The following is a 230,686-nucleotide window of genomic DNA, read 5'->3' as shown; positions in this document are numbered from 1 at the left end:
TGCGCGCGTTAAGCAAATTCTTGAGCACCACAACCAAGATGAGATCCGTGGTCCGGTAACATTTAACTTCACTTATGACAGCAAAATCAAAGAAATTGAAGTTAACGCGCAAACGCAAAAGGCGCTTGCCAATGGTCGTCTTGCAATTTGTGTACTGGAAGGTAAGTTTTATGTATTGCAAGATGAGCCAGCACGCAAAATTGCAGAAGTAGATGAAAAATATATCGTTTTCCATGTGGAAAATGATGATCAAGAAAAAGACGAGGACGATCCTTACGCAGACTACGAAGTACCTGACGATCTGATGTGGTAAGCCTGATTGGCGCAGTAATGTTAGGTTAATTGTAAGTTGCTAGTGTTAGGGACAAGGGTCTACACTCATTCCTAGTGGGAAGAATCCCTCTAATTTTTACCGTCAAAATAAGAGTAAATACTATGAAAAAAATGACAAAAGTACTTATGGGAGCCGGTGCTATCGCAATGTCAGCGATGGCGATGAATGCACAAGCAGCAGATGGTAAGGCTCTATACACTGAGAAAAACTGTCACACCTGCCACGGTGCGGATGGCAAAACGCCCATCATGCCTCTTTACCCTAAGCTTGCAGGCCAAAATAAAGACTACATGGTTGCACAAATGAAAGACATCAAGTCGGGTGCGCGTAGCAACGGTATGTCTATGGCGATGAAAGCCATGGTAGCAAATGTATCAGACGAAGAGTTTGAAGCTATCGCAGCTTACCTTGCTGGTGTTCAGTAAGTAATACGCTATCTATTCGTAAGAAAACCACCGCTTGGGCATGCTCGAACGGTGGTTTTTTGTTGCTTAGCATTTGATAAGTATTTAGACTTCTATACATCTATAAAGTGATTGGAAAAAACTATGAGTGTGATCCCCCATTTACCGCTATTGAGTCTTGAGGGCAAGGTAAGCGAACAAGAGTGGCGCCTTCGCGTTGATTTAGCTGCATGCTATCGACTTGTTGAACACTTTCGTTGGGGAGACTTAATTTACACTCATATGTCGGCACGTATCCCAGGTACTGATGAGTACTTAGTTAATGCATTTGGCTTGAGCTTTGATGAAGTTACCGCTTCGAACTTGGTGAAAGTAAACTTGCAAGGCGATATTGTTGATGAGACACCGCATCAAATTAACCCTGCAGGCTTCACCATTCACAGTGCTATTCACGAAGTGCGCGAAGATGCGCACTGCGTGATTCACCTTCACACCAAAGAAACCATTGCGGTAGCCAGTGTTGAGGGCGGGTTGCAGCCTTACTCACAGCATTCGATGTTTTCACTGCCGTCGCTGTCTTACCATGAGTATGAAGGCCTTGCAGTAAACGACGAGGAAAAGGCTCGTCTACAAAACGATTTAGGTACGACCAATCATATGTTATTGGTCAATCATGGTGGTTTAACCGTGGGCCCAACTGTGGGGGATGCCTTTATGCGTTTCTACGATTTGCAGCGAGCATGTGAAATTCAAGTGGCAATTCAAAGTATGAATCAATCGCCTATCCGAGTGCCTCAGCCAATCATAGATAACATTTATAATCAGGCCAATGTGGTGCACAGCGGCAGTACTGGCGGGCAATTAGCTTGGCCAGCAATGTTACGCAAAGCATATCGTTTAGACCCGAGCTTTGCCGAGTAAGAAGGAAAGAATATGAAAGTTAATCGCGTTGAAGTTTTCGACATTCACTGCCCAGACCGCCCGGCGTGGACACCCGTTTTTGTGCGTATTCACACAGATGAAGGGATCAGTGGTGTTGGTGAAGCTGGTTTAGCTTACGATTTAGGTCACAGTGCCGCGGCCGCCATGATCAAAGAAATGGCAGAAGCCTTTTTGATTGGCCATGACCCGTTCCAAACAGAAATGCTGTGGTCACGTATGCTGCGTGAGAGCTTTTGGGGCTTAGGTGGTGGTCCTGTAGTCTATGCTGCCATGAGTGCGATTGACACTGCGCTGTGGGATATTAAGGGTAAAGCCCTAGGCTTGCCTGTATATCAGCTGCTTGGCGGTAAAGTAAACGATGAACTGCGTACCTATGCGTCGCAATTGCAATTTGACTGGGACACTGAGTTCAAAGCGCTTGTTGAGCCTCAGGAATACGCTGAAGCGGCACTAAAAGCGATGGCTGAGGGCTATGATGCAGTTAAAGTTGATCCTATCCAGTACGACAAGCACGGCAACACTTATTACGACCGCACCAAGATCATCTCACGCGCAGAAATGAAGCTATACCGCGCTCGTATGCAAGCTATTCGTGAAGCGGTAGGCGACGAAGTAGACATCATCTTCGAATGCCACAGTCTGCCGGGGGCAACCTCAGCGATTCAAATCGGTGAAATTGCCGAAGAATTTGATTGTATGTACTACGAAGAGCCTGTGAACTATCTAAATCACTCGTTGCACGCTAAGGTTGCCGACAAGGTAGCAGTGCCAATTGCGGGTGGTGAGCGTTTGTATAACCGTTGGGGCGTGCGTCCTTATCTTGAGGATCAAAGCATTGATGTATTACAGCCAGATATTGGTTTATGTGGTGGTTTTACTGAAACTAAAAAAGTGTGTGATTACGCCGATATCTTTGATGTGCGTATTCAAGCGCACGTGTGCGGTGGTCCAGTGGCTACGGCTGCATCTTTGCATTTGGAAACCGCTATTCCTAACTTCTTAATTCACGAGCATCACACCTACGCCATCAAGAAGTGGAACCGTGAGCTATGTATTCAAGACCCACAACCGGTTAACGGTAAGTTCAAAGTTAGTGAAGCGCCTGGTATCGGTATTGAACTGAACGATGAAGTGGTGATGCGCTCTACACGTGTAGAAATCAAGTAATCACTGTCGCACGAAAAAACAAAAGAGCCAGCATCATGCTGGCTCTTTTGTTTTGTACTCGTCGTTATTATTTACACGACAATTGAGGCGTTGGTATCACCTGCTCAGAGTTCAGATGGCGAATAAAGCACTGTTTGCCATCGGTGAGCAGCATAAAACGATGTGGCATTTCCAATTGTTTTCCCATAATCGGATTGCCATTAGCATCGGCTATTTTCGGCGGTTCAATTACCAAGGAGCTTTTTTCCATAAAGACATTGGTATTGAGATTCACCGACTGACTTCCCACCACTTGTGCAACCACCGCAGCCACCTGCTGGTGGCTGGGTTCGCTTAACGTCGCTGGGCGCAACGCTTCTTCGTCAGCAGTGCTATTACAACCGCTCAGCGCGCTTGTTGATGCCAAGGCGAGTAGGCCAAGTAACTTTGCGCGATGCATTATTGAGACTCCTTATTGAGTGGTGTCATGATGCGGTTGTTGCGCAATTTTGTTTGCCAACGCTCATCACTAATCGACTCACCAATCTGCGCATTGGCATCACTAACAGCATAGCCTTTTAAGCCAGCGGTGCTGGTAGGGGCAGGGCATGAACCTGAACTGCGATAGTTCAATGCGGCATTAAACATGGCTTCACTTGTATCCCCTAAAAGATGGGTAAAGTCATCTGCTACCGCGCAACCCGTTACACGCACAGGGCTAAATGTGCCATCTGTGTAGTTTTGTGGTGCAAAGCCTTCTGCATATTCACCAAAACCTGCATTGTTTACACCGGTGAACTGAATAGTGAAGAATGTCGTGTCGCAGTTATCTGTTGGGTAAAAACCATAAGGCTTACCGCACGTTTTACCGCCAATAAGAACCACTTCAAAGCCTCGGCTTTGTGGAATTCCGCGCAAGCCATTAATGAGTGCTTCACTGGCTGAACAGGTGTTACCCGTAGTTAAGATAAACACTCGCTCTAAATTTAAGCTAGGTAAAGGGGAGCCTTCACTCACCCCTGAATCTGGATCAAAACCGATGTATTCATCAAAAAATGGAAAAGATTGCGCATTCTCAGAAAGCGGGTTGCTTGGGTTGTTGTTAAAGATGGTCCGCTCGAATACCAGATTACTGGTATTTGCTGAGCCGGCAATCATGTAGCCGAGTTGCGCAGCCATAGCAAGGTAGCCACCACCGTTATAACGCATATCAATAACCAAATCGCTTACGTTTTGTGCCGCTAGGTAATTAAATGCATCATAGAGTTCACGTTCAGCAGGAGCATTGTGGTCGTTAAATTGTACGTAGCCAACATTACCCGTTGTAGTACTCACTGTTTTTACATTCATTACCGAATCTTGGGTAATTTGTGCGGAAGTTAGCGTGATAGTGCGCTCTTCGTTACTACCGACCAATTTAAATGTAAAGTCTGTCTGAACACCTGTTTGTGAAGGGAATAGAGCCGCATTAATGGCATCTACCGCAGCCTGAGTATTGGCATTAACGACATCGACACCATTTACATCGACAATTTGCCAACCACGTTGCACGCCAGCAGTGACAGCAGCGGTTCCTGGCTCGGTGTAGCTCACGTACACTTCGCGCGGTGGTGATGCTTTAACTATCTTGTAGTTGAAGCCATACCCCATCACTGAGCCACTTTGCTGACTTTGCTGCCACTCAGAGGTGGGCATACTGAAGTGGAAGTTATCTTTATCTGCACCGGATGCGGTTTTTTCTTCGGTCTTGAGTAGATCAAAGTAGTCAATAACCCCAGCAATAGATGCGGGGTCTCTATCGGTGATTTCGTCATACCAAAGATAGGTTTCATTACTCCACGAGCGTAACCAATTTTTCTGATTAAGGTTTGCACACTGACCTTTGAACTGTTCAGAGGGGGCAAACTCACCGGCGACCCAGCCAGTCGGTGTGGTAGGTGGTGTCGTTGTGTCATTGCTGCCACCGCCACCACACGCAAATAGGAGTGAAGTCAACGCGCTGACAAGTAAAGGTTTTACAAAGCGATTATCCATAACATGCCTCATTTATGAGAAGTCTGTAATTAACTCTATACTAAAGCGTGTATCGGTGTAAAAAGGAAGTTAAATGTTATGTCTTATAGCACTTTATTACACTGTCGGCAGTGCAAAGCGGGCGTCATTGATTTAGCATATCGCCTTTATGCCTCCCGTGGCTTGTTTCATCGCAATAGGTATTGAGCTTGTGCAAAAAAGAGTGGCGTTTTGTACTTTAGTAAGTGTGTTGTTATTTGGCTGTGCGTCAACAGATCAAGGCTTAGCAGAAGACGTGCAATTTAAAAATTGGCAATTAATTAAAGTGGATACAAATTCGATTGCCAGTAGCGCCCATGTTCGTTTTATCGATGCAATGGAGATAGAAGGCCATACAGGGTGTAACGACTTTTTTGCCAGCAGCGCCATCTTTGATGAGCAACTGCGTATAGACAATCTTGGGATGACATACAAAGTGTGTGAGCAGGTCGAGAGCGATGTTGAGCAAGCACTGTTACAGACACTGAAATCGAACCCTGCGGTTGTGGTGGGTGCAGACACTATGGTGCTGACTGGTGCCCACACCCTTACTTTTCAGGCTCTACCTATTCAGGCGCTACCTATTCAGGCGCTACCTAATCAGTAAAAAGATTCTCAAGCTCTTGGGGCACAAAAGGGCGTCCTTGTGCATTCACGGAAGTGCCAATGACCTTTGCTTTCAATGCCAATTTGTCGTCATGAGCGCGGTAAATGTGCTGAATAAACGCGAATTTTAAACGGCTCTCGCGAACCACTTCGACGGTCACATAAAACGCATCACCCGGCATCAACGAGCTCTTGTAATCCATCTCACTGCGAACAACCACTAAGTTGATTTTATCGCGCGCAAGCGCCGCAAAGTCGATGTTTTTTTCGAGCAAGTATTCGTGGCGAGCGTGTTCTAAGTAGTTGAAGTACACACTATTATTAACTATCCCTTGCAAGTCGCATTCATAATCGCGTACTTTCATATCAAGACGAAACGTCATTATTTTTAATCCTATATTTTTATTTATCGCTGATGCTAGTATTAGCCGATAAGTACATCAAGGCGTAAATGAGTATGAGTGAAGTTGCTATTGTAACTGGCGGCAGCAAAGGAATTGGTCTGGCCATTGTAGAAAAGCTTGAAGAGCAAGGATTTCGCGTTTACAACTTGGACATTGTTACCTCTGATAAAGGGGAGTATCGCCACTGCGATATGCGTGATGTCGCGAATGTGCAACGTGTTATCGCTGACATTTACGAGCGTGAAGAGCGTATTGATGTATTGGTGTGTAACGCGGGTATTCACCGTAGTGCCAATATTGAACAAACTTCAGAAGCCTTGTTAGACGAAGTTATTGCCCTGAACATCAAAGGGGCATTTGCTGCGACTCAAGCGGTGTTGCCAGTCATGCGCGAAGCGCGCCAAGGTGCAATTGTTTATATTTCTTCTGATCAGGCATTAGTGGGTAAGCGTAATTCGTTTGCCTATAACTTATCAAAATCAGCCCTGGCGTCTATGGCCAAAACAACAGCACTGGATTATGCCCAATTTGGCATTCGCGCTAATGCGGTGTGTCCTGGCACGATTGAAACGCCTTTGTTTCACAGCGCAATCGACAGCTATTGTGAGCGCGCTGGTGCAAATAAAGACGACGTCGTTGCTGAAGAGGCCGCTTTGCAACCATTAGGTCGCTTAGGTCAGCCTGAAGAAGTCGCAAACCTCGTTGCTTTTCTTGTCAGTGACCAAGCCAGCTTTATCACTGGTTCACTGCAAGTCATCGACGGTGGCTACACTGCACAGTAAATGACGCAACGTATCTTCGACCCCCATGTGCATTTTTTTGCTTATGCCCATGGGGATTATCACTGGCTCAAGCGCGAAGGCGCGCCATTTTGGCCGCAAAAAAAACGCATCCAACGCGATTTTAGCGTTGCTGATTTACAACTAGGTGCTGACTTCACTTTGCTAGGCGTCACACATGTCGAAGCTGGCTTTGACAACCTACATCCTATTCAAGAACTCCATTGGCTGCAGAGCCAACATTTCAGCGGCAGCGCAATTAGTTTTGCTCAGCTTGACTTACCCAGTGAAGAATTTGCCGCAGCGCTTACTGAGCTCACGCATCCATTGTTGCGTGGTATTCGTGATATTACCGAAGGGGCAGACGGGAAACGGCTGTTAGCGGCAAGCGTTAGAGATAACCTTGCGCTGTTGCAGCGCCACGGACTTCTTTGGGAGGCGCAGTTTGATGTGAGTGATACTAGGCTGACTCAGGCGCTGGTGGAGTACGCTCAGAACTTTTCTGAACTCAGCATTGTTATTAATCATGCAGGGTTGGTTACTAGGGATAATTTTGCTCAGTGGCAGAACAATTTATTGTTATTAGCCCCGTACCCTAATGTGCATTTGAAATGTTCCGGTTGGGAAATCATTCAACCTGACTTCGATATAGCATGGCAAAAGCAGGTCATAGAGTCTGCGATAACAAGCTTTTCGAGCGCTCGGGTCATGTTAGCCAGTAATTTTCCTTTGTGTTTATTTGCTTGTTCCTACGAAGAGGTGTGGCAAGGGTATACACAGTTGCAACTGCCTGATTTTGATGCCCTTGTTTTTGCCAATGCCCAGCGCTTGTATAAACTCACTTCTTAAAATGAAAAAGGCCCACTAAAGTGAGCCTTGGATGGGTAAATACCGGGGTTTAAAATTCAAACTCGGCACCAACGTAAACAAAGCGACCTACACCACCGCCGTATTCACTGTCAAAGTTACCTCGTCCAGAAGCCACGTTATCACCCGTGTTTGGTACGAAAGGTCCTTTGTCATCGAACAAGTTGTTTACACCACCAAATAGGCGCAAGTCGTTGCCACCGCTCAAGTTGAGGTTATAAGACAACGAAAGGTTGTGTGTGATGTAAGATGGGTAGTACAAGTAAAGCGGTTTTTCAGGATTCTCAACGCAGCTGTCTTCACCCGCAGCGCAGGCCGCCGCGTTCTCGGCGAACAGCTCGTTCATATCCTCTACGCGATCATGGCTATCAACAATGTCGCTCATGTATTTTGTGGTCCAGCGAACGCGTAAGTCTTCGAATTTCCATGTCAGAGACGCACGGGCTTTGTCAGTGAAAATACCCGAGACCAGTTCACCATCATAATTGTTGACCACAGTGCCGTCGTTACCTTCATAGGTCACGCTGTACTCGGTTACATGGTTCCAATCTAACTTAAGGTCTAAGCTACCCCAGTCGCTCATATTGTACTTGTAGCTCACGGCGACATCGTAACCACGAGTGCGAGTTTCACTTAAGTTGAACACGCGTTGTAGGATTTCTGTCAGCTGACCTTCGTCATCACGAGTGATGTCATTACAGAAGCTGTTTTGTGGGCCGAAGGCGACACTTGATGAGTTATAACACTCGTTGAGGATGTCTTCGTTACCGATTTGTTCAATCGAGTCACTGATTTGAATGTCATAGAAATCAAACGAGATACCAAAGTTCGGTGCGAACTGAGGTTGCATGGTAATGCCCAGGGTGTAAGTGTCTGCGGTTTCTTCTTTAAGTAACTCATTACCTGTATTAGGTGAGTAACCATTATTTTCATCTACAAATACACCATTATCAGCGATTGCTTTAGCAATGCCAGGCTCTTGGCGACATGCAGCGTGGCCTGGCTCAGTTGAAGTTGCAGTCACACCATCACAAATGTCGGAGAAGCCATCGAAATCACCACGTGGAGGTGACATAAGCTCGGTGATATTTGGCGCTCGTTGTGAGCGAGAGTAGTTAGCACGCAGCATGTAGCCCGTCATCGGTACCCAGCTAAAGCCAGTGCGGTAACTTGCCATGGTATCCATGCCTTCAGGGCTGTATTCCGCTAAGCGAAGAGACGTTTCGAAATCAAGTGCTTCTGCAGCAATCACATTTCTCAGTAGTGGGAATGACGCTTCTGCAAATGCTTCATAGACATCCATGTCACCGGAGAAGGTTGGTACCACGTTGAAGGTTACACCGCCGTAGCGTTGATCTTTAGAAGTAACAACATCTTGCGTATCACGGCGGTATTCAAAACCAAATGCAGTGGCTACTGGGCCTGCGGGCATTTCGAACAATTCACCTGTGATGTAACCTTGAATATTAACTTGATCGATATTGGTGGTAATTGTCGGGTTTGAACGGATCCAGTCCGCCATTTCAGGAGTGATTGAGCCAATACCAAAAATGTTTAACGGCACACAGCCTTCGGCGCGCGCATCCGCATCTTTACACTGAATGGTGCCGTCATCTAAGCGCTCAGAGTTTAACGCTTGCGACATACGGACTACGTTTAGCTCATTTAAGCGCTTTTGTTTTTGCTCGAATGTACCGTAACCAACCGATAGATCCCAATCCCACTCGTCGTTAAATGCAGTGCCTTTAATGCCAGCCCAGCTACGGATTGTTTCACGGGTATTGTCGGTAATAACAGGGCCGACTTCTGCAAAGCGGCGGTCCCAGTTAATACGACCACTGGCGTTTTCACGAATAACATCCGGCAAGAATGGGTTATCGAGACCGATAAAACCAGGGCGAACCTCACCGGCAGCGCCTGTTTCTGGGTCGATAATGAGTACGTCTGCCGCCTCGTAGTCATCTTCTGGTGATTTAACGTTTACCGAGGTGTTCTTACTGTATTGTACTTGTGCGTATGCACGTGTGCTGTCAGTGATGTCGTAATCAAGTTTGAATGCCGCAGCAACGCGGTCATTAGGAATTTTTAGCTTTTCAAATTGCTCAAGGTTGATGCCGTCGCGCTCTTCATTCCAACCTGTTTGTAAGCCGTCTTCGTTGTACCAGTAGCCACCATCTGCTGCTTTTAGTCCTTCTTCAAAAACACCGCCGAAGGTACCGTCGCTACGCTCACGCCAATCAGCTTGGGTGATATCGCGCATACATTGGTCACCATCGATGGTGTTCATTTCATTACACATTTTGGTGGTGTTGTAATCGTAACTTGCTTCAATGGCTGCACGTTCGCGATCAGCGTAATCAATACCAAATTGGCGATCCCATGTGGCACTAAAGAAACCATAGCCTTTATCACCAGAGAAGGTGAAACCATGCTCGGCATCAATCGTGAACTCTTTACCACCGCCCTCAGGGGTTTTACCACCGCGGAATTTTACTTCACTGCCGACTTTATCGCTTTGCGTGATAATGTTGACTACGCCAGCAATTGCATCTGAGCCATAAACTGCCGATGCACCGCCGGTAATAACTTCTACGCGTTGTACCATGCCTGATGGAATCGTACCTAGACTGACATAGTTACCGCTGTAACTGTTAGAAACAACACGGCGTCCGTCAATGAGCGTCAAAGTACGGTCTGTGCCAAGGTCGCGCAGGTCGATGGTTGATAAACCGGTATTTTGCACACTTGATTGTGAGTTAGTGTTACTTGATGCTTCGCTGATCCCAGGGATTTGATCTACAAGGATTTCTGAAAGTGAACCAAGCCCTGTGTCTTCAATCTCATCACGGCTAATGCTCACCACTGGCGATGGTGTGTCAAAGTTAGTTCGGCGTAAACGCGAACCCGTGACGATGATTTTTTCCGGCTGCTCTTTGGCTTCTTGTTGTTGATTACTTGGCGCTGATGTTGTGCGTTCGATTTGTTGTTCGTCAGCATCGGCGGCGTGTGCACCAAAACACGCGCTTATCGCCACCGCAAGCAAGCATTTTTGTAGGCTTGGTTTCGAAGTAGACATTGTTATTCCCTTTATTATTGAATTTTTAGGTGCTGCAAACACACCGCTATCAGAAACTGGGGGTAGCCGATTGAGTGTGTTGCAGCGAGGGTAGGTACTGCCAAACTAGGACGTGTTGATCTTTGTAGTATGAATTTTGTTCAAATCAAAGGCGTTCGATGCTAGGAGTGGGTTATGTTGCATAGTGAGTTATGCTAACAGCCCATAACACCGCAGTGCGCGCCTTTAGTTGAACCCTTTGGTCAGTGCCATTAGGAGATTTATTCTGCGTTATCACCTGACTTACATAGAATCACTATGCGACGCAGGCTCTGCCTTGCCAAAATCCCCCAATGACTACTGCAAAAAAACACAGCAAAGATCAACACGCCCTAATATATGGTTAACTACTTGTAACTCTTGTAACTAGGTTAGGAGTGCGATGCAATTTAGCTATGTCGTTTATCAGCCGTTTTTACATCTATTTAATATCTATTCTATACTTTTCAATATCTTATGTGGCTATGCAAAGTCTTCATCGCAAACTGTTTTGTTAAGCATTTTGCTTCGTGTAGACTGATTGCAGTGAATAGCAACGCAGTGCAGGAAAGCTTACAACAGTGCAATTGGGCAATGAGTTTAAATTAAAAAACTGCCAAGTCGACGTGGCGATGTGTACCGTATCTTGCGGTGACGAGGTGACGACGTTGCAGCCCAAGTTTATGGAAGTACTATGTTATTTAGCACTTCGCTACAACCAGCCAGTAAGCCGAGATGAACTGATTGATAATGTTTGGGACGGCAATGCCTATGTCGGCCAAAAAGCACTAACAAACGCTATTTGGCACCTGCGCAAGACGTTCAAGCAGTGTGATGATAACCAAGAATACATAGAAACGTTGCGCAAAACCGGTTATCGCTTAGTGGTATTACCAGAACCAATTGTTCCCCTGCAGCCAATTACACCAGCGCTAACGCCCCCCGCTTTCATCAAGCCGCTTTTCGCTGTCGCTGCGGTGGTGTTTGTGGCTTTGTTTGCGTGGTTTCTCGTTGATGTAGCCAACCATCGTGAAGAACCTGCGAGTGAGAAAAGCGTTTATAAAATAACCAGTCAATTAGGCCGTGAGTTGTATCCAAGTGTCTCTCCTGACGGGCATTGGTTGTTGTATGCGTGGTATCAACTCGATGAACCAACCAATCTTTATAAGCAAAATCTATTATCACCCAGCGAGCCTGCACAGCCGCTGACGCAAACGCCATATCATGAGGGGCGTAGCGTTTTTAGTGCCGACATGAACTCGGTATTTTATTACCGCAAAGGCAGAAAAATTGGCTGTGAAGTGGTGCAACACTCATTGTTAAACGATGAAGTCCAAGTGATAGATAAGTGTTTGTATCGCCGCACAAGTGATGTTTCGTTATCCGCTAATGGCGAGCTACTTGCTTATGTGGGCTTGGATGCAACGGGAACAACGAATGTCGCCCATGTGCGAGATTTGCTTTCTGGACACAGTGAGCAAATCGATTGCCTACAGGGGTGTGACTATCGTGATGAAGCCCTAGCTATCTCCCCTGATGGCACGCAACTTGTGGTCAGCCGAAATTTACCCACGGGGCATGAAGAGTTGTTTCTCCTTAATGTGAAAACAAAGGAGCAAAAGCAAGTCACCTCCGGGTTTCTAGATGTGCGAGGGCTGGCATGGCATCCCACACAAAACAAAGTAACCTTTTCAGTTATTGAACAAGGGCGCCGTCAAGGTTACCACCTAAATATTGATAGCAATGAACTGACAGCTATCGATTTGCCCGGGTTCAGTTATCCACACTATGCGCAAAATGGCGATCTTTACTATCATCGTTGGCGTATTCCAAAATCAATCATGCATCTAAGTTTAGATGCCGAGGTGGCGTCTACGCCGTTCCCGCTTTTGCTTAGCGACCATAGTTTGCGTTTTCCTGCTTACAGTGAAGTAAATGATAAAGTCGCTTATGTATCGAATGAGACAGGGCAGGATGAGCTGTGGTTGTCGAATTTAAATGGTCAAGAGCGTAAACAGTTGACGAAGCTGGGCATGAGTATAGAGCATCCGAGCTGGTCACATAGCGGCAGATATATTGCATTTGGTGCATTTAGTACGCGCAGTAGCCACTTGTTTATTTACGATATGCAAACGGGCAGAGCACGCCAAGTTGGCAGTGATCTACGTTATTTTGGGCGCCCAAACTGGTCATTAGATGACACCAAGTTGTTTGTTTCAGATGACAAGCAGTTATATCAAATCGATTTGCAAACCAATGCGTTAGAGCAACTAACACAAGATGGTGGCACATTTGCTATGGCGGTCGATGAAAACACCTTGTTGTACTCAAAACTTACAAGTAAACGACTGTGGAAGTTAGATCTCGCGACCAAGGAAAGCACGAAACTAAGTCAGCAAGTACGGTTATCATCAGATTACGGCTGGTATTATTCAAACGACGTGGTTTATTTCTTTAATCTGCGCCACGGAGATTACCGTATTAGCCGTTTTGATATGAATACAGAGCAAGCCGATGACCTTATCCGTGTACAACAACGCGGGTTTTCACGTAACACTGGGTTATCTTACGTGCCAGAGAAAAACTGGTTGCTATACAGTGCTTACAAAGACCCACAAATTGATGTGATGGTGTATAAATAAGGGGCTGCGATGCCCCTTCATTGTTATTGAGCGCTGCTTAACACTTAATGTAAATGTCAGGGTTTAAATCGCGCACATCAACACTTAGGCAATACGAGCGACGGCAATAAGTGCGCAGGCATTCAAGTAGTTGTTTGCTGAGCAACTGCTTTTGCTCTGTGGTGCGCCCCGCCATGATGTATGCACAAATATGAATAAAACCTTCCTTACCATCACCTAATTTATAGTGCTGATATGCAATGGTTCGGGTTTTGATAGAGTCGAGGTCAAACAAACCGCTTTCAAAGGTTGCTTGGTGCACCTTTTCTACGAGTACTTGAGGTAAAACCGGAAGGTCTTCAGAGTGTTCAACAATAATATGGGGCATAACGAAACTCTTGTAATGTATGCTCTGTGCTATGGTTTAGCACATTTAATGGAAAATGCCAGAGGCGGTAAATATTGTTGCGCCAAATAAAGGTACAGTCAATTGCTTTGGGAATTTTATCAAACTAGCTTGGGTGACTGTCATTTTTTATATGAATTGATATGCTAGCAGCAGACTTTCCAAGTAATAAAAATAATATGTTTAGCTGGTTAAAACCTTCCCCTTTACTCGACGCCAATGAGCAGCAGTGGTTACTCGATACGTTTTTGTGGGCGTATGAACACTTTGACGGTGATTATTTTCTCAATCACAGCCCACTTGTGCTGCCAACCAATGAATTTTTTGCTGGGCGCAGCACCAGTGTGGCGCAAATGGCGACTCAGGTCTTTGCACAAGTGAAAGAGCATGCGGGCTTACAAGCATGGCCTATTGAGTTGGTGGAACCGAATCAAGCGGCGCCACAAAATTTTCCGCTTATGCAGTTCGCTGGCCGACTGCGCGGTGACGCTGCCGTGTTGCAGCACTCCACCGGGTCGGTAATGGTGTCTTACAATCCTCAACAGATTAATCAACCACAGGATCTTATCGCCAGCTTTGCACAAACCTTTGCCCGCGTAATGATATATCAGACTCGACAACTTCCCCCTGGCGGTGAAGAGTTCGTCAACGCCGCAACGGAAGTCATCGCCAGTTTCTTCGGCTTTGGTGTGATGCTAAGTAACACTGTGTATCAGTTCCGCGGCGGATGTGGCAAATGCTACAACCCTTATGCTAATCGCAGCAGTGATCTCTCTGAGCAGCAACATGTATTTTTGTTGGCCTTGTTTTGCGTAATCAAGGGCGAACAACACGCTGCTAAGCATCTCAAGGGGCATTTGCGCGGTTACTTTAAAAAGGCAACCAAGGACCTCAAACTGCTCGCAAATCAAAGTGCAGACCCGTTGTTGCTGTCACTAATCAGTGAGGAAAGAGCATGAGCTACTGGCCAGAGTTTGCGGCCATTGCGATCGCTCATTTCTTCGCGGTCGCCAGTCCTGGTCCGGATTTCGCTGTGGTGTTAAAACACAGCGTGAGCTATGGCCGTGCCAATGGTTTGGCAACAAGCGCTGGGGTTGGAGCTGGTATCTTTGTGCATGTAATTTATTGCTTGCTCGGTGTCGCTTTATTGATTTCTCAAGCGCCTACGGTGTTTATGGTACTCAAATACATTGCCGCATTGTATTTAGGGTATTTGGGTGTGCAGGCGTTGCGCTCAAAACCCAGTGAAGGCGCGACGCCGGAGTTTCAAGAGCATCAGCATCAAGGTTTAGCACTCGCATTTCGTCGTGGCTTTCTAACCAATGCGCTCAACCCCAAAGCGACCTTATTTTTCTTGTCGTTATTCACCTTGGTGGTGTCTGTACAAACACCTAAAGCGGTGCAATTGGGCTATGGTGTGTACATGGCGATCGCAACCTGGTTGTGGTTCTCATTTTTAACGATAATTTTATCAAAACATGCGGTGAGAAGTTTCTTTAACGCTAAGGGATTTTGGTTTGATAGAGCCATTGGCGTGGTGTTAATTGCCTTAGCTATTCAGGTGGTGTTGCTATGACTCAGTACTATTTTTCATTCGGCTCGAACATGTCAGCGCATAGATTAAAGGCGCGTTTACCCGATGCTAAGCGCATAGGTGTGGCGCGATTACACGGTTATGAACTGGCGTTTGATATGCTAAGCCTCGATGGCTCAGGAAAATGCACGATACACCCACATGATGAGCGGTTGGTTTATGGTGTGGTATGGCAACTAAATGTTGAAGAACAAGAGCAATTACATCGCATTGAAGGCCCGCGCTACGATGTGGCGCATGTTGATGTGGTTTTATCTGAAAATGAACAATTGTTATCGGCGTTCTGCTATGTTGCTAACACGGTCGATAAAGTCGCCTTGCCATTCGATTGGTATGTGCAGCATGTACACTTAGGTGCGCAAGAGGCCAATTTGCCAAAAACCTATATAGAATCAATCAAAAACCAAGCTAGTGTTGAGGACTTAAATCGAGAGCGCCGCCAACACGAAATGCAGATTCATCTTAAGGAATAATAATGAAATTGAAATCTATCCTGCTTGTGAGTGCCGCTTTAGCAGGAATGCACTTTAACGCTGACGCTAAATTAAACGAACAAAAAATAACGGCAGCAATTGAACAATCAATGGCGCGCTTTGATGTCCCGGGTATGGCGGTTGCGGTTGTTGAAGATGGCAAAGTAGCTTACGCCAAAGGCTTTGGTGTGCGTCATCTTGATACTAAAGAGCCTGTAAATGCAGACACTTTATTTGGTATCGCTTCTAACACCAAAGCATTTACTAGTGCGGCGTTGGCGATGCTGGTGGATGAGGGCAAGTTGAGCTGGGATGACAAGGTTATTGACCATATCCCTGAGTTTCGTTTGTATGACCCTTATGCGACACGTGAAATGACCATTCGCGACCTGTTAAGTCATCGCAGCGGCTTAGGGTTGGGGCAGGGAGATCTGATGATTTGGCCAGATACGGACAAATCAATCACGGATATTCTCGCGGGTCTGCAGCACCTCAAACCGCAATCAAGCTTTCGCAGTACCTACGCCTATAACAACCTTATGTTTGTCACCGCAGGCGAAGTGGTTGCGCGTGTCAGTGGTATGAGCTGGCAAGACTTTGTTGAACAAAACATGCTGCAACCACTAGGGATGGAAAAATCACGCGCTGGGTTCTCGCGTATCGATAAAGACAATAAAAACTTTGCTACGGGCAATATCCCACTGAACGGTAAGTTGCATCCTTTCTTTGTGAACTACCTTGAAGACTTCCGTGGCGCTGGGGCAATTGCCTCGAACGTGAACGAGATGAGCTTATGGTTGAACACGCAACTTAACGGCGGTGTGATGGCCAATGGCGAAACACTTTTCTCTGAAAAACAGCAGCAACAAATGTGGCTACCACATATCAACCGAGCTGTTTCGAAAAGCGCCTTCGAGGCATCGCGTCAGCAGTTCAGTGGTTATGGCTTAGGATGGTCAATCAATGACTATCACGGCTACAAGCGTGTTGGCCACGGTGGTGGGATTCTTGGAATGGTGTCGCAGGTCTCCTTGATCCCAGAGAAAAAGTTAGGTGTGGTGGTGTTATCAAACCAACAAGCGTTCGCTGCACTATCAGCGATTACCGAGGAAATATTTGAACAAGCGTTGGAATTGGAAGACAAAGACTACGTCGAAATGTTTGCCGAACGTCACTTCAAAGGCAAAGAAAAAGCCTATGCCAATGCTAAACCAGCACTTGTTGAGGATTATCAAAGCGCTTTACCAAACATTTACTACACTGGCACTTTACATGACAACTGGTACGGTGATGTCGTGATTGAGGAGCTTGATGGCGCGTTACGTATCGATTTTACCCATACCAAACGCCTCAAAGGCCAACTTGTACACCACAGTGGCAATACCTTTGTGGTGAAATGGGATGAGCCTTTGCTGGAGGCGGATGCCTTTATCGAGTTTACCTTAAACAGTGAAAACAAAGTCGAAAAAGCGAAGATGCATGCCGTCTCTACTGCCGTCACTGACTTTAGTTTTGATTTCCGTAATCTGGATCTGCGCCCGAAAAAATAACGGCGTAAGATTTTCGCGCTTAGCAGGCCATGTGTGCCTCTAACACCAAAGTCGCAGGGCTGTGTGCCCGCGACTTTGTTATGATCTTGGGTAAAACGTCAAAGGTTTTCACGCATGTCTCGAATCGCCGTCATTAGTCATCCTGCTTGTCGTCGTCATCATATGGGCGATGATCACCCTGAATCGGCGGCCCGCCTTGATGTGATTCAAGACCGCATTCTTGCCAGCGGATTAGATCTTTCTCTCAAGCACATCAGTGCCCGTAAAGCACAGCGAGACGATTATCTTCGTGCCCACAGTGAGCAATTAGTTAGCCAGGTGGAGCAACGTATCCCTGAGCAAGGTTATGCAGACTTAGATGGCGATACTCACCTTTGCCCGCAAACCATGACATCTGTTGAACGCGCTGTTGGCGCAGGTCTGACTGCGGTCGATGAAATTCTAGCGGGACAGATTGATGCCGGTTTTTGTGCGGTGCGCCCACCTGGGCACCATGCGAGCAGGGATAATAGCGCGGGCTTTTGTATCTTCAATAACTTGGCCATTGCCGTGCGTTATGCCCAAGCTCAAGGTGTGGAACGCATTGCGATATTGGATATCGATGTTCATCATGGTGATGGGACCCAGAGTATCTTCGCAGATGATGACAAGGTGTTGTTATGTTCGCTATATCAAAACCCGTTGTATCCTAACCCTGAGCGTGTACAGCGCGCTAACCTAATCCAATCGCCGCTGCCTCCTGCAAGTGATGGCAATGCATTACGCGAGGTCGTTGAAGGGCAATGGCTTCCAGCCATGGTGCATTTTGCACCGCAGCTAATCTTTGTTTCGGCTGGTTTTGATGCCCACTTAGAAGATGATATGGCGGCGTTAAAGTTTGTGGAGCAAGATTATGGGTGGTTTAGTCAGCGCATCAGTGAATTCGCGCAACACAACGATATTCTTGGAGTGATCTCTTTCTTGGAAGGGGGTTATCATTTATCTGCATTGGCTCGTGGTGTCGAGCACTACTTGCGCGGCCAGTTAGCAGCCTATGAGCCCTAGCGATTAGCCAATCATCTCTTTCATTGCAGCGAAAACCTGCGCCTCATTAGTAAGCTGCATTTTTGCACTACAACAATGGCCTTCGTGACTCAAAGTGTGCTTGAGGGCACTCACTAATTGTGCAAAGCGAGCCTCAATTTGTTTGCCATCAGCATCATAGTAATTGAACTGGCTATCAACGATGAATTCAACCTTATCATTGAGCGCATTACCTAGCTCTTTGTGTTCCTCTAGAAGGTCCGTAAACTCTGGCTCTACGAGGAGAATTGGGTAACAAAATTCGTGCATTTTTTGTCCTAGGTCAATCACAAAAACAATACCTTTGACTAGTATCAGCATACTACTATCAGCAGGACAAACCATGCAACTGAGTACGCGAGATTATACAGTCAAGGATGCGCGCACTTCGCCGCTTTATTTTTGTGGACCATCAGACAGTGTTTTAAGCGTTGTAGCGCAAATGCGTGAATTTAACGTCAGCGCTATTGCGATACATGACGGTGAATCAGTGGTTGGGGTGTGGACTGAATCTGATTGTATCCGTTTTCAATCACAAAATAGTGGCAGTGAGGGGCGTTGTATTAGCGAGTTTATGTCATCCCCTGTACACACCATAGGAGAGCATGAAAAGCTTAGCGATGCTGCACTGAAGTGCGCTAATTTGGGGATCCGCCATCTTGTCGTTGTAAATAACAAGCATAAGCCTGTAGCAATGTTGTCGTTGGCAAATATCGTCGATAGCCAAGGACTGGAGCACTACCTACATTTAAAACTTATTGGCGAGCATTATGATAAAGAGGTGCCGCAGGTTTCTGGTTGTAGCAGTATTACCCAAGTTACCAAGCTGATGGCAACATCGAACACTCACGCTGTATTGGTGGAGCATGAGCAGCAGTTAGGCATTATCACCGCTGCAGACGTGCTCGATATGCTGTTGCATAGCGACAGCGAATTGCCTTGCTGGCATTTTGCGAGCACCGATCTTATCACTGTTACCACTCGTGACACCTTGCTACGTGCTTATCATAAGCTACATCAACACAATATTCGCCACCTTGTGGTGGTTGACTCGCAAAGCACTGGCGACAAAGTACTAGGGGTCTTGACCTTAAAGCACATTAATACCGAGATAGAGTCTGCTTATTTAACCGAGTTACGGGCTGTATTAGCGGAGCGCGATTCAGCGTTGCAAGCCTCGCAAAAGAATTTGTATTTGGCGAACAAAATTATTGCAGCGTCGTTAGATGGCATCATGATCACCGACAAGCAGGGCACGATTTTACAAGTTAACCCCGCATTTAGTCGTCTTACCGGTTATGCCAGTCATGAGGTTATTGGTAAAACCCCCAAACTATTGAGCTCAGGACAACACGACATCGAGTTTTACAAAAGCATGTGGCGCACCATTGCAGCCAAGGGTGTATGGCAAGGAGAAATCTGTAATCGACGCAAAGATGGCGATACTTATGTTGAGTGGCTCACCATCATCGAAATAAAAGAAAAGGGTGATGATAACGTGGTCTATGCGGGGATATTCACCGATATCACCGAACGTAAGGCGGCTGAGCGAAAAATCGCAAAACTGGCCTATTTCGATGACTTAACCGGGCTTCCTAATCGACGACTATTCAAAGACCGTTTGAGCGTGGCCTTGGCGCACAGTGAACGCCAAAATCAGCGTCTTGCGGTGATGTTCATCGATTTAGATCACTTTAAAGGTGTTAACGACAGTCTTGGTCACAGCATTGGCGATGAACTGTTAAAGCAAGTATCAAAACGCTTGCAGCACTGTGTGCGCAGTGGTGATACCTTGGCAAGGCTAGGCGGCGATGAGTTCACCTTGCTGCTCAATGAAGTTGATAGCGTTGATGAGGTCATCGCCTGTGCTGAGGCGGTATTGGCACAATTCAATGCCAGCTTCTCACTGGCGCAGAACAACATCACCGTCACCACGTCTATCGGTGTAGCTATCTACCCCGATGATGGCACCACACTCGATAGCTTGTTAAAGCACGCGGATGTGGCCATGTACCGCTCTAAAGATTTAGGCCGTAACTCCTATCAGTTGTATAAGTCGACGATGAATGCGCGCTCCTTGGAGCGTTTGACGATGACGAGTCGAATCAAGCAAGCACTCGAGGAAAATGAGTTCGAGCTCTATTTGCAGCCGGTTTTGAGTGGCGGCAAGGGCGATCTTGTTGGTGCCGAAGCGTTGATCCGCTGGCAAGACCCGCATCTGGGCATGGTACCACCGAGCCAGTTTATTCCATTGGCTGAAGAGTTAGGGCTAATTACCGCAATCGATGCGTGGGTAATAGAGCATAGTTGTGCATTATTGGGGTATTGGCAGAATAAAGGGCTGTGGCAGGGGCGATTAGCGATTAACATTTCCGCAGCGCACTTTTGTAATGATGGGCTGGTTAATTTACTCAAAAAAGCGATTGATAAATATCAAGTTAATGCCTGCGGTCTTGAATTAGAAATCACAGAAAGCAGCTTTATTGAGTCGTTTTCTCAAGCCAAGAAGGTGTTGGCTGGGCTGAAACAACTGGGCGTCAAAATAGCCCTCGATGATTTTGGGACGGGTTACTCTGCGTTGAGCTATCTCACGAAATTGCCCATCGATAAGCTGAAAATTGACTCAAGTTTTGTGGCCAAGGTGCCGGATGAGTACGGTAACAGTGAAATTGTTAGCGCCATTGTCGCTATGGCAAAAAATTTGAATTTAGAAGTGGTGGCAGAAGGGGTTGAAAAACCCTGTCAGCGCGCATTTTTAGATACGCTTAAGTGTGATTATTTACAAGGCTTCCTACTAGGGAAGCCTTGCAGCAGCGTTGAATTTGCTATGCGCTATAGTCTACCTCGACCTCATACGCACCAAATTTACGAATGTTGATTACGCCGGTATCAAAAATAAGATACTGACCTTTTATGCCCTGTAAAACGCCACTCACGCCAAGCTCTTTATCAAAATTGAACGAGCTTATTTTAGTAGGGTAGTTATCCACCGGGTAGGTGATATTCACCACTTCTTCGTCCAATACCTCGATGGCGGTTGCACCAAACAACTCGGCTAGTTCATCCAGCTTACCTTTAATTTGTGGTAACAACTCTTCACGCGCAGCAACAAGATCAATGTCTACTTGGGTGCCTTTGAGCATATTGCGCCAATTGGTTTTGTCGGCGATGAACTCGGCCAACGCCACTTCCACTAAACCAGACTGAAGGCGTGTTTGCACCTTGATGATTGGTAGTGCTGCGGTTGCACCTTGGTCAATCCAACGAGTTGGAATTTGCGTGTGACGAGTAATACCCACTTTTAAGCCTGACGTATTGGCAAGATACACGTAGTGAGGGATCATACAGTTTTCTTCACCCCACTGTGGCTCGCGACAGGTGCCTTGATCATAGTGGCAGGTTTCAGGTTTCATGATGCACATGTCGCAACTGGCAAGTTTGCGCATACATACAAAACAGTGGCCTTGTGAGTAACTTTTCTTCGTTTTCTTGCCACAACTACTACAGAAAATATTGCCTGTGTGCGTTAAGGTAACAGGACGACCAATGAGTTCATTGAGAGACAGGAGCTCATCGCCAACCGGTAATTGATATTGCACTGCTTCAGCTGGGCTACTGCCGAGCTGGGTTTTCATTTTTTTTAGTGTACCTTGCATGTAACGCCCCGATGCGATTGTTATCGGGCTATGTTAGCAAACTCAGGGAGTTAATGCATGCAGCCTAATGCTGTGAGCGGTGATGTGCCAGCCAATGCTGGTAGTCGTTTAAGGGCATAGGCTTGGCAAATAAATAGCCTTGGCCTTTATCAGCGCGATATTCCCTTAATAGTGCAGCGACCTCTTGTGTTTCCACTCCTTCGGCAGTGACCAATAGCCCAAGGTTATGCGCCATGTTGATAGTGGTTCTCACGATTGCCTGATGGTGTGTTGATTGCGCCATAGATAGCACAAAATGCTTATCGATTTTTAGTTCGCAAAAGGCATATTCCAACACGTACTCGAGTGATGAGTAGCCTGTACCGTAATCGTCTAGAACGACACGCACGCCAAGCTCAGCCAGTCGCACAATCAGTGCTTTGAGTGCTTGGATATCGTCCACCAGTGCTGATTCAGTGAGCTCTAGTTTTATTTGCGAGGGAGCTATGTCGTGATAATTGAGCATGTCGGCAAGTTTTTGCGCAAAGTCATCGATATGTATATCCTTAGCGCTGATGTTAACTGAGACACTGTGGCTGCGCCATGCATCTCCTTGCGCTGCGATATCTTGGCAGACTGTATTAATAACCCATAAAGTAAGATCGTTAATTAAACCTACTTGTTCGGCCAGTTGAATAATGTGTTCAACTGTAAAGTGGCGATGTTGCTGCTCGGGCCACCGCAGTAAAGCTTCAGCACCGCTTACTTGTAAGGTATCTAGGTCCACCTGCGGTTGATAAAATATGCGTAACTCCCCTTTATTCATCGCTTGCTGAAGTTTGGCGGCTAGCGCCAGTTGATTTGGTTTCGGCTCCTCATTGTGATCAATATACTGTACTGATGAATGCAACATAGTGCTTTTTTGTAGGTTATGGCAGGCTTGTTCAACCAGTTGCTTCACGCTGTGATCAGGAGAAAGGCTCTCAATCACAGCCATTTGATACTCCGCGTGTAAAGTGAGTGTGTCGATCTCAAACTGCGTATCTAGCCGTGCTAGCAAGTGCAGCAATTTTTGATTGATTACACTGCGAGCATGATACGGGAAAATAAAGGCTAAGCAGCCGCCACTGAGTTCGACAATTTTTTCGTCGCTGTGATGTACAACATTAAAGCAATTCAGTTCATCGACATTGTCAGCCAAATTGTTAGCCACATTACGCAATAGATTATTGCTTTGCTCCACATTTAGTACGCTTTGTAAGCCGCCAAAGGAGCGCATATAAATGATACCTATGGAAAAGGGGCGGTTGCGTTTTTGTAGCGACTCTACACGCTGGCTCAAGGTGGTGTAATTGAGTAGGCCACTGTCGTTGTTGTGAGTGGCATGGTAAAGAGCTTGCTTACGCTGATACCTTACTCGGTCAGCCAAGGCCAACGCCATCAGAGCTATTTCAAGTAAACTGCCGAATAAAAAGGCATGGCGGGTTAGGTAGCTGTATTGCAGCACGCCAGTGAGTTCCAGAGGCTGCACCGCCGCCGAACATACTAAAGGCAACCAAGATAAGATATAGAACTTGGCCCAGCGAAACCCCGATTTCAACTTTTTATAAATCAGCCAAAAACAGATGATATACAGCCCCGGCATCGTCGTAAAAAACAGTGGTGCTGCATAATTCTCTGGTATAAAAATACTGATAAAGCAGAGGATGATGAGTAATTGTAAGTAGCGGACGGCGATGCGATACGCCGAATCTTTATCCTTGTGATAGCGCAAGAACATGATACAGAAGCCGAGCGTAGTAATAGCGATGGCATAGTTACTGATGATGACCTGATGGTGGAAATACAACTGCCAATGGACGGGCCACAGATAAAAACCATAACCCAGTACTATGCCAAGTAAAATCATGACGGAAAGAATGTAGCCTACGTACACTAGGTAAACGCGATCCCGTATGCTGAAATACAAAATGAGGTTATACACAGCCGTCATCAACAGCACCCCGACAAACACCCCCCACAAAGAGAACGCATTACGATTGAGTTGTTCAAACGCGCCTAACTCGTGGATAGTTAACGGAGTTTTGCTGATTCCTGATGTATGTATGGCCACTAAAATTTGCTGACTTTCACTGCCTGATAACAGCAAGTTGTAGTGCGGCATCGCGTATTCAAGTCGGCTTAAGTCGGTTTGTAGGTCGCCTAAGTGTTTTATTTCTTCGAGAGTATTGGTGTGGTTAAAACGATAAATAGTGAGTTTATCGAGCATAGGGTTATCGAAGCGCAGCACTAACGCGCGGGCATTGTTGCTTTGGTTTTTGATATTGAGCTTTAACCAATATTCTTGATTACCGAAACGCCATGGTACTTGCTCCCAAGAACCAGTTTGAAATATCTCTTGTGATTGCGCGACTACCTTGTCTAATCGCGTTGGTTCAGGAAGGACCGCAAAGCTCTGGGTGATATCTATATCACTGCTATCAAGCATGTATTGTTGCGCAGGCGACGCTAAATTTACCATCAGCACAGAAACGATGAGGCACAAAATAGCGAAAAGAAAAAAGGCAAAAATATGATAAAAATTGATGCGTGGTAGCAAGATAGCTCAGCTATGAATGTTATTGTTTGCCAAAGTGTAGCAAATTGTCACAGCGCTGCAGTAGTAAGAGTGTAAGAAATTGCTAAGCATAAAAAAAGCGAAGCCTGAGCTTCGCCTTTTTCCAAGCACTGCTATGAGTGTTTAGCTTTCACGCGCGATTGCACGGTAAGCGATATCTGTGCGGTACTCTACACCGTCCCAGTTAATCGCTTTGACTAGCTCATAAGCGCGTTGTTGCGCTGCAGTAACTGTTTCACCTAGCGCGGTTGCACACAGTACACGACCACCGGCAGTCACTACGTTTTCACCATCTTGCTTAGTACCCGCATGGAATACTTTCTCGCCTTCTGGGTACTCAACAAGTAGACCAGAGATAGCGTCGCCTTTAGGGTAAGAGCCAGGATAACCTTTGGCTGCAAGCACGACACCTACCGCTGCGCGAGGGTCAAACTGGATATCCGTTTTATCTAGCTCTTCGCGGTTGGCCGCTTCGATAAGTTCAACGAGATCTGATTGCAAACGCAACATGATAGGTTGTGTTTCAGGATCACCAAAGCGACAGTTGTACTCAATCACTTTCGGTGTGCCGTCAGCTGCAATCATTAAGCCAGCGTATAGGAAACCAGTGTAAGGGTGGCCTTCAGCAGCCATACCAGCAACAGTCGGGTTGATCACCTCATTCATAATACGCTCGTGAATGTCAGGTGTTACCACTGGTGCAGGTGAGTAAGCACCCATACCGCCAGTGTTTGGACCTTGGTCACCATTGTATGCACGCTTGTGGTCTTGGCTAGTTGCGAACGGTAATACGTTTTTGCCATCAACCATCACGATAAATGATGCTTCTTCACCCTCAAGGAATTCCTCGATAACAACACGGCTACCTGCATCACCGAATGCATTGCCCGCGAGCATGTCGCGTACAGCTTCTTCAGCTTCTGCTTCGGTCATTGCTACGATAACACCTTTACCTGCTGCTAAGCCGTCAGCTTTAACAACGATAGGTGCGCCTTGCTCTTTGATGTACTCAAGTGCAGGCTCGATTTGCTCAAACGTTTTGTAAAACGCAGTTGGAATATCGTGACGCGCTAAGAAGTCTTTCGTGAACGACTTAGAGCCTTCAAGTTGTGCTGCGCCTTGAGTTGGGCCAAAAATTGCTAAACCTTGGGCACGGAATGCATCAACGATACCGATTACCAATGGCGCTTCAGGGCCGACAATCGTTAGTTCTACATTGTTTTCTTTAACGAAAGCGATCAGTGCTTCGATGTCTTCAACACCAATGGCAACGTTTTCTAACTTAGGCTCAAGCGCAGTACCTGCGTTACCAGGTGCTACGAATACTTTCTCAACTTTTTGTGATTGAGCGGCTTTAAACGCTAATGCGTGTTCGCGGCCGCCACTGCCAATGACTAGTACATTCATGGCTTAAAAATCCTATTGCGGTTTGATGAATTTCAGCGTCATCCGGTCACTTTCGCCAATCGCTTCATATTTTGCGCGATCTTCATCACCCAAAGCTAGGCTTGGTGGTAGGGTCCACACGCCTTTTGGGTGATCGGCGAAGTCTTTCGGGTTCGCATTGATTTCACTTTTCGCAGCAAGTTCAAATCCTGCTTCTTTTGCTAAGGCAATCACCCAGCTTTCTTTTACATAACCTGAGCGCTTAGCTTTAGCTGCGTCACGGGTTTCTGGTAAGCGGTGGTCAACCACGCCCAGTACGCCGCCCGGCTTTAAAGCTGTGTAGAATGCACGCATTGCATCTTTTACTGCTTGCTCATCGCCGTTCATATACCAGTTATGAAGGTTACGGAAAGTTAGCACCATATCTGCACTGCCTGCAGGGGCAATGTTATGGTGAGTGCCAGCAGAAAATTCTGTTAGTCGGATATCAGCATAGGCACCTGTGTTGGCCATCTTTTCTTTAAAGCCAGCCAATGAACGTTGGTAATATTTTACATCTGAGTCAGCAGGGAAGTGGGCAGCATAGAGTGTGCCTTTACCTTTTAACAAAGGTGCAAGAATATCTGTGTACCAACCACCGCCAGGTGAGATTTCCACTACTGTCATCTCTGGGGTAATACCAAAAAATGCCAACGTTTCAACAGGGTGACGATATTGATCTCTAGCTTGCGCTTGTTCACTGCGAAAGTTACTTGTGGTGACTTCTTCGAGGGACTCTGTGACAGAGGTAGACGCACAGGCACTTAGAGACAGTGCTATTGTCGCGGCAAGTGCTGTTTTTAAGCTAAATTTCATAATCGAATCCTTGTGTGGTTATTATGTTTTAACACAACATAACAGATTGATTTGAATAGTCTACGAAAACGCGCCAGAGCCTAAGCTCTGGCGATTTAGTTCTTAGTGGCGGAAGTGACGCATGCCAGTGAAGACCATTGCCATACCCGCTTCATCAGCGGCTGCAATAACTTCTTCATCGCGCATTGAGCCACCCGGCTGAATAACAGCCGTGATGCCAGCTTGTGCAGCAGCATCGATACCATCGCGGAACGGGAAGAAGGCATCTGATGCCATTACTGAACCTTTAACTTCAAGGTTTTCGTCAGCTGCTTTGATACCTGCGATTTTTGCAGAGTATACGCGGCTCATTTGGCCTGCACCCACACCGATAGTCATACCGTCTTTTGCGTACACGATAGCATTAGATTTAACGAACTTCGCTACTTTCCAGCAGAACATAAGATCTTTAAGTTCTTGTTCTGTAGGCTGGCGTTTAGACACAACTTTCAGCTCTTCAACAGCAACCATACCTTGGTCACGGTCTTGCACTAGGATACCGCCGTTTACACGTTTGATATCAACGCCGGTTGTTTTGTCTTGCCACTGACCGCACTCTAGAAGGCGCACGTTTTCTTTCGCAGAAACGATTTGTGCAGCTTCTTCACTGATGCTTGGTGCAATGATCACTTCAACGAATTGACGTGCGATGATTGCTTCAGCTGTGTCTGCATCTAGTTCGCGGTTGAACGCGATGATGCCACCAAACGCAGATGTTGGGTCAGTTTTGAATGCACGGTCGTATGCTTCTAGGATGTTTTCGCCTACTGATACACCACATGGGTTGGCGTGTTTAACGATAACACATGCTGGCGCATCGAATTCTTTCACACACTCAAGAGCAGCGTCTGTGTCTGCGATGTTGTTGTACGAAAGCGCTTTACCTTGAAGCTGCTTAGCTGTTGCTACTGATGCTTCAGTTAGGTCGTTCTCGATGTAGAAAGCAGCATCTTGATGCGAGTTTTCACCGTAACGCATGTCTTGCTTCTTAGTGAACTGCATGTTGATAGTGCGTGGGAACTTAGTGTCTGTTGCCGCTTCTTCAGTGTAATCAGGTACCATTTTACCGAAGTAGTTCGCAATCATGCCGTCGTACTGAGCTGTGTGCTCAAACGCTGCGATTGCTAAATCGAAACGTGTTGCATGCGTAGTTGAACCTTGGTTCTCTTTCATTTCTGCAACAACGCGACCGTAGTCATTTGCATTTACAACGATGGTTACGTCTTTGTGGTTCTTCGCCGCTGCGCGAACCATAGTAGGACCACCGATGTCGATATTTTCAATAGCGTCTTCTAGCGTACAGCCTTCGTTCGCAACTGTTTGTGCGAATGGGTATAGGTTTACAACTACCATGTCGATTGCGTCGATGTTGTTTTCACTCATCACGCCTTCATCTTGACCGCGACGAGCTAGAATACCGCCGTGGATTTTAGGGTGAAGTGTTTTTACGCGACCATCCATGATTTCTGGATGACCTGTATGGTCAGATACTTCAGTTACTTTAATACCGTTGTCAGCAAGTAGCTTACATGTGCCGCCGGTAGAAAGAATTTCAACGCCTTGAGCTGTTAGCTCACGAGCGAAGTCAACGATACCCGTTTTGTCAGATACGCTCAGTAGCGCGCGACGAATTGGACGATGTGTATCCATGGTAGTTTTTGTTACCTCAGTTGAGTAGATAATCTTGTCTTAGGCGACACCTAGTTAAAGGTGAATAGAGCCTAGGGGTTAGACAAGGGATTTGCTTAGAAACCCTATTTTAAACAATGATGGTGTTTTTGTATAACACCACGACCAAGTTGTTGCGCTGGTCGTTTTTCGCGTATGGGCGAAAATAAAAAAGCACCCGAGGGTGCTTTTAGGTGCAGCGCGAGGCTGCAAGTAAATTAGTTCATGCCGTACTTTTTAAGTTTCTTACGTAAAGTACCACGGTTGATACCTAGTAAGATTGCAGCACGTGTTTGGTTACCGCGAGTATACGTCATTACTTCTTCTAGAAGTGGCGCTTCAAGCTCAGAAAGAACAAGTTCATAAACGTCTTGTACGTCCTGGCCGTTAAGCTGCTTCAAGTAGTGGTGAACAGCTTTTTTAACAGCGTCGCGAAGAGGCTGTGGTTTCTCTTGTGACTGAACGTGAGCGTTAGTAATAAAAGGAGAAGTCACATTTTGTTCAAACATCTTTGTATGTCTCTTTCTTTCTGGATTAGCAATAAGTTTCAAAGTATTCGTTTAGTGCATCGACCTGACTATCAGGTGTTTCTAATGCATTAAATACTCGCCTAAACTGACCTTCTTGGTCATGAGCTTGCAAATACCATCCAACATGCTTACGAGCAATCCGCGGCCCCATGGGCTCACCGTAGAATTGATGAAGATTAACTAAATGCTCCATCAGGATACTGCGCACTTCCTCGATAGGAGGAGGGGGAAGCAATTCTCCGGTTTTTAAGTAATGGTCAATTTCCCTGAAAATCCAGGGACGACCTTGAGCGGCTCGTCCAATCATGATGGCATCTGCGCCCGTATACTCTAGTACCTGCTTAGCCTTTTCTGGTGACGTAATGTCGCCGTTGGCTACTACAGGAATTGACACTGAGCGTTTCACGGCTCTGATCGTGTCGTATTCAGCAAAGCCTTTGTACATGCATGCACGTGTGCGCCCATGTACGGCTAGTGACTGAATACCATTGTGCTCAGCGATAGCTGCAATCTCGACACCGTTACGGTTGTCCGTGTCCCAGCCAGTGCGGATTTTTAATGTGACGGGCACATCAACCGCATCCACCACTGCTTTAACAATGGCTTCGACTAAGTCCGGATACTGCAATAAAGCAGAGCCTGCGAGCTTTTTATTCACTTTTTTGGCAGGACATCCCATATTTATATCTATGATCTGCGCGCCGTTGGAAACGTTAAATTGTGCTGCTTGTGCCATGAGTTCAGGGTCAGCGCCCGCGATTTGCACGGAGCGAATACCGGACTCACCACTGTGATCCATCCGTCCCATAGATTTGGCTGTTTGCCACACCTTGGGATTTGAAGACAACATTTCTGAGACTGCCAGTCCAGCGCCTAAGCGACGGCATAACTGCCGAAAGGGGCGATCGGTGATCCCCGCCATCGGTGCAACCATCAAATTGTTTTCTAACTGGTAAGGACCAATTTGCACAGCGTTACAATTTACCTCGTTTCAAGGGGCGCTAAGTTTACGGTTTTTTGAGACAAAATCAAAGGCTATAAATTGAACAAAAGTGCTTTTTTTTTAAACTTTTTGTATTGACATTTTATAACGAGCTGAGGATATGATTTTTTTGTGTGTTTTATATACACCTGCTCGACAGGGCTGATATAGCGTGGTGTTGATGGAGCGTAAACAAAGTAAAAATACTGCGTAAGCCGCTGCGCAGGGACTTTTGTCCGCTGCGCGCGGTGGGATCAAAAGTGGTTATTTCTTAATCCCACTGATCCTCACCCACTCACCTTCTTGGGCGATTGGATCGAGGGTCACTTTGTGCTCGTAGAAGCTAGCGACTGATTCTGCTTGTTCTTCAAGCACACCTGAGAGTGCAATTTCACCACCGGACTTCAATAGCCCAAGAATGACTTCATTAAGCTCACGCAGTGGCTGGGCCAAAATGTTCGCTACCACCACATCCGCTTCGAAGCTTGGTTGATCTTGTGGCAGGTACACTTCAAGCTGGTCGGCGACACCGTTGCGCTGCGCATTATCTCGGCTTGCATCAAGTGCTTGCTGGTCGATATCTATACCAATCACACGCTCAGCACCGAGCTTAATAGCAGCAATACCTAAAATGCCCGAGCCACAACCGAAATCGACTACGGTTTTACCCGTTAAATCTAAACTGTCTAACCAGCGTAAGCACAGAGCTGTGGTCGCATGGGTACCTGTGCCAAACGCAAGACCAGGGTCGAGCATCACGTTTACTGCACTTGGGTCTGGCACTTCTTGCCAGCTTGGGCACACCCATAGGCGCTCACCAAATTGAATCGGCTTGAAGTTTTTCATCCACTCACGCTCCCAGTCTTTGTCTTCTAACTGTTCAATTTTGTAGTGGAATTGTTCTTGTAGCTCAGGTTGTACTTTTAAGTAATCAACCACAGCTTGCATGTCGTGTGTCGCTTCGAACAAACCAATCACCGTGGTTTCTGCCCAATAAATGACTTCACCTGGTTGTGGTTCGAAGATAGGGGTGTCTTTGGTGTCCATAAAGGTCACCGACGGACAGCCTACATCCATCAGGTGCTCACTGATCGCATCAGCGGTCGATTCGGTAGCACGAATACGAATTTGAATCCAAGCCATGTTAATCCCCATGTTGGATGAATAATGATAAGTGATACCAACCCACATAAATATCTACATCCTTAAGCGGATTGGTATGATACGCAAAGGCCGCTAAAATAGCGGCCTTTGTAATTCTTAAAGTAGACGCTAATTATTTGTTAGCATCTAAGAAGCTTTTCAGTAGATCTGAGCGAGAAGGGTGGCGTAGTTTACGCAATGCTTTCGCTTCAATCTGACGGATACGCTCACGGGTTACGTCGAACTGCTTACCTACTTCTTCAAGTGTGTGGTCAGTGTTCATATCGATACCGAAACGCATACGCAATACTTTAGCTTCACGTGCAGTTAGGCCAGCAAGTACTTCATGCGTTGCACCTTTGAGGCTTTCCATTGTCGCCGAATCAATCGGTGATTCAATAGTTGTATCCTCGATGAAATCACCAAGATGCGAATCTTCGTCGTCACCGATTGGTGTCTCCATTGAGATTGGCTCTTTAGCAATTTTCAGTACTTTACGGATCTTGTCTTCTGGCATCATCATGCGCTCAGCAAGTTCTTCAGGGTTCGGTTCACGACCCATCTCTTGCAGCATCTGACGCGAGATACGGTTCAACTTGTTGATTGTCTCAATCATGTGTACCGGAATACGAATCGTACGAGCTTGGTCTGCAATTGAACGAGTAATAGCCTGACGGATCCACCATGTCGCATAAGTCGAGAACTTATAACCACGGCGGTATTCAAACTTATCAACCGCTTTCATCAGACCGATATTACCTTCTTGGATTAGATCCAAGAACTGTAAACCACGGTTGGTGTATTTTTTCGCGATTGAAATTACAAGACGTAAGTTCGCTTCAACCATCTCTTTTTTCGCACGGCGAGCTTTCGCTTCACCAATACTCATACGACGGTTAATGTCTTTAATACGCTCGATAGATAAGCCAGTGCTTTGCTCTACATGCTTTAATTTGTTGATGCAACGCTCAATCTCAGGTTTAAGCTCAGCAAGTTGTTCTGAGTAGCTTTCGCCTGCTGCGATTTCTGCGTCTAACCAAGCAGCATCGGTTTCGTTGTTAGCGAAGTGCTTAACGAAAGTTTTCTTCGGCATTTTAGCAACTTGAACAGCTTGCTTCATGATGATGCGCTCTTGTACACGCACTTTATCCATCATTTCACGCATGTTGTTAACCATGCGATCAAACTGTTTAGGCACTAGCTTAAAGGTACGGAATAGCTCACCGATTTCGATGATAGCTGCTTTCGCATCTGGGTGCGAACGACCTTTTTCTTCGAAGATTACACGCGCATTGTTGTAAAGAGAACGAAGATTTTCGAAGTGGATACGCGCTTCTTCAGGATCAGGACCGTTATCAGTCTCTTCCTCTGACGAGTCATCATCATCGTCATCTACGTCATCATCTTCGTCGTCTAAGTCATCACCGCTCAATTCAGAACCGATATGGGTGGCTGAAATTTGTGTTTCTTCTTCGTTTGGATCAAAGAAACCAGTAATGATGTCGCTTAAGCGAATTTCTTCCGCTTCGAACATATCCCACTGTTCAAGCAAGTGTGAAATTGCTTCTGGGTATTCTGCAACAGAAATCTGTACTTGGTTGATACCTTCTTCGATACGTTTGGCGATATCGATCTCGCCTTCACGAGTCAATAGCTCAACTGTACCCATCTCACGCATGTACATACGCACAGGGTCAGTAGTACGACCGATTTCTTTTTCTACGGTTGCCAGCGCTGCGGCTGCAGCTTCTGCCGCATCCTCATCGGTGGTCGTTTCAGCCATCATCAACTCATCAGCATCAGGTGCGCTTTCGCAAACCTTGATACCCATATCATTGATCATGCTGATGATATCTTCGACCTGATCCGAGTCTATGATGTCCTGTGGAAGGTGATCATTCACTTCAGCGAATGTCAGATAACCTTGCTCTTTACCTTTCTGAATCAGAAGTTTTAGTTGTGACTGAGGAGTTGGATCCATAGAGATTTGCTCTTCCACCCTGATAAATTAATACAACAGGCGTCAGCTTAAGAACCTAAGCTGGGTGCCCCAAGCCGGTTTGACGCAGTGAATAGCGTAGTATAACAGACCGAGAATTTTCTGGCTAGCTTTCGAGCACTTCACTGCCTTTAAGTGCTTGTGTGAGTAGGGCGTATTCACGCCGTTCATCAACGCTTAAACCTTGTGTCTTGTCCTTTATTAATAGGGACTCAAGGCGATGATTTAAACACTGATCTTCAATGAATTTGACCGTTTGTTGGAAATGAGGTTCCAAAACGTCATCATTTATTTGGTGTGGCCAAGCTGCAAGCTTAGTGAGTGCGCCGTATTCCGGGCGTTCACGATAATTTTCAAGCAACTGAGCCGTGCGTGCACTGGGGTTGTCGATGCAATACTTTTGAATACTCAAAAATAGTTCCAACCCAGGTAAGCCTAAACCCGCTAATTCAGGCATATAATCAACGGTACCTGCGAGTTGAGGATGTTGAATCATCAGGGCGATAGCGGTACGCATCGGTGTCATTTTAAATTGACTCTCAACACGGTGTTGCTGCCTTGGGGTCTTCAATTTGGCATTAAGTTGCTCGCGAGTACGACCAATAAAACGCGCCAATCGCTCCAACAAGTTTTCTTGATAAAACTCACTGGGGATTTTTTCAATAAGTGGCAATGCTAGGCTCAATAATTTGGCTTTGCCCGCATCTTGCGTTAAATCGATATCATCACTTAAGCGTGCAAAGAACACCTCGATAAAGTCTTTTGCTTCATTCAAGCGTTGTTCAAAGGCAGCTTTACCTTCTTGTTGCACCAGAGAGTCAGGGTCTTCGCCGTCAGGTAAGAACACAAACTTCAGTGCTTTGCCGTCTTTTAAATGCGGTAAGGCATTTTCCAATGCGCGCCAAGCTGCATCACGACCAGCGCGGTCACCGTCGTAGCAGCAAATCACCTTATCGGTAGCGCGCAGCAGCATTTGCATATGCTCTGTGGTTGTCGCGGTGCCAAGTGCGGCGACTGCATAGCGAATATCGTGTTCAGCCAGAGCGACAACATCCATATAGCCTTCAACAATGAGTAACTGGTCTAGCTTTTTATGGGCTTGTTTAGCCTCGTAGAAACCATACAACTCAAAGCCTTTGTGGAAAATGCGCGTTTCCGGCGAGTTTAAATATTTCGGCCCGTTGTCATCTTGGCCCATAATTCGCCCACCAAAGGCGATAACGCGTCCACGACGATCACGAATAGGGAACATCAAACGATCGCGGAAGAAGTCAAAGGTGCGGCCATTGTCTTTTTGCGTTGCGAGTTTTAATTCAATGAGTTGTTGTTTTTGTTTTGGATTTTTTCCCAGTGTTTGACACAGTGCTTCCCACTCACTGGGCGCGTAACCAATGCCAAAATCTTTGACTGTTTGTCCGCTTAAGCCTCGACCTTTAAGGTAATCAATCACTAATTGCGCATTGGCATGATGACGTAATTGCTGCTGATAATAGCGCGTGGTTTGTTCCATCAAGTCGTAGTCTGAGCGCTTTTGTTCTTGGCTGACAGGAGGACGATCGCTATTACTGTGATTACCACTCTCTTTTGGTACTTCAAGGTGTAATAAGCTCGCGAGCTCTTCAATCGCATCAACAAAATCTAATTTGTCGTAATCCATCACAAAGCTAATAGCGTTGCCGTTGGCACCACAACCGAAGCAGTGATAGAACTGTTTGTCTTGCGACACAGTGAAAGACGGTGTTTTTTCATTGTGAAAAGGGCAGCAAGCTTGATAATCCTTACCTGCTTTTTTCAGGTTGACGCGAGAATCGATCAATTCGACGATGTCGGTGCGCGCTAAAAGATCATCGATAAATTGTCGGGGGATCTTACCTGCCATTTTCAACACCTAATAAGAAGAGAGAACCAGAGTATTATATCAATCCCCATGAGAAAAGGGATTTTTGCACCCACCCAAAATTAGATTATTTGTATAAATCACAAAGAATCTATGTGTGAACGCTTGTGTCGTTATTCGCTGAGTATCGTTAAAAATAACGGCGCCAGCCTTAAACGAAGAAACCGAGCACTAGGCTCGGTTTACTTGAAATTGCTTTCGCGATTTTTTAGGCGTTAAGACGCTGTTTAATAAGGCCGGATAATTTGCCCATATCGGCACGACCTTCAGCTTGACTCTTAATTACGCCCATCACTTTACCCATATCTTGCATGCCTTGAGCACCAGTATCGGCAATCGCTTTATCAATCATCTGATTGATTTCATCTTCGCTCAGCTGTTTTGGTAGAAACTCTTCCAAAACACTCATTTCAGCAGCTTCAACATCAGCAAGATCATCACGGCCTGCGTCTTTATACTGAGTATAAGAATCGCGGCGTTGCTTCACTAGCTTGACAACAACTGACGTAATCGCAGCGTCGTCTAATGTGATTCGCTCATCGATCTCGCGCTGTTTAACAGCTGCAAGGACCGAACGAATAGCACCAAGGCGAAGTTTGTCCTTGGCGCGCATTGCGTCTTTCTGTGCGTCTTTCAACGAATCTAATAGACTCATGACTACAAGACCGGACAGTGATTAGTATAATTTAACGCGACGTGCGTTATCGCGAGAAAGCTTTTTCATGTGACGCTTAACAGCAGCTGCTTTTTTACGCTTACGCGCAGCAGTTGGCTTTTCATAGTGCTCGCGACGACGAACTTCTGAAAGGATACCTGCTTTTTCACATGAACGCTTGAAGCGGCGTAGAGCTACGTCAAACGGCTCGTTTTCTCTTACTTTAATTACTGGCATTAAAAATTCACCTACCTAACTTAATGAGCTTCACTCATCTGATCAAATAATGATCATGTGGTTCAAAAATGGTGCGGCATTGTAATCCGACTTACCTACGTGTGTAAAGAATAAATATCACAATACTGGTAAAATTGCAGCAAGCGGGTAAAATATGCGGCCGTACCAAGCCACCCAGCTCTCAAAGGAGACACACATTGCGCATTTTGGGGATTGAATCATCCTGTGACGAAACCGGGATCGCCATTTATGATGACGAACAAGGTTTGTTGGCCCATCAGCTTTACAGCCAAGTAAAAATGCATGCTGACTACGGCGGCGTAGTGCCAGAGTTGGCGTCTCGTGACCATGTTCGCAAAACCCTACCGCTAATTGAAGCGGCATTTGCTGAAGCGAATTGTGGCCCAGAGGATCTTGACGGTGTTGCCTATACCGCTGGTCCAGGTCTGGTTGGTGCCTTGCTGGTAGGATCGTCGATCGCACGATCGCTGGCGTATGGTTGGAAGCTACCGACGGTGGCTGTGCATCATATGGAAGGGCATTTGCTTGCGCCTATGCTCGAAGACAGAGTGCCTGAATTTCCTTTTGTAGCGCTGCTTGTTTCCGGTGGCCATACCTTACTTGTGAAAGTAAGCGCAATTGGTGAGTACGAAGTGTTAGGTGAGTCTGTGGATGATGCCGCAGGAGAAGCGTTTGATAAAACAGCGAAGTTACTTGGGTTGGATTATCCAGGTGGTCCATTGCTGGCTAAGCTTGCACAAAAGGGCACGCCTCTGCGCTTTAAGTTCCCGCGCCCAATGACCGATCGCCCGGGTTTAGATTTTAGTTTTAGCGGGTTAAAAACATTTGCCGCTAATACCATCCGCAGTGAAGGCGATGATGAGCAGACAAGAGCTGACATCGCCCATGCGTTTCAAACCGCGGTTATCGATACCCTTGCTATCAAATGTAAACGCGCGCTAAAAGAGACGGGTATCAAGCGCCTTGTTATCGCGGGAGGTGTGAGTGCTAATACGTATCTGCGTGAACAGCTAGAAAAGGTAATGCAGGGGATGCAAGGTGAAGTGTTTTATCCTCGTCCTGCCTTTTGCACAGACAATGGTGCGATGATCGCCTACGCAGGTATGCAACGTCTTAAAGCGGGGCAAACGGCAACGATGGATACCAAAGTTCAGCCACGCTGGCCGATAGATACACTGCCTAGCATCCGCTAGAGCACAGTGAGCGTCAGGAGTTATTCTTCTGGCGCCTTTTTGACTTTCTTCTTCCCCACTTTTGGCTCGGTTCCCTTGAGCAAGCGCACGATGTTGGCGTGATGTCTGATTATGATCAATACAGTCAAAAATGTTACTGGAAACGTATATAAGGGCTTGATAAGCCACGTATACAACGGGGCGAGCGATACAGTGACCAAGGCTGCCAGTGAAGAGTAGCGGGTAATCGCTACCACCACAGCCCAAGTAACAATCAGCAGTCCGCCCAATGACAAACCAATCGGTAGCAAGGCACCAAAAGCTGTAGCCACCGCTTTACCGCCTTTAAATCCAAAGAATAATGGGAAAATGTGGCCAAGACAGGCTGATACGGCAACGAGCCCTAGGTGAATTGGATCAATTCCCATGAAGTAGGCGCCCCATACAGGGATCGTACCTTTAAGAATATCGAACGCCAGTACCATCGCTGCGGGTAGCTTACCGCCTATACGCAGTACATTGGTTGCTCCAGGGTTTTTTGAGCCGGCTTGACGAGGATCTGGCAGCGCAAATAGGTGGCTGATCAGCACTGCTGAAGAGACCGAACCTAAAAGGTACGCAAAAATGCACATAAACGCCGCTAACACTGTCATCCTTATTTTTTAATTATACTTTTTAAGCTATCATCGCCGCTCATTAATTAGTTTACGCATTTGCATTACAGCCTTAGAAAAAGCGCTGTGGACATTCGCGACGCGTAAGGGTACTGAGTTTAATCCCTTTTGGGTATCCGACCAGCTACTATGGAGCCAAGAGATGGACACTGTCTACATATCACAACTTAGAGTCGACACCATAATAGGAGTGTACGACTTTGAGAAGGAAAGTAAACAAAGCCTTTATTTTGACATCGAGATGGACTGTGATTTGTCTCAAGCCGCACTCAGCGACGATTTAGCACACACTATAGATTACGCGCAGGTTAGCCAACGCGTCACTGAGCACTGTATCGCTAAACCCGTTGAATTGCTGGAAACCTTAGTCGAGCAATTGGCAGCGTTAATCCTTGACGAATTCAACACTCCGCGCGTTAGCATTAAGGTCAGCAAACCAGCTGCTGTGCCAGCGGCACAAACTGTGGGCGTAAAAATAGTACGTAGCAAAAACTAACGATGGCACGCATTTACATTAGCCTTGGCTCAAACATTAACAAGCGCACCAATTTACTTAATGGTTTGCACGCTCTTCAAGCGCACTTTGGTGAGTTGAATCATTCAAGTGTCTATGAAAGTGAGGCGGTTGGGTTCAATGGCAGTAATTTTTACAACTCGGTGGCCGGTGCAGATACCGACTTAAGCCTCGAGCAAGTCTGTAAAATCCTAAAACAAATCGAGCGCGACAACGGCCGCACCCCACAAGACAAAAAGTTTAGCCCACGTACTCTGGATTTAGACTTACTTTTCTATGACGATGTTATTTGCCAGACACCTGCGCAAATTCCCCGTGATGAAATTACCAAAAATGCATTTGTGCTATGGCCCTTGTATGAGATTGCCCCTGACTTTTTTCATCCTGTAGCCAACGCAACGATTGAGCAGTTGTGGCAGGACTATGATAAATCAAAACAAAACCTATGGAAGGTCACTATTGAATGAGTATTTTAGCGATTGTTGTATTGGCGTTAATTCAAGGATTGACTGAGTTTTTACCTATTTCTAGTTCTGCTCACCTAATTCTCCCGTCTCAGCTTCTTGGCTGGCAAGATCAAGGCTTGGCATTTGATGTTGCCGTTCATGTTGGCTCTTTGCTCGCTGTAATGATTTATTTCCGCAAAGAAATCGGCGATATCCTCGTTGCTTGGTTCAAATCATTTGGTGCACAGGGTGCAACCGATGACAGCAAGCTTGGCTGGTACATTATTTTGGCGACCATTCCAGCAGGTCTTGCGGGTAAGTTGTTTGAAGATCTTATTGAGCAACACCTGCGTGCGGCTATCGTCATTGCTATCACCACTATTTTCTTTGGTTTAGTGCTGTGGTGGGCTGATGTAAAGGCGAAGCAAGTACGCAATATTTACCAATTAAATTGGAAAACAGCCTTGATCATAGGTTGTGCGCAGGCGATTGCGCTGATACCGGGCACATCACGCTCAGGTATAACTATGACTGCGGGCCTATTTTTAGGATTGACCAAAGAAAGTGCTGCACGCTTTTCGTTTTTACTTTCTGTACCAGTGATCGGTGGTATGGGTTTAATCAAAACGATTCAACTGGCCACCGGTGACGAAGCGGTTGATTGGCAAGCGCTTATTCTTGGTGCTGGGCTGTCATTTATGGCGGCGTATGCCTGTATTTTCTTATTCCTCAAATTTATTGAACGCATGGGCATGATGCCTTTTGTTATCTACCGCTTAATTTTGGGCTTCGGGTTATTGGCGTTTTTGCTTTACCAATAGTCTGAAATACTTACCTGTCATGACACTGCCATGTATCTACCATGGTAGTGTCACACTCGCTTTGCAAGCTAGAGCTGTGTGAAACAGCAAAGAGCATGGATTATGCGAGTAACAATTTTCGGTTCTGGTTATGTTGGGTTAGTGCAAGCTGCAGTGTTTGCAGAGGCAGGGCATCAGGTCTGCTGCGTTGATATCGACCAACATCGCGTCGATAAGTTAAACCAAGGCAACATCCCCATTTTTGAACCTGGTCTTGAAGACTTGGTCGTACGTAACATTGACCAACAACGTCTGATGTTTACCACGGACTCCACTCAAGGCGTTGAGTTTGCAGACATTCTCTTTATCGCCGTAGGTACACCCAGTAATTTAGATGGCAGTGCAGATTTAAGTGCAGTGCGAGCAGTTGCCACCACCATAGGCCAACAGATGGCATCGGATAAAATTGTCGTAAATAAGTCGACGGTCCCTGTCGGAACTGCGGATGAAGTAGCAGCTATTATTGCCGGCGAGTTGGAGCGCAGGGCTGATGAACACCTTCAAATTGATGTGGCGTCAAATCCAGAGTTTTTGAAAGAAGGTGCCGCGGTGAGTGATTGTCGCAGCCCTGACAGAATCATCATTGGTGCAACAGTGGCATCGACGCTAGCAACGCTGCGAGAGTTATATGCCCCGTTTTGCCGTCAGCGTGACAAAATCATCACTATGGACCGACGCAGCGCGGAACTGACTAAGTACGCAGCTAATTGTATGTTAGCTACTAAAATCTCCTTCATTAATGAAATGGCCAAGATGGCAGAGAGAATGGGCGCTGATATTGAGCAAGTGCGCCGTGGTATTGGCTCTGATCCGCGCATAGGCTATCACTTCATTTATCCGGGACTCGGCTTTGGTGGCAGTTGTTTTCCAAAAGACATCGATGCGATGTTGAGCATGGCAAATACTTTTCAAGTCGACAACTACCTATTAGAGGCAGTAAGAACAACCAATGCGCAACAGAAAAAGAGTTTAGTGAACAAAGTCGTAGCGCGTTATGGCAATGATCTTCGCGGTAAAACCTTCGCTATTTGGGGGTTGGCATTTAAGCCAAACACTGACGATATTCGCGAAGCGCCTAGCCGAGTAACCATCAATGCATTGGTGAGCATGGGCGCCAGAGTACAAGGCTTCGACCCCAAAGCAGGCAAAGCCACAGCTCAGGTTTACCAAGATGTTGAGCAAGTTCTAATCTGCAACAGCAAAGAAGAAGCAATAGAAGGGTGTGATGCTTTACTGATTTGTACTGAATGGGAGGCATTTCGCGCTCCCGATTTTTCACACCTAAAACAATCACTGGGTGAGCCCGTTATTTTTGATGGGCGTAATTTATACGAGCGTGAGCAATTGCAGCGATACGGCTTTGAGTATTACTGCATTGGTCGTTCAGCGATAGCCTAAGACAATGCTGAATTGATTGCTGTTAGGCGTCCTTGTGCCAGCGCTTCTTTAATAGCAGCCCCAGTCACGCCTTGGTTGATATAGGTTTGCGCATTCACCTGCTGCGCTGCTGTCGCGGCGTTCATTAGCAAGGCTTTGTTAGCAAAGTCTCCACATGCGTAGCATTCATAGGCGCTGACGAGGTCGTCCAGACGGTGCGGGCGGCGCCAAATATCAAGTTGATTGAACATCTTTATGAGCGCAGCTGCAAGCCACTGTTGTTGAGATAACACGTGCTTGTGCACAGCGAGTGATTCAGCCAGTTCTGCAAACTGGTTCGGGACACGATAATGTTCATAAAAGGCTTTGCGTGCGTGTTCATCGAGCCCATTGATCACCTGCGCGAATTGGCAAGGTGCGTCCAAACCATGAGCTCTAGCGAAGCTTATTGCAGTACTCAACTCTGGTTTGAATTCTCTCCACATCTTTGCCAACTCAGGGCACAGTACCGCTAGTGCATTGCATTGAAATAGAATGTCGATAAAAACGTCGATGTACCCGTCGTTGAGTGCTTTGTGCCACTCCATCCAGACGCGTTCTGGCGTCAGTGCCGCGAGCTCACCACTGTGGGCAATGTCGGTCATCAATGCGAGGGTTTCATCGGCAATGGTAAAACCAAGCTCATGGTAGCGAGCACGAAAACGGGCAACTCGCAGCACCCGTAGCGGATCTTCACTAAATGCAGGACTAACATGACGTAGGACGCGATTTTCGATATCAGCGCGGCCGTTATAGGGGTCGATTAACTCCCCTTGGTCATTTTGCGCGATGGCGTTGACGGTTAAATCACGGCGCTCAAGGTCTTGCTCTAGGGTAATACTGGGATTGAAGTCACAAATAAAGCCGGTGTAGCCTTGCCCTTGTTTACGCTCGGTGCGCGCAAGTGCGTGTTCATCTTTACTTCGCGGATGCAAAAAGACGGGGAAATCTTTACCAACTTGGGTGTAGCCCAAGCTTTTCATTTGCGCGATAGTCGCACCAACGACGACATAGTCTCGCTCTTTGACTTCACGGCCCAATAGTTGGTCGCGCACGGCGCCACCGACTAAATAAATTTGCATCTGTTTCTCCTCGCTTACACGCCAGCAATGACTGCGATTGTAACAGAGTTTTCTAGCCGCCGTTTTTTTGTCATTATAGTAGAGCGAATAATTAAATATCGATGTCGCTGATGTAAGCGCCTATAGTAAGGGGCAAGAATTAGCACATACTAAGGAACTGTTTGTGTATCTAGATTACTTTGGCTTAACTGAAAAACCATTTTCGATTGCGCCAAACCCAGAATACTTATACCTCAGTGAACGTCACAAAGAAGCACTTGCACATTTAACCCATGGTTTAGGTGAGTCGGGTGGCTTTGTGTTGTTGACCGGGGAAGTTGGCACTGGGAAAACAACTGTTACCCGTTGTATGCTGGAGCAGGTACCGGATTCCACTCAGGTTGCCTTTATTCTTAATCCAACCTTGTCTGAACTTGAGCTTTTAGCGAGTATCTGTGACGAGCTTGAGATTGACTATGACCACAACAATGCGACACTAAAAACACTGACGGATCGCATTAAAGAGCGTTTGTTAAGCAACCATGAAAATGGCCGCCACACCATGCTCATTATTGACGAAGCGCAGCACCTTGCTCCGCAAGTGCTAGAGCAACTTAGGTTATTGACCAACTTAGAGACAAACCACAAGAAGTTGCTGCAAATTATTCTGGTTGGTCAGCCTGAATTGCAAACCTTGTTGCGACGCAATGAATTGCGTCAACTCGCGCAGCGTATTACCGCGCGTTATCATTTATTACCGCTGACGATCGCTCAAGTAGATGCCTATATTAAGCATCGTCTTAAAATTGCCGGTGGACGACAAACTTTGTTTGATTTCGCTGCCGTGAAGCAGATCCATCAATTAACCGGTGGCATTCCGCGATTGATTAACCTGTTGTGTGAACGCGCGTTACTCGGCGCCTATTCAGCGCAAGTCAATCAGGTTAGTAAAAAACTCATAACCCAAGCAGCACAAGAAGCGCTCCCAGAAACCATGGCAAATGCTAGCCATGCAAGGACGAGTGGTAAGGGGGTTGGGCGAACGCTGGCGACCCTTTGCGGTGTTGTTGTACTGTTTGCCGTAGGCATCGGTTTATCTTATTTCATTTAAGGCTGTATGTATGTCCTTGTTACTCGATGCTATGAAGCAATCTCAAAATACCTCTGAAACATCAGAGCCTGAATCGTTTGAGCAGCAGCAGGCGTTGTACTTTTACCGTCGTTTGAGCCTTGCTTTAGTGGCTATCCTCGGCGTTATTGCAGTTTTGTGTGTTGGCTACTTCGCAGGTAAATGGTGGCAAAATCAAGCTCCCAAGTCCGTGTCGCAACCCGTTGTTGCAGATGTTGCCAATGCGCAACCGAGTGCCGTTGACCCCATTAACTCTCCTAGTCAAGAGGCTCCCGTTGCGAGTGTTCAGAGCAACCCTCCTGTGACCCAAACTGCGCAAGGACAAATTAACCCTAACGCAGTGCAAATGCCTGCTCAGTACGCGCAACCTTATCAGCAGATGGTGCCTGTGTATGTGATGCCACAAATGCCGCAAGCGTATGGTCCGGGAACCTACATGCAATGGGTGCCTGCTTATGGTAATCCAATGATGGCGAACCAAATGCCTGCCAATGCGATGCAATATCAAGCCAACCAATATGCACAACAACCGGTTGATATGAGTCAGTATAAGGTTGTGGGTAAGCCGATGAATGAGCGCGATTATCAAAGCGATTATCAAGCTCAAAGTGAATCACCCATTTATGATGATCCTGCCCTCAATGGGGTGTCTAATGATCTAAAGCGTGCATTTGCAGATGCCGTTGCAGCAACGGAAAACATGGATAACATGGATACCGTCAGCACCACTACCCAAGCAGGGGCGATGATTGAGCCAATAGAGCTCTTACCTGACTCTATTCAAGGACGGATTCCTGCATTGGTGTATCAAGCGCATATATACGCAACAGACGAAGATAAGCGTTGGATCAAACTCAATGGTTATGAACTGTATGAAGGCGATACCGTTGGGCGCTTGAAAGTGATCGAAATCACTCCAGAGAAGACCATTTTACGAGTTGATAATGTCGAGTTTTCGCTGCAAGCCATGCAAGATTGGCCTTAACTCAAGCGGCGTCAGTGAGAGAAGGAAAAGACTGGCCCAGCTAGCCAGTCTTTTGCGTTATGAAAGCACTGAAGTTTTGAAGAAGCGCAGCAAGTCTAAATTAAACAGTTCGGGCTTAATGGCCGCTTCAAGGGTGGGCTCCCTTAGCGCGCATTGATGTGCTGTCAGTCTCGCGAGCAGCACTATGCTACATGGCCTTTATTATACATTTGATGCGGTGGGTAATCTCACTGAGCGAGCCCAAAACTTTTGTGATGGCGGCAGTAATGCAGACTTTTGGGAGTTATTCCCTATGGCAACTTATACCGTCTAGACAAAACAACTATGCATGCAGGCACTACTTTGATTCCACCCACTCACGGTGATACTCATAAGAATGTCTACGCAAAGGGTATTACCCATATAGGAATGCCCGACGCACAAAGTGAGATATGAAGCGATTAAGGGTAGTCAGATAGGTTGGTTTGGTTTTACAAGGTATTGCCAAGCTATCTCCTGTGGGAGATGAACAATAAAAATGTAGTCAAAAGCGGGAAAAGTGTGAAATATTAAGGTGGGTGCCTAGCTTAGTTTAGCTGCTCTTGGCGACATTAGCTCTATTGGTACTTCTACAAATCCAGGTTAGTCTAGTGAGGGTTTTGCAGGGAGTATAGTATTGTTTGTACCTGCGGTGGTTGAAATAGATGGATAGCATATGAGCCTTTCTTCAACAGTTAAGTTAACTATATCATTATCGATAGTTGCTATATTTTTAATGATATATAGCAACTATCAAAACTACTCTCGAATTATTAAATATCAAGAAGCAAAAGACATTTATTTTGCCAACAAGAATTATCTAGCCGATATAAATAAAACGACGTGTGACTTTATGGAGCGTAACAAGCTCTGGAAGTTAAAATTTGATAAGGATAGTGATTTTGATTTCAACGAAAAAAGCAAACGTATTCATATCACAGATGTAGTAGGAGATGATGACTATGTGAAAGTATACAATGACAAGTTTAATATAGAGTCATTAAAAGGCATGAGAGCCTTAACCGAGAAGGCAGAATTTCATTCCTTACTAGTGAGATGGGATAGTAGAAACAGCGTTTGTCATTTTGAAGTTTTCATTACACGGGATATATTAATTAATACAGGTACAACGGTTTCTTTAGCCAGCCATCCCTTCAGATTGAACCAACTAAATAATAGTGTTTCTGATCCATATAGACACCCTAAAAATGAACAGCGAGTGTTCACTCAACAGATCAAAGATAATTGGTTTTATAGCTTTCACTATACGCCTTAAAACAACCCATCTTTTTGTACTAGGGTTAGCCTTGGATACGATTAATGTGACGGTGACCGTATCAATGGGTTAAGCAGGTAAAGCTTTGGTGCTACTGAGGCAACTACGTCGCTGTCGGTGCATGTGGTTGGCGTAGGTGGTGATAGCAGTGACCTTCCCCAAAAAATGAAACAGCTTACTCGTAAAATTTCCTTTAAACTATTTGAAAGGTGTTTAGAGGTGATAGAAATCACTCCAGAGAAGACCATTTTACGAGTTGATAATGTCGAGTTCTCGCTGCAAGCCATGCAAGATTGGCCTTAACTCAAGCAGCGTAAGTGAGAGAAGGAAAAGACTGGCCCAGCTAGCCAGTCTTTTGCGTTATGAAAGCACTGAAGTTTTAAAGAAGCGCAGCAAGTCTAAATTAAACAGTTCGGGCTTAATGGCCGCTTCAAGGGTGATATCGGTTCTGCCTTTGGCTAGGTTGATGTCTTCCACTTCCACATAGCGACCATGTTTGGCGTTGTAAAAAACTTTTACCGTGGGTTTTAGTGGGTTGCTTGGGTTACTGCGCGACACGATGCCTACTTTGTGATTACTTAGTTTAACCAGCGTGCCCACTGGATGTACTCCGATACACTGGATAAACAACGTCAGTAAGGTTTCATCGAATTTGCTCCCAGCACCTTCATTGAGCAGTTTAAAAGCTTGAATAGGGGTCATGCCTACTTTATAAACACGTTCCGCCGTTAGCGCATCATAAACGTCAACGATGGACGCCATGCGCGCATAAATGCTCAGTTCTTCACCTTTAACGCCGAATGGGTAACCTGTGCCGTCTATTCGCTCATGATGATATCCTGCAATTTCAACGGCCACACCCGATAAGCCCGCTTGTTCGAGGATTTCTTTACTGAAGCGAGCATGCTGTTGCACTTCAAGAAATTCTTGTTCAGTTAATTTGCCAGGTTTTTGAAGAATGTCGTCCGAGATTTTTATTTTACCTATGTCGTGAAGCAGTGCACCTGTTGCCAGCTCGTGGGTAAGCTGGCTATCTAAACGCAGGTGCTTTGCAAAAATAGTGATCAAGATGGACACATTAATCGAGTGTTCCATCAGGTACGCATCTTTCTCACGCATTCTCGTCAAGCAAGTGAGTGCGTCTTGTTGGCGAAATACTGAATCCATAAAGCCTTGGGCAACATCTTTAAATGGAGCCACATCGATAACAAGTCCCGCTTTGATATCCGCAAATGCCTTCATTTGCAGGTTTTTGGCTTCATTGTACAAGGCACTGGCTTTACTCATCTCAGCTTCTACGCTGACGCTGGACGCCCATGGGTCGGCAGCGGCTGGTGTCGCTGGTGGTTGGGTTTCAGGTGGCTTTGATACTTGCTCGGGTGCTGCAGGTTTGTCTTTAGTGAGCGTTTTGGAGGGGTCGATAATCACCTCTAGAACGCCGACTTTTTTTAACTTTTCAATGGCGGCAGCGGTTTTTACCCACCCTTGATTTTTTATTTTCACCGAGCCAGTTTGTTTACTTACTTGGACAACGAACATGCCTGGCTTGAGTTGGTTAATGGAAATCGTCTCGTGCATAGTGACTTGGTATATCAGAAGTATGTATTAAACATAGCAAAGAATAGGGCACCTCGATAGCTCAACACTTGCGCTAGAACAATAAAAAAGGCGCCGATAGGCGCCTTTTAATTCAATAGCTTACAATTTATTCATCATCTTCAACTAAGGTCATCAATGAGGTGTTACCACCTGATGCCGTAGTATCAACGCTGATGGTTTTCTCTGTAAGTAGACGATTGATTAACGTATCGTAGTACTCAGAGGTGATTACCGGCAGGATAGCACCAGAGCGGTTAGCTAGCTGCTGTGCAAAGTAACCTAAGCGCGAAGAACGTGCTGCTACTACTGCACCTGCAAGGTGTGGGTGTGCCAAAATAGCTTGTAGCTGATTTGGCTTAGCCACTTGCAGAACGCCTTCTGCAACGCCCGTTGCAATGAACTTGTCACGGAAAGCTTGCGCTTCTTCATAGAACAACTCTGACGCTACGGTAATAACCGTATTACCTGCCGCAAGAGCGGTGATAATAGAAATTGCCCAGAAGTTGAATGACGTACTCTTGTCGGCATAACACACAACACAACCACGTGGCTCAAGGTACAGGATGTTTGATTCACCTGTTGGCCCCGGCAAAATAGTTGGACGCTTCATGCGTTTTTCGATGCGGTTAAGCTGTGCACGCGCATCGCTAAGCGTTTTAGCTAGGTCGTCAGCAAGCTCATCAATGATTTCAACCGTCGCAATTTTTGCTAATAATTGACGAAGTGCTGAGACTCGGTCATTCAACGCCGTTGCGCGCCAGATTTTCTCATCGCGCATTGACGCTACCATTAACTGCTCAACTTTTTCAGCTGCGCCGGTGTAATGGTGTTGGTCTGCTTCATCAGCAGGCAGGTGAGTCATCTGCACGTTTTCAGGTGACGCTTTCTCTTTCACAAGGCGCAACAAGTAGTTCGGGCCACCGGCTTTTGGACCAGTACCAGAAAGGCCACGACCACCGAATGGTTGCACACCAACAATCGCACCGATCATGTTACGGTTAACGTAGACGTTACCCGCGCGAGATTGGCGTGCCACGTACTCACAACGCTCTTCAATACGTGAGTGAACACCCATTGTTAAGCCGTAACCTGTGCCGTTGATTTGGTCGATGACATTATCTAGTTCGTCAGCTTTGAAGCGAACGATATGTACTACTGGACCAAATACTTCACGCTTAAGTACAGACAAATCTTTGATTTCGTACAAACGTGGCGCGAAGAAGTAAGCACCATTTTCGCTGTTATCAGGAATGTCGCACTGATAATGCAGCGTTGCGTTACCTTTTAGATACTCAACGTGTGCATTCAATGCATTAAGTGCTTTCTCGTCGATTACTGGACCAATATCTGTTGATAGATAAGCTGGGTCACCGATGTGGAGCTCTGCCATCGCACCTTTGAGCATTTCAATAATGCCATCGGCTACGTCGTCTTGTAGGAACAATACGCGCAGTGCAGAACAACGTTGACCCGCACTTTGGAAGCCAGACTTAACCACATCATCAACAACCTGTTCAGGAAGCGCTGTTGAGTCAACGATCATACAGTTTTGACCACCGGTTTCAGCAATCAAAGGCACCTGCATGTCATTACGTGCAGAAAGTGTTTGTGAAATCAGCGTGCCTGTTTCTGTTGAACCTGTGAACATAACCGCTTGAATGCGCTCATCAGGAACAATGTGCTTACCTACTTCGCTACCACGAGCGATAACAGGCTGCACTACGTTCTCAGGTAGGCCCACCGACTGCATTAACTCAATCGCACGTAAGGCGATAAGGCTGGTTTGTTCCGCCGGCTTAGCGATGACCGTATTACCCGTTACGATTGCCGCAACAACCTGACCTAGGAAGATAGCTAGCGGGAAGTTCCACGGGCTGATACATAGCACAACACCGCGTGCTTCAAAGCGCTCGTCTTGCGACAGCTCTTCCGCGCGAGCCGCGTAGTAACGACAGAAATCAACGGCCTCACGTACTTCGTCGATACCGTCTTGAGTGATTTTACCCGCTTCTTTGATACACAGCGCCACTAGTTCGTCATGGTGGCGTTCTAGGATATCTGCCACACGGCGTAATAGATCAGCACGCTCTTTAACTGGAGTCGCAGACCAAGAGATAAATTCTTTTTCTGCGTTGGCCAATAGAGTTTGCATCTCATCGCCAGTGTGCAAGCGATGCTGACCGATGATCTCTTTGTGGTTCGCAGGGTTGCGTACCGCAATATTACCTTCAGCAACTTGCTCTTCAGAAATTAGGTGCTCAGCGAACCAGGCATCCATATTTTCTTTTAATGGCGTAATCAAGTTGATGTCAGTTAAGTCCATACCCTTAGAGTTTGCACGCTCGTCACCGTATAGCTCAATTGGCAATTTGATTTGTTTATTGTACTTGTTACGTAACCCTTGCAGTGTTTCTACTGGATCAGGTAGCAGCTCTTCAACGGGCTTTGTCGTATCTACAATCGCGTTAACGAATGATGAGTTGGCACCGTTTTCAAGCAGACGACGCACTAGGTACGCAAGTAGGTCTTCGTGTTGACCAACAGGCGCATACACCCGACATTGAATCTTCTCTTGCGTTACCACTTGGTCGAATAGTGATTCACCCATACCGTGTAGACGCTGGAATTCAAAGCCTTCGTTATCACCTTTAGCTACTTCAAGAATCGTCGCTGCGGTGTAGGCATTGTGCGTTGCAAACTGAGGATAAATCGCATCACGCGCTTCCATCAATTTAATTGCACACGCTTTGTAAGATACGTCAGTTGTTGCTTTACGAGTAAAGACAGGGAAGTGGTTCAAACCATCTTGTTGCGTGGTTTTGATTTCGGTATCCCAATAAGCACCTTTAACCAGACGCACCATTAGTTTACGACCCACACGGCGAGCAAGGTTTGTTAACCACTCAACCACGAAAATTGCACGTTTTTGATATGCTTGTACCGCAAGACCAAAACCTTGCCAATCACCTAAGTCTTTGTCGCTAAATACTGCTTCGATGATGTCTAATGAAATATCAAGGCGGTCAGCTTCTTCAGCGTCCACAGTGAGGCCGATGTCGTACTGCTTGGCAAGAAGTGCTAGCTCTTTTAGCTTTGGCACAATTTCTGCCATGACGCGGTCACGGTGTGAGAATTCATAACGCGGGTGAATAGCTGAAAGCTTTACAGAAATACCTGGGCTTTTAACTGGACCACGGCCGTTTGCTGCTTTACCGATAGCGTGAATCGCCATCTCGTAGCTCTTGTAGTAACGCTCAGCATCACGCATTGTGCGTGCGCCTTCACCTAGCATGTCGTAAGAGTAAACGTAACCTTTGCTTTCTGTTTCAGCAGCACGCTCGATAGCTTCGTTAATCGTTTGACCCATAACGAACTGCTTACCCATGATCTTCATCGCGAAGTTCACAGATTTACGAATAACAGGCTCACCTAAACGACCCACGGTGCGTTTGAGAAGGCCGAATTGGTCTTCTTTGTTTTTGTCACTGTAGTTAACCATTTTACCGGTTACTAACAAGCCCCAAGAAGAAGCATTTACAAACAGTGAGTCGCTTGCACCTAAGTGTGAACTCCAGTCACCTTTGGCAAGTTTGTCGCGAATAAGTTTTTCTTGCGTTGCTTTGTCAGGCACGCGCAGTAGCGCCTCAGCCAGACACATTAACACCACGCCTTCTTCACTTGATAGTGAGAATTCGTTTAATAGCGCGTCAACACCGCTTTGACCATCTTGGTCTTTACGGATGTTTAATACCATTTGACGTGCGCGCTCCCATGCGCGGCTTCGTGCCGTAACGCCAACTTCTGCCAACGGAAGAATATGATCGATTACTTCGTTCTCATCGATACGGTAGAAATCGCGGATCTTCTGGCGGACAGGGCATTCAGTAATCAAATTGCCTTCAAATAACATAAGCAACCCTCAAAATAACGGAGTCTAAACATAGCAACTGTACCCAGCACCAATAGGTGAGATGGTGGGGCCTCGGTTACGACAATTACTACATTGTAGGTTCTAACTGCGAGAGTGTAGATTTTTCCCTACATGGATATATTTGTATGCGGTTAAGATTGCACTCTTAATGAATACACATTCGCGGGCATTCTAAAGAAAATACCGCAGAATATGCTGGTTTAATTTTGGCAATTACGATAATTTACAGGGTATATTCGCACCAAGCCCGTATAAAATTCTGTTATGTCGCTTACAGCCAAATCTCGCACTCTAGATAGAATCGATTTAGCCATCCTAGACGCTTTGCAAAAAAATGGTCGGATCTCTAATGTTAATTTGGCAAAACAAGTTAACTTAAGTCCGAGTCCTTGTTTGGACAGGGTAAAGCGTTTAGAAGCAGATGGGTTTATCGAAGGATACTATGCCAAGCTCTCTGAGCAGAAGCTCAATCAAAGCCTGCTAGCACACGTGCAAGTCTCGCTCGTTACTTCTAACACATCGGTGTTCAAAACGTTCAAAGAACATATCGTGAAAACCCCCCAAGTGGTCGAGTGCGACATGGTGGCCGGGGGGTATGATTACCTATTAAAAGTGCGCGTAAGTGATATGAATGAATATCGTCAGGTGCTTGGCGATCTTGTTGATATTCCAGGGGTGGGCACGCATCACACCTATATGGTGATTGAAAAGGTAAAAGAAGACACAGGCTTGCGTATCGATTTATAAATACAGCACGTATTACCTGCCTTATTAGCAGATCAAAAAAAAGAGCGCAGATGCGCTCTTTTTGCTCAATGCATTTTTTACATTGGTAAGCCTAGCTTACGCCCAACCGTCGTAGCGTTTTCTACGCGATAGGAAGATAGTCAGAATAATACCCAAAAACAGACCGATAAAAGCGATGGCGCCGCCATAGGTCAATAATTGACGTTTCTCTTTAGAACGTAGGCTTTGTTGTTTGGTTTGAATTGCATCACGCTCAGCAATAGCTGTCGCTAATTGTTCCTGCAATTGTTGATTCTGTGCTTGCAGGTCACTGTTCAAGCTCTGTAGTTCTGGAATTTCGCTCTGTGCATTGCGCAATGTTTGCTGCGTGCTCGCTAGCTCTTCACCTAACTGCTCAAACTTTACTTTTAAGCTCTTATCTTGGTTGATGTACTGCGCTTCTACCCAACCTTGACGCTCTTTGTCATCAATAATTTCATAAAAGCCATTGGTCTCTGTACCAGTTACTAAAGTGATCTCTGTGCCTGCATTGATAGAGCCTAAGATACGATAGTTTTTACCAGCACCAGAGTGCATGAAAATGTATAGTTCGTCACTGATATAAGCGGCACGTTGTTCGGCACTCACGGCCTGAGTGAAAAATGCACTTGATACGAATACGAGTGCAAGAAACAGGTGTTTTAGCATTTAACTAAACCTTGTCTACGTAAATAAGATGTTTATTGAGGCATAGTATTGGCTGGAGGCGACAATGGCAAGGGCGATTTTGTAACCCAACCCTGCCAATAGGGGGTTATTTGCGTAGGAAGAATACGCAAAAAGTTTGCATTCGTATGCGGCTTTGTTTATGTTGTCCTCTTGTCAATTCCATTGGTCTTTTCGAACGCATGGACACTGAGATAGAGCTCAAATTTTTAGTATCTGAGGCGGTCACTCCGTCAATTCCTGCACTGATCACACAGTTTGCCAAAACCGTTACCAACAAACCTTCTCGTAACCTTCAAAACGCGTATTTTGATACTCCAAGCCGTGAGCTAAGAGCGCTCGATATTGGTTTGCGTACGCGCTGCTGCGATGGTGTTTGTGAGCAAACCATTAAACTCGCTGGTGATAATGTGGGCGGCCTGCATCAACGTCCTGAATTCAATTTACCTATCTCAGGCAATCGTCCTGAACTGAGCGCATTTGACGCCAGTATTTGGCCTCATGGCGTGCAAGTTGACGCCATTGCTGAAAATCTTTATCCATTATTCAGCACCAACTTTATCCGCAGAACTTGGCTGGTGGAAACCCAGTCAGGTACCTTGATCGAAGTGGTACTAGATAAAGGTGAAGTCGCTGCTAACTCAAGTATTGAGCCTATTTGTGAGCTTGAAATAGAGTTAATTAAAGGTGAGCGCAGTGAACTATTTTTACTGGCCGAAAAATTAATCGAAAACTTACCTTTGCGCATGGGACTGTATTCCAAAGCAGCCCGTGGGTACCGTTTGGCTGATGACACGCCACTCAGTGCCAGCAAGGAAATCGACATGGTGGCACTGACTAACGAAGATAGCCAAGAACGAGCATTGGAGAAATGCCTTAATCACGGCATTACCTTTGTGCAAAAGCACGAGCAGTGTTACTACCAAAAACCTACATTAAAAACGCTAAAGCGTATTACCGATGGCGTTAGTCTGATTCGCCACAGCTTGTGGTTATTTAAAGACATTGTTGAAAAGCAAGCGACTGAGCGATTGCGTACAGAATTAAAATGGTTGTTGAATGAATTGAGTTGGGTAGAAACGGCAATTCAGTTAAAAACTTTCACTTCCAAAAAACACGCGTACTACAAGAAAATCAATGCTGCCCCCGATTTGGCGCACGTGATTGATGACTTAAAAGATGTGCAACCAACGATTGAAGACGTGCAGCAGATCTTTACCAGCAAGCGCTACAATTTATTACTACTTGATTTGACTATTTGGTTAACAGAGCGCGGTTGGCGTCAGTCTTGGGGTCAGTCTCAATTTCAAGCTGCAGAGCGCAACATTCATGACATTGCGGCGCAGTTGTTAGAAGCGGATTGGCATGAAATGCGCGCTTTAGTGGAAAATGAAGAACCGCTCTCAGCCAATGAATATTTAAACTTAAAACAACGACTTGAGCGTAACCTACTCAGTGGTTGCTGTTTGGGGGCATTGTTCAACGAGGAGGCGCGTTTAAACTTCCGCGCTCCTTGGTTAGATATCGTACACGGAACGTTCGAACTGTTCACCCTGCATTATCTTGAGCAACTATGCCAAGGCAAAGACAGCGAAGAGTTGGAAAAAATCCAAGCATGGTTGTCACAAAAAACGGAATATTTACTTAGTGCTATGGAACAAAGTCGTGATGCCACGCGCAATACCCAGCCTTATTGGCGCGATTAGTGTTGTTCTAGTCGTTCTACCTCAGTCGGTTGCCGCGCAGCCGACTTGGCGTATTTGGAAAGAGCAAGAACACTTAAACGTATCCTTTGCTAAAAATGAGCAAGGACAATACGCCATCAAAGCTAACGTATTGATACCTAATGCCAACGCAGCTCAATTTGTTAGCCTATTACACGATACTGAGCACGCGCCAGATTGGCTTGAAGGCGTTAAACAAGTGCGTTTATTGGCCAGTCCACAACCTCATCATTCCCATGTATTTACACTGCTCAATTCCCCTTGGCCTGTAGCTGATAGGGAGCTGTACAGCCTATCGTGTTATGAAAGGCTCAATGAGGCGCAAACGAAATTGATAATTAAAGCGGTTCAATCTGACTCAGAAGTTCCCAAAGGCCGTGTGCGAATTGAGGACTTGCAGGCATCTTGGCTTATCAGCGAGCAACCAACTGGATTGTTGCTCGAGTACGAGGTTGAAGCCGATCCCGCGGGGGCGATCCCCAACTGGATAAGCAATAAAGTGTCGCTTAAAAGCGTGTATCGTACCTTGAGTAACTTGCGCGCGCGGTTGGCCAATACTCAGGTTATGAGCCCCATGCCGTTAACAACGGGTCAGTGTCGGGACTTTATGCATTAACAGCATAAAATAAAGGCATAAAAAAAGCGCTCAATGAGCGCTTTTCTTGTATTTACTTGGCTATTACAGGCCAGCGTCCGCACGAAGTGCTTCAACTTTGTCTGTCGCTTCCCAAGGGAATTCTTCGCGACCAAAGTGACCGTATGCCGCAGACGGTTGGTAAATCGGACGCTCAAGGTCAAGCATCTGGATTAGACCGTAAGGACGTAGGTCAAAGTGCTTGCGGATTAGCTCGATTAAACGTGCTTCGTCTAGTTTACCTGTGCCGAATGTTTCAACGCTGATAGATGTAGGCTCTGCAACACCGATTGCGTAAGAAACTTGAATTTCACAACGATCAGCTAGGCCAGCTGCTACGATGTTTTTCGCAACGTAACGTGCTGCGTATGCCGCTGAACGGTCAACTTTTGATGGATCTTTACCGGAGAATGCACCACCACCGTGACGAGCCATACCGCCGTATGTATCAACGATGATCTTACGACCAGTTAGACCACAGTCACCCATTGGACCACCGATAACGAAACGGCCAGTTGGGTTAATGAAGAACTTAGTCGCAGAAGTGATTAGTTCAGCAGGAAGTGTTGGCTTGATGATAGTTTCCATCACCGCTTCAACAAGATCGTCCTGAGAAATAGTGTCACAGTGCTGAGTCGATAGTACTACCGCATCGATACCCACAGGTTGACCATTTTCGTATGCAAATGTTACCTGAGACTTAGCGTCTGGACGAAGCCAAGGTAACTCGCCGCTCTTACGTACTTGCGCTTGGCGCTGTACTAGGCGGTGTGAATACGTGATAGGCGCAGGCATTAATACGTCTGTTTCGTTACACGCGTAACCAAACATTAGACCTTGGTCACCAGCACCTTGGTCTTCAGGGCGCGCACGGTCAACACCTTGGTTGATGTCTGGAGACTGTTTGCCAATCGTATTAAGGATTGCACATGAATCAGCATCGAAACCCATGTCTGAGTGTGTGTAACCGATTTCACGAACTGTTTTACGAGTTAGTTCTTCGATATCAACCCAAGCGCTAGTAGTGATTTCACCACCAACCATTACCATGCCTGTTTTAACGTATGTTTCACAAGCTACACGGGCGTGCGGGTCTTGCTCCAAAATAGCATCTAGTACCGCATCTGAAATTTGGTCAGCGATTTTATCCGGGTGTCCCTCAGACACTGACTCAGAAGTAAATAAATGTTTTGCCATTGGTTTTTCTCACAAGTCTCGCGCTTCCCATACACGTCACCAATTAGGGTGCAGCGCTGCATAAAAATAAGGCGCGTATTCTAGCTAAATGATCGCACCTTGCCTAGCTATTTTACGCCTAGACGTCCAAATTACTAATTTTCAGTCTTATAGCCAATTAATATGAGTAATTTTAAAGTCACCTATATTGTCCACAAGTTTTAATTGCAGGGGGCCTGTGAATAAGTAAGAATGGGCCTTTATCTTATCCTTCGCACATTCGCTAGCATGAGCAAGTGCGGAGCTTCCAGCGCAAATACATTTAAAGGTAGGAGAATTCATGCCATCACGCAAAGAACTTGCAAACGCCATTCGCGTCTTGTCTATGGACGCGGTTCAACAAGCTAAATCAGGTCACCCAGGTGCTCCTATGGGAATGGCTGATATCGCCGAAGTCCTATGGCGTGACTATCTAAAGCACAACCCAACAAATCCTGATTGGGCTGACCGCGACCGATTTATCCTGTCAAATGGCCATGGTTCAATGCTGATTTATTCGCTTTTACATTTAAGCGGCTATGACCTACCGATGGAAGAAATTAAAAACTTCCGTCAACTGCATTCTAAAACTCCAGGTCACCCTGAATATGGCTACGCACCAGGCGTTGAAACCACTACGGGCCCGCTTGGTCAGGGGATCACTAACGCGGTAGGTATGGCTATCGCAGAAAAAGCGCTTGGCGCTCAATTTAACCGCGCTGGACATGACATTGTTGATCACTATACCTACACCTTCCTAGGTGACGGCTGTTTAATGGAAGGTATCTCTCACGAAGCCTGTTCATTAGCTGGTACCTTGGGTCTAGGTAAGCTCATCGCATTTTGGGATGACAACGGCATCTCAATCGATGGTGAAGTTGAAGGTTGGTTCAGCGACGATACGCCTGCGCGTTTCGAAGCATATGGCTGGCATGTAGTGCGTGGTGTTGATGGTCACGACAGTGATGCTATCCGTGCTGCAATCGAAGAAGGTCGCGCAAACTCTGATAAACCAACATTGATCTGTTGTAAAACAGTGATTGGTTACGGTTCACCAAACAAGTCGGGTAGCCATGATTGTCACGGTGCACCGCTAGGTGATGACGAAATCAAAGCCGCGCGTGAATTTTTGGGTTGGGAGCATGCACCTTTTGTTATTCCACAAGACGTATACAGCGAGTGGGACGCAAAAGAAGCAGGTCAAAAACACGAGCAAAACTGGCACGAAAAGTTCGCTGCATATAAAGCTGCGCACCCAGAACTTGCTGCTGAGTTTGAACGTCGCCAAAAAGGTGAATTACCTGCTGATTGGGCTGAAAAATCACAAGCCTACATTGAGCAATTACAGGCAAACCCTGATAATCCAGCAACACGTAAAGCATCACAAAATGCATTGAATGCATTTGGTCCTATGCTTCCTGAGTTTATGGGCGGCTCTGCTGACCTTGCGGGTTCGAACTTGACCTTGTGGAGTGGTTCAAAAGGCTTAACGAGTGATGATGCGTCGGGCAACTACGTATTCTACGGTGTACGTGAATTCGGTATGTCGGCGATTATGAATGGTATTGCGCTGCATAAAGGCTTTATCCCTTACGGTGCGACTTTCTTAATGTTCATGGAATACGCACGCAACGCAGTACGTATGGCCGCACTGATGAAAACACCAAGCATCTTTGTGTACACCCACGATTCAATCGGTTTGGGTGAAGATGGTCCTACGCACCAACCAGTGGAGCAAATGGCGAGCTTACGTTACACGCCGAACCTAGTGAACTGGCGTCCATGTGACCAAGTTGAGTCTGCCATTGCTTGGCAACAAGCAATTGAGCGTAAAGATGGCCCTACATCACTTGTATTTACTCGCCAAGGTCTTGCACAACAATCGCGTACACCGGAGCAATTAGCGAACGTTAAAAAGGGCGGTTATGTGTTGAGCTGTGATGGTGCGCCTGAAGTGATCCTTATTGCAACAGGTTCAGAAGTTCAACTAGCGGTTGATGCCGCTGAGCAACTGCGCAGCGAAGGTAAAAAAGTACGCGTGGTTTCAATGCCATCAACAGATTTGTTCGATGCTCAGGATGCGCAGTATAAAGAATCAGTTCTTCCAGCAGCTGTAACGCGTCGCGTAGCAGTAGAAGCTGGTATTGCTGACTTCTGGTACAAGTATGTAGGTTTGACCGGTAAAGTAATTGGCATGACCACTTTCGGTGAATCAGCGCCAGCAAACGAGCTATTTAAGATGTTCGGCTTTACTGTTGAAAATGTAGTTGAAGCGGCAAATAGCCAGTTCTAATCTGCATTATTCAGACAACAAAAAACCCGCTTTATAGCGGGTTTTTTGTTGTTATCTGGCTCATAAAGATGCGCTATTCACCGTTGAGTGTCGGCGAGTTTGCTTGTGCCAATCGCAAGGTGCGTGCCTGTACCAGCTCAGATAAGGGCACAAGTTGAATGCCTTCTTGCTCAAGCTCGGCCAAGGAATTCTGCAAAAACGCAAAGGTTTCAGGATAGGGGTGGGCTATCGCGACGGCATAGTCATAGCGCTGAGCAATCCGTTTTAATTGATCGAAACGAAATCGCATTTGTTTTTCGGTAGTGATGTTATCGAGAAATACATGACGAGCGACGTTATCGACACCGTATAAGCTGGCAATTGTTTGAGCTTTAGATTTAGGCGTCGTTTTACTGTCTAGGAAGTATAGGTCGTGTTCTTTGAGGACTTCCATAGTCCAATTCATGGGCGTATTTTGTTGGGTTAGTAATGAGCCCATGTGGTTATTTACCCCTTTTATATTGGGTAAACTATCCAAAGCATCACGGAGCATGGTTTGGAAATCATCCTTTTGCATATCCATGGTTAATGCGCCGGGCCCAAGGGTTTTCCCGTCTAATGCTTGCATTGGCGCATGCAGCATGATCTCTTTATTTTGGGCACTCGCTTGCGCTGCAAAACGCTTCGCATAAGGGGTAAAGGGGAGAATAGAAAACGTTAGTTGACCCGGGATATTCAAGGCCGACATATCGTTACGTTGATAACCTATATCGTCTATGACGATTGCTACCTGCTTTGCATGCGCTGATACACAAGATACCAAGGCACATACTGCAATCCATTTTTTTATGCGCACAGTTCTCTTTGTTCTTCTGTTGATGTTGTTATTGATCCAAGGGTGACCACGATTTTGGGACCCCTTGGATTCATATTGTTATTATTTTTAGTATTTTTCTAATAGTTGCTGAGCTTTGAGTAGCTGCTTATCGAGTGACGCCGTTAAGTTTTTATCAGCATTTTTTCCCTCAGCTAAATTTATTATAACCTCTTTATTTGATTGAGAAAGTGCTGGTTGTAATATAGGGACGTCAGGCGTGATGCCCGTTCCCTCGATGGATACGCCCGCAGGTGTAAAGTATTTGGCAGTGGTCAATTTTAATGCACTTCTGCCATCTCCAAGGGGGATAAGCGATTGCACCGAGCCTTTACCGTATGAGCGAGTGCCCACCACGGTAGCACGGCGATTGTCCTTTAAAGCACCTGCGACAATTTCCGCTGCAGAGGCGGAACCTTGATTGATCAACACGACTATTGGCGCGCCTTCTAATATATCGCCAGGCTGCGCTTCAAAGCGCTGATTTGCTTCAATAAAACGCCCCCGAGTTGATACAATCACACCGTCGGAAAGGAACAAATCTGCGATAGCAACTGCACTGTCGAATGTGCCACCGGGATTATCACGCAAATCCAGTAGTAGCCCTCTGAGTGCAAGGCCGCTCTGTTGTTGCAGTTGCGCGATGTGTCTGGCGACATCATGAAAGCTATGATTATTGAAGCTGTTGATACGCAGGTAGGCGATTTGGTTATCTTGCAGTTTACTCGCCACGCTCTCAATATGGATGGGTTGACGCGTTAAGTGATAGACCAAACGTTGAGAATGACCCGCGCGGGCAATAGCCAACGTAACTTCACCATCATCTCGACTGTTGATCAGCGCAGAGACTTCGTCGAGTGATTTATCCAATGCGGCAGTATCATTAATTGCGAGCACAATGTCTCCGCTTTGCAAACCAGCTGCTTGGGCAGGAGAGTTGGGCAGTGCAGAGACGATAACCACATGATCTTGACGTTTTTCTACTTCGATGCCCAAGCCCTTGTATTCACCATTGGTAACATCAAACAGGCGCTTTAACTCTTTTTCATCGAGAAATTCACTGTAGGGGTCAAGTTCTTCAAGAAGGCTAGACAAGACATGGTGATCGAGTTTGTTGCGGTCTACTTCTTCAACATAGAAATGGTTAATATGAAACAGTACTTCTTCGAGTTGGCTGTCCTTGGCCAAACTTGGAAGTGTTGCAGACGCACACATTAGGCACAGTGAAATTGCCAAACACTGTGAAATAAACTGCCTGAAAATGAAAGCTGAAGATGCGAACATTGGCTGCCCCTTAGGCGCAGCCACTATTCAATTATGAGGACTTGCACCATGTAGTTGGGTTAACGGCACGTCCTTTGTGACGTATTTCGAAGTATAGACCAGGATCAACTTGGCCGCCGCTCTGACCGACTAATGCAATAGTCTCACCTTGGTAGACTTGGTCGCCCACTTCTTTTAGCAAGGCTTGAGCATGGCCATACAGACTCATGTAGCCTTCACCGTGGTCAACAACCATGACCCAGCCAAAGCCTTTGAGCCAATCAGCAAACACCACCTGACCATCTTGGATGCTGTTAATGTTGCTGCCCTCACTGGCGCCAATCACCACACCTTTCCAGTTAAAACCGGGGCGTTTACGGGTGCCAAATTTATGTTTAAGTGGCCCGCGAGTTGGCCACGAGAGCTTTCCTTTGCTGGCACCTAGGCCGAGCATGGCTATTTGACGCCCTTTACTTTGTTCTAAATCCTCCAAGGTGGAAATGAGCGTTTGTTCATTATCTTTAAGGTAATTGATCGAGCTCTGAAGCTCATTAAGCTCACTTTGGAGTGCGTCAACTTGAGATTTACGTTGCTCTTTTGCGGCAATTAGCTCGGCATGTTGTTGTTCTTCTTGCGCGCGCAGTTGTTCTAATTGAGCGCGGTTTTGCGCCAGAGCTGCTTGGTTTTTCTCTATTTCAGCGAGCGTTTCTTTCAGTGCGTCTAACTGCTGTAAACGCGCCTTATTGAGGTAGTCGTAATAACTTATTGTGCGCTCTAACTTTGCTGTATTCTGTTGATTAAGGAGTAACTTTGAGTAGTCATGCCCGCCGACCATGTAGGCGCTTTTCAATTGCGCGGCTAGCGCAGCATCAAATGTTTTGCGTTGCTCTTCTAATACCTGAGCTTCGCGTTCGAGTTCTTTATGTTGCTCACGGTTGCTGGAAATCTTAGCATCGAGGCTACGCAGTTCTTTGGCGTTTTCAGCAATGGCTTTTTCTGACTGTCTTAATTCCTTTTGCAAGGAACTTAAGGACCCTTTATGGCTTTTGAGGTTTTGCTGATTTTTTTTCAGTTCTTTTTGAACTTCAGTTAAATCCTGTTTAGTACGATCTTCGTTGGCGAAAGTGCCAACTGGGGTGAACATCAGCAAAAGCGCCGCATAAAGCAGCGGCACTTTGCCTGATGTGATTAGGCGATTGAACCTAAGCATGGGCCTATAATCCGTTATTTAAGGCGCATGATTGGTGAACCAGTCATTTCTTCTGGTTGCTCCATACCCATCAGATGCAGCATTGTAGGCGCCACATCACTGAGTGTTTTGCCCGCCACAGGCTCGGCATCGCGGCCAACATAAATAAATGGCACTGGCTCACTAGTATGCGCTGTGTGCGCTTGACCTGAATTTGGATCTTGCATTTGTTCTGCATTACCGTGATCCGCCGTAATAAGCGCTTCACCACCGACTTGTTCAAGCGCCTCGACAACGCGACCAATACAGGCATCAACTGCTTCACATGCTTTCACCGCAGCTGCAAATACCCCTGAGTGACCAACCATGTCGCCGTTAGGGTAGTTACAAATGATCACGTCGTACTGACCGCTGTGAATTGCTTCAACGAGTTTATCTGTTAGCAACGCTGAGTTCATCTCTGGCTGCAGGTCATAGGTGGCCACATCAGGTGAAGGGATCAGCTCACGGCTTTCGCCGTCAAACTCTTGTTCACGACCGCCGCTGAAGAAGAACGTTACGTGTGCGTATTTTTCTGTTTCAGAAATACGAAGTTGGGTTTTGTCATGCTTCGCTAGCCATTCACCCAGTACATTGTTTAATGGCTCTGGTGGGAAGGCCACAGGCGCTTGGATGTCGGCTGCGTACTCAGTCAGCATTACAAAGGCCGCAAGATTAGGCGTTTTCTTCTTAGTGAAACCATTAAAATCGGCATCTACGAATGTGCGAGTCATTTGACGTGCACGGTCGGCACGGAAGTTCATGAATAACACGGCGTCACCATCATTAATGGTCGCAGGTGCATCACCAATCACTGTCGCTTTTACAAATTCATCATTTTCATCACGCTCGTAAGCAGCATGCAAGCCACTGACTGCATCAGGCGCTTTATATTGTGATTCACCCAACACCATTAGGTCATAGGCGCTTTCTACGCGGTCCCAACGATTATCTCGGTCCATAGCATAATAACGACCAACGATTGAAGCGATTCGCCCCTTGCCTAGACGAGCAAAGGTTGCGTCAATTTTTTGCAAAGACGCCTCAGCACTGCGTGGCGGCGTGTCGCGACCATCCAAAAATGCATGAACATAAATTTCTTCGGCGCCACGCTGGGCTGCTAATTCAATGGCTGCAACAATATGATCTTCGTGGCTATGAACACCACCTGGGCTCATAAGGCCCATTAAATGTACTGCTTTGCCTGCGTCAACCGCTTTGTCGATTGCCTCAACGAGAGCGTGGTTTTGGGCGAATGTACCCTCGTCAATGGCTTTAGTAATACGGGTAAAATCTTGATAAACAACACGGCCGGCACCCAAGTTTACGTGACCAACTTCTGAGTTACCCATTTGTCCGTCCGGAAGACCCACATCCATACCAGACCCAGAAATCAAAGTGTGAGGACGCTCTTGCCACAGCTTGTCTAAAACAGGTGTGTTGGCGGCTAAAATAGCATTACTTTCACTTTCTTCACGGTAACCCCACCCATCGAGAATCATAAGTACGAGTGGTTTTTTAGGCTGAGTCATTGTCGCTCCTGAGATATGTGCACGTCGATTGAAACCTAACCCTTGTGACATCACTAAAACGGTTATCTACAAGTGGTTTGGCTATTATCCTACCGTTTTTTGCTCAACATCGCAGTAGAAAATATTTCATCAATTGGTAACTTTAAGGCAAGTGTGTATACTTGTGCCGCCCTCTAGGTTTGAACAATAAAGTATCACGTATGGAACAATACATTGAATTTATCGGCAATCACCCGATCTTAAGCATTATCTGGCTGGTAATAGTGTTTATGCTTATTACGGGCTGGTTCAAAAGTAAGTTTTCTGCAATCAAGCAGATTAACCCGCAGCAACTCACATTAATGGTGAATCGCGAGAGTGCGGTTATTGCAGATATTCGTCCACTAAAAGACTTCAATACAGGTCGCATTGCTAACTCAGTACACCTGAGTGTCGAAAAAGCAAAACAAAGTGACTTTGCAGAGCTTGAAAAGCACAAAAACAATCCCATTATACTGGTATGTGCAACAGGTATGACGGCTTCAGGCATCGCAAATAACCTTGCTAAAGCTGGCTTTGAAAGCGTCTTTATCCTCTCTGGTGGCATGCAATCATGGCAAACTGCGGGATTGCCGCTTGTTTCTGGTCGCTAATCAGCGTTGAGAGAAATATATGACTGATGTAGTTTTATATACCAAAGATTACTGCCCATTTTGTCAACGTGCTAAGGCATTGTTAGATAAGAAAGGTGTTGCTTATACCGAGCATGATATTGGCCGTAAGCCTGAGCTTCGCGAAGAAATGATCGCAAAAGCAAATGGCGGTTATACGGTGCCGCAAATTTTTATCGGCGAACACCATGTGGGTGGTTGCGATGATATGATGGCATTAGAAGCCAAAGGCGAGTTAAATACGCTTTTAGGCGCTTAATAATAATTTCAGTACCGAGCCGCACTTTTTGCGGCTTATTACTTAAGACAGATTGATAGGAATTACAATGGAAGAGCAAAATCAAGGCGCAGCACAAGAACAACAAGCGCAATTTTCAATTCAACGTATCTATACAAAAGACGTGTCTTTTGAAACGCCAAATTCTCCAGCTATTTTCCAAAAAGAGTGGAAACCAGAAGTTAAGCTAGACATCGATACACGTTCAAACAAACTTGAAAACGGTATCTTCGAAGTTGTTTTAGCGTTAACTGTTACCGCAACTATCGGTGAAGAAACAGCATTCCTATGTGAAATCCAACAAGCTGGTATTTTCGCAATTGGTGAATTAGAAGAGCTGCAAACAGCACACATGCTAGGCGCTTTCTGCCCGAATGTGCTATTCCCTTACGCTCGCGAAGCAGTTTCTAACCTAGTAAACCGTGGTACTTTCCCACAGTTGAACCTTGCTCCAGTTAATTTTGACGCGCTATTTGCACAGTACATGCAACAACGTGTTGCTGAACAAGCGCAACAGGCTGACGCATAAGTTATGAGTGCTACAGCACAATCGGCTGTAACTGTTCTAGGGGCGGGGTCGTATGGCACCGCCCTTGCTATTTGCTTTGCACGCAATGGTCATCAAGTAACCCTGTGGGGACGCGATGCTGCGCACGTAGAAAAGCTGGCAAATGAGCGTAAAAACGAACAGTACCTCGGCGATATTCCATTTCCAGAAACCTTAGAACTTCAGAGCGATTTAGAACTGGCAGTAAAAAGCAGTGATATCGTGCTCGTGGTAGTGCCAAGTCACGCCTTTTCTGGTTTGCTGAAAACGATTCAACCTATGTTGCTTGATGGCGCTAAAGTCGCGTGGGCAACCAAAGGCTTAGAGCCAGATACGGGTCGTTTGTTGCAAGACGTGGCAAAGCAAGAGTTGGGTGATGAAGTCGAATTAGCAGTGTTGTCTGGCCCTACGTTTGCAAAAGAAATGGCGGCAGGTTTACCAACAGCGATTTCAGTATCGGCAACCAGTGATGAGCTGTGTGAGCGGTTATCGAGCTTGTTGCATTGCGGGCGCTCGTTCCGTGTGTATCGCAACAATGACTTTATCGGCATCCAGCTTGGCGGCGCAGTGAAAAATGTCATTGCTATCGGCGCGGGTATCGCAGATGGCTTTGGTTTTGGCGCGAATGCCAGAACAGCGCTTATCACTCGTGGGTTAGCAGAGTTATGTCGTCTTGGTTGTGCATTAGGGGCTAAATCAGAAACCTTTATGGGGATGGCTGGTTTGGGCGATCTGATTCTTACCTGTACCGACAATCAATCGCGCAATCGCCGTTTTGGTTTAGCGCTAGGGCAGGGTCTAGACGTAGACTCAGCACAGCAACAAATCGGTCAGGTGGTTGAAGGTTATCGCAACACCAAAGAAGTGTATATGTTAGCGAAGCGTACTGGTATTGAAATGCCTATCACTGAGCAGATATACCAAGTGCTGTACGAAAACAAAGACGTGAAGCAAGCTGCCATGGCCTTATTAGGGCGAGAGCAAAAAGCTGAATGATGTACCTTTAATGGTACAAGTTGTTGATAAGGCACTGCATTTTGAATGCGGTGCTTTTTTTTTACCCCGTATACGCTATATTTACTGGATATGTTTTGCAGGGTAAGCAACCATGGCACACGCGAGAAAGATAGATAACGAGCGCCGTAGCGGACAAAGGACATTCCGTGAGCATTACGCTAATTTAACAGGCGAGCAAATAGACAAAGTCTACACGCTCACCAAGATGGGGTTTGAATTAGATTTTGTGCGCTCAGACTCAGACGAAAATCACGTCGCAATTCTACGTCGCGACGAAGAGTTGGTGAGTGTAAATCGTTACGGTGAATGTAATTTTTCCCCCGAGGTTGCCTTGCGCACTGACTCCTAGCGCTTTACCATGGCAGGCAATATGTTGATGGTAAGATGCTATGGATATTTCACTAAACGGTCTTTGTACAGACGCTTCCCAGCTTCCATGTACTCACTTCGATGAACGCCCGCAACAAGAAGTTTCCTTGTTAGTTATCCATTGTATTTCTTTACCTGAAGGGCACTTTGGCACCCCCTACATCGATGACTTATTTTGCGGCCGTTTGAACTGTGATGCGCATCCCAGTTTTGCATCGCTTGAGGGGGTGAGAGTGTCTGCCCATTGCTTGATCGATAGACAAGGCAAAGTTAGGCAATACGTACCATTTGATAAGCGTGCGTGGCATGCTGGTGTGTCCTCATACTCAGGGCGTGAGCGTTGCAATGACTTTAGTATTGGCATTGAGCTTGAGGGCACCGACAAATTACCTTACACGGAGCAGCAATATCTCGCGCTCGCGAAACTAACTCAGGCACTGATGGAGATGTACCCCAAAATTACAAAAGAGCGCATTGTCGGCCATAGCGACATCGCCCCAGGGCGTAAAACAGATCCCGGTGAAGGCTTTGATTGGCAGCACTTTTTTGACCTTACTTTTGCCTAAAACTACGATAGACTAAAGGAAGTTTAGGCTGGACGTTTATCTACTATGACTCTGATTTCAATAATTTTTGCTCTCATCGCCGAGCGCCTCGGGGCACGATCTAAACCATGGCAGATTGCCACTTATGCACAGTGGTACATGACGAAAAGTCAAAATATCCTTACTCGCGCTAGTGCCAGCTCAAAGGTTGTGGGCATCATCCTTTGGTTACTTATTCCCACTCTTATCGTTGCCTTCATTGCACATCTCAGTGATTTCGTGTTGTGGCAACTACTTGTGAACACTACCTTAGTGTTGGTGTGCTTTGGGTGCGCGACAATGCGAGCACATTATAAAGGTTACTTAAACGCGTTAACACGCGATGACAATGAAGCGGCAACCTTGTACGCCCTCCAAATGGGACAAATCCGCACCGAAGATGAAGAGCAAGGTGAAACTTTTGCGCAAACGCTGGCGTGGGTGAACTTTCGTTTTTACTGTGCCGTTATCTTCTGGTTTGTTATTTTGGGTGCTCCAGGGGCTGTATTCTATTCACTGGCGCGCACCTATCTGGATATAAGCACAGATCAAGAACACCACTTAGCGGGTTGGCACAATGCCTTGCACAAGCTTGTTTTCTGGTTGGATTGGCCAGCAGCGCGTGTCGCAAGTTTTGGTTACCTAGTGATCGGTAACTTTTCCAAGGGGACGCAGACGTGGTTGCAGCATGTGCTTAACTTCACGGTGCCAAACCGTGAAGTGATCACGCAAACAGCATTAGCAGCAGAGCAAATTGAACTCGAACACTACGGTTGCACCATTGAAGCTCAATGTATGATGCGTTTAGTGAAGCGTAACATTTTGTTCTTCTTAGCACTTATTGCCATTTTGACGCTCTTTGGTGGTCTGTCTTGAAGTTAGTTTGTAGGGGCTTTTAGCGGTCAATACCTCCTCAATCACCTGAAAAGTGGTATTTGGGTATCGTAGAGTACACCCGATTAACGCTTTTTATTTGTACTTGCCCCTTACACTCAAGGCGCGAGTCGATTACAATAGCGGCCATTATTCTTAGACCTGCGTCTGTTCATCTTTCTTCATGGCGGTAGTCTGTACATATGGCAATTAAGCTAGCAATAAATGGCTTTGGGCGTATTGGGCGTAATATTTTACGCGCTCTATACGAAAGTGGTCGCCGTAGTGAATTCGAAATTGTCGCAATCAATGAACTAGCAAAGCCAGAAGGCATTGCGCATCTCTTAAAATATGACACGGCACATGGTCGTTTCGCTTTTCCCGTTGAGTTGGGCGAGAAGTCGCTAATCGTCGATGGCGATGAAATTGCGTTATACAGCGAACAAGAGGCCGGTGCACTGCCTTGGCAACAACACCATGTGGATGTCGTGCTTGAATGTACCGGCGTTTACCACTCGCGCGAACACGCGCAATTGCACTTAAATGCTGGTGCCAAGAAAGTATTGTTTTCCCAACCGGCGGATGCCGATGTTGACGCAACGATTGTTTTTGGTATTAACGACCATGAGCTCAAAGCTGAGCACACCATTGTTTCTAATGGTTCATGTACCACTAACTGTATTGTGCCTGTTATTCAAGTACTTGATGATGCCTTTGGCATTGAATCTGGTGCGATTACGACTATCCATGCGTCAATGCACGATCAACAAGTGATTGATGCTTACCATGACGATCTGCGTCGTACCCGTGCAGCAAGCCAGTCTATTATTCCGGTTGATACAAAGCTTGCGCGTGGTATTGAGCGCATACTGCCAAAATTTCATAGCCGCTTTGAAGCAATCGCAGTGCGAGTGCCGACAATCAATGTGACGGCCATGGACTTGAGTGTGACGGTTAACACCGATGTGTCTCTTGGTGATGTAAATAAGGCAATAGCCAAAGCCGTACATGGGCGTCTTGCGGGTATTTTGGATTACACAGAAGAACCACTCGTGTCAGTAGATTTTAACCATGATGCACATTCTTGTATCATTGATGGAACACAGACACGCGTTAGTCATAAACGTTTGATAAAACTTTTAGTATGGTGTGACAACGAGTGGGGGTTCGCGCATCGAATGCTTGATACCTCTGCAGCGTGGATGCAAGCAACTGCATCACATCTTGAATAAAACGTATAACTAAGGAGAAGAGAATGTCGGTCATTAAGATGGCGGATTTGGATTTAGCTGGTAAGCGCGTTTTGATCCGTGAAGACCTAAACGTACCAGTTAAAGATGGCAAAGTTAGCTCAGACGCGCGTTTACGTGCAGCACTCCCTACCATCGAACTTGCGCTAGAAAAAGGCGCTAAAGTGATGATCATGTCGCACTTAGGTCGTCCAACCGAAGGCCAATATGACGCAGAATTCTCTCTTGCTCCAGTTGTTGATTACCTTAACGAAAAACTGTCTCAGCAAGTTCGCCTAGCGACTGATTACCTAGACGGTGTTGAAGTTGCAGACAACGAAGTTGTGGTGTTTGAAAACGTACGCTTCAACAAAGGCGAAAAAGCCAATGACGAAGCCTTGTCAAAGCAACTAGCTGCATTGTGTGACGTGTATGTGATGGATGCTTTCGGTACTGCGCACCGTGCACAAGCATCTACACACGGTGTAGGTATGCATGCACCTGTTGCTTGTGCGGGCCCACTGCTTGCTGCAGAGCTTGATGCACTTGGTAAAGCGCTTGATAACCCTAAGCGTCCTTTGGTAGCTATCGTGGGTGGTTCAAAAGTATCGACGAAACTAACGGTATTGGATTCACTATCAAATGTGGTTGACCAACTGGTAACAGGTGGCGGTATTGCCAACACCTTTATCGCAGCAGCTGGCCACTCAGTAGGTAAGTCTCTTTATGAGAAAGACCTGATTGCTGAAGCGCAAAAATTAACAGATACAGCACGTGCAAATGGCGGCGACATTCCTGTGCCGGTTGACGTAGTTGTTGGTAACGAATTCTCTGAGTCAGCTGTTGCGCAGCTTAAAGATGTGCAAGATGTAACTGACGAAGACATGATCTTTGATATTGGTCCAAACACTGCAAAACAACTTGGCGACATTATCGCTCAGGCTGGCACGATTGTTTGGAATGGCCCAGTAGGTGTATTTGAATTTGACCAGTTCGGTAATGGTACGCAAAGTATCGCAAAAGCGATTGCCAATTCAGATGCCTTCTCAATTGCAGGTGGCGGCGATACGCTGGCGGCGATTGATAAATACAATGTGGCTGATAAGATCTCATATATTTCCACTGGTGGTGGTGCCTTCTTAGAATTCTTAGAAGGGAAAAAATTACCAGCGGTTGCTATGCTTGAAGAGCGAGCAAAATAAAGAAATAACGTTTAGGCCGGCCTCTCTCACTTTTGCCGGCCTTATGTTATGAGCCAAAGTGGCTCGTGTTTGAATAAATTCAAACATTAATCCCGTTCAAAAACCCGATAGTCTGGTGCTATCAAAAATTGGAGATAAGCGAAATGGCTTTGATCAGTATGCGTCAACTTCTCGACCATGCGGCGGAATTTGGTTACGGCGTACCTGCCTTCAATGTAAATAACCAAGAGCAAATGCGTGCCATCATGGAAGCGGCCGACAAGACAAACAGCCCGGTTATTGTACAAGGCTCAGCTGGTGCCCGTGCATACGCAGGTGCCCCTTTTATTCGCCATATGATTTTGGCAGCAATTGAAGAGTGGCCACACATTCCTGTAGTTATGCACCAAGACCACGGTACTTCACCGGCAGTGTGTCAGCGTTCAATTCAACTAGGTTTCTCATCAGTGATGATGGATGGTTCATTGTTGGATGATGGTAAAACTCCTTCTAGCTATGAATACAATGTGGACGTAACCCGTCGCACAGTAGAAATGGCGCATGCGTGCGGTGTTTCAGTTGAGGGTGAGCTAGGTGTACTTGGTTCACTTGAAACTGGTGAAGCTGGTGAAGAAGATGGTATCGGTGCGGTCGGCAAACTATCTCACGACCAACTACTGACAGATCCAGAAGAAGCGGCAGACTTCGTATCTAAGACTGGTGTAGACGCGCTAGCAATTGCCTGCGGTACGTCACACGGTGCATACAAGTTTACTCGTCCACCAACGGGCGACATTCTTGCTATCGACCGCATCAAAGAAATCCACAGCCGTATCCCTGACACACACCTTGTAATGCACGGTTCTTCATCTGTACCACAAGAGTGGTTAGCAGTAATTAACGAGTACGGTGGTGAGATCCCTGAAACTTACGGTGTGCCAGTTGAGCAGATCGTTGAAGGTATCAAGCACGGTGTGCGTAAAGTAAACATCGATACAGACTTACGTTTAGCATCAACAGGCGCTATTCGCCGTCATTTAGCACATAATCCTGCTAACTTTGACCCACGTAAGTTCTTAGCTGAAGCAACTAAAGCTATGACTGAAATCTGTGTAGCGCGTTATGAAGCGTTTGGTACAGCCGGTCAGGCAGCTAAAATCAAGCCAATCTCGCTAGATGACATGCATATGCGTTATCTAAGCGGTCAGCTGGATCCTAAGATCAAGTAATCAGCTGATTAAAGCCAAAAAGCCTCGCCTTATGCGGGGCTTTTTTAGATCACGATTTTACTAATTCACCCAGGTTACGATCTTGCTTTGAGGCACTTCCTACTCAGCTGAAAAGCACCTTTTTTAACTATCTTTATGAAAGTTAAATAGTTATTTTTGTCATCAAGTCGATCTGTTGGGATCAGTATTTTATCAACCATGACGATTTTGGATCATAATTTTACTAGCTTACAGAGCTAATTGCCTGGCTTTGTTTAATTAGTAATCAAAAATCATAGGGTTATTGGCGCTGTTTTGATCGAGCTTGGTATAAATCTGATCCAAGTAGTGATCAATTAGTAAAATACTGATCTCTACTGGCCTGAATTAGTACAAATCTGATCCGTAGCCTGCGCCTTAGTAAGAAGTTGATCTGTACTGATCTGCAAGGGATTTTTGCTTGATTCCGTTATAGCGTGTACGCTTTCATAAAATTGTCACAAAAAGTCATAATAATGACATCAGTTCAATAAAGCTAATTAGAGATAAACGGAATGTCACGTAAAGTTCTTGTTGTTGATGATGAAGCGCCAATACGCGAAATGCTGGTGTTTGTATTAGAACAAAATGGTTTTCAAGCGATTGAAGCTGAGGATTACGACTCTGCAATAGCTTCTATGGTCGAGCCCTACCCAGATATGGTGCTACTAGACTGGATGCTACCAGGTGGTAGCGGCATTCAGATCGCAAAGAAATTTAAGCAAAGCGAGCATACTCGCCAGATCCCAATCATCATGTTGACTGCACGTGGCGAAGAAGAAGATAAAGTTCGTGGCTTGGAAGTAGGTGCGGATGATTATGTGACGAAGCCGTTCTCTCCGAAAGAGTTGATGGCTCGTATTAAAGCGGTCATTCGCCGAGTAGCGCCAACTTCTTTAGAAGAAGCGATTGAGGTTCATGGTCTTCGTTTAGATCCTATCTCGCACCGCGTGACATCACAAGGCAGTGAATTGGACATGGGTCCGACAGAGTTTCGTTTATTGCATTTCTTCATGACACACCCAGAGCGCGTATACAGCCGTGAACAGTTGCTGGATCATGTTTGGGGAACTAATGTGTATGTGGAAGATAGAACGGTAGATGTGCACATTCGACGTTTACGTAAAGCGATTTCGCCTATGGGCCACGACCGTTTAGTACAAACAGTGCGCGGCGCTGGTTACCGTTTCTCAAGCAAAGTGTAAGCACTGTGAAATCGTGCATTGGATAGTTTTAGGTTTACCTATTTGGTAAACATCCCTATGCTAGCAAAGCACGTATGAAATAGAGATATTCTATGTATCGAGTAGTTAATAAACGAACCTTAACTAAGCGTTTGTTTATGTATTTCTTACCGCTAGTGTTAATAGGCGTGCTTGTGGGCGCGCCTTTTTTGCTTTTGTTTCTGGGTGCTTTCACCTTGCTTCTTTGGCACTATCGGCAGCTTTATCGCCTCAGCGATTGGCTTATTAATCAACGTAGCTTTAATCCCCCAGAAGGAGAGGGTGCGTGGGAACAAGTCTTTGAAGGCATTTATCATCTCCAACAGCGTAACAGAAAAAAGCGTAACGAGTTGGCGGACCTAATTCGTCGTTTTCGTGAAGGTGCGGAAGCCGTTCCCGATGCCGTTGTCGTGTTACAAAAAGATTTTAGTATTGTCTGGTGCAACCAACTAGCTCTGCGTTTACTCGGTTTGCAGTGGCCAACCGATCATGGACAACGCATTGATAACCTCATTCGCCATCCAAAATTCAGCCGCTATATGCTCAAAGGTGATTATGACGATGCGCTCGAATTAGATTTAGCGCACAACGGCGAACAAGTGCTTGAATTTCGAGTCATGCCTTACGCGCAATCACAAATTATGATGGTGGTACGTGATATCACGCGCTTGAAGCAACTTGAGCAAATGCGCAAAGACTTCGTTGCCAATGTATCGCACGAACTGCGTACTCCGTTAACTGTGGTAACTGGCTACCTAGAGATGATGGATGCGGATAACATGCCACCACCGGCAATGTGGAACAAAGCCCATGGCACCATGATTGATCAATGCCAGCGCATGGACAGTTTAGTCAATCAACTGTTGTCCTTGTCTCGTATTGAAGGGGCACGCAAACATGATAATGACAAACCCGTGCATGTGCCGAGTATGCTTGAACTTATTCATACAGAAGCCCAGTCCCTCAATGCGGATAAAGGTCACACCCTCAACTTTGAGATTGACCAAAGTCTAGATGTATTAGGTGCTGCGGAAGAGTTACGAAGTGCGTTTTCGAATTTGGTATTTAATGCCGTGCACTACACGCCAGAGCATGGCGAAATTACAGTCCGTTGGCAGCTAAAAGATGGATATGCGCATTTTAGCGTCACCGACAATGGCGATGGTATCGCACCCGAACATTTAAACCGTTTAACTGAGCGCTTTTATCGTGTTGATAAGGCGCGAAGCAGAAAAACGGGTGGTTCAGGACTGGGCTTAGCGATTACCAAACATGTACTCACACGCCATGACTCAACCTTACATATCGACAGCAAAGTTGGGGAGGGCAGCTGTTTTTGGTTTGCCTTTGGCCCAAGCTGGATCGTTGCCAATCATCAAGACACGCTTATTTCATCAAAGTCATAAAAGTGTCATTTTTAAGTAATCTAACTGTCATTTAATCGCTGCACAATGGCTGCAGTTGAAACACGGGAAGAACTAATTGGAGAACCCAATGAAATTTAAAAACTTAGTTGCTGCAATGGGCGTTGCTATCAGTGCTCTGACTGCAGGTCAAGCAATGGCTACTGACAAAGCAATCCCTGAGTACGAAAAAACAAGCGGCATCTCAGGCAACTTTTCATCTGTTGGTTCAGATACTTTAGCCAACATGATGACTTTCTGGGCAGAAGAGTACAAACGTATCTACCCTAACGTAAATATCCAGATTCAAGCAGCAGGTTCATCAACAGCTCCTCCAGCATTGACTGAAGGTACTGCAAACTTCGGCCCTATGAGCCGTAAGATGAAGTCTAAAGAAATCGAAGCATTCGAAAAGCGTTACGGCTACAAGCCAACTGAAATTCGTGTAGCAATCGATGCGCTAGCAGTATTTGTGCACAAAGATAACCCAATCGAAGGTCTTCGTATCGACCAAGTTGACGCTATATTCTCATCTACACGTAAGTGTGGTGCGTCAGAGCAAATCAACCGATGGGGTGACGTTGGCCTCGAAGGTGATTGGGCTGCGAAAGACATCCAACTTTACGGTCGTAACTCAGTGTCTGGCACTTATGGTTACTTCAAGAAAAAAGCGTTGTGTAAAGGTGACTTCCGCAACAACGTGAATGAGCAACCGGGCTCAGCATCTGTTGTACAATCAATCTCTTCTTCAGTGAATGCGATTGGCTACTCAGGTATCGGTTACAAAACATCAGGTGTTCGCACAGTTCCACTTGCGAAGAAAGGCGACAAGTTTGTTGATGCAACACTAGATAACGTTGCAACAGGTAAGTACCCACTATCACGTTTCCTATACGTGTATGTGAACAAGCACCCGAACAAACCACTGGCACCAATTGATGCAGAATTCATCAAAATGGTTCTATCACAGACTGGCCAGAAAATTGTTGAAAAAGATGGTTACGTGCCACTTTCTGCAAAAATGGTCGAAGCTGAGCTACAAAAGCTAGGTCTTAACTAATCTTTTTGAATCTTGTTGATTAGAAACGAAAGCCCCTCAAATGAGGGGCTTTTTTTATGCGTTCTAACGCTGTACTACCAGCAACTTTTATAAATCATTTCTTTGATTATGTGTTGAGAGGGGGCGATTTTCTCCATCGCCAAAAACTCATCAGGCTGGTGCGCTTGATTAATTGACCCTGGCCCCATGACAATTGTTTCACAGCCCAGTTGGGCAATAAAAGGGGCTTCTGTGCAATAGTTTACAGCGACAGCCGATTGCTCTGATACAGACTCTGCGAGCTTTACTAAAGCACTGTCTGTGGTGCCGGCAAATGCTGGAATGGGTTCATGCATATCCCATACTTCAACGCATCCAGGGTAGCGAGCATTAATTTCTTTGGTTGCATCTAATAGCATCGCCTGCAATTGCGCAATGCTGAGCCCCGGCAATGGACGCATATCAAGCTGCAGTTCACAACAGCCACAAATACGATTGGCACTGTCGCCGCCATGGATATGGCCAAGATTGAGGGTCGGGTATGGAATGGCAAAATGCTCAATTGAATATTTATTCTTAAGTTCCTCTTTTAACACGAGCAACTTTTGAATCACTAAATTCATTACCTCTATGGCGTTTACACCACGGTCTGGATCTGAGCTGTGACCGCTTTTTCCAATGATACGAATAGCCGACGTCATATGTCCTTTGTGCGTAAATACAGGCACCATGTCTGTAGGTTCGCCGATAATGCATCGAGCAGGCTTTAAGTCTGGATACTTCGCAACTTCTTGTGCACCTGCCATGGTGGTTTCTTCATCCGCGGTGGCCAAAATCAGCAAAGGTTGTTGTTGCTTGGTGCTATCAAGCTCTGAGATGGCATTAAGTACAAAAGCAAAAAAACCTTTCATATCAATGCTACCCAATCCAAAAAGTTTATTATCGCGTTCTGTTAATGTGAATGGGTCCATCTGCCAACGACCTTCATCAAATGGCACTGTATCAGTGTGACCGGCAAGCATAAGCCCGCCTGCACCTTCTCCGCGTTTAGCCAAGAGATTGAATTTACCCGGAGCGCTCTCTAACTCAATAACTTGGCAGGTAAATCCGAGCGATTCACACCAGCTTGCTAAGAGTTCGATTACCCCTTTATTGCTTTGGCTTTGGCGTGCATCGAGCGAGCTGATTGAAGGCGAAGCGATAAGCTGCTTATAAAGCTCGATAAAATCAGGGGTTTGCATATAAATTCCAAATAATTATTCACAACTGTTGCATAATAATATAAATGCCTTTATAGTGAATATCAATTCACTTTTTAAGCATAAATATTGGTTTTTTTGATGGCGTTTTACCTTCTTAGCATATCGCATCGACGATAGTTCGAGTACGTACCGGTCTTGCGGTTGCGTACTCTTTTTTTCGTCGGGCTTCCCGCCTGTTATTTATTTCTGAAATTGAGCGTGTTGTAAATGAATATTGTAATAATTGGTGCGAGTGGCTACAGCGGTGCTGAGCTGGCAAAGCTAGTTGCTTTACATCCCTGTTTTAATCTAGTCGGTTGTTATGTGTCAGAGGGCAGTGCTGATCTAAACAAACCCTTGAGTCAGCTCTATCCAGAGCACAAAGGCATCGTTGATTTACCCTTGACCGGTTTAGACAATTTAGCAATGGATTTCATCATCAAAGAAGCTGATGCTGTATGTCTGTGCACCGATCACAAAGTGAGTGTTGAACTCGCTCCGACCTTTTTAGAGCATGGTCTAAAAGTATTTGATTTATCAGGTGGATTTCGCCTGTCTCAGCCAGAACTCTACGACCAATATTATGGTTTTACGCACCAACACCCCGAGCTACTTGAGCAGGCTGTTTACGGTCTTGCCGAATGGTATGGCGACAAAATAAAGGACGCTCAGCTTGTTGCCGTTGCTGGTTGTTACCCAACAGCCAGTCTTAATGCATTGAAACCTCTGAAAGACGCGGGTTTGTTTGCCAATGATGGTCAAATTATTATCAATGCCGTTTCAGGGGTCACAGGGGCAGGTAGAAAAGCGAATATCGGTACGCATTTTTGCGAGGTATCGCTTGCGCCTTACGGACTATTCAACCATCGCCATACGCCAGAAATCTCACAGTATCTTAATGCACCTGTGTTGTTTACACCGCATTTAGGTAATTTCAAACGTGGCATTTTGGCGACCATTTATGCTCAGGTTAACAGTGATGTGACTATTGATGACATCAGCAAGGCATATCAAGTGTTGGCAGATGAGCCATTGATACGTTTACTTGGTGCGGGGCAAGTAGCGTCAATTAAAGGTATAGAAGGTCAACCATTTGTTGATATTGGTTGGAACTTGCAAGGGCAGCAACTCATCATCAGTGTTGCGATAGATAACTTATTGAAAGGCGCATCAGGGCAAGCATTGCAATGCATGAACCTCAATGCGGGCTTAGCTATTAACACAGGTTTAATTTGAGGCAGCAATGAATTCAACTAAGAAGACATGGGTTATTAAACTCGGTGGTGCGGTACTGAACAACCTCGGTGCACTCAATGCGCTTTTTGCTGCCTTAGCGACTAAACAAGATGCTCACTATGTCGTTGTTCACGGTGGTGGGGCATTGGTTGACAGATGGTTGCAAGATGCTGGCTTTGCAACCGCTAAACATCAAGGTTTACGCATCAGCCCCGCTGAACAAATGCCCTACATTGTTGGCGCTTTAGCTGGATGTGCGAACAAACAACTACTTGGTTGCGCAGTGAAAAACCAATTAAAACCAGTTGGTCTCAGCCTTTATGAGGCCGGTGTCTTAGCGAAGCAAAAGCTCAAGGCTTTGGGCTGTGTTGGCGAGTGCTTAGAGGCAACAGATTCAATTGTACCCGTGTTACTTGAGCAGGGGCGTTTACCTCTTGTGAGCTCGATAAGTTTCGATGAACAGGGGCAGTGGTACAACGTTAATGCTGATGAGGCTGCCGCAGCGATTGCGAAGGCTTTGGAAGCTGAGCTTATTTTTATGACGGATGTAGAAGCAGTATTGGATCAAAACGGCCAAGCTTTGCATCAGCTAAATGCGCAACACATAGCGCAATTGATTGAAGATGGAGTCATTTCGGGTGGGATGGAGGTCAAAGTTAAGACCAGCCTTCTTGCTGCCCAGCACTTACGAAGAGGCGTCTATATCTCCAGTTGGCAAAAGCCAGAAAACTTAATTGCGTTGCTCGATGGTGAGCACGTAGGTACTCAAATTTCGATGTAGACATGACTATGAAACAAGACTTTATTACTGGCCTTGAGCTAGACGAAAAACAGATACTTTCACTGCTTTCATTAGCACAAAAAATCAAAGCTCACCCGAGTGACTATTCACAGGCTTTGGCAGGCAAATCAATCGTAACTTTGTTTGAAAAACAAAGCCTACGCACGCGCCTAACATTTGATATAGGTATTCATAAATTAGGCGGTCATGCTGTTTATCTGGATCAGCAAAATGGTGCCATGGGGTCGCGTGAATCGGTTAAGGATTTCGCTTTGAACATCAGCACTTGCGCAGACGCAATTGTTGCTCGAGTCAATCACCATAAAACTTTGCAGGAGCTCAGTGAGTTTTCTGCTAAGCCGGTGGTGAACTCTTTGTGTGACTTGTACCACCCTTGCCAAGCGCTCGCTGATTTTTTGACGCTACAGGAAGTACATGGCGATGTTAGTCAGTTAAAACTTGCTTACCTAGGTGAGGGCAACAACGTTACCCATTCATTGATGCTATTAGCGGCAACACTCGGCACAGACTTTGTTGCGGTGTGCCCTAAAGGTAGCGGTCCAGATGCGCAAATTGTGAAGCAAGCTGAGCAAATTGCAGCAAGCAAAGGGGCGTCTGTTCTTGTTAGTGACCGTGTTGAAGCAGCTGCAGGTGCAAATGTACTTTATGCCGACACCTGGGTATCGATGGGCGATAACACGCCACTTGAGCAGGTAAAAGAAAAGTACATGCCATATCAGCTTAACAAACAGCTGGTAGATATGACTGGTGCCCAAACTATTTTACATTGCCAACCAGCGCATCGTGAGTTTGAAATTACCTCAGAAGTGATGGATGGCGAACAATCAAAGATCATTCAGCAAGCAGAAAACCGCATGCATGCGCAAAACGCTTTGCTAGTTACATTATTAAACCCAAATTTTTAAGGACTTGAGATGAGCACTATTAAAAAAGTTGTATTGGCCTACTCGGGTGGATTGGATACATCAGCAATTGTGCCATGGTTGAAAGAAAACTATGGCTGTGAAGTTATCGCATTTGTGGCTGATGTGGGCCAAGGCGCAGAGGAACTCGAAGGTGTAGAAGCAAAGGCGATTGCATCGGGTGCATCTGAGTGTTATGTAGTTGACCTAAAAGAAGAAATGGTTGCCAACTACATTTACCCAACCTTGAAAACAGGTTCAATCTATGAAGGTACTTACCTTCTTGGTACCTCAATGGCACGTCCAATCATCGCAAAAGCACAGGTTGAAATTGCCCGTAAAGTGGGTGCCGATGCGCTGTCTCATGGTTGTACTGGTAAGGGGAATGATCAGGTTCGTTTTGAATCATGCTTTGCTGCACTTGCACCTGATTTGAAAGTGATTGCACCTTGGCGTGAGTGGGACTTATCTAGTCGTGAATCTTTGCTCGATTACCTCGCGCAACGTGATATTCCGTGTGCTGCATCTGCAACTAAAATTTATAGCCGTGATGCCAATGCATGGCACATTTCCCATGAAGGTGGCGAACTTGAGGATCCATGGTGTCAGCCAAGTGATCAAGTGTGGACTTGGACTAACTCACCAGAGCAAGCGCCAGACCAACCAGAATTCGTCACAGTAAGTGTTGAAAAAGGTGAAATTGTTGCCGTAAATGGTGAGCAACTAAGTCCGTATCAGTGTTTAGTTAAATTGAATGAGCTAGCGGCGCCACATGGTGTTGGTCGTGTTGATATCGTTGAAAACCGTCTGGTTGGGATGAAATCGCGCGGCTGTTACGAAACACCGGGAGGCACTGTGATGATGGCTGCACTGCAAGCGATTGATGAGCTAGTGCTAGATAAAGCAAGCCGTAAATGGAAAGAGACCCTAGGTGGCGAGTTTGCACACCTTGTTTATGACGGTCGCTGGTTTACGCCACTCAAAGAAAGCATCTTGGCAGCAGCTGAAGCGTTTGCTCAATATGCCAGCGGTGAAGTTGTGTTGAAAATGTATAAAGGTCAAGTGGTTGCTGTACAGAAGCAATCTGTAAACAGCCTTTATAGTGAAGACTTCGCGACCTTTGGCGAAGATGATGTGTATGACCAGTCGCATGCAGAAGGATTCATTCGGTTATTCTCGCTTTCTAGCAGAATCGCGGCGCTCAAGAAGTAAGGCAGGAGAAGGGTATGGCACTATGGGGTGGACGGTTCTCAGCAGGACCGGATGAAGCTTTTAAACAGTTTAACGACTCGCTGCCGTTCGATTATGTAATGGCAGAACAAGATATTATTGGCTCTGTTGCATGGGCTGGTGCGCTGAATCGTGTGAGTGTTTTGAACGACAGTGAACATGCAGCACTGGTTAATGCGCTGTATGAATTGCTCGATGAAGTCAAAGAAGATCCCAACAGTGTGGCTGTGAGTGGTGATGAAGATATTCACTCGTACGTAGAGGCTGCACTTATTGCTAAAGTCGGCGACTTAGGCAAAAAGTTGCATACAGGTCGTAGCCGCAATGACCAAGTGGCGACAGATTTCCGCTTGTGGTGTAAGCAAACTGCTAGCACCATTGCTGAAGCAATTACGGCAACTAAAAAAGCACTTATTGCGTTAGCTGAGCGCGAGTTTGGCACTGTTTTACCTGGCTATACCCATCTGCAACGCGCACAACCAGTACTATTTAGTCACTGGTGCATGGCGTACGTAGAAATGTTGGAACGTGACGCAAGTCGTCTAGACGATGCTGTAAAGCGTATGGACCAATGCCCATTAGGTAGTGGAGCGTTGGCTGGCACCGCATACGCCATTGATCGTGAGCTATTGGCTCATGACTTGGGCTTTGCAAATGCGACTCGCAACAGTCTCGATGCTGTTTCTGATAGAGATTTTGTTGTTGAGTTACTCTGTACAGCTTCGATTTCAATGTTGCATTTATCACGTTTTGCAGAGGATCTGATCTTTTACAATTCAGGTGAAGCTGGTTTCGTTGAATTGGCTGACAACGTTACATCTGGTTCGTCACTAATGCCGCAAAAGAAAAACCCTGATGCGTTAGAGCTTATCCGTGGCAAAACAGGTCGTGTCTTTGGTTCAATGAGTGCGATGATGATGACTTTGAAGTCATTACCACTGGCTTACAACAAAGACATGCAAGAGGATAAAGAGGGGCTTTTTGACGCGTTACCTACATGGCTTGCCTGTTTGCACATGGCACAATCATGTATCAATGGCATTAAAGTAAATGGCGACAGAACCAAAGAAGCTGCAAAGGGTGGGCATGCCAATGCTACTGAGCTTGCGGATTACTTGGTTGCTAAAGGGATCCCTTTCCGTGAGGGGCATCATATTGTTGGCCAGTTAGTGCAAATCGCCATCAGTGAAGGCAAGAGCCTAGAGCAATTAACGTTGGCTCAGTTCCAAGCGGTAAGTAGTGTTATTGAAGATGATGTTTATCCTGTACTTGAATTGGACGCATGTTTGGCTGCACGCAAAGCATTAGGAGGCACGTCACCTGAACAGGTGCGTTTGGCGATAAAGCAGGCTAAACAAAACCATCACATTACCGTGCGTGACGCAAATTTGAATGATGTAGAAGCAATCAGTGAACTTATACAGTACTGGGCACGTGAGGGCGAAAACCTGCCACGCGCTAAAAGTGATATGGTGCACTCGATCAATGAGTTTGCAGTAACTGAAATAGACGGTAAAGTAACAGGCTGCGCTTCATTGTACATCTACGACACAGGTTTAGCTGAGATCAGATCTTTAGGTGTGGATCCTAACAGTGGAGTTAAAGGCCAAGGGCGCTTTTTAGTGGATCACTTACTTATAAAAGCCAAAAAATTGGCACTTAAAAGAGTGATCGTTTTAACTCGCGTCCCTGAATTCTTTGCTAAACTTGGATTTGCGGATAGCAGTAAAGCCAGTTTGCCGGAAAAGGTCATGAAAGATTGTGAGCTTTGCTTGCGCAAGGAGAACTGTGACGAGGTTGCGATGGATTATTACCTCCAGCAAGTTCAAATTGGTGAGATACCTTGTAGGCAAATTGCTTAGTGTTACACGTGTCAATAAATGTTGGCACGTGTTCTGCATATGTTGTTGTAGTCGCTAAGATTTTTTCTTTGAAGTGTGACACAAACACTTACTGTGTTAAATTTGACATAAGTGTTAATGAATAGTTAACTTAATTTTTAAAGGAGATTAACAATGCAAGTTAATACAAATACTCAAGTTCAAGCGCAAACATACACAACATTGCAACAACAAACTCAGCAGCCTACGGCGCAAAGTACTAGCACTCAGACGCTACAATCTGATACAGTGACTTTATCAAGTGACGCAGTAGCTGCTAGCGAAGCTGAATTACAGCGTGGCGGTGGCACAGTGATCAGCCCGGATAAAAAGAAAGAAAATTGATGAGAGCCCTGAGAGGATGAATGTACTTTAGCGAAAATTTTGGCCTATTTATGGGAGCCTTCGTTGTTTGGGGTTTCCTTATGGCAATGTTTTTTAATTTAATGCTATTAGGCTTTAAAGCTAAAGTTGACTACAAATTGGTTTGGACCAGTGTGGTCATGTTCACCTCTTACTTCATTAGTGACTCTTTTCACGACCTCTTCATAAGTTTCGAAGTTTACTTAAAATGGTTTATTTATGATCTTGCAACCTTGGCAATGATCATTCCCGTTATCTGGCAGCGAAGAACAAAAGTATCGCCGGGTGTTTGGTATGTCATTATTGGCCTTTCAATAAACTCTTTCCTATTGCTTATGATGCACGTGGACACCGTTGTATTGAACAATAGCGAACCTTGGTGGCTATGGAGCGTATACTCTATTGGTGTAAATACCTCTGACTTGACAATGATTGTTGTCTTAATTGTCGACAAAGACATATTAGGGTTAGTCAAATCTTACAACTCTCTGAATGTATGGGTAAGAAAAGCTTTTAGTCGCAATTGTTTATTGCATCAGGGTGCTTTAGAGGCCTAGTGCATGAGTATATCGACTCCTGTTGTGATGGTGAGCTCTTCGATTTGTTCTGAATTGGTCGTGAGTGTCGCTACTTAATCCCAGTGAGATGTTCTCGCTATTTTCCTCTATCAAACTCACTGAGCTAATTTCTACATTTATTAGTTGGGGGTTGATGATGACCCTCCTTTATAATCTAGTTCTTTATTCTGACCACTCTAGAAGAGAAAAATCTCCACTGTGGGTTTGCATCGTCTTAAACGTTTCTTATCTAGTTACTTCATTTTTAGCGCTTACAAGCTCGGTTTATTTATTATGGGTAATCGCAGATTTAGTTACTATCTGGGTGCTGTTCTTTAGCCGTCCGCGTCACTCTCCAATACCCGCTATGTATTATTGCGTCTTTGCTCTTGCTGTGAATGCTTTATTACATATAACTATATATATTGATTTAACCGTTTTAGATAATTTAGAACCTTGGTGGTTTTGGGTTGTATATCCGATAGGGGTTAATATCAGTGACTTTATCATCATTTTAGCCTTAGTGATTAACAGAGATTTTCTTGGTATATGTGCGCTTATGCGATTTAATAACTTGCAAACTATTAAGCAATAGTGATGAGTACAGTGTTTAATCCCATTGAAATGTTTCATCTTTATGAATCCGGAGTGCTAGCTAAAATACTAGCCAATTTTATCAATTGGGGTATTATGATGGCTCTCCTTGTCAACATAGTTAAGTATTCTGATCCTAAAAATAGATCAAACTCTGCATTGTGGCTTTCTCTTATAATTTGCCTTTCTTATGCATCAACATCTTTCATTGGGCGAGAGCTCAGCAAATATCTTATCTGGATGGCCGCAGATTTGATCACGGTATTAGTATTAGTGATTGTCCAGCTTAAACGTCCGAACATAGCTGCTTTTTACTATTGTGTTTTGGTGCTAGTAGCCAATGCGCTTCTCCATTTGGCGATATTTATAGATGCAGCTGTGCTTAAAAATTATGATCCTTGGTGGCTATGGAACGTTTACTCTGTTGGAGTTAACATCAATGACCTTGTTATGATAATCGCCCTCACGGTAAATAGAGATTTTCTAGGGCTATGTAGGGTGGGCAGATACATGCGCGATCAATTTGACGCAACCCTTAAGGCCGCGTAGGGCTTTTTTAATGTTTATTATTTACGGAGGCCTAGCGGAGCTGTTGACTGTTTTTGTTAACTGGGGATTTATGATGGCTTTGCTGTTTAATTTGGTAAGCTATTCAGACTCCGTAGCTCGCAAGCGCTCACCCATTTTCATATCATTAGTTATAAGTCTTTCCTATTTAAGTACTTCCTTTTTCAACATCGGTTATCATGTTTATGCCGTTTACCCACTAGCAGACGTGCTGACAATCTTCTTTATTTATTGGATACAGAAAAGACGTGAGATAACAGCTGCTCTGTATTATTGTATTTTTGGTCTGGCTTTCAACGCTATACTGCATTGTTCAATGTTTATAGATATCGTGATTCAGGGAAATAGAGAGCCTTGGTGGTTGTGGAGTGCTTACTCAATAGGCATTAACACAAGTGACGTTGTAATGATATTCGTATTGATAGTAAACCGAGACTTCTTGGGGTTGTGTTGGTTGGGCGCAAGTGTCAAAAACGCACTCGCTAATAAGAATTAAACGTCAGGAATGCAATTGATGCTTTTAGTATTTGAAGATATAGCTAAGCTCATTGGTGCCTTTGTCAACTGGGGTTTTATGATGGCGTTATTGTTGAATCTTGCAAATTATTCAGAGCCAACGAATAGGAAAAGCTCACCTATTTGGATAACGACGATTATCTGCATTTCCTATATGAGCACTTCCTCCATCTCACATTCCTATTATTTATATCCCACTTTTATCCTTGCTGATCTAACGACTATTGCGCTGATATGGCTTGTTCAAAGTAAACGCGAAAAGATTGTAGCGTTACACTATTGCACGGTCTTCTTGCTCTTAAACTCGCTATTGCATGCCGCTATTTTTATAGATTTTGATGTAGTAGGCAATACAGAAGCTTGGTGGTTGTGGAGTCTCTACTCAACAGGCATCAACTTTAATGATGCCATGATGATTATCGTGCTGATTATAAACCGAGACTTTCTCGGCTTGTGCCGCGCTGGCCGCTATTTAAAAGCGATATTCCAGCGCTAAGCTCAGTGCAGTGTGCGTGTCGGAGTCTGTGCTGTGTGATTCACGCCAAACATGACCGGTGATCTTGGCTAAGGCACCAAATACACCTTGTTGATAGCCTAATTCAAGGCGCGAGATATCCACATCATCGCGCTCTATTCGTCCAAGCTTCATATGACCCGCATAGCCGCCCATGGTGTGGTAGCTTGCGCCCCATGTTAATGCTTCAGCATTTGCGCCTATCGTTGGGCCCAAGTTTTGCTCGCGATGCTGGTAGCCTTGACCAACATTGATGTTGCCATAGTTACAGTTGTAGTCTGGTGCGGCACTAAAGCATTGGCTTTGCGTATCCGTATATTCTAGGTAGCTACTTAGCAATGAGGTGCTGGTGCCATAGTGTGTTTGCACACCAAAGGTAAAAGCTCCATCCTCTGCAACGAGTGCTGATTCAACGTGGCCGGCATATTCGCCATAGACAGAGAGTGGGAACTCGCCTAGTAAGGTAGAGTACTTAAAGTCAACAGAGCTAAGCCTTTGCTCGTCTGCAACTTCAGCAGTAAAGCCATCAACAGGGTAGTGCAACCAATCCGAGTTAGTTTGGCTTAAACCAATTTCCAGTCCGCTGATGGGCATTGTGCTGAATCGCCAACCCCAGAAATCACCGTCTTCAATTTCAACATCGTCAATTTTATTTGCTTGGCTTTGTTGTTTGGCGGCAATTGCTGTGAAATTCCAAGGACCGATAAATGACAACCAGCTTGGGCCACCATAATTTGTATTGTGTCGAGATAGACGTACTCCCTTCATGGCTTGTGCATTATTAGAAAGTACTAAGGGATTCTCTTGGCTTGGGCCCCACCAATGATTAATTTTCTCGCCACTGATAGACCAATTGCCTAATAACACCGCTAAATAGCTGCCATCGTAATTAACATATTTGCCATTGAGGCTTTCGTCACGGTAGTTGACGCTGAGCTTAGCGCTCACTACTTTGCCTGTGATTTGGCCACTTGTTTCGATGCCACTTTTTGCCTGATTACGAGGCGCAAACCCTTGCCAAGTTTGTGGCTCGGAATTGCTAAACACACGTACGCTAGAGCTTGATTCTTGTTGCGCGAATTTTAAAGCGTGCTGCAGATGGTGATAAGCAAACTGCGCTTGTGGGGCAAGCTGGTTTACCGACACGCCATGTAAATCTTGAGCTACGCCTTGCCACATCAACGGATAAGTGTTCACAGGTCTTTTAATTACCCCGTGATTAACAAGCGTTTCTACCGAGCTGCGTAGCAACGGACTATCTGTGCCTATCCAAGGAGATGCGTGTACTTGTGTTGAAAGAAATAAAGCGCTTAGAACCAACGAACTGCGTGTTGCGAATGCCATTATGATAATTTTTCCTTTAGTGCTTGTGCCACTTCTGGAGCGACAAACTCTGACACGTTACCACCGTGTAACGCGACTTCCTTTACGAGCGTCGAAGAGATAAATGAATTCTCTTCAGCAGGGGTGAGAAACACACTTTCTAAGTCTGGGTTGAGCCTGCGATTCATATTGGCAAGTTGAAACTCATATTCAAAATCAGACACCGCGCGAATACCACGTACAAGCACATTGGCTTGCTGTGTTTTGGCGAGGTCAGCGAGTAGTCCACTAAAGCCAATTACTGTAACGTTGTCTAAATGAGTCACAATCTTGTTCGCCAATTCCACTCGTTCATCCAGTGTGAAACACGGCTTTTTATTAGGATTATGAGCGATAGCAACAATGACTTTATCGAACATTTTTGCTGCGCGTTCAATTAAATCAAGGTGTCCATTGGTGAGGGGATCAAAGGTGCCTGGGTAAAGTGCGGTAACCTTCATGATGTTTCTCATTTTTATACGTTTATGAGCGCATTTTAACAATCTTTACAGCAGTTGCCAGCCCTAATGGCGATATCCCAAATCTACAGGGGTACACCATTGTGATGGCGTGCAAACATTGTTTATACTGGCAAACCAAACATAGGCAGTAGAAGTTAAGTATGAGTACCAAGGAACGCATTATTCAGGCAAGCATTGAGTTGTTCAATCTTCATGGGGAAAGAGCGATAACGACGAACCACATTGCTGCGCATCTCGGAATTAGTCCTGGGAACCTTTATTATCACTTTAAGAATAAAGAAGACATTCTTAGGCATATTTTTATGCTTTACCGCCAGCACTTAGATACGCAATTTAAGCCGCTTCAAGATGATGTTGATGTGCTCCCTCAGTTAACCCATTACTTTGATTCACTGTTTGAGTTGATGTGGAACTTTCATTTCTTCTACGACAACATGACCGACATTCTCGCCCGCGATGCGACTTTGAAAGCGGATTACATTACCTTTCAACAGCACCTATTCGAACAGGTTCGTGACATCGTGCTTGCTTTAGATAAAAAAGAAATCATCAAAATTGAAGAGCAAGAAGCCGCTGAACTCACACATATGTTGAAACTCACGGTCAGCTTCTGGACGCCTTATATCAAAGCTCGCCGCCAAAGTGGTGAGCTAAAAAGAGCGGATATCTTCCAAGGTCTATCAAAAATTATTACCTTATTTTCCGCATTTGCGACAGATAAAGGCCGGCTACAGCTGGTGCAGCTCAAAGAAAGTTACGCAAAACGTCAGGAAAACGTTTAAGCAAAGCGCTCGCGTATTCGCTATTATTTCCGTAGGCGCGTGATTTTGATATAATCGCGCGCTTCGAATCTATGGGTCGCTCATTTTATTGTTATCTGCGACCAAATTGAGCTGCTGCGAGTAAGTCATGATCAAGTTTATTGTTAAATTACACCCTGAAATTGCGATAAAGAGTAAATCTGTTCGCAAGCGTTTCACCAAAGTGTTGGAAAACAACATCAAGATCATGATGCGTCGCATTGATGAGCACGTCAAAGTACGCAACAACTGGGATAACTTGACCGTTGAATCTCACGCACAGGAACCTGATGTTCGGGGGCAATTGGCTGATGCACTTGGCCGTATTCCGGGAATTGTGTTGTTCAACGAAGTTACAGAAGTTGAATTCACAACACTTGATGATATTTACCAGCAAGCTCAACGCCTTCTAGCGCATGAAATCGCTGGAAAGAGCTTCTGTGTTCGCTGTAAACGCCAAGGTAATCATGATTTTACGTCAACAGATGTTGAACGTTACGTCGGTGGTGGTTTAAACCAGCACGTTGAAGGTGCGCGAGTACAACTTAGTCGCCCTGAAGTAACCGTTAAAATCGAAATTAAAGACCAGCGCGCTTACATTGTGACTCATGCTCACCGTGGTATGGGTGGTTTTCCTTTGCCAACACAAGAAGATGTATTGTCATTGATGTCAGGCGGTTTCGACTCAGGCGTAGCGAGCTATCAAATGATCCGCAAAGGCGCGCGTACTCACTTCTTGTTTTTTAACCTTGGCGGCGCTGCCCATGAAATTGGCGTGAAGCAGGCGAGTCATTACCTATGGTCTCAATACAGCTCAACCCACAAAGTAAAGTTCATCACCGTTGACTTTGAACCAGTAGTGGCTGAGATTTTAGAGAATATCGAAGACTCACAAATGGGCGTTGTGCTTAAGCGTATGATGATGCGCGCCGGCAGTAAGGTTGCCCAGAAGCTAAACATTCCAGCGCTGGTTACCGGTGAAAGTATCGGCCAAGTTTCTAGTCAAACGTTAGCAAACTTGAGTGTCATCGACCGAGTAACAGATACGCTAATTCTGCGCCCACTTATTCAGTACGATAAGCAGGATATTATAGATATCGCCCGCGCTATTGGTACCTCTGAAATGGCCGAAGCTATGCCTGAGTACTGCGGTGTTATCTCGCGTAAGCCCACAGTAAAAGCGAAGTTAGATGTAATTGAAAAGCAAGAGCAAAACTTCGACTTTGATATCCTCGACACGGTTGTTGAAAACGCGACAGTGATTGATGTGCGTGATATCGACACGGCAGCCAAAGAAGAAGTGAAAGAAGCTGAGTCTGTCTCTCAGTTACCGGTGGGCTCAGTGGTTGTCGATATTCGCTCGCCTGAAGAAGAAGACGCGAACCCACTCGAGCTAGATGGCGTTGAAGTGATTCATTTGCCGTTTTTCAGATTAGCGACCAAGTTCGGCGATTTACCACAAGATAAAGAATACTATCTGTATTGCGCCAAGGGCGTGATGAGCCAACTTCAGGCGCTCATTCTGCATGAAAACGGCTTTAAAACGGTTAAGGTTTATCGCCCTTAATTCGCTGATAATAAAGTTCATTCACTGGCGCTGCGAGCCCATGCTTGCGCGCCATGTTAACCACATATCCACACATAGCTTCAATTTCAGTTTCTCTGCCATTGAGTTTGTCTTGCAACATAGAGCAGCGATTTTTTGCTGTGTTCGCCATCACCTGATACGCCAATGCTAAGGCTTCGGCTAATACGACATTGACTCCCTCTTTTTGTGCCACATTGATAGCTTCGTTGAGCAGAGCCATTACATCACTGGCGTATTGTGGTGCTCTTAGTGCGCCGTTGAGTTGGTTGAAGTGAGTGGCGATCGGATTAATTGCTAAATTAATAAGTAGTTTTTGCCAACGAGCTGAGGTGATGTCTGTGCTTTTAGTAAGTAAGGGAATTGCACTTTGCCAATCAGTCATTAGGGTATCTAAACGTTTTTTCGCTACCTGATTGATTGTGCCAATAGTACTTGGCCCCAGACTTACGTGAATGACCTCTGCGCTTTGGGGTTTATATGCCGCTTGTTGGGTGAGCATAAAATACAGCCCTTGAGTGGGTTGTAACAAATCAATAAGCTCAGCCACATTAGTCATGCCATTGTGGCTGAGTATAATATTGGCTTTTGGGTGCAAGTGCCCAAGAACGCTTTGCAGCGCAGATTTACACTGATGCGCTTTGGTAAATAGCCATATCTCGGTGATCGACTCTTTTGGTGCACTGGTGGTGTTAACAGTCAACGCTGAGCTGTGTTGTGCAAAAGTGTAATAATAGAGTGAAGGGTGCGTAGCTTTGGTGATAAGAGTGACATTGCGCTGAGTGCTTAGCTGATGAGCGAACACTAATCCCAGCGCGCCAGGGCCAAGAACATGAGCTGTGGTTATGCGCGCTTTTGACATCGTTTTTGCCATAGGTAATGCAACACAAAGTAACTCGCTGCACCGCTTGCATCGGCAATAAAGTCGCCCACTGATGCTTGGCGGTAAGGCAGCATATCTTGCATCCATTCAATTGCCGCACCATAGGCGCATAACAGAACGATCTGCGCAACAAGTGGAATTTTAAACGCCTTGTCCATGATGAATGCGAGAATGAAGAAGATACCAAAGTGGGCTACTTTATCCACGTGCGGGAAAAGGTTTACGGCCGCTCCCTTAACTTCTTTTGCAAAGAGTACAGTGCATATAATAAGACTGACTAAAAACAAACCTTGGTAAACCCGACGCGTCACTATCTCTGCCTTAAAAAATGGTAAAAACGCTGGCAGTATAACAAACTAAAAACTGAATTCACTGTGTACTAATGCACAAAATTGCAATTCTCAGGGTATAATCTGAAAAAATTATGTTTAGGAGAGGCCCATGCCTTCATTTGATATCGTTTCTGAAATTGAGATGAGCGAAGCCAAAAACGCGGTAGAAAATGCCAAGCGTGAGTTAGAAACTCGTTACGATTTTCGTGGTGTAGACGCAAAAATTGAATTAAATAACGAACACATTGAGCTAACAGCAGAAGCTGAGCAGCAAGTGATGCAGTTGTTCGATATCTTCGCCAGTAAAGCTTCTAAGCGCGGTTTAGATGTAAACAGCTTTGAGATTCAAAAAGCAGATCTGCACGGGAAGTATGTAACCCGTAAAGTGACTATCAAGCAGGGCATTGATAAGGATGTTGCTAAGAAAGTTGTGAAAACAATTAAAGACAGCAAAATCAAAGTACAAGCGGCTATTCAAGGTGAAGAAGTGCGCGTAACGGGCAAAAAGCGTGATGACCTACAAGAGGTTATGCAGCTGATCCGTGGTGCTGAGTTAGGTCAGCCTTTCCAGTTTAAGAACTTCCGCGACTAATTCATCACAACTTAGTCATTAAAGTTCTAAGTACTTAGTCAATGGGTGTATAGACGTCCATTGACTTTCTCTTCCTTACTACGCACAATAACGCCGCCTTGTTATGGTGCCTTGTAGTATCAATATATTATACCAATTAACTTAAACAGCTAGTCATCCTAGCGGGCTAAATATCATGCTCACGGCGTTAAACTTTTTCTAAGTAGAGTAACTACATAAGAAAAAATTTGCCTTGTTATCATGTAATTTATCCAGCGCTATATCTGATCACATATTTAAGAGAACTGGTATTAAGTAGATGAATACTCAGGGATAATCGGGAAGTAGGTGAGAATCCTACGCTGCCCCCGCAACGGTGATTTTGGTGTAATGCCAATCAGTCCGGAGACCGGCCATAGCATTTTATTAACCATTCTTCCTGTGCGGTGGGCTCAGGCTAAGGAAAATACATGCTAACTAAAACTCCAGTGGCGCTATCTCTAGCGGCACTTTTCTCTGCATCTGTGGCGGCGCAGTCACAAGCAATTGAACACATCACAGTCACAGCTAACAAGTTTGAACAACCTATTGAAAACGTCCTTGCGAGTGTTGATGTTATTACCCGTGACGACATCGAACGCGCGGGCGTGCGTGACTTGCCATCACTACTGTCCAACTTCGCGGGTATTGATGTCGTGCGTTCAGGTGGGCAAGGACAAACAACCAGCTTATTTATTCGTGGCGCAGCAAGTCGACATTCACTGGTGGTGGTCGATGGCGTGCGCATTGGCTCTGCAAGTCTTGGCTACAAATCGCTTGAAGCCGTGCCGTTAAATAGCATTGAACGCGTTGAAATTATCCGTGGTGCACGCGCCGCTTGGTACGGTTCTGACGCCTTGGCTGGGGTGATTAACATCATTACTCGCACGGGTGATAGTCGTAGCGTGTCATTGTCCAGTGGCAGTGATAACTACGTGAATGCCCAAGGAGCTTACGCCTTTACCCAAGGTAACTTCAAAGCTGCGTTTAACCTCGGCTATGAAAAGACTGATGGCTACAATGTCACTACAAACCAAGACCCAGACCACGATGGTTATGAAAATACCAACATGGGTGCACGTCTAGGGTATGACTTTAATCGTTTCGGTGCGGTTGAATTTATCGGCCAATACAGTGATGCAGAAGTTGAGTATGACGGCAGCAGCAGCGATCTCAGTCATTTTGAAACGTATCACCTTTCTTTAGGTTGGCAAAAATCACACGGTGCCTTTGCCCATAGTTTGAAAACTGCCTTGGTGAAAGACGACAACCTTAATAGTCTGCAAAACCCGTATGAAGGCTACGTCGCCAATCATTACATCACCGAGCGTGACGAGGTAAGTTACCAACTAAATTATGCAGTTAACGATGCACTTACTGTTAGCTCAGGTCTGGATTACTACTATGAAGACGTAGGTGATTCAGTGAATGCCTATGCATCGGGTGATCAACCCAAGTCAGGGTTTACGCAACAAACACGCAGTAACAAAGGCGTGTATGTAGGGGCGTATTTTGACAATGAAACACTGCAAACAAACCTTGTGGTGCGCAATGACGACCATAGCGCGTTTGGCGGTGAAGCAACTTATAACCTTTCTGTGGGTGTGCCATTGGCTGATATCGCTACCTTGCGCGCGAGCTATGGTACGGGCTTTAAAGCACCGACATTTAATGACGCCAGCTCTATTTGGGGCACCAACCCCAACTTGGAACCGGAAGAGTCAACAAACGCTGAACTTGGTTTACGTATCGCAGTAGGCGGTGCTCAGTATGATCTCGCTTTGTATCAGAACAAGTTCGATAACCTCATTGCATGGGGCATGAATGGGCCTGAAAATGTTGACCAAGCCAGCTTCGAAGGGATTGAAGTCAGTGCTCAGCTAGAAGATGTGTTTGGTTTAGTACACAGCGCTAACTTCAGCTATGTCGATGCCCAAGATGATAACACAGGTCAAGACTTGGTATTACGAGCAAAGCGCAGTGTGAACTGGGGAGTGGGTAAGCAATTCGACAAATGGTACGTTGGTGCTCAACTGCAATATCGTTCCAGCCGCGAAAGCTATTACCGCACCCATTTACCAAGCTACACCTTGGTGAATCTAAACGCTCAATATCAGCTGGTGGATAATCTACGCTTTGATTTCTCGGTTGAGAATCTTACAGACAAAGAATATGTGACTAACGTAGCGGGCACGGATTGGTCAACCGGTGCGATTACTTCTGAGTATATTGGCTCAGAGCGTAAAGTGGTTGCAGGCCTAACCTTAACGCTTTAGGGGCGTTGATACCGGCTCATTCGAGTCGGTATGCCATTCGCAAGAGGCACTCTAATGTGGGGTAGCTTGTTACAAGCTGCCCCTTATACGTTTTAGGTGTAACACTGACCACAAAACTAATCTAAATAAGGGTCAAATTGTTTTTCAAACTCTGCGAGTTTCGGTGCAATAAGTACGCTGCAATACTGCTGATGCGGGTTTTTATTGTAGTAACCCTGGTGTACTTCCTCTGCGGGATAAAAGGTTTTTGCAGGCGATAGTTCTGTAACCACAATATCGTAATCAAACTTTTCTTGTTCGTGTTCAATGGCATGCTCGGCCAACAGTTTTTGTTGATCATCATGATAGAAGATGACACTTCGATACTGGGTGCCTACGTCGTTACCTTGGCGATTGAGAGTGGTTGCATCATGCAAGGCAAAAAACATTTTTAATAATTCAGAGTACTCAATTAAAAGCTCATCGTAGGTGATCTTCACCACTTCAGCATGGCCAGTATCCCCGCGACACACTTGCTCGTAAGTTGGGTTATCAACATGGCCACCACAGTATCCAGACTCAACACTTTTGACGCCACGCACACGTCTAAATGCGGCATCGATGCACCAAAAACATCCTGCACCTAAAATGGCCGTTCTTATATCACTCATTGTTCTAATTACCTGTTTTGAGAGGCTTATATAGAAAGTGTAGCTTGTTCTTTGGAATAATAAAAAAGGCGGGAATATCCCGCCTTAATTAATCATCAGATTTTACTTTAGTCTTTGTGCAAAGGGTGTTGTTGTGTTTGCTGCTCTAACTTGTGTTGCAAGAATTCCGGTGACTGTGTCTTTCTCGCTAACGCATAGTAAGCACTTGGTACAACAAACAAGGTGAGCAGCGTTGCAACAGTGACGCCTGTGAATATCACCACACCAATTACCATACGACTCTCTGCACCAGGGCCACTTGCTAGGACTAAAGGCACAGAACTCATCACCGTTGTGAGCGAGGTCATGATAATCGGGCGCAAACGTTGCTTTGCTGCTTGCAGTAATGCTTCGGTGAATTCCATGCCCTTATCACGCAATTGGTTGGCAAACTCAACAATAAGAATACCGTTTTTAGCACTCAGACCAATGAGCATAACAATACCGATTTGGCTGTAGATATTGAGTGTTAGCCCCGTTGCCCAAAGACCAAACAAGGAACCTGCGATACCCAGCGGTACGGTCAGCATGATCACAAATGGGTGCACAAAGCTCTCAAACTGCGCCGCCAGCACCAAGAAGGTCACCGTCAAAGCAAGAATGAACACATACACCATTGCAGACGCACCTTCATAGAACAACTGCGACTCACCTTTGTAATCAACGGCACCATCGATGTCGTTCTCTTCGGCGGCAACTTGATTTAAGAAGTTCAGCGCCTCTTCCAAGGTGTAACCGTCCGCAAGGTTAGCGCTCAGTGTAATTGCGCGCATACGATTGTAGCGATTCAGACGTGATGCGGTCGCTTCCTCGCTGACCGTGATCAAGCTATCAAGAGGAACTAGCTCGCCTGAGCGAGATTTGACGTAGATATTTGATACATCTCGCGGGCTGGCAAAGTCTTGCTTTTCACCCTTGAGGATAACGTCATACTCTTCACCGCGGTCGATGAAGGTGGTAACACGACGTTGACCTAGCATCGTTTCTAGAGTTCGACCGATATCAGAAACAGATACGCCTAAATCAGCTGCTTTGTTTTTATCTATACTGACTAAAAACTGAGGGAATGTTTCTTTGTAGTCATGGTCGATACGTACAAGCCCAGGGTTTTTCTCTGCACGTTCAATGATACGGTCACGCCAGTCGGCTAGCTCGTCATAATCGTTGCCTTGGAGTACAAATTCAATCGGGCGTGACGAACCGCCGCCACCGATGCCGCGACGCATAATAGCAAAGGCACGAACATCGGTGACTTCTTGCATTTTGCCACTGATTTCGCCCATCACAGACCAAGTATCTCGTTTACGTTCATCCCAATCGGCCATACCAATGATGGCGACACCACCTTGACCACCCCAGCCAGGTACGCGAACCAACACGCGACTTAGTTCGCCCGTTTCAACATACGGTAGGAGACGGTCTTCAATTTTGGCCATGTTCTCGGCGTTGTTCTCATAGCTTGCGCCCTCTGGGCCATTCATCATTACGAAGAAGGTACCACGGTCCTCTTTGGGCGTTAGCTCTGATGGAATTTGCTGGAATAGGGAATAACTCGTGAAACCTGCTAGCACGAGTAATATAGCGAGCATACCAGAGCGCTGAATATTACCGCGCAAAGTGCGCTCGTATGCGCCTTCAAGGCGCGTGAATTGACGGTCCATCCACAGGCTAAAGCGACCTTCGCTTTCGCTTTGTTTTAGTACCTTTGAGCACAGCGCAGGAGAGAGTGTTAATGCTGTAATACTTGAGAAGAATACTGCTGCACTCACAGCCATCGCAAACTCGGTAAATAGGGCGCCGATGCGGCCATCCATAAAGACTAAGGGTACGAATACGGCAATCAATACTAGCGTGGTAGCGACAATGGCAAACCCGACTTCTCGCGCACCGCGATAGGCTGCAAGTAATTGTGGCTCCCCTAATTCAATACGACGGTGAATGTTTTCCAACATCACGATGGCATCGTCGACCACCAAACCGATTGCCAGCACCAGTGCAAGAAGAGTGAGTAGGTTAATGGAGTAGCCCATCGCGAGCAGGAACATAAAACTGCCCACGAGCGCTACCGGCACGGTGATCGCTGGAATTAACGTAGCACGCACATTGCCCAAAAACAGGTAAATAACCAAGACAACTAAGGCCATCGAAATAGCCAGTGTACGATACACTTCATCAATTGATTCTTTGATGAAAATAGAAGAGTCGTAACTATCTTCGATGGTTGTACCCGGTGGCAGGTTACGCTTGATGTTTTCAAGCTCTTTGCGGGCGTTTTCTACTACGGTAAGGGTGTTGGCTTTGGCTTGTTTGACGATGCCCAGACCTATCATATTACGGCCATTACCACGGAATAGACTTTCCTCATCGGCCGCTTCAAGTTGCACATCCGCGACTTCGTTGAGGCGCACAAGGTAACCGCTGTCGCCACGGGCAATAACAAGATTACGAAAATCCGCAGGAGTTAGATAACTACGTGCGGTACGCACGGAAAAGTCGCGGTCTTTTGATTCAATTTCACCCGCCGGAAGCTCAACGTTCTCAGCGCGCAGCACTTGCTCTATATCACTGGCAGTGATACCTCGTGCTGCCATGGCTTGGCGATTCAACCAGATCTTCATTGCATATTGGCGCTGACCACCGACACGCACGTTCGAGACGCCATCGACAACCGCAATGCGATCAACAATATAACGCTGGGCATAATCTGATAGTTGCAGAGAATCCATGCTTGTACTGTTCAGTACAAACCAAGCGATAGGGCTTTCATCCGAGTCCGACTTTGACACCTCAGGTGGGCGTACTTGGTCGGGCAGGCTGTCTAGAGCGCGTGATACACGTTCACGTACATCATTAGCGGCGGCATCGATATCACGGTCAATATTAAACTCAATGGTGATATTAGAGCGGCCATTGCGGCTTGATGAGGTAATGCTCTTAATCCCTTCAATGCCAGATATACGGTTTTCGATAACCTGAGTAATTTTCGTTTCAATGATTTCCGCAGAAGCGCCCGTATAGTTCGTGCTGATGCTTACAATTGGGCTATCGATATCTGGATACTCGCGCAGTGGCAGCATTGAAAACGCTACTAAGCCGAATGTTAGCAGTAATAAGTTTATAACGATGGCGAATACGGGGCGTTTTACAGCAGTATCTGTTATTTTCACTGGGTATTCTCCACAGCGTTAACAGGTGAACCTGAACGAATTTTAATGATCCCCTCAGTAACCACTTGATCGCCCGCAGTTAGGCCTGATTTGATACCTACCCAGCCGTTGTAACGTTTGTCTACCTGCACTTCCACTTCTTGCGCTACACCGTCAACAATTTTGAAAACAAAGTGTTTGTTTTGGCGAGGAATAATCGCTTTCTCAGGCACCAATAAGGCTTGATAGGTTTTTAGCTCCAACGCCGTGTTAAGCAACATGCCTGGGCGCAACAAGCCTTCTTTATTCTCAAAGCTTGCGCTAATCGGCACACTGCGAGTTGCCATATCGATGCGTGAGCTAACGTGTGTTACTTGACCACTGAAGATTTGGCCAGGATATGCATCGCTGTGGGCCGTGACCTTCATACCTAGTTTGAGCTGCGCCAAGTACTTCTCAGGTACGTTAAAGTCCACTTTAATAATGCTTATGTCATCGAGCGATGTAATTTCTGTGCTTGTAGAAACGAATGCACCTTTAGAAACCATGCGTTTACCTAGAGTGCCCGAGAATGGCGCGGTTACTTTCATTTCTGCAAGTTTAGTTTTTGCTGCTTCTAACTGCGCTTGTGTTGCTTCGTATTTTGCGCGTTGTTCTTCAAGTAGAGACTTAGCAGTTGCTTGCGAGCGAGCAAGCTCGGTGAGACGATTGAGTTGTCGTTCAACCTCAGATAGGTTGGCTTCAAGCTCAGTGACTTCAAGGCGTTCTTCTTTGTCGCGTAATTGCACCAACAGTTGCCCGGCTTTCACCGAGTCACCGTCGTCGAAATAGATATTTTCGATGTAATCACTCTGTGCGCTTTTGATGAAAATAGCTTGATTTGCGCGGCTACTCCCTATGCCTTCAACGCTGACCGAGCGTTGTTCATTGCTCACAGTGTGAGCTTGTACGCGCGTTGATTGCATGGCGCCACCATTTTGCTGTGACTGTCCCTGGGGCAAGTATAAGTAAATACATAAGCCTAAAAAGATGATGATAAAGACAGGGAAGAGCGCTTTGCCTGAATGCCTGCTGTGATTCATGGGTGGTGCCTTTAGTTAATTAAAGCTCAAAAAGGTGTGAGCTTAGTTTACGACTTTGTTGAACAACACACAGACCGCCAGTCCTGTATTTTTGTGCATTAGCCGAAAAACTGGGTCTAGCAGCAAAAAATACAGGCGTTTGTTGTTAAATTTAATCCAAACGTTCTATTTGGCTCGTAATTTAATACACTCACTACATAGCAATGGATCAAATTAACCACCAATGACATCAGCTAACTCGTCACCACCTGAGCAGAACCATCACAGCGAACCATTTAGAGGTGCCAAAATTAGAGCGCATGGGGCGCGCTTCGGTACCCAAACCTTGCTCATCAGTGGTGTGTCTTTGGTGGTATTGGTCACCTTTATACAGCTGCGCCCTGGTGAGATCTGGTTAGCTGAGATTTTTTTGTTGAGTGCCGCGTTGGTGGGGATGCTCGTTGGCTACTTAAAATTACGCGAGCCTTTTTTTAGTCTATTTCTCGATAATCATAAACTTAGCTATAATCACAAGTACGGATGGTGGCAATTAAACGCTAAAAACCTTGAGCGGGTGGGGGTGCCAAATATTCATCAATTTGAGCAAACAATTGACCTCAATGTTGTGGGTCTCCGTTTGCGTGATGAAGATGAGTTTTTACAGCGTTTGTCACCGCGTCTAGCTGGCCGTTTGTTAGTTGAGCAACGCCACTATCTGATGCAAGCAATTAAAGCTTATTGCCACGATGGTAAGGAGTGTCCTCCTCACTGGTTGGTCGAGGATACAGAGTACACCAGTAAAAACGGGTACAAATATACTGGATTATTGGCTATGTTTGCTAATAGAATGAATAACTTAAATTTTTTGACCGGATATGACATCTTGATACCCGCTTCAGTGTTGGATCGAGATATCTGGGAATTTAGCTATTTACTGCACCGTTGGCAGCAAGATCCTGAACATACGGTACGCAAACTAAATGAAGAGCTCAGTTCCCAAGGTGGTAAGTGATATAGGAATCTCTCATGAGCGATGAAAGAGCATTTATAAAAAGTGGTCGTAATACCATTATTCATAAAGTTAAAAAATTAGACTTAGTCATCGTTAATGGGGAAAACGACCCCCGTATCAAGGTCACGCTAAACGGTCTTGAGCCTTTCAAAGAGCCATTGCCAAAAAATCGTCGCGAAGCACGCGAGCGATATTTGGAGATGGTCTACATTGCTAGCCCTGATGTATTCGCCGAGGAAAAACGCTTGTTGTTTATTCAAGCGCTCGATGGCAAGGAATATAAAGTGGACTATTCCAAAGTCGGCACCAAGATGTTTGTGCGTATTCATCAGGACAGTTATTTGTAGTGATCCTGCTTTGGCACTCAACTTGCTTTGAAAATACACTGCTCTTATTTGGAATAAATAATGACCTACAAAGCAATATGTAGCCTGACTACCGTATTGTGCCTTGCGTTAAGTGGTTGTGGCGGCGGATCGGATGAGAGTCCAACGGAAAACGCCAGTGTTAACGCAGGCCAAGACATCAACGCGGTTGAAAAATCTGACATTACCCTCAGCGCCTTAGTTTCGCCGACAGGTGGCACGTTTCGGTGGCAACAGTTAACCGGTCCGGCAATCACAGGTTTACCCTCGACTGAAGCCGAAGTTGCTTTGACCTTGCCCGATATTAAGGCTGATGCGCAGGTGCAGGTAGAAGTGCAGTACCGAGCACCCGACACCACTTTAGTTACCGACACTGTGGTAATCAATATCGCTTCAGACAACCAACTGCCGCAAATCATAATCACGCAAACCGCCCCGGAACAATTGCCCTCGCAATATGGTGACACCATAGTGATCAGTGCCGCTGCAACCAGCGATCCTGATGAAAATGGACACATAGCAAGCTTTACTTGGCAACAAACTGCCGGAGTAAATGTGAATGCCAGCGGCACCAATACCTCAGATATCAGTTTCACCCACCCCTTGTTGGATGAGCACACCACGTTGTCTTGGCACCTAGCTGTCATTGATGATGAAGGGGGCGAGGCAAGCAGTGAGTTTTCTCTATCGTTGGCGAAAACAGCGCAAGTGGTCATTGCTAACGCAGGTAATGACCAGCAGGTCGCTGAGTTCGAAATCGTCACTTTGGATGCTCAGCAAAGCCAAACTGTGAGCGGGCAGTTCTCCTGCTTTTGGGAGCAAATTAGTGGCACTGCAGTGACTTTAGCGAATAGCAATCAATGTACAACCAGTTTTATTGCACCTGACATAGAACGGACACAGGAGCTGACTTTCAATGTATCGGTCACTGACGAGAAAAGTCGCAGTGATACCGACTCGGTGATGATAATCGTTGATAAAAAGCCTCTTGGTTTACTCAATGACACGGGGATGAGTACCTGTTTCAACAATAGCCAAGCGATCAGTTGCGACAGTGCAGATTTTCAAGGGCAAGACGCGCAACTAGGCCGCGATAGCGTCGCTGATCGCCTTGATAAAGTTGGACGCGGGGACATGGCGTTTGATTTTACCAAGCTTAATGAATTTGCCGATGAACTACCCGATGACGCAACATCCTTTAGCTGTGTGCGTGACAACATCACCGGATTAATCTGGGAAGTTAAACAAGCGAGCACCAATACATTGCCAAATACCTCACTACGTGAGGCGCACAATCATTACACTTGGGCATTTGATGATGGCTCTGGCGACCTTGTTGGTAGTGTGCGTGGCGCCGCTAATAGCACTTGCCCAAGTGATGTCGATTGTTCGGCACAGACCTATGTAAACGAAGTGAATGCCACTAACTATTGTGGTGGCTCTAACTGGCGACTGCCAAACTATATCGAATTACAGAGCATCTTGGATTATCAACGCCATGGTCAATTACAAATGCTCAGCCCTGACTTGTTTATCAATTTGCCAGATTATGCACAGCTAGGGCACCTTAACTATTGGACGTCACGTACCAGTGTCGACGGGCAATCCTTGTCTCAAGCGTTCATTCTCGATATGCGTTCAGGCAATGATTTAGCTTACCCCAAAGCGAACACTGCCTATGTCCGTTTAGTGCGTAATCCATAGGAGAATTGGCTATGAAATACCTTATTATCACCAGCGCACTATTATTCAGTGGCTCAGTGATGGCGCAAACCTGTTATTCACTGCCACAAAGTACGCCTTTAGAGCGTTTTGAAATTAAACTCGATGGCACGGTTGTGGATACGCAAACAGGGTTGATGTGGCAACGTTGTAGTTATGGCCAGAGTTTTGATGCCGATACACAAACATGCACGGGTTCAGCGCAACAGCTCACATGGCAACAAGCGTTGCAAAGTGCGCAAACGGATAGCTTTGCACAGTACGACGATTGGCATTTGCCCAATGCCAAGGAGCTTGCATCGATAGTTGAGCACAACTGCGTCGAACCGAGTATTAATCTCGGTGTGTTTTTAAGTGCTAGCAATGATAATTATTGGAGTAGCACATCAGCCATTACCCCTGCTAATCATGCATGGGTGTATGAATTCTACAGTGGTAAAAATAGCCTTCATGACAAAACCTCGGACGTGTTTGTGCGACTAGTTCGCTTCCAGCAATAACTGCTTACACTTTAGTACCGACTGTTTATTGTACGCTTTGATAGGGTTCGGTACTCTCAAAGTTCAGTAGGTAGGGAGGTGGACTATGACAGTTCGGAAATACTTGTGGCTTTGGGCGTTGCCACTGGCACTCATTTGCTACGCAGTGGGGGCTGAAAAAGGGCTGCTGGCATTGTTAGTCCTCGGTGTTTTTTTAGAAGGTGCCTTTTGGTTGGGGTTGTTTCGCCGCAATAAGAAAAAGGGGTAGCGGCGTTTTAGTTATCGCGTTTGTGAAGAAACGTTCTGGGTCTCTATAGTGCTCGGTGTAAATTCATGTAGATTCACCGTAATAATCCGCTGCAGTTCTAACAGCAATGGGTCTAGCTTATTGTTGATGACATGATTAAGACGAAATGAGCGTAATGTGACGACGTTAAAGTCTTTTAAGTATTGTTCACTTTCACCTTCAACGGTCGAAAAAATAGCGTATTCTACATCTCTTCTTTTGAGCAATTGGGGCGTACGGTCGAGTTGCTCGTTAATAATTACTTTCGCTTGAATATCAAATTGCGCTAAGGATTCTAGGGTTCCTCTGGCGGTCAATATTTGGGCATTAGGGTTACTCAGTACGGCCAAGTTGCACGGCACATCTTTGTCACATAACAATATATGTTCGCCCGAAGCCAAACTGGGTTCTACCACGGTCACATTGCCAAACTGCGCCATGTTAGCACCCAAGCGCACGACATCTAAGTCGGTTAGACCAGCATTGAGCAATACCAAACCACGTCGTGCCGGAACTGGTTCGAGTTTCACCTCTATGCCCATGTCGGCATAGGTTTTTTCTATAAGCTTGATAAAGGGCTCGACCCCCGGTGTTTTAATATAAGTGCCGACCACTTGTGTGGGTTTTTTAAAGTCCTCTTTGTGTGCGCTTGGCCCCAATATCAAGTCGTTTAGTGCAGCCAACTTAGCTTGGTTATGCTCGTTGTTTTTTAAGGCGAGTACCAAAGGGACATCGGCAAACTGCGTGATCATTCGCAATTGTTTGGCTTGTTGTTCGCCGGCAACATGATTGACGACCTCTGGGGTCGCTAAAATCAGATCCACACTGCCTCTGTTAAGCATGGAGACCAGTGCTTGTTCGGTGGGGGCATAAAAAACGGTGCTGTGATATTCATCCAGTACCGACTGAATGTGCTCTGGGTAAATGTAACTGGACACAACCCCCACTTTGTATTGCTCAAACAAGTGCACTAAGTTGCGATATTCGATGGTGTTTTTTTGGAGTGTAATAAGCCCAAGAGGTGAATAACTTAACGGCTGTGAAGCAATAAATCCTGATTTTACTTCAGAGGGCCACGCAGGGTAGTAGCCTATGTACTCATCTGCCGCTGCCATAGTTTGCGCTTGTTCCCAGGGTAAATAATCTACTTCGAGGGTGATGCCTTGCGCTGAGAGTAACTCACGCAATTGTGCGATCGCTTCGCCTCCGTTTTCCATCTCAGCACTGGCATAAGGGGGCCAGTCAAGGGATGCAATTTTCCATACCGTGGTAGTTGCCCAAGCAGGCATAGTAAGCAGCAGGAGCATAAAAATCACAAAAGAGTGAAGGTGTCCTTTACCCATGAGTAACACGCCTTTTCAACGAGAGGCTGCATGCGAGGCTGCAGCGAATATCTTTGAGTATAACAGTTGACCTCAAACCTGCTTTTATTGTTTTATACAGTGTTTTGTACAGTATTTTGTGGCGTGTTAACTTTGAATCTGCGATGATATAGCAAACGACTTGGTGTAGTTCGAGCAATGAAAAAATTTATCCATATTGATATGGATTGCTTTTATGCCGCAGTGGAAATGCGTGACAATCCCAAATTAGCTAATGTGCCATTGGCCATAGGGGGTAATAGCCGTCGTGGCGTGTTATCAACCGCTAATTACGTCGCGCGCCAATATGGTGTGCGCTCAGCTATGTCGAACTATCATGCCAAGCAATTGTGCCCAAACTTAGTCATTGTGCCTGGGCGTATGCAGGTTTACAAAGAAGTCTCGCAGCAGATCCGTGCTATCTTCCGTCGCTACACCGACCTCATTGAGCCCTTATCGCTGGATGAGGCCTACTTGGATGTCACCGATGTTGATGCCTGCAAAGGCAGTGCAACCTTGATTGCACAACAGATCCGCCAAGAAATCTTCGCGCAAACAGGACTCACTGCCTCCGCAGGCATAGCGCCTATCAAATTCATTGCCAAAATTGCCAGTGATGAGAATAAACCAAACGGTCAATGTGTGATTACTCCACAACAGGTTCCTACTTTTTTGGCCGAGCTCGACCTTAAAAAGATTCCGGGTGTGGGGAAAGTAACGATTGAAAAGCTCCATACACAAGGTCTCTTCAAAGGTCAGGACGTGCTGGATAAAGGCATGAGCTGGATGCAGTTACACTTCAGTAACTTTGGCGCTTCGTTATATCAAAAATGTGCAGGCCAAGTGATCGGCACCGTGCGCACAGAGCGGGTACGTAAATCCCTCAGCGTTGAACATACCTATGAGTACAATAAAACCTCGTTAGAGCAGTGTCAGTTAGCATTGCCTGCTTTGCTCGAGGAGTTGACCCTCCGCCTTGAAAAACAGCAATTGATGGGGCGCATTAACAAGTTGTCTGTGAAGGTCAAATTTGCAGATTTTCACGTAACGACGGCTGACCAAAGTGGCCAACGCTTAAATATGGATGTGTTCGCGGCGTTGTTAGCGAAAGCCTATGAGCGTGGCGTAACCCACGAAGTACGCTTGTTAGGGTTGGGCGTCGGAATAGACAATTCAGCAACAGAAGCATTGCAGTTAAGCATCTTAGACTAAAGCGGTAGTGAATTTTTACACTATGCTGATAAGGTAAATCTGAGTTTTTGCGCTTTTGCGCTCGTGCTAAAGGGTATGGATATAAAACAGGCCCTAGGTTAAGCGTTTCGACGCCAAACCATTGTGACAACAAAAACAAAGAGAGAAGACTATGCAATCAGTTGTTATCGTCTTGCTTGGAATCGTCGGCATGCTGTTTGGCTGGTTCGTGTATTCTAAGTTCATAGCAGAAAAAATCTTTAAAATGGACGACAAGTTCGTTACTCCAGCTCACGAATTGCAAGATGGTGTGGACTACATCCCCACTAACAAAGTGGTTCTATGGGGACACCATTTTACTTCCGTTGCAGGTGCTGCCCCGATAGTTGGCCCTGCGATTGCCGTGTATTGGGGGTGGGTACCCGCGGTACTTTGGGTGGTATTCGGGACCATCTTTTTTGCTGGTGTGCATGACATGGGCGCCTTGTGGGCGAGTGCCCGACACAAGGGTAAATCCATGGGAGCTTTGTCCGAGAGCGTAATCGGTAAGCGTACACGCTCTTTGTTTATGATTGTGGTGTTCCTTGTACTGTTGATGGTGAATGCGGTATTTGGCGTGGTCATTGCCAACTCATTTGTTTCCCAGCCTAATGCGGTGTTTCCTGCTTGGGCAGCCATTGTTGTGGCCTTGATAATTGGCCAGCTATTGCATCGCAAAATGCCACTGATTCCGCTGTGCGCCATCGGTGTAGGGGTGCTATATGCGACCATCTACATGGGCAGTTCAATGCCAATCTCGCTGCCGACAGAAATGTTTGGCCTTGCTGACAAAGCGAACTGGATTATTATCCTCTTTATCTACGCGGCGATAGCCTCGTTATTGCCGGTCTGGATGCTTCTGCAACCACGTGACTTCATCAACGGTATGCAGTTGCTGGTGGGCTTAGTGCTGCTTTATGGCGCGGTATTTATCTCTATGCCTGATATCACGGCTCCGGCGTTTAACACGCAAACAGCGGTTGATACCCCGAGTATTATCCCCTTACTCTTTGTGACCATTGCCTGTGGTGCTGTATCAGGTTTCCACGGTATTGTGTCTTCGGGCACCAGTTCGAAGCAGTTAGATAAAGAAACCGATGGTCGTTTCGTTGGTTATTTAGGCGCTGTGGGTGAAGGCTGTTTAGCATTGATTACCCTAGTTGCGGTCAGCGGCGTAGCGCTCGCTGTGTCCCCAGAGGAATGGCACGAAATCTATAGCCACTTAGGGGCGGGCAGTGTCGGAGCATTCATCACAGGTGGTGCCAATCTTATCGAAAATGGCTGGGGTATTTCGACCGAAGTCGCGTCGACCTTACTCGCGGTCATGGTGGTGTTGTTTGCCGGTACAACCATGGACTCAGGGGTGCGCTTACAGCGTTACATCATCCAAGAGTGGGGTGAAATCTACAACATCGGTGCACTTAAAAATGGCATTTTGGCTACCTTAGTTGCCGTGGGATGTTGTTTGCTACTAGCGTTTGGTGCGGGCGGCTCATCGGGCAGTGGTGGCATGATCATTTGGCCGTTATTTGGCTCTACAAACCAAATTCTAGCGAGCTTAACTTTGCTTGTTATCTCGGTGATGCTTATTAAGGCAGGTCGTCCGGCTAAATACACCCTGATCCCTATGGTGTTTGTACTTACCATGGCATTCTTTGCGGGGGTTATTAAGCTGGCGGAGTATTATCAGCAGGGCAACTGGTTATTGGTAACATTGGATGCCATTGTACTGATTGTAAGTATTTTGGTAATGCTTGAAGCGTGGTCTGTCATTGTTGCTCACAAGCAAGATGGCAATAAAGAAGAGCAAGATTCGTCGCAGGCGTAAGCTCACCTTGCCACTGGTAATTTACAGGCTGTGGAGACTCCTTTAGCCTAGCTAGTAAAGGCGTAGTAAATCACCGATAATAAAGGTCCTTTGTATTAGATTAGGACCTTTTTTATGTCTTTCGCCCACGCACTTTCTTGCGCAAATTTAGAGGCCGTCACCCGCAGTGGTCAATATGATGCGTTGATCATCATTGGCAACCGTATTGATTCTTTGCCTCAGCCTTTCATGGATGTGTTGCAGCAAAGCAGCGCAGTCGACAGTCGTATTGGTCAGCAGTGCACTTTGGTGGTTTCAGAGTCTGCACCGGCACAGCGTCTTATTTTCGCACCTACAGGACCATTGAATCGTGATTACGACGATGTGCGTCGCGTGTTCAGTGCAGCAAAAGCCGCGATTGATGTTGCAAAGCAAGCAGGCAGTGTGAAGCCAGCTCTTTATGTGCACGGCATTAGCGAGCTACCCGGTTATGAATTTGCCTCTGAAGTGGCTTTTCTAGGGGCAAACCAAGCTCTGTGGCAACCACTAGAAGCGCGCGAGCATCACGGTCAAGCTATCTCACCTATTCAGGAAATCGGTGTTGTTGGCGCTGACGATACGCAAATCAAAAACATGAACGCCATTGCAGCAGGTCAATACGCCGCGCGTGATTTGTGCGGTACAGAACCAGAGCGCATGGCACCACCACGTTTTGCAGATTACTGTGTTGAGTTATTTGCAGGCACAGCGGTGAATGTTAAAGTTATCAGCGACATCGCAACTATCGATAAAGACTACCCGCTACTGAGCACCGTAGCGCGCGCATCTTATGTAGTTGAGCGTCATCACCCGCGTGTTGTGAAACTAGAGTACGTACCGCAAGGAGATGTAGAGCGTACACTTATCTTCGTCGGTAAGGGCCTTGTGTATGACACTGGTGGTGCTGACTTAAAAGTGGGTGGCTTCATGGCGGGCATGAGCCGTGACAAAGGCGGTGCAGCATCGGTTGCAGGTTTCCTTAAAGCGGTTGCTGAGGCACAACCAAAAGGCGTTAAAGTCATCGCCTACTTGGCGGTTGTACGTAACTCAATCGGTTCTGATTGTTTTGTACCAGATGAAATTATCACTAGCCGTGAAGGTGTGCGTGTACGTATCGGTAACACCGATGCTGAAGGTCGCTTAGCGATGGGTGACTTATTGAGCGAAGCCAAAGACCTTGCTAAAAACGAAGTGAACCCAGAAATTTTCACGGTAGCAACGCTGACTGGTCACGCAGCTCGTGCAGTTGGACCGTATAGCGCCTATGTTGAAAATGGCCCTGCGCGTGCAGCGAAGTTGTCGCAGCAGTTGGTTGAGCATGGTGATTTGTGGGCGGACTGTGCGGAAGTGTCACGTTCACGTCGTGAAGACTATGACTTTGTGAAGCCACGCACTTTGGCTGATGATTTATTATCAAGCAACAATGCACCATCGGCGGTAACCGCACGTGGTCACCAATTCCCAATGGCATTCTTAGCGATTGTATCGGGTCTTGATAAGCATGGTTTAGACAGCGATAAACCATTACCGTATGTACACATGGACATTGCTGGCAGCGGCGTTGAAGGTGGTGATTGGCAACATGGTAAACCAACGGCGCCAACCGTTGCAGCCTTGTTTGCAAAATACTGCCGCTAGCTAATAGCTTCGCGCAAATAAAAAGCCACGGTGATCACCGTGGCTTTTTTAATCGTTCGTTTATTTAAATTTTAAAACGTTTGACGATGCTGTCGAGCGCGGTACTCGCTCGTTCTAAATTGTCACTGGCTTGTGTTGATGCATGCATACTGGCAAGGGACTCACTTGTTGAACGGGCCAAATCATTTAAGCGTTGCGATACTTCAGTCGAGGCCTCATTTTGTTGCTCTGTAGCTCGTGCTATGTGAGCATTCATTTCACCAATGCTATCCACAAGGCGGCTGATTTCATCAAGCGCTTCTGTTGTAGTTGCGGTAGATGATACGGTACTTTGCGAAATACTTTGGCTATTTTGCACAGCTTGCACGGCTTTGGACGCACCTTGTTGTAGCTGCTCTATCATAGCTTGAATTTCATCAGTGCTCTGTCCGGTGCGACTTGCAAGGGTACGTACTTCATCGGCAACGACCGCAAAACCTCGCCCTTGCTCGCCAGCACGTGCCGCTTCAATCGCTGCGTTGAGTGCCAGTAGGTTGGTTTGCTCCGAGATCCCACGAATAACATCGAGTACGCTGCCTATGTTGTTACTTTGGTTAGCGAGTTGCTCCACAACGGTAGCGACTTGTTCGATTTGCATGCTCAAGCGCTTAAAGGCTTCGATGGTGTCATCAACGGCAGATTTGACTTGGCCAGTGTAATCATTGGCTTGATTGCTTGCCTGTTCGGCATTGCTTGCATAATCACTGATGTCTTTCACTTGATGGCTGATTTCTTCCATGGCCGTGGCAACTTGCGCAGAGCTATCGCTTTGTAACTCGATGCTTTGGCGATTTTGTGACACGGTATTTTGCAGTGATGCAACTTGCTCACTCACCGTTAATGATTGCTCGTTCACCGCGCTGATAGAACTGCGCATTTTCTGCGTATAGTTGTTGAAATATCGAGCAAGATCAGCAACTTCATCCTTGCCGTCTTCATTGAGTGATTGTGTTAAGTCACCTTCGCCTTGGGCGATACTTTTCATCATTTGTGCAGCGCTGCTGATGGGGGTGACAATACTCTTGGCAATCAGATAGCTTAAGGCAATGAGAATAACGGCAATAATGAGGGAGACAACTATAAGGGTGTTGCGGCTGGCGGCGTGCTCAGCATTGATGTTGTCGATATACACCCCAGAACCGATAATCCATCCCCAGGGTTTAAAGCCTTTTACATACGCAATCTTATCAACAGGGTCGTCATAACCCGGTTTTGGCCATTGATACGGCACAAAGCCGTCGCCTTTACTTTTGACTAAAGTAGCCATTTCCACGAACAGCTTAACGCCATTGGGGTCTTGGGTATTAGCTAACGATTTACCGTCTAACTCGGGTTTGAAAGGATGCATCACCATGGTAGGGGAATCGTCATTGATCCAAAAGTAATTTTCACCATCATAACGAAGCGAGCGAATGGTGGAGAGTGCGCTTTGTTTTGCTTGCTCAGCGCTCATTTCGCCATCACGAGATTGTTGGTGAAAGTGCTGGGCAATGCTGTGTGCTGTTTCAACAAGATTCTGTGTTTTCTCGTACTGGCCTTTGAGCAGTGAATCATAGCTGTTGCTCAAGGTGGTGATCACTAAAGCTAGTAGCCCCAACAGTGCGACAAAGATCACCAGAATTAGCCGTTGGTAAATACTAAATTGACGAAGTTGCTGCATAGCCTCGCTCCCATACTCATAGTGAATAAAGTGTAGTTTAGAGGCGGGAATTTGCGAAAGGTATTGTCGTTAAGTCTATGATAGGAATTAAAAAGGCCGGTTTAACCGGCCTTTTTTAGTGAGCTGTACCTACTTCTTTTCCATCTCAAAATGACGGTTGAAGAAGTCGGTAATAGTTTGATGCAGGTGCGTTTGCACTTTCTTACCACGCAAGCTGTGCTTTGAACCTGGGTAGGTCATCATTTCAAACGGCAGGGCTTTGTCTTGCAGTTGTTTGAACAGCTTAGTGGCGTGCGTGAATAGCACGTTATCGTCCGCCATACCGTGATAAATCATCAATGGGCCTTGTAGACCATCTACGTATGGGAACACAGCGCTTTGCTCATAACCTTTGGCATTCGTTTGTGGGTGACCAAGGTAGCGCTCGGTGTAGTGTGTGTCATATAGAGCCCAGTCAGTCACTGGCGCACCTGATACACCTGCTTTGAAGTAATCGCCCGCTTTGAACATCGTCATCAACGCCATGTAGCCACCATAGCTATGACCGTAAATACCAATGCGTTGTGGGTCTACATAATCAAGCGTACGCAGGAACTCAACGCCTTTGATTTGGTCGCGTACTTCTGCTTCACCTAGATGTTTGTAAATTACGTCTTCAAAGCGCTTGCCGCGGTTGTAAGAGCCTCGGTTATCAAGTTGGAACACTACGTAACCTTGTTGCACCATGTATTGGAAATACAAGTTCTTGCCACGCCAGCTATTCGTTACACGTTGTGCATGAGGGCCACCGTATACATTCACCATCACTGGGTGCTTTTGCTTTTTGTTTAACTTGCGCGGTTTAAACAAACGATAATGCATCACTTGGCCATCTTCAGCCTCAATAGTGCCGTACTCAGGCTCAACAAGGTCACTCAAGAAAGGTGTAAGTGGGTGAGAGTCATTCAGCTCATTTTGCTCAAGCCAAGTGATGAATTCACCATTGGCTTTGCGCAGTGCCACATAAGGAGGGCGGTTAACCGATGATGCGCTGTCGATAAAGGTTTGTTGATCGTCAGCCATTACTACGCTGTGGTACTCACCGCCTTGAGTGATGCGAGTAATGTCGCCCTGCTCAAACAATGGTGTGCTGTAAAGGTGGCTTTCAAGCGGAGTGTCTTTGCGACCAGCAAAGTAAATCACGCCTTTATCTTCATCTACGCCTTTAATTGACTCAACTATCCACTCACCAGAGGTAATTTGGCGAACTAAAGTTCCGTCAGTTTTGTAGAGGTAAAGGTGTTTAAAGCCATCACGCTCTGAAGCCCAAACGAAATGCTTTTTGTCTTTAAGGAATTTCAGGTCGAAATGCAGATTGATCCACGTGTCACTGGTTTCTTTAAGCGCAACTTTTTGTGATTTTGTTTCGCTGTTGTAAAAACGCAGCTCTAGGTTGTGCTGGGCACGGTCCTGCCACTGATAGGCAAGCGTTTTGCTGTCTTTTAACCAGTCAGCCCGAGCGATATAGATATCTTTCTCTTCACCTAAATCAACCCAATCTACTTTTTGGTCGTTAAGTGTCACCACACCCAACTCAATCTCAACGTTGTCGGTTCCCGTAAATGGGTAGCGTTGATTGAATAACTTTACTTCTTCGGCATAAATTTCATTACGAATGGCTTCTTCAACTGGGCTTTCGTCGATACGGGTGAAAGCGATTTTGCTTTCATCACCTGACCACCAATAACCCGTCATTCGGCCCATTTCTTCCTGCGCTACGAACTCTGCCATACCGTTTTTGATTACGCCGCCACCGTCTTTGGTAAGCTGGATCTCTTTACCGCTGTCTAGCGCTAGCGCAAATAAGTTTTGCTCACGGATGAAAGACACAAAGTTACCTTTTGGCGAGAAACGCGCATCGGTTTCAAATGCTTCAGTGTCTGTTAGCTTACGGCTTTTACCGGTTGCTAATTGGTAGTAGTACAAGTCACCGTTGAGTGGGAACAATAAAGCTTGGCCGTCTTTGGACCAGGTGTACTCTAAAATACCGCGACCAAAGATACGTTGGCGCTCACGGCGTGCTTTTTCTTCATCAGACAAGGTTTCTGGGCCAGAAAATAGCGCTTGCGAGTCAACTAAAAGACGGTTGGTATTGTCTTTTAAGTTGTATTCCCACAAATCGTAGCGGTTGTAGTCTTCTTTTTTACCTTGTAGGTAAGTAACACGGCTACCATCTGGTGAAAACTTCAATTTCACCGGAGCAGAACCAGCAAGGCTTGGGTCATCAAAGATACGCTCAAGCGTTAGCTCTTTTGCATTTGCAACTGAGCACACAAGGCCAGATGCAAGCGCAATTGATAAGTATTTGGTTGTTTTAGACACGGGTAAACCTTATTGTTGTATGCATGTGCCCGATGGTACTCATGCACCAGCGTCAGCGCAACTTTATGCCACCAAACTACAGGAGTTCACATGTTTACCTTGGCACCGCAATTACAAAATGACTGTATTGAATTGGCCGACTGGCCCTTGTGTAAAGTGTTATTGATGAATGACAGCCAATATCCGTGGTTTATCTTGGTTCCACGCAAAGAAGGGCTTAAGGAAATTATTGATTTGAGTGAGCAAGAGCAAATCGTGTTGACGCAAGAGTCAGCAAAGTTAAGTTGTATGCTTAAAACCATCTTCACGCCAGACAAACTCAATATCGCCGCTCTTGGCAACATGGTGCCACAACTGCACATTCATCATATTGTTCGTTTTAAAGAAGATGCCGCATGGCCTAAGCCTGTGTGGGGAGTGTTGCCGAGTAAGCCGTATACGGATGATCAGGTAGCAAAGATAAAAGAGGCAATGAACTTTTAAGTAGAAATGTTGCGACGCAGTAAGAAAACTGCGTCGCGCTGAGATCAATTAATATTGTCGAGCTTTTGCGCTTGCTCTTTACAGCGATTGTAGACTTCCTGACATTGAGCAACGCACACTTGGTTGGTCATGCTTTCATCCACTGTGCTGTTATTACAGCTATTTTCACATTGGAAATTTTGTTGTGCACACTGGTTAAGTTCAGGGCTGTTTACCGAGTTTTGGCAACCACCGAGTAGTAGACCGAGTGTTAGTGCTAGCACAGCTTTATTCATCACATCACCTTGTTTTTATTGGTTCCTTAACTCCAGTCTAACGTCAAATTATCGATAAGTCTCACTTTATCCAAAAATGCCGCCGCTAAAATAACCAGTTGCTGATCGTCAGCGTGAGGTGCTTTTAAGGTGTTGCGCTCAGCTACACTGAGGTAATCCACTTTCAGGCCGAGTTCTTCAATTCGGGCAATGGCTTGCACTTCTAGCGCAGCATAATCACGTTGCCCTGATTGAATTTCTTCTTTCATCCAGTTCAGCGTTTTGAACAAGATGGCGGCTTGCTGTTTTTGCTCTTCGCTCAAGTAACCGTTGCGAGAGCTCAGTGCAAGGCCATTCACGTCGCGCTGTGTTGGCACACCTATTACTTCAACAGGAATAGCCAAGTCGAGCACCATGGTTTTAATTACTTGTAACTGCTGGAAGTCTTTCTCGCCAAAGCAAGCAAAGTCAGGTTGCACTAGGTTAAACAGTTTTGTGACCACTGTTGCTACACCGCGGAAATGGCCAGGGCGAGAGCCGCCGCAGTAACCCATTGACACACCTGGTACATCAACGAAGCTTTGTGCATCAAGGCCATTGGGGTAAATGGTTTCTACAGTCGGTGTAAACAGGTAATCAGCACCACGTTCACTCAAGCCTTGTTGGTCTTGAACTAAGGTGCGTGGATACGCATCCAAATCTTCATTGGCACCAAATTGCATGGGGTTAACGAAAATACTCACCACTACTTTGTCTGCCAGCGTTTTCGCTTTATCAACTAAAGAGAAGTGACCTTCGTGTAAATTGCCCATGGTGGGCACGAATGCCACGCTCAGACCCGCTTGACGCCATGCCTTGATTTGGCTTCTTAATGAACGGATTTCACTCGTTGTTTGCATCTACTAACTTCGCTTAATTGAACTCATGCTCAGGGCCTGGGAATGCCCCTGACTTAACATCATCACAGTACTTCTTCACTGCATCGGGCATATTGCCCGTGTCGAGCAGGAAGTTCTTCGAAAATTTCGGGATATAACCAGCTGAGATACCTACCAAATCATGCATTACTAAGATTTGACCATCAGTATCTTTGCCTGCGCCAATGCCGATTGTTGGAATCGAAACCGCTTCAGTAATGGCCTTGGCAAGCACACTTGGAATACATTCCAGTACCAATAGTTGTGCGCCCGCAGCTTCTAGTGCTTTAGCGTCAGCTATCATCTTATCTGCTTGTTCTTTGTCACGGCCTTGAATTTTAAAACCGCCAAAAACATGCACAGATTGAGGGGTAAGGCCAAGGTGACCACACACAGGCACGCCCTGTTGCGTCAAGGCGCGAATGCTGTCGTACAACCATTCACCGCCTTCAAGCTTAACCATATTGGCGCCTGCACGCATTAATTTCGCCGCGTTTTCGCAGCTCTGCGTCACATTGGCGTAGGTCATAAACGGCATATCTGCGATAACAAACAAATCGCGGCTACCGGCGCGTACGCACTTGGTGTGATAGGCGATATCGTCGATGCTCACAGCTAAAGTATCATCACCGCCTTGTAACACCATGCCTAAAGAGTCGCCGACCAATACCGCGTCAACGCCGTTGTCTGCAAACAGTTGTGCGAAACTTGCGTCGTAAGCAGTTAATGAAGTGATTTTTTCACCGTTTTGCTTCTTTTTGAGCAAGGTTGATACTGAAATCTTCGCCATTAGCTTTCCTTATTGGATTTGTTCTAGGCCGTTGCGAGGCACGTTCGTTGTCAAAGAACTCACTGAAGTGCCATCCGGCAAGGCAAGTTCTGGAGCAAGCTCGAGCAAAGGATAGAGCACAAACTCTCTCTCTTTCATGCCATAGTGCGGCACAGTCAAACGTTCATCATCGAGTTGCTTGTCACCGAAAAGAATAATATCGATATCTAACGTGCGCGGGCCCCAACGCTCTTCTTTACGAACGCGGCCAAGCTTTAGCTCAATGGCCTGTGTGGCATCGAGTAGCGCGTGCGGTGGCAACTCACATTCAAGCTCCATCACCGCATTGACGTAATCGGGTTGGTCTTGTGGGCCCATAGGCTTACTTGCATACAAAGCAGAGCAGCGATGGGCACGTGTGCCTCCAAGCTGCTCTAGAGCAGTAATTGCTTGTTTTAACTGCGAAATCGGGTCGTTAAGGTTCGCACCTAAGCCCAAGTAAACTTTTTCGAATGCCACCGTGTTATTCGTCCGCTGCTTTGTTGCTGCTACGACGTTTGGAGCCACCATTGCGTCGACGGCGTGGGCGGTTATTCCCACCTAAGGATTTGACCATCATTTTTTGGCCATTCACATCGGCGTTTAGGTAGGCAGTCCACCAATCGCATAATTCTTTTAAGTCTTCTTGGCCACTGTCGACTAATAACAGCATAAAGTCATAGGCTGCTTTAAAGCGTGGTTGCTGACTTAGGCGGTAGGCGCGTTGGCCACCACGTTTATCGAAACGATGATGGATATGCCAAATATCACGAGCACCTAAGGTGAATCGTTTTGGTACCGCGACTTGTTGTGCACTTTCACTGAGAATTTGATTCATCGCCGCGCCCAGCGCTTCAAAATGAGGTAACTGCTCGCGCTGCATCAATTCTTCAGTACGTTTTAGTAGTGGGAACCACAATAACGCTGCAAAGATAAATGCCGGTGTTACTTTCTTATCATTGTTGATGCGTACATCGGTATTGACGAACATCTGCGTGATAAAACGTTCTTCAAGACCACCGGGGTTGGCATCAAGGATCTTATCCAAGCTGGGGAACAAATATTTGAACAAGCCATATTCACGTAGGGCTTTGAAGTTTGCTTCAGCTTTGCCGCCTAGGAACAGCTTTAAGCATTCTTCAAATAAACGCGCCGGTGGAATGTTGGCGAGTAGGTCAGCAAGTTGAGTAATCGGCTTCGCCGTGGCAGGCGAGATACTCATGTCTAGCTTTGTGGCAAAACGAATGGCACGTAACATCCGCACAGGGTCTTCGCGGTAGCGAGTTTCTGGGTCGCCAATCAGTTCAACGCGACGCTTTTTAATTGCTTTAACGCCATCGGCGTAATCGTAGATACAGAAATCTTTGATTGAGTAATACAGGGCGTTGATGGTGAAGTCACGACGCTGTGCGTCTTCGTCAATAGTACCGTAGACATTGTCACGCAGTAGTTGACCATGTTCGGATGCTTGGCTGATATTGCACTTAGCACCTTTCTTTGGTTCTGTACTTTCATGGTGACCACGCATGGTAGCTACTTCGATGATTTCGCGGCCAAAGACAATATGCGCCAAGCGAAAACGACGACCAATGAGACGACAGTTGCGGAATAATTTCTTTACTTGTTCTGGAGTTGCGTTGGTTACAACATCAAAATCTTTTGGTTGAAGGCCCAGTAATAAATCGCGTACGCAACCACCTACCAGATATGCCTCATAACCACCGTCTTTTAAGCGATACAGCACTTTGAGAGCGTTTGGGCTAAATTGGCCACGGGAAATACCATGCTCACTACGAGGAATGATAACCGGTTCGTGTAAGGTTGTGATATGACCGTCTTCGGCATCACTTTGCTCTTTGGTAGACAACACCTGTCTACACAGCTGAAACAGTTTAGAAATGATAATCGCTCTCCTAGGCTACAGTTATGGCGATTTTGAAAGTGGCTTATGATATACCAGCATGGCGGAAAAATTAAGCGAAGGGGTATAAAAATAAGCGCTTTGTTGTACAACAAACCCGATAAATCAGGGATTGGCCTGCGCTTATAATGTTAGCAGTTCAGTTTGCCCGTTGCTGTCTTGGCTCACTTGCACTTCTAACGCCTGCGTTAGCGCCTCGCTACGGTAATGCTGGATACCCCAAGTGATTACCTCTTCAACAGTTGCTTGCGAAAGTTCTTTATCAGGTTGGAACCCTAAAAAACGCAGTGCATCGAGCAACGCCGGTTGAGGATTTGTTTGATCAATGGCTGGGGCATAATTTTGCTTCGATAGCTTAAAACCAGGGCTTGCGACAGCCAAGGGAAGGTGCAGGTAACGGGGGGCTCGATGAGCTAATTGCTCAAACAGCCCAATTTGTCGCGCAGTGGGAATGAGTAAATCGGCGCCGCGGACAATGTCGGTAATACCCTGATCAATATCATCAATCACCACCACTAACTGATAGGCAAACAAGCCATCGCGACGTTTAATAATGTAGTCTTCTTGCGCTTCGATTGGGTCTATGTCGACGTGACCTTGCAATCTATCTTGATAGCTAAATACGGGGTGTTGTTGACGCAACCGTAATGCCAAGTCTTGGCCCTGAAGACCTAAATCGCGGCAATGACCGTTATACACGCCACCGAGAGCTTTAATTTGTTTACGTGTGCATTGGCAGTGATAAATGAGGCCTTGTTTGCTCAATTCAGAGGTGACTTCTTGATAGCGTTCGAGCCGCTGGCTTTGCCACATTATGTCGCCATGCCAGTGTAAACCGTAGGCTTCTAAAGTACGCAGAATGTCGCTGTCTGCGCCTTCGCGCACGCGCGGTGTATCTATATCTTCAATACGGACAAGCCATTGCCCCTGATGGGCATGGGCGTCGAGGTAGCTGCCTAGCGCGGCAACCAATGAACCAAAGTGCAGTGGTCCAGAAGGGGATGGGGCAAAGCGACCAATGTATTGTTCGCCACTTGGCACGCCTTCAGGCTGGCCAATATTGCCCCCATCCAATCGGGTCATGGTCTATTAACCGCGACCTGATTGCTTCTCTTTGATTTCAGCTAGCGCTTTACAGTCAACACATAGGTCAGCTGTAGGGCGAGCTTCTAGGCGACGAATACCAATTTCGATGCCACAAGACTCACAGTAACCAAAATCGTCTTCGTCGATTAAAGTTAGCGTCTTTTCAATTTTCTTGATTAGTTTACGTTCACGGTCACGGGTGCGCAGTTCAAGTGAAAACTCTTCTTCTTGTGCTGCACGGTCAACCGGATCTGGGAAGTTCGCCGCTTCATCCTGCATATGCGTTTTGGTGCGATCAACTTCGTTTCTCAGATCGTTACGCCACGTTTCCAGAATTTTGCGAAAGTGAGCACGTTGTTTTTCATTCATGTACTCTTCGCCTGGTTGTTCCTGATACGGCTCTAAACCCGCCTGAGCGATTAAACCTAATTTACGCTGCTCTGGCATAACTATCTCCTAAATCCTTAATACCTAGTCCCCGGAAAATACCGGCGGCTATAAATAGCAAAATACCACCCCCTTAGCAAACACTTTTTCTTTCTCTTATTTCGTGCAGTAGGGCTCTGTTGCAAACGCTACAAGGACGCTAGAGGTAGGCTGTGATGTTAATCTGGCTTTATATTGGGTTGATTACGTCTAATTCAAGACTCCTTTTATTTAAAAAGTATTGTTTCGGGGAGGTGCTAAACCAGCGCTTAAATGCGCGTTGCAACGCGCTTTGTTCGGAAAAGCCGAGCTTGTTTGCTACCTCGATGGCGCTGTAGTGTGATTCAAATAGCTGCAGTGCCAGTGATTTTCTGCATGTATCTAACAGTTGTGAGTAGCTTGTTTGTTGCTTTGCCAACTGCCGTTGCAGGGTTCTTGGCGAGCAGTCACACAGCTGAGCTACCTCATTGATACTCAACACATCAGGTAGGTGGGCGGTGATATGTAATTTCACCGCTTCGCAGATGGAATAACTGTTATTGAGTTGCTGCTGAGCCTGATTTAATAATAATTGCTCGAGCACTCTATCTGGTTGCTTTAAGGTTAAATTGATCACTTCTCGTGGCATGACTAAGGCATTGCTTGAAGCACCAAAAGTGACTGGGCAACGAAACATGTTTTCATACAAGCGCACTTCTTTGGAATTTTGCGGGGCGCTGCGGGTGAGGTAAATATGCAGCGGTGCAAGTTGCTCTACATCAAGCACATAAGCTTGTGCGAAGCTCAGCCAACTGGCAAACAGTTCATCAATAACATAGTAGCAGTCATTATTACTTGGTCCGAGGTCTATGGTGAGCGTTTTCGCTTGCTGATGAATGGTTAAACTTTGGGTGTGGCGCACTAAAGAATGAAAGCGTCGACCATATTCAACGACACGGCGAATATCTGCACTGACACTGGCGAGGTGCCCCAATACTCCCCAACGTTCCAAATCCAAATCTGCGCCAAATAACAAGCCTATATGAGGACAGTTTAATTGCTGGTGAGCCCAGCGCATTAAGCGAGAGTAATGGGTCAACGAAAAGCGACTTTCAGCACTGTGTAAATCTTGCTCTTGGCATTGCAGAATGTCGAGGCACGCTTGCCTAGCTAAGCCTTTACTTTGCAAAAACAGCACTAAGGAGCGCAGTACCTGATAACTGACGTAAGAAACCTGCATCGTTATTGTAATTATTATTATGCGATGACTTAAAAGTGAGTCATGTGGCGCCCAAAGTCAATTTTTGTCGTTTAGTGTCAAGATTTCACTTTCTTGTTCGGGCAAGGTTGATGGTTGAACAACACATAATAAGAAAAGGATGCACTATGAACACACATCTAAAACCTTTAGCAGCGGCTGTGCTTGCAGCACTACTATTGAGTGCATGTGGCTCCGATGATAAAGAAGAACCAGTCGTAACCACTCCAGACCCAGTCCAACCAGATCCTCAGCCTAAACCTCTGGTGCTATTTGACGAAGACGGTGTTTTAGAAGCCGATATTCGCTGGACAACATATGGTGTGCCCCATATCAAGGCAGACAACATTGAAAGCTTGGCGTTTGGTAGTGGCTACGCCTATGCCAAAGACAATGCCTGTGTGTTGATGGATCAAATAGTTAAAGTTCGCGGTCATCGCAGCATGTACTTTGGCCCTGACAAAGTACCGGGCAGTGGTGACAGCGAACACCTTATCTCGGACTTTGGTTACAAAGCGCTGGGAGTCAATGACTTCGCTGCCGCAAATTACATGGAACTCGACGAGCAAAGCCGTGCGCACTACGAAGGCTTCGTCGCAGGTTTCAATAAATATGTAAGTGATACAGGCGTAGCAAACCTTGCCCCAGAATGTGCGGGGCAGCCGTGGGCAATTACCCTGACGAAGGAAGACATGTTTGCGTACGCTATGGCGACAGTGCAATTGGCTAGTTCCGCTAATTTCCTTGATTTAGCCTTTTTCGCAAACCCAGGCGATGGTAACGAGTATTTGCCAGTGATGACCCAAGCCGGCGCGCAATCAAAAGCGTTTGCCCACGAGCTCAACACCAAGACCAGCACCCTAAAGCTAGAAAAGAAATATGAACATTTAGGGTCCAATGGTTGGGGTCTGGGTAAAGATAAAATGGAAAATGGTATGGGGGGCTTGCTTGCAAACCCTCATTTCCCGCACCAAGGTAATTTACGTTTTTGGCAATCGCATCTGACTATCCCTGATTCATTGAATGTGATGGGCGGTAGCTTGCAAGGTATGCCTGGGGTTGTGAACATTGGTTTTAACGAAAATGTTGCGTGGACGCATACTTTCTCTACCGCGCGCCACTTCATTATTTATCAATTGGCGCTCAAAGACGGCGACCGCATGACTTACACCTTAGATGGTGAAGAAATGCCTATCACCAGCAAGAATATCAGTGTGGATGTGGCGGTAGGTCCGGGTCAGGTGATCACCTTGAATAAGGACTACTACTATTCGCATCAAGGCCTGATGATTGAGACGCCTGCAGCGTTTGGTCTGGGTTGGAGTGACGGCAATGCCTTCACGATTAAAGATGCCAATGAATTTAATATGGATGTGGTTGGATTCTGGTCACGCATGAATGCGGCAAACTCACTTGATGATATGAAAGCTGTCTTTAAAGAATTTGATGGTGTGTCATTCAATAACACCATGGCATCTGACAAAGAAGGTAATACATTCTACATCGATGATTCAACGGTCTTGCAAGTGGGTGACACGGCTAACCTTGCGATGCGTTTAGAACCGCAATTGGTCGCACTGCGCGAGCAAACGGGCTTTGATTTAGTGCCCGGTGACACGTCGTTATTCGAATCAAGTGGGATCGTGCCGTATGAAGATGCACCAAAGCTTGAACGTACCGACTATGTGCAAAACTCCAACGACAGTTATTGGTTAACCAACCCAGAGCAACCATTGATTGGTTATGCGGCGCAGTATGGTGAGGTGCAATATCCGCAATCATTGCGTACCCGCATGGGGTTAAAGCTTTTACGTGAAGGAGGCGGTGCCGATGGAAAGTTCTCATTCGAGGAACTTGAGCAAGCACTAATAGGTAATGACATCTATTTGTACGATTTAGTTATTCCAGCTCTGGTAGAGCAATGCCAAGCACAAGGCATGACGCCGGTGAATGTCGGTGGTCGTGATGTTGACTTAAGCGCGGCCTGTGAATTGCTCGCTCAGTTCGATGGCAAGATGAACCTCGACACCAAAGGCGCTGGTCTCATTCGTGAATTTGCACACTTGTTTGACCCCGAAGTGCACCTGTTTGATAACTTCTCAGTCACCGACGCGGCCAACACGCCCAACACATTGAAGCTAGATGGTTCTGCACTGCAAGCATTAGCTCATGCGGTACTGAATGTGACCGACAATGGTTTTGCGCTTGATGCGACATTAGGTGAATTACAATTTGTTGAGAAAACCCTAGCTGGTGGCATGGGCTCGGGAGAAAAATTACCATGGGCTGGCCCAATGCACGTCGAAGGTGGTTTCAATGTGTTTAGGTTTGACCGTCGTGCGCTGTCGAATTCAACGGTTATCCCATACAAAATATTTGACCGACTGCCTGATGCCATCACTGGCCAGCCTTTGGCGTCTGGTTTGAGTGCGGATGGTTATCCAATCAACTATGGTTCGAGCTGGATGTTTGTAATGAATTTTACTGACAACGGCCCAGTTGCAAAAGGTTTGCTGACGAGTTCGCAAAGTTCACACTCAGATTCTGAGCACTTCGATGATCAAAGTCGTTATTACTCACAAAGCTCGGCGCTGCGCCCGCTGTATTTCAGTGAAGGTGATATTACCAATAACCTTATTGGTGAAATGAGTTTAAGTTACACCAAACCCACTGAGTAATTATTTTTGAGTAGTTCCTACCGAGTAGTTCCTACCGCAAAGCGAAAAGAAACCTCAGGGTGGGGCCCAGTGCATGCACTGCGCGCCCCACATTTCGCAAATAAAACGGTTTGCCTTTGTGGCGCCGTTATTTTGTTTTCTCAAGAACGCGTTTCTACTGCCACGCTATTTATCTGTGTAAGTAGTGTGGGTATTTCATACCAATACCCCCCAATAGGGGATCTCCGTCGTTGTAAGCTTTGCTAGATTGCCTTATTTAGGCGCAAAAGGCGCTGCAAAAATTCTTGCATTCATAAGGCTTACACTATGAAAGATAATAACTTCAACCAGCCGCTTGGCGGCAACCAAATGCCTCGCTTTGGTGGCCCAGGCACCATGTTTCGTTTACCGCAAAGTGAATTAACTGACGAGTTAGATATCGGTATCGTGGGTGTGCCATTGGATATTGGTGCGAGTAACCGCAGTGGCACGCGTTACGGCCCGCGCTCGGTAAGAAATGAATCTGTGCTGGTTCGCCCTTATGGCATGTACACTAAAGCAGCACCGTTCGACAGCTTTCAAATTGCTGATATCGGTGATGTGGCAATCAATACCTTTAACCTTCAAGACTCTATTCGTATTATCGAAGCGCACTACGACAACATCATGGCGCACAATATCAAGCCAATGACGGTGGGCGGTGACCACACGATTAGTTTGCCGATTTTGCGAGCCCTGTATAAAAAGCATGGCACTATGGCGTTAGTGCATGTTGATGCGCATGCTGACATTAATGATTCAATGTTTGGTGAACGTGAGTGCCACGGCACCATATTCAGACGTGCGATTGAAGAAGGTTTGGTCGACCCGAACAAGATGATCCAAATCGGCCAACGTGCAACAGGGTATAGCTCTGAAGATTTCCAATGGGCTATTGATCGTGGCGTTAAGGTGGTTCAAGCAGAAGAGTGTTGGCTGAAATCACTGACGCCATTGATGGAGCAGGTGCGTGAAATCATTGGTGAAGACATGCCAACTTACCTGACGTTCGACATCGATGGCATTGACCCGTCATACGCGCCGGGTACGGGCACTCCGGAACCTGCGGGTTTAACAACACCACAAGCGCTTGAGATTATCCGTGGTATGCACGGTACCAACCTAATCGGTGCCGACCTTGTTGAGGTATCACCACCGTACGACACATCAGGTAACACAGCATTGCTCGCTGCCAACCTTATATTTGAGATGTTGTGTAGCTTTCCTGGGTGTATTCGCCGCTAAGGGGGGTAGGGTTGGCCTATACAAGGCCAACTCCTTATTCTAGTTAACCTGAGCTTTGGTTAGTTATAAAAAAGGCCGCTTATCGTTTGATATGCGGCCTTTTTGGCGCTAAATAAAACTGGTTGGTACGCTGCAATTGAGGTTCGCAGCGTGAATAGCTCGGGTATTCAATTCAAAAAGTGGTTAACAGTCGGTTTAGTTGTAACCTAGCACATAGCTCTTATTGGTATCACTGTCGCTTGAGTGTCTTGGTTGTATCACCTTTGGCCTTGGTTGGTGGTCTTGCTGTTGTTGCTCATCGGTGCAATTTTTAGTGTGAGCACCTTGCTCGGGAGCGCTGTTTATATTCATAGTAATAGCCTTGCGTGAGAGTCATACCATTGCTGTTATGCACACACTATTTCAAATCATCAGTGGCTATAGAATCCCCGAACGGGGGGAAGAGGATTGCAACGCCAATAATTGTTTGCGCCATCCTACCCCCAAGGTTAGCTGTCTAACTCAAATACACTCGAAAAGGTGCTAAGCAACAAATCAATTTTGCTGCGCTCGGTGGGGTTCTTCTTATGTACAAGGGAAAGATTAAACGGATAGGTGCGTGTGCTTGGCTGAATGAGGCGCATCTCACCGTCATTAAGTTCTTGCTGGATAAAGCTTTGTGGCAAATAGCCAATGTATTTACCGGATAAAATCATCGCCTTACGAGTATCAAACTGATACGCCCGCGCGCACAAATTCAACTGTGAAAGTTGCATGCGCCCGGCACTGTCGATATCAATTCCTGGGTGGATCGCTGGCACTGAGGCCAAGTCGCTTTCGCTGATGTGGCTATCCACGATGTCGAAAAATGGATGTTTCTTCGAACAGCACAAAAAGATGGGCTCACTCGATAGGGGTAGATAATTGAGCCCCTCAATTTGTTGATACCCAGGAAAAATTCCCAAATGCGCTTTACCTTTGAGCAATTGTTTTTCAATGCTGGGAATCGACTCCCCATCTAGGGTGATGTGTAAGTTGGGCGAGTTGTCCGATAAACGCGCAATCACCTCAGCAAGTTTCAAACGCTTTTTATCATCAAGCTGATCGGCACATAGAATTACGAGTTCACCACTGAGTTCCTTTCCGAGCGAGCCCACAATTAAAGAAAAATCATTAAGGGAGTCAAACAAGTTAATCACTGCGCGATAAACCGCTTGGCCATCTTCGGTAAGTGAGAAGCCACCCCGACCACGCAGGCACAGCTTCAACTTCATGCGCGTTTCAAGGTTGGACATATGCACACTAATAGTTGAACGCGTGATCCCCAGCGCATTTTCAGCAGCAGCGAAACCACCGTGTTCAACCACAGACACAAAGATTCGCAGCAGTCGCAAATCATATTCGGTAATGGGTTTGGGGATAATTGAATTAAGTGCCATCGCAAATGCCTAATGTTTTATGAAGTTAAAACTTAACGTTTAAAGTTTGTTATTTAACCCAGTTTACTATTGTTATTCAATACCCCTATCGTGATGTTCAATGGAGAACAACAATGCAAGACACAATCGAATTAGGTCTAAAAGACAATCAACTGTTGAAAAACTTCTCATATATCAACGGTAGTTGGCACAGCAGTGAGTCTCAAGTTGCTATTATTAACCCAGCCAATGGCGAAGAAGTCACAAAAGTAAGCAACGCGGGCATTGCCGAAACTGAGTTGGCTGTTAAAGCGGCTAAGTCAGCGCTTAAAGCATGGTCGGCAAAGCCTGCCCATGAGCGCGCAAAGCTAATGCGTAACTGGTTTGACTTAATGATGGCAAACCAAGATGACTTGGGTCGCATTTTGACGCTAGAGCAGGGTAAACCATTGGCGGAAGCCAAAGGTGAAATTGCTTACGGCGCGGCCTTTATCGAATGGTTCGCCGAAGAAGGTAAACGTGTATACGGCGATACCATTGCCGCGCCTTCGAGCGATAAACGCATTGTAGTGATCAAACAGCCAGTCGGGGTTGTCGCAGCGATTACGCCGTGGAACTTTCCAAATGCCATGATTGCCCGTAAAGCGGCGGCAGCATTGGCAGCAGGCTGTACCTTTGTGGTTCGCCCAGCAACACAAACACCTTTGTCTGCACTGGCTATGGCCGAGCTTGCAGAGCGTGCGGGTATTCCTGCAGGTGTATTCAACGTGGTTGTGGGTGAAGATGCCCGAGGTATGGGCCAAGTGCTGACACAACATCCCGATGTCGCTAAGTTCACCTTCACAGGTTCAACACCTGTAGGTAAGGCACTTATTAGCCAGTGCGCTACGACTGTGAAAAAAGTATCGATGGAACTCGGTGGCAACGCACCGTTCATCGTCTTTGACGATGCAGACATCGATGCGGCAGTCCAAGGTGCTATTGCCTCTAAATACCGCAACGCTGGGCAAACCTGCGTGTGCACTAACCGTATTTTTGTACAACAAGGCGTGTTAGCCGAGTTTACTGAAAAATTCGCCGCTGCTGTGTCCCAGCTGAGCATTGGTAATGGTCTTGAAGCAGGTGTCAGCATTGGCCCGATGATTTCAACAAAGGCAGTAAGTGATGTGGAGTCCTTAGTGCAGCAGTCGTTGGATCAAGGTGCGAAACTTGCGCTTGGTGGTCAGCGCGATGCAGCGGGCGAACACTTCTATCAACCAACGATACTCACGGGCGTGACTAACGACATGGCCATCGCACGTAACGAAATTTTTGGCCCGGTGTCACCAATTATCGCCTTCGATGAAGAAGCGGATGTGATTGCTCAAGCGAATGACACGGAATACGGCCTCGCTGCTTATTTTTACACTCGTGATATTGGTCGTATTTGGCGCGTAGCCGAAGGCCTTGAATACGGTATGGTCGGCATCAACGAAGGATTGATCTCAAATGCAGCAGCACCATTTGGGGGCGTGAAGCAATCAGGTAACGGTCGCGAAGGCTCTAAGTACGGCTTAGACGACTATCTAGAAATCAAATACTTGTGCATGGGCGGCTTAGATAAATAACCCCAAGCCCAGACAAAGCAGTAATCAACGAATTAGGTAGAATTGAAATGACAAACGCAAGTTTACAACAAAGAAAGACGCAAGTTATTGCGCGCGGCCAAGGCAACGTGTACCCAGTGTATGTTGAGCGCGCACAAAACGCAGAACTATGGGATGTAGAGGGCAACCGCTACATCGACTTCGGCACAGGCATCGCGGTGTGTAACACAGGTCACAGCCATCCCAAAGTAGTTGCCGCGGTCAAAGCGCAAATCGACAAGTTCAGCCACACTTGTGTGATGGTAAATCCATATGAAGTTGCTGTTGAGTTGGCTGAAAAGCTCACGCAAATCGCCCCTGGTGAAAGCGAAAAGAAAGCGATTTTTGTGTCAACGGGTGCTGAAGCGGTAGAAAACTGTGTAAAGATCGCTCGTGCCTACACTGGTCGTCGCGGTGTGATAGCTTTCAACGGTGGTTTCCACGGTCGTACCAACTTAGCTATGGCACTAACGGGTAAAATTACACCATACAAAAACCTATTTGGCCCATTCCCTGGCGATATCTTCCACGCACCGTTCCCAACTGCGTGTCACGATATCACGGTGAAGCAGTCACTTAAGGCGCTAGAGAACCTATTCAAGGTTGATATTGCACCAAGCGATGTAGCGGCAATCATTGTTGAGCCAGTACAAGGTGAAGGTGGTTTCTACGCAGCACCAAAAGAGTTCCTTGAAGCGCTTCGCAAACTGTGTGATGAGCACGGGATCTTGTTGATTGCCGATGAAATCCAAACAGGTTTTGCGCGCACAGGTAAGATGTTCTCAATGGAGCACTCAGGTGTTGAAGCTGACCTCATGACGATGGCAAAAGGCATCGCGGGTGGCTTCCCAATTGCCGCGGTCGTAGGCAAATCAGAAGTAATGGACGCGCCATTACCAGGTGGTTTAGGCGGTACTTACGGTGGTTCACCTGTGGCTTGTGCTGCCGCACTTGCAGTACTTGAAATCATCGAAGAAGAAAACCTGATTCAACGTGCAAACGAAATCGGTGCGATCTTTAACGAAAGCTTAAACGCGCTTAAACGCCAGCACCCAAATCTGATTTTGGATGTGCGTAACCAAGGTGCGATGATTGCTATGGAATTGGTGCACGAAGGTGATGCTGAGCAGCCAAACACTGAGCTAACTCAAGCTCTTATAGCTAATGCCGCAAAGCATGGTTTAGTGCTTCTTGCGTGTGGCTTCTACGGTAACGTGATTCGCTTCTTGCCAGCACTGACTGCTAGCGACGAAATCGTGACTGAGGGCCTTACTAAGTTTGCCGCGTTATTTAACGAACTCGCAAACTAAACGGTTTTGCCCAGTCCGCACGCATTTTTAGATCCCCCCATCTATTTGATCCTAACGCGGGCTGGGTATTTTTAAACAAGCTACTGATAGCAAGACGTTGTTCTTGCTATTTTTTTTGCCTTGAACACAGCAGAGGGTGAGATGAGCCAGAAAATTGCCGCCAGTATTGAATTTCGATACGCCGCACAAAGGGAGTATCATTACACGCAGGTGAATAAGCATGCACGTTTTGAGTATCACTATGCGGAATTGCATGCTCGCCCTTTTTCACGCTCTCGAGTACCATTGCGCATTTCACAATTATGCTTTTTGCACGATGAGCACAGTTGTGCCGCACGTGAATTAACGCATTTGGCGCGCATATGTGAGCGCTATGGCATTAACCCACCCAAAGCAGGGGCGTCGTGCTTTTATCAGCGCTTAGGAGATTTTGAAATTCGCTATGAGCGCCATACAGAATTCAGCAGTTACAGCTTTATTTTGCATGATGTGGAGTCGCAACCTTTTGCGCACCCGCCAATTGCTTTGGTTCCTGCCGATTGGTTACAGCAGATCTCCGGCCAGGTTATTTCTGCTGTGCATATCGAAGCGCTGGCAGAAAACGCCATTAATTTAGAGCGTGAAAACTTACGTCAATGTTTTGAAGGCCACCGTTTAATAGGCTCGCAGCTGCGCCAAGGGGAGGCGTCTGTGTATACGGCACTGCGCCTTCATAGCGACGAATTTAACCGTATTTTGGTGGTGAATAAGTCGCTTAATGATTGCCAAAGTGGTCGCGTACTGAGAGCGCTTTTGGAAGTGGAAGCCTATCGCAATATGACCTTATTGGCGTTCCCTTTGGCGCAAGAAGTCAGTGCGAAAGTCAGTGATATGGAGTCGAAACTCGCTGATTTATTGAAAAGTCAGCATGATGTACGCACCGGTGAGCAAGACAAACAACTGCTCTCTCAGTTGTCACATATGGCCGGTGAAGTGGCGAGGTTAATCGCCGATTCGCGCTATCGTTTTGATGCCGCCACCGCCTATTACCAGATGGTAATAAGTCGGTTAAATGAGCTCGAAGAGCAAGAAATTAATGACTTGCAAACCTTGTGTGCGTTCATTGAGCGACGTTTATCGCCGGCAAACCGTACCGTTATAGCGGCACAAAGGCGTTTGGATGACCTTGCTAGTCGCGTTGATAGGGCCAGTGAGTTTTTACGTACTCGCGTAGATATGGCAATAGAGGTACAAAACCAAGCACTGTTAAAATCGATGGAGCGAAGAGCACGTTTACAGTTTAATCTGCAACAAACCGTGGAAGGTTTGTCGGTTGTGGTGATGACCTATTACGTGTTGCAGCTTTGCGATTATGTGTTGCAAGCTGCTAACGATTTAGGAACAAGCGTGAACAAAACGCTCATTATTGTGCTGTTAATGCCAATTATTTTTGCCTTAACTTGGCTGTTAAATCGACGCATAAGAAAAAAGTTTAACCGTATGAAATAAAGAATAAAAAGTCGTTAAACCCATGTCAAAGGAGTGCCAAAGATGTATAGGGTATCCCACATAAAGGTGTGGAGATAATACTTCCACCTCCCCCTATGGGGGTACTTTACTTTGAGTTGCTAACTTAGTCTTAACATTCGACTAAATGGCAGGGTAAGAAAATGTATAGATATAACCAGTTCTACATTGATGGAACGTGGCAAGCGCCAAGCAGTGCCGATACCATTGATGTATTGAATCCAGCAAATGCTGAACTGTGCGCACAAACCGCCAGTGCCCAACATGCTGATGTGGACGCAGCTATCAGCGCCGCAAAGAAAGCGTTTGTTACTTGGTCTAGGACGACTGCTACGCAGCGCAGCCAATTTATCAATGCGATTGCCGATGAGATGCAAGCACGAATTGATGAGTTGACTGATGCCATCTCTACCACCATGGGGTGCCCTCGACATCTTGCTCTGGATATCCAAGTACAAGGTTCTATCGATGCATTTCGTCAGTTCGCTGACATGACCTCATACCTAGATGAATCACACACTGAAAACGGCATTATGCAAATTCACGCCCCTGTGGGTGTATGTGTGCTCATCAATCCATGGAACTACCCATTATCACAGCTTGTAGGCAAGCTTGGACCCGCGTTGGCAACCGGTTGTACCGTGGTGTTAAAGCCTGCAGAGCAAACGCCGCTGCAAGATTTAATTCTTGCTGACATCGCTGACAAGGTAGGTTTACCTGCGGGGGTATTGAACGTCATTACTGGCGTGGGTCAAAACATCGGTGAGTATCTGTGTTCACACCCAGATGTGGACATGGTGTCATTCACAGGCTCCACTGGCGCCGGTATTAAAGTCGCGCAAGCAGCGTCGACAACGGTAAAGCGCGTGTGCCAAGAACTCGGCGGTAAATCACCTTACATCATCACCGAAGATGCCGATTTAGAAGCGGCAGTGCGCTATGGCGTAGAAGACGTAATGATTAACTCTGGGCAAACTTGCTGTGCGTTAACGCGCATGTTGGTGCCACAGAGCAAATACGATGATGCAGTGGCGATTGCTAAGGCGGTAGCGCTGGAAAACGTTGTTGGTGACCCTCGCTCAGATGAAGTGACGATGGGCCCTCTCAGTTCTCACTTGCAGCAGCAACGCGTGCGTGACTACATCCAAGCGGGTATTGATGAAGGCGCGACCTTAGTGACGGGCGGATTAGACGTGCCAGAGCACCTGCAACAGGGCGCGTATGTGTTGCCAACCATTTTCGCTGATGTGCACAACGACATGAAAATCGCCCGTGAGGAAATTTTTGGTCCAGTGCTGTGCATGATCCCTTATCAGGATGAACAGCAAGCAATCACCATTGCAAACGATACTGTGTTTGGCCTTTCTTCTGGCGTGTATGCCAAAGATCATGCGTCAGCAATCGCAATCGCGCGTCAAATTCGTGCGGGCCAGTGTTATATCCAAGGTTCTTATTTCAACACAAACGCACCGTTTGGTGGCTTTAAACAGTCAGGCAATGGACGTGAGTGGGGACGTGAAGGGTTACGGGAGTTCGTAGAAGTACAAACTTTCGTTATTGAGTGAGGAAAAAGGTATGAGTGAACAACAAAAAATTATAAAAACACTCGGCATCAGAGATATCTTTCTATTTTGTGTTTCTGCCGTTTTATTACTGGATACTTTAGCTGCTGGAGCAGTGATGGGACCGACCGTGATCTTTTGGTGGGTGCTGTTAACTATTTTGTTCTTGATCCCCTTTGGTGCGATCAGTACGGAACTGGGTAGTGCGTATCCTGAACAAGGTGGTATCTATGCGTGGGTAAAACGTGCATACGGGCAGCGTATGGCATCACGTATTAGTTGGTACTATTGGGCGAACGTGGCGGTGTGGATCCCGGCAATTTTCATTCTTTTTGCAGGTGTCTTCTCACAACTGTTCTTCCCTGATATGTCGCTAACCAGCCAGATAGTACTCGGTGTTTCGCTAATTTGGGTTGTGGTTATAGCTAACATTGTGGCTTTAAACATTGGTAAGTGGGTTCCGAATATTGGCGCTGCTATCAAACTAGCAATCTTTGCTATCCTCATTATCGGTGGCATTTCATACGGCTTGGAAAACGGTATTGCGAACGAATTTTCTTTAGCAACCATGATTCCAAGTTCAGAGAATGGTGGATGGAGTTTACAATACCTACCAGCGGTTGTTTACGGCATGCTAGGTTTTGAACTTGCAAGCGCCAGTAGCGCAGAGATGAAAAATCCGAAACGTGATTTACCCAAAGCGGTGTTCTCATCAATTGCTGTGGTCGTTGCAGCCTACCTATTAGCAACATCAGCAATCTTGGTGGCACAACCTGCAGAGAACGTCGATGTAGTTGATGGCCTTATCGATACGCTGTCTACTTTCTTCGGTGGTTCACCGCTTGGTGATGCTTTCGTGGTGTTCTTGGGTGTGGGTGCTTTGTATACCTTCTTCTCAAATGGGGCAACATGGGCGATGGGCGCAAACCGCGCAGCGGCAGAAGCGGCGATTGATAAAGAATTACCGCAAGCTTTCGCAATCGAAACCAAGCATGGTACGCCACTTGGCGCGTCTATCTTGCTCGGTGTTGTAGCATCAGTGTTGCTTACTTTGTATGGCTTCATGGCGGGTAATAACGAAGATTTATTCTGGTCGCTGTTTGCTTTCAGTGGCGTAATCTTCATGTTGCCTTATGTGGCGATGTGTACAGCGTTTGTGAAAATTCGCTCGCAAGATGCCCACAAAGAACGCGATGCTGAGGTATTCCGCTTCCCAGGTAAGCCTGGCTTTGTAAAAGCATGTGCGTATCTTTGTGCCACTATTCTTGCTGTGACCATCACTTTGTTCATTTATGTTCCTGGTGAAGGTGTTGCGTGGGAAGTACTGTGGGGTGCATTAGCAACAATCGTGATTGGTGAAATCCTCACTTTTCGTAGCTCAAAGAGCCCAGAGTTAGCGCGCGCGTAAACCTCGGTTTTTTTAGAGTGATATAAACAGCGGCTTTTTATGGTCGCTGTTTATTATTTTAGGTTTTTAGGTTTTATTATTCTTTTTTAGGCTCATCATTATATGAAGTACGATAAATTTAGTTTAGCCTTGATTGAACTTGCTCAGAATGTTGGCCAAGAAAGTTTCTATTCGAAGCTTAAAGAGTTCTTTAAGTCTAATTTCGACTTTGATGAATTACTGGTACTCCAACTCAATAAAATAGCGGATGCCAAGCTATGCTATCGCTATGGTGTGGACGGCATTAAAAATCGTCTACAGGGGGAAGATGCATGGAAATACCTCACTCGTTTATATGTTTTAGACCCTTATTATCGGGTATTTGCGGACAAAGAGCGCTTTGGCTTTTTCGCCCTTGAAGAAATCGCGCCAGATGAGTTTGCCAACATTTATAACAGTTACTTTAACTTCTTAAAGCTCAGTGATGAGGTTGGGTATCTTTTCCCTATTGATGACGATAACTGCTTACACATTGATTTATCTCGCTTTGGTAATGAGCGAGTATTCTCTCAAGAGGATAAAGAAATCTTCAAGCAGTTATATGACCCACTAAAGTTGTTGTGCGCTCAGCATTTAGAACTTATAGGAAAATGTGCGGATAAAGACGAGCAAAGTCAGTCTAATGTGGAAGACGTGTTGGTGAATTTCGGTAAGGAAATTCTTACCAATAAAGAATACCAAGTTTGTCAGCTGTTATTGCAAGGCCACTCCACCAAGGCCATTGGCACTATCATGGAAATTAGCTATGAGACGGTCAAAATGCACAAGAAAAACATCTATGGCAAAACCTTTTTGTCGAGCCAATCTGAGTTACTCGCTTTGTTCATTGATATTTTGCAGCAAGATACCCTAAGCCAAGGGGTAGATCACTTAGCAAAATATGTTGAACAACAATAATTAACCTGAGCCTCGCATAGCGAATGCCTTTCTAGCAGCCAGTTTTGGCGCTAACTGTGTTTAATTTACTTCCAATAGCCAGCTATTGGTACGTAAATTCGCCTAGTTATCCCTAAAACTCTCTGGCTAGACAAGAGGGCATTTATAGTGAACTTGAAAAACAATGAGTTAGCTCATCCATTATGCAAAGCTCAGGTTAACTAAAAATTTTTATTTTATAGCTACCTGTTAGGGGGTATCAAAAAAATCTAGTAAAGCTAATTTAGTGCCATACTTTAGGTGTGAGTTATAACCAGATGAATGTGTCTTTTATTCTAAGGTTTTATAGCGGTGCTTTATTCACACCAATACTTTAATCGGAGTTGGTACTATGCAAGATAAAGCAAAGCTAGCATTAGAAAATACGAAGTTTTTCCCTTTCTGGCTTGATAATCCGGCGCGCCCTCGCCCAGAGAACAAGCTCGAATTTCATATCAAAACGGATCTGCTTATCGTTGGCAGTGGTTTCACCGGGTTATGGACAGCCATTCAAGCAAAGGAACAAAATCCGCAACGTGATGTTGTGGTGATTGAGGCGAACACTGCCGCGATTGGCGCATCAGGACGTCCTGGCGCGATTCTTTCAACCTCGCTTATGCACGGCATGGAAAACTCAAACCGACTATTCGAAAAAGAAATGGATGAGTTAGAGCGCCTTGGCAAAGAGAACATGGATCAATTCCGTGCCACCATCGAAAAGTACAACATTGACTGTGATGTGGAGTGGACGGGCGAATTAACCGTTGCTGTTGGTAAACACGGTATTTCTGACATCAAAACAGAGCACGAGCTATACGTTAAGTTCGGCCATGATGCGCACCTGCTCAGCAAAGAAGAAGTTAATAAAGAAATCAACTCGCCGATATTTGAAGGCGGGCTTTGGTCTAAAAAGCGCTCCGGTACTATTCACCCAGCAAAATTGGCTTGGGGTTTGAAGCGTGTCGCCAAAGAATTGGGTGTTATTTTCTATGAAAATACGCCAATGATTAAGAGCACCAGTAAGGGCCAGCGTGTACTAGTGAAAACGCCACAAGGTAGTGTGTTGGCGAACAAGGTTATTCTTGCCACCAATGCGTTCACTAAGCACAACAGAAAAATCAGTAAAAAGGTTGCAGCTATTCGTGACCGTATTGTCATGACTGAGCCACTTACTCAGGCCCAGCTTGATGAGCTTGGCTGGCATAATCGCCAAGGTATCTATGACACCCGTACGCAATTGAATTATATGCGTCTTACCAAGGACAACCGTGTGTTATTCGGTGGTCGTCTAGGTTATTTCTTCGATAACAACACTGATCCTGAGCACGATAAAACGCCAGAGCCTTATGTGCGTTTGGTTGAGTCTATGTATAAAACCCTCCCAGCACTTCGTGATGTGAAAATCTCCCATGCGTGGAGTGGCCCAATTGCGCTGACTACGCGCATGGCGGTGCATTATCAGACGTATCATGGCGGTAAGATGATTTACGCCGGTGGTTATTCTGGCTTCGGTGTAACGGCGAGTCGCTTTGCCGCCCGTGTCGCGCTTGCGATTGTAGACGATATTGATATTCCTGAACGCCATCTTGATTTTGCACGTACCACTCCTGCGTGGATCCCACCGGAGCCGTTCCGTTGGTTAGGTGCGATGATCACCATGTATGCATTGGATACTTGTGATGAGAAGCGCGGTTGGCGAGTGCCTTGGTTACGCATGGTCGACAAGATTGGCTTCCCGCTGAAACCATAAATATCTCTCGGTGCGGCACATTTTTGTGGCGCACTAGGAACCCAGCTCCTAAAATGCAGTGAAATCGCGATAACCCCCCTGTTTAGGGGTATCCCCCCAAGCGAGGGCACACTATGTTAGTGAGCGATAACAAAGATAATAACAGGGTAAATATATGAAACTTAAAACTCTCGCAGCGGCACTGGTTTTAGCAAGTGCAGCACCTATGGTTAATGCGCAAATCAGCGTAACAGGTACATTAACGTCAGATTATGTATTCCGTGGTGTAAGCCAAACCGATAGCTCACCAGCAATCCAAGCAAGCGTTGATTACGAGCATGACAATGGCTTTTTCGCGGGTGCATGGGCGTCAAATGTAGATTTTGACGATGATGCTAACGCTGAGATTGATTATTACGTGGGGTACTACGGTGAATTATCAGACGCACTTGCGTACGACGCATCGTACACTTACTACACGTATCTAGGTTACGGTAGCGACGAAGACTACGATTACGGTGAAGTGATCCTTAATGCCTACTACAATGCTTTTACCTTCACTTATGGCTATGCCAATGACTACGCGAACCTAGGTGATGCGGCTCACTACCTAAGTGCAGCGTATGAGTTTGCACTTCCAGAAGATTATGCACTGACCATCCAGTCTGGTTACAGCTTTGGCGATGCTTACGATGACTACGAGTACATCGATTACAGCGCAACACTAGCTAAAACATTCAGTGGTTTTGACGTATCGGCTGCCATTATTAATACCGACATCGACGACGCAGACGACAACTCAGATTTTCGCTTCGTATTAAGTGTGTCTCGTACTTTCTAACGAGCGCTTTAGATGAGGTAAAACGTTCGCTCTGTGCGCACGCAGAGCGAATATTCCATCCTCACCATGTTCTCCCTTTATTCGGCCATCTCAAATTGCGTTTAAGAGGCGTGAATAAATTTCAGTGCATGGGTGAGGGTGACTTCATGTTCACTCACTTTGGCTTTATACACCAAGACTTCCACACCCGCTTGCACGGCTTCGCTAAGTAATTGAGCATATTTGGGGTCAATGTGATCCGCAGCGGCCACATTGTCTATGCCAGTGTGCAGGACCGTAAATAATAGCACCGCTCGATGTCCTTGCGCCTTCATTGCCATAAGTTCCCGCAAGTGCTTTTGCCCACGCAGCGTTTGCGCATCTGGAAAGTAGCCACGACCGTTTTCTTCTAGCAATGTCACTGACTTTACTTCGATGTAGCAATCAGTTTTATCTGTATCTGTGAGCAAAATATCGATGCGGCTGTTTTCGTCGCCATATTTCACTTCGCTCAATAGGGTGTCATAGCCTTGAAGCTCTTCGATAACGCCTTGTTCAATGGCTTCTATGGCAACTTTATTCGCGATAGCTGTGTTAACGCAGATCAGGTCCCCCGCGTAATTACTGGAAAGCTCCAATGAGTGTGGGTACTTGCGTTTAGCGTTATCACTGGTGGAGTAATATGCGCTAACACCTGACTCGGCGCAGCCCGTCATTTTGCCAGTATTGGCGCAGTGGACTGTGAACTCATGGCCATCAGGGTGGCGTAAATCCACTAAAAAGCGCTTGTAACGTTTGAGTAAGGTGGCACGTTGAAGGGGCGGTGAAAATAACATTAATCGTACTTCGCTTTAGAACTGCATGTCCCTAGTGTAAACTGCTAGTAATTGTAATCACAGTCCAAGAGGACCCACATGAGTCAACAATTTTTAGTACAACTAAGCGAGCAAGCAGCACCTGCACACTGGGGTGAAACGGCATCTGTATCTTTCAATGAGCAAGGTGCAACAGTGCACTTGAGTGAAACTGACACTTTGAAAAATGTGCAAAAGGCAGGTCGTGCCATTGCTAATCAAGGCGTAAAAGCGGTCACCCTTGCTGGAGATACATGGTGCACTGAAAGCCAGTGGGCTTTCTATCAAGGTTTTGTAAGCCCGAAAGTACTAGATGGCGTTGAGTTTGTTGAAAACGCACAAAGCGACATGAAAGAACTGGCTGCATTAAAGCAATCGGCTATTTGGATGCGCCAGATGATCAACGGCACTGCTGAAGACATCTTCCCAGAGAGTCTTGCTGAAAAAGCGGGTGAGTTCATTCAGTCTTTAGCACCTGAACACGTTAGCTACCAAATTATCAAAGGTGAAGCGCTTAAAGAACAGCAGTGGATTGGTATTTACGAAGTGGGTCGCGGTAGTGACCGTCCGCCAGTCTTGCTTGAGCTTGACTTCAACCCTACGGGTGATGACAACGCACCTGTTGCGTCAGCACTTGTGGGTAAAGGTATTACCTTCGATTCAGGCGGTTACTCAATCAAGCCTAGTGAAGGCATGCTAACAATGAAGTGTGACATGGGTGGTGCGGCAACTGTTACTGCGGGTCTTGCTTTAGCTATCAATCGCGGTTTAGATAAGCGCGTTAAGATGTATTTATGCTGTGCAGAAAACCTCATCTCAGGTCATGCCTACAAGTTAGGTGACATCTTGACTTACAAAAATGGTACAACCGTTGAAATCGTTAACACCGATGCGGAAGGCCGCCTTGTGCTTGCGGATGGTCTGATGGCTGCGAGCGAGTCTGGTGCCGCAACCATTATCGACGCAGCAACATTGACAGGGGCAGCACTTGTGGCTGTTGGCCAAGAGTACAACGCGTTGTTTGGTCTTGATAATGACATGGTGCGCGATGTTGAAAACTACGCCAACGATGAGTTCGAGGGTGCTTGGCGCCTACCGCTGGAAAAATTCCACCAAAACAATTGCCCGTCGCCTTATGCAGACACGGCAAACAGTCGCCCACAAAAAGGCGGTGGTTTCGGCGGTGCATCGAATGCAGCAGGCTTCCTATCACGCTTTGTGCGTAATGACGGCCAAGGTTGGGTGCACATGGACCTAGCAGCAGCATTCCAAAACACACCAACAAGCATGTGGTCTGCGGGTGCTACAACGCAAGGCATGCGTACAGTTGCGCGTACTTTGCAAGAAAAGTCGTAATTAACGACCCATTAAATGAGGTAGCACCGCTGTGCTACCTCATTTGAATTTTGTTTCTTTCCCTTCATTTTGCATCAGCAAAATAGTCAGATAAATCTTTGTCGGCAGCGACATAATTAGCCCTATAGCAATACACATAGCCCCAATCATAAAACTGTATACGCCAAAGTATTCGCGAAAAGAGTCAACCACCAACAGCGAGTGGCCAGCGATGATCAATAAGATGCCACAAACAATCACTAATTTGAGAATGCTCAAAGTGGATGGTGAACGCATAATTGCCTCCTTTAGCACTAGCTAATCTAACTAACCATAGTTTTGATTGGCCACCCTTGATCTAGCTCATTAATGCAACTTTTTTCCGATTTTGAAAACATGGGTTATACTGAGGCCAAAATAAGAACAGGGGCCTAATTTTGCGTTTAATTAAACCGGCTCAACTTTTATCTCCAACAAAAAGAATGTCATTCACTGAGCAAGTGAGCGTCTCGGTACAGCTTTTGGTGTGTGCCTTGCTGTACGTTGGCTTGGCAAAATTTGGTATGGCCTACATGGCAACCCAACCCACTAATATCACGCTTATTTGGCTCAGCGTAGGTGTGGCTATTGTGATGTTCGTGCGTTACGGTTTTTGGGCTGCGCCTTTTGTTTTTAGTGCTAGCTTTATAGCCAACTATTCGGGAATGGCGCAACCACAACAATGGTTAGGTGTGACCCACACTGCTGTTGCTGCGGTAATTGATATGATTGGCCCGTGTGTGATTGCAAGTTTGATTAATCGCTATTTACAGCATGGCCTAAGATATATCAGTGACCTGCTAAACCTGATCGTGCGCGCATGTCTGCTGCCAATTGTTATAACTGCTGTAGCCTTGACCGCCAATCTAATTGTCGGTGGTTACATCGGCCTTGATAGCTTCTTTATCTACGTCAATAAGTTAGTGCTCTCAGATATGCTCGGAGCGGTACTGGTGTACGCGATTTTTGATGCGTACCGTAACAATGAAATCACCATGAAAACACAACAGGTGAGTGCGGCGTTGGTTGCTTTGAGTGCTTCATTGCTAATGATGGTGGTTGCGAAGTTTTGGCTGGCGGGAGTTATATTTTTAGTCATTCCAGTATTTATAGCACTAGCCTTTATATGTGTTAGCCGCTACGTATACATCGTTCTTACTATTGCCAATGCGGCGTTGATCATTATTTTCAGTAACGATTTCGGGCCCTTTAGTCAGCCTCTAGAATTGCAATCGCAAGTCATGTTGCAGGCATTTATCTTTACTTTGAGCTTACTGACCATAGGCGTCTGTGTTGTCAAAGCTCAGCTCACCTATATCAATGACTCACGTCACTATTGGCGTGCACTTGCGCGTTACGATGACCTCACGGGTCTATTACAGCGAAATGCTTTTATGGAGATTTTAAGTAAGCGCTTACAAACAAGTGAGTTCAACAAGGTCAAAAGCTGTATCATCATCGCTGATTTGGATTTATTTAAACGTATCAACGATCAATTCGGCCATGAAGCGGGTGACGCCGTTTTAGCAGCTGTTGCTGATAGCTTTAGAGGTCAGCTTAGAGACCATGACTTAGCTGCGCGCTTTGGCGGTGAAGAGTTTGTGCTGTTACTCAGTGGTGTAGGCTTAGAACAAGGGCGCAGAATTGCCGAGCGAATTCGCCTCGCAGTAAGTGCGCTCAGTTTTGCCCAATACCCGGACTTACAAGTGACCATCAGCATGGGCGTTGCAGCTGTTGATTATGACTTAAATGAACCTTTTAAGGAGGCATTTAGTCAAGCAGATGGGCTTTTGTATGAAGCTAAACGCGAAGGTAGAAATCGCATTGTCTCATAACCTGCTTGCAGCATAAGTTTGAGCGCAATAAACTGATTGAAATGAATTAATTTAAGTCAGATTGAATGTCTTTAATCCCTAAAAAAATCACCTGTATTGGTCGCAATTATGTCGAGCATATTCAAGAGTTAGGCAATGCCATGCCCGATGAAATGGTGATCTTCAATAAGCCACCATCATGCATTAGCAAAACGCTCATCGCCCAGCACCAAGGAGAGACTGTGCATTATGAGGGTGAGTTGTGTTTTGTGATTGAAAATAATCGCCCAGTTGCCGTGGGCTTTGCGCTGGATTTGACCAAACGCGGAATGCAAAGCAAATTAAAGGAAAAAGGCCTACCTTGGGAACGTGCTAAAAGTTTTGATGGTGCCATTGTTGCCAGTGACTTTGTTGCTATTGAACAGGCCGACATCCCGAGCCTCAGCCTTAAGCTCTTTATCGACGGCAACCTTGTCCAACATGGCCATAGTTCCCATATGATTTACCCCGTACAGGCTGCTATCGACGAATTGGCGCTGTGGCAACAACTGCAAAACGGTGACTGGTTGTTGTCGGGCACGCCCAAGGGAGTGGGTGAGGTTAAATCTGGGCAGGTGTTTGAAGGCCAGGTTTTGCTTAACGAAACTGTTATTGTGTCAGCAAAATGGCAGACGCAATAAAAAGCGTATATTTACTGTATAAATAAACAGTGTTAAGCTCTTTGTTTGTTTTACCTAACAGTGTGTATGCATGGATAAAAAGGTCCTACCGCCACGCTACTATTTGGCGCATTTCAAAGAGTTTTTAAGCTATCATCAGCAGCACGCTTGGCATCTGTGCGATGATGCTGAGCGTAATTACATTACTCAATTCCTCGCGCTACCAGAGCATGCCCAATGTGTGCTTGTCCGCATGTACAATCGTAAATCTGATTTCGTTGAGCAAAGCAGCTTGAACTATGAAGAAATCAACGATGTACCGCTGGCTTTAGCCTTACTTAAGCGCAAACAATGGGTACGCCATATTCAAGAGCATGAATTTGCTGATTGGCTGGCATCGTTAACCAAAATGGAATTGGTAAATCTGTGCAAAGAGTTGGCCCTGCCTGGCATTGCTTTGTCAGCTAAGAAGCCGCTTTGGCTTGCTTATTGCCAGCAAACTTTGAGCTTTGGTCATGTGCGCCATTGCCACTTATTTCTGAGTTATCTTGTTCATAGCTACAATGATGTTTTGCAGTACTTACTGTTTTTATTTTTTGGCCATATCAATAGCTCAATGACACAATTCTCGTTGCGAGATTTAGGTGTCAGACGAACCAACAACAGCGATTCAGCAGCGCGGTTTGATGAACTGGAACATGCAAAAAGTGCGTACTTTTATGGTTGTTTACGACGACAAGCCAAAGAGCTGCAAGAGGCGCATCAGTTATTGGCACTGGTGCAACTCGTAAAGGAGGATGAAATCGCCCAAGGCTCTTTGGCACTGCGCTATCGCCATGAATTAGAGTATGTGCTGGGTAAGAAGCTATTAATGTTAGGCGATGAGTATCAATATCAAGCGCTTGATTTGCTGGTACATAGCGAACATCCCAAAGCGGTTGAATTGCTAATAAGGCAACGCTTCAAGCTCGGTGACAAGGACTGGGTCCAAACTAGGCTTGAGGCCATTATTGATGATCCAAGTTGCGAGCAAGTGTTGTTCTTCGCAGAGGATTTTTACGCGCTAAAGTTTGCCGGAAAACGAACGAGTGTTTTAACGGATTTACTGCGTGACAGCGAGCCTCTGTCGATCGACGAGGCGTACACGCACAGTGTCGAGCGCGGTGTCATTGATCTGTATAACCAGCGCCATGTTCGTGCAATTCATTGCGAGAACTCGCTATGGTTGAGCTTATTTGCTCTGTGCTTTTGGAGTGAGCTGTTTGAAAGTACTGAGGGGGGCGTTTGCACTGAATTTGACGTATTCCCAACCAGCCTCCGAGACGGGCGATTTTATTCCTTATTCCAAGCCAACATCGAAGCTGTGTTTTCACGATGTGATACGCCGTCGAAGCTTATTCATCACATCACTGCCAATGCGACTCGATATTATAATCAGCCCAATGCTTTTATTCGCTGGCATGAAGGCTTATTGGATCCATTAATCATTCTGATTGAACACGCCTCCCTAGATGCAATCTTCGCCCAGTTAGAAACCATGGCGAAAGACTTCTTCAATGCTAAAGATGGGTATCCAGATTTAATGGTTCTCGATGGTGAGCAACTGCGCTTTGAAGAAATCAAAGCCCCTGGTGATAGTTTGCGACGAAATCAACTGATTGCTATACGCCAGCTTCAGCGAGCTGGCTTTGACGTGCGAGTGCAAACCGTGCAGTGGCAGGTGAACCCTGAGCAAGCCTATGTGATTGTTGATATTGAAACCACAGGTGGCCAAAAAAATACGCATCGAGTCACAGAAATAGCGGCGGTGAAAGTCGTCAATGGCAAAGAAATCGCGCGTTGGCATTCTTTAATCAATCCAGAACGTCATATTCCGCGCTATATTACCGAGCTTACGGGAATTGATAATGCGATGGTGGCGCAAGCGCCAACGTTCGCGCAACAAGCGCATTCATTGTGGCAGTTTCTGCAAGGCGCTATTTTTGTGGCTCACAATGTTAATTTTGACTACGGCTTCTTGCGTGCAGAATTTGCGCGGACTGATCGCACGTTAAGTTTACCCAAGCTATGCACCGTGAGGTTGGCTCGAAAGCATTTACCTGGCCATGATTCTTATTCATTGGGAAAGCTATGTGCGGCCCTTGATATTGATTTGCAAGGTCATCACCGAGCTATGAATGATACGCTTGCCACGGTACACTTATTTGATTTAATTCAACAACAAAGGCAAGCGTAATGGAGTTAACAAACTGGCTCGCGTTAGTGGGAATTTGCTTTATGGGAGCCATGTCACCTGGACCTAGCTTGGCTGTGGTACTCAAGCACAGTTTGCATTCGGGGCGAGCTGGGGGCATTGTCTGCGCGGTAAGTCACGGCTGCGGTGTGGGTTTGTATGCGCTATTGGCCATACTCGGATTAGGTAGCTTACAACAGCAATGGCCATTGATGTTTAATCTACTGATCTATGCGGGGGCAGCATACTTGCTGTATTTGGCCTATGGCAGCTGGTGCAGCGGTGCTTCAAAGTTAAACATTGAAGAAGCTGGCAGTAATCGCCGCGGCGCTATACAGGATGGTTTCGCTATTGCGTTTTTGAACCCGAAATTGGCCATTTTCTTTGTTGCTTTATTTTCTCAGTTTATTCCTGCAGGCGACATGCCGTTGCAACAGCAAGTGATTATGGTGGCGACGCCAACGGTGATTGATACCTTATGGTATGTCCTTGTTGCACTGCTTTGCAGTCATCGCAAGTTTTATCCTTGGCTGGTTAGTAATCAGCTCATTATCAATAAGTTACTTGCATTAGCCTTTGTAGTGTTAGCATCGACAGTGATAATTAGGCAACTAGGCTAACTGGCGTTTACACCTGTATTGACGTCTTTCAACTAATCCGACATAAGGCCGTTTGAGTGGTGAACTTAAACGGCCTTTTTCTTGCCTTAACCCAGGACCACAACGGAGATATTTTTTTAATGCAAAGTATCTGTTTCGAGAATAGGCAATTTTCAGCAGATACACTTATAGTTATATATCGAGTGGTATTGATGCTGTGACGATGTACTCTACCTTTAGGGGCTTTTTGTGACTTGGTTTGAACGTTATGGATTAATTTGTATCGTAGCCGTGCTGAGCGCGCTGTTTATCGGTGCTGGCTTGTATAGTTATTCCATTGTGTCACAAACGCATGTCGATGAGTTGCATGAAGAGTTGGAAGATGCGCTCTCCAACCGTTTTTCTATGCTGCGTACACGCATCGACTATGGTCGGCGCGAGGTTAAGTTTTTAGCTAATACGCCCCCTAACTCGGGCATTATCAGGGCCATTGATAATCAGGGCTTCGATACCGTCGACAACACCAGCTTACAACAGTGGCGAGACCGACTTGCCACTATCTATTCCTCTTACATTCTTGAACATAATGACATCATTCAAATTCGCTATTTGTTAGTGAATGAGCGCTTCGAAGAGCTGGTGCGTGTAGATAGAGTCGCTAACGGCACTCGCCGTGTGCCAGAGGACAAACTACAAACTAAACGTGGCCGTGATTATATTATTCACAGCATGGACTTAGAGCCGGAAAATACCTACGTTTCTGACATTAACCTCAATCGCGAATTTGGCCGTTTGGCTGAGCCATTGCAGCCAACTTATCGCATTAGTCAGCTGCTTTTTGATGATAAGGGGGCTCCCCGCGCCATTGTTGTAATCAACTATGATGCCGGAGCGCTATTGCATGATCTAGCCACAGACATGCCCAGTAGCACTGGACTGTATGCTATCGGCGGTGAAGGGCAGTTTATCATTCACCCTGATGCGCGTTGGTTGTTTGCCAATGAGTACAGCGCGGCATTTACGCCTGCTCAGCAGCAGGTGGTAAATACTGGCGAAACCTTTATGGGGTTGCCGCTGTATCGCGATAAAATTTCGGCAATGAATGTTCTGGTCAATGAACGGTCTATAGATATTGGCAATTCTGCCCATCCCCTAAGTATTACCTTGATGAGTTATATGAAGCAGTCTGACGTTTATAAGGTCATCAAGAAAGAGTGGCACGTATGGCTGGGTGCTCTGATTTTACTGTATTTCTTAATGTTGATTGTGCTGGTTACCTATCATCACCTAGCTTCTCGACAACTGAAAATGTCTCATGAAATTTCTCAGTTTAAAGCCATTATTCAAAGTATGGATATGCCGGTATTCGGCCTTGATAGTGACCTAGTAGTGCGCAGCTTTAACGCTTCAGCACGACGCTTTTTTAATGCCACTGATGACGAGGCTATCGGTGAAAAATACTCTATCCTTTTGAATGTTCCTAATAAAGAGGCTAAGCAAATCGCCAAAAGTGTAAAACAGGGTCTGTACTTTGCGATGGATGTGGAACTTGTGGATGCCAAAGGCGAATTACGGCAGGTGCAGTTCAATGTGGTGCCGGTAAAAGATGAAGCGCGCGAAAAACTCGGAACTGCACTTATCTTGTATGACCGAACTGAAGAGTGGCTGCTGCGTGAACAGCTACAAGACATCAACAATTCGCTTGAAAAGAAAGTGTTAGCGCGTACTAAGCAATTGGAGTTGGCCCGCCAAGAAGCTGAAAAGGCCAATGAGGCGAAAAGCTTATTCGTCGCCAACATGAGCCATGAGTTGCGCACTCCTATGAACGGCGTGTTCGGCATGCTTAACCTAATTAAAAAGGAACCCCTCAGTGAGCAGCAACTGCATTATTTGCAGTTGGCACAAACCAGTGCTTCCAACCTCACAAGCCTAATCAATAGCGTACTCGATATTTCTAAAATTGAAGCAGGTAAGATGGAATTGGAAATGCATCCTGTGAATATTGAAGTGGTGTTGAATGAGCTGATCCAATCTAATTCCATCCGGCCTCTCGAAAAAGGTGTGTTCTTACTTCTTGATACCAGTGAACTCAATCACAAGTACTTTATGGGAGATATCACGCGTATTCGGCAAATATTCACCAATTTATTAAGTAATGCCATTAAGTTTACCGAGTCCGGCTATGTGTGTGTGTCTGTTATGGCTAAGTATGAGCAAGGAGCGTGTCGCTTAGGATTCAGTATTGAAGATTCAGGCGTAGGTATTGAGCCGAGTAAATTAGGGGATTTGTTTCAGTCCTTCACTCAAGCGGATAACAGTATTACCAGAAAATATGGTGGTACGGGACTCGGTTTGGCAATTACTAAACAATTGGTTGAATTGATGGAGGGAGAAATCAACGTTGAGAGTAAACCAGATAAGGGGTCACGCTTTTTTGGCCATATCATGTTGCACTCAATAGAACGCGATGAACCAGCAAAAAGCGTGCTTCAAGATTGTACCGCGGTGATTTTTGATGATTTAAGCAAACGCAAGGAAGTGGTGAGCAAAATCCTGCAATCATGGGGCGCCGAGATTAAACCTGCGGATTGGGAATCGCTACCAGCGCTCGTTCAGCGTAATGAACACAAGGACACACCGCTGTACCTTTTCGTGGCGATTAACAAAGATATCGCGCAAACGCACACGCAACTCAAGCGTCTATTTAAACAAACACAAGACGATGCGTTGCGTGTCGTTATGATGACTGGGGTACAGTCAGACAGAGAGTTTGTAGATAACTTTGAAAACGTGCAGAGCATTGGCTCGCCCATTTCTTCCATGTTAATAGCGCACACCTTGTTTGATGACAGTGAAGAGTACAGTCAAATCAGCGAGTCAGGCGCAGTAAATCAATATGACTTTGAAAGTGTATCGGGTTCGCGTCTGTTAATTGTGGATGATAACGCCATTAACCAAGCAGTGGTTAAAGGGGTCTTTAAAGACTTACCGTTAGAACTCAAAACATGTACCGATGGCCAGCAGGCTTTGGATATTCTAGCCAATGATCCTGATATTGATGTGGTGCTTATGGATTGCCAAATGCCCGTATTGGACGGTTACAGTGCCAGTTCGGCTATCCGTCGTGGTGATGCATCCGAGGCGTACATTGGTGTGCCCATTGTGGCAATGACAGCGAATGCGATGGCAGGGGATAGAGAGCGGTGTTTGCAGGCGGGGATGAGCGATTACATTACTAAACCGATAGACGCCGAACACTTATTAGAGAAGACCTATTACTGGCTGAGTGTAGCGCGTGTAAAAAAACGTGGCAGCCTTAAATTAAAAAGTTAGTGCTAGTCAAAAGTGAGCACTGAATTGCTCACTCTTAAATAGCACGTTAATGTCGTTAGAATGGTACTGGATATTCTTTAAGTACCGTATCTATTTGCGCTAATACTTCATCTTCTAAGGTGATTGCAAAGGCGTCAATGTTCTCTTGTAATTGCGCCATCGTCGTCGCACCAATAATGGTTGAGGTGACCCCTTGAATTTGATTACACCATGCCAACGCTAGCTGAGCCGTGGTAATACCGCGAGCGTGAGCAATCTCTTGATACTTGGCCACAGCCTGTTGTGCCAGCTCGGTATCGCGGAAAAGGCCATTGCGCTGAGAAATAGTCCAACGAGACCCATCAGGGCGAGCTCCACCCAGATACTTCCCGCTGAGCATGCCTCCAGCAAGCGGAGACCAAGGCAGGTAAGCGATGTCTTCATGGTGACATTGTTCGAGTAAATAAGGCCAGTCTTTAGCGTGCACCAAGCTGAATTCATTTTGGATAGAGACAACTGCAGGCAATGAGTACTGCTTTGCTAAGTCGAGATACTGACCGATACCCCAAGGCGTTTCATTCGAAAGTCCACAATGGCGAATTTTGCCTGCGCGTACACAGTGATCTAAGCCCTCTAAAATACTGTGCATTTGCGCGCGTTGCTGGCTTTTGTCGACGCTTTGAATGTCTATCATATCCGGCCAATGCTTGGCGAAATGAGGGGATGTTCTGTTTGGCCAGTGCAGCTGGAACAGATCGATGTAGTCCGTTTGTAGTCGCGCCAAGGAGTGGTCAACAGCTTCGATCACAGCTTCTTTGGTAATGTCACCACCGTCACGCACCCAGCTTAAGCCGTTGCCTGCAATCTTAGTGGCGATAATTACATCGTGGCGTTTATGACTGTTTCTGCTAAGCCAATCACCAATGATGCTCTCTGTTTTGCCGTAAGTTTCAGGCGTCGGCGGCACAGCGTACATTTCTGCGGTGTCGATAAAATTTACACCCTGTGCGAGCGCATAGTCGAGCTGCGCATCGGCATCAGCTTGGGTGTTTTGCCGACCCCATGTCATGGTGCCTAAACACACGCGAGATACTTTTAAGCCGCTGCGGCCCAACTTTGAATATTCCATGATCTACCTCTGTTCGTTGGTGTGCAGAAAGTCTAATAAAGTAGCATCCAGCGGCGCTTTTTGCATGGTCTTGAAATTAAACATCACTACTTTCGCTTGGCCTTGCGTCACAATTGCTTGTTGTGCACTGGAAAACACAGTGTAGTGAGTCATAAAGTGGGCGTCACCGATATCACTGATACTGACACCAATGAAAAGTGTGTCGGGGAAGGTCACTGGACGTTTGTATTTAGCGTAGTTATCAGCAAGCACAGGGCCGATTTGTTCTTTCTCGAGTCGGTCAAAGAGCCCCGCTTGGGTAAAAAAGTCGATACGAGCAATTTCAAAATACTTGAAGTACATGGTGTTATTAACGTGTTGCAGTGAATCCATATCACCCCATGCCACTTTGATTTCACAGGCTTTGGGAAATACTTCTAAAAATTCTTTTTTTGTCACTTGAGTGTCCTTGGTCGCAGTTACATGGTTCACATTATCATTGTGGCGTTTGTGAACACAATACACGCCCAGTGAACCTTAAAAACTCATGTTTTCACAGTGAGATGCGATGAATTATACAAAGCCGCTTATCGCGCATTGACAAAGTACCTTATATGGGTATTTTAGTCTGTGTTGTACCTTTTTTGGCATGGAAGCCTCAATTTTAGGTCACATCAATGACAAAGAATAATAACAACAGGTGGTAATAGTGTATGCAAGCAGGTCCGCAATCAGAACGTGAAGTTATCTACTCGGAACAGGATACGCTTCTTTCAACGACAGATTTAGATAGTCGAATAACGTATTCAAATGACAAGTTTTGTGACGTTGCTGGATTCTCATTAGATGAAATGCTGGGTCAGCCACATAACTTAGTCAGGCATCCAGACATGCCAAAGGAGGCATTTGCAGACCTGTGGCGAACTATTCAAGCCGGTGATTCATGGATGGCCCCAGTAAAGAATCGATGTAAGAATGGCGACTACTATTGGGTAAACGCTTTCGTGACACCTATTTGTGATGACAGCGGAAAAGTATATGAATACCAATCCGTGAGGACTAAGCCAAAAGCTGACGTCGTGGCTAGAGCGAAATTGGAATACAAGAAAATCAAGGAGGGCAAAAAAAGTAAGTGCGATAACAGTGAATATGACATGACCACCTTAATAATGGTGGGGCTTATTGTTTTATCTTTGCTTGCTATTACTCACACTATTGCATCTGACTTTTTTTGGCTCAGCTCAGTGATGTCGATGGTTACACTGGTACTGAGTTGGGTCTTTTTTCAATGGCGCCAACGTTATAAAAAAGTGGTTGCCAGGGCCAAGCAAGTCTACCCAAACAGTATGATGCTCTATCTTTACAGCGGCCATAAAGACACACTCGGATATCTCGATTTGGCAATGGAAATGCAGCAAGCGAAATTACGAGCTGTTGTTGGTCGAGTAAATGATGTGACCAAGCAAGTATATTCTAATGTGCAGCTCACCTCGTTTAATGGTGAAAAAGTAGCACAGTTGCTATCACAGCAATCAAATGAAGTGCATCAGATTTCCGATGCTATGGGCGAATTCTCAACAACCATTCGAGAGTTAGCAGCATCCATTCATCAAGCTGCGCAAAGCGCCGATAAGTTAGAACAGCATACTTCGTCAGGTAAGCAGTCGCTTGATTGTACGTTAGAAGATATTGAGCGTTTAGATGAGCAGCTGCAATCTGCCGCGACTGAGCTGCAAAGTTTGGTTCAGGGCAATGTTTTAATCGGCAGTATTCTTAATGAAATCAATGCTATTGCAGAACAAACTAACTTACTGGCTCTGAACGCAGCGATAGAGGCTGCGCGTGCAGGGGAGCAGGGCCGCGGTTTTGCTGTGGTCGCTGGAGAGGTGCGTTCGTTGGCACATAGGACACAACAATCAACCAAAGAAATCAGCCAGCAGATGGAAGCAATAAACCGTGCTTCTGAGAATGCGCAATCGGCCATGGAGCGCGGCATAGAGCTATCGAAACAGACGGTTGAAAATGCCAATTTTAGTGGCCAAAGCCTCAATGTTATTCAAGAGCAAGTGAGTGTTTTAGCTGATTTGAATCGCTGTGTTGCAACGGCAATAGAGCAACAGTCAGTGGTGGCAGAACAAGTTTCTAAAAACGTGGAGTCTGTTCGTGATCTCGCATACACCAGTGGCGAACACGGCAAAGAATCTGAATCATTGAACCACAGCTTACTGCATCAAGTTGACCAGCAGTCATCGTTAGTCTCGCAATTCAGCTAAGAACAGTTTGACCCTAACTAAAAAGGCTTAACCACACTGGTAAGCCTTTTTATTCTTACCCGTTGAGCAATTACTTGTCGATTTGCTTTGGCATTGTAATCGCTAGAATTGCCTCTAATGCGGGGTCTTCACCTGAGAAATATTGCTTGGAAGTCAATGACACAGGAATGTCGGGTGATATCCAAATTCGATGATCTTCAGCGCGACTTTGCTGGTGGAATTGACTGGAAATAAGTCCAGTTTGTTTACTGTAGGGTAAGTTAAACCAGCCAGCTTCACCTATCACGTTCGGGCGTGTGCCTGAGGGTTCACCAACAAAAATGGTCGGCACGATATTCGCGATTTTAACCGCGACGTCATGCCCCGCGGAGTAGGTATTTCGGCCAACCAGTACAAATAACTTGCCGTTGGGTTTAAATACTTTGAAAAACGCTGCGGTTGCAACTAATGGCGGGGTGAGCGAACCATTCCCCCCGCTATTGTGACGCAGATCCAATACCATATGTTCAATATTGTCCGATTTAAGCTGAGCTTGCAGCTGCTCAGCAAACTGCGCCAGTGATTGCTCTTTGGCGTTACGCACATCGTTAAATTGCACATATAACAGCATGTTGTTATCTATCACTTCGCTCCAGTAAGGCGTGGTGTTCTTTGAGAGATAATGTTGCTCTGGGTATTGCGCTAGTTTAGGCAGCTTCGGAAACCCCGAAAACTGCATAGGAAGTGATGCTGGAGAAATTGTCACTAACTCGCCTTGCGCAGACTTGAGAGTGAGCGAGGGCGTTTTATCATTGGTCAGTCCCAAACCGTGTAACACCTCGACGAGACTTAAATAATAAGGCCCCAACCACAGCGTTTGCATGCCATTGTCACTGGCGTTCACTTTTTGCGTCAGTGCCAACGCCTCACTCGCGGGTGTGTCGGCAAAGGCGATTACTTCATAGCCGATGTAGTGTTGGTAGTCGGAATTGGCTGCAATGATAAATAGACCATCATTAAATTGGTAAAATTGAAACGGGAGTTGCTTAAAATTTCCTGATTCTCCCCACGCAGGTATCAATAAATTGTGGCCATTGCCTAACATGGCGATGAGTTCCATAAACTGAAATACGATTTGTTGGTCGCTCAGTTTGGGGATTGATTGCTCAATTTCATGCACTTTTTTACTAAATTGTGCCGGCGTAATCTTGTGATACATGGCAACATGCAGACGCTTTATTTCAGCGACCAAAAAGGCGAGGTCATAACGCCATTTTTCATCTCTGCTTAAGTCGTCTCCAAGGTTATTCCCAGCCAATTCTTTGTATGCAGGTAGATGCGCATAACGCTGGAAGTGGGGATTAACGCCTGACGAAAATAAGCTTCTACCAGCAAGCGTAGGGCGGTCATCCCACCTAGCATCCAGTGCTTTTTTAAGCCATAGCTGCGCATTGGCTTGATCACCTTGTTCTGCAAACGCCTCTGCAATTTTAATCATTAAATCATTGGGGTTACTTGCGCCGGTTGGTATGCCTTTGAGGCTTACGCCCAGTGCAAGCGCTTGCTCTAATGGGGCAATTGCTGCGTGGTAATTGGCCTGTGCAAAGTCACTTAGACCTAGCAGGTACCATGTGTCGCCATCATATTGAAATTCATTAGTCAGGCGCTTGGTTAGTATGTTTACCTGATGCCATTGTTTTTGTTTGGCCAGCTTGATAGCGCGATTCTTTGTTTGAAAATACGTAACTGGGTCTGCAACGTTAACAGGCGTTGGTATCAGGTTCGCGGCTTGGTTAAATGTTTCGAATACGCGGTTGTTTTGAAAGGCTGACGTATTCGCGCCGTAACTTGCCAACAATGTCATCGATAAGATAATGAGCTTTTTCATAGGTATTCTCGCAATAGATTTTGCATCAGGCTATCGCTTTGGGCCTAAAAAAACGTCCGAAAGTAAGATTTTGGACGTTTTTTGCTTGTTTTATGCACCGTTCTGAGTGGCTTTTTTCTTATATTGACTTGGGGTTAGCCCAGTTTCTTTTTTAAATACAGCATTGAATGTTGATTTAGAATTAAACCCCGCCTCAAACGCCAGCTCAATTAGACTGAACTTAGTACCTAGGCTATTAGCGGAGCTATTGTCGAGCAGAGTTTGCACATGATGAACACGGTGGCGATTAATGTATTCACAAAAGTTAAGCCCTGTAGAAGAATTGATAGCCGATGAGATATCTTTACTATTTATACCAAGGTGGTTGGCGAGATCGGTCAAGGTAAGGCGCGGCTGCTGGTATAACAATTGCGTTTTGACGATCTGCTCAATATTGGAGAATATTTCTGTGTTGAGTGCATCATTTGATGATGGTGCGATGGGTGTTTCAGAACTTTGCTCTGGAGTATTGGGGCTTTGATACGTTTTTTTCACGGTATGAAACAGCAAAAAGCTAAACATGATTAGCAACAAAATTTCGTTCAGTAAGTACCAATGCATTTTTAAATCGATTGGAGTAATGGTTTGAACATTCATGCGTAGCAAATCAAACACCACTATAACACCAAAAATAAGTAATGCTTTTAGCAACCATTTCATCTTCAACGTTTCTGCATCGGAGCGCTGTTGCATCAGGGAATTGTGGTAGGCGCTGAGATAACGGTATGAACAATAAAAGTAGATGAGTTGACTCACTGTCCCGATGAAGATGATGGTTTGGGTGTAACGCGTAAAAAACACAGCACATATTGCAGGCAATGCATGGAGCAATAACGTGTTTATCTTTTGCTCCGTCTGGGTGGTAATGGACAAAGTGTAAAAATACACGAGGGGCCCGTAGAGAAGCGTGAATACGGGTGTGATTAAATAGCCGCTTGGATACAGTCCTTCCAATAAATTAAACGCACACACAACACCTTGAAACACAAACAGCAAAACAAGCGAGCGACTGTGTTGTTGACTGTTAATCAATAAAGCACCAAAAAGCATTTGAAATAGAAAAATAAATTGCACAAGGTGCACAGGGTATAGGGTGATAGACTGCAAAATTGACTAGTCGCTATTGTTTTATTGAAGTTTATCAACTCATAACCCATTTTGTCATTTAGGCATAAAAAAACCTTGCGATAACTGCGCAAGGTTTTTATTCGCTGGATGTCGAACCGCGCGCCCCACTATGGATACTCGCCCAAGCTGCTTTATCTCATGGTCACAAATTCTTCAGACCCAGTTGGATGAATCGCCACAACCGCGTCAAAATCAGCTTTCGTTGCGCCCATCTTCATTGCTACAGCAAAGCCTTGAATCATTTCGTCTACGGCAAAACCAATACCGTGTAAGCCAATGATTTTTTCATCTGGGCCAAGGCATACAAGCTTCATTGAACATGGTTGACGGTGTTGTGTAACCGCTGTGTACATAGCAGCGAAGCTTGAGGTATACACCTTAATGTTTTCTTCGCCATGCTGTGCAATCGCTTCGTGCTCACTGAGGCCAATTGTGCCAATAGGAGGGTGGCTGAACACTACGGTTGGCACTAAGTTGTAATCCATTTTCAGGTCATCAGGCAGGTCTTTATTGAATAAACGCTCTGACAAAATACGGCCTGCTTTCACCGCCACAGGGGTGAGTTCAATACCGCCTTCAATGATATCACCGACCGCATACACACCTTTTGCTGTAGTGTTTTGGTATTCATCGACTTTCACGTAGCCACTTTCGTTCACCTCAACACCTGCGGCGCTGATGTTAATTGCATCGGTGGTAGGTGTGCGGCCAATAGCCCAGATGACTTGGTCTACGTTCTGGCTGTGACCATTTTCGAAGTGAATGGTTAGGCTGCCATCGCTTTGTTTAACCACTTCTTTCGGTGAGCTTTCAGTGTGAAGTGTTGGTCCTTCTTTTTTCATCACTTCAACAAGGGTGTCCACTAACATAGTATCGAAGCTGCGAAGAGGCGCATGACGACGCACAAATAAGTGGGTTTCTGTGCCGAGGCTGTGAAGTACACCGGCAATCTCGACAGCGATGTAACCGGCACCGATTACTGCAACGCGCTTAGGTTGTTCGTTTAACTCAAAAAAGCCATTTGAATCAATGCCATATTCTGCGCCAGGGATATTTGGAATCGTTGGGCGACCACCTACCGCCACGAGAATGTGGTCAGCCGTGTAGTGTTCACCATTTACTTCAACCGTTTTATTATCAACAAACTTGGCAAAGCCATTGATAACGGTAACACCATTGCTTGCTAGGTATTTGTTGTAACCTTGGTGAATGCGACCAATGTAAGCCTCACGGCTCTCTACTAGTTTCTGCCAACTAAAGTCTTTTAGTTCAACATCAAAGCCATAGTCAGGTGCATACAGTTTAATTGCTTCGGCAATTTGTGCGCCATGCCACATCACTTTTTTAGGTACGCAGCCCACGTTTACACAGGTGCCACCCAAGTGAGTTGCTTCAATAAGTGCTACATTCGCACCGCGCATTGCTGCACGGTTTGCAGAAGCAATACCGCCACTGCCGCCGCCAATACAAATATAATCAAAGTGTTGAGACATTATATATTCCTATGAACTTTCATTGTCGTCTTGAAGTTGTCATACCATAGCAGAAATGACGCCGTTGATCTGCTCTTGTATTTTTCGTTATTGCCCCAAGAATGTAAGGTAATAAAAAATTGAAGAGAACGTCTAATGAGTAACCCATTAATCGCTTTGGAAGGTTTGCCTGTATTTTCAAAAATCAAACCAGAACACGTACAACCAGCAGTAGAGCACGCGATTAAAGAGTGCAAAGACACCATTGAGCAAGTGCTTGGCGCCCAAGATTTTACTTGGGATGGTTTGGTCATGCCGCTTGAAGAAGTGGATGACAAACTCAGTCGCCTGTTTTCCCCTGTGTCGCATATGCACTCAGTTGTGAATACCCAAGAACTGCGCGAGGCTTATGACGCTGTATTACCATTATTGAGTGAATACGGTACATTTGTAGGCCAACATCAAGGTCTTTTCGATGCTTACCAAGCGCTCGCCAATAGCGACGAATACGCGCAGCTATCAACAGCGCAGCAAAAGGTCATTGATAATGCGCTGCGTGATTTTACCTTGTCAGGCATTGCGCTAAACGACGAAGACAAAAAACGCTACGGTGAAATAGTCAGCCGCTTAAGTGAGCTGTCGAGCAAGTTTGGCAACAATGTCATGGATGCAACCCTTGCGTGGCAAAAGCACATTACAAATGAAGCGCAATTAGCGGGTTTACCAGAGTCTGCAAAAGCACTTGGGGCGCAAACGGCACAAAGTAAGGACCTTGAAGGTTGGTTATTTACCCTCGATATTCCATCTTACTTACCGATTATGATGCATGCGGACAACCGCGAATTGCGTCAAGAAGCTTACACCGCCTTTGTAACGCGTGCGTCGGATCAAGGGCCGAATGCCGGTGAATATGATAACAGCGCAATCATGGATGAAGAGCTAAAACTGCGCCACGAATTAGCGCAGCTACTTGGCTTTAAAAACTACGCTGAAAAGTCACTGGCGACTAAAATGGCTGACACACCAGAACAGGTCTTTGGTTTCTTAAACGATCTGGCTGCCAAATCAAAACCACAAGCACAACAAGAGCTTGAAGAGCTTCGTACCTATGCCCAGCAAATGCATGGTATCGAAGCGCTAGAGGCCTGGGATTACGCCTATTACAGCGAAAAGCTTAAGCAAGAAAAGTACTCAATCAGCGATGAACAGCTACGTCCTTATTTCCCTGAAGACAGAGTGTTGAGTGGCTTGTTCAAAACCGTTGAGAAACTTTTCTCAATTCGTGTGCAAGAGCAAAAAGAGTTTGATACTTATCATCCCGATGTGCGCTTCTTTGAGATTTATGACAGCAACAACACCTTACGTGGGCGTTTTTATCTAGACCTGTATGCGCGTGAACACAAACGCGGTGGCGCGTGGATGGACGACTGCATGGGCCGCAAAGTACGTTTGGGCGGTCAATTGCAAACGCCGGTTGCCTACCTTGTGTGTAACTTCAACCGCCCTGTGGGTGATAAACCTGCTTTGTTTACACACGATGAAGTGGTGACCTTATTCCATGAATTTGGCCATGGTTTGCATCATATGCTGACTCAAGTTGATGCAGGTGCCGTTGCCGGTATCAATGGTGTGGCGTGGGATGCGGTGGAACTACCAAGTCAGTTCCTCGAAAACTGGTGTTACGAGAGTGAAGCATTAGCGTTTATTTCGGGTCATTACGAAACGCATGAGCCACTACCCAAAGAGTTACTAGATAAATTATTAGCAGCGAAGAACTATCAAAGCGCGATGCAGATGATCCGCCAGCTTGAATTCTCTTTATTCGACTTCCATATTCATGCGGATTATGACCCGAGTAAAGGCAGCGAAATCCAAGCTATTCTAAATCAAGTACGTGAGCAGGTATCGGTTATTCAAGCGCCAAGCTTTAACCGTTTCCAGCATAGCTTCAGTCATATATTTGCTGGTGGCTACAGCGCGGGTTACTACTCTTATAAGTGGGCGGAAGTACTCTCGGCTGATGCGTTTTCGAAGTTTGAAGAAGAAGGAATTTTCAACCCACAAACGGGTCGCGAATTTTTGACTCACATCCTAGAGAAAGGCGGTTCAGAGGAACCCGCCGTGTTGTTTGAGCGTTTCCGTGGTCGTGCGCCGAGTGTAGATGCATTATTACGTCACAGCGGTATTGCTGCTTAGTAATTCCAAAACACGCTCAAGATTATTAAAAAAAAGCGCCTAAAATGGCGCTTTTTGTCTGTATTAGGTACTGATTTCTCTAGCAAAATCAGTGTCTCATACTATGCTTTTAATAATTCAATTTACGTCTAGGGATGCCAAATGGCGAAACTGGTACTCACCATCGATGATAATAAAGTTATTCACCACTTAGTGGAAGAAGCCCTTAATGGGGTTGCACAAGTCATTCATGCGAAAGATGGTGAGCATGGTATTCGTCAAGCCTTGAAACACAATCCCGATATCATTTTACTTGATGTTGAAATGCCGAAAATGGACGGCTACGCGGTGTGCAAAGCGTTAAAAGACGATCCACAAACAAGCCATACCCCTATTTTGTTTTTATCTGGTCGTGGTGATTTAGAAGAGCGGATGCGTGGTTACAATGCAGGTGCCGACGACTACATCATCAAGCCTTTTAACAGCGCGGAGCTCAAGGCTCGCATCGATGTGCTTTATCAGTACAAGCAGCGCTCCAAAGAGCTTGAGCATGAAATTAGTCGAGCCCAAAGCACAGCTGAGTTGGCGATGACAGACTCAGGTGATATGGGGCGCGTCATGCGCTACGTGAGCCAAACCTATAGCGCCCACGATGTACACACCTTGTCTCAGCATTTTTTCGCCTTTTTTGAGCCGATGGAGCTCGATATAGTTGTGGCCTTTTGGCTTGATGAAGGGGAAATGTTTTTTGCCAACCACGGCGCGGAATGCCCGCTTGAGCAAGAGTTACTTGAACAACATAGACACTCACAGCGCTTCGTTGATTTTGACGATAACACCATAGTTAATTACCCCAAAGTCTCTTTGTTGGTTAAGAATATGCCTTTGGGTGATCCTGCATTGTATGGCCGCTATAAAGACTTGTTCCCACACTTACTAGAAGCCACTCATGCTAAAGTCCAAGATATGGAAAACAGCAACAGCGCACTGCGCCATGCTGCCTTATTCGGTGAAGCCTTTAATGCCTTTGAGCATCGCTTAGTTGAGAACGATGCGATAAAGCAAAACCCTGAACTCGTGCAGTTTATTACTATACAAAGTGCGCAGTTGCATAAGTTACGTGGCGACTTAATCGAAAGTATTGAGCAATTTGCTCGTCCGCAAGGGTGCGAAGATGTGAGCAGTCAAACAGACATTGAGTTGTTTTAAGTCATCGACCTAATTCTTTTCTGATATCATAGGCACTCCTTTGTTTTGCCTCGGAGAAAGTGGTGCAAATCTATTGCCGAATTGAACAAGCGCAAGCGTATTGCGACTCCCTAGCTGCGCGTTTTAAGCTTGACCAATGCCATTTGGATGATGAATTTTATCTGCAATATGATGAGCATGGTTTGTCACTGGCCAAGCGCGATGAACCCAAGCTCAGCCCAATTCGTGTTGATTTCGTCAGTGGTGCGACTGCGCATCGTCGCAAGTTTGGTGGTGGTAAAGGACAGGCGATTGCAAAGGCCGTTGGCTTAAATAAAGGGGCCTTGCCGCACGTGCTTGATGCCACGGCGGGTCTGGGGCGAGACGGGTTTGTATTAGCGTCATTGGGTTGCAAAGTTACCTTATTTGAACGCCACCCTGTGGTAGCTGCGTTACTGTTTGATGGCCTTGAGCGCGCGTATATTGATGCCGAAATTGGCCCATGGATGAAAGAACGCATGCAACTGCATCATGGCAGTAGCCATGTGTTACTTTCGCAACTCCCTGAATTTGAAGATGAAGTGGAAGTGGTGTATCTCGACCCTATGTTTCCGCATCGCGAGAAATCAGCACTGGTCAAAAAGGAAATGCGTGTATTTCAGTCTCTTGTTGGCGATGATGCTGATGCTGATGACTTACTTACTCCAGCGCTGAACATTGCGAGCAAACGAGTGGTAGTGAAGCGTCCTGACTATGCGCCATTTTTGCAAGATAAAACGCCGAGCACGCAAATCAAAACCAAGAAAAACCGCTTTGATGTGTATGTAAACGCAGCCATGAAATAGTCTTGGTTTTAAAGTGGGTACATCGCACTTTTGTGCGCCTTTTAATACAAATGTCATAAATACTTAATAATCTACGCGCATCTACATTTTATTCATTGGATGATTATGCGCGTCTCTACCTTTACGCGATTGCTGGCCTTACTTCTTTCCCTTGCCAGTGTGATGTTGGTTGTGACACTTTGGTGGGCTTACAGCACCTTAGTGAACTTAGAACAGCAAACCACGCAATACGGCCAACTCAAAGACGACGTTATCATTCACCTCTTTGCAGATATTGAAGACTATCTCAGCGCGGGTGACGCTCAATATCTACTTAACGCGCAACAACGTATCGAAACCATTCAACAGCAAACGCTTAATGGACTTTCTGAGCCATTACAAAAACAACTGACGCCGATGTTTGCGCAGTTACTTAAAGGCATTCAGGGAGATTACCGTGCCCTAGGCAAGCTTTCAGGAAATGACACAGCGTTACTTGATAACGCATTATGGCAAATGGCTGGGTCGGCAACATCATTACTGAGTTATGCGCGTAAAGCAGACGAAGATAAACGTGAGTTGGCGGATCAATACGTCACTCTCGCAGGGGATTATTATCAAAGTGTGTTAACGCTGACTCTGGCGACACAGGCATTAAACCAGCAGTACAGCAAAGAAAAAGAAGAATCGGTTAATCAAGCGCTTGCTCAGTTAAACGCTTTAGCTGCACAAATAGAGAGGCTTGATAACTTAGGCGTGATGGCTGAAGTTGATGAGGATGAATTGTTTTTTGGCGCCGAGCCTGAAGATTTGGCTGATGAGATCAAGGCTGAAATACGCACTTGGCCCAAGCGTTTCCCACGCGATTTACAAGGCACCATTGAGCAAGGGCAAACTCGTCAACAGGGGATGGAACAATTACGTGCAGAATTGGCACAAATTGTTGATGTAGTGATAGCTGCTGAGCAACGGCTAGTGGACGAACAGAACGCAGTAAAAGCACGCGTGCTGATGTCGTTTGGCACTGCGATAGGTGGCTTATTGCTGTTGGCAATTGCCGTGTATGTACTGCAACGCTCACAAGTATTAAACCCGCTTCGCCAGTTGCGTGATGGCTTTGCTGCCTTAATTGAAAGTAACGAGCTTAAGCCCATTAGCAGTAAGAGCGACAAAACCGAAGTGGGTGAAATCGCTGCGTACTTCAATCAGCTGTTGCAGAGCCTGCAAGAGCAAGATCAGGCACGCCAACAAATGCTCAAAGTGATCAATGAATTTATGAGCGATATGAGCAATAACCTCGAAAACATCAGTCAAGGTGCAGAGCAAAGCGCAGCCTTAGCTGGGCACAGTCGCACCTTGTTGGTGGAAGTACAGCAGTTAGGTGATGATGTTAACGCTGTTAATGCACAAGTGGCTCAAAATGCGCAGCTCACGCTCGGCACCATGCAACAAAGTGTGAATTACGCCGAGAATATGCTGCAAGCCTCGTCCACAACTGAGCAACGTATTGATGAAGGCATGCAAAGTCTCAAACAGTTACTTGCCGGTGTGGAGGATGTCTCCAAAGTGTTAGATGTGATCAACACCATTGCTGAACAAACCAATTTACTGGCGCTCAACGCAGCCATTGAATCAGCCCGTGCCGGTGAGCATGGTCGGGGCTTTGCTGTGGTTGCCGATGAAGTACGTAAACTGGCGCAACAAACACAGCAATCGCTTAGCGATATTCACGCGCAACTGAATGAACTCAGTGGTCACTCTCAGCGGGTATCCGACAACATCAATGGCTTAGCTGCACAGGCGCAATCGCAAACCGACAACGCCCAAGAGCTAAAACGTAATGCTGAATCTGTGTCTCAAAGTGCTGCACAAGCGAGTGATGTGGCGGAGCAAGCGACCGATTACGCCGCGCGACAACAACAGATGCTCGAACAGTTTGAATCGTCGATGTTGGATATGCAGGCACAAATTGAAGGCTCAGATTCTAAGGTCAAAGAAATTAATCACTCATTGCAGCAACAAATGGTGACCATTAGAGAGAGTTTGGGATTTTAACGTGCTAACCTTTTAGCACATTAGCAAATACTCAAGGACATACTTATGATTGCTCAAGGTCAACAACTTCCAAATGCCTCACTGACTCAGTTAACAGAGCAGGGCATGAATACGCTTACCACAGATGAGCTATTCAGCAATAAAAAAGTGGTGTTGTTCGCAGTGCCGGGCGCTTTTACACCAACATGTTCAGCGTCGCATCTACCGGGTTTTATTGCGCACGCAGCGCAATTCAAAGAGCAAGGTGTGGATGCCATTATCTGTGTGTCTGTGAACGATGCATTTGTGATGAAGGCGTGGGGTGATAGCCAAAACGCGGGTGACATCATGATGTTAGGGGATGGTGATGCCAGCTTTACCAAAGCATTAGGTTTAGACAAAGACACTGGCGCTTTTGGTGGTGTGCGCTCACAGCGTTACGCTATGGTGGTAAATAACGGTGTGGTTACTCAATTGTTCGTTGAACAAGACAAACAATTTGAAGTGTCAAAAGCAGAGCACGTACTTGCCAACTTGTAAGCGATAACACCAATAACTGAAAAAAAAAGGCCGCTCTATGAGCGGCCTTTTGCATTAGTAGGAGTATTGATGTTAGCTAAACTTCTACGGGTTGTACTGCGCGTTCAATGTCACGCCTGAGAATGTTTTGTAAGCATTCAGGCTGATGTGCCATGTACCTGCCTGTGGGTTAGTGAAGCTACAGCTTTCAGCGTTGCCGTTTTTATACGGACGGCAATCGAACGTGCTTGTCGTAGGTTGTGCACCGAAGCGTACGAAGAGATCCGCGTCGCCCGTACCACCTGAGATATCAACATTCAACGTGCTCATACCTGCAGGCACTTCTAACGTGTAGTGCTTCCACTGACCAGCAGATGCTGAGATGTCAGAAACTGAACCACCGCCGCCGGTGCCCGTACCACCACCAGTCGTAGTTAGCTCACCAAGTAGTGACGCATTGCTGTAGGCTCTGTAACCACGTAACATCACGTAGTAAGTTCCCGCAGCTGGGCTGTCGAAGCTACATGTTTCATTGTTGCCATTCTCATATGGGCGACAATCATAGCTCGACGTCGTTGGTGCGCTGCCTGCTTTAACGTACATGTCTAGGTCACCGCTACCGCCACTGGTAGTGAAGGTCACGTTTGATGCGCCAGATGGCACAGTCATTGTGTAAGTAGTTTGCGAACCCTCTGCACCGCTTAGACCTGTAACTGCTTGGCCTGGAGTCAATTCGTTACCACCCGTTGGAGGAGGTGTTGTACCACCGCCAGCTAGGGCAACTGCTGCCGCAGCATCAACAATACCTGTACCGCAGTTATTACATGTTGCTGAGAAGCTCTTTGTTGTTTGCTTCAAGATGCTTTCGATTTCATCTGGAGTTGCTGTTGGTTTAGCTTGCTTGATTAGCGCAGCTACACCCGCTACGTGCGGTGCCGCCATCGACGTACCTTGTGAGTAGTGGTAGCTATCGCTTGAAGGTGACGATGAACCTGAGTTGTGCGTAGACAAGATACCTTCAGGATCATTGGCGAAGCTTTGTGCGCCGCCCGGTGCAGCAACGTCAATGTTTGAACCGTAGTTTGAGTAGTAAGCACGACCACCGTTACGACCTACAGATGCCACGTTGATTACGCCGCTACAGTTACCTGGGTTGTAGTTTGCTGAGTTGTCGTTGTCGTTACCCGCAGCAATAACGATTGCAGTGCCGTTAGCACGCGCTTGGTTAATCGCATTTTGTGTCGTAGAGCTACATGAACCGCTGCCACCTAAACTCATGTTGATAACATCAGCAGGGTTTGCATTTGCTGGTACGCCAGATACTGAACCACCCGATGCCCAGATGATCGCATCAGCGATATCAGATGTTAAACCACCACATTTACCAAGTACACGTACCGGTACAACTTTCGCGTCGTAAGCAACGCCAGTTACACCTTCACCATTATTAGCAACAGCTGCTACTGTGCCAGCAACGTGCGTACCGTGCCAGCTTGAGCTTTGTGCTCCATGAGTGTAACCACACTCGTTTGCTGTGATTGCATCACCTGGGTCACGCGCATCGCTATCACGACCGCCACCATCGTTCGCTACGAAGGTGTCAGAGATCATGTCATAACCTTGAATGATGTTGGCATTAAGGTCAGCGTGCGGACGGTAACCTGTATCAAGTACCGCAACTGTTACGCCAGCACCAGTTGCTGAATCCCATGCTGCTGGAGCATTAATGCCCGCCGCTGCTTCGTAGTAGTGCCACTGATCGCTATAACGAGGATCGTTAGGTGTAGCGAACGGCTTTAACATTTGGTCGATTTCGATGTATTCAACTTCACCGCTGGCAACCATGTCCTGCATAAATTGTTGTGCTTCTTGTGCAGATAGTTTTTTGTCGGTGCGGATCACGTGGTGGTTTTGCAGTGCCATTTCGCGAACATATTGGGCACGTGCTTGACCGCGATTCTTAAAGCCGTCTACAAAGTTTTTTGCACGAGCTTTTGCATTGCCAGCTGCCGCTGCGTTAACACCAAATTCAGCTGAGTCTTTGTATTTTATGATGAATCGCGTCGAAGCGGACGATTGACCTTCAAGTTTAGCCTGCATTTGCGCAAGACTTGCTTGCTGTGGTGCAGCCACTTCCTGAATTGAGTTAGCAAATACTGCTGATGAACTTAGCGCCATTGGTATAGCGAGCGCTAAAAGCGTTTTTCTTGTTGTCATATGGACCCCCATTTATTTTTCTAATTTGTACCAGATTGATACAAAATGAGGGTGAATAGTAAATAAATTGTAAATAATGTTAAAAGATTATTTAATTATATTATGGGAACAAAAAGTTATATTCAGCCGTATAAGTGGATAAATATGGTAACTTAAGCCATTAAGAAGAGTTTGGTTTAAGAATTTATGCTTACTTTTAAGCTTAAGGGAATAGCTTATATTTCTTCGTGGGATTCAGCGCAAAGTACGCAGCCGCCAAGTAGCGGACAAAAGAAAACGGGCTCAGTGCCCGTTTTTTCTTCTTTAAAAGCGGTAGCTTGCTTGTATTGCCACACTTCTTCCTGGTTCTACCCAACTAGCGTACATACCAGCAGGTGCGAACGACATATCAGTGCTGTACGTGGTGGTGTATCTGTCAGTTAGGTTTTTGCCGATTAAGGCCAATGACCAGCCATTGTTGTAATCGGCAAGCGCCAAGCGCGCATTGAGTTTGCCGTAACCAGCTTGTTCCGTGAATGGATTTAAGTCGTAGTTGGTGTAATAACTGGATTTAAATACCGCTTCAAGATTAAAGCTCAGCTCCAATGAATTTGTGAGTTCAGTGAGGTAATCGAGATTCACACTTCCCGAAAATTTCGGCGCGTAAGCACCTGATTTGCCCGATAAGTCACAGGTTACGCCATTGCTCTCAAGGTTATCCGGCATGTACATGGTGCTGTTAAAACACTTGGCACCGCTGAAGTTATCCCAGCTGAAATCAAGGTAAGCGATGTTACCGGATAGCTGCCAGTTGTCGCTCATTAACCAACGACCATCAATTTCCACACCTTGGCTGCTCGACTCTGCGCCATTTTCAACATAGAAACCAGCGACACCATCGAAGGTGGAAGTTTGCAGATCTTCAAATTGCATACTGAATAGTGCAAGGTTTAAGTCGGCGCTGCCATCGAGTAACGTGAGCTTGGTGCCTACTTCATAGGCCGTTACTTTTTCTGGCTCAAATTCCCAATCTTTAGCAAGGTTTGCACGAGCGTCATAACCACCTGATTTAGAGCCGGTAGACACACTGGCGTAAACCATACCGTTATCCAGCTTACGGCTGATATTCAATGATGGGTTGAACTCATTTTCACTGCGTGAGCCGCTGATATCATGCTGTTCAAGCCCTAAATTGTTTTTCAGGATAGCCAAATACATCGGCGTGGGCAGCATCGGCGGTAAACCCATTGCTTGCAGGGTCGGCGGTACATTGATAACGTCGAGTTGGTTCACTGGCGTGCCAGAGTTGAGCTCGACCATACTTAACTGGCGGCGAGCGTCTTTGTCTTCTTTTGAATAACGCAAACCCAATGACGCTTGCCACAACGGTGAGAATTGATAATCAACCTTTGCGAATGCCGCTAGCGTGTCACTGTCGCTGGTGAAGGCGCGTGGGCCAATGGCGTTGAGTGGATAGATAATATATTGCTCAGTGAAATCAAGTTCTGAACTTTGATAATACAATCCAGCAATGTAGTTGAATTTGCCTTCTAAATCTGACGAAATACGAAGCTCTTGGCTGAACTGGTTAAACTCTTCCATGCTATCGGCACGGTAAGTGAGAGGTGCTGGGCCGTGGTCGCCATCATTAGCTTGGAGCATGCTGTAATCTTGCCACCCAGTGATACTGGTAAGCACATGACTACCCAAATCCCATTGGGCGTTTAATGTCAGGTAATCAGCACTGAATTCGCCAAACTCGTTTTCACCTAATGCAGCTAAGCCTTTGTTGAGCTTATCATTCACCACATACTGACTCACATCGCCAAATACAGGCGGTAAAGGCGCATTGTAGAGTGTCGGCTCGGCAACGGGCTGGCTCGGTGTAATACCCACATTGTCTTCTTCATCATGTTGATATTTCAATGAAATGGAGAGATCGTCACTAGGCTGCCAGGCTAAGCTAAGGCGCGCAAACACTCCATCGCGACCCACTTCGTCGCGCTGGGCAAGGGTATTGTAATAAGGCCCGTCTTGGTCGATAACCTTAATTGCTGCACGACCTTGCAGGTTGTCAGTTAACGCTGAACTTACTGCACCATCAAGGGTGTAGCCGTTATCGAATTCGTAGGCTGCACTTACATAGCCACTGAGCTCTTCAGTAGGGGCGGCGGTGGTGATATTGAGCGCCCCTGCCGTGGTGTTTTTGCCAAACAAGGTAGATTGCGGGCCACGTAAAACTTCGAAGCGCTCTAAGTCAACAAAGGCACTGCGCATTTGGTAGGCACGACCTCGGTATACGCCATCAACATAGGTGCCCACCGTTTGCTCAAAGCCTTGGTTTGGCCCTGAGCCCAAGCCGCGCATGGTGATGTTGTAACCCTGCCCAGACTGACTGACATTGAAGTTGGCAATACGGGTGGCCAATTCTTCACTGTCATTAATGTTGTTGTTAACCAGATTCTCACCGCTTACAGCAGTTACAGAAATAGGCACTTCTTTAACGCTTTGGCTGCGTTTTTGCGCAGTAACCATGATCACTTCTAGCTCTTTATTTTGTGCGCCTTCGGTTGCTGCAAGAGCATGAGGCGCACTTAATAATGCAGTGCTAAAGGCTAGGGTAATCGCATTGAGTTTTAGTGTGTTCTTCATTGCACGACATCCTACATTGTTATTATTGGTTTATTACTTGGATGAGTGACGCTGCGAGGAGCATGACACCGACCAGCAAAAGGACCCCAAACACCAGTTTGGTGAATTGGTTCGCATTGATTTTGTTATGTAGTGAATTGCCCAACCAAGCACCAAAAATGGCGCAAGGGGCGAGTATCAATAAGGTATTGGCCTGTGCTGTGAGTTTGCCAGTAAACAAAAACCACAGCGTTAGCGATAAATTCAGCGTTAGCCACACGGCCAGTAAAGTGGCGCGGAATTGCGCTTTCTCAAGCTGGCTTTTGGCCAGTGAATAAACAAGTAATGGCCCGCCAGAGGCAAATAATCCGTGGGTAACACCGGCACCCAGAATGACGGTTCTTTGCTGGGTGTTGCCCATGGCAGGGGCATTGAGCGACAGCAGCGAGCGCAGCGCAAACCAACAAATTAGCGCGGCAAAGCCGAGTTTCCCCCAAACTGGAGGAAGATAGGGCGTTAAGAATATCCCGCCCAACGTGCCTATCACCATTAGCGGCAACACTTGGCGTACTAAAAATGACACTTGAATTTGCCTGCGATGTCGCCATGTTAGTGGCACAGTAAGCAGCAAATTTAGCGGTACTAACCAGATCATTAGGGTTGGGATATCCATCACCAGTGCGCCAATGGAAAGCGCTAAAACGATGCTGCCAAAACCCGTCATGGCTTCAATAGAAAAGGCAAACACAATTGCCAGTGCAACAACGAGGAGGCTCATGCTTCCACCTCGAGTTCTGACGCTAATCGTTTACGCATAAGGTGCAAAAACACGCGGGGGGAGAGGCGGTAAAGTAGTGCTGAAAAGGCACTAAAGAAGTCGCCAAATAGTCGCTGCTTGTTACTGTTTATGGCGTTCACTATATTTGTCGCCATCCACTGCGATGAACGCACTTTACCGACAACCGAACGTTTGTGGCGGGTTTTACCGCCATCACCTGCTAGCGCATTGTTCTCGATGGGGGTGTCCAAAAAGCTCGGGTACACCATCAAAACAGATACGTTTAAATCACGCATCTCAGCCCTAAAGGTTTCAAAATACTGATGCAATGCTGATTTGGAGGCACAATATCCGGCACGCCCCAACACTGGCATCCATCCCGCCATAGAACTGATATTAACCACTTTACCCGCACTGTGGGTGAGCAAACTAAGTAGGCCCTGTGTTAGGCGCACGGGGGCGAAGTAGTTTATCTGCATAACCCGCTCGATGACTTCAGAAGTGGTGATACGGGCTAATGAGCGATGAGTAATACCGGCGTTGTTGATCAGTAAATCCACACGCGGTGTCATGCTTTTGATAAGCGCAATAGTGCGAGTCAAACCGGCGTTGTCGGTGAGGTCACATTGCACATAGTGCGCATCTTCTAGTTCTTGAACGGCACTTTGTAACCCTGATTCATTCACATCCAATAAAATTAACTGGTGCGAGGACGACAAGCTGCGCGCTAGGTCTAATCCTAACCCTGAAGCTGCGCCAGTGATCACTGCCACTGGGCGTGTTGCTGTTAACCTAATCATCCGCGCATCTCCTCGTTATGGCTCAGGTAATACTCAAAGACTTCGCGGGAGCTCTTCTTTGGGGTGTAACCAAATTCGTGTTTGAGCGCATGGTTATCCAGCACTGGGCGATAGCGTAAAAACTTCAGTTGGTCAGCGCTGTAGCGCGACAAACCAAGGCGATAGCCAATCCACAAAGCACTTTGCAGTAGCCAAGCTGGCAAGGTGAGTGTTGGTTTATTCAGCAGTTCAGCAATTTGCGTTACCGTGAGCGCGCCATCACCGGCGAGGTTATAAATACCACTGCGGTGTTCGAGAACGCCTTTGACGACGATATCGACGACGTCCTCATCCCAGATAAATACAAATGGCGAGTCGCTGCCTTTAATACTCAGGATGCTTTTTTTGCGAAACAAATGTGTGATTTGATTAGCCGTTGTAACACCCAGTACTGTGCCTGGGCGCAAGATGAGTTGATGTAGTTCAGGGTGACGCTCTCGGTATCCTTGCAGCAATTCTTCCACAAGACGTTTGTGACGGCTGTAGGCAAACGAATCATTACCACGCAGTGGGTGCGTCTCCTTTAACCAACTGGGATTGTCTTTGTGATAGCCATACGCAGCGCCACTGCTTGTTACAGTGATATGGGTGACGTCTGAGCCCACGCATGCTTGCAGCAAGTTTTGTGTGCCGCCTACATCAATATCATAGTCGCGCTCATGATCGTCAGAGGCTTGCATCACACTGGCCAGATGAATCACATGGGTGATTTTATGCGTGCGTATTAGCTGCGCCAATTTTGGGTCGCGAATATCCATTTGTTGATAGTGATAATGCGGCCCACCGTGTGGGCGAATATCAATACCAAACACAGTGTGTTCTGGTGCTAATCGTTCAGTTAAACGCTGCCCTAAGTAGCCTTCGCTGCCAGTGATTAAAATATTAAGACTCATACACTGACGCTCCACTTCGGCACTGAGGCTCTGGCACCTGAGCCTTATCTTTGAGATGCCAAGTAAGGCACAGTCCCAAGCCTGAGATCAGATGCCAAATTCCCCATGCAGCGGCAATCACGGCCATACCGGTTAAGTCACTGAAAAAGGTAAAAATAATGCCAAGGCCGAGGCCTGAATTTTGCAGCCCAACTTCCAGAGTAATGGCTCTTACATCAGCTTTTGGTAATTGCATTAAGCGGGCAGATAACCAGCCTATTGTGAGAGCAAGCGCATTGTGTGCCACAACAGCTAAGATAAAAATGCTGGCTCCGAGCTTAAATTGCTCCCAGTTTTTAGTCAGAGCGATAGCCACAAAAGCGAACAAAGTGACGAGCGATACAATGCGGAAAAAGGGTTCAACCTTGCGCGCCAACTCAGGGAATGTGCGCCCTGCAAGTAACCCTAAAATCAGGGGTAAACCTAACACTAGGGCAACAATGGCAAAAATACTGCTGCTGGGCACTTGAATCACTTGCAGTAATTCTCGTGTTTCAGGGTTTAACGAGCTATAGAGCATGAAATTAAACGGGGTAAGGAAGGCTGCCATTAAGCTGGCAACGCCCGTCATACTCACCGACATCGCGGTATTACCACGCGCCAAGTAGGTAACAATATTGGAGAAACTGCCACCGGGGCAGCAACTCACTAGTATCAGGCCTAATGCCACATCCGCTGGTAGCGGGATAATAATGGTGAGCACGCACGTAAGCGCAGGCAGTAATATAAACTGCGCGCCCAAACCCACCAAAGGGCCTTTCGGGCGGCGCAACACCGATTTAAAATCCTCGGCTTTGAGGCTCAGCGCAATACCGAACATCATCAACGCAAGAATTGTATTAAGCACGAGCAAGCTAGCGTTAGACATTTAGGCTCCCGGCGCGAGTTCACGCATCTCGCCCTTAATTGCCGCTAAATAATCAGCCTTGTGAACGTAATAGGCCATACGTTCTAACTGCAAATAATTAATGCCACCGTCAATGCGCACACCCGCTTTGGCTTTTACCTTATTGTGGAATTTTGCCGCCGCTTTGGGATTGTCGATTTGCATGCGGATCACTTTAGCGACTAAGGCCGCTTGGTCATCACGGCCTTGCCAGCCAAGGCCCGCCGCTTCCACCATGCCCATGACAAACAAGTTTTCATGTAATGGGTTGAATACATTGAGATAAAGCTGCGGCGCACCGTCATGCCAGTTAAGGTGTTCATTGGCGATAAACGGGTAATGCAACTTGTATCCCGTTGCCTCCAAAATAAGGTCGTACTGGGCACAGGTGCCGTCATTGAACTGCACCTGACTGCCATTTAGCTGCTCTACGCTTGGGCGCACGGTAATGTCGCCGTGGCCTATATGATGTAAAAACATGGAATTTACTACGGGGTGTGATTCGTACATCTTGTAATCAGGGTCGGGCAGACCAAAAGCACTCGGTTTGCCGGAAATCAACCTGACCAATGTGCCATCAACAAGCTGCTTCAGTTTGTTAGGCAGGCGTACTTTACCACCTAAGGTATCGGTTGGGCGACCTGCAACAAACTTTGGTAAGAAGTAATACCCACGTCGTACCACCATATCCACTGATTTAGCGCGGTGCACGGCATCTACGGCGATGTCGCAGCCACTGTTTCCACAGCCAATGATCAACACTCGTTTGTCGGCAAAAATGTCGGCACTGCGGTAGTCACAACTGTGTATGTGCTCACCGTTAAATTCGCCCTTAAAGTGTGGGCGATTTGGATGATGCAGCGTACCGTTGGCGAGCAATACTCCGCTGGCAAGCAAATCATGACGCTCGCCATTTTGGTTATAAACCACCAACCACTGGCCACCTTGTGGAGTGATGGACTCCACCGTGCTATTGAAGCGGTAGTCTTCATACAAGTTAAAGTGCTCGGCATAGTCTCTAAAGTACTGGCGCATTTGGTCATGGCGCGGATAGGTTGCCACGTCATCACGCATGGGGAAGTCGGCAAACTCAGTCATGCGCTTGGATGAAATAAGATGCGCTGAGTCATACATGGTGCTGGTGGCACTGTCGATATCCCAAAGGCCGCCCACATTGCTGTGCGCTTCTAGGCCAACAACGGGGATAGCCTGTTCTTTTAAGCGTCGTAACGTACACAAACCCATTGGGCCTGCGCCAATGACTACATAAGGATGCATAACCAGTAACTCCTACATAATGGTCGAACCAGGTTAACGCTTTTTTTACAAAGGAAAATAGCACTCTTGGGACAAAAACTGGTTAATACGGGACATATGATTTAGGATAACGGTTCTCCTCTCACAAATTATGCTCAAATGGGAACACGCATGAATCGCAGTGTGATGCCGAGTTTTAGTAAAACCATCATGCACTACCTCGACCAACTCGGGGTGGAGGTGGATAAAGCGTTGCAAGCGCAAATCAGCCAATACGGCAATGATCAACGCTTGCCTATGGCCTTACAAGACTCGCTGTGGCAAGCACTCGAAGCCCATGGTGATGCAGAGCTGGGTCTTAATATTGGTCTAGCGTTTAATCCGCAGAGTTTTGACACTCTTGGCTTTTTATTACTCAGCAGCCCCTCTATCGGTGCTGCAGTTGATAGTTTGATTGGTTATTCTCCGCTAATTGGCGAGGGCGGCACCTTTAGTAAAAGTCACTCATCGCAGGGCTGGCACTTAAGTTACAAGCCCGACTTCTGTTGTGCCGCAGCCTTGCGGATGGAGGCGATTTTATCTTGTGTCACCACGGGCGCAGGTTGGGTAGCAGGGCAAAATATTCAACCACTTGAAGTGGGCTTTGCACACGCCGCGATGGCGGATGAACAAGCCTATCGTCGCGTATTTGGTGGGGCCAAATTGGTATTTAATGCCAATCATTATTACCTGCTTTACAGTGATGAAGACTGGCATTGCAAGCAGCGGGAAGTGAGTCCAGCCTTGTTGGCACAAATGCAAGAATTGGCAAAGCAACAGCTGGCACAGCTCAAACCGCAGAGTGTAGTTGAACAAGTGAATTACTTATTGGCGCGCCAGCCGTGGTTATCACGCGCTCAGGTCGCAGGCAGTTTAGCCATGAGCGAGCGCCACCTAAGCCGCAAATTGGCCGATGCCGACAGCACTTTTAAAGCGCTTTCCGAGCAAGTCAAAAAGCGCCGTGCATTAGAACTAATTAGCGCCCAAAACAGCTCCCAAAGCAGTATTGCCGACATGCTAGGCTATGCCGACGAAAACGCCTTTGCCAAAGCCTTTAAGCGCTGGACAGGTATGGGCTTTAGGGAATACAAGCAGCAATCGCCGCCCTAATTGCATTGTAAATATCTTTGCGCGCCTGAGCTTGGTAGAATAGCGCTGGTTTTGCGAAGGGGTTTTACAGTGATTAAAAAAGATGTGGTGATTATTGGCGCTGGCGCCGCAGGTTTAATGTGTGCAGCACAAGCTGGGTATCGTGGCCGCGATGTCGTGGTTGTTGATATGGGCAAAAAGCCTGGTCGTAAAATCCTCATCAGTGGTGGCGGGCGTTGTAATTTCACTAATGAAAACGCCAGCCCTGAAAATTATCTGTGCACCAATCCGCATTTTGTAAAATCATGCTTAAGCCGTTACACCCAACGCGACTTTATCGACTTGGTTGACCGCCACGGCTTGCAATACCACCACAAAACCCTGGGCCAATTGTTCTGTGATAACAGCGCTCAGGATATCGTCGATATCCTTATGACCGAATGTGAATGGGCAGGCGTGAGCGTGCAATTGCGCAGCGAAGTCATCAGCGTTGAAAAAACTGAGCAAGGCTATATTGTCACCACAGGCACACACACTTACGAATGTGAGTCGCTGGTAGTGGCATCCGGTGGTCTCACCATGCCAAAACTCGGTGCGACACCCATAGGTTACAAAATTGCTGAGCAATTCGGCTTAAAGGTGTTGCCAACCATGGCTGCCTTGGTGCCCTTTACTTTGCACCAACACGACAAAGACCGTTTCGATGGCCTCTCAGGTATCAGTGTTGATTGCTTAGTTTCAAGCGAATGCGGCACCCAATTTCGTGAGAATATTTTGTTTACTCACCGCGGCTTATCTGGCCCTGCTATTTTGCAAATAAGCTCATTTTGGCGAGCAGGGCAGGCAGTGAGTATTAACTTACTCCCCACGCTAAATATCACAGAGTGGTTAGAGCAACAACGTCAGCAAAGCGCGCAAAAGTCATTGAAAAATGCCTTGGCCACTATTTTGCCTAAACGCTTTGTGGAAATGTTGCACGACACCAAAGCCATCCCGGATGCCAACATTAATCAGCTCACGCACGGCCAAATCGCCGCGCTACACGACTATTTGCACAACTGGCAAATCAAACCAAACGGCACCGAAGGTTATCGCACTGCAGAGGTGACATTGGGTGGGGTCGATACCGACGAGCTGAGTTCAAAAACCTTCGAAGCGAAAAAAGCACCAGGCCTATACTTTATTGGTGAAGTAACTGACGTCACCGGCTGGCTCGGCGGGTATAACTTCCAATACGCATGGAGCTGCGGCTTCGCGTGCGGGCAGTACTGTTAACCCAACACACAAAAAAGGCTTAACCCTTGCGAGTTAAGCCTCTTCAAAAAAACGTCTTAGTTACGCCTTATTGGCCCACTTTCAGTTTTTCCCAGTACTGGTTGTAAAGCTCCATTGCTTCACCTACATCAGTTTGGAATACACCTTGTTCGATGATTTCTGCTGGAGGGAAGATTACTGGGTTAGTGCGTGTTTCTTCATCGAGTAGTTCTAATGCCGCTTTGTTAGCCGTGGCGTAGCCCACGTACTCAACACAGGCTTGGGCGATGTCTGGGCGCATCATAAAGTTGATGAATGCGTGTGCTTCGTCAACGTTTTCAGCACCTGCTGGGATAACAAAGTTATCAACCCAGAATACAGCGCCTTCTTTTGGGTATACGTATTTCAAGCTGTCGTCTTCTTCTTGCGCCAACATGACTTCGCCGTTCCAAATCATGCCAAGCGCTACGTCACCGGCTAAATACGGTTCGCGTGGTGCATCTGAGTTAAATACCAATACATTTGGCATCAAGCTTTGCAGGCGCTCATACGCTTGTTTGATTTCTTCTGGGTTGGTGGTGTTTGGCGAGTGGCCGTTTAGCACCAACGCCATGTGGAATACTTCACGCACGTCGTCAGTTAACAGCAGTTGCTTTTTGTATTTCGGGTCCCAAAGCTGTGCCCAGCTATCGATAGTCGCAACATCCATCTCTTCGCTGTTAACGCCAATGCCTGTTGAGCCCCAAAAATAAGGCATGCTGTATTGGTTATTTGGATCGTACTCTTTGTTAAGAAGCTGTGGGTCTAGGTTGCTTTTGTTACTTAGCTTAGCTGGGTCTAGCTTTTGTAGCATGCCTTCTTTAGCCATTTTGGCAACGTAGTAAGTTGATGGAACAACGACGTCGTAGCCCTTGTTCTTTTGCAGTTGCAACTTCGAGTACATCACCTCGTTGCTTTCGTAGGTCGAATAAACCACTTCGATGCCCGTTTCTTCGGTGAACTGAGTTACCACATCTTCAGGAATGTATTCACTCCAGTTGTAAACAACGACTTTACTAGCCGCAAATGCGTTCGCTGCAGCAAGCGCAGCGGTGGCAGCAATCAGGGTGCGCAGAATCTTCATGCGTATTTTTTCCTTTTAGTTAAAACGCTGAACGCGATGAGCGACAGCGCCGAGAAAGCGAGTAACAAGGTGGCAAGTACGTTTACCTCTGGCGAAACGCCAACTTTCACCATTGAAAATACCCGTATGGGTAACACTTCATATTCAGGACCAGTCACGAACGAGCTGATGATCACATCGTCCAAACTGAGCGTGAAAGTTAATAACCAGCTAGCAGCGATCGCTGGTAGCAATAACGGTAGCATAATATGGGTAAAGAACTGGCGCTCACTCGCACCTAAGTCTTGTGCTGCTTCAACGAGGTTAGGATCAAAACCACGCAGTTGCGCGTATATAGTGATCACCACAAACGGTAAACAAAAGGTGGTGTGGGCGATGAATAACGTCCAAAAACCAAGTTGTAATCCAAGCACCATGAATAATACCAAGAAGGTAATTGCCAGCACGATATCAGGTGACATCATCACAATGAATAACGAGCTACTGGCTGCTTGCTTGAATCTAAATTTATAGCGATATAACGCCAGCGCCATAAAGGTACCTAAAATCACCGATGCACTGGCGGCGAGCACCGCAATCGTCAATGAATTAGTGAAGGCGGTAAGTAGGGTGTCGTTTTCAAGCAGTTTTTCATACCATTTCCACGAGAACCCAGACCATTTATGACCATATTTAGATTTATTGAACGAGTTCACCACCAACACGGCAATTGGTGCATACAGGAACAGAAAAGCAACAGTTAAGAAGGTGCCTTTAAAGAGCTTCGTCATCCAAACCTCCTTTGCGTTGCACCAGCTGGTTTGCTTTGTAATAGGCAAACAGCATTAACCCCATGATGACTATCAGGCTAATACTGAACGCCGAGCCAAATGGCCAATCACGCACCACTAAGAATTGGTTTTTAATCACGTTGCCAAGCAGTAAGTTAGTGGCACCACCGAGGATATCGGCAACATAGAACATGCCCATCGCCGGTAAGAACACAATTAAACAACCGGCGACAATACCCGGTGACGTCAACGGCAAGTAGACATGCCAAAAACGTTGCAGGGCATTAGCTGATAAGTCTTTGGCGGCTTCCACATAGTCGGCAGAGAGCTTCTCAAAGCTGGAAATAAGTGGCAGCACCATAAATGGCAGCAAGATATACACTAAGCCAAAAATCACCGCAAATTCGGTGTACAGCATATTCAACGGTTCATCAATAACGCCCATGCCCAGCAAGGCGGTATTAATTAAGCCTTTTTTACCGAGAATGAGTTTGATGGCGTAAGTGCGAATTAAACTGTTGGTCCAAAACGGCAGCATCATCAATACCAGCAGCACGTTTCGGGTCAGCGGCGATTGGCGCGAGAGAATAAACGCAAAGGGATAGCCAATGAGCAAACAAATAACGGTAGAGACGCCAGATAGCCACAAGCTATTCAAAAATACATCAAAGTAGATAGGTTGAAATACTTTTTTATAGCCCTCAAGCGACGCAGGCCAAATCGCCAAGTGCTGACTGTCGGGCGTTAAAAAGCTCGTCACCAACACCAGTAGGTGAGGCACAACCACCATGATAGTTAACCAAGTGAAGGTGAGGGTGATCACCATACGACGAAAGGAAAACATTAAAGCACACTCTTTTTGATCACGTGTTCCCAACCATCTACCCAGTTGATCCACACTTTTTGGTCGATGCGGTAATCGAAATCTGGGTCATCTTCGTTGAAGAATTCACTGGCGCGAATTTCTTGGTTATCAGCCACTTCAATTAAGGAATCGAGAGTTTGCCCGGTGTAGCTGCGCTCTTTAATGTGACCAAAGAAGCCTACGGAATCGCGCGGTACATCTTCTACATATTCAATGCGCAAATCTTCTGGACGCAGAAGTATGTGTACTTCATCACCGGTGATGAGTTTTTGGTCGCAATGCACGCGCTTTTGCACCCCTTGGATCTCTGCGAGGTATTCATATTCACCTGTTTTTTCCAGTATCACAGCGTCGAATACGTTAATTTCGCCAATAAAGCGTGCGACGAATAAATTCACCGGTTGTTCGTAAATGTCGCGTGGGGTGCCAATTTGCTGTGCTTGACCGTTGTTCATGACCAAAATGCGGTCAGACATAGACAGTGCTTCTTCTTGGTCGTGGGTCACATACACAAAGGTCACACCAAGCTGGCGTTGAATTTGTTTGAGTTCCATCTGCATCTGTTGGCGTAGCTTGTAATCAAGCGCTGACAGTGATTCGTCTAACAACAGAAGTTTGGGGCGCATGACAATGGCACGAGCAATAGCTACGCGTTGCTTTTGGCCACCTGAAAGCTGCGAAGGCATGCGTTTTTCAAATCCAGTGAGTTTAACCAGCTCTAATGCTTCTTTTACTCGTTGTGCGCGTTCTGGTGCAGCGACACCTGACATTTTCAAACCGAAGGCAACATTCTCGGCCACCGACATGTGAGGAAATAAGGCATAGCTTTGGAACACGGTATTTACCGGACGTTGCTCAGCAGACACGGCATTTACGTTTTGATCATCAATGGCAATCACGCCAGCATCTGGCGATTCAAAGCCCGCGATTAAACGCAGTACTGTGGTTTTACCACACCCTGATGGTCCTAGGATCGTAAAGAATTCACCATCGAAAATTTCTAGGTTGAAGTCAGTTAAAATGTCCGCTTGGTCGAAACTTTTAGACACTTTTTGAAATGACAGCAAAGTAGAAGAAGTGGCCATTTATGGCGCTCCGGCATATCAAAAAAAACGTTCGGCATTTTACACGCTAAACTACGCATAGAGGAATTCAATTTATTCACCAAAGTCCCCTCCAAGTTCGTCATTTTAGCAGAAATAAGCGCTATAAGCGGCAGTGTAGTGCATTTTACTTCCTTCATCTTATTGTTTTGATTGGCTTCTTTATCACTGATTCATATTGATGCTTAGATCAACATAGTACTAATATGATGAGAGCAAATTCAGTTCTTTGGCTTTTTTTGAGGTGCTGTTTACTTTCTCTGAGTGCGCGATAGTGCCCTCTTGCCCGTACATTTACATAATTCACAAAATGGTGTGATAATGTTCACAAAGGCACTGACGCCGGAACGTTCTGAGAGTTGAGCAGTGACAGTGGTGATAAATATATGATCTTTTTTAAGCGTGCTTTGACGTTATCGCTATTTAATATCTTGGCTTTGGTAAGTGTTGAAGCAACGGCCAAATTAACCTTAGCTGTGGTGGGGAAAACGAAGAATGACACCTTTTATCAGGCGTCTTTTTCTGGCTGTAAAGCGTTTGCAGAATCCCATCCGGACGTAGAGTGCATTTATGACGGCTCAGATGATTATCAAGATGTGCGTACACAGGTCTTGATAGTGGAGGAGTTGCTTAATCAAGACATCGACGGCTTGCTGGTATCGACAACAGATTCGGAGTTTCTTGCTGGACGCGCGCTGACCCTGGCCAAGAGTAAAGGTATTCCCGTGATTACCTTTGATTCTGATTTACTTCCCCAACATGCGCATTATCGTTTGGCTTATGTCGGTACCAATAATTTTGATTTTGGCGTGGCGCTTGGAGAGGCTGCACAAGCTTTCAGCAATCAAGCGAACCAATCTGTGTGTATTCAATCGGGGCACCAAAGTACGCCGAATCTTAACGAGCGTATTCGAGGTGTGCGTTTTGCCCTATCTAAGCAAGCAGATCAGCGCCTTGACGGTGCCAATGGGTGGACTGAACATCCGCGCTGCCCACTATATACAATGGGGCGCAGAGATGAAGCCTTGGCACAGTTGATGACGCTAATTAGCTATGAACCGCGTCCTATGTTTATCGGCGTTGCTGGGTTTGCACAGTTTAATCCTGACTACATTTCCCAACTGGGCCCCTACAAAGAGCAAATTGAAAATAAAGAGCTGGTTATTGTGTCGGCGGATACAGAACAAGAGCAATTGCTTGCGCTGGCTGATGGACTCTCAAGTGTGAATATCGGCCAAGACCCGTTTGAGATGGGGCGAAAAGGTGCTGAGCTACTTTACAACTACATTCAACACGGCAAAAAACCAGAGCAAGAGCATTACTATTTACCCTTTCATTACTGTAATAAGGGCAACGCTAACAGTTGCACGCAGTGAGTAGGTAAAGCGTTAACGCCTTGCGTCACGCTTATTTTTTTTGTGCTCATACATATGTGAATCGGCCCAAGTGATTAACTCGGCTAGGCTTTGTTCCCCGGTAAACTCCGCGTGACCTAGGCTGTATTCAAGCACCAAGGTAGACTCTTGAGCACTGTTATATGCGTCAATACGCTGGCTTAAGCGAGTTAACAGGCCTTCTAGTTCTGCTTCGTTGGTATTGCTGAACAGCACGACGAACTCATCTCCTCCCATACGTGCAAAAATGTCTGAAGCACGTAATGAATTACTCAAATGCCGCGCAAAATCCTGTAAGACTTTGTCACCAACGTTGTGGCCATGGGTGTCATTGATATTCTTAAAATTATCTAAATCGATAAACACCATGCAGGCATTTTGCTGCTCACGTTTACAGTGCGCTAAGGCATGTTGCGCCAACATTTCAAACCCACGTCGATTACTAATTCCAGTGAGCTCATCAAGAGTCACTAATGTGGTGAGTCTGAATTCATGTTCAATAAGTAATGCTAGCTCCTTGAGCATGTGAATATCAGCATCGGTAAATTGCTTTGGTTCTTGGTCAATCAGGCACAAGGTACCAACTGCATAACCGCTAGGTGAGCTAATTGGGCAGCCCGCATAGAATCGTATATTCGGAGGATCTAACACCAGTGGGTTATCAGAAAAACGCTCATCAAGCAGTGCATTTGGGATGATGAGAGGCTCCTGTTGGTTAATTGCATGCCCACAAAAAGACACCGAGCGCGGTGTTTGTGCTTCATTTAACCCTTGACGCGATTTGAACCATTGACGATTGGTGTCAACTAACGTGATCAACACTATGGGTACTGAAAACATGTGCTTAGCGATGCGGGTGATCCGATCAAAGCGCTCTTCTGCTGGCGTATCAAGCAATTTTAAGAGTTGCACAGCCTCAATTCTGGCTTGCTCGTTCGCGGGAGTTTTGGGTTCAATCATCACATATCCTGTGGCTACGTCTGTAGTATAGCTATGTCACAACTTTTGGCTGTGAATTAGGACTATAAATCTGCAGATAGAACAACAATCTTACTGTGCTAGTGACACTAACGCGACCATTTTATTTTCCAATCAAATGCGAAACGCTCAGTTCACCCCTAACTACCGCAGAGTTTTGTTAGTTGGTCTTAAATCCGCACAGTGGCGGTGCTGACTGCTATATTTGATGGTGCGTAAAATTATAAAAATTAAGAGAAAATAATGAAATTAAACAGGATCCTAGCAAGCGTAGCTTGGTGTGGCGCTATGCTCAGTGCTCACGCTCAAGCCACTGTATTGATGAAGCCCACACCATTATCAGGTGCGCAATACCCCGCACTGCATCAGGGGGAGTACGATTCCGCGATTACGCCGGCGCAGGATATTTTGGGCTTCGATGTGGGGCAGCGCACCGCAACACCAGAGCAAATTAATGAGTTGGTTAACCTGTGGGCGCAGCAAAGCGAGAAAGCGCAAATCATAGAATATGCACGTAGCTATGAAGGCAGGGCGCTGCACTATTTAGTGATAAGCTCACCGAAGAATTTAGCGAATCTGGATAACATAAAAGCGAATATTGCCAAACTCAGTGAGCCAGACTCTTTATCAAAAGCGCAAATCGACCAGCTAATAGACGAAACACCGGGCACAGCTTGGATGGCCTATAGCATTCATGGCAATGAGTCGTCAGGTTCTGATGCATCTTTGGCCTTTATTTATCAATTACTAGCAGCCAAAGACCCCAAGGTGGCGTCATTGCTGGATGATCTGGTTATCTTAGTTGACCCCATGATGAACCCTGACGGTCGAGCGCGCTTCACTAAACGCTTGCAGGAAAACCGTGGCACCGCGCCTAACTTTGATGTGCAATCTTTGCTGCACTCAGGCGCTTGGCCATTTGGCCGCACCAACCATTATTACTACGACCTCAACCGCGACTTTTATTTTGCTGTAAACCCTGAATCAAAGGGGCGCATTAAAGCCATTAATCAGTGGTTCCCGCAATTGATGATTGATGCTCACGAAATGGGCGCATTGGATACTTTCTTGATGGGCCCGCCGCGCGAGCCACTCAATGTCAATATTCCTAGCAGCACAAGGCAATGGAGCGAAGTATTTGCCGATGAGCAATCCGGTGCATTCGACAACAAGAACTGGCCTTACTACACCGGCGAGTGGTTCGAGAACTTGTATCCTGGTTATTCAAACTATGCAGAATATAAGGGCTCAGTGCATATTCTTTATGAGCAAGCGCGTACCGCGGAAGATGGCGTGAGACTTCACAACGGCAATATTCGCACCTACAAAGAGTCGGTGGATCATCAATATGTAAGCTCGTTGGCAAACTTAGAAACGCTACAAAAATACAGCAAGGCCATGTACAAGGACTTTGTGAAAAATCGCCTTGCGCACATTGACCCACAAGGCAAATACGGCCAGCGCAGCTTTGTGATATTGCCTACGGATAACACTTCTCGATTGCATAAGTTATTGGATATTTTAGATTTACAAGGTATTGAATACGCAATTACCACCGCAGATATTCAAGTCAGTAAGGCCAAAAACCACCTCGGCCAAGTTAAAGCGACCACCATTCCTAAGGGTTCCATTGTTGTGCAAAACCGTCAATATGATGCGCCTTTACTTGCCACCATTATGGAATTTGACGCTGAGCTAAAAGACTCGGTATTGCTCGAAGAGCGACAAAATACACTGCGTGATGGCAGCTCAATTATGTACGACACCACCGCTTGGAATGTCTCCATGATGTATGGCTTACCCGCATTGGAAGTACCACAGCATCTTGATAGAAGTCTTGGTGAGTATCAGCGTCCGAGCGAGTTTGGCTTAGTAGATAAAGAGGGCGCGATTGCCTACATGGTAGATGGTGCCAGTGATGCGTCGGTGGCGTTTGCTGCACGCTTGCTAGAGCAAAATGTGAAAGTGCGCGTGCTACATAAAAAAGGCTTGTTTGACGATCAAGAGTTCAACCGTGGCTCGGTGGTAGTTAACAAATACGATAACGCCATGAGTGACACCCAACTTAAAAAACTGCTCGACCAGACTGCAAAGGATGTCAAAGTACAAGCATTGGCAGTGACGCGCGGTTTAGGCAAAGGTGACTTACCAGATATTGGCGGCGAAAACTTCAAACTGTTAACACCACCAAAAATTGCCTTTATAAGCCAAAACGGTATCGCACCGGGTGATATCGGTTCGATGTGGCACTTGCTAGATACTGAGCTGGGCATTCGCCACAGCCACCTTAATCAAGAGATGTTGTCGTTTAGCGATTTGCGTTTGTACAACGTGATAATAGTGCCCAGTCGTTGGTACGGTGAACTCTCGAAATCAAACATCGTCACCTTAGATAAGTGGATTGAAGCGGGCGGCACCTTGATAGTCAATGGTAACTCTGCTGCGCAGTTAGCCTCAGCAGAAGAGTTCTCGAATGTGTCTTTATTAAAAGCGAGCTTTGAAAAAGCGGGTGAATACGATGTTGCCCTTATGCGTGAATGGCAAGCCAAGCAAGACACCATCGCCAATGCTGAATTAGTTAACGCGAATACAGTGTCAGCTAGCCTGTCTTTCCCATGGGATAAGGGGGAGAGCATAAAACCCATGTCGAAAGAGCAACTTGAACAATGGCATGATTGGACGGCAGCCTTTATGCCTTCTGGCGCGATTTTAGCTGGACGTACCGATCAAAAACATTGGTTAAGCTATGGTGTGACGGAGCAACTCCCTGTACTAGCAGGCAACGTGCCGTTATTTATGACCAAACAAGGTGTGGATGCAGTGGTGCGCTACGGCGTCATGAGCGAGAACAAACAAGCTGAGCAGCGCATGATTGGTTGGGCTACGGTGCCGCAGGGGCAAGATTTGTACGTGCGTATGAGCGGTTTGTTATGGCCTGAGGCGGCGCAGCGTATGAGTAATACCGTCTATCTTACCCGCGAAGCTAAGGGGAATGGCCAAGTGATCATGTTTGCCAATGTGCCGAACTTTAGAGGCGCAACCAAAGGCACAGCAAGGCTGCTGTTGAACGCGATTGTGTACGGTCCAGGTTTGGGCACCGAAATGATGATTCATCTTTAACTCCATGTTGTTGTCAAAAGCCGGGCCATGAGCTCGGCTTTTTATTGCTTCCATGTTGGCAAAGTGCGGCAAAATCCTTAGAATTTGCCTCCTCATTTAATTACAGCGCGCAGTACCTTGCTTAATCACCCCATCGGCATTTTTGACTCAGGAATTGGCGGACTTACCGTTGCACAAGCGGTGCACCAACTCATGCCTTATGAGAACATTCTTTATGTCGCGGATGCGGGTTTTATGCCCTATGGCAGTAAAACGCCGATGCAAGTGCAACAGCGCTGTGAAGCCATTACCTCACACCTCGTTGATCAAGGGGCTAAAGCCATTGTGGTCGCGTGTAATACTGCGACTATGGCGGCTATACAGGCACTGCGTGAACGTACACAAGTGCCAATTATAGGAGTAGAACCCGGTGTGAAGCCTGCATTAGCATTGAGCCAAACTGGGGTTATTGGAGTATTGGCTACGCCTGCAACGATTGCTTCTTCGAGCTTCCAAAATCTTTGTGAACGACAGTTGCAGGGGCGTGGTTCTATAGTCTATCAGTCCTGCCCAGAGCTGGCGTCATCCATTGAAGCGCTGCACTTGGAAGGAGAATACATGCAAAGGCTATTGTTGCAGTATGTTGAGCCTTTGTTGGCGCAGCAGGTTGATACCCTCGTTTTGGGCTGTACTCATTATGCCTTTGTGCTGCCTACGTTAAAGCAAATTCTCCCTGAGCATGTTCAAGTGGTCACCACGGAACAAGCGGTGGCTCAACAAGTTAAGCGTCGTATAGCGATGCAAACATGTAGCGCTAGCGCCCTAGGTAAGGTGCAACTTCAAACTTCTGCCGACGTCACGAATTTACGCCAGCAAGTGACTACTTTGTGGCCACAATTAACCCCTGCTTCTATCGCCAACAACACCTTTTAGCCCTTATTTAACAAGCTGCTTTAAAAGCTGTTAAGGAACCGCTCAGGGTTGCCTTTTTGTTGCCACAATTGCTCTGTAATTCTCCTTTTTTACACCCCTTTGTTGCCACTGTGCCTTGTTTTAATTAGTTCCAAGCAAGGCGAGACACCAACCACTTATTTTCTCGCCCACCTAGACCAACTGAGTAATAAAGGATGAAAACAATGAAAAAACAACTTTTAGTAACCGCACTTGTATCTGTCATGGTTAGCGCGCCAGCAATGGCAAAAGAGAAAAAAGAAATGGCGCCTGAAACGGTGTGGGGTCTAGGTGGCGGAGCCGCATTCGGTGCCATCGTTGGCGGCCCTGTGGGGGCAATCGCAGGTGCCTTTGTGGGTGCCATCATTGGTGAAAAAGAAGCGGCAGAAAAGACCGTAGATAACCAAGCGATTATGCTGAGCCAATATCAGGACACCGATGAACAACTGCGAAATTCCTTGGATAAAAACCGCGCTTTGATGGCGCAAATTAACGCCCTAGAAGATGAGCAATATCGTTTAGAGCAAGCCCGTGTAGATGACTTGCTGGCGATGACGGTGCAGTTTCGCTCGGGCTCAGCGAAAATCGAACCGCACTTTGCCGAACAACTTGACCAACTTGCACTGATTTTAAAGCGTAAACCCGATTTAACCCTCAACCTCAATGGTTACGCTGACGTGCAAGGTGATGAAGAAGCCAACCTGAGCTTGTCACAACGCCGAGCTGATGCTGTCGCACAACACCTAGTCAGCCAAGGCGTGAATCAAAACCAGCTGTATGCACAAGGCTTGGGTGAGCAGCGTATCGTCGCCAACGGCAATGAATACGAAACCAACTTCTTCGACCGCCGCGTGACGCTCACAGCGCGTGGTGCAACGCAAAGTCAGATGGCAAAGAACTAAGCAGTCATCACAGACGAGGACAAGATTATGTTGAGTAGTCCTAGCAAAGTGCTCGCAGCGTTTGCTGTGAGCCTTTTATCTCTTTTGTACAGTGCCACTTCTCAAGCGCAAGAAGATAACGCACAAGCGCGACTTAACTTTGATGATGCCCAAGGTGTCAGCGTTGCTCCGGGTGTGCTGTTGCACACTAAAGCGTCGATGCAGATCACAGGTCTCATCAATCACGTTGAAATCACTCAAGTATTTGAAAACCGTCATCCATTCGCCGTTAACGCCCAGTATTTATTCCCGCTGCCAAGTGAAAGTGCAGTGCACGGCATGGTTATGACGGTGGGGGAGCGCAAAATCATCGGCAAAATCTCGGAGAAACAAGAGGCCGAGCGCCAGTACCAAGTTGCCAAGCGTGCAGGGAAGCGCGCTGCTATTGTTAAGCAACAGCGCGCCAACATGTTTAGCTCGCGCCTTGCTAATGTCGGGCCGGGTGAAAGAGTAGAGATAACGCTTAATTACCAAGAGATGATAGCGTTTCGCGGTGCCCAATTAAGTGTGCGCCTACCTATGACATTTACCCCCCGTTATCACCCCAAACGTTATGAAATGCCCTCCCTAGAAGGTGCCACATCAGGGCGAGTGACAGGCACAGAGCAAGGTTGGTTGAGCCCCAAATTTGTGGCAAAACTTAAACCACAACACGATAGCGATACGCGTGATAAGCCCTTGCTGGAAGTAGACATTGATATCGATTTTGGCTTGGAATTAGAGCATATTCAAACGCCCCAGTTTCACTCGGTTATTACTAACCCAAGCTTTGGCCATTATCGTGTGCAACTAACTGATAACGATATGAACAGAGATTTTGTGCTGCGTGCCAAAGTGGCGCCGAGCAATGAAGCGCAAGCTGCCTTTTTCCGCCAAACTGCGAAGTCAGGGGATTATGGCCTGATGATGCTGATGCCACCAAGTGATGAGTTTATGACCACGCAGCGCTTGACCCGCGAAATCATTTTTGTGATTGATAGCTCTGGCTCCATGCATGGTGGTTCGATGGATGCAGCCAAACAAGCGGTGTTTTTTGCGCTTGATAATCTCAACGATAACGACAGCTTTAACATTATCGATTTTGACAGCAGCGCACGGATGTTCCGCCCGCAAGCTGTGGTTGCCAATGAATTTAACCGCGCCGAAGCCGAGCGCTTTGTGTATAACTTACAAGCGGATGGCGGCACTGAAATTGCCGATGCACTGAATCATGCCCTTGATGGTAAGTTACACCAAGACTATGTTCGCCAAGTTGTGTTTCTCACCGATGGTAGTGTGGGTAACGAGCAAGATTTGTATCAATTAATTGGCCAACAATTGGGCGATAGCCGTTTGTTCACTGTGGGCATAGGTAGCGCGCCGAACGCTTATTTTATGCGTCGTGCAGCGCATGTAGGTCGCGGTAGTTTCACTTTTATTAGCCACAGTAGTGAAGTGCAAAGCCAGATGAAGAAGTTGTTTGAACGTCTGCAAAACCCTGCAATTCGAGATGTGCAGCTAAGTGGTTCAACGACTCCTGAACTCGATTATTGGCCAAAACCATTGCCTGATTTGTACTTTGGTGAGCCCATTATGGTCGCCATCAAGCTCGCACCGCAGCAACAAGACATAGTGATTGACGCTAACAGCCAGTTTGGTCCATTACAGATGCGCATGCCGATGCATGACACTACTGCTCGCTATCCTCACAGCGAAGCCATTGCTCGGTTGTGGGCACGTCAGCAAATTTCCTCTTTATTGCTTTATAATCAGCACGACTTGGTGCGCCAGCAAGTATTGGATTTAGCGCTTGAACATCAGTTGCTTAGCCCGTTTACCGCCTTTATCGCGATTGAAGAGGTGCCAACATCAAGGGTTGCAGAGCATGATGAACAAGTCGCGAATCCCGTCGCCAAAGATCAAAGCATGATGCGTTTTGCACAAACGGATGGTCAGTCCATGTGGCAGCTAGTGATTGGCATAGTACTGATGCTTATTACCGTCGTATGGAGTTACAAAACCAGAGGTGTTCGCCATGGCTAGGTTACTGAGCATTCGCCAACGTCGTTTGCTCATCGTGGGCGTGTTTATCTTGGGGGCAAGCTTTTTTGCCCATGGCACTTACATGCAAGCCAAGGCGTGGTTGGCGCAGGCCCTTATAGAGCGGGCTTGGCAACAAAGCCTTGAGCGTCAAGGGGCCGATGTGGCTCCTTGGTACTACGCCGATACCCATGTTGTGGCCAAGTTAGCTGTACCAAAACTCGATATTGAACGTTACGTTTTGGCAGGCAGCAGTGGTCGCAATTTGGCGTTCGCGCCAGCCCATGATTTGGCATCGAGTCCACTAGGTGAACAGGGAGGCAGTGTTATTGCAGCGCACAATGACACCCACTTTGCTTTTTTGCGTCACGTGAAGGTGGGTGACGAAGTGGTGCTGACGTTACGAGATGGACACACTGAGCGCTACCGCATTACAGCCAAGCAAGTTGTCCACGAAAGTGATACCGACTTGGCGATGAGCGATGGGCTGCACTTGGTGACGTGTTACCCTTTCAATTCACCTGTCGCTGGGACTGATTTACGTTTGTTGGTGTCGGCATCTAGGTTAATGTCATCTTCTTCCATATCAACCACAACAGCTTGATGGCGTTGACTTACCATTACGCCCACAAACACTACCGCGATGCTCAGCCATTGCCAAAGGGTGAGTACTTCACTCAACACAATGGCGCTGAGCAGAAGGGTAAAAATAGGGATCAAATTAGAATATGCGGCAGCAGTTAGCACCGATACTTTGCTGATGGCGTAGTTATACATGCCGTAACCGCCAAGGGTAACGAACGTGCCCAAATACAGAATATGAGCAAACGCGATAGGGTCGTGTTCTTGCGGCATGTCTACAAACAGTAAAAACGGTGAGAAAAACAAAGAACCAGCAAGACCTTGCAGTGCAATAAGGGTGAGCGGTGCATAACGGGCACTCAAATGTTTAACACTTATTGTGTAAAACGCCGCACACATCATGGCGAGAAACTCAAGGGTGTTCCCCAGTAGTGGATTAGGCGCTTGTTCAGAACTCGGTGATACGGCAGTGAGCAAGATACTGCCGCCAATACACAGGGTAAAGCCGACAATGATGGCGCGGCTGATATGCTCTTTAAGCATAAAGAAGGCGAGCACAGCAATAATCAATGGTAAACATGAAACGATGACACCAGCTTGCGATGCAGACGTGTATTCCATGGCGTGGCCTTCAAATAAGAAGTATAAACAGGGCTCCGCCAAGCTCATTCCCACTAGGTATTTCCAATCGCCTTTTTGATATTCGAAACGTTTTACAAAACGCCATAAACACAGACTTACAGCCAGAGTTGTAAGCATACGCAAGAAGATAACAATCGTTGGGTCATACGCGCCCACTGCGTATTTCAGGGATATAAATGAACTCCCCCAAAGGAAGGTCGCGATTATTAAGCAAAGACTTGCAGGCATAGGGGTAAAACGAAGTCGAAAAAACGTGTCGAGATGCTAGCACACTTGAATTAAATTAACTTGTTTATTCGCCCGTGCTTGGGGTAATAATGGAGCACATTCGGGATATGAGGGCAGCAACGAGTGCAAACACAAGCGCAACCAAACGGGCAAACAATCGTCATTAAATTAGGCACCAGTGTCTTGACCAATAATGGTCAAGGGTTAGACCGCGCGCACATGGTGGAATTGGTGCGTCAATGCGTGCATCTGCAAAAGGCGGGAAACCATATTGTTTTGGTGTCTAGCGGCGCAGTAGCCGCAGGGCGAGAACTACTTGGCCGCACCCCTAGCAATGAAACCTTGGCACAAAAGCAAATGTTGGCGGCGATTGGCCAAAGCCAACTGTTGCACACCTGGCAAAGCTTATTTGCTCTTTATGGCGTGCCTGTTGGGCAAATGTTACTTACTCGCGCTGACTTAGACGACCGTGAACGTTACCTCAATGCCCGTGATACCTTACTTGCATTGCTCAAAGAAGGCGCTATCCCCATCATTAACGAGAATGATGCAGTTGCTACCGCGCAGATTAAAGTCGGTGACAACGATAACCTCTCGGCACGAGTTGCGGTGCTTGCTGACGCCGATAAATTATTACTGTTAACTGACCAACCAGGCTTGTTTAGTGCCGATCCGCGCTCAAACCCAGATGCTGAACTTATTCCTGAAATTCGCCATATCGATGAGTCTGTAAAAGCGCTTGCTGGTGGCAGTGGTACGGCCGTGGGTACCGGTGGCATGGCCACCAAAATAGAGGCGGCGAGTATCGCTCGCCATGCCGGAGTCGATGTGGTGATAAGTGCTGGGCACGGTGAAGATGTGATCATCAATTGTTTAGAACAACAGCTAGGCACTCGCTTTGTTAGTTTAACGGCGCCGAAAAATACGCATAAACGCTGGTTGTTAGCGGGCCCATTGAGCAAGGCGCAAGTGCATGTTGATGCTGGTGCCGCCAATGCGATTCGCAATCATGGCGCGAGTTTGTTGATTGTGGGCATTACGTCCTTTGCGGGTGAGTTTCGCCGTGGTGAGCTGGTACATGTTCTTGATTCACATGGAGAAAGTGTAGGTAAAGGGGTCGCTCGGTATCACAGTGACGAGTTGGCTCTATTGTTAGCCAGACCAGCTGAACCAAAGGAAACGGTGCTTGGCTATGATAATGGTGCGATGCTAATCCACCGCGATGATTTCGTTAGCTTTTTGGACTAGCCAGACTACACTTAACAAACTTAGTAGGCAACATTACGACAATGGATGAAAAGTAATCATTGCGGCCATCAATGGATGATTGCACTCACGCAAAAGTTGAGTGAATGTGAACTAGACTTGGAATTGAAAAACATCCTTGAGCACCTGCTTGAAGACAGCTACTTCGCGCTTTATATGGATAAAAATGTTGGCGCACAGCCGCAGCCTATTTGTGTGTTTGCATCGCAGGGGTTTCCTGCTTATAACAACAAGCAGGTCAGTAACGCAATGCAGACTTTGGATTGTGAATTGGTGCGCATTTCAGGCCAAGACGGCAAGCACTGTTTCTTTCCCATGCACAGAAATGGCAAGTTGATTGGCTTTGTCGTTGCTCAAAGTAAGGTACTGGCCAAGTTAGAAAACGCGTTTGTCATCACTAATATTTTGAATATTTACGCTAATCAGCAGTACTTACTTTACCGCTCTCGTCTCGACCCATTGACCGAACTCCTTAATCGTCAATCCTTTGATAGCGAAGTCATGGATATTCTGCAGCAAAACCATCTGTTGTCTGAGTTAGGCGATGTGCCAAATTGGTTTTTAGCCATGATAGACATCGATCATTTCAAAGAGGTGAATGATAATTTTGGTCATGTTATAGGTGATGAAGTGATCATCTTAGTGGCGCGCATGCTCCGTGACAGCTTTGACCACAAAGACTTCGTATTTCGATACGGTGGTGAGGAGTTTACTGTGCTGTTTCGTGCCAATGATATGCAGCAGGCGAAGCAGATGCTGGATGCGTGCCGACGTAACATCGCTAAACGAGAGTTTCCACGAGTTAAATCGCTTACCGTGAGTTGCGGTTTTTGCCAACTCATTGGCAGTGACATGGTGCCGCAGTTAGTGCAAAAAGCTGACACTGCTCTGTACGCAGCAAAAAATGGTGGTCGAAACCAAGTCGTTAATTTCCACGAGCTGCCAACGGCCAATCTTTCAGGCGACTACGGTGAAGGCTTTGACGACGACATGTTGGAGCTATTTTAACCGACGTGATACACTCTGCGCCCCAAAATTGTTAGCGATAAGAGTGCTTATGAAGTTTGTACGTTGGTTTTTAGGCCGCATCATTTTGTTTTTCAATTTCATTTTTACCCCGCGTAGTAAAAAGCGTGAACCGCAAGCCCAGCAGCAGTTAGATGCGCAAACTGCGAACATGGCTTTGTATCAATTTCATGCATGCCCGTTTTGCGTAAAAGTACGTCGCTCGATTAAACGCAACGGTCTCAAGATTGAAACCCGTGATGCTAAAAACGATGACAACTATCGCCAAGAGTTAGCAGAGCAAGGTGGCAAGGTAAAAGTGCCATGCCTGCGTATCGAAGAAAATGGTCAAGTGCAGTGGATGTATGAATCATCAGATATCGTTGCTTATCTTGATAAGTTAGCAGCATAAATCCCGATTCCTTCCCCGCAATGAAACACCCAGTAAATTATCTCTAGTCTGTGTGTTCATTGCGGTGTTTTGTGCTACGAAATTACCCGCCTTTGTGCTAGCATTTGCAGCAAATTTTTAGTTGCTAAATGAAAGAGAAGCTAGCATGACTGAGAACAAGATTGTTCGTACCCGCGTTGCCCCGTCACCAACGGGTGATCCGCACCTAGGCACAGCCTACATTGCCCTATTTAACTATTGCTTTGCTAAGCAGCAGGGCGGTGAATTTGTATTACGTATCGAAGATACGGATCAGGTACGCAGCACGTCTGAGTCTGAACAAGCAATCATGGACAGCTTAAAGTGGTTAGGCCTGCAATGGGATCATGGTCCAGATGTGGGCGGTGAGTTTGGCCCTTATCGCCAGTCTGAGCGCTCTGATTTATACCGCAAATATGCACATCAATTAGTAGAGCAAGGTAAGGCATTTTACTGTTTTGCCACTGCTGAAGAACTTGATGAAATGCGTGAGCAGCAAATGGCTGAAGGTCTGCGCCCTAAATACGATGGTCGTGGCTTGAACCTAAGCGAAGATGAAGTAAAGGCAAACCTTGAAGCGGGCAAACCATACGTGATCCGTATGAAAATCCCTGCTGAGGGCACATTCACGTTCAACGACTACCTACGTGGCGACATTGAGATCCCGTGGGAAAACGTCGACATGCAGGTACTATTGAAGCAAGACGGCTTCCCGACTTACTTCCTTGCAAACGTTGTTGATGACCACCACATGCAAATCAGTCACATCTTCCGTGGTGAAGAGTGGATTAACTCAGCACCTAAGCTATTAAAACTATATGAAGATTTCGGCTGGCAGCCACCTGTGCTTGGTCACTTACCTCTGCTTCGTAACCCAGATAAGTCGAAATTATCGAAACGTAAGAACCCGACTTCAATCAACTACTACAAAGAAATGGGCTTCTTACCAGAAGCGGTATTGAACTACCTAGGTCGTATGGGTTGGTCTATGCCTGATGAGCGCGAAAAGTTCACCTTGGAAGAGATGATTGAGCACTTCGATATGAAGCGTGTATCACTGGGCGGCCCGGTATTCGACGTAGAAAAACTGAAGTGGTTAAATGGTACTTGGTTACGTGAAGACTTCTCTGACGAGCAGCTTATTCAGCGATTTGTCGAGTGGAAATACAATGGTGCTATGCTACAGCGCATCTTGCCTGAAGCGAAAGCTCGTATCGATACGCTATCTGATCTTGTGGACTTAGCAGGTCACTTTGTTGCTGGTATGCCGCATTACGATCCTGCACTACTAACAGACGGCAAGGTAGAAGAAGATGTAGTGCGCCAAGCGTTACAGTTCTTCATTTGGGAACTTGAAGTGCTGCGTACATGGGAAAAATCTGAAATCTTCGCCATTGCGAAGAAAGTAGCGACGTTCCACGAGCTTAAAATTAAAGATTTCCTAGAACCAATTTTCGTTGCAATTACGGGCAAGAAATCATCGACTTCTGTTATTGATGCGATGGAAATCTTGGGTTCTGATATGTCTCGTGCACGTCTACGTGTTGCCCTTGAGCACTTAGGTGTTTCTAAGAAGCAAGCGAAAAAACTAGAGAAAGCATACCGCGATTTTAACTAATAAAATTGTGAGAAATACCAGCCGTCTTGCTCACAAGACGGCTTTTTTTGTGCCAAATTGTGGTAAAACACAACAGATACGACCTCTCTTTGCGTATTTTTTGTTACACTGCCGCAGTTTTTTTGTACTCAAGTAGAGCAAATATGTTAGAGCAGTATTATCAAGATTTTGGCACCCACGTGTGTATTACCCGCGAACAGGGCAGCCGTTTTGCCAAAGGCGTTGCTGATGATTTCAATCCACTTCATGATGTTGAAGCGAAAAAATTCTGTGTGCCAGGTGACTTACTATTCTCTGTAGTCCTTGATAAGTATGGTATTAACGAGCAAATGCGTTTTACTTTCGCCAACATGGTTGATGAAGGCGTAAAGCTAGGTATGCCAGAGGGCGCAGCACAGTTCGACATCAAAGATGGCGACAAGTGTTACCTCAGTGTGGCGCGTGAAGGTAATAACAATGCCTGCAAAACGCTGACTAATGCATTAATTAAGAACTACGTTGAGTTCTCAGGTAAAGCATTCCCGCACGTAGTAATCCCGTTGATGGCCACGAAAGGGGTGATGATTAACCCTGCGCGCCCGATGATTATCTACGAATCAATGAGCATTCACCTTGATAAACTTGATGCGGTTGCGCCACAGCTGCGTGAAGCTGAGCATGAGTTCACGTACGAAGGTAAGCGCGGCAAAATCGTCTTACGCTTTGATTTACTTGAAAATGATGAAGTGATTGGCCGCGGTGAGAAGCACATGCTGGTATCGGGACTTCGCGAATATTGTCAAGACACGGTGGATGAGTTGATCCGTGGTTACAATGAGAAGAAAGCGGCGCTGAAACCAGCGTAAAAGTGGTCGAGACGTCGACTAATGCGTTTTTAAAGGGTCAATGTGAGAACATTGGCCTTTTTTGTTTTGTTGGGGTGCCAACATGCGCTTTTTGATTGTCAGGCCACCGACAATGGCGTTATTTGGTGTTGGTCGTCGATTCGGCGAGCAAACTGAAGGCACAGGTTCTGAAGTTAATTTTGTTTTACACGACAGTGATTACGCTAACAAAGGGTTTGGAATTTATGCTATGCAATCAGCTTCATCTGGCTTAGAGGAAACAAATTTAAGTGGGGGATTGCGTTCGGTTGGTATCGATTATAACTACCGAAAAAACATCAACAGTGATTGGCAAATCTATGGCGAAGCACTATTTGAGTATTTCAGTAGTGAAGTTAGAGATAGCCCCATTGCACGCAGTGATTTCGAAGCTGAAGTAGGTGTTGGATTTATTTATAAATTTTAGTTTCATCTGAAAAGAGCAATGATTTCGAGAGTAATTAAATTTATCGACTGACACGATAGAGATATAAGATCGAAGTGCCAGTAAGATAAATACCCGCTTTTCGCTTTTTTCGGAATTACAGATTTTTTAGACTTTCTGTAGAACGTAGGTTTATCGGCCTAATCCCTCGCTTGGACTACGAGCGAAAACATGCTCAGGGCAGGGATGTCCTGTGCATGTTGGTTAGGTTCATTTCTCGTGGCGCGTTGAGGAAATAATGCAATCTTGGGGCGCTTCGGGGTTCTCAAGGGGGGGCGTAAACCACCCCTTAGGTGTTGTCGCTACCGCGACCAGATCTCAATTTGAAGGCTTATCTAACATTTCATATTAAGCTTTAAGTGGAACTTATGGTGTTGGTTACTTCTGTGTTTTGTGCCCACACTTGTTAAGTAAATCCTGCCAAAACTTTGCACCTTTGCGTCTTGCTAGGCGCATATTGTTGTCGGGAATACTTTCTGGCTCATCATAACTTTCAAGCGCTTGCTCCATACTTTCTTCACGGATAATGTGCAGCGTAGGGTAGGGGGCACGGTTGGTGTAATTAGCCGCATCGTTATCGGTGCTGTCGGCGAACACGTAATCAGGGTGGAAGTGGGCAAGCTGGTAAGTGCCTTCAAATCCTTGCGCGACTAACAGCGCGTTGGCTAAATCAATCAGGTCGAGAAAGTCTGCAAAGTCAGTAAAACCGTGTTCAAAGCACACCAATGTGGTTTCAATTTCCGGATACTCATTGAGTACTTGGCATTGTTCCAAGGTGTCCATCACTGCATCTTCGGCCGTTGATGCACCACTGATATGATAGCGGATAGTGTTGTTTTCCATCTCTTTGCGCGCAAATGGGCAAAAGTTGTATTTTACGATGACCGCGCGAACCCATTCGCGCATCGCTTGTTCACACTGAGTCATGATGCTACTCCTGAATTCAAGGTGCCTTTTATTAAGGTGACGGTGCGTGCTATCGCACCTTGATTTTGTTTTACAACTTCCAAGCCTTGTTGGCCCATTTGGGTGCGCGTTTGGGTATCTTGTAATAAGTCGAGTAGCTCAGTGGCCAACGTTTGTTCATCAACAAAGCGGGCTCCGCCTTGCTCAATGAGCGCGGGGTATACATGATCAAAGTTGAAAGTGTGTTTACCACTTAATACAGCAATGCCATGCGCACAGGCTTCGAGGGGGTTATGGCCTCCTCGGGTGATTAAACTCCCACCGATAAAAGCCACATCCGCAGTGCCATAAAGCATGGTGAGTTCGCCTAGGGTATCTGCTAGCAGTACAGCTTCACCTTGGTAAGCGTCTTGGCTTCTGCGGCTAAATGTCACGCCCAGTTCGCCGAGTAATTGAGCGACTTTATCGAATTGCTCTGGGTGACGAGGAGCAACTATAAGTACAGCATCAGGGAAGCTTTCTCGAACCTTATTGTGTGCTGCAATCAAAATCTCTGGCTCTCCAGGGTGAGTTGAACCAGCTATCCAAATAGGTCTTTCACCTAAGCATTGCCTTTCATTGAGCGCTTGCTCGCGCTGCATCTCACTCACACTGATATCAAATTTGATAGAGCCGGTAATTGTTAACTTTTCAGGAGCCAGCCCCAGTGCAACAAAGCGTTCGCCATCGTCTTGGTGGTGGCAGGCAAGTAAGTCTATGTCGTTCAAAATAGCGTGTGTTAGCGGCGCTACGCGGGCATAACCTTGCGCTGATTTTTCTGACAAGCGGGCATTGATAACCAAGGTGCTTAGCCCTGCGGTTTTAGCACTGTGTAGCAAGTTAGGCCACAGCTCAGTTTCAATAATAGCGAGCAGTTTTGCTTGGCTGCGGCGAACAAAGCGCCGTTGCGAAAGTGGTAAGTCAAACGGTAAATAAGTTACATGAACACGCTGTGTGGCAATTTCATTGGCAAAGAGTTGATTAATTTGCTCTCGGCCTGTTGGCGTATTGGTGCTGATCACTAAAGTGTAATGACTCTCATCATTTAGGAGGGCTTTGATGAGTGGAGCAGTGGCCAGCACCTCTCCTACAGACGCACAATGTAAAATGATATCGCCTCGGGCCTTGGTAAAGCCAAAGCGCTCAGTAAAGTGCTCGCGGTAGCCGGGGTTTTTGCGCCCACGTAGGCCATACAAATACAACCACACGAGTGGCATTAATAAGGTAAGAATAAGGGTATAAAAAAAGCGAGAAATCAAAGCAATCAATTGAATCAATGGCAAAGGGTAAGTGTACCCTGAGATGAGAGCGAAGCCAAAGCTTTACAATTTAACTGCTGAGTAATGCGAATCAATTTGTTAGTATCTGCGTCATTATAATGAAGCGCTAGGAAAGCAAATGAATGGATATAAACTGACCAGCTCCCTCGTAGCTGGTGTTTTGTTGTGTGCTGCAACGGGTTATGCGCACGCCAAGCCAACTGCGTATTTGCCAGTAGGCTATGATGTGAATTTGGAACAGCAAATTGACCGTATGTTTATCAAAACAACGGGCACGCCAATGGCTAAACCCTACCGTATGAGCGAAATTGACAAAGCTTTAGGTCAGCTCAAAACAAAAGATCCTGCTTTGCACCGCTCCATTACTACCAAATTAAAAGCCTATCGTAGCAATGATGCCGTGACTCGAGCCGGTGTCACGCTGCGTTACGAGCACGATAAGACGACACCGATTGCTAATCAACGTGGCCTAACCACAGATGAGTGGGGACAGGTGATGTTTGAAGGGATCTGGCGCCCAAACAATGCCATGTTGATGCAAGTGGGCTTGGAGTATCGCGCCGAAGCGGGCGATCTTGTGCCTTACAATACCTTTGTGGCGATTGCTGGTGAAGATTTACAGTTGAATGTGGGCTACAAAGAACATTGGTTCTCGCCGTTTAAAACAGCTGCGCAAATGGTCTCGACCAACGCTAAAACATCACCATCAATTTCACTGGGCATGGTTGCTCCAGCCCATAACTGGTGGAATTTCGATTTTGAGTTGTATTACACCGAATTAGAGTCAGTTAAAGAAGGCATTCAATATCAAGGTGAGTGGTACGACGGCAGTCCTCGCGTGGCTGGAACTCACATTAGTTTTGAACCAGTGCAAGGTTGGAAAGTTGGCCTAAACCGCATTATGCAATTTGGTGGTGGCCCTCGCGAAGTGGACTTCAAAGACGTATTCGATGCGTTTTTTGACCCTGCAGGCAGTGACAATAGTTATTCCGAAGAAGAGCGCGATACGGAGTTGGGTGACCAACTAGCTTCCCTCACCTCGACTTTCTATTTTGATTGGGGGATGCCTGCAGAGTTTTACTTTGAATACGGTGGTGAAGATACCCAAGGGGGTAGTAACTACAGTTTAGGTAACCAAGTAACATCCTTTGGTTTGTATTTGCCGCAGTTAACGTCCAGCATTTCGGCGCGTTATGAATACAATAAGTGGAAAACGAGCTGGTACACAAACGGTCTATACCGCTACGGTAACACAAACGATGGCTTTGTTTTTGGCCACTATGCGGGCGATAGACGTATCTTTGGTGACGGTGTTCCTGCTGAGGTGCATGCCTTGGTACTGGACTACCAGCAGGATATGGATTCACTGTGGCAGCTGAAGCTGACTATGCAGGATAATGACTCTGAGCGTTACACTGGTGCGCAAGAGCTACAAATTCTCAATAGCCAAATCATTGATGGTTACCGAGTAGAAACTCAGCTGACCTACGGTAACGATGTGTTTGATGAAAGCTATGGACATGCGTCCGTTTCTTTATATTGGTAAGCACTAACTAGGCATTGGCCAGCAGTGCCAATGCCTTGTCTGCCACTGTTTGCGCGCTGATACTGTCTACGCGCTTGCTACCAACTAGCACTTCACCTGGGCCAAGCGGTCGCCAATGATGTGCCTTTTCTCGAATCAAAGCTACAGCGGGGACGCCCAGACTTGCCGCCAGATGCATAATGGCTGTTTCCACACTAATAACAATTTTGGCATGGCTTATCATCGCCGGTAATTGGAAAAAATGTTGCTTGGCGCTAAAAGTTGTGACGCGAATACCCTCTAAATCAGTAGCTTGTAATTCACTCTCTAAAGCGGGCAGCATTTCTGTCGGCGCGTTGATGATAAATTGTAGATTCGGTTGGCGGTGATGCATTGCCCGAATGCAATCTAGTACTTGAGACAACTGCCAATCACGTTTGTGAGTAGTGGATAAATGATTAATAAAAACAAGGTTATCCGTGCTCTGTGATGATTGCACTGCCGCTAGATAAGATTGCGGTACTTGCAGTTGTTGAAATGCAAAAGCGGGCTGAGGCATCTCAATTAAGGCGCCAAAGTGGTGCTGGTAAAACTCACTAATATGATCAAACTGCGCACTTTCCTTGATGCTAATGCTGGCATCTAGTGCTTTTATATGGGCACTATTACAAAGCTTTTGCCAAGGGCTGAGCAAGTACGCACCCGCTGCAAAGTTATCGCCCGCGATTTGGCGTGCGTATTTACAAAAGCGTTCACTGCGTTGTGTCGCAATGAAAAAGACGATGTCGTATTGGGCGTTTTGAGCTTGTGTTAATTGCTGTTGGCGTTGCTTTGGAGAGCTTGGGTTAGGATACAAAGTACCAATATTGGGTTCGCTTTCTAACCACTGGCTAAGAATTTGATTTCGACCACTGTGCCAAGTTTTTGTGTTGTCGCGACAATCGTCAAACCAAATATCAATTTGCAAATGCGGGTAGGTCGCCGCTAGCTGCTGTAAAAACACGCCTTGATATACGTAATCACCTATCGCTAAATGACTCATGTAAAGCACACGCTTTGCATTAGCTAGTTTTTTTGCGCTGATTAAGGGAATACTTCCGTGCACTGACACTTATCAAAGCCTGATCTAAATTCTATCGAGCAATGATAGCAAAGCGCGCAGGGCATTGGCAGAGTATATTTGTGGCAATTTCGTTAATAGCTAATTAAAGTTGCACACACTACTATATAGCAAGACAAAGATTGTCTTTTTTGTGTACAGTCAACTTACTTACCTTACCTACATACTGCGAATACCCGCTCGCAGTACTTAGTACAAAAGCGTGCAATTCTAAAAACTCTTTGGAATAATGCCGTTAAAACTCGCGAATGAGGAATGAACATGGTCAATACTGACAACGCAGCGGCTACATATTTCGATAGCCTTGCTCGCCACCGCGCTCTTTTTGAAACAATGGATAAGTACCAAGAAGAAGCATCTCAGTTATTAGCGCAATGCCACAAGGCGCTCCAAGCAGGTGGTAAGGTTATTTGGTTTGGTAATGGCGGCAGCGCTGCTGATGCGCAACACCTTGCGGCCGAGTTTGTTGTTCGCTACAAAAAAGAACGTGGTCCGTTAGCATCAATTGCGCTAACGACGGACACATCTATCCTTACAGCTCATTCGAACGACTATCACTTTGATACGGTATTTGAACGCCAAGTGCAGGCGTTGTGCAAACCACAAGACTTGGTGATTGGCTTAACAACTTCAGGCACCAGCCCAAACATCAACCTCGCTTTGGCTGCAGCAAATGAGATCGGCGCGTACACCGTCGCCTTGACGGGTCGTGATGGTGGTAAAGTCAAAGATATCGCTAAATTACCGATTATTATCGCCAACGATGAAACGGCGCGTATCCAAGAAGCCCATATGTTCATCGGCCACTGGCTGTGTGAAGCGCTCGATCTGCTCGTTGCGGAGTAATACATGGATTTAGGTTTACTTAAGAATTTAAATAAAGCAAAAGTGCTGGTAGTGGGTGATGTCATGCTTGACCGCTACTGGCACGGTGATTCCGGTCGTATCTCACCAGAAGCGCCGGTGCCAGTGGTAAAAGTGAATCAACTGGAAGACAAAGCAGGCGGTGCCGCGAACGTGGCTAAAAATATTGCTCGCTTGGATGGTCAAGTGGGTTTGCTTGGTTTAATTGGCGAAGATGAAAGTGGACAAACACTTGAGCGCATTTTAGCCAATGAGCACATCGACTCACAGTTAGTCCATGTTGTTGATTTGCCTACTATCGCCAAAATGCGGGTGATCAGCCGCCATCAACAAGTTGTGCGTCTAGACCAAGAAGAGCAATTCTCAAAAGAGCACTCACAACTGCTTCTCAATCGTTTAGAGCGAGTTGTTGATGACTATGACTTCGTACTTTTCTCTGACTATAACAAAGGCTCTCTTACACTGATTGAAGCGATGATCCGCGTTGCCAAAGATGCGGGTAAAACAGTGCTTGTTGACCCTAAGTCGCCGCAGCTTGGTTTATACCGAGGTGCTGATTACATTACGCCAAACTTGAATGAATTTAAGCTTGCAGGTGGTGATGCAAGCTCTGAGCAAGCCTTGACGGACAGCGCGCGAGCGTTAATTAAAGAAGCGGGTATTGGCGCTATGCTCCTGACTCGTTCAGAGCAGGGGATGTCGCTTATCAGCGCGACAGAAAAGCACGATTTCGCTGCGCAAGTACGTGAAGTCAGTGATGTGACAGGTGCTGGCGACACCGTTATCGCCACGCTGACTGTGATGCTTGGAGCAGGGATGACACCAGCAGATGCTGTTGAACTGGCAAACATTGCGGCGGGTATTGCGGTAAGTAAACTCGGTGCGGCAACGGTATCACCGGAGGAACTGAGTCGTAAGCTGGGTCAGTATTTGCGTCAAAACGGTGAGCACTATCAGACACCATTTGAATCTGTATTGCAGCATATTGAATTTGCAAAGCAAAATGGCGAAAAGATTGTTTTCACTAACGGTTGCTTTGATATCCTGCATGCAGGGCATGTGCGCTATCTTGCGCAAGCTAAAGCGATGGGCGACCGCCTGGTTGTGGGACTGAACACCGATGATTCAATAGCCCGATTAAAAGGCCCAGAGCGTCCAATAAACCCGCTTGATGAGCGCGCTATGGTACTTAGTGCCTTGGCTGCCGTTGACTGGGTGATCCCATTTGGCAAAGAAGAAGAGAACGACACGCCAGCTAAACTAATTGAGCAAATTAGCCCGGATATTTTAGTCAAAGGTGGCGACTACAAAGTGGAAGACATTGCTGGCGCTGACCATGTATTGCGCCACGGTGGTCAGGTTGAAGTGCTAGAGTTCCTTAATGGTTGCTCAACGTCGAATGTGATCAGCAAGATCCGCTCTTAATATTTCACAAGGCTTATCAGCAGCTTAGTGCTCGCTGATAAGCTTCTTCTAATTTCTGCCAATCACTTTGCTGCCAGTGAAAACTCGGTTGCCTACCCGCCTCTTTAGTAAAACTGCGCTGTAAACGCTGCATATTTTGTTGCTGCCACTGCGTTTGTGGTGGGCGAAGTTCACCGCGATCAAAATCAATGACATGGACCTTATCTTGGTCATCAAACAGCACATTATTGATGTTTAAATCTGCGTGATACACGCCAGCTTTGTGAAAACGAGCAATGGTTTCGCCAATATGGGTTATTAGCTGTGCAGCCAAAGGTCCTGCAACTAGACGCTCACAAAGGCTCGTTGCTCCTTCTAGTGCACGAGTAATGATATCACCGCGATAAATGAGGCCTGAACGTGTTACCAAAGCGGCTATGGGCTCGACTACAGGCAGACCTTGCTGATGCAGTTCGCACATCAAGGCAAACTCTTTGTAAACACGGGTGTTGTCCATGCCTGTGAACAGGTATTGGTCTTGCAATACCTTACCTACCAAACCGCCGCGCCAGTAATGACGAAGCACCGCTTTTAACTCTTTTTCAGCAAAAAAATAGGCGGTCGCTCGACCTGTTTTTTGTGCGAACACCTTGTCTTGTTCAAGCCAGTATTGCGGATTGAACCAGTGTTCATTGATAGCAAGCGGGTTACTTTCTTGGGTGAATAAAGTCTGGTTTTTGCTTACAGAGGTTAGTTGCATGGGTCAGAGTGATTATCGCAAGGTGGCATCAGTGTAGCGTTTTTTATACTGGCAATAAACTTATATGCCTCAGAGCACTTGAACATAACTTGCAATGCGCTGAGGTTGCTTTACCATTTGCTCAGTTTTTCTCTTAAGGAAGCGCCCAGTGCAACTCAACTCTGTGCAATCGATTTGTATTCTTCGCCTTTCTGCAATTGGTGACGTGTGTCATGCAGTTGCTGCGGTTCAAGCTATTCAGCGTGTTCATCCAAATGCCAAAATTACTTGGGTAATAGGCAAGGTGGAAGCCATGTTGCTTGGTGGGCTACCAGGCGTAGATTTTGTCATTTTCGATAAAAAACAGGGTAAACAAGCGTTTAAAACCTTACGAGCACAGTTAAAAGGGCAAAAGTTTGATGTGCTGCTTAATATGCAGGTGGCATTTCGCGCTGGGCTCGCCAGTCGTTGTATAAAGGCCAAGGTGAAATTGGGCTTTGATAAAGCGCGCTCCAAAGAATTACACAGTTTGTTTATCAACAAACGGATTGAGCCTAAATCTGAGCCGCATGTACTCGAAGGCTTTATGCAATTTGCCCAGCAGTTGGGGGTAACTGATTTCACACCACATTGGCAACTGCCACTGAGCGACAGCGACCATCAAAAAGCGGTGGAACTGGTGGGTGATGAAGGTGAGCCGCTACTCATTATCAGCCCAGCAGCAAGCAAAGCAGTGCGCAACTGGTTGCCAGAGCGCTATGCACAGGTGGCCGACCATGCCATAAAACAAGGGTTCAAAGTGGCGATTACGGGTGGTCCAACTGAGATGGAAAAAGCTCTGGCCGAGCAAATTAGTGAGCACTGCCAAGCAGAGGTGTTAAACCTTGTTGGCAAGACATCACTTAAAGAGTTGACCTGCGTCTTAGGCCTGGCCACTGTGGTGTTAGCTCCAGATACGGGCCCTGCACACATGGCCGTGACACAAGGCACACCGGTGATTGGCTTGTACGCGCACTCCAACCCTAAGCGCACGGGCCCATACTTGTATCAAGATTATGTGGTAGAGGTTTATAACCAAGCCGTTATTGAGCAACATGGTAAACCCGCCACACAGTTGCCTTGGGGTGTGCGCGCTAAAGGTGAGTTGATGGACAGAATTAGCACAGACGCTGTCATTGCCATGTTCGATAAAGTAGTAAGAGAACACAGACTATGAGCAACAAAGCCGTTTTCCTAGACCGTGACGGGGTAATTAACGTTGATCACGCCTATGTGTATAAACCACAAGATTTCGAATTTATTGCGGGTGTGTTCGACGCCTGCGCTGAGTTCGTTAAGCAGGGTTATCGCTTAATCGTGGTAACCAACCAGTCTGGCATTGCCCGTGGTTATTACAGCGAAGCACAATTCGCTCAGTTGAGCGAGTGGATGAAAGCACAATTCGCTGCGCATAATGTGCATATCGACGCTGTATATTACTGTCCGCATCACCCGAAAAAAGGACAAGGTGAGTATTTACAAGACTGTGATTGTCGCAAACCCGAGCCAGGAATGCTGCGACGTGGTATCGAGGCATTCGACTTAGATCCGAGTCAATGTGTGATGGTAGGTGATAAGCATGGTGACATGGTGGCGGCAAAACGCTGCAACATCGGCACTAAAATTTTGGTACGCAGCGGTCAAGAATTTAGTGATGAAGCGCTGCAAGATGCTGATTTTGTTTGTGACTCTTTAGCAGCGGTGCCAAAGCTACTTACATTTTGAATTTTTATTCATATATTTCAATTTATTATGTGAATCTATTTCATCTATAAACAATGCATTTCTAGTGCGAACCTTTTACAATAGCGCTAATTTAAAAGATTACCCTTGGGGCTGGCATTGTGGCCTGTGCCCCTAAATACCTGTTCTAGTATCGGAGACATTTATGAGAGCTTCTGCGTTTTATACTCAGCTGCAAGAGCAAATCGAGCAAGTGAAGGCTGAAGGCCTTTACAAGAGCGAGCGCATTATCACTTCACAGCAACAAGCTGAAATTGAAGTAGCAAGTGGTGACAAAGTTATCAACTTTTGTGCGAACAACTACTTGGGCTTAGCGAACCATCCTGAGTTAATCAAAGCTGCGCAGCAAGGTTTGAGCGATCACGGTTTCGGTGTAGCGTCTGTTCGTTTTATTTGTGGTACGCAAGACATCCATAAAACACTTGAAGCTAAAATCAGTGATTTCCTGAAAACAGAAGACACGATTCTTTACTCATCATGTTTCGATGCCAACGCAGGTTTATTTGAAACCATCCTTGGTGCGGACGATGCGATTATCTCTGATTCATTGAACCACGCGTCAATCATTGACGGTGTTCGTTTGTGTAAAGCAAAACGCTTCCGCTACGCCAACAATGATATGGCTGATCTTGAGCAACAACTGATTGCAGCGACAGAAGCGGGTGCTAAAACAAAGCTTATCGCGACAGATGGCGTGTTCTCAATGGACGGCGTAATTTGTAACCTAGAAGCGGTATGTGACCTTGCTGATAAATACGATGCGTTGGTGATGGTCGATGACTCGCACGCTGTCGGTTTTGTTGGCGAAAACGGTCGTGGTACGCCTGAATACTGTGGTGTGATGGACCGCGTAGACATCATCACTGGTACGCTAGGTAAAGCGCTGGGTGGCGCATCAGGCGGTTACACATCAGGTAAAAAAGAAATTGTTGAGTGGCTACGTCAACGTTCACGTCCTTATTTATTCTCAAACTCGCTTGCGCCTTCAATCGTGACGGCATCAATCCGAGTGCTAGAAATGTTGGCAGATGGTAAAGAATTGCGCGACACGCTTTGGTCAAATGCAGCGTATTTCCGTGAGCAGATGGAAGCCGCTGGGTTTACCTGTGCCGGTAAAGACCACGCTATCATCCCAGTTATGCTAGGTGATGCTAAACTTGCAGGACAAATGGCTGACAAGCTACTTGCTGAAGGCATTTACGTGACTGGCTTCTCTTTCCCTGTAGTACCAAAAGGCCAAGCGCGTATTCGTACTCAGATTTCTGCTGCCCACACCAAAGAGCAGCTTGATAAAGCAATTGCAGCCTTTACTCGCATTGGTAAAGAGCTGGGCGTTATTTAAGGAGCGCATTGATGAAAGCATTATCAAAACTTAAGGCTGAAACAGGCATCTGGATGACAGATGCGCCTAAGCCAGAAGTAGGTCACAATGATTTGTTAATCAAGATCCGCAAAACAGCTATCTGTGGCACCGATGTACACATTTACAAGTGGGATGAGTGGGCACAAAACACTATTCCTGTGCCTATGGTTGTTGGCCATGAGTACGTAGGTGAAGTCGTTGATATGGGCCAAGAAGTACGTGGTTTTGAAATTGGCGACCGTGTATCGGGTGAAGGTCACATTACTTGTGGTCACTGCCGTAACTGTCGTGCTGGCCGAGTACATTTATGCCGTAACACCATTGGTGTGGGTGTTAACCGTGAAGGTAGTTTCGCAGAATATCTTGTGATTCCAGCGTTCAACGCGTTTAAGATCCCAGATAACATTCCAGATGAATTAGCATCAATCTTCGACCCGTTTGGTAACGCTGTACACACAGCGCTGTCTTTCGATTTAGTCGGTGAAGATGTGCTAATTACAGGCGCTGGCCCAATCGGCATTATGGCTGCTGCGGTAGCTAAGCATGTGGGCGCACGCAACGTAGTGATCACCGATGTTAACGAGTACCGCTTAGATCTTGCTAAAAAAATGGGCGCAACGCGCACAGTTAACGTCGCTCAAGAAAAGCTTGAAGACGTGATGAAAGAGCTGGGCATGACAGAAGGCTTCGACGTAGGTCTTGAAATGTCGGGCGTACCCGTGGCGTTTAACTCAATGCTGAATAACATGAATCACGGCGGTAAAATCGCAATGCTAGGTATTCCACCTTCAGACATGGCGGTTGATTGGAACCAAGTGATTTTCAAAGGGCTTATCATTAAAGGCATCTATGGCCGAGAAATGTTTGAGACTTGGTACAAAATGGCAAGTTTGATTCAATCAGGCTTAGATATTTCGCCAATCATCACTCATGAGTTTAAAATCGATGACTTCCAAGAAGGCTTCGATACTATGCTCAGCGGCCAATCTGGTAAAGTGATTCTAGACTGGGCATAATTGCATTGGCTTAGCATTGTTAAGGCGGCTTAGGCCGCCTTTATTGTTTACACAAGATTCGGAGCATCATGGCTTACAAACATATTTCAGTCGCACAAACCCGTGAGTTATTAGATAACGACAATGTCGTGATTGCAGATATTCGCGACCCTAACTCGTTTGCTGCAGGGCACATTCCTTCTGCTGAGCACCTCAATAACAGCAATATTGGTGAGTTCATGCTACACAAAGAGTATGACCAACCCATTATTGTGGTGTGTTATCACGGTATTAGTTCACAAGGCGCAGCAGGCTATTTGGCCGAACAAGGCTTTGATGACGTTTATTCCATGGACGGTGGTTTCAGTGCATGGGCAACGCAATTTCCTGAATTGGTAGAAAAATGATTGAATTAGGCAGCACCAATAATGTTCGCGCAGCACAAGGGTTCGTTGATTATCTCAGTACCCAAGGATTTCACGGAGCGCTAAAAGCGGGTGAAAATGGGCATGTGATCATTGGTGTTGCACCTGAACACTTTCATCAAGTGCAGCCACTGTGGCAAGAGTTCCAGCAACAGCCAAATCATCCAAGGTACGTCGATGCCGCTTGGGAAGCAGGAAGTACAGACTCAGGGCTAGTGTACGGTGGTCCAAAGCTCAACTTAGTATCGCGATTCAACCAACTGAGTTGGTTAGTGAAAGGCGTGAGCATTGCCAGTATCGTTATCTACGCTTTGTTTTTATTGGGGCAATTCAGCGATATTTTTCCAATTTTGCAATTTAAAGCCAACCAACCACTTTCATGGCTGACTCCGTCGATAGTGCATTTCTCAGCTATTCACTTGATCTTCAATGTGTTGTGGTGGTTGACCTTAGGTCCGGCCATTGAAAAGCAAACATCTAAAATGACCTTAGTCAGCGTGTTTATTCTGGGCTCTTTAGCCAGTAGTTGGGCGCAATTTATCATGGTTGGACCAAATTTCGGTGGCCTTTCGGGCGTGGTATACGCGCTAGTTGGTTTTTGCTGGATATACCCAATCCTAGCTAAAACACCCGCGATGATGACTAAGGGCATGATTGGCTTTCTATTATTGTGGTTAGCCTTTGGCTTTACCGATACCTTCTTTATCCCTATGGCTAATTGGGCTCATTTAGGAGGCCTCCTCAGCGGGGTGCTCATCGCCGCGTTTATGGCATTTGGAATCACAAAAAAGGCGACCTAATGGTCGCCTTGTTGCTGGTCAGTATAGTAGGAGATTATAGCTGCCAGTTCACAGAGAACGCGTAGTTACGAGGCGCACCGTAATAGCCTTGCGCCCAGTATAGGCTGTGAATGTACTTTTCATCGGTGGCGTTGTTGACGTTGAACGTTGCACTGACATTGTCAGTAAACTGATACGTGGCCACTAAATCAAGTAATCCATAAGCACTTTGTTTGGTTGTAGTGGGGATAGTTCCATTACTTTGATCACGAGAGGTTTCGGCTTGCCAGCGGTAGTTTGCACCTAAGCTCAAACCATCAAAGAAAGGTACTTGATAATTCAGCGCTACCTTGACTTGATCTTCAGGCGTGTAGTCGCGCACTAATTTACCATCAGCGGCATCGTCGCCGGCTTCAATGTCTACGTGGCTGTAGCTGAAGCTTGCACTTAAGTCTTGTGTTAAACGACCACTTAATTCAAGTTCATAGCCGTCGCTGTTGATCCCTTCTGCGGCGTAATAAACGGTGTTATCCGGTGTCGATAAAGCCGTGTCTGCCAGAGCAATGCCTACTTGTCGCGCGTCAAATAACGCAACTGTTGCAAACAGCTGACCGTCTAACAACTCAGCTTTGAAACCAATCTCTTTGCTTTCACCTGTGATTGGGTCAAGGGCTTTGCCGGTCAAGTCTTGCTCAGACTGAGGAGCGAAGGTTTCTGTATAGCTAGCATACACTGAGTAGTTATCAGTAAAGTCATACACAGCACCAACGTAAGGCACAAATTCTTCTGCGCTGTTTACTTTCGAGGCACCATACGCTGAACCAGTAGACTCCCAATCGGTATAGCGACCGCCGACCAATACCGCGAGAGGGTCGATAATCTTAAAGCGCGCTTGGGCGTATGCAGAGCGTTGGTCCGCTTCTACGACTGAGCCATTTAAGCCATCTTCTAAAGTAGGGATTGGTGCTTTGCCATCAAAGTCTTCTAATGGCGGCATTGCTGGGAAGCCGTTACCTGTTGTGAAGTCGTACAGTGACTTATCTTGGTAGTTTAAATCGGCACTGCTGACACCAAAGCTCAGGTTGTGAGTTTGCCCAAACAATGAAAAGTCACCCGTTGCATACACGTCAAATAGGTTTTGTTGGTCTTTGTAATCATATTCACTGGCATAACCTGTTAAGCCGAGGCCTGTTTCTGCACTTGGTGTGCCGTACACGTAGAACAGCTCAGAGTCTTGCTCATTGGTCATGTAGGCATAGCGTGCACGTACAAACCAGGATGTACCAAGACTTTGCTCTAATTCTACAAACACGTGTTCGTTGTCATTATTCCAGTATGACCAATCCGCAGCTGTGCTGGTCGACACATCGAAATCTGTCGCTGTGCCATCATCGTAAAACAGCGGTAGCGCGCCCCATAATGGACTGTCTGCGTCTTTAGTTTGGCGCACGTAATTGATTGAAAGCTTAGTTGTATCTGTTAGCTGGCCTTCATAGGCGAGGTAGCCGAGTGTTAAATCTGTGGCGTAGCGGTCTAGATAAGAGTCTGCTTTTTGCTTTGTTAAAACTGCACGCACTGCATGTTTGTCGTTAATTGCACCTGACACATCGGCTTCAATACGTTTTTTGCCCCATGATCCCACAGATGCGGAAGCGTTTGCTTGCGTTGTATAAGTTGGCTTTTTCAAAACCATGTTTACAGTCGCTGCGGGGTTACCTGCACCTGTCATAATACCATTAGCACCACGTACAATCTCAATGCGGTCATAGATAGATGTGTCTAACGTACCGTGCACATCGCCACGCTCTTGGGGAATACCTAGGCCATCAATTTGGAAGTTGGTGATATCAAAGCCACGTGCCTTGAAGTAGGTGCGGTCTGTCTCGATTTGCTCAACCGTTACACCCGGTGTTGATTCAAGTACAGCGTTAATATCGTCTAGTGAGAAGTCATCCATCATCGCGCGCGACACTACAGAGATAGACTGAGGTGTTTCTTTGATGGTGATGCCAAGTTTACTCGCAGATGCGGCTTGTTCGGTAATGTAATTTTTGTGGTGCTGACCGTATACAGCAACACGCTCAATTTCAGCGTCTTGTGACTCTTCAGCAAGAGCTTGTTGGCTCAATACCACACCACAAAGAATAGCAATTTTAGAAAGGGGGAAATGTTTGATAGACATAAATTTAGCACACTGATTTAGAATTTCCTGCATGGTAATCTAAATGATAATGGTTTTCAATAAGATTTAATCTTAAGGTATTTTTTCTTTTGCGCCATAAAAAAACCGCACCTAAGGTGCGGTTTTGTGAGTTTATTGGAATTAACTAGGTGCAGCGCTTAGAACGCGTACTTAGCAGAGAATTGTAATCTGTCTAAATCACCGTCGGCGCCATTTTCGGCTTCACGTTCAGCGTGTTTGAATTCGACGCCAAAGGTCATTTTCTTCACCGGAGAGTACAGCAAGTTTGCGCTATAGCTGACACTGCTCTTGGTGGGGTTGCCACTGAAGGCAAGTAGGTCGGTGTTGTTATCTGCCTCAAAGAATGAGTACAAGAAGGTTGAGCGGAACTGCTCACTCCAGTGATGCTGATAACCAATAAAGCCTGACGTCGAATCAATTGCATCTAGGCTTGAGCCGTCGTACACAGCGCCGTGAGCGACGTTTAAGCCGATGTAACGGCCAAGGCCCTTACCTTGAGTCAGCATGAATTTGATGTTGTTTTTGCCAAGGTTCACCTTACCAGAGACACTGACACCAAATGAGGTTTCATCTTCGTCTGCACCGCCTTGCTTGTAGGTAAGTTGACGCGCCAAACCTGTTACCACAACTTGACCCCAGTCAGCGCTGAAGTTATAGCGCGCGGTGAAATCCGGCATGCTCGCATCATCAGTTTCAACGCGTGCACCATTGACGGTGATTGTGCTTTCAGGGTTTTCTACTGAAAACGCCCAATTACCGACGCTGTAACGAGCTTGTGCTTGGCGAGCAAACACGGTGCCTTCCGCTGGGCCAACGAAATCCAGAGTCTCAGGCAATGCACCAACGTTCTGGAAATTCGACCATGCTTGACCAAAGAGCCAGCCGTCATAGGTGATATAGGCTTGTCGAATACGTGGTGAGTAAGAGTTCGTAACGCGCTCGTTACCACCAATCGAAGCAATGAAGTCTAGTTCGATGTTGGTTTTGACTGTTTTGCCATTATCTAATTTTGTACTGGTGCCAAAATTGAATCGCGATTGACGTGCGTGCATATCAAATACCGCATCACTGTCGGCATCATTACCCACAGGTGTGGTGCTCGGTACGTAGAAATCGCGACCAATGCTGTCCCCTGAGATTGTGCCTGCAGAGAAGTCACTCCACATCGCATCGAGTTTGACGTAACCGCCGTAGCTAACGTCTGTATTGCCGATCGTCGCAGCCTGTGCGCTGGCCGTTGCGGCACACACGGCAGTTGCCACTAATGTTTTTGTTATCAATTTGCGTGTTGTCATAATCTTGTCCTGTTCCAAGCTAGCTTTGAAAACATGGTCGTTGATGACTTTTTGGGCAATTATCTATTGGTCGTACGACTAAGGTATAGGCTGGTGACAATAAGAGGATGAATAGAGGTAAAAATGAATGAAAATTGACCGTGTTAATGGCGACAAATACAGCGCAGAACGCGGATTCTATACTAAGGTCTAATACTGTAAGACGTGCCTGTGAGTAATGCTGTGGGCAAGCCACTAGGCAACAAAAAAAGATGGAGACGCACATGTCACAGAGCATTTATCCGGTTTTTGAAAATATCAAAGACAACGCATTAGTCGATAACGAAAAATACAAAGCACTTTATGAGAAGTCGATTCAAGACCCTGAGGGTTTTTGGAAAGAACACGGACAACGTCTAGATTGGTACACGCCTTACACCAAAGTTAAAAATACTTCATTTGATAAAGGTCACATCAGCATTAAATGGTTTGAAGACGGCAAACTCAATGCTTCTTACAACTGTATCGATCGTCACTTAAAAGACAAAGCAGATAAAACGGCACTAATTTGGGAAGGCGACAACCCAGAGCAGAGCGAGCAGATCAGCTATCAACAGGTTCACGATGAAGTATGTAAACTTGCCAATGGCCTGCGTAAGCTAGGCGTGCAAAAAGGCGATCGCGTCGCTATATACATGCCAATGACGCCACAAGCTGTTTACGCAATGCAAGCATGTGCACGTATTGGTGCTGTTCACTCAGTAGTATTTGGTGGCTTCTCGCCTTCAGCGATTGCCGATCGCATTAACGACAGTGGCGCCAAAGTGGTGATCACCTCAGATGAAGGCCGTCGCGGTGGTAACTGTGTACCACTCAAAGCGAATGTAGACGAAGCTGTGCGTCAAGACAGCGTAACAACGATTGAGCACGTTATTGTGCACCAACTCACCGGTGGCGACGTGGAGTGGAACGACCACGACGTATGGTGGCATGAATTAGTAGCCGATTTGCCTGCTCACTGTGAGCCTGAGGTGATGGATGCTGAGGATCCACTGTTTATTCTTTACACCTCGGGTTCGACGGGCAAGCCCAAGGGGGTCGTACACTCCACCGGTGGTTACCTAGTTTATAGTTCTATGACGCATGAATATGTATTTGATTTACATGACGATGATATTTACTGGTGTAGTGCCGATGTGGGTTGGATCACCGGTCACAGTTACATCGCTTATGGGCCAATGGTAAACGGCTGTACACAAGTAATATTTGAAGGTGTACCAACGTATCCAAGCGCAGGGCGTATGGGCGAAATCGTTGACAAACACAAAGTCACGATTCTTTATACGGCACCCACCGCTATTCGTGCATTGATGGCTAAAGGTGATGAGCCAACTGCAACCTCCAAGCGTGATACTCTTCGCGTGCTCGGTTCTGTGGGTGAGCCAATTAACCCAGAAGCATGGGCTTGGTATTTCGAGCAAATCGGTAATAACAAGTGCCCAATCGTGGATACTTGGTGGCAAACGGAAACCGGTGGCATCATGATCACGCCATTACCGGGCGCAACTGACATGAAACCAGGTTCTGCCACCCGCCCATTCTTCGGTATTGCACCAGCGCTGTTTGATGCTGAAGGTAACACCTTAGAAGGTGAAACAGACGGGAACCTGGTTATTCTTGATAGCTGGCCGTCGCAAGCACGCACAGTATATGGCGACCATGACCGTTTCGAGCAAACTTATTTCTCTGCTTACCCTGGTGTTTACTTCACAGGTGACGGTTGTCGTCGCGATGAAGATGGCTACTACTGGATCACTGGTCGTGTAGATGATGTATTAAACGTTTCAGGTCACCGTTTAGGTACCGCTGAAATTGAAAGTGCTCTTGTTGCCCACGAGGCGGTCGCTGAAGCGGCAGTTGTTGGTTATCCGCACGATATTAAGGGTCAAGGTATCTACGTGTACATCACACCAAACGACGGTGTGGTAGTGAGCGATGAGCTGACCAAAGAAGTGCGTAACTGGGTGCGTAAAGAGCTAAGCCCAATCGCATCACCGGACATGATCCAGTGGTCACCGGGTTTACCGAAAACGCGTTCGGGTAAGATCATGCGTCGTATTTTACGTAAGATCGCTGCAAATGAGCACCAACAGCTTGGAGATACGTCGACCTTGGCCGATCCAAGTGTGGTTGATGAGCTTATTGAAAACCGCTTGAATCGTTAATTGGGCGTTAAGAGCTTGATTATCGAACGATTCTAAACGTAGACTATCGGCTATCATCTAAAGGTGATGGCCGATTTTTTTAGGAGCGAAACATGAGTCAGTTTTTAATAGCGGACGACCACCCCTTATTCAGAGAAGCGCTAAAAGGGGCACTGACCAAGCAGTTTCAGCCTTTGGAAGTATTAGAATCTGATACCTTCGACAGCACGCTAGCTGTGCTAGAGAGCCACGAAGATTTAGACATTTTACTTCTTGATCTGCACATGCCAGGCAATGGTGACTTATATGGGCTTATTCGTATTCGCGAAGACTACCCAGAATTGCCAATTGCTGTTGTCTCGGGCAGTGAGGATCTTCAGGTTGTCTCTAAAGTCATGGGCTATGGCGCGATGGGCTTTATTCCAAAGTCTTCCTCGGCGCAGGAAATTGCCGATGCTATCAATGAGATTCTTGAAGGTGATAGCTGGCTTCCAGAAAATATTAAAGACAAAGTGGAAGCGATCAGTGGCGAAGACAAAGAGCTTGCGGCGCAAGTGTCGTCGCTCACACCACAACAATATCGAGTACTCAGTTACTTACATGAAGGCTTGTTAAACAAGCAAATAGCCTATGAACTCAATATTTCAGAGGCAACGGTAAAAGCGCATATTACTGCTATATTCCGTAAACTTGGCGTTTATAACCGCACACAAGCGGTATTGATCGCATCGAAATTACAACTTGAGAGCATGGAAAGCCAACAACAATAACTACCAGGTGCTCTTAACATCCATCCGGCGTCCTATTGCAGCCGGATGGACTCTTCACTGGCTATTTAATCAAATACCACAGTTCGATTATCATTAATAAAGAGCTTATGCTCGCAGGCAAGCTCTAGCGCCTGACAAAATACCTGTTTTTCAACATCACGGCCTTTTTTCGCCATGGCTTCTGCGGTATCCGCATGAGTCACCGGACGGACTTGTTGCATTATAATTGGCCCTTCATCGAGTTCGTTATTCACGAAGTGAGCTGTGGCACCAATGATTTTCACACCGCGCTCAAAGGCCTGATGATAGGGCTTTGCGCCAATAAAGGCGGGTAGAAACGAGTGGTGTATATTGATAATTCGCCCTTCGAATCGGCTAACAAAGTCAGGGCTTAAAATACGCATATACTTAGCGAGTCCGATTAAATCAGGTTCATACGCTGCGATTTTTTCAGCCACTAAATGGTCATGCTCAGCGCGGCTTAACCCTTCATGGCTAATACAATGAAAGGGCACGCCGAAGCCTTTCGTCAGTGGTTCGAGATCAGGGTAATTGGCAATGACGGCAAGCACGTCGATATTTAACGCTTGCTCAAAACATTTCAGCAGCACGCCACCTAAGCAATGTGCCTCTTTAGTTGCTAGTAGCACCACTTTAGTCGGCTCAGTGCCATGCAGGGATAATTGCGAGCCTGCAGGCAGGCTTTGTTGTAGCTGCGCGACTAAATCTAGGTTGTCGAAATTGCCATCCAGTTCGGTGCGCATGAAAAAGCGACCATGCTGTTTATCTACAAATTCATTGTTACGGGTGATGTTCAGCCCGTGCTCGAAACACAAGCTGGTGATTTTGGCTATCAGGCCTTCTTCATCTGGGCACTGTGCCAGTAAAACTTTCTTCATTTCCTCATTCCTATTACCAAGGTTTACCGCATCGCGCAGTAAAACTAACACTTGGCTGTATGTAGGCATTTACACTCACATTACCAAGCGTCGGTCATTATGCGCAGGCTTTATGTCCGCTGGCAACGACTCGGTGTTTGAGCACTTGGTGCAGCGTGATCAAGGTGCAGTGTGATTACAAAGAATGATTCAATAATGCTTTTAACTTCGCTGGTTTTACAGGTTTAGATAGATAATGCACACCCGCGGCTTTGGCGGTGGCTTTTAAGGTGTCATCGCGTACCGCTGTGATCAGGATTGCTGGCAATTGCTGGCCACGAACTGCGCGAATTTGATCAATCACACTCAGGCCATCATCTCCATCTCCAAGTTGATAATCCATGAGGATAACGTCAATTTGCGTGTCGCTTTGCGCTATTTCTAATGCTGCTTGAGCATTTTGGCAGCTGTGGCACTGTGCCCCCCATTTATTGAGTAAGTGGGTCATGGCTTCAATGTTGGCGCTCTCGTCATCGACCACCAAGACATGGTAGTGAGATTGAGCTTGCACCGCATTGTGCGACTCTTGTGCGGTTTGAATGCGTTCGGCATTTCCGTATGGCACCTCGACTTTAAAGCAACTGCCTTTGCCCAGTACCGAGTGCATGGTTAGTCGGTGCGATAATAAATCGACCATACGCTTAACCACGCCAAGTCCCAGACCTACACCTTTATTGTCGCCAGATTCAACGCGATAAAAGTCATCAAATATTTTTTGTTGCTCGTGATCGCTAATACCTAATCCCGTATCCCATACCTCAATACTTAAATGGTGTTTACGACGGCGACAGGCCACTAACACTTTGCCGCTTTGTGTGTATTTAACTGCGTTAGAAACGAGGTTTTGAATAATGCGGCGCAAATAAGTGATGTCGCTGTGGACGATATCATTGTTGGAGCGAAGCGTTAGCTTTAAGCCTTTATCGGCGCACAAAATAGCGTATTCGTTAACCAGTGGCACAAGAATATCATCAATATGAAAGTGCCTTGGCGTTGGGGACATAGCGCCTTGATCCAATTTGGCAATATCCAGCAAGGCCGACATCAGATGCACTGTGCTGTCTAAGCTGTCGCCCAGCTTCTCAAGACTATTGCTGTTGTGCTGACTAAGCTCTTTTTCATCCATCGAAGCCAGATACAAGCGGGCAGCGTTCAATGGCTGTAAAATGTCATGGCTGGCAAGGGCAAGGAAGCGGGTTTTACTGTCATTGGCCCGTTCCGCCTCTAGTTTGGCCGCTTTTAATGCCTGCTCAATTTGCTCGCGACTGGCTATTTGCGCTTTGAGGTCTTGGTTCATTGCTCGTACTTCTTGGGTACGTGCTTCAATGCGGTTTTCCAAGTCCATATTGATTTCTTCCAGCGCATTTTGTGTTTCCATATGCGTGGTGATATCTGAGAAGCTGGTTACGAAACCGCCGTCGGGTAAGGGGTTACCAATCATTTCAAATACTTGGGAATTGCGGCGATGGCGAATAAAGTGATGTGGCGAGCCATTACGTAAGTGGCGAACACGCTTTTCTACATGCTGTTCGACTTCCCCGGGGCCACATTCGCCGCGCACAGCGTTGTAGCGGATCACTTCTTCAATAGGTTGTCCTTGCTGCAAGAAGCCCTCAGGGTAATTAAACATCTCTGCATAGCGCTTGTTCCAGGCCACCAGATTTAAGTCTTTATCGACAACGGAAATACCGTGACTGAGGTTTTCCAGCGAGGTGAACAATAAATTTTGGTTAAAGCGCAAAGCTTGAGTGGTCTCATCAAAAAAGTTAACCACTTCTTCAAACGCTAATTGTTTGCCACTGGCCACTGTTTGAATAAGTGCTTGTGCCGATGATGCACCCAACACACCGGTGAGCGCACGTTCGCAGTAGGCAATAAATTCATTGGTTGGCTGGCTGTTGTCTTCGCCCAAATCTTCACTGAGTTTGTAATGAGCAAGTACCTGAGTGCTGCGCTGGGCCCCCAAGAAGGTTTGCAACAATACTTTGAAATCGTAAACAGTAGCGTCGACGTTCTTATTCAAGCGCTTGGCAAAGTTCAGCTGTTCCATCGGATTAACAAAAGCTGCGGCTTGAATTCGGTCAATCAAACGTTCTTGTGCACCCAAAGAGAAACTTACATAGCAACAAATGTTGGCAAACAATGCCATCAGTGTGCCCTGGGTGATGAGGTTTTGCTGTGCGGCGCTATCCAAAGCCCCGTTGGCATTCATGATTGGCATGAGTAAAAACAGTGTCCAACACACTACACCCGCGGTTAAACCTGCGTACACTCCATATGCATGGCCTTTGCGCCAATACAAGCCGCCGACAATCGCCGGTAGTAGCTGTGTCACCAAAGAGAAAGCAACCAAGCCCATTGATGCCAATGTTTCACCGTGCCCAAATAGCTGCTGATAGAGGTATGAGAGTAATAAAATAGCGCCTATGGTGAAGCGTCGAACCAGTAAAATTTTCGAGCGATAGCTGCTATTTAGCTGGTTGCGACGAAATTTGCGCTTTAACAACAAGGGCAACACCACGTCATTCGAAATCATGGTGCTCAATGTCAGTGTTGCCACCACAATCATAGCCGTGGCCGCCGATAAGCCTCCGATAAACACAAACGTGGTCATGATTGAATGGTCAGTTTGCAGTGGCAAAGCCAATACAAAACTATCGGCGCTGTGGCCATGGCCAATTTGTGGAATGATAGCGGCACTGGCAATGGGGACGATCATTGCGGCGATGAGTAATAGATACAAGGGAAATGCCCATCGCGCGGTACGCAAGTGGCGAATGTCTTGGTTATCAACAACCGTAACGTGGAATTGCCGCGGTAAACAGATAATGGCTGTGGCCGCCATTAGTGTTTGGCCAATAAAGCCAAAACTAAACACTGGTGAGTCTTGCCAATGTTGCCAAACAGAGTCGAGTGAGACTTCATCAGGCAAAGAGTACAAGGTGTACAGTGCAAGCCCTGCAACAAATCCTAGTGCGATTAATTTCACTAGTGACTCAAAAGCAACCGCTAACATAAGACCGGAGCGATACTCGGTTACATCCACTTTTCGAGTCCCAAAGAATATCGCAAAAATTGCCATGATTAAGGCGCCACCTAAGGCCAATACTGGGCCGGAGACTTGTGACCCACCGGGTAAGAGTAAGAAGCTGCTGGATAGCGCTTTGAGCTGCAGTGCGATATAGGGAATGGTTGCCATTAAGGCGATAAAGGTGACGAATATCGCTGTAAGCTGACGCTTACCGTAACGGGCGGAAATAAAATCGGCGATGGTGGTGATGTTTTGCTTTTTACTCACCAGTACTAGTTTGCGCAGGAACCCCTGAAAAAACACAAACAACAGCACAGGACCGAGCAGAATGGGTAAGTAACTCCAGCCATTGCTGGCAGCGGTTCCTACCGAACCATAATAAGTCCATGACGTACAATAGATCCCCAACGACAACGCGTACACAAAAGGGTGGTGACTGATGTACTTCGCCCACGGTGTCGTTTTATCACCCCAGTTGGCTAACCAGAATAAAACACAAATGTAGGCCAGAGAGACCAGAATTAAAGCTAACGTCATGGTATTGGCTGTTATTTTTATTAGTGCATCTACCATAGCAAAAGCCGTTTGTGATTAGCAGTGGTTTTGTATTATTCAGTCATGCGACTAAGGGCTATTAGACTAATGTATTAAGCCCACGTTAATGCGTTTTGATACCATATAAAAATGATAAGAATAAATTATAAGTCTATGTAAATAATGGGTTTTTACTTGCTTTTCTGTTTTTGAAAAAGCGCGTTAAATTTTTGTTACGACTAAGGTCTGAATTTCCTCTTGCCAAAGCATTGCTAGATTCAACAGTGACGATAACAACCGATCATGCCTCAGTGCATGATGTAAAGGGGATACAAAATGGCTTTTAAAGACGCAGAACATGCTAAGGCCTATTGGAGCGAAAACCTCAGCCTCGTGTTTAAATTACTCGCGGTGTGGTTTGTCATTTCATATGTCTGTGGCATTTTGTTAGTTGACGTACTAAACGAAGTACATTTCTTTGGGTTTAAACTCGGCTTCTGGATTTCTCAGCAAGGCGCGATTTACACCTTTGTTGCTCTTATTTTTGTCTACGCAATCAAAATGAACGCGTTAGATAAGAAATACGGCGTAGACGAATAAGGAGCACAATAATGGATGTCCAAACGCTTACTTTTATAATTGTTGGCTTGAGCTTCGCGATGTATATCGGCATCGCAATCTGGGCTCGTGCGGGTTCAACAAACGAATTCTATGTTGCAGGCGGCGGTGTACCACCCGTTGCTAACGGTATGGCAACAGCTGCTGACTGGATGAGTGCAGCATCGTTCATCTCTATGGCGGGTATTATCTCGTTCGCTGGTTACGACGGTGGTGTATATCTTATGGGCTGGACGGGCGGTTACGTTCTTCTCGCTTTATGTTTAGCACCTTACCTACGTAAATTTGGTAAGTTCACGGTACCGGATTTCATCGGTGACCGTTACTACTCTCAAGCGGCACGTGTTGTTGCTATCTTCTGTGCTATCTTCATCTGCTTTACCTATATCGCAGGTCAAATGCGTGGTGTAGGTGTGGTGTTCTCACGCTTCTTAGAAGTGGATATTGAAACCGGTGTTTACATCGGCATGGTGATTGTATTCTTCTACGCAGTTCTAGGCGGCATGAAAGGGATTACTTACACCCAAGTAGCGCAGTATTGTGTATTAGTATTTGCTTACCTTGTACCAGCAATCTTTATTTCATTGATGATGACGGGTCACTTACTTCCACAAACAGGCTTTGGTGCGACCTTGTCTGACGGCTCAGGCATGTATCTGCTTGATAAACTCGACGGACTCAGTACCGAACTCGGATTTGCCCAATACACCGAAGGCTCCAAGAGCATGATTGATGTATTCGCAATTACTGGCGCGCTTATGGTCGGTACAGCAGGTCTTCCACACGTAATCGTTCGTTTCTTCACCGTGCCTCGTGTTCGTGATACACGTATCTCGGCGGCCTGGACTTTGGTATTCATCGCTATCGTGTACACCACAGCACCTGCTGTTGCGTCATTCGCTCGTGTAAACATGATTGATACTATCAATGGTAAAGACGGCAGTGGTACGCTTTATGAAGAAGCACCGCAATGGATCAAAAACTGGGAGAAAACAGGCTTAATCACATTCAACGATAAGAATGGCGACGGCCGTATGTTCTACTCAGCGGGTAAGATTGACGATCCTGCAAGTGCAAACGAAGTGAACGTTGACCGCGACATCATGGTACTGGCTAACCCTGAAATTGCAGACTTACCAGCGTGGGTTATTGCATTAGTTGCGGCTGGTGGTATCGCTGCGGCGCTATCAACAACGGCCGGTCTGTTGCTGGTTATCTCAACTTCGGTGTCGCATGACTTACTCAAGCGGACCTTAAAGCCTGATATCAGCGATAAACAGGAGCTCTTGGCAGCGCGTTTAGCAGCCATGGTGGCAATTGGTATCTCAGCGTACTTTGGTATTAACCCACCTGGCTTTGTGGCTTCGGTGGTGGCATTTGCCTTCGGCCTTGCGGCAGCGAGTTTCTTCCCAGCAATTATCATGGGTATATTCTCAAAACGCATGAATAAAGAAGGTGCGATTGCCGGTATGGTAACGGGTATTGGTTTCACCGCGGCTTACATTATCTTCTTCAAGTTTGTAAGCCCAGAGCTGAACTCCCCTGAGCACTGGTTCCTTGGTATTTCGCCAGAGGGTATTGGTCTACTTGGTATGATTGTGAACTTCGTTGTGGCTGCTGTTGTGCAACGTATGACCGCAGAAACACCGGATGAGATCAAAGAAATGGTTGAAAGTATTCGTAACCCGAAAGGTTCTTCAGCCGCTCATGCCCACTAATTCCGCCTAATACAGCGTGATAGTAGAGCCCGACCTTAGACCAAGGTCGGGCTTTTTTTGTCTGTAAATTAGACCTAGGCTGTAACTATCCACTGTGAGATGGCAACCCACGCGCAAGGAGCATGAAGGCATGTGGAACAACATCACTTTTCGGAATTAGGACGTGGACTATGAATGCCCAACACCAAGATATTTTGGATTTTGTGGCCCAGCAAGCGCCATTTAATGCTTTACCAGATTCAACCTCTGATTATTTTTGTCATCATCTCGAGGTGATTTACGTCACCCGCGAAAACCAACACTTGTGGCTAGACTCTGCACACCCAAAACTTTTCCTCATCCGCAGTGGAGTTGTAGAGTTAGTATCGCCCGATGGTGATGCTATTGCTCGCTTAACCAGCGGTGACTATTTTGGTTACCCATCCTTGCTTAGCGGCGAGGCAATCAAAAACCGCATCGAGGTCAAGCAAGAAGCCTTAGTGTACGTGTTAAACCAACAAGATTTTGATTATCTGCGCCGCGAGTACAAAGCGTTTGAGCAGTATTTTGTTCGTGCTCACTCCAATCGTCTTTTATCAACTAAATTTCAGCATCACAGTGACTCATGGTCGGAACGTAAAATTGCCGATTTGATGACGCGTCAGCCAGTTACATTGACACCCGAAGCGACAATACACACTTGTGCGCAGACTATGAGTGATCATCGAGTCTCTTCTATTATGGTGGTGCAAGGGCAACCGATGGAACAGCGCTTGATAGGCGTAGTGACAGACAGAGACTTGCGCTCGCGTGTGCTTGCAAAAGGGGTCGACCCACAGCAAAGCATTAGCGAGATCATGACCAAGAACCCCAAGTATATTTTCGAGAATAATCGGGTTTTTTCTGCCATGCATTTGATGCTTAAGCACAATATTCACCATCTCCCTGTGCTGAATGAGCATCATCAACCGATGGGCATGGTGACATCGACCGACTTGCTGCGTCAGCAAAAAAGCGACCCTGTACAACTGATTGGCCGTATTTATAAAGCCAGCGGTATAGCGGATTTAAAACGCTATGCGCAAGAGGTTCCAGAGCTGCTGGACGGCTTTGCCTATCATATTGACGATATTAGTCTTATTGGCAAGTTACTTAGTGGTATCAGTGATGCGTTGACCACCCGTTTGATTCAGCTGTTTCAGCAACAACATGGTGACGCGCCAACACGTTTCAGTTGGATTTGTTTTGGTTCGCAAGCGCGGGAAGAGCAAACTTTACACTCAGACCAAGATAATGGTCTATTGCTTCCCAATGACCTTACACCAGAGCAAATGGATTACTTCAAGCGCATGGGAGAGTTTGTTTGTGAGCAGTTGGATGTATGTGGCATTGTGCGGTGTCCGGGTAATATTATGGCCAGTAACGAGCAATGCCGATTGACCTTGAAAGATTGGCTGGCTAAGTTTTCTAAATGGTTGGCAACGCCCACACCAGAGGCCATGCTTAACTGCAAGATATTCTTCGATTTACGTTTTATCACTGGGTCGAGCGATTTATTTGCAGATTTTAGCGAAGCGCTATCTGCTTTAAAGCCAGACCAGTTGTTTTATCGCGCCCTAGCAAGTGAGCTCAACCTCAATTCAGTGCCTATCGGCCTGTTCAATCAATTGAAAACTGAAGCGGACGAGCAGCACCACAAGTTCATCGATTTAAAGCGCCGCGGCATTGTGATTATCAATGATATTGTGCGTTTGTATGCATTACAGGCCAATATTCGCTATGCCAGTACCTTGGAGCGCTTGGATGCGTTGACGAAAACGCAATTTTTATCGAAAAAAGATATTTTTGATTTGAAGGATTGCTGGCGCTATTTGACGCAACTACGACTTCATGCTCAGCTTGATAGCGAGCAGTTGCCCAGTAACTGTATTAACCCAGATAGGCTCACTTCGTTGGAGCGCCATCAGCTCAAAGAAGCATTTTATTTGGTACGCCAAGCGCAACAAGCCGCGAGCTTTAAGTTCGCTCGTGGGAGCTTATAAGCATGACCTACTCGTGGTGGCAGCAGTTAATTGCAAAGCTCGGTTTCGATGCGCATGGGCTATCCAAACCTTGGTACGAACACCGTTTTGTGGTGGTGGATTTAGAGTTGACGGGTTTAAATCCCAAAGAACATGAAGTGGTATCTCTGGCATGGGTGGTGATTGAGCAGCAAAGTATCAAGTTACATCAAAGTGGTCACTTACTCCATGAAGGAGTGTTGGAGCTGGCGCAATCGCCGATTTATCATGGTATTACAGCGCAAAGATTAGCCAAAGAAGGGTTGCCCATGGAGGAAATTCTAGAGCACTTCGCGCGTATCTGTGATGACAGTATTTTGGTGTTTCATAACAGCTTGCTCGATACGCGCTTTTTGAATGTGGTGTGCAAAGAGCACCATATCGAGTTACCTCGCATTGTGCTTGATACGCTCAAGATAGAACAGCGTAGATTAGCAAGGCAAGGGAATGATATTGCCTTTGATGCGTTGTCTTTGGAAGCGTGCAGGCAAAGATATGGGCTCATGGCCCACACCTCTCACGATGCGCTCAGCGATGCCCTAGCTACGGCGGAGTTGTTTTTGGCTCAAGCAAATCATGTTAGTAAGCAAGAGCCAGTAGCACTGAGTGAACTAATCACGGCTGGGTAATCACCGGTAAGTCCTTTTCAGTCCAGCCCATCATGTCGCCTTCTAAATGGTAAAGCTTAGTGAAACCTAACTGTTGTAAGGTTTCAATAGCAATGCCTGCTCTGCGGCCGCTGCGACAGTAGACAACGATAGGCTGTTCTTTATCTAGCTTTGCAGCATGCTCACTAATTACGTCAAAGCTAATATTAATTGCGCCTTTGATATGGCCTTGTTGATATTCTTCGCTCGAACGTACATCAAGCAGCTGCATAGGCTGCGCTTCAAAGCGGTCAACTAGCAGTTGTTGCTGTGCAATATCTTGCGCTTTTGACTGTGCCATGCTCGGTGCCATTAAGGCCATAATCGCGAGCATGCTTATTACGCTAAGACTTAATTTATTCATTGTTTTTCCTTGTGTTACCAACAGCCTTAAAGCGATGAACGTTGGCAAATTACGCATCGATCATCACGCATTTCAATTATCAGTTTACGTCCCTAACCATAGCACAACTTTGATGTTGGCTTAATCTTCCGATTGGGCGTCGCGAGCGTCACTTGTTTCATGCTATCATTGCCCCCATTTACGAGCTTATACGAGCTGACCGAAAAGGTTGGTTTTGTTATACTGTAACAACTTTATATCCGTACAGAGTGAATAGCCGTGGCTGAAGTCAGAGCGAGAGTCCATTTAAACGTGGGCAAAAAAAGTGATATCCCTGCCGAGATCGTATCTTTTAGTGGTTTGAAAGATGGTCAAGAGCACGTGGCTTTAATTTTTAATGAAGCAGATCAGCAGACCACGCCTTTAATTCGCATGCACTCTGAGTGCTTAACGGGCGATGTTTTTCATTCGAGCCGCTGTGATTGTGGCGAGCAACTCAATGAAACCATTGAAATGATGCACGAGCAAGGGGGCGTACTGCTTTACCTTCGCCAAGAGGGGCGTGGTATTGGTTTGTACAACAAACTCGATGCCTATGTGTTGCAATCGCAGGGCATGAACACCTACGAAGCAAACAACCAGCTTGGCTTTGCCGATGACCTAAGAGAATTCTCTGATGCAGTGCTGATGCTCAAAGCTTTGGGGGTTTCACAAGTTAAACTCGTCACCAATAATCCTAAAAAGCTCGATGCGCTGCGCGACAACGGTATTGACGTGAAAAGTGTTGTCGGTACAGCGGCGCACATAAAAGTAGGGCAAACGGGTAACCAAGCCTACTTAGAAACAAAAATAAAACATGGCGCGCACATGTTAGATATTAAGAAAATCAACAAGACATAATGCGCTCACGAGCGATTAAGGAACATTCGTTACAATGGCGATAGAAATTAAAGTATATAAGGCCAGTGCGGGGGCGCGCTGGTTCAAAGCTGGTTTGGATGTGTTTCAAACTCAGCCATTTATTTTTATGTTCATGTATTTGTTTATTGGCATCTTTGGGCTTATAGGCTTGATTGCGCCAGTTCTGAAAATTCCAGCGGCCTTGGCGACACCATTTTTGATGGCGGGTTTATACGGTGCAGCTTTGAGGCGCCAACAAGGACAAAAAATAGCGTTCGCCGATATCCTCAATGTGTTCTCACAGAAGGGGCGTCGTATAGGCTTGTTCCGAGTCGGTTTGTATCAGATGGGTGCGGCTTTGCTCTTAGGTATGCTGGCGAGCGTATTGTTTGCTGATGTTATAGAACTGATGACGCAAACTGACTTAGACCCGCAAACTGCGTTGCAGCAACTTGCGCAAAGCTTTTCTTTTGGCTCTTTAGCCCTATTTTTGATTGCAGTGAGCATTTACTTATGTGCTTTTGCCTTCGCTGTACCACTTGTTTACTTCGGCCGACACACGTCAATTATTGAAGTAATGAAAGCGAGTCTTATGGCGTTTTACCACAACATGGCAGCACTGAGCGTTTATGGTTTAATCGCGGGTGGTCTGTTGCTTGTTTGTGCATTTTTATCGTTTATTCCGCTTCTTGTTGTGATGCCGATTTGCTACATTAGCCTCTTCATTGCATTCCAAGCGATGTTTATGCCTCAACTACACGAAAATGGCCAAGATGATCATCAAAGTGGTCAATCTGTTAAGGGGCAAAACAGCGATGCTCAGCACAGCGCTAATGAGCAGGATAACACTAGCTCTAATGGCCGGTTTGACGCTTAATGGATGACAGCGAAAAGCAAAAACAGAAGAACTATGTACTGTGGTTATTAGGCAGACAAGACTACAGTCGCAGGGAACTAGAGCGTAAATTACAACAGCGTCAGGTTCCCGAAGATTTTGCCACCGAACTTTTAGATTGGTGTGAGCAACAACGGTATTTGGACAATGACCGTTATTGCACGAGCTTTATTCGCCGTGCGATAGATAAGCGCCATGGGCCGCGCAGAATAGTCGCAGATGCCCAAAGTAAAGGACTTGCTCGAGAGCAAGTAGAAATGGCGCTCAGCGAAATGGATGTCGATTGGTTTGAATTGGCCGATGAGGCTTACCGCCGCAAGTATAAAACGGTGGATGAGACACTAGATTACAAAGAAAAAGCCAAGCGTATACGTTATTTAACGGCGCGGGGCTTTGACTTTCAACATATTGAATTTGCACTTGAAGCGAAAGACGAGTGAGATAAACGTAATGCAGCATTTGACGACCGCACAGCTAAGACAGAAATTCTTAGACTTTTTTGCCAAGCATCAACACCAAGTGGTGCCTTCGGCTTCTTTGGTTCCGGGTAACGACCCAACATTGTTATTCAACAATGCGGGTATGGTGCCATTTAAAGACGTATTCCTAGGTGCAGAAACGCGCCCATACAACCGTGCAGCCAGTGCTCAGCGTTGTGTGCGTGCAGGTGGTAAACACAATGACCTTGAAAACGTAGGTTATACCGCTCGTCACCACACGTTCTTTGAAATGTTGGGTAACTTTAGCTTTGGTGATTACTTTAAGCAGGACGCAATCAAGTTTGCGTGGGAGTTCTTAACTGAAGTAGTTGAGTTGCCTAAAGAAAAGCTGCTAGTGACGATATATCATGACGATGAAGATGCGTTTAACATTTGGCATAAAGAAGTGGGTCTAAGTGAAGACCGTATCATTCGCATTGCTACAAGCGATAATTTCTGGTCAATGGGTGATACAGGCCCGTGTGGACCTTGTTCTGAAATTTTCTATGACCACGGCGAAGAAATCTGGGGTGGCCCTCCGGGTTCACCTGAAGAAGACGGTGACCGTTTTATCGAAATTTGGAACCTTGTATTCATGCAATACAACCGCCATGCCGATGGCACGATGGAACCACTTCCTAAGCAGTGTGTAGACACGGGTATGGGTCTTGAGCGTATTGCTGCGATTCTACAAGGCGTGCACTCAAACTATGAAATCGACTTATTCCAAGCTCTGATCAGTGCTGCAGCAAAAGTGACCAATGCACAAGATTTAGAAGACAAGTCACTGCGCGTAATCGCTGACCACATCCGCTCATGTGCATTCTTAGTGCAAGACGGTGTCATGCCATCCAACGAAGGCCGTGGTTATGTATTGCGTCGTATCATTCGTCGTGCAGTGCGCCACGGTAACAAGCTAGGCGCCAAAGGCACGTTCTTCCATAAGATTGTTGCCGAATTGGTTGCGCAAATGGGCGATGCTTACCCTGAGCTTGCACAGAAACAAGCAATCATTGAGAAAGTGTTACGTATTGAAGAAGAGCAATTTGGCAAGACGCTTGAGCGTGGCCTAGCAATTCTTGAAGAGCACTTAAGCACACTTGAAGGTGATGTGATCCCAGGTGATGTGGTATTTAAACTTTATGATACTTATGGTTTCCCTGCGGACTTAACTGCTGACGTAGCGCGTGAGCGTTTCATGACAATTGATGAGCAAGGCTTCCAAGAGTGCATGGACGTGCAGCGTAAAACAGCACAACAGGCAGGTAAATTCGGAGCTGATTACAACACGCAATTACGCTCAGATAAAAGCACAACCTTTAAAGGCTATGAAGCTGAACATCACAGTGGCACTGTTGTTGAGTTATTCGCAGCCGGTGAGAAGGTCAGTGTGCTTGAAGACGGTCAAGAAGGCATTGTAATTCTAGACCGCACACCATTCTATGCTGAGTCAGGTGGCCAAGTTGGCGATATGGGCGTATTGAAAGCCAGTAATGGTGAGTTCGTTGTTACCGATACACAAAAGCTTGGTAACGCTTTTGCCCATCACGGTAAAGTAGTAGGCAAAATCGGTGTAAACGATAAGGTTGACGCACGTATCGATACTGAACGTCGTGACCGCATCAAGAAAAATCATACGGCGACACACTTGATTCACGAGGCACTTCGCCAAGAACTCGGTGAGCACGTAAACCAGAAAGGTTCACTTGTACAACCAGACCGCTTACGTTTCGACTTCTCACACTTTGAAGGTGTAACAGCAGAGCAGTTGCAGCGTATCGAGAAGAAAGTGAATGATGAAATTCGTCACAACTTTGCGCTCGAAACTGAATTGATGGCTATTGATGATGCCAAAGAAAAGGGCGCTATGGCGCTGTTCGGTGAAAAGTATGATGACGAAGTGCGTGTTGTTAGTATCGGCGATTACTCAATCGAGCTGTGTGGTGGTACGCACGTAACACGCACCGGTGATATCGGTTTGTTTAAGATCGTATCGGAAGCGGGTATCGCGGCCGGCGTTCGCCGTATTGAAGCGGTAACAGGCGCAGATGCATTGGATTATGTGGCCACTCAAGAAGGTACATTATCGCAAATCGCATCGTTGTTAAAAGCAGACAGCGCGAGTGTATTAGACAAAGTGCAAGCCTTAATCGAGCGCTCAAAGGGCCTTGAAAAGCAGGTGAGTCAACTTAACGACAAGCTTGCAAGCGCAGCAGGCGCATCGCTTCTAGACAGCGTCAAAGAAATCGCTGGTGTGAAAGTGTTGATTGCGAATGTTGCAGGCACTGAAAGCAAAGCGTTGCGTGGCATGATGGATGATCTTAAGAACAAACTAGGTTCTGGTATCATTGCACTTGGTGTTGCTAACGATGACAAAGTAAGCTTAATTGCCGGTGTGACTAAAGACCTAACGGGTCAATTCAAAGCTGGTGAACTAGTTAACCACATGGCCTCGCAAGTGGGCGGTAAAGGTGGTGGTCGTCCTGACATGGCACAAGCTGGTGGCTCACAACCACAGAACCTTGATGCTGCTCTAGCAAGCGTTGAAGCTTGGGTGAGTGAGCGTGGATAAATCGTGGGCATCACTTTTGATGCTGACGTGTAAGGCTCGTTGATAAACAGTGGCCTTATTTGTGCAAAAATTTGGTGGCACCTCAGTGGGCTCAATTGAGCGCATTGAGGCTGTTGCCGATATCATTATTCGCCAGCGTCAGCTTGGCCATCAGGTTGTTGCTGTAGTTTCAGCGATGTCTGGTGAGACCAATCGGCTGTTAGCGCTCGCACATCAAGTAGACGATGTACCAAGTACGCGCGAACTTGATGTGTTAGTCAGTACCGGTGAGCAAGTCACCGCATCTCTTCTATCCATGGTCCTGATCCGCAAGGGCTACCCAGCAGTGAGCCTGCTTGGGGATCAGCTAGGTATGCAAACCGATAACCTTTACACCAAAGCGCGTATTACTCATATTGATGATAAGCGTATTCGCCAAGAGCTGCGTCATGGTCGTATAGTCATTGCGGCAGGCTTTCAAGGTCGTGATAGCGAAGGCAATATTACCACTTTAGGGCGTGGTGGCAGCGACACCTCTGCGGTGGCTATCGCGGGCGCAATCAATGCTGATGAATGCCAAATTTTTACTGATGTGGATGGCGTTTACAGCACAGACCCCCGAGTGGAAAAAAATGCGCGGCGCTTGGATACCATAGGGGTGAAGGCTATGCTGGAGATGGCAAGCATGGGCGCTAAGGTGCTGCATATTCGCTCCGTGGAAGCAGCAGCACACTACAAGGTACCGCTGCGCGTTCTTTCGAGTTTTAACCCTGATCAGGGAACACTGGTATTAACTGACGAGGACGAGCCAATGCAATCGCAAAATGTGTCGGGAATTGCGTTCAAAAGAGAGCAGGCGCTTATTAGCATAAATGGTTGTGATGCCCACCCTGTTATCTTGGCTGATATACTCGATATTCTTGCGCAAAAAGCAATAGAAGTTGATGTAATTAATCAAGTTTATAAAAACTGTGGCAAAGTAGACTATGCTATAAGTGTACCTAGCCTTGAATTACGCCAAGCACTTACGGCATTATCAAAAAACAGTGCTATTAGTGGGGCGCAAATGACTAGTCGAGATGACTTAGCAATGCTTTCACTCGTGGGCACAGGTATAAAGACGAATGCATCGATAGTCAGTCAGTTCTTTCGTGTTTTCGCGGATGAGAATATTGATGTATTCATAGCAAGCTCTTCAGAGATAAAGCTTTCAGTGTTAATTGAGCGCCAATTTCTAGAGCTGGCAGTAAGAGCATTACATGCAACTTTTATCATGGCAGATGAATAATTAAACAAAGTTTTACTTACGTTTATACTGAAAATTCATTAAAATGCCGCTGACGGAATTTTTGACTAATTTGGAACAATGGGAGCAAGAGAATGCTAATTCTTACTCGTCGAGTTGGTGAAACCCTAATGATCGGTGATGAAGTAACTGTCACAGTTTTAGGTGTTAAGGGCAACCAAGTGCGCATTGGTGTTAATGCACCTAAAGATGTATCAGTACACCGTGAAGAAATTTACATGCGAATTCAGGCAGAAAAATCAGGCTCAAACCCTGGTAATGCTTAATAAATAGATTCGAGACGAAGCCACTTCTAAAGTGGCTTTTGTTTTTTCTGGGCTAGGATAAAGTTAATTGACTCTTCATTAAGAGTCGCCTTACTAAGATAATGACGGTGCCCTTTGTCATTGATGATAATGATCCCTAGCTCAGTTTCCACCACTTGCTCAATGTCATTCCATACTTGGCGTTTTTTAACTCCATTACAAAGCGTGCTTATGCCTTCTTCATCTATAGTTAGATGAATCTCATTCCCAGCCGCACGGGATAAGCGTTGTCTCGCTACCCACCATGCTTTTTGATAGGTAAAGGCGATGACCTCAAGAATCGCTAAGCCCAGTAGAAAGTACCCCAGATAATTATTTTGCAGCATATATATGCTAACTAGGGCTAACGCAGCGAGAAATACGACGAGGCCATATTTAGGCTTTCTTCTGTCGCTAAATGGTAGTGACTGTTCATAACTTTCAATAAAGTATTCTTTGTTCAAGATATAGGATGTATTGTATTTCATCGTTACTCGCTAAACCTTCGAACTAACAAAGGGATCATTATGCGTTTTTTAGTGTTATTGAGTGCGTTATCAGCCTTTTTTACATCAGCGGCACCACAACAATTTTTAGTATTTGGCGATATGCCATATACACCAGTCGATGAAGCATTGTTAAGTGCTCCTGATGGGCAATTATATCAAGCTGTACAGCAAACCCCACACCTATTTGTTGCGCATGTGGGGGACATGAAATCCGGAGCAACACCATGTACGGATGAATTACTACAAGGTAACTATGCGATGTTGGATGCCTTGTCTGAGAAACCGCTTGTCTACACGCCGGGTGACAACGATTGGACCGATTGTGACCGTAAGACCCTGAACCCTACGTTCGATGAACTTGAACGCCTAGCATTTGTGCGCAGCCAATTTGCGACGGCACAATTGCCATTAGCGAACTATTCACGCCAGCCCGAACAACCAGAAAACCAAGCATGGCGTATCGATGATGTGCAGTATGTTACTTTGCATGTGGTGGGCACCAATAACGCTCGAGCACAAGTATTCAGCTCTAACGCGCAAACAGCATTGGCGCAGACACAAAAAAGAGACGCGCTGAACAAACACTGGCTTGCTCAGCATACTG

199 protein-coding genes and 1 riboswitch (2 of these 200 running past the window's edge) are annotated in these 230,686 nt (G+C 46.2%); of the genes, 120 read left to right on the top strand and 79 right to left on the bottom strand.

Annotation, left to right across the window (positions count from 1 at the left end):
* The 4 genes from V1358_RS07895 to V1358_RS07880 form a co-directional block, all read left to right on the top strand.
* A protein-coding gene (locus tag V1358_RS07895) for a DUF2058 domain-containing protein (protein WP_347390313.1) crosses the window boundary here: on the top strand, positions 1-313 show its 3' portion. Its footprint begins 230 nt before the window's first position; only the last 313 of its 543 coding nucleotides appear in the window; the start codon falls outside the window, past its left edge; its stop codon occupies positions 311-313.
* A 131-nt stretch (positions 314-444) separates the two neighbouring features.
* Positions 445-759: a c-type cytochrome gene (locus tag V1358_RS07890; protein ID WP_440589877.1), complete on the top strand. Its 315-nt coding sequence runs from the start codon at positions 445-447 to the stop codon at positions 757-759.
* A 123-nt stretch (positions 760-882) separates the two neighbouring features.
* On the top strand, positions 883-1,659 hold the full coding sequence (locus V1358_RS07885) for a class II aldolase/adducin family protein (protein WP_440589872.1): 777 nt from the start codon (positions 883-885) through the stop codon (positions 1,657-1,659).
* A gap of 12 nt (positions 1,660-1,671) precedes the next feature.
* On the top strand, positions 1,672-2,847 hold the full coding sequence (locus tag V1358_RS07880; protein ID WP_347390315.1) for a mandelate racemase/muconate lactonizing enzyme family protein: 1,176 nt from the start codon (positions 1,672-1,674) through the stop codon (positions 2,845-2,847).
* 67 nt (positions 2,848-2,914) lie between these two features.
* Here the strand turns inward: V1358_RS07880 and V1358_RS07875 are convergent, their stop codons facing one another.
* The gene (locus V1358_RS07875) at positions 2,915-3,286 is read right to left on the bottom strand and encodes a hypothetical protein (protein WP_347393126.1); all 372 of its coding nucleotides are present in this window, start codon (positions 3,284-3,286) and stop codon (positions 2,915-2,917) included.
* Complete coding sequence (locus V1358_RS07870; protein ID WP_347393125.1) at positions 3,286-4,860, bottom strand: S41 family peptidase; 1,575 nt, start codon at positions 4,858-4,860, stop codon at positions 3,286-3,288. The genes V1358_RS07875 and V1358_RS07870 overlap by 1 nt, the downstream gene beginning before the upstream one ends.
* A gap of 190 nt (positions 4,861-5,050) precedes the next feature.
* On the opposite strand from V1358_RS07870, the gene V1358_RS07865 reads away from it, so the two are divergent.
* Positions 5,051-5,485: an META domain-containing protein gene (locus V1358_RS07865; protein WP_347393124.1), complete on the top strand. Its 435-nt coding sequence runs from the start codon at positions 5,051-5,053 to the stop codon at positions 5,483-5,485.
* Here the strand turns inward: V1358_RS07865 and V1358_RS07860 are convergent.
* Positions 5,475-5,867: an acyl-CoA thioesterase gene (locus V1358_RS07860; protein WP_347390319.1), complete on the bottom strand. Its 393-nt coding sequence runs from the start codon at positions 5,865-5,867 to the stop codon at positions 5,475-5,477. The genes V1358_RS07865 and V1358_RS07860 overlap by 11 nt on opposite strands.
* A 74-nt stretch (positions 5,868-5,941) precedes the next feature.
* Between V1358_RS07860 and V1358_RS07855 the strand changes: the two genes are divergently transcribed.
* Together V1358_RS07855 and V1358_RS07850 are read left to right on the top strand one after the other, a co-directional pair.
* Entirely contained in the window at positions 5,942-6,670 is a 729-nt protein-coding gene (locus V1358_RS07855) for an SDR family NAD(P)-dependent oxidoreductase (RefSeq protein WP_347393123.1), read from the top strand.
* On the top strand, positions 6,671-7,516 hold the full coding sequence (locus V1358_RS07850; RefSeq protein WP_347393122.1) for an amidohydrolase family protein: 846 nt from the start codon (positions 6,671-6,673) through the stop codon (positions 7,514-7,516). It abuts the gene before it with no gap.
* Positions 7,517-7,565: 49 nt separating this feature from the next.
* Here V1358_RS07850 and V1358_RS07845 read toward each other — a convergent pair whose 3' ends face one another.
* The gene (locus V1358_RS07845; protein WP_347393121.1) at positions 7,566-10,610 is read right to left on the bottom strand and encodes a TonB-dependent receptor domain-containing protein; all 3,045 of its coding nucleotides are present in this window, start codon (positions 10,608-10,610) and stop codon (positions 7,566-7,568) included.
* Positions 10,611-11,209: 599 nt separating this feature from the next.
* Here V1358_RS07845 and V1358_RS07840 point away from each other — a divergent pair.
* The gene (locus tag V1358_RS07840) at positions 11,210-13,270 is read left to right on the top strand and encodes a winged helix-turn-helix domain-containing protein (RefSeq protein ID WP_347390323.1); all 2,061 of its coding nucleotides are present in this window, start codon (positions 11,210-11,212) and stop codon (positions 13,268-13,270) included.
* A 37-nt stretch (positions 13,271-13,307) separates the two neighbouring features.
* On the opposite strand, the gene V1358_RS07835 is transcribed toward V1358_RS07840, so the two are convergent.
* Entirely contained in the window at positions 13,308-13,637 is a 330-nt protein-coding gene (locus V1358_RS07835; RefSeq protein WP_347390324.1) for a 5-carboxymethyl-2-hydroxymuconate Delta-isomerase, read from the bottom strand.
* A 197-nt stretch (positions 13,638-13,834) separates the two neighbouring features.
* On the opposite strand from V1358_RS07835, the gene V1358_RS07830 reads away from it, so the two are divergent.
* The 5 genes from V1358_RS07830 to V1358_RS07810 all read left to right on the top strand — a co-directional run bounded on the left by V1358_RS07830 (position 13,835) and on the right by V1358_RS07810 (position 18,316).
* Positions 13,835-14,614 (top strand): hypothetical protein, encoded by a 780-nt coding sequence (locus tag V1358_RS07830; RefSeq protein ID WP_347393179.1) that lies wholly within the window; start codon positions 13,835-13,837, stop codon positions 14,612-14,614.
* On the top strand, positions 14,611-15,231 hold the full coding sequence (locus V1358_RS07825) for a LysE family translocator (protein ID WP_347390325.1): 621 nt from the start codon (positions 14,611-14,613) through the stop codon (positions 15,229-15,231). The genes V1358_RS07830 and V1358_RS07825 overlap by 4 nt, the downstream gene beginning before the upstream one ends.
* Positions 15,228-15,722: a gamma-glutamylcyclotransferase family protein gene (locus V1358_RS07820; RefSeq protein ID WP_347390326.1), complete on the top strand. Its 495-nt coding sequence runs from the start codon at positions 15,228-15,230 to the stop codon at positions 15,720-15,722. Before V1358_RS07825 ends, V1358_RS07820 begins: the two co-directional genes overlap by 4 nt.
* A 2-nt stretch (positions 15,723-15,724) precedes the next feature.
* Positions 15,725-17,272: a serine hydrolase gene (locus tag V1358_RS07815; protein WP_347393120.1), complete on the top strand. Its 1,548-nt coding sequence runs from the start codon at positions 15,725-15,727 to the stop codon at positions 17,270-17,272.
* 114 nt (positions 17,273-17,386) lie between these two features.
* On the top strand, positions 17,387-18,316 hold the full coding sequence (locus tag V1358_RS07810; RefSeq protein ID WP_347393119.1) for a histone deacetylase family protein: 930 nt from the start codon (positions 17,387-17,389) through the stop codon (positions 18,314-18,316).
* A gap of 3 nt (positions 18,317-18,319) precedes the next feature.
* Here the strand turns inward: V1358_RS07810 and V1358_RS07805 are convergent, their stop codons facing one another.
* A complete protein-coding gene (locus V1358_RS07805) occupies positions 18,320-18,604 on the bottom strand; it encodes a hypothetical protein (RefSeq protein WP_347393118.1) in 285 nt (94 codons plus the stop codon).
* Positions 18,605-18,677: 73 nt separating this feature from the next.
* Here V1358_RS07805 and V1358_RS07800 point away from each other — a divergent pair, with 73 nt between their 5' ends.
* On the top strand, positions 18,678-21,212 hold the full coding sequence (locus V1358_RS07800; RefSeq protein ID WP_347393117.1) for an EAL domain-containing protein: 2,535 nt from the start codon (positions 18,678-18,680) through the stop codon (positions 21,210-21,212).
* Here V1358_RS07800 and V1358_RS07795 read toward each other — a convergent pair.
* The 12 genes from V1358_RS07795 to rpsU all read right to left on the bottom strand — a co-directional run bounded on the left by V1358_RS07795 (position 21,160) and on the right by rpsU (position 35,977).
* Positions 21,160-21,990 carry a DUF2797 domain-containing protein gene (locus tag V1358_RS07795; RefSeq protein ID WP_347390331.1) on the bottom strand — a complete coding sequence of 277 codons (831 nt, stop codon included), beginning with the start codon at positions 21,988-21,990 and terminating at the stop codon, positions 21,160-21,162. The genes V1358_RS07800 and V1358_RS07795 overlap by 53 nt on opposite strands.
* A gap of 64 nt (positions 21,991-22,054) precedes the next feature.
* Positions 22,055-24,457: an EAL domain-containing protein gene (locus tag V1358_RS07790; RefSeq protein WP_347393116.1), complete on the bottom strand. Its 2,403-nt coding sequence runs from the start codon at positions 24,455-24,457 to the stop codon at positions 22,055-22,057.
* A gap of 252 nt (positions 24,458-24,709) precedes the next feature.
* On the bottom strand, positions 24,710-25,993 hold the full coding sequence (gene purD / locus V1358_RS07785; protein ID WP_347390333.1) for a phosphoribosylamine--glycine ligase: 1,284 nt from the start codon (positions 25,991-25,993) through the stop codon (positions 24,710-24,712).
* 12 nt (positions 25,994-26,005) lie between these two features.
* Positions 26,006-26,827: a class I SAM-dependent methyltransferase gene (locus V1358_RS07780; RefSeq protein ID WP_347390334.1), complete on the bottom strand. Its 822-nt coding sequence runs from the start codon at positions 26,825-26,827 to the stop codon at positions 26,006-26,008.
* Positions 26,828-26,929: 102 nt separating this feature from the next.
* Positions 26,930-28,516, bottom strand: coding sequence for a bifunctional phosphoribosylaminoimidazolecarboxamide formyltransferase/IMP cyclohydrolase (gene purH / locus V1358_RS07775; protein WP_347393115.1), 1,587 nt, complete (start codon positions 28,514-28,516; stop codon positions 26,930-26,932).
* A 236-nt stretch (positions 28,517-28,752) separates the two neighbouring features.
* On the bottom strand, positions 28,753-29,043 hold the full coding sequence (fis, locus tag V1358_RS07770) for a DNA-binding transcriptional regulator Fis (RefSeq protein ID WP_010374122.1): 291 nt from the start codon (positions 29,041-29,043) through the stop codon (positions 28,753-28,755).
* 25 nt (positions 29,044-29,068) lie between these two features.
* Entirely contained in the window at positions 29,069-30,034 is a 966-nt protein-coding gene (gene dusB / locus V1358_RS07765) for a tRNA dihydrouridine synthase DusB (protein WP_347390336.1), read from the bottom strand.
* A gap of 276 nt (positions 30,035-30,310) precedes the next feature.
* Complete coding sequence (prmA, locus tag V1358_RS07760) at positions 30,311-31,189, bottom strand: 50S ribosomal protein L11 methyltransferase (RefSeq protein ID WP_347390337.1); 879 nt, start codon at positions 31,187-31,189, stop codon at positions 30,311-30,313.
* Between the two features lie 133 nt (positions 31,190-31,322).
* Positions 31,323-33,170 (bottom strand): RNA polymerase sigma factor RpoD, encoded by a 1,848-nt coding sequence (rpoD, locus tag V1358_RS07755; RefSeq protein WP_347390338.1) that lies wholly within the window; start codon positions 33,168-33,170, stop codon positions 31,323-31,325.
* Positions 33,171-33,294: 124 nt separating this feature from the next.
* The gene (gene dnaG, locus V1358_RS07750) at positions 33,295-35,067 is read right to left on the bottom strand and encodes a DNA primase (RefSeq protein ID WP_347390339.1); all 1,773 of its coding nucleotides are present in this window, start codon (positions 35,065-35,067) and stop codon (positions 33,295-33,297) included.
* 226 nt (positions 35,068-35,293) lie between these two features.
* Positions 35,294-35,740, bottom strand: coding sequence for a GatB/YqeY domain-containing protein (locus V1358_RS07745; protein ID WP_347390340.1), 447 nt, complete (start codon positions 35,738-35,740; stop codon positions 35,294-35,296).
* Between the two features lie 21 nt (positions 35,741-35,761).
* A complete protein-coding gene (gene rpsU, locus V1358_RS07740; protein ID WP_347390341.1) occupies positions 35,762-35,977 on the bottom strand; it encodes a 30S ribosomal protein S21 in 216 nt (71 codons plus the stop codon).
* Between the two features lie 197 nt (positions 35,978-36,174).
* Here rpsU and tsaD point away from each other — a divergent pair, with 197 nt between their 5' ends.
* The gene (gene tsaD / locus V1358_RS07735; RefSeq protein WP_347393114.1) at positions 36,175-37,191 is read left to right on the top strand and encodes a tRNA (adenosine(37)-N6)-threonylcarbamoyltransferase complex transferase subunit TsaD; all 1,017 of its coding nucleotides are present in this window, start codon (positions 36,175-36,177) and stop codon (positions 37,189-37,191) included.
* A gap of 20 nt (positions 37,192-37,211) precedes the next feature.
* Here tsaD and plsY read toward each other — a convergent pair whose 3' ends face one another.
* On the bottom strand, positions 37,212-37,823 hold the full coding sequence (gene plsY, locus V1358_RS07730) for a glycerol-3-phosphate 1-O-acyltransferase PlsY (RefSeq protein ID WP_440589712.1): 612 nt from the start codon (positions 37,821-37,823) through the stop codon (positions 37,212-37,214).
* Between the two features lie 163 nt (positions 37,824-37,986).
* On the opposite strand from plsY, the gene folB reads away from it, so the two are divergent.
* From folB to V1358_RS07710, 4 genes are all read left to right on the top strand, one after another.
* Positions 37,987-38,340 (top strand): dihydroneopterin aldolase, encoded by a 354-nt coding sequence (gene folB / locus V1358_RS07725; RefSeq protein WP_347393113.1) that lies wholly within the window; start codon positions 37,987-37,989, stop codon positions 38,338-38,340.
* Between the two features lie 2 nt (positions 38,341-38,342).
* Positions 38,343-38,825, top strand: coding sequence for a 2-amino-4-hydroxy-6-hydroxymethyldihydropteridine diphosphokinase (gene folK / locus V1358_RS07720; RefSeq protein ID WP_347390344.1), 483 nt, complete (start codon positions 38,343-38,345; stop codon positions 38,823-38,825).
* Entirely contained in the window at positions 38,822-39,625 is an 804-nt protein-coding gene (locus V1358_RS07715) for an undecaprenyl-diphosphate phosphatase (RefSeq protein WP_347390345.1), read from the top strand. The genes folK (V1358_RS07720) and V1358_RS07715 overlap by 4 nt, the downstream gene beginning before the upstream one ends.
* Positions 39,626-39,727: 102 nt before the next feature.
* Positions 39,728-41,062 (top strand): UDP-glucose dehydrogenase family protein, encoded by a 1,335-nt coding sequence (locus V1358_RS07710; protein WP_347393112.1) that lies wholly within the window; start codon positions 39,728-39,730, stop codon positions 41,060-41,062.
* Here V1358_RS07710 and V1358_RS07705 read toward each other — a convergent pair.
* Positions 41,059-42,162 (bottom strand): tRNA nucleotidyltransferase/poly(A) polymerase-related protein, encoded by a 1,104-nt coding sequence (locus V1358_RS07705; protein WP_347393111.1) that lies wholly within the window; start codon positions 42,160-42,162, stop codon positions 41,059-41,061. The two genes, V1358_RS07710 and V1358_RS07705, sit on opposite strands and share 4 nt — an antisense overlap.
* 163 nt (positions 42,163-42,325) lie before the next feature.
* Between V1358_RS07705 and V1358_RS07700 the strand changes: the two genes are divergently transcribed.
* The 3 genes from V1358_RS07700 (at position 42,326) to V1358_RS07690 (ending at position 45,549) form a co-directional block, all read left to right on the top strand.
* On the top strand, positions 42,326-43,252 hold the full coding sequence (locus tag V1358_RS07700; protein WP_347390348.1) for an ExeA family protein: 927 nt from the start codon (positions 42,326-42,328) through the stop codon (positions 43,250-43,252).
* Positions 43,253-43,262: 10 nt separating this feature from the next.
* Positions 43,263-44,255 carry a general secretion pathway protein GspB gene (locus V1358_RS07695; RefSeq protein ID WP_347393110.1) on the top strand — a complete coding sequence of 331 codons (993 nt, stop codon included), beginning with the start codon at positions 43,263-43,265 and terminating at the stop codon, positions 44,253-44,255.
* Between the two features lie 694 nt (positions 44,256-44,949).
* Positions 44,950-45,549, top strand: coding sequence for a hypothetical protein (locus V1358_RS07690; protein ID WP_347393109.1), 600 nt, complete (start codon positions 44,950-44,952; stop codon positions 45,547-45,549).
* A gap of 360 nt (positions 45,550-45,909) precedes the next feature.
* Here V1358_RS07690 and V1358_RS07685 read toward each other — a convergent pair whose 3' ends face one another.
* Positions 45,910-47,127: a cyclic di-GMP phosphodiesterase gene (locus tag V1358_RS07685; RefSeq protein WP_347393108.1), complete on the bottom strand. Its 1,218-nt coding sequence runs from the start codon at positions 47,125-47,127 to the stop codon at positions 45,910-45,912.
* 127 nt (positions 47,128-47,254) lie between these two features.
* Complete coding sequence (gene putA, locus V1358_RS07680) at positions 47,255-51,058, bottom strand: bifunctional proline dehydrogenase/L-glutamate gamma-semialdehyde dehydrogenase PutA (RefSeq protein ID WP_347393107.1); 3,804 nt, start codon at positions 51,056-51,058, stop codon at positions 47,255-47,257.
* A gap of 285 nt (positions 51,059-51,343) precedes the next feature.
* Here putA and V1358_RS07675 point away from each other — a divergent pair, with 285 nt between their 5' ends.
* Positions 51,344-51,826, top strand: a complete 483-nt coding sequence (locus V1358_RS07675; RefSeq protein WP_347390352.1) for an Lrp/AsnC ligand binding domain-containing protein — start codon at positions 51,344-51,346, stop codon at positions 51,824-51,826.
* Positions 51,827-51,922: 96 nt separating this feature from the next.
* Here the strand turns inward: V1358_RS07675 and V1358_RS07670 are convergent, their stop codons facing one another.
* Positions 51,923-52,513: a TIGR04211 family SH3 domain-containing protein gene (locus V1358_RS07670; RefSeq protein WP_347390353.1), complete on the bottom strand. Its 591-nt coding sequence runs from the start codon at positions 52,511-52,513 to the stop codon at positions 51,923-51,925.
* Between the two features lie 200 nt (positions 52,514-52,713).
* Here V1358_RS07670 and V1358_RS07665 point away from each other — a divergent pair, with 200 nt between their 5' ends.
* Positions 52,714-54,237, top strand: coding sequence for a CYTH and CHAD domain-containing protein (locus tag V1358_RS07665; RefSeq protein ID WP_347393106.1), 1,524 nt, complete (start codon positions 52,714-52,716; stop codon positions 54,235-54,237).
* Positions 54,200-54,871 carry an START domain-containing protein gene (locus V1358_RS07660; protein ID WP_347393178.1) on the top strand — a complete coding sequence of 224 codons (672 nt, stop codon included), beginning with the start codon at positions 54,200-54,202 and terminating at the stop codon, positions 54,869-54,871. Before V1358_RS07665 ends, V1358_RS07660 begins: the two co-directional genes overlap by 38 nt.
* Positions 54,872-54,934: 63 nt before the next feature.
* Here V1358_RS07660 and metK read toward each other — a convergent pair whose 3' ends face one another.
* A complete protein-coding gene (gene metK / locus V1358_RS07655) occupies positions 54,935-56,086 on the bottom strand; it encodes a methionine adenosyltransferase (RefSeq protein ID WP_347390355.1) in 1,152 nt (383 codons plus the stop codon).
* A 319-nt stretch (positions 56,087-56,405) separates the two neighbouring features.
* Between metK and tkt the strand changes: the two genes are divergently transcribed.
* Positions 56,406-58,397, top strand: a complete 1,992-nt coding sequence (gene tkt, locus V1358_RS07650) for a transketolase (RefSeq protein WP_347393105.1) — start codon at positions 56,406-56,408, stop codon at positions 58,395-58,397.
* A 73-nt stretch (positions 58,398-58,470) separates the two neighbouring features.
* Here the strand turns inward: tkt and V1358_RS07645 are convergent, their stop codons facing one another.
* The 4 genes from V1358_RS07645 to gpmM form a co-directional block, all read right to left on the bottom strand.
* The gene (locus tag V1358_RS07645; protein ID WP_347390357.1) at positions 58,471-59,232 is read right to left on the bottom strand and encodes a divergent polysaccharide deacetylase family protein; all 762 of its coding nucleotides are present in this window, start codon (positions 59,230-59,232) and stop codon (positions 58,471-58,473) included.
* Between the two features lie 87 nt (positions 59,233-59,319).
* Entirely contained in the window at positions 59,320-60,534 is a 1,215-nt protein-coding gene (locus tag V1358_RS07640) for a S41 family peptidase (protein ID WP_347390358.1), read from the bottom strand.
* Between the two features lie 31 nt (positions 60,535-60,565).
* Positions 60,566-61,723 carry a murein hydrolase activator EnvC family protein gene (locus tag V1358_RS07635; protein ID WP_347393104.1) on the bottom strand — a complete coding sequence of 386 codons (1,158 nt, stop codon included), beginning with the start codon at positions 61,721-61,723 and terminating at the stop codon, positions 60,566-60,568.
* Between the two features lie 14 nt (positions 61,724-61,737).
* On the bottom strand, positions 61,738-63,273 hold the full coding sequence (gene gpmM, locus V1358_RS07630) for a 2,3-bisphosphoglycerate-independent phosphoglycerate mutase (RefSeq protein ID WP_347393103.1): 1,536 nt from the start codon (positions 63,271-63,273) through the stop codon (positions 61,738-61,740).
* A gap of 200 nt (positions 63,274-63,473) precedes the next feature.
* Between gpmM and V1358_RS07625 the strand changes: the two genes are divergently transcribed.
* The 13 genes from V1358_RS07625 to V1358_RS07565 all read left to right on the top strand — a co-directional run bounded on the left by V1358_RS07625 (position 63,474) and on the right by V1358_RS07565 (position 74,933).
* Positions 63,474-63,905: a rhodanese-like domain-containing protein gene (locus V1358_RS07625; protein ID WP_347390361.1), complete on the top strand. Its 432-nt coding sequence runs from the start codon at positions 63,474-63,476 to the stop codon at positions 63,903-63,905.
* A 19-nt stretch (positions 63,906-63,924) separates the two neighbouring features.
* On the top strand, positions 63,925-64,182 hold the full coding sequence (grxC, locus tag V1358_RS07620) for a glutaredoxin 3 (RefSeq protein WP_347390362.1): 258 nt from the start codon (positions 63,925-63,927) through the stop codon (positions 64,180-64,182).
* A 67-nt stretch (positions 64,183-64,249) separates the two neighbouring features.
* Positions 64,250-64,729 (top strand): protein-export chaperone SecB, encoded by a 480-nt coding sequence (gene secB / locus V1358_RS07615; RefSeq protein WP_347390363.1) that lies wholly within the window; start codon positions 64,250-64,252, stop codon positions 64,727-64,729.
* 3 nt (positions 64,730-64,732) lie between these two features.
* Positions 64,733-65,743, top strand: a complete 1,011-nt coding sequence (gene gpsA / locus V1358_RS07610) for an NAD(P)H-dependent glycerol-3-phosphate dehydrogenase (protein ID WP_347393102.1) — start codon at positions 64,733-64,735, stop codon at positions 65,741-65,743.
* A gap of 112 nt (positions 65,744-65,855) precedes the next feature.
* Complete coding sequence (locus V1358_RS07605) at positions 65,856-66,113, top strand: hypothetical protein (RefSeq protein WP_347390365.1); 258 nt, start codon at positions 65,856-65,858, stop codon at positions 66,111-66,113.
* A gap of 40 nt (positions 66,114-66,153) precedes the next feature.
* Positions 66,154-66,699 carry a 1,6-anhydro-N-acetylmuramyl-L-alanine amidase AmpD gene (gene ampD / locus V1358_RS07600; RefSeq protein ID WP_347393101.1) on the top strand — a complete coding sequence of 182 codons (546 nt, stop codon included), beginning with the start codon at positions 66,154-66,156 and terminating at the stop codon, positions 66,697-66,699.
* 45 nt (positions 66,700-66,744) lie between these two features.
* Positions 66,745-67,593: a beta-lactamase regulator AmpE gene (gene ampE, locus V1358_RS07595; RefSeq protein ID WP_347393100.1), complete on the top strand. Its 849-nt coding sequence runs from the start codon at positions 66,745-66,747 to the stop codon at positions 67,591-67,593.
* Positions 67,594-67,793: 200 nt separating this feature from the next.
* Entirely contained in the window at positions 67,794-68,822 is a 1,029-nt protein-coding gene (epd, locus tag V1358_RS07590) for an erythrose-4-phosphate dehydrogenase (RefSeq protein WP_347393099.1), read from the top strand.
* Positions 68,823-68,845: 23 nt separating this feature from the next.
* Positions 68,846-70,021, top strand: a complete 1,176-nt coding sequence (locus V1358_RS07585) for a phosphoglycerate kinase (protein ID WP_347393098.1) — start codon at positions 68,846-68,848, stop codon at positions 70,019-70,021.
* 143 nt (positions 70,022-70,164) lie between these two features.
* On the top strand, positions 70,165-71,229 hold the full coding sequence (fba, locus tag V1358_RS07580) for a class II fructose-bisphosphate aldolase (RefSeq protein ID WP_347393097.1): 1,065 nt from the start codon (positions 70,165-70,167) through the stop codon (positions 71,227-71,229).
* Between the two features lie 533 nt (positions 71,230-71,762).
* Positions 71,763-72,452 (top strand): phosphate regulon transcriptional regulator PhoB, encoded by a 690-nt coding sequence (phoB, locus tag V1358_RS07575; protein WP_347390371.1) that lies wholly within the window; start codon positions 71,763-71,765, stop codon positions 72,450-72,452.
* Positions 72,453-72,544: 92 nt separating this feature from the next.
* Entirely contained in the window at positions 72,545-73,876 is a 1,332-nt protein-coding gene (gene phoR, locus V1358_RS07570) for a phosphate regulon sensor histidine kinase PhoR (RefSeq protein WP_347390372.1), read from the top strand.
* A gap of 88 nt (positions 73,877-73,964) precedes the next feature.
* Positions 73,965-74,933 (top strand): PstS family phosphate ABC transporter substrate-binding protein, encoded by a 969-nt coding sequence (locus V1358_RS07565; RefSeq protein ID WP_347390373.1) that lies wholly within the window; start codon positions 73,965-73,967, stop codon positions 74,931-74,933.
* A 74-nt stretch (positions 74,934-75,007) separates the two neighbouring features.
* Here the strand turns inward: V1358_RS07565 and argE are convergent, their stop codons facing one another.
* On the bottom strand, positions 75,008-76,153 hold the full coding sequence (argE, locus tag V1358_RS07560) for an acetylornithine deacetylase (protein ID WP_347393096.1): 1,146 nt from the start codon (positions 76,151-76,153) through the stop codon (positions 75,008-75,010).
* 228 nt (positions 76,154-76,381) lie between these two features.
* Here argE and argC point away from each other — a divergent pair, with 228 nt between their 5' ends.
* From argC to V1358_RS07510, 10 genes are all read left to right on the top strand, one after another.
* On the top strand, positions 76,382-77,389 hold the full coding sequence (gene argC / locus V1358_RS07555) for an N-acetyl-gamma-glutamyl-phosphate reductase (RefSeq protein ID WP_347390375.1): 1,008 nt from the start codon (positions 76,382-76,384) through the stop codon (positions 77,387-77,389).
* 7 nt (positions 77,390-77,396) lie between these two features.
* The gene (argB, locus tag V1358_RS07550) at positions 77,397-78,170 is read left to right on the top strand and encodes an acetylglutamate kinase (protein ID WP_347393095.1); all 774 of its coding nucleotides are present in this window, start codon (positions 77,397-77,399) and stop codon (positions 78,168-78,170) included.
* Between the two features lie 8 nt (positions 78,171-78,178).
* Positions 78,179-79,096 carry an ornithine carbamoyltransferase gene (locus V1358_RS07545; protein WP_347393177.1) on the top strand — a complete coding sequence of 306 codons (918 nt, stop codon included), beginning with the start codon at positions 78,179-78,181 and terminating at the stop codon, positions 79,094-79,096.
* 9 nt (positions 79,097-79,105) lie between these two features.
* A complete protein-coding gene (locus V1358_RS07540; RefSeq protein WP_347393094.1) occupies positions 79,106-80,305 on the top strand; it encodes an argininosuccinate synthase in 1,200 nt (399 codons plus the stop codon).
* 14 nt (positions 80,306-80,319) lie between these two features.
* Complete coding sequence (argH, locus tag V1358_RS07535) at positions 80,320-82,185, top strand: argininosuccinate lyase (protein ID WP_347393093.1); 1,866 nt, start codon at positions 80,320-80,322, stop codon at positions 82,183-82,185.
* Between the two features lie 153 nt (positions 82,186-82,338).
* Positions 82,339-82,548 carry a hypothetical protein gene (locus tag V1358_RS07530; RefSeq protein ID WP_347393092.1) on the top strand — a complete coding sequence of 70 codons (210 nt, stop codon included), beginning with the start codon at positions 82,339-82,341 and terminating at the stop codon, positions 82,546-82,548.
* A 20-nt stretch (positions 82,549-82,568) separates the two neighbouring features.
* Positions 82,569-83,123 carry a hypothetical protein gene (locus V1358_RS07525; protein ID WP_347393091.1) on the top strand — a complete coding sequence of 185 codons (555 nt, stop codon included), beginning with the start codon at positions 82,569-82,571 and terminating at the stop codon, positions 83,121-83,123.
* A gap of 154 nt (positions 83,124-83,277) precedes the next feature.
* The gene (locus V1358_RS07520) at positions 83,278-83,718 is read left to right on the top strand and encodes a hypothetical protein (RefSeq protein WP_347393090.1); all 441 of its coding nucleotides are present in this window, start codon (positions 83,278-83,280) and stop codon (positions 83,716-83,718) included.
* 2 nt (positions 83,719-83,720) lie between these two features.
* Entirely contained in the window at positions 83,721-84,266 is a 546-nt protein-coding gene (locus V1358_RS07515) for a hypothetical protein (RefSeq protein WP_347393089.1), read from the top strand.
* A gap of 532 nt (positions 84,267-84,798) precedes the next feature.
* A complete protein-coding gene (locus V1358_RS07510; RefSeq protein ID WP_347393088.1) occupies positions 84,799-85,296 on the top strand; it encodes a hypothetical protein in 498 nt (165 codons plus the stop codon).
* On the opposite strand, the gene V1358_RS07505 is transcribed toward V1358_RS07510, so the two are convergent.
* Both V1358_RS07505 and coaD read right to left on the bottom strand, forming a co-directional pair.
* Positions 85,273-86,658, bottom strand: coding sequence for a capsule assembly Wzi family protein (locus V1358_RS07505; RefSeq protein ID WP_347393087.1), 1,386 nt, complete (start codon positions 86,656-86,658; stop codon positions 85,273-85,275). The genes V1358_RS07510 and V1358_RS07505 overlap by 24 nt on opposite strands.
* Entirely contained in the window at positions 86,658-87,137 is a 480-nt protein-coding gene (gene coaD / locus V1358_RS07500; protein WP_347390384.1) for a pantetheine-phosphate adenylyltransferase, read from the bottom strand. The genes V1358_RS07505 and coaD overlap by 1 nt, the downstream gene beginning before the upstream one ends.
* Before the next feature lie 161 nt (positions 87,138-87,298).
* On the opposite strand from coaD, the gene V1358_RS07495 reads away from it, so the two are divergent.
* The gene (locus tag V1358_RS07495; RefSeq protein ID WP_347390385.1) at positions 87,299-87,940 is read left to right on the top strand and encodes a TetR/AcrR family transcriptional regulator; all 642 of its coding nucleotides are present in this window, start codon (positions 87,299-87,301) and stop codon (positions 87,938-87,940) included.
* Between the two features lie 127 nt (positions 87,941-88,067).
* The gene (gene thiI / locus V1358_RS07490) at positions 88,068-89,525 is read left to right on the top strand and encodes a tRNA uracil 4-sulfurtransferase ThiI (protein WP_347393086.1); all 1,458 of its coding nucleotides are present in this window, start codon (positions 88,068-88,070) and stop codon (positions 89,523-89,525) included.
* On the opposite strand, the gene V1358_RS07485 is transcribed toward thiI, so the two are convergent.
* Both V1358_RS07485 and V1358_RS07480 read right to left on the bottom strand, forming a co-directional pair.
* The gene (locus tag V1358_RS07485; RefSeq protein WP_347393085.1) at positions 89,506-90,405 is read right to left on the bottom strand and encodes a ketopantoate reductase family protein; all 900 of its coding nucleotides are present in this window, start codon (positions 90,403-90,405) and stop codon (positions 89,506-89,508) included. The two genes, thiI and V1358_RS07485, sit on opposite strands and share 20 nt — an antisense overlap.
* Positions 90,387-90,737 (bottom strand): VanZ family protein, encoded by a 351-nt coding sequence (locus V1358_RS07480; RefSeq protein WP_347390388.1) that lies wholly within the window; start codon positions 90,735-90,737, stop codon positions 90,387-90,389. The genes V1358_RS07485 and V1358_RS07480 overlap by 19 nt, the downstream gene beginning before the upstream one ends.
* A gap of 130 nt (positions 90,738-90,867) precedes the next feature.
* Here V1358_RS07480 and V1358_RS07475 point away from each other — a divergent pair, with 130 nt between their 5' ends.
* The gene (locus V1358_RS07475; protein WP_347390389.1) at positions 90,868-91,350 is read left to right on the top strand and encodes a YajQ family cyclic di-GMP-binding protein; all 483 of its coding nucleotides are present in this window, start codon (positions 90,868-90,870) and stop codon (positions 91,348-91,350) included.
* Positions 91,351-91,618: 268 nt separating this feature from the next.
* Positions 91,619-91,761: riboswitch (cobalamin riboswitch) on the top strand.
* A gap of 38 nt (positions 91,762-91,799) precedes the next feature.
* Positions 91,800-93,644 (top strand): TonB-dependent receptor domain-containing protein, encoded by a 1,845-nt coding sequence (locus tag V1358_RS07470; protein ID WP_347393084.1) that lies wholly within the window; start codon positions 91,800-91,802, stop codon positions 93,642-93,644.
* A 116-nt stretch (positions 93,645-93,760) separates the two neighbouring features.
* On the opposite strand, the gene msrA is transcribed toward V1358_RS07470, so the two are convergent.
* The 3 genes from msrA to V1358_RS07455 all read right to left on the bottom strand — a co-directional run bounded on the left by msrA (position 93,761) and on the right by V1358_RS07455 (position 98,561).
* Complete coding sequence (msrA, locus tag V1358_RS07465; protein ID WP_347390391.1) at positions 93,761-94,294, bottom strand: peptide-methionine (S)-S-oxide reductase MsrA; 534 nt, start codon at positions 94,292-94,294, stop codon at positions 93,761-93,763.
* A gap of 107 nt (positions 94,295-94,401) precedes the next feature.
* Entirely contained in the window at positions 94,402-97,500 is a 3,099-nt protein-coding gene (locus V1358_RS07460) for an efflux RND transporter permease subunit (protein WP_347393083.1), read from the bottom strand.
* Positions 97,497-98,561, bottom strand: coding sequence for an efflux RND transporter periplasmic adaptor subunit (locus tag V1358_RS07455; RefSeq protein ID WP_347393082.1), 1,065 nt, complete (start codon positions 98,559-98,561; stop codon positions 97,497-97,499). The genes V1358_RS07460 and V1358_RS07455 overlap by 4 nt, the downstream gene beginning before the upstream one ends.
* A gap of 223 nt (positions 98,562-98,784) precedes the next feature.
* Between V1358_RS07455 and V1358_RS07450 the strand changes: the two genes are divergently transcribed.
* The 5 genes from V1358_RS07450 to V1358_RS07430 all read left to right on the top strand — a co-directional run bounded on the left by V1358_RS07450 (position 98,785) and on the right by V1358_RS07430 (position 102,386).
* Entirely contained in the window at positions 98,785-99,552 is a 768-nt protein-coding gene (locus tag V1358_RS07450) for a DUF2982 domain-containing protein (RefSeq protein ID WP_347393081.1), read from the top strand.
* Positions 99,553-99,566: 14 nt separating this feature from the next.
* Complete coding sequence (locus V1358_RS07445; RefSeq protein ID WP_347390396.1) at positions 99,567-99,899, top strand: hypothetical protein; 333 nt, start codon at positions 99,567-99,569, stop codon at positions 99,897-99,899.
* Between the two features lie 60 nt (positions 99,900-99,959).
* Positions 99,960-101,621 carry an Lcl C-terminal domain-containing protein gene (locus tag V1358_RS07440; protein WP_347393080.1) on the top strand — a complete coding sequence of 554 codons (1,662 nt, stop codon included), beginning with the start codon at positions 99,960-99,962 and terminating at the stop codon, positions 101,619-101,621.
* Positions 101,622-101,632: 11 nt separating this feature from the next.
* Positions 101,633-102,139 (top strand): Lcl C-terminal domain-containing protein, encoded by a 507-nt coding sequence (locus V1358_RS07435; protein WP_347393079.1) that lies wholly within the window; start codon positions 101,633-101,635, stop codon positions 102,137-102,139.
* A gap of 85 nt (positions 102,140-102,224) precedes the next feature.
* A complete protein-coding gene (locus tag V1358_RS07430) occupies positions 102,225-102,386 on the top strand; it encodes a hypothetical protein (protein WP_347390399.1) in 162 nt (53 codons plus the stop codon).
* Positions 102,387-102,397: 11 nt separating this feature from the next.
* Here V1358_RS07430 and V1358_RS07425 read toward each other — a convergent pair whose 3' ends face one another.
* On the bottom strand, positions 102,398-103,747 hold the full coding sequence (locus V1358_RS07425; RefSeq protein WP_347393078.1) for a substrate-binding periplasmic protein: 1,350 nt from the start codon (positions 103,745-103,747) through the stop codon (positions 102,398-102,400).
* A gap of 177 nt (positions 103,748-103,924) precedes the next feature.
* Here V1358_RS07425 and dinB point away from each other — a divergent pair, with 177 nt between their 5' ends.
* The 3 genes from dinB (at position 103,925) to V1358_RS07410 (ending at position 108,479) form a co-directional block, all read left to right on the top strand.
* Positions 103,925-104,977, top strand: coding sequence for a DNA polymerase IV (gene dinB, locus V1358_RS07420; RefSeq protein ID WP_347393077.1), 1,053 nt, complete (start codon positions 103,925-103,927; stop codon positions 104,975-104,977).
* A gap of 151 nt (positions 104,978-105,128) precedes the next feature.
* Positions 105,129-106,823 carry a carbon starvation CstA family protein gene (locus tag V1358_RS07415; protein WP_347390402.1) on the top strand — a complete coding sequence of 565 codons (1,695 nt, stop codon included), beginning with the start codon at positions 105,129-105,131 and terminating at the stop codon, positions 106,821-106,823.
* 114 nt (positions 106,824-106,937) lie between these two features.
* Positions 106,938-108,479, top strand: a complete 1,542-nt coding sequence (locus V1358_RS07410; protein WP_347393076.1) for a M17 family metallopeptidase — start codon at positions 106,938-106,940, stop codon at positions 108,477-108,479.
* A gap of 64 nt (positions 108,480-108,543) precedes the next feature.
* On the opposite strand, the gene V1358_RS07405 is transcribed toward V1358_RS07410, so the two are convergent.
* Both V1358_RS07405 and V1358_RS07400 read right to left on the bottom strand, forming a co-directional pair.
* Positions 108,544-110,178, bottom strand: a complete 1,635-nt coding sequence (locus tag V1358_RS07405; protein ID WP_347393075.1) for a methyl-accepting chemotaxis protein — start codon at positions 110,176-110,178, stop codon at positions 108,544-108,546.
* Between the two features lie 129 nt (positions 110,179-110,307).
* A complete protein-coding gene (locus tag V1358_RS07400) occupies positions 110,308-112,539 on the bottom strand; it encodes a S9 family peptidase (RefSeq protein WP_440589871.1) in 2,232 nt (743 codons plus the stop codon).
* Between the two features lie 90 nt (positions 112,540-112,629).
* Here V1358_RS07400 and V1358_RS07395 point away from each other — a divergent pair, with 90 nt between their 5' ends.
* Complete coding sequence (locus V1358_RS07395; protein WP_347390405.1) at positions 112,630-113,022, top strand: HIT domain-containing protein; 393 nt, start codon at positions 112,630-112,632, stop codon at positions 113,020-113,022.
* A 44-nt stretch (positions 113,023-113,066) separates the two neighbouring features.
* Here V1358_RS07395 and V1358_RS07390 read toward each other — a convergent pair whose 3' ends face one another.
* The 8 genes from V1358_RS07390 to V1358_RS07355 form a co-directional block, all read right to left on the bottom strand.
* A complete protein-coding gene (locus V1358_RS07390; protein ID WP_347390406.1) occupies positions 113,067-113,297 on the bottom strand; it encodes a hypothetical protein in 231 nt (76 codons plus the stop codon).
* 26 nt (positions 113,298-113,323) lie between these two features.
* On the bottom strand, positions 113,324-114,175 hold the full coding sequence (panC, locus tag V1358_RS07385; RefSeq protein ID WP_347393074.1) for a pantoate--beta-alanine ligase: 852 nt from the start codon (positions 114,173-114,175) through the stop codon (positions 113,324-113,326).
* 13 nt (positions 114,176-114,188) lie between these two features.
* Complete coding sequence (gene panB / locus V1358_RS07380; protein WP_347390408.1) at positions 114,189-114,983, bottom strand: 3-methyl-2-oxobutanoate hydroxymethyltransferase; 795 nt, start codon at positions 114,981-114,983, stop codon at positions 114,189-114,191.
* A 9-nt stretch (positions 114,984-114,992) separates the two neighbouring features.
* Positions 114,993-115,532 carry a 2-amino-4-hydroxy-6-hydroxymethyldihydropteridine diphosphokinase gene (folK, locus tag V1358_RS07375; protein ID WP_347393073.1) on the bottom strand — a complete coding sequence of 180 codons (540 nt, stop codon included), beginning with the start codon at positions 115,530-115,532 and terminating at the stop codon, positions 114,993-114,995.
* Positions 115,486-116,868, bottom strand: coding sequence for a polynucleotide adenylyltransferase PcnB (gene pcnB, locus V1358_RS07370; protein ID WP_440589876.1), 1,383 nt, complete (start codon positions 116,866-116,868; stop codon positions 115,486-115,488). The genes folK (V1358_RS07375) and pcnB overlap by 47 nt, the downstream gene beginning before the upstream one ends.
* Before the next feature lie 177 nt (positions 116,869-117,045).
* The gene (gene gluQRS / locus V1358_RS07365) at positions 117,046-118,005 is read right to left on the bottom strand and encodes a tRNA glutamyl-Q(34) synthetase GluQRS (RefSeq protein WP_347393072.1); all 960 of its coding nucleotides are present in this window, start codon (positions 118,003-118,005) and stop codon (positions 117,046-117,048) included.
* 6 nt (positions 118,006-118,011) lie between these two features.
* On the bottom strand, positions 118,012-118,455 hold the full coding sequence (dksA, locus tag V1358_RS07360) for an RNA polymerase-binding protein DksA (protein WP_347390411.1): 444 nt from the start codon (positions 118,453-118,455) through the stop codon (positions 118,012-118,014).
* 169 nt (positions 118,456-118,624) lie between these two features.
* Positions 118,625-119,653, bottom strand: a complete 1,029-nt coding sequence (locus V1358_RS07355) for an AraC family transcriptional regulator (protein ID WP_347390412.1) — start codon at positions 119,651-119,653, stop codon at positions 118,625-118,627.
* Positions 119,654-119,799: 146 nt separating this feature from the next.
* Here V1358_RS07355 and V1358_RS07350 point away from each other — a divergent pair, with 146 nt between their 5' ends.
* Positions 119,800-122,349, top strand: coding sequence for a penicillin acylase family protein (locus V1358_RS07350; RefSeq protein ID WP_347393071.1), 2,550 nt, complete (start codon positions 119,800-119,802; stop codon positions 122,347-122,349).
* Positions 122,350-122,655: 306 nt separating this feature from the next.
* Positions 122,656-123,612, top strand: coding sequence for an agmatinase (speB, locus tag V1358_RS07345; RefSeq protein WP_347390414.1), 957 nt, complete (start codon positions 122,656-122,658; stop codon positions 123,610-123,612).
* A 195-nt stretch (positions 123,613-123,807) separates the two neighbouring features.
* On the opposite strand, the gene V1358_RS07340 is transcribed toward speB, so the two are convergent.
* Both V1358_RS07340 and V1358_RS07335 read right to left on the bottom strand, forming a co-directional pair.
* The gene (locus V1358_RS07340) at positions 123,808-123,963 is read right to left on the bottom strand and encodes a hypothetical protein (RefSeq protein ID WP_347393070.1); all 156 of its coding nucleotides are present in this window, start codon (positions 123,961-123,963) and stop codon (positions 123,808-123,810) included.
* Positions 123,964-124,100: 137 nt separating this feature from the next.
* Positions 124,101-125,030 (bottom strand): LysR family transcriptional regulator, encoded by a 930-nt coding sequence (locus V1358_RS07335; RefSeq protein WP_347390416.1) that lies wholly within the window; start codon positions 125,028-125,030, stop codon positions 124,101-124,103.
* A 113-nt stretch (positions 125,031-125,143) separates the two neighbouring features.
* Here V1358_RS07335 and V1358_RS07330 point away from each other — a divergent pair, with 113 nt between their 5' ends.
* The 8 genes from V1358_RS07330 (at position 125,144) to V1358_RS07295 (ending at position 135,944) form a co-directional block, all read left to right on the top strand.
* Positions 125,144-126,616 (top strand): NAD-dependent succinate-semialdehyde dehydrogenase, encoded by a 1,473-nt coding sequence (locus tag V1358_RS07330; RefSeq protein WP_347390417.1) that lies wholly within the window; start codon positions 125,144-125,146, stop codon positions 126,614-126,616.
* Positions 126,617-126,663: 47 nt separating this feature from the next.
* Positions 126,664-127,944 (top strand): 4-aminobutyrate--2-oxoglutarate transaminase, encoded by a 1,281-nt coding sequence (gabT, locus tag V1358_RS07325; protein ID WP_347390418.1) that lies wholly within the window; start codon positions 126,664-126,666, stop codon positions 127,942-127,944.
* 141 nt (positions 127,945-128,085) lie between these two features.
* Entirely contained in the window at positions 128,086-129,432 is a 1,347-nt protein-coding gene (locus V1358_RS07320) for a DUF3422 family protein (RefSeq protein WP_347393069.1), read from the top strand.
* A gap of 161 nt (positions 129,433-129,593) precedes the next feature.
* Positions 129,594-131,015 (top strand): aldehyde dehydrogenase family protein, encoded by a 1,422-nt coding sequence (locus V1358_RS07315; protein ID WP_347393068.1) that lies wholly within the window; start codon positions 129,594-129,596, stop codon positions 131,013-131,015.
* A 10-nt stretch (positions 131,016-131,025) separates the two neighbouring features.
* A complete protein-coding gene (locus V1358_RS07310; protein WP_347390421.1) occupies positions 131,026-132,420 on the top strand; it encodes an APC family permease in 1,395 nt (464 codons plus the stop codon).
* A gap of 102 nt (positions 132,421-132,522) precedes the next feature.
* Complete coding sequence (locus V1358_RS07305; RefSeq protein WP_347393067.1) at positions 132,523-133,356, top strand: helix-turn-helix transcriptional regulator; 834 nt, start codon at positions 132,523-132,525, stop codon at positions 133,354-133,356.
* A 370-nt stretch (positions 133,357-133,726) separates the two neighbouring features.
* Positions 133,727-135,124, top strand: a complete 1,398-nt coding sequence (locus tag V1358_RS07300) for an NAD(P)/FAD-dependent oxidoreductase (protein WP_347393066.1) — start codon at positions 133,727-133,729, stop codon at positions 135,122-135,124.
* 154 nt (positions 135,125-135,278) lie between these two features.
* Positions 135,279-135,944, top strand: a complete 666-nt coding sequence (locus V1358_RS07295) for a TorF family putative porin (RefSeq protein ID WP_347390424.1) — start codon at positions 135,279-135,281, stop codon at positions 135,942-135,944.
* 101 nt (positions 135,945-136,045) lie between these two features.
* On the opposite strand, the gene sfsA is transcribed toward V1358_RS07295, so the two are convergent.
* Entirely contained in the window at positions 136,046-136,759 is a 714-nt protein-coding gene (gene sfsA, locus V1358_RS07290; protein WP_347393065.1) for a DNA/RNA nuclease SfsA, read from the bottom strand.
* A 78-nt stretch (positions 136,760-136,837) separates the two neighbouring features.
* Here sfsA and pepB point away from each other — a divergent pair, with 78 nt between their 5' ends.
* Entirely contained in the window at positions 136,838-138,133 is a 1,296-nt protein-coding gene (gene pepB, locus V1358_RS07285) for an aminopeptidase PepB (RefSeq protein WP_347393064.1), read from the top strand.
* A gap of 39 nt (positions 138,134-138,172) precedes the next feature.
* On the opposite strand, the gene V1358_RS07280 is transcribed toward pepB, so the two are convergent.
* Positions 138,173-138,409 (bottom strand): hypothetical protein, encoded by a 237-nt coding sequence (locus V1358_RS07280; RefSeq protein ID WP_347390427.1) that lies wholly within the window; start codon positions 138,407-138,409, stop codon positions 138,173-138,175.
* A 140-nt stretch (positions 138,410-138,549) separates the two neighbouring features.
* Between V1358_RS07280 and V1358_RS07275 the strand changes: the two genes are divergently transcribed.
* From V1358_RS07275 to V1358_RS07255, 5 genes are all read left to right on the top strand, one after another.
* Entirely contained in the window at positions 138,550-139,986 is a 1,437-nt protein-coding gene (locus V1358_RS07275) for a GGDEF domain-containing protein (protein ID WP_347393063.1), read from the top strand.
* Between the two features lie 65 nt (positions 139,987-140,051).
* Positions 140,052-140,645 carry a fumarylacetoacetate hydrolase family protein gene (locus V1358_RS07270; protein ID WP_347393062.1) on the top strand — a complete coding sequence of 198 codons (594 nt, stop codon included), beginning with the start codon at positions 140,052-140,054 and terminating at the stop codon, positions 140,643-140,645.
* Positions 140,646-140,715: 70 nt separating this feature from the next.
* The gene (locus tag V1358_RS07265; protein WP_347393061.1) at positions 140,716-142,860 is read left to right on the top strand and encodes an exonuclease domain-containing protein; all 2,145 of its coding nucleotides are present in this window, start codon (positions 140,716-140,718) and stop codon (positions 142,858-142,860) included.
* Positions 142,860-143,477: a LysE family translocator gene (locus tag V1358_RS07260; protein WP_347390431.1), complete on the top strand. Its 618-nt coding sequence runs from the start codon at positions 142,860-142,862 to the stop codon at positions 143,475-143,477. The genes V1358_RS07265 and V1358_RS07260 overlap by 1 nt, the downstream gene beginning before the upstream one ends.
* A 228-nt stretch (positions 143,478-143,705) precedes the next feature.
* Entirely contained in the window at positions 143,706-146,789 is a 3,084-nt protein-coding gene (locus tag V1358_RS07255) for an ATP-binding protein (RefSeq protein WP_347393060.1), read from the top strand.
* A 55-nt stretch (positions 146,790-146,844) separates the two neighbouring features.
* Here V1358_RS07255 and V1358_RS07250 read toward each other — a convergent pair whose 3' ends face one another.
* The gene (locus V1358_RS07250; protein ID WP_347393059.1) at positions 146,845-147,897 is read right to left on the bottom strand and encodes an aldo/keto reductase; all 1,053 of its coding nucleotides are present in this window, start codon (positions 147,895-147,897) and stop codon (positions 146,845-146,847) included.
* Positions 147,898-147,900: 3 nt separating this feature from the next.
* Positions 147,901-148,335, bottom strand: a complete 435-nt coding sequence (locus V1358_RS07245; protein ID WP_347393058.1) for an acyl-CoA thioesterase — start codon at positions 148,333-148,335, stop codon at positions 147,901-147,903.
* Between the two features lie 254 nt (positions 148,336-148,589).
* Between V1358_RS07245 and V1358_RS07240 the strand changes: the two genes are divergently transcribed.
* Positions 148,590-150,149: a methyl-accepting chemotaxis protein gene (locus V1358_RS07240; RefSeq protein ID WP_347390435.1), complete on the top strand. Its 1,560-nt coding sequence runs from the start codon at positions 148,590-148,592 to the stop codon at positions 150,147-150,149.
* A 70-nt stretch (positions 150,150-150,219) separates the two neighbouring features.
* Here V1358_RS07240 and V1358_RS07235 read toward each other — a convergent pair whose 3' ends face one another.
* From V1358_RS07235 to gorA, 3 genes are all read right to left on the bottom strand, one after another.
* Positions 150,220-152,016, bottom strand: coding sequence for a hypothetical protein (locus V1358_RS07235; protein WP_347393057.1), 1,797 nt, complete (start codon positions 152,014-152,016; stop codon positions 150,220-150,222).
* A 90-nt stretch (positions 152,017-152,106) separates the two neighbouring features.
* Complete coding sequence (locus V1358_RS07230; RefSeq protein ID WP_347393056.1) at positions 152,107-153,087, bottom strand: helix-turn-helix domain-containing protein; 981 nt, start codon at positions 153,085-153,087, stop codon at positions 152,107-152,109.
* A gap of 227 nt (positions 153,088-153,314) precedes the next feature.
* Positions 153,315-154,676, bottom strand: coding sequence for a glutathione-disulfide reductase (gorA, locus tag V1358_RS07225; RefSeq protein WP_347390438.1), 1,362 nt, complete (start codon positions 154,674-154,676; stop codon positions 153,315-153,317).
* Between the two features lie 135 nt (positions 154,677-154,811).
* Between gorA and prlC the strand changes: the two genes are divergently transcribed.
* The 5 genes from prlC to V1358_RS07200 all read left to right on the top strand — a co-directional run bounded on the left by prlC (position 154,812) and on the right by V1358_RS07200 (position 161,416).
* Complete coding sequence (gene prlC, locus V1358_RS07220; protein ID WP_347393055.1) at positions 154,812-156,851, top strand: oligopeptidase A; 2,040 nt, start codon at positions 154,812-154,814, stop codon at positions 156,849-156,851.
* A gap of 141 nt (positions 156,852-156,992) precedes the next feature.
* Positions 156,993-158,039 carry a response regulator gene (locus V1358_RS07215; protein WP_347390440.1) on the top strand — a complete coding sequence of 349 codons (1,047 nt, stop codon included), beginning with the start codon at positions 156,993-156,995 and terminating at the stop codon, positions 158,037-158,039.
* 62 nt (positions 158,040-158,101) lie between these two features.
* A complete protein-coding gene (locus V1358_RS07210) occupies positions 158,102-158,863 on the top strand; it encodes a class I SAM-dependent methyltransferase (protein WP_347393054.1) in 762 nt (253 codons plus the stop codon).
* A gap of 105 nt (positions 158,864-158,968) precedes the next feature.
* Positions 158,969-160,897, top strand: coding sequence for a methyl-accepting chemotaxis protein (locus tag V1358_RS07205; protein WP_347393053.1), 1,929 nt, complete (start codon positions 158,969-158,971; stop codon positions 160,895-160,897).
* Positions 160,898-160,942: 45 nt separating this feature from the next.
* Positions 160,943-161,416 (top strand): peroxiredoxin, encoded by a 474-nt coding sequence (locus V1358_RS07200; protein ID WP_347390443.1) that lies wholly within the window; start codon positions 160,943-160,945, stop codon positions 161,414-161,416.
* Positions 161,417-161,500: 84 nt separating this feature from the next.
* On the opposite strand, the gene V1358_RS07195 is transcribed toward V1358_RS07200, so the two are convergent.
* The 7 genes from V1358_RS07195 to V1358_RS07165 form a co-directional block, all read right to left on the bottom strand.
* Entirely contained in the window at positions 161,501-163,612 is a 2,112-nt protein-coding gene (locus V1358_RS07195) for a S8 family serine peptidase (protein WP_347393052.1), read from the bottom strand.
* Positions 163,613-163,915: 303 nt separating this feature from the next.
* Positions 163,916-166,243 (bottom strand): TonB-dependent receptor, encoded by a 2,328-nt coding sequence (locus V1358_RS07190; protein ID WP_347393051.1) that lies wholly within the window; start codon positions 166,241-166,243, stop codon positions 163,916-163,918.
* Between the two features lie 22 nt (positions 166,244-166,265).
* Positions 166,266-167,000, bottom strand: a complete 735-nt coding sequence (locus V1358_RS07185) for a TSUP family transporter (RefSeq protein ID WP_347393050.1) — start codon at positions 166,998-167,000, stop codon at positions 166,266-166,268.
* Entirely contained in the window at positions 166,997-167,800 is an 804-nt protein-coding gene (locus V1358_RS07180; RefSeq protein ID WP_347393049.1) for an SDR family NAD(P)-dependent oxidoreductase, read from the bottom strand. The genes V1358_RS07185 and V1358_RS07180 overlap by 4 nt, the downstream gene beginning before the upstream one ends.
* Positions 167,797-168,732, bottom strand: a complete 936-nt coding sequence (locus V1358_RS07175) for an SDR family oxidoreductase (RefSeq protein ID WP_347393048.1) — start codon at positions 168,730-168,732, stop codon at positions 167,797-167,799. The genes V1358_RS07180 and V1358_RS07175 overlap by 4 nt, the downstream gene beginning before the upstream one ends.
* On the bottom strand, positions 168,722-169,639 hold the full coding sequence (locus V1358_RS07170; RefSeq protein WP_347393047.1) for a bile acid:sodium symporter family protein: 918 nt from the start codon (positions 169,637-169,639) through the stop codon (positions 168,722-168,724). Before V1358_RS07170 ends, V1358_RS07175 begins: the two co-directional genes overlap by 11 nt.
* On the bottom strand, positions 169,640-170,935 hold the full coding sequence (locus V1358_RS07165; RefSeq protein WP_347393046.1) for a flavin-containing monooxygenase: 1,296 nt from the start codon (positions 170,933-170,935) through the stop codon (positions 169,640-169,642).
* Between the two features lie 150 nt (positions 170,936-171,085).
* Here V1358_RS07165 and V1358_RS07160 point away from each other — a divergent pair, with 150 nt between their 5' ends.
* Together V1358_RS07160 and V1358_RS07155 are read left to right on the top strand one after the other, a co-directional pair.
* A complete protein-coding gene (locus tag V1358_RS07160) occupies positions 171,086-172,063 on the top strand; it encodes an AraC family transcriptional regulator (protein WP_347393045.1) in 978 nt (325 codons plus the stop codon).
* A gap of 69 nt (positions 172,064-172,132) precedes the next feature.
* A complete protein-coding gene (locus V1358_RS07155) occupies positions 172,133-173,317 on the top strand; it encodes a BaiN/RdsA family NAD(P)/FAD-dependent oxidoreductase (protein WP_347393044.1) in 1,185 nt (394 codons plus the stop codon).
* Positions 173,318-173,384: 67 nt separating this feature from the next.
* Here the strand turns inward: V1358_RS07155 and V1358_RS07150 are convergent, their stop codons facing one another.
* From V1358_RS07150 to potA, 4 genes are read right to left on the bottom strand one after another with little or no spacing between them, the layout of a single operon-like run.
* A complete protein-coding gene (locus V1358_RS07150; protein WP_347391706.1) occupies positions 173,385-174,419 on the bottom strand; it encodes an extracellular solute-binding protein in 1,035 nt (344 codons plus the stop codon).
* A complete protein-coding gene (gene potC / locus V1358_RS07145; protein ID WP_347393043.1) occupies positions 174,416-175,189 on the bottom strand; it encodes a spermidine/putrescine ABC transporter permease PotC in 774 nt (257 codons plus the stop codon). The genes V1358_RS07150 and potC overlap by 4 nt, the downstream gene beginning before the upstream one ends.
* The gene (potB, locus tag V1358_RS07140) at positions 175,173-176,033 is read right to left on the bottom strand and encodes a spermidine/putrescine ABC transporter permease PotB (protein ID WP_347393042.1); all 861 of its coding nucleotides are present in this window, start codon (positions 176,031-176,033) and stop codon (positions 175,173-175,175) included. Before potB ends, potC begins: the two co-directional genes overlap by 17 nt.
* Positions 176,033-177,139, bottom strand: coding sequence for a spermidine/putrescine ABC transporter ATP-binding protein PotA (gene potA, locus V1358_RS07135; protein ID WP_347393041.1), 1,107 nt, complete (start codon positions 177,137-177,139; stop codon positions 176,033-176,035). The genes potB and potA overlap by 1 nt, the downstream gene beginning before the upstream one ends.
* 404 nt (positions 177,140-177,543) lie before the next feature.
* Between potA and V1358_RS07130 the strand changes: the two genes are divergently transcribed.
* Positions 177,544-178,533: a substrate-binding domain-containing protein gene (locus V1358_RS07130; RefSeq protein ID WP_347391710.1), complete on the top strand. Its 990-nt coding sequence runs from the start codon at positions 177,544-177,546 to the stop codon at positions 178,531-178,533.
* 12 nt (positions 178,534-178,545) lie between these two features.
* On the opposite strand, the gene V1358_RS07125 is transcribed toward V1358_RS07130, so the two are convergent.
* Complete coding sequence (locus V1358_RS07125; RefSeq protein ID WP_347393040.1) at positions 178,546-179,511, bottom strand: sensor domain-containing diguanylate cyclase; 966 nt, start codon at positions 179,509-179,511, stop codon at positions 178,546-178,548.
* A 261-nt stretch (positions 179,512-179,772) separates the two neighbouring features.
* Between V1358_RS07125 and V1358_RS07120 the strand changes: the two genes are divergently transcribed.
* The 5 genes from V1358_RS07120 to V1358_RS07100 all read left to right on the top strand — a co-directional run bounded on the left by V1358_RS07120 (position 179,773) and on the right by V1358_RS07100 (position 187,143).
* Positions 179,773-182,649, top strand: a complete 2,877-nt coding sequence (locus V1358_RS07120) for a M14 family zinc carboxypeptidase (RefSeq protein WP_347393039.1) — start codon at positions 179,773-179,775, stop codon at positions 182,647-182,649.
* 117 nt (positions 182,650-182,766) lie between these two features.
* Entirely contained in the window at positions 182,767-183,561 is a 795-nt protein-coding gene (gene murI, locus V1358_RS07115) for a glutamate racemase (protein WP_347391713.1), read from the top strand.
* Between the two features lie 203 nt (positions 183,562-183,764).
* On the top strand, positions 183,765-184,481 hold the full coding sequence (pdsO, locus tag V1358_RS07110) for a sortase-associated OmpA-like protein PdsO (RefSeq protein ID WP_347393038.1): 717 nt from the start codon (positions 183,765-183,767) through the stop codon (positions 184,479-184,481).
* 27 nt (positions 184,482-184,508) lie between these two features.
* Positions 184,509-186,542, top strand: coding sequence for a marine proteobacterial sortase target protein (locus tag V1358_RS07105; protein WP_347393037.1), 2,034 nt, complete (start codon positions 184,509-184,511; stop codon positions 186,540-186,542).
* Complete coding sequence (locus tag V1358_RS07100) at positions 186,535-187,143, top strand: class GN sortase (RefSeq protein WP_347393036.1); 609 nt, start codon at positions 186,535-186,537, stop codon at positions 187,141-187,143. The genes V1358_RS07105 and V1358_RS07100 overlap by 8 nt, the downstream gene beginning before the upstream one ends.
* Here V1358_RS07100 and V1358_RS07095 read toward each other — a convergent pair.
* Positions 187,044-187,991, bottom strand: coding sequence for a DMT family transporter (locus V1358_RS07095; protein ID WP_347391717.1), 948 nt, complete (start codon positions 187,989-187,991; stop codon positions 187,044-187,046). The genes V1358_RS07100 and V1358_RS07095 overlap by 100 nt on opposite strands.
* A gap of 123 nt (positions 187,992-188,114) precedes the next feature.
* On the opposite strand from V1358_RS07095, the gene proB reads away from it, so the two are divergent.
* From proB to V1358_RS07065, 6 genes are all read left to right on the top strand, one after another.
* A complete protein-coding gene (gene proB / locus V1358_RS07090; RefSeq protein ID WP_347393035.1) occupies positions 188,115-189,239 on the top strand; it encodes a glutamate 5-kinase in 1,125 nt (374 codons plus the stop codon).
* Between the two features lie 45 nt (positions 189,240-189,284).
* Positions 189,285-190,265 carry a GGDEF domain-containing protein gene (locus V1358_RS07085; RefSeq protein ID WP_347393034.1) on the top strand — a complete coding sequence of 327 codons (981 nt, stop codon included), beginning with the start codon at positions 189,285-189,287 and terminating at the stop codon, positions 190,263-190,265.
* Positions 190,266-190,314: 49 nt separating this feature from the next.
* On the top strand, positions 190,315-190,674 hold the full coding sequence (locus V1358_RS07080; RefSeq protein ID WP_347391720.1) for a glutaredoxin family protein: 360 nt from the start codon (positions 190,315-190,317) through the stop codon (positions 190,672-190,674).
* 145 nt (positions 190,675-190,819) lie between these two features.
* A complete protein-coding gene (gltX, locus tag V1358_RS07075; protein WP_347393033.1) occupies positions 190,820-192,310 on the top strand; it encodes a glutamate--tRNA ligase in 1,491 nt (496 codons plus the stop codon).
* Between the two features lie 143 nt (positions 192,311-192,453).
* A complete protein-coding gene (locus tag V1358_RS07070) occupies positions 192,454-193,155 on the top strand; it encodes a DUF3581 family protein (protein ID WP_347391722.1) in 702 nt (233 codons plus the stop codon).
* A 112-nt stretch (positions 193,156-193,267) separates the two neighbouring features.
* Positions 193,268-193,600 (top strand): MipA/OmpV family protein, encoded by a 333-nt coding sequence (locus tag V1358_RS07065; RefSeq protein ID WP_347393032.1) that lies wholly within the window; start codon positions 193,268-193,270, stop codon positions 193,598-193,600.
* A gap of 396 nt (positions 193,601-193,996) precedes the next feature.
* Here the strand turns inward: V1358_RS07065 and V1358_RS07060 are convergent, their stop codons facing one another.
* Together V1358_RS07060 and waaA are read right to left on the bottom strand one after the other, a co-directional pair.
* Positions 193,997-194,545: a DUF1415 domain-containing protein gene (locus V1358_RS07060; protein WP_347393031.1), complete on the bottom strand. Its 549-nt coding sequence runs from the start codon at positions 194,543-194,545 to the stop codon at positions 193,997-193,999.
* Entirely contained in the window at positions 194,542-195,819 is a 1,278-nt protein-coding gene (waaA, locus tag V1358_RS07055) for a lipid IV(A) 3-deoxy-D-manno-octulosonic acid transferase (protein ID WP_347393174.1), read from the bottom strand. The genes V1358_RS07060 and waaA overlap by 4 nt, the downstream gene beginning before the upstream one ends.
* A gap of 142 nt (positions 195,820-195,961) precedes the next feature.
* Between waaA and V1358_RS07050 the strand changes: the two genes are divergently transcribed.
* Positions 195,962-197,389 carry a capsule assembly Wzi family protein gene (locus V1358_RS07050; RefSeq protein ID WP_347393030.1) on the top strand — a complete coding sequence of 476 codons (1,428 nt, stop codon included), beginning with the start codon at positions 195,962-195,964 and terminating at the stop codon, positions 197,387-197,389.
* Positions 197,390-197,396: 7 nt separating this feature from the next.
* Here V1358_RS07050 and V1358_RS07045 read toward each other — a convergent pair whose 3' ends face one another.
* Positions 197,397-198,410 (bottom strand): glycosyltransferase family 9 protein, encoded by a 1,014-nt coding sequence (locus V1358_RS07045; RefSeq protein WP_347391726.1) that lies wholly within the window; start codon positions 198,408-198,410, stop codon positions 197,397-197,399.
* A gap of 339 nt (positions 198,411-198,749) precedes the next feature.
* Here V1358_RS07045 and V1358_RS07040 point away from each other — a divergent pair, with 339 nt between their 5' ends.
* The gene (locus tag V1358_RS07040; protein ID WP_347391727.1) at positions 198,750-199,334 is read left to right on the top strand and encodes a D-sedoheptulose-7-phosphate isomerase; all 585 of its coding nucleotides are present in this window, start codon (positions 198,750-198,752) and stop codon (positions 199,332-199,334) included.
* A gap of 3 nt (positions 199,335-199,337) precedes the next feature.
* Positions 199,338-200,777 (top strand): bifunctional D-glycero-beta-D-manno-heptose-7-phosphate kinase/D-glycero-beta-D-manno-heptose 1-phosphate adenylyltransferase HldE, encoded by a 1,440-nt coding sequence (gene hldE, locus V1358_RS07035; protein WP_347393029.1) that lies wholly within the window; start codon positions 199,338-199,340, stop codon positions 200,775-200,777.
* A gap of 16 nt (positions 200,778-200,793) precedes the next feature.
* On the opposite strand, the gene V1358_RS07030 is transcribed toward hldE, so the two are convergent.
* Complete coding sequence (locus V1358_RS07030) at positions 200,794-201,516, bottom strand: 3-deoxy-D-manno-octulosonic acid kinase (protein ID WP_347393028.1); 723 nt, start codon at positions 201,514-201,516, stop codon at positions 200,794-200,796.
* Between the two features lie 148 nt (positions 201,517-201,664).
* Between V1358_RS07030 and V1358_RS07025 the strand changes: the two genes are divergently transcribed.
* From V1358_RS07025 to glpG, 6 genes are all read left to right on the top strand, one after another.
* On the top strand, positions 201,665-202,711 hold the full coding sequence (locus V1358_RS07025; protein ID WP_347393027.1) for a glycosyltransferase family 9 protein: 1,047 nt from the start codon (positions 201,665-201,667) through the stop codon (positions 202,709-202,711).
* Positions 202,708-203,259 (top strand): D-glycero-beta-D-manno-heptose 1,7-bisphosphate 7-phosphatase, encoded by a 552-nt coding sequence (gmhB, locus tag V1358_RS07020; protein ID WP_347393026.1) that lies wholly within the window; start codon positions 202,708-202,710, stop codon positions 203,257-203,259. Before V1358_RS07025 ends, gmhB begins: the two co-directional genes overlap by 4 nt.
* Positions 203,260-203,422: 163 nt before the next feature.
* Complete coding sequence (locus V1358_RS07015) at positions 203,423-204,619, top strand: glycine C-acetyltransferase (protein ID WP_347391732.1); 1,197 nt, start codon at positions 203,423-203,425, stop codon at positions 204,617-204,619.
* Between the two features lie 11 nt (positions 204,620-204,630).
* Positions 204,631-205,656 (top strand): L-threonine 3-dehydrogenase, encoded by a 1,026-nt coding sequence (tdh, locus tag V1358_RS07010; protein WP_347391733.1) that lies wholly within the window; start codon positions 204,631-204,633, stop codon positions 205,654-205,656.
* 68 nt (positions 205,657-205,724) lie between these two features.
* Positions 205,725-206,042: a thiosulfate sulfurtransferase GlpE gene (glpE, locus tag V1358_RS07005; RefSeq protein ID WP_347393025.1), complete on the top strand. Its 318-nt coding sequence runs from the start codon at positions 205,725-205,727 to the stop codon at positions 206,040-206,042.
* Positions 206,039-206,860, top strand: coding sequence for a rhomboid family intramembrane serine protease GlpG (glpG, locus tag V1358_RS07000; protein ID WP_347391735.1), 822 nt, complete (start codon positions 206,039-206,041; stop codon positions 206,858-206,860). The genes glpE and glpG overlap by 4 nt, the downstream gene beginning before the upstream one ends.
* A gap of 34 nt (positions 206,861-206,894) precedes the next feature.
* On the opposite strand, the gene V1358_RS06995 is transcribed toward glpG, so the two are convergent.
* Together V1358_RS06995 and V1358_RS06990 are read right to left on the bottom strand one after the other, a co-directional pair.
* Positions 206,895-209,021, bottom strand: coding sequence for a TonB-dependent siderophore receptor (locus V1358_RS06995; protein WP_347393024.1), 2,127 nt, complete (start codon positions 209,019-209,021; stop codon positions 206,895-206,897).
* A 158-nt stretch (positions 209,022-209,179) separates the two neighbouring features.
* On the bottom strand, positions 209,180-210,337 hold the full coding sequence (locus V1358_RS06990) for a DcaP family trimeric outer membrane transporter (protein ID WP_347393023.1): 1,158 nt from the start codon (positions 210,335-210,337) through the stop codon (positions 209,180-209,182).
* Between the two features lie 263 nt (positions 210,338-210,600).
* Between V1358_RS06990 and acs the strand changes: the two genes are divergently transcribed.
* Both acs and V1358_RS06980 read left to right on the top strand, forming a co-directional pair.
* Complete coding sequence (gene acs, locus V1358_RS06985) at positions 210,601-212,541, top strand: acetate--CoA ligase (protein ID WP_347393022.1); 1,941 nt, start codon at positions 210,601-210,603, stop codon at positions 212,539-212,541.
* 92 nt (positions 212,542-212,633) lie between these two features.
* A complete protein-coding gene (locus tag V1358_RS06980; RefSeq protein WP_347391739.1) occupies positions 212,634-213,290 on the top strand; it encodes a response regulator transcription factor in 657 nt (218 codons plus the stop codon).
* A 65-nt stretch (positions 213,291-213,355) separates the two neighbouring features.
* On the opposite strand, the gene purU is transcribed toward V1358_RS06980, so the two are convergent.
* Both purU and V1358_RS06970 read right to left on the bottom strand, forming a co-directional pair.
* On the bottom strand, positions 213,356-214,189 hold the full coding sequence (gene purU / locus V1358_RS06975) for a formyltetrahydrofolate deformylase (protein WP_347393021.1): 834 nt from the start codon (positions 214,187-214,189) through the stop codon (positions 213,356-213,358).
* 175 nt (positions 214,190-214,364) lie between these two features.
* Entirely contained in the window at positions 214,365-217,796 is a 3,432-nt protein-coding gene (locus V1358_RS06970; RefSeq protein WP_347393020.1) for a PAS domain-containing hybrid sensor histidine kinase/response regulator, read from the bottom strand.
* A 333-nt stretch (positions 217,797-218,129) separates the two neighbouring features.
* Between V1358_RS06970 and V1358_RS06965 the strand changes: the two genes are divergently transcribed.
* The 4 genes from V1358_RS06965 (at position 218,130) to V1358_RS06950 (ending at position 222,797) form a co-directional block, all read left to right on the top strand.
* Positions 218,130-218,393, top strand: a complete 264-nt coding sequence (locus tag V1358_RS06965; protein ID WP_347391741.1) for a DUF4212 domain-containing protein — start codon at positions 218,130-218,132, stop codon at positions 218,391-218,393.
* An 11-nt stretch (positions 218,394-218,404) separates the two neighbouring features.
* Positions 218,405-220,129 carry a sodium:solute symporter family protein gene (locus tag V1358_RS06960; RefSeq protein ID WP_347391742.1) on the top strand — a complete coding sequence of 575 codons (1,725 nt, stop codon included), beginning with the start codon at positions 218,405-218,407 and terminating at the stop codon, positions 220,127-220,129.
* 170 nt (positions 220,130-220,299) lie between these two features.
* Positions 220,300-222,150, top strand: a complete 1,851-nt coding sequence (locus V1358_RS06955; RefSeq protein ID WP_347393019.1) for a DUF294 nucleotidyltransferase-like domain-containing protein — start codon at positions 220,300-220,302, stop codon at positions 222,148-222,150.
* A 2-nt stretch (positions 222,151-222,152) separates the two neighbouring features.
* Positions 222,153-222,797 carry a 3'-5' exonuclease gene (locus tag V1358_RS06950; protein WP_347393018.1) on the top strand — a complete coding sequence of 215 codons (645 nt, stop codon included), beginning with the start codon at positions 222,153-222,155 and terminating at the stop codon, positions 222,795-222,797.
* Here V1358_RS06950 and V1358_RS06945 read toward each other — a convergent pair.
* Positions 222,784-223,179 (bottom strand): rhodanese-like domain-containing protein, encoded by a 396-nt coding sequence (locus V1358_RS06945; RefSeq protein ID WP_347393017.1) that lies wholly within the window; start codon positions 223,177-223,179, stop codon positions 222,784-222,786. The two genes, V1358_RS06950 and V1358_RS06945, sit on opposite strands and share 14 nt — an antisense overlap.
* Positions 223,180-223,437: 258 nt before the next feature.
* Between V1358_RS06945 and V1358_RS06940 the strand changes: the two genes are divergently transcribed.
* From V1358_RS06940 to csrA, 6 genes are all read left to right on the top strand, one after another.
* Complete coding sequence (locus tag V1358_RS06940; RefSeq protein ID WP_347391746.1) at positions 223,438-224,058, top strand: GTP cyclohydrolase II; 621 nt, start codon at positions 223,438-223,440, stop codon at positions 224,056-224,058.
* A 34-nt stretch (positions 224,059-224,092) separates the two neighbouring features.
* Positions 224,093-224,935, top strand: coding sequence for a BPSS1780 family membrane protein (locus V1358_RS06935; protein ID WP_347393016.1), 843 nt, complete (start codon positions 224,093-224,095; stop codon positions 224,933-224,935).
* A complete protein-coding gene (locus V1358_RS06930; RefSeq protein ID WP_347391748.1) occupies positions 224,935-225,393 on the top strand; it encodes a regulatory protein RecX in 459 nt (152 codons plus the stop codon). The genes V1358_RS06935 and V1358_RS06930 overlap by 1 nt, the downstream gene beginning before the upstream one ends.
* Before the next feature lie 10 nt (positions 225,394-225,403).
* Positions 225,404-228,004, top strand: coding sequence for an alanine--tRNA ligase (gene alaS, locus V1358_RS06925; protein WP_347391749.1), 2,601 nt, complete (start codon positions 225,404-225,406; stop codon positions 228,002-228,004).
* Positions 228,005-228,053: 49 nt separating this feature from the next.
* Positions 228,054-229,271 (top strand): aspartate kinase, encoded by a 1,218-nt coding sequence (locus tag V1358_RS06920; protein ID WP_347393015.1) that lies wholly within the window; start codon positions 228,054-228,056, stop codon positions 229,269-229,271.
* Positions 229,272-229,363: 92 nt separating this feature from the next.
* Positions 229,364-229,555 (top strand): carbon storage regulator CsrA, encoded by a 192-nt coding sequence (csrA, locus tag V1358_RS06915; RefSeq protein WP_347391751.1) that lies wholly within the window; start codon positions 229,364-229,366, stop codon positions 229,553-229,555.
* 26 nt (positions 229,556-229,581) lie between these two features.
* Here the strand turns inward: csrA and V1358_RS06910 are convergent, their stop codons facing one another.
* Positions 229,582-230,061 carry a YcxB family protein gene (locus V1358_RS06910; protein ID WP_347391752.1) on the bottom strand — a complete coding sequence of 160 codons (480 nt, stop codon included), beginning with the start codon at positions 230,059-230,061 and terminating at the stop codon, positions 229,582-229,584.
* A 39-nt stretch (positions 230,062-230,100) separates the two neighbouring features.
* Between V1358_RS06910 and V1358_RS06905 the strand changes: the two genes are divergently transcribed.
* On the top strand, positions 230,101-230,686 hold the 5' portion of the coding sequence (locus V1358_RS06905; RefSeq protein WP_347393014.1) for a hypothetical protein. It continues 374 nt past the right edge of the window; 586 of the gene's 960 nt are visible here — the first part of the coding sequence; its start codon is at positions 230,101-230,103; the stop codon falls past the right edge of the window.

The sequence above is a fragment of the Pseudoalteromonas pernae genome (assembly GCF_039831865.1).
Taxonomy (GTDB): domain Bacteria; phylum Pseudomonadota; class Gammaproteobacteria; order Enterobacterales; family Alteromonadaceae; genus Pseudoalteromonas; species Pseudoalteromonas pernae.
The sequence above is the reverse complement of the archived record's forward strand: the minus strand, read 5'-3'. Positions and strand labels throughout refer to the sequence as shown.

Excerpts from the sequence above, each read along its gene's own strand:
- V1358_RS07890 (WP_440589877.1), top strand. The coding sequence starts at position 445 with ATGACAAAAGTACTTATGGGAGCCGGTGCTATCGCAATGTCAGCGATG.
- V1358_RS07885 (WP_440589872.1), top strand. The coding sequence starts at position 883 with ATGAGTGTGATCCCCCATTTACCGCTATTGAGTCTTGAGGGCAAGGTA.
- V1358_RS07880 (WP_347390315.1), top strand. The coding sequence starts at position 1,672 with ATGAAAGTTAATCGCGTTGAAGTTTTCGACATTCACTGCCCAGACCGC.
- V1358_RS07875 (WP_347393126.1), bottom strand. The coding sequence starts at position 3,286 with ATGCATCGCGCAAAGTTACTTGGCCTACTCGCCTTGGCATCAACAAGC.
- V1358_RS07870 (WP_347393125.1), bottom strand. The coding sequence starts at position 4,860 with ATGGATAATCGCTTTGTAAAACCTTTACTTGTCAGCGCGTTGACTTCA.
- V1358_RS07860 (WP_347390319.1), bottom strand. The coding sequence starts at position 5,867 with ATGACGTTTCGTCTTGATATGAAAGTACGCGATTATGAATGCGACTTG.
- V1358_RS07855 (WP_347393123.1), top strand. The coding sequence starts at position 5,942 with ATGAGTGAAGTTGCTATTGTAACTGGCGGCAGCAAAGGAATTGGTCTG.
- V1358_RS07850 (WP_347393122.1), top strand. The coding sequence starts at position 6,671 with ATGACGCAACGTATCTTCGACCCCCATGTGCATTTTTTTGCTTATGCC.
- V1358_RS07845 (WP_347393121.1), bottom strand. The coding sequence starts at position 10,610 with ATGTCTACTTCGAAACCAAGCCTACAAAAATGCTTGCTTGCGGTGGCG.
- V1358_RS07835 (WP_347390324.1), bottom strand. The coding sequence starts at position 13,637 with ATGCCCCATATTATTGTTGAACACTCTGAAGACCTTCCGGTTTTACCT.
- V1358_RS07830 (WP_347393179.1), top strand. The coding sequence starts at position 13,835 with ATGTTTAGCTGGTTAAAACCTTCCCCTTTACTCGACGCCAATGAGCAG.
- V1358_RS07825 (WP_347390325.1), top strand. The coding sequence starts at position 14,611 with ATGAGCTACTGGCCAGAGTTTGCGGCCATTGCGATCGCTCATTTCTTC.
- V1358_RS07820 (WP_347390326.1), top strand. The coding sequence starts at position 15,228 with ATGACTCAGTACTATTTTTCATTCGGCTCGAACATGTCAGCGCATAGA.
- V1358_RS07815 (WP_347393120.1), top strand. The coding sequence starts at position 15,725 with ATGAAATTGAAATCTATCCTGCTTGTGAGTGCCGCTTTAGCAGGAATG.
- V1358_RS07810 (WP_347393119.1), top strand. The coding sequence starts at position 17,387 with ATGTCTCGAATCGCCGTCATTAGTCATCCTGCTTGTCGTCGTCATCAT.
- V1358_RS07805 (WP_347393118.1), bottom strand. The coding sequence starts at position 18,604 with ATGCACGAATTTTGTTACCCAATTCTCCTCGTAGAGCCAGAGTTTACG.
- V1358_RS07800 (WP_347393117.1), top strand. The coding sequence starts at position 18,678 with ATGCAACTGAGTACGCGAGATTATACAGTCAAGGATGCGCGCACTTCG.
- V1358_RS07795 (WP_347390331.1), bottom strand. The coding sequence starts at position 21,990 with ATGCAAGGTACACTAAAAAAAATGAAAACCCAGCTCGGCAGTAGCCCA.
- V1358_RS07790 (WP_347393116.1), bottom strand. The coding sequence starts at position 24,457 with ATGCTTGATAGCAGTGATATAGATATCACCCAGAGCTTTGCGGTCCTT.
- purD (WP_347390333.1), bottom strand. The coding sequence starts at position 25,993 with ATGAATGTACTAGTCATTGGCAGTGGCGGCCGCGAACACGCATTAGCG.
- V1358_RS07780 (WP_347390334.1), bottom strand. The coding sequence starts at position 26,827 with ATGAAATTTAGCTTAAAAACAGCACTTGCCGCGACAATAGCACTGTCT.
- purH (WP_347393115.1), bottom strand. The coding sequence starts at position 28,516 with ATGGATACACATCGTCCAATTCGTCGCGCGCTACTGAGCGTATCTGAC.
- fis (WP_010374122.1), bottom strand. The coding sequence starts at position 29,043 with ATGTTTGAACAAAATGTGACTTCTCCTTTTATTACTAACGCTCACGTT.
- prmA (WP_347390337.1), bottom strand. The coding sequence starts at position 31,189 with ATGGCTTGGATTCAAATTCGTATTCGTGCTACCGAATCGACCGCTGAT.
- rpoD (WP_347390338.1), bottom strand. The coding sequence starts at position 33,170 with ATGGATCCAACTCCTCAGTCACAACTAAAACTTCTGATTCAGAAAGGT.
- dnaG (WP_347390339.1), bottom strand. The coding sequence starts at position 35,067 with ATGGCAGGTAAGATCCCCCGACAATTTATCGATGATCTTTTAGCGCGC.
- V1358_RS07745 (WP_347390340.1), bottom strand. The coding sequence starts at position 35,740 with ATGAGTCTATTAGATTCGTTGAAAGACGCACAGAAAGACGCAATGCGC.
- rpsU (WP_347390341.1), bottom strand. The coding sequence starts at position 35,977 with ATGCCAGTAATTAAAGTAAGAGAAAACGAGCCGTTTGACGTAGCTCTA.
- plsY (WP_440589712.1), bottom strand. The coding sequence starts at position 37,823 with ATGACAGTGTTAGCGGCGTTTATGTGCATTTTTGCGTACCTTTTAGGT.
- folB (WP_347393113.1), top strand. The coding sequence starts at position 37,987 with ATGGACACTGTCTACATATCACAACTTAGAGTCGACACCATAATAGGA.
- folK (WP_347390344.1), top strand. The coding sequence starts at position 38,343 with ATGGCACGCATTTACATTAGCCTTGGCTCAAACATTAACAAGCGCACC.
- V1358_RS07715 (WP_347390345.1), top strand. The coding sequence starts at position 38,822 with ATGAGTATTTTAGCGATTGTTGTATTGGCGTTAATTCAAGGATTGACT.
- V1358_RS07710 (WP_347393112.1), top strand. The coding sequence starts at position 39,728 with ATGCGAGTAACAATTTTCGGTTCTGGTTATGTTGGGTTAGTGCAAGCT.
- V1358_RS07705 (WP_347393111.1), bottom strand. The coding sequence starts at position 42,162 with ATGCAAATTTATTTAGTCGGTGGCGCCGTGCGCGACCAACTATTGGGC.
- V1358_RS07695 (WP_347393110.1), top strand. The coding sequence starts at position 43,263 with ATGTCCTTGTTACTCGATGCTATGAAGCAATCTCAAAATACCTCTGAA.
- V1358_RS07690 (WP_347393109.1), top strand. The coding sequence starts at position 44,950 with ATGAGCCTTTCTTCAACAGTTAAGTTAACTATATCATTATCGATAGTT.
- V1358_RS07685 (WP_347393108.1), bottom strand. The coding sequence starts at position 47,127 with ATGCACGAGACGATTTCCATTAACCAACTCAAGCCAGGCATGTTCGTT.
- putA (WP_347393107.1), bottom strand. The coding sequence starts at position 51,058 with ATGTTATTTGAAGGCAATTTGATTACTGAATGCCCTGTCCGCCAGAAG.
- V1358_RS07675 (WP_347390352.1), top strand. The coding sequence starts at position 51,344 with ATGTCGCTTACAGCCAAATCTCGCACTCTAGATAGAATCGATTTAGCC.
- V1358_RS07670 (WP_347390353.1), bottom strand. The coding sequence starts at position 52,513 with ATGCTAAAACACCTGTTTCTTGCACTCGTATTCGTATCAAGTGCATTT.
- V1358_RS07665 (WP_347393106.1), top strand. The coding sequence starts at position 52,714 with ATGGACACTGAGATAGAGCTCAAATTTTTAGTATCTGAGGCGGTCACT.
- V1358_RS07660 (WP_347393178.1), top strand. The coding sequence starts at position 54,200 with ATGCCACGCGCAATACCCAGCCTTATTGGCGCGATTAGTGTTGTTCTA.
- metK (WP_347390355.1), bottom strand. The coding sequence starts at position 56,086 with ATGGCAAAACATTTATTTACTTCTGAGTCAGTGTCTGAGGGACACCCG.
- tkt (WP_347393105.1), top strand. The coding sequence starts at position 56,406 with ATGCCATCACGCAAAGAACTTGCAAACGCCATTCGCGTCTTGTCTATG.
- V1358_RS07640 (WP_347390358.1), bottom strand. The coding sequence starts at position 60,534 with ATGTTCGCATCTTCAGCTTTCATTTTCAGGCAGTTTATTTCACAGTGT.
- V1358_RS07635 (WP_347393104.1), bottom strand. The coding sequence starts at position 61,723 with ATGCTTAGGTTCAATCGCCTAATCACATCAGGCAAAGTGCCGCTGCTT.
- gpmM (WP_347393103.1), bottom strand. The coding sequence starts at position 63,273 with ATGACTCAGCCTAAAAAACCACTCGTACTTATGATTCTCGATGGGTGG.
- V1358_RS07625 (WP_347390361.1), top strand. The coding sequence starts at position 63,474 with ATGGAACAATACATTGAATTTATCGGCAATCACCCGATCTTAAGCATT.
- grxC (WP_347390362.1), top strand. The coding sequence starts at position 63,925 with ATGACTGATGTAGTTTTATATACCAAAGATTACTGCCCATTTTGTCAA.
- secB (WP_347390363.1), top strand. The coding sequence starts at position 64,250 with ATGGAAGAGCAAAATCAAGGCGCAGCACAAGAACAACAAGCGCAATTT.
- gpsA (WP_347393102.1), top strand. The coding sequence starts at position 64,733 with ATGAGTGCTACAGCACAATCGGCTGTAACTGTTCTAGGGGCGGGGTCG.
- V1358_RS07605 (WP_347390365.1), top strand. The coding sequence starts at position 65,856 with ATGGCACACGCGAGAAAGATAGATAACGAGCGCCGTAGCGGACAAAGG.
- ampD (WP_347393101.1), top strand. The coding sequence starts at position 66,154 with ATGGATATTTCACTAAACGGTCTTTGTACAGACGCTTCCCAGCTTCCA.
- ampE (WP_347393100.1), top strand. The coding sequence starts at position 66,745 with ATGACTCTGATTTCAATAATTTTTGCTCTCATCGCCGAGCGCCTCGGG.
- epd (WP_347393099.1), top strand. The coding sequence starts at position 67,794 with ATGGCAATTAAGCTAGCAATAAATGGCTTTGGGCGTATTGGGCGTAAT.
- V1358_RS07585 (WP_347393098.1), top strand. The coding sequence starts at position 68,846 with ATGTCGGTCATTAAGATGGCGGATTTGGATTTAGCTGGTAAGCGCGTT.
- fba (WP_347393097.1), top strand. The coding sequence starts at position 70,165 with ATGGCTTTGATCAGTATGCGTCAACTTCTCGACCATGCGGCGGAATTT.
- phoB (WP_347390371.1), top strand. The coding sequence starts at position 71,763 with ATGTCACGTAAAGTTCTTGTTGTTGATGATGAAGCGCCAATACGCGAA.
- phoR (WP_347390372.1), top strand. The coding sequence starts at position 72,545 with ATGTATCGAGTAGTTAATAAACGAACCTTAACTAAGCGTTTGTTTATG.
- V1358_RS07565 (WP_347390373.1), top strand. The coding sequence starts at position 73,965 with ATGAAATTTAAAAACTTAGTTGCTGCAATGGGCGTTGCTATCAGTGCT.
- argE (WP_347393096.1), bottom strand. The coding sequence starts at position 76,153 with ATGCAAACCCCTGATTTTATCGAGCTTTATAAGCAGCTTATCGCTTCG.
- argC (WP_347390375.1), top strand. The coding sequence starts at position 76,382 with ATGAATATTGTAATAATTGGTGCGAGTGGCTACAGCGGTGCTGAGCTG.
- argB (WP_347393095.1), top strand. The coding sequence starts at position 77,397 with ATGAATTCAACTAAGAAGACATGGGTTATTAAACTCGGTGGTGCGGTA.
- V1358_RS07545 (WP_347393177.1), top strand. The coding sequence starts at position 78,179 with ATGAAACAAGACTTTATTACTGGCCTTGAGCTAGACGAAAAACAGATA.
- V1358_RS07540 (WP_347393094.1), top strand. The coding sequence starts at position 79,106 with ATGAGCACTATTAAAAAAGTTGTATTGGCCTACTCGGGTGGATTGGAT.
- argH (WP_347393093.1), top strand. The coding sequence starts at position 80,320 with ATGGCACTATGGGGTGGACGGTTCTCAGCAGGACCGGATGAAGCTTTT.
- V1358_RS07530 (WP_347393092.1), top strand. The coding sequence starts at position 82,339 with ATGCAAGTTAATACAAATACTCAAGTTCAAGCGCAAACATACACAACA.
- V1358_RS07525 (WP_347393091.1), top strand. The coding sequence starts at position 82,569 with ATGTACTTTAGCGAAAATTTTGGCCTATTTATGGGAGCCTTCGTTGTT.
- V1358_RS07520 (WP_347393090.1), top strand. The coding sequence starts at position 83,278 with ATGATGACCCTCCTTTATAATCTAGTTCTTTATTCTGACCACTCTAGA.
- V1358_RS07515 (WP_347393089.1), top strand. The coding sequence starts at position 83,721 with ATGAGTACAGTGTTTAATCCCATTGAAATGTTTCATCTTTATGAATCC.
- V1358_RS07510 (WP_347393088.1), top strand. The coding sequence starts at position 84,799 with ATGCTTTTAGTATTTGAAGATATAGCTAAGCTCATTGGTGCCTTTGTC.
- V1358_RS07505 (WP_347393087.1), bottom strand. The coding sequence starts at position 86,658 with ATGGCATTCGCAACACGCAGTTCGTTGGTTCTAAGCGCTTTATTTCTT.
- coaD (WP_347390384.1), bottom strand. The coding sequence starts at position 87,137 with ATGAAGGTTACCGCACTTTACCCAGGCACCTTTGATCCCCTCACCAAT.
- V1358_RS07495 (WP_347390385.1), top strand. The coding sequence starts at position 87,299 with ATGAGTACCAAGGAACGCATTATTCAGGCAAGCATTGAGTTGTTCAAT.
- thiI (WP_347393086.1), top strand. The coding sequence starts at position 88,068 with ATGATCAAGTTTATTGTTAAATTACACCCTGAAATTGCGATAAAGAGT.
- V1358_RS07485 (WP_347393085.1), bottom strand. The coding sequence starts at position 90,405 with ATGTCAAAAGCGCGCATAACCACAGCTCATGTTCTTGGCCCTGGCGCG.
- V1358_RS07475 (WP_347390389.1), top strand. The coding sequence starts at position 90,868 with ATGCCTTCATTTGATATCGTTTCTGAAATTGAGATGAGCGAAGCCAAA.
- V1358_RS07470 (WP_347393084.1), top strand. The coding sequence starts at position 91,800 with ATGCTAACTAAAACTCCAGTGGCGCTATCTCTAGCGGCACTTTTCTCT.
- msrA (WP_347390391.1), bottom strand. The coding sequence starts at position 94,294 with ATGAGTGATATAAGAACGGCCATTTTAGGTGCAGGATGTTTTTGGTGC.
- V1358_RS07455 (WP_347393082.1), bottom strand. The coding sequence starts at position 98,561 with ATGAATCACAGCAGGCATTCAGGCAAAGCGCTCTTCCCTGTCTTTATC.
- V1358_RS07450 (WP_347393081.1), top strand. The coding sequence starts at position 98,785 with ATGACATCAGCTAACTCGTCACCACCTGAGCAGAACCATCACAGCGAA.
- V1358_RS07445 (WP_347390396.1), top strand. The coding sequence starts at position 99,567 with ATGAGCGATGAAAGAGCATTTATAAAAAGTGGTCGTAATACCATTATT.
- V1358_RS07440 (WP_347393080.1), top strand. The coding sequence starts at position 99,960 with ATGACCTACAAAGCAATATGTAGCCTGACTACCGTATTGTGCCTTGCG.
- V1358_RS07435 (WP_347393079.1), top strand. The coding sequence starts at position 101,633 with ATGAAATACCTTATTATCACCAGCGCACTATTATTCAGTGGCTCAGTG.
- V1358_RS07430 (WP_347390399.1), top strand. The coding sequence starts at position 102,225 with ATGACAGTTCGGAAATACTTGTGGCTTTGGGCGTTGCCACTGGCACTC.
- V1358_RS07425 (WP_347393078.1), bottom strand. The coding sequence starts at position 103,747 with ATGGGTAAAGGACACCTTCACTCTTTTGTGATTTTTATGCTCCTGCTG.
- dinB (WP_347393077.1), top strand. The coding sequence starts at position 103,925 with ATGAAAAAATTTATCCATATTGATATGGATTGCTTTTATGCCGCAGTG.
- V1358_RS07415 (WP_347390402.1), top strand. The coding sequence starts at position 105,129 with ATGCAATCAGTTGTTATCGTCTTGCTTGGAATCGTCGGCATGCTGTTT.
- V1358_RS07410 (WP_347393076.1), top strand. The coding sequence starts at position 106,938 with ATGTCTTTCGCCCACGCACTTTCTTGCGCAAATTTAGAGGCCGTCACC.
- V1358_RS07405 (WP_347393075.1), bottom strand. The coding sequence starts at position 110,178 with ATGCAGCAACTTCGTCAATTTAGTATTTACCAACGGCTAATTCTGGTG.
- V1358_RS07395 (WP_347390405.1), top strand. The coding sequence starts at position 112,630 with ATGTTTACCTTGGCACCGCAATTACAAAATGACTGTATTGAATTGGCC.
- V1358_RS07390 (WP_347390406.1), bottom strand. The coding sequence starts at position 113,297 with ATGAATAAAGCTGTGCTAGCACTAACACTCGGTCTACTACTCGGTGGT.
- panC (WP_347393074.1), bottom strand. The coding sequence starts at position 114,175 with ATGCAAACAACGAGTGAAATCCGTTCATTAAGAAGCCAAATCAAGGCA.
- panB (WP_347390408.1), bottom strand. The coding sequence starts at position 114,983 with ATGGCGAAGATTTCAGTATCAACCTTGCTCAAAAAGAAGCAAAACGGT.
- folK (WP_347393073.1), bottom strand. The coding sequence starts at position 115,532 with ATGGTGGCTCCAAACGTCGTAGCAGCAACAAAGCAGCGGACGAATAAC.
- gluQRS (WP_347393072.1), bottom strand. The coding sequence starts at position 118,005 with ATGACCCGATTGGATGGGGGCAATATTGGCCAGCCTGAAGGCGTGCCA.
- dksA (WP_347390411.1), bottom strand. The coding sequence starts at position 118,455 with ATGCCAGAGCAGCGTAAATTAGGTTTAATCGCTCAGGCGGGTTTAGAG.
- V1358_RS07355 (WP_347390412.1), bottom strand. The coding sequence starts at position 119,653 with ATGCAGGTTTCTTACGTCAGTTATCAGGTACTGCGCTCCTTAGTGCTG.
- V1358_RS07350 (WP_347393071.1), top strand. The coding sequence starts at position 119,800 with ATGAACACACATCTAAAACCTTTAGCAGCGGCTGTGCTTGCAGCACTA.
- speB (WP_347390414.1), top strand. The coding sequence starts at position 122,656 with ATGAAAGATAATAACTTCAACCAGCCGCTTGGCGGCAACCAAATGCCT.
- V1358_RS07340 (WP_347393070.1), bottom strand. The coding sequence starts at position 123,963 with ATGAATATAAACAGCGCTCCCGAGCAAGGTGCTCACACTAAAAATTGC.
- V1358_RS07335 (WP_347390416.1), bottom strand. The coding sequence starts at position 125,030 with ATGGCACTTAATTCAATTATCCCCAAACCCATTACCGAATATGATTTG.
- V1358_RS07330 (WP_347390417.1), top strand. The coding sequence starts at position 125,144 with ATGCAAGACACAATCGAATTAGGTCTAAAAGACAATCAACTGTTGAAA.
- gabT (WP_347390418.1), top strand. The coding sequence starts at position 126,664 with ATGACAAACGCAAGTTTACAACAAAGAAAGACGCAAGTTATTGCGCGC.
- V1358_RS07320 (WP_347393069.1), top strand. The coding sequence starts at position 128,086 with ATGAGCCAGAAAATTGCCGCCAGTATTGAATTTCGATACGCCGCACAA.
- V1358_RS07315 (WP_347393068.1), top strand. The coding sequence starts at position 129,594 with ATGTATAGATATAACCAGTTCTACATTGATGGAACGTGGCAAGCGCCA.
- V1358_RS07310 (WP_347390421.1), top strand. The coding sequence starts at position 131,026 with ATGAGTGAACAACAAAAAATTATAAAAACACTCGGCATCAGAGATATC.
- V1358_RS07305 (WP_347393067.1), top strand. The coding sequence starts at position 132,523 with ATGAAGTACGATAAATTTAGTTTAGCCTTGATTGAACTTGCTCAGAAT.
- V1358_RS07300 (WP_347393066.1), top strand. The coding sequence starts at position 133,727 with ATGCAAGATAAAGCAAAGCTAGCATTAGAAAATACGAAGTTTTTCCCT.
- V1358_RS07295 (WP_347390424.1), top strand. The coding sequence starts at position 135,279 with ATGAAACTTAAAACTCTCGCAGCGGCACTGGTTTTAGCAAGTGCAGCA.
- sfsA (WP_347393065.1), bottom strand. The coding sequence starts at position 136,759 with ATGTTATTTTCACCGCCCCTTCAACGTGCCACCTTACTCAAACGTTAC.
- pepB (WP_347393064.1), top strand. The coding sequence starts at position 136,838 with ATGAGTCAACAATTTTTAGTACAACTAAGCGAGCAAGCAGCACCTGCA.
- V1358_RS07280 (WP_347390427.1), bottom strand. The coding sequence starts at position 138,409 with ATGCGTTCACCATCCACTTTGAGCATTCTCAAATTAGTGATTGTTTGT.
- V1358_RS07270 (WP_347393062.1), top strand. The coding sequence starts at position 140,052 with ATGTCTTTAATCCCTAAAAAAATCACCTGTATTGGTCGCAATTATGTC.
- V1358_RS07265 (WP_347393061.1), top strand. The coding sequence starts at position 140,716 with ATGGATAAAAAGGTCCTACCGCCACGCTACTATTTGGCGCATTTCAAA.
- V1358_RS07260 (WP_347390431.1), top strand. The coding sequence starts at position 142,860 with ATGGAGTTAACAAACTGGCTCGCGTTAGTGGGAATTTGCTTTATGGGA.
- V1358_RS07250 (WP_347393059.1), bottom strand. The coding sequence starts at position 147,897 with ATGGAATATTCAAAGTTGGGCCGCAGCGGCTTAAAAGTATCTCGCGTG.
- V1358_RS07240 (WP_347390435.1), top strand. The coding sequence starts at position 148,590 with ATGCAAGCAGGTCCGCAATCAGAACGTGAAGTTATCTACTCGGAACAG.
- V1358_RS07235 (WP_347393057.1), bottom strand. The coding sequence starts at position 152,016 with ATGAAAAAGCTCATTATCTTATCGATGACATTGTTGGCAAGTTACGGC.
- gorA (WP_347390438.1), bottom strand. The coding sequence starts at position 154,676 with ATGTCTCAACACTTTGATTATATTTGTATTGGCGGCGGCAGTGGCGGT.
- prlC (WP_347393055.1), top strand. The coding sequence starts at position 154,812 with ATGAGTAACCCATTAATCGCTTTGGAAGGTTTGCCTGTATTTTCAAAA.
- V1358_RS07215 (WP_347390440.1), top strand. The coding sequence starts at position 156,993 with ATGGCGAAACTGGTACTCACCATCGATGATAATAAAGTTATTCACCAC.
- V1358_RS07205 (WP_347393053.1), top strand. The coding sequence starts at position 158,969 with ATGCGCGTCTCTACCTTTACGCGATTGCTGGCCTTACTTCTTTCCCTT.
- V1358_RS07200 (WP_347390443.1), top strand. The coding sequence starts at position 160,943 with ATGATTGCTCAAGGTCAACAACTTCCAAATGCCTCACTGACTCAGTTA.
- V1358_RS07195 (WP_347393052.1), bottom strand. The coding sequence starts at position 163,612 with ATGACAACAAGAAAAACGCTTTTAGCGCTCGCTATACCAATGGCGCTA.
- V1358_RS07190 (WP_347393051.1), bottom strand. The coding sequence starts at position 166,243 with ATGAAGAACACACTAAAACTCAATGCGATTACCCTAGCCTTTAGCACT.
- V1358_RS07185 (WP_347393050.1), bottom strand. The coding sequence starts at position 167,000 with ATGAGCCTCCTCGTTGTTGCACTGGCAATTGTGTTTGCCTTTTCTATT.
- V1358_RS07180 (WP_347393049.1), bottom strand. The coding sequence starts at position 167,800 with ATGATTAGGTTAACAGCAACACGCCCAGTGGCAGTGATCACTGGCGCA.
- V1358_RS07175 (WP_347393048.1), bottom strand. The coding sequence starts at position 168,732 with ATGAGTCTTAATATTTTAATCACTGGCAGCGAAGGCTACTTAGGGCAG.
- V1358_RS07170 (WP_347393047.1), bottom strand. The coding sequence starts at position 169,639 with ATGTCTAACGCTAGCTTGCTCGTGCTTAATACAATTCTTGCGTTGATG.
- V1358_RS07165 (WP_347393046.1), bottom strand. The coding sequence starts at position 170,935 with ATGCATCCTTATGTAGTCATTGGCGCAGGCCCAATGGGTTTGTGTACG.
- V1358_RS07160 (WP_347393045.1), top strand. The coding sequence starts at position 171,086 with ATGAATCGCAGTGTGATGCCGAGTTTTAGTAAAACCATCATGCACTAC.
- V1358_RS07150 (WP_347391706.1), bottom strand. The coding sequence starts at position 174,419 with ATGAAGATTCTGCGCACCCTGATTGCTGCCACCGCTGCGCTTGCTGCA.
- potC (WP_347393043.1), bottom strand. The coding sequence starts at position 175,189 with ATGACGAAGCTCTTTAAAGGCACCTTCTTAACTGTTGCTTTTCTGTTC.
- potB (WP_347393042.1), bottom strand. The coding sequence starts at position 176,033 with ATGTTTTCCTTTCGTCGTATGGTGATCACCCTCACCTTCACTTGGTTA.
- potA (WP_347393041.1), bottom strand. The coding sequence starts at position 177,139 with ATGGCCACTTCTTCTACTTTGCTGTCATTTCAAAAAGTGTCTAAAAGT.
- V1358_RS07130 (WP_347391710.1), top strand. The coding sequence starts at position 177,544 with ATGATCTTTTTTAAGCGTGCTTTGACGTTATCGCTATTTAATATCTTG.
- V1358_RS07125 (WP_347393040.1), bottom strand. The coding sequence starts at position 179,511 with ATGATTGAACCCAAAACTCCCGCGAACGAGCAAGCCAGAATTGAGGCT.
- V1358_RS07120 (WP_347393039.1), top strand. The coding sequence starts at position 179,773 with ATGAAATTAAACAGGATCCTAGCAAGCGTAGCTTGGTGTGGCGCTATG.
- pdsO (WP_347393038.1), top strand. The coding sequence starts at position 183,765 with ATGAAAAAACAACTTTTAGTAACCGCACTTGTATCTGTCATGGTTAGC.
- V1358_RS07105 (WP_347393037.1), top strand. The coding sequence starts at position 184,509 with ATGTTGAGTAGTCCTAGCAAAGTGCTCGCAGCGTTTGCTGTGAGCCTT.
- V1358_RS07100 (WP_347393036.1), top strand. The coding sequence starts at position 186,535 with ATGGCTAGGTTACTGAGCATTCGCCAACGTCGTTTGCTCATCGTGGGC.
- V1358_RS07095 (WP_347391717.1), bottom strand. The coding sequence starts at position 187,991 with ATGCCTGCAAGTCTTTGCTTAATAATCGCGACCTTCCTTTGGGGGAGT.
- V1358_RS07085 (WP_347393034.1), top strand. The coding sequence starts at position 189,285 with ATGAAAAGTAATCATTGCGGCCATCAATGGATGATTGCACTCACGCAA.
- V1358_RS07080 (WP_347391720.1), top strand. The coding sequence starts at position 190,315 with ATGAAGTTTGTACGTTGGTTTTTAGGCCGCATCATTTTGTTTTTCAAT.
- gltX (WP_347393033.1), top strand. The coding sequence starts at position 190,820 with ATGACTGAGAACAAGATTGTTCGTACCCGCGTTGCCCCGTCACCAACG.
- V1358_RS07070 (WP_347391722.1), top strand. The coding sequence starts at position 192,454 with ATGTTAGAGCAGTATTATCAAGATTTTGGCACCCACGTGTGTATTACC.
- V1358_RS07065 (WP_347393032.1), top strand. The coding sequence starts at position 193,268 with ATGGCGTTATTTGGTGTTGGTCGTCGATTCGGCGAGCAAACTGAAGGC.
- V1358_RS07060 (WP_347393031.1), bottom strand. The coding sequence starts at position 194,545 with ATGACTCAGTGTGAACAAGCGATGCGCGAATGGGTTCGCGCGGTCATC.
- V1358_RS07050 (WP_347393030.1), top strand. The coding sequence starts at position 195,962 with ATGAATGGATATAAACTGACCAGCTCCCTCGTAGCTGGTGTTTTGTTG.
- V1358_RS07045 (WP_347391726.1), bottom strand. The coding sequence starts at position 198,410 with ATGAGTCATTTAGCGATAGGTGATTACGTATATCAAGGCGTGTTTTTA.
- V1358_RS07040 (WP_347391727.1), top strand. The coding sequence starts at position 198,750 with ATGGTCAATACTGACAACGCAGCGGCTACATATTTCGATAGCCTTGCT.
- hldE (WP_347393029.1), top strand. The coding sequence starts at position 199,338 with ATGGATTTAGGTTTACTTAAGAATTTAAATAAAGCAAAAGTGCTGGTA.
- V1358_RS07030 (WP_347393028.1), bottom strand. The coding sequence starts at position 201,516 with ATGCAACTAACCTCTGTAAGCAAAAACCAGACTTTATTCACCCAAGAA.
- gmhB (WP_347393026.1), top strand. The coding sequence starts at position 202,708 with ATGAGCAACAAAGCCGTTTTCCTAGACCGTGACGGGGTAATTAACGTT.
- V1358_RS07015 (WP_347391732.1), top strand. The coding sequence starts at position 203,423 with ATGAGAGCTTCTGCGTTTTATACTCAGCTGCAAGAGCAAATCGAGCAA.
- tdh (WP_347391733.1), top strand. The coding sequence starts at position 204,631 with ATGAAAGCATTATCAAAACTTAAGGCTGAAACAGGCATCTGGATGACA.
- glpE (WP_347393025.1), top strand. The coding sequence starts at position 205,725 with ATGGCTTACAAACATATTTCAGTCGCACAAACCCGTGAGTTATTAGAT.
- glpG (WP_347391735.1), top strand. The coding sequence starts at position 206,039 with ATGATTGAATTAGGCAGCACCAATAATGTTCGCGCAGCACAAGGGTTC.
- V1358_RS06995 (WP_347393024.1), bottom strand. The coding sequence starts at position 209,021 with ATGTCTATCAAACATTTCCCCCTTTCTAAAATTGCTATTCTTTGTGGT.
- V1358_RS06990 (WP_347393023.1), bottom strand. The coding sequence starts at position 210,337 with ATGACAACACGCAAATTGATAACAAAAACATTAGTGGCAACTGCCGTG.
- acs (WP_347393022.1), top strand. The coding sequence starts at position 210,601 with ATGTCACAGAGCATTTATCCGGTTTTTGAAAATATCAAAGACAACGCA.
- V1358_RS06980 (WP_347391739.1), top strand. The coding sequence starts at position 212,634 with ATGAGTCAGTTTTTAATAGCGGACGACCACCCCTTATTCAGAGAAGCG.
- purU (WP_347393021.1), bottom strand. The coding sequence starts at position 214,189 with ATGAAGAAAGTTTTACTGGCACAGTGCCCAGATGAAGAAGGCCTGATA.
- V1358_RS06970 (WP_347393020.1), bottom strand. The coding sequence starts at position 217,796 with ATGACGTTAGCTTTAATTCTGGTCTCTCTGGCCTACATTTGTGTTTTA.
- V1358_RS06965 (WP_347391741.1), top strand. The coding sequence starts at position 218,130 with ATGGCTTTTAAAGACGCAGAACATGCTAAGGCCTATTGGAGCGAAAAC.
- V1358_RS06960 (WP_347391742.1), top strand. The coding sequence starts at position 218,405 with ATGGATGTCCAAACGCTTACTTTTATAATTGTTGGCTTGAGCTTCGCG.
- V1358_RS06955 (WP_347393019.1), top strand. The coding sequence starts at position 220,300 with ATGAATGCCCAACACCAAGATATTTTGGATTTTGTGGCCCAGCAAGCG.
- V1358_RS06950 (WP_347393018.1), top strand. The coding sequence starts at position 222,153 with ATGACCTACTCGTGGTGGCAGCAGTTAATTGCAAAGCTCGGTTTCGAT.
- V1358_RS06945 (WP_347393017.1), bottom strand. The coding sequence starts at position 223,179 with ATGAATAAATTAAGTCTTAGCGTAATAAGCATGCTCGCGATTATGGCC.
- V1358_RS06935 (WP_347393016.1), top strand. The coding sequence starts at position 224,093 with ATGGCGATAGAAATTAAAGTATATAAGGCCAGTGCGGGGGCGCGCTGG.
- V1358_RS06930 (WP_347391748.1), top strand. The coding sequence starts at position 224,935 with ATGGATGACAGCGAAAAGCAAAAACAGAAGAACTATGTACTGTGGTTA.
- alaS (WP_347391749.1), top strand. The coding sequence starts at position 225,404 with ATGCAGCATTTGACGACCGCACAGCTAAGACAGAAATTCTTAGACTTT.
- csrA (WP_347391751.1), top strand. The coding sequence starts at position 229,364 with ATGCTAATTCTTACTCGTCGAGTTGGTGAAACCCTAATGATCGGTGAT.
- V1358_RS06910 (WP_347391752.1), bottom strand. The coding sequence starts at position 230,061 with ATGAAATACAATACATCCTATATCTTGAACAAAGAATACTTTATTGAA.